This is a genomic window from Psychromonas sp. KJ10-5 (genome assembly GCF_055808325.1).
Map to the genome: position 1 here is coordinate 3,633,304 of NZ_CM147864.1, position 230,686 is coordinate 3,863,989.

The 230,686-nt window shown below is 37.8% G+C and carries 210 protein-coding genes, 1 tRNA gene and 1 pseudogene (2 of these 212 running past the window's edge); 160 read left to right on the forward strand and 52 right to left on the reverse strand.

Annotation, left to right across the window (positions count from 1 at the left end; genetic code table 11):
- From AC0L3W_RS15990 to dnaQ, 3 genes are all read right to left on the reverse strand, one after another.
- Positions 1–6 (reverse strand) — tRNA-Asp (locus AC0L3W_RS15990) (it extends 71 nt beyond the left edge of the window).
- Positions 7–150: 144 nt separating this feature from the next.
- Positions 151–1,449: a hypothetical protein gene (locus AC0L3W_RS15995; RefSeq protein WP_409440064.1), complete on the reverse strand. Its 1,299-nt coding sequence runs from the start codon at positions 1,447–1,449 to the stop codon at positions 151–153.
- Positions 1,440–2,156, reverse strand: coding sequence for a DNA polymerase III subunit epsilon (gene dnaQ / locus AC0L3W_RS16000; RefSeq protein ID WP_290038883.1), 717 nt, complete (start codon positions 2,154–2,156; stop codon positions 1,440–1,442). The genes AC0L3W_RS15995 and dnaQ overlap by 10 nt, the downstream gene beginning before the upstream one ends.
- Positions 2,157–2,248: 92 nt before the next feature.
- On the opposite strand from dnaQ, the gene rnhA reads away from it, so the two are divergent.
- Positions 2,249–2,710 (forward strand): ribonuclease HI, encoded by a 462-nt coding sequence (rnhA, locus tag AC0L3W_RS16005; protein WP_290038884.1) that lies wholly within the window; start codon positions 2,249–2,251, stop codon positions 2,708–2,710.
- Here the strand turns inward: rnhA and AC0L3W_RS16010 are convergent.
- The gene (locus tag AC0L3W_RS16010; protein ID WP_290038885.1) at positions 2,707–3,441 is read right to left on the reverse strand and encodes a class I SAM-dependent methyltransferase; all 735 of its coding nucleotides are present in this window, start codon (positions 3,439–3,441) and stop codon (positions 2,707–2,709) included. The two genes, rnhA and AC0L3W_RS16010, sit on opposite strands and share 4 nt — an antisense overlap.
- A 37-nt stretch (positions 3,442–3,478) precedes the next feature.
- Here AC0L3W_RS16010 and gloB point away from each other — a divergent pair, with 37 nt between their 5' ends.
- Both gloB and AC0L3W_RS16020 read left to right on the forward strand, forming a co-directional pair.
- The gene (gene gloB, locus AC0L3W_RS16015; RefSeq protein WP_409440063.1) at positions 3,479–4,246 is read left to right on the forward strand and encodes a hydroxyacylglutathione hydrolase; all 768 of its coding nucleotides are present in this window, start codon (positions 3,479–3,481) and stop codon (positions 4,244–4,246) included.
- A gap of 57 nt (positions 4,247–4,303) precedes the next feature.
- A complete protein-coding gene (locus tag AC0L3W_RS16020) occupies positions 4,304–5,905 on the forward strand; it encodes a LysM peptidoglycan-binding domain-containing protein (protein WP_409440062.1) in 1,602 nt (533 codons plus the stop codon).
- A gap of 172 nt (positions 5,906–6,077) precedes the next feature.
- Here AC0L3W_RS16020 and AC0L3W_RS16025 read toward each other — a convergent pair.
- A pseudogene (locus tag AC0L3W_RS16025) lies at positions 6,078–6,398 on the reverse strand (methyl-accepting chemotaxis protein); the annotation flags it as partial.
- A 698-nt stretch (positions 6,399–7,096) separates the two neighbouring features.
- Here AC0L3W_RS16025 and prsK point away from each other — a divergent pair.
- From prsK to AC0L3W_RS16060, 7 genes are all read left to right on the forward strand, one after another.
- Positions 7,097–9,136, forward strand: coding sequence for an XrtA/PEP-CTERM system histidine kinase PrsK (prsK, locus tag AC0L3W_RS16030; protein ID WP_290038889.1), 2,040 nt, complete (start codon positions 7,097–7,099; stop codon positions 9,134–9,136).
- A gap of 120 nt (positions 9,137–9,256) precedes the next feature.
- On the forward strand, positions 9,257–9,865 hold the full coding sequence (locus AC0L3W_RS16035) for an XrtA/PEP-CTERM system exopolysaccharide export protein (RefSeq protein WP_290038890.1): 609 nt from the start codon (positions 9,257–9,259) through the stop codon (positions 9,863–9,865).
- Between the two features lie 2 nt (positions 9,866–9,867).
- On the forward strand, positions 9,868–11,412 hold the full coding sequence (locus AC0L3W_RS16040; RefSeq protein ID WP_290038891.1) for an XrtA system polysaccharide chain length determinant: 1,545 nt from the start codon (positions 9,868–9,870) through the stop codon (positions 11,410–11,412).
- Position 11,413: 1 nt separating this feature from the next.
- Positions 11,414–12,172, forward strand: coding sequence for an AAA family ATPase (locus AC0L3W_RS16045; protein WP_290038892.1), 759 nt, complete (start codon positions 11,414–11,416; stop codon positions 12,170–12,172).
- Between the two features lie 166 nt (positions 12,173–12,338).
- On the forward strand, positions 12,339–13,622 hold the full coding sequence (locus AC0L3W_RS16050) for a hypothetical protein (RefSeq protein ID WP_409440061.1): 1,284 nt from the start codon (positions 12,339–12,341) through the stop codon (positions 13,620–13,622).
- A gap of 10 nt (positions 13,623–13,632) precedes the next feature.
- A complete protein-coding gene (gene prsR, locus AC0L3W_RS16055; RefSeq protein WP_290038894.1) occupies positions 13,633–14,979 on the forward strand; it encodes a PEP-CTERM-box response regulator transcription factor in 1,347 nt (448 codons plus the stop codon).
- Positions 14,980–15,018: 39 nt separating this feature from the next.
- Positions 15,019–17,637: a tetratricopeptide repeat protein gene (locus AC0L3W_RS16060; protein ID WP_290038895.1), complete on the forward strand. Its 2,619-nt coding sequence runs from the start codon at positions 15,019–15,021 to the stop codon at positions 17,635–17,637.
- Positions 17,638–17,714: 77 nt separating this feature from the next.
- Here AC0L3W_RS16060 and AC0L3W_RS16065 read toward each other — a convergent pair whose 3' ends face one another.
- Positions 17,715–18,737, reverse strand: a complete 1,023-nt coding sequence (locus AC0L3W_RS16065) for a polysaccharide deacetylase family protein (RefSeq protein WP_290038896.1) — start codon at positions 18,735–18,737, stop codon at positions 17,715–17,717.
- Positions 18,738–18,895: 158 nt separating this feature from the next.
- On the opposite strand from AC0L3W_RS16065, the gene AC0L3W_RS16070 reads away from it, so the two are divergent.
- From AC0L3W_RS16070 to AC0L3W_RS16095, 6 genes are read left to right on the forward strand one after another with little or no spacing between them, the layout of a single operon-like run.
- On the forward strand, positions 18,896–19,693 hold the full coding sequence (locus AC0L3W_RS16070; RefSeq protein WP_409440060.1) for a WecB/TagA/CpsF family glycosyltransferase: 798 nt from the start codon (positions 18,896–18,898) through the stop codon (positions 19,691–19,693).
- A gap of 9 nt (positions 19,694–19,702) precedes the next feature.
- Positions 19,703–20,686, forward strand: coding sequence for a sulfotransferase (locus tag AC0L3W_RS16075; protein WP_409440059.1), 984 nt, complete (start codon positions 19,703–19,705; stop codon positions 20,684–20,686).
- 6 nt (positions 20,687–20,692) lie between these two features.
- On the forward strand, positions 20,693–22,246 hold the full coding sequence (locus AC0L3W_RS16080; protein ID WP_409440058.1) for a lipopolysaccharide biosynthesis protein: 1,554 nt from the start codon (positions 20,693–20,695) through the stop codon (positions 22,244–22,246).
- The gene (locus tag AC0L3W_RS16085; RefSeq protein WP_409440057.1) at positions 22,243–23,469 is read left to right on the forward strand and encodes a hypothetical protein; all 1,227 of its coding nucleotides are present in this window, start codon (positions 22,243–22,245) and stop codon (positions 23,467–23,469) included. The genes AC0L3W_RS16080 and AC0L3W_RS16085 overlap by 4 nt, the downstream gene beginning before the upstream one ends.
- A gap of 2 nt (positions 23,470–23,471) precedes the next feature.
- Positions 23,472–24,704: a glycosyltransferase gene (locus AC0L3W_RS16090; RefSeq protein ID WP_290038901.1), complete on the forward strand. Its 1,233-nt coding sequence runs from the start codon at positions 23,472–23,474 to the stop codon at positions 24,702–24,704.
- On the forward strand, positions 24,671–26,143 hold the full coding sequence (locus tag AC0L3W_RS16095; RefSeq protein ID WP_290038902.1) for an O-antigen ligase family protein: 1,473 nt from the start codon (positions 24,671–24,673) through the stop codon (positions 26,141–26,143). The genes AC0L3W_RS16090 and AC0L3W_RS16095 overlap by 34 nt, the downstream gene beginning before the upstream one ends.
- 115 nt (positions 26,144–26,258) lie before the next feature.
- Here the strand turns inward: AC0L3W_RS16095 and AC0L3W_RS16100 are convergent, their stop codons facing one another.
- Positions 26,259–27,926, reverse strand: a complete 1,668-nt coding sequence (locus AC0L3W_RS16100) for a hypothetical protein (RefSeq protein ID WP_409440056.1) — start codon at positions 27,924–27,926, stop codon at positions 26,259–26,261.
- A 411-nt stretch (positions 27,927–28,337) separates the two neighbouring features.
- Between AC0L3W_RS16100 and AC0L3W_RS16105 the strand changes: the two genes are divergently transcribed.
- The 6 genes from AC0L3W_RS16105 to AC0L3W_RS16130 all read left to right on the forward strand — a co-directional run bounded on the left by AC0L3W_RS16105 (position 28,338) and on the right by AC0L3W_RS16130 (position 36,402).
- Positions 28,338–29,495: a glycosyltransferase family 4 protein gene (locus tag AC0L3W_RS16105; RefSeq protein ID WP_409440055.1), complete on the forward strand. Its 1,158-nt coding sequence runs from the start codon at positions 28,338–28,340 to the stop codon at positions 29,493–29,495.
- Positions 29,496–29,654: 159 nt separating this feature from the next.
- Positions 29,655–30,563, forward strand: coding sequence for a polysaccharide deacetylase family protein (locus AC0L3W_RS16110; protein WP_409440054.1), 909 nt, complete (start codon positions 29,655–29,657; stop codon positions 30,561–30,563).
- Between the two features lie 46 nt (positions 30,564–30,609).
- A complete protein-coding gene (locus tag AC0L3W_RS16115) occupies positions 30,610–31,731 on the forward strand; it encodes a glycosyltransferase family 4 protein (protein WP_409440053.1) in 1,122 nt (373 codons plus the stop codon).
- A gap of 9 nt (positions 31,732–31,740) precedes the next feature.
- Positions 31,741–32,871, forward strand: a complete 1,131-nt coding sequence (locus AC0L3W_RS16120) for a glycosyltransferase family 4 protein (RefSeq protein WP_409440052.1) — start codon at positions 31,741–31,743, stop codon at positions 32,869–32,871.
- Positions 32,872–32,898: 27 nt separating this feature from the next.
- Positions 32,899–34,386 (forward strand): exosortase C-terminal domain/associated protein EpsI, encoded by a 1,488-nt coding sequence (locus tag AC0L3W_RS16125; RefSeq protein ID WP_409440051.1) that lies wholly within the window; start codon positions 32,899–32,901, stop codon positions 34,384–34,386.
- Between the two features lie 18 nt (positions 34,387–34,404).
- Positions 34,405–36,402 (forward strand): alginate lyase family protein, encoded by a 1,998-nt coding sequence (locus AC0L3W_RS16130; protein WP_409440050.1) that lies wholly within the window; start codon positions 34,405–34,407, stop codon positions 36,400–36,402.
- A gap of 4 nt (positions 36,403–36,406) precedes the next feature.
- Here AC0L3W_RS16130 and AC0L3W_RS16135 read toward each other — a convergent pair whose 3' ends face one another.
- Positions 36,407–37,522 (reverse strand): GNAT family N-acetyltransferase, encoded by a 1,116-nt coding sequence (locus tag AC0L3W_RS16135; RefSeq protein WP_409440049.1) that lies wholly within the window; start codon positions 37,520–37,522, stop codon positions 36,407–36,409.
- Positions 37,523–37,796: 274 nt separating this feature from the next.
- Here AC0L3W_RS16135 and AC0L3W_RS16140 point away from each other — a divergent pair, with 274 nt between their 5' ends.
- On the forward strand, positions 37,797–38,864 hold the full coding sequence (locus AC0L3W_RS16140; RefSeq protein WP_290038911.1) for a 3-deoxy-7-phosphoheptulonate synthase: 1,068 nt from the start codon (positions 37,797–37,799) through the stop codon (positions 38,862–38,864).
- Between the two features lie 10 nt (positions 38,865–38,874).
- The gene (tyrA, locus tag AC0L3W_RS16145; RefSeq protein ID WP_290038912.1) at positions 38,875–40,002 is read left to right on the forward strand and encodes a bifunctional chorismate mutase/prephenate dehydrogenase; all 1,128 of its coding nucleotides are present in this window, start codon (positions 38,875–38,877) and stop codon (positions 40,000–40,002) included.
- 461 nt (positions 40,003–40,463) lie between these two features.
- Here tyrA and hpf read toward each other — a convergent pair whose 3' ends face one another.
- A complete protein-coding gene (hpf, locus tag AC0L3W_RS16150) occupies positions 40,464–40,874 on the reverse strand; it encodes a ribosome hibernation-promoting factor, HPF/YfiA family (protein WP_113817583.1) in 411 nt (136 codons plus the stop codon).
- A 372-nt stretch (positions 40,875–41,246) separates the two neighbouring features.
- Here hpf and AC0L3W_RS16155 point away from each other — a divergent pair, with 372 nt between their 5' ends.
- The 5 genes from AC0L3W_RS16155 to AC0L3W_RS16175 are packed head-to-tail and all read left to right on the forward strand — an operon-like array spanning position 41,247 to position 48,693.
- Positions 41,247–43,010, forward strand: a complete 1,764-nt coding sequence (locus AC0L3W_RS16155) for an extracellular solute-binding protein (RefSeq protein ID WP_409440048.1) — start codon at positions 41,247–41,249, stop codon at positions 43,008–43,010.
- Positions 43,011–44,093, forward strand: coding sequence for a microcin C ABC transporter permease YejB (locus tag AC0L3W_RS16160; protein ID WP_290038914.1), 1,083 nt, complete (start codon positions 43,011–43,013; stop codon positions 44,091–44,093).
- Positions 44,093–45,142: an ABC transporter permease gene (locus AC0L3W_RS16165; protein ID WP_290038915.1), complete on the forward strand. Its 1,050-nt coding sequence runs from the start codon at positions 44,093–44,095 to the stop codon at positions 45,140–45,142. The genes AC0L3W_RS16160 and AC0L3W_RS16165 overlap by 1 nt, the downstream gene beginning before the upstream one ends.
- The gene (locus AC0L3W_RS16170) at positions 45,139–46,731 is read left to right on the forward strand and encodes an ABC transporter ATP-binding protein (RefSeq protein ID WP_409440047.1); all 1,593 of its coding nucleotides are present in this window, start codon (positions 45,139–45,141) and stop codon (positions 46,729–46,731) included. The genes AC0L3W_RS16165 and AC0L3W_RS16170 overlap by 4 nt, the downstream gene beginning before the upstream one ends.
- A gap of 39 nt (positions 46,732–46,770) precedes the next feature.
- Positions 46,771–48,693, forward strand: coding sequence for a transglycosylase SLT domain-containing protein (locus AC0L3W_RS16175; protein WP_409440046.1), 1,923 nt, complete (start codon positions 46,771–46,773; stop codon positions 48,691–48,693).
- A 73-nt stretch (positions 48,694–48,766) separates the two neighbouring features.
- Here the strand turns inward: AC0L3W_RS16175 and AC0L3W_RS16180 are convergent, their stop codons facing one another.
- Positions 48,767–49,168: a type IV pilin protein gene (locus AC0L3W_RS16180; protein WP_290038918.1), complete on the reverse strand. Its 402-nt coding sequence runs from the start codon at positions 49,166–49,168 to the stop codon at positions 48,767–48,769.
- Positions 49,169–49,392: 224 nt separating this feature from the next.
- Positions 49,393–49,857, reverse strand: a complete 465-nt coding sequence (gene argR / locus AC0L3W_RS16185; protein WP_409440045.1) for a transcriptional regulator ArgR — start codon at positions 49,855–49,857, stop codon at positions 49,393–49,395.
- Between the two features lie 182 nt (positions 49,858–50,039).
- Here argR and AC0L3W_RS16190 point away from each other — a divergent pair, with 182 nt between their 5' ends.
- The 4 genes from AC0L3W_RS16190 to cysG all read left to right on the forward strand — a co-directional run bounded on the left by AC0L3W_RS16190 (position 50,040) and on the right by cysG (position 54,055).
- The gene (locus AC0L3W_RS16190) at positions 50,040–50,804 is read left to right on the forward strand and encodes a transporter substrate-binding domain-containing protein (protein WP_290038920.1); all 765 of its coding nucleotides are present in this window, start codon (positions 50,040–50,042) and stop codon (positions 50,802–50,804) included.
- A gap of 164 nt (positions 50,805–50,968) precedes the next feature.
- The gene (gene mdh / locus AC0L3W_RS16195; RefSeq protein WP_290038921.1) at positions 50,969–51,907 is read left to right on the forward strand and encodes a malate dehydrogenase; all 939 of its coding nucleotides are present in this window, start codon (positions 50,969–50,971) and stop codon (positions 51,905–51,907) included.
- 105 nt (positions 51,908–52,012) lie between these two features.
- A complete protein-coding gene (locus AC0L3W_RS16200) occupies positions 52,013–52,417 on the forward strand; it encodes a CBS domain-containing protein (protein WP_290038922.1) in 405 nt (134 codons plus the stop codon).
- Positions 52,418–52,636: 219 nt separating this feature from the next.
- Positions 52,637–54,055: a siroheme synthase CysG gene (cysG, locus tag AC0L3W_RS16205; protein WP_290038923.1), complete on the forward strand. Its 1,419-nt coding sequence runs from the start codon at positions 52,637–52,639 to the stop codon at positions 54,053–54,055.
- A gap of 66 nt (positions 54,056–54,121) precedes the next feature.
- Here cysG and glgA read toward each other — a convergent pair whose 3' ends face one another.
- The 4 genes from glgA to rsmC all read right to left on the reverse strand — a co-directional run bounded on the left by glgA (position 54,122) and on the right by rsmC (position 59,481).
- Positions 54,122–55,597, reverse strand: coding sequence for a glycogen synthase GlgA (glgA, locus tag AC0L3W_RS16210; protein ID WP_409440044.1), 1,476 nt, complete (start codon positions 55,595–55,597; stop codon positions 54,122–54,124).
- 41 nt (positions 55,598–55,638) lie between these two features.
- Positions 55,639–56,868: a glucose-1-phosphate adenylyltransferase gene (glgC, locus tag AC0L3W_RS16215; RefSeq protein ID WP_290038925.1), complete on the reverse strand. Its 1,230-nt coding sequence runs from the start codon at positions 56,866–56,868 to the stop codon at positions 55,639–55,641.
- 55 nt (positions 56,869–56,923) lie between these two features.
- Positions 56,924–58,150 (reverse strand): glucose-1-phosphate adenylyltransferase, encoded by a 1,227-nt coding sequence (glgC, locus tag AC0L3W_RS16220; RefSeq protein WP_409440043.1) that lies wholly within the window; start codon positions 58,148–58,150, stop codon positions 56,924–56,926.
- 281 nt (positions 58,151–58,431) lie between these two features.
- Positions 58,432–59,481, reverse strand: a complete 1,050-nt coding sequence (gene rsmC / locus AC0L3W_RS16225; protein WP_409440042.1) for a 16S rRNA (guanine(1207)-N(2))-methyltransferase RsmC — start codon at positions 59,479–59,481, stop codon at positions 58,432–58,434.
- Positions 59,482–59,631: 150 nt separating this feature from the next.
- On the opposite strand from rsmC, the gene AC0L3W_RS16230 reads away from it, so the two are divergent.
- Positions 59,632–61,557, forward strand: coding sequence for an EAL domain-containing protein (locus AC0L3W_RS16230; protein ID WP_409440041.1), 1,926 nt, complete (start codon positions 59,632–59,634; stop codon positions 61,555–61,557).
- Positions 61,558–61,596: 39 nt separating this feature from the next.
- Here AC0L3W_RS16230 and AC0L3W_RS16235 read toward each other — a convergent pair whose 3' ends face one another.
- Positions 61,597–62,538: a 1-aminocyclopropane-1-carboxylate deaminase/D-cysteine desulfhydrase gene (locus AC0L3W_RS16235; RefSeq protein WP_409440040.1), complete on the reverse strand. Its 942-nt coding sequence runs from the start codon at positions 62,536–62,538 to the stop codon at positions 61,597–61,599.
- A gap of 376 nt (positions 62,539–62,914) precedes the next feature.
- On the opposite strand from AC0L3W_RS16235, the gene AC0L3W_RS16240 reads away from it, so the two are divergent.
- The 4 genes from AC0L3W_RS16240 to AC0L3W_RS16255 all read left to right on the forward strand — a co-directional run bounded on the left by AC0L3W_RS16240 (position 62,915) and on the right by AC0L3W_RS16255 (position 67,894).
- Positions 62,915–63,985 (forward strand): TRAP transporter substrate-binding protein, encoded by a 1,071-nt coding sequence (locus AC0L3W_RS16240; RefSeq protein ID WP_409440039.1) that lies wholly within the window; start codon positions 62,915–62,917, stop codon positions 63,983–63,985.
- 86 nt (positions 63,986–64,071) lie between these two features.
- Positions 64,072–64,575, forward strand: a complete 504-nt coding sequence (locus tag AC0L3W_RS16245) for a TRAP transporter small permease subunit (RefSeq protein WP_290038931.1) — start codon at positions 64,072–64,074, stop codon at positions 64,573–64,575.
- A gap of 11 nt (positions 64,576–64,586) precedes the next feature.
- Entirely contained in the window at positions 64,587–65,879 is a 1,293-nt protein-coding gene (locus AC0L3W_RS16250; protein ID WP_409440038.1) for a TRAP transporter large permease, read from the forward strand.
- Between the two features lie 182 nt (positions 65,880–66,061).
- The gene (locus AC0L3W_RS16255) at positions 66,062–67,894 is read left to right on the forward strand and encodes a monovalent cation:proton antiporter-2 (CPA2) family protein (RefSeq protein WP_290038933.1); all 1,833 of its coding nucleotides are present in this window, start codon (positions 66,062–66,064) and stop codon (positions 67,892–67,894) included.
- A gap of 64 nt (positions 67,895–67,958) precedes the next feature.
- Here AC0L3W_RS16255 and lipA read toward each other — a convergent pair whose 3' ends face one another.
- From lipA to AC0L3W_RS16275, 4 genes are all read right to left on the reverse strand, one after another.
- Complete coding sequence (gene lipA / locus AC0L3W_RS16260) at positions 67,959–68,927, reverse strand: lipoyl synthase (protein WP_290038934.1); 969 nt, start codon at positions 68,925–68,927, stop codon at positions 67,959–67,961.
- Positions 68,917–69,570 carry a lipoyl(octanoyl) transferase LipB gene (lipB, locus tag AC0L3W_RS16265; protein WP_290038935.1) on the reverse strand — a complete coding sequence of 218 codons (654 nt, stop codon included), beginning with the start codon at positions 69,568–69,570 and terminating at the stop codon, positions 68,917–68,919. The genes lipA and lipB overlap by 11 nt, the downstream gene beginning before the upstream one ends.
- 9 nt (positions 69,571–69,579) lie before the next feature.
- Positions 69,580–69,849: a DUF493 family protein YbeD gene (gene ybeD / locus AC0L3W_RS16270; protein WP_290038936.1), complete on the reverse strand. Its 270-nt coding sequence runs from the start codon at positions 69,847–69,849 to the stop codon at positions 69,580–69,582.
- Positions 69,850–69,956: 107 nt separating this feature from the next.
- Positions 69,957–71,114 (reverse strand): D-alanyl-D-alanine carboxypeptidase family protein, encoded by a 1,158-nt coding sequence (locus tag AC0L3W_RS16275; protein WP_290038937.1) that lies wholly within the window; start codon positions 71,112–71,114, stop codon positions 69,957–69,959.
- A 437-nt stretch (positions 71,115–71,551) separates the two neighbouring features.
- Here AC0L3W_RS16275 and AC0L3W_RS16280 point away from each other — a divergent pair, with 437 nt between their 5' ends.
- From AC0L3W_RS16280 to fliD, 52 genes are all read left to right on the forward strand, one after another.
- Positions 71,552–71,890: a P-II family nitrogen regulator gene (locus AC0L3W_RS16280; protein WP_290039113.1), complete on the forward strand. Its 339-nt coding sequence runs from the start codon at positions 71,552–71,554 to the stop codon at positions 71,888–71,890.
- 33 nt (positions 71,891–71,923) lie between these two features.
- Complete coding sequence (locus tag AC0L3W_RS16285; RefSeq protein ID WP_290038938.1) at positions 71,924–73,141, forward strand: ammonium transporter; 1,218 nt, start codon at positions 71,924–71,926, stop codon at positions 73,139–73,141.
- A 193-nt stretch (positions 73,142–73,334) separates the two neighbouring features.
- Positions 73,335–73,913, forward strand: coding sequence for a hypothetical protein (locus AC0L3W_RS16290; protein WP_290038939.1), 579 nt, complete (start codon positions 73,335–73,337; stop codon positions 73,911–73,913).
- A gap of 199 nt (positions 73,914–74,112) precedes the next feature.
- Positions 74,113–74,439 (forward strand): flagellar hook-basal body complex protein FliE, encoded by a 327-nt coding sequence (gene fliE, locus AC0L3W_RS16295; protein ID WP_290038940.1) that lies wholly within the window; start codon positions 74,113–74,115, stop codon positions 74,437–74,439.
- A gap of 41 nt (positions 74,440–74,480) precedes the next feature.
- Entirely contained in the window at positions 74,481–76,190 is a 1,710-nt protein-coding gene (fliF, locus tag AC0L3W_RS16300) for a flagellar basal-body MS-ring/collar protein FliF (protein WP_290038941.1), read from the forward strand.
- A complete protein-coding gene (gene fliG / locus AC0L3W_RS16305; protein ID WP_290038942.1) occupies positions 76,183–77,232 on the forward strand; it encodes a flagellar motor switch protein FliG in 1,050 nt (349 codons plus the stop codon). Before fliF ends, fliG begins: the two co-directional genes overlap by 8 nt.
- A 44-nt stretch (positions 77,233–77,276) precedes the next feature.
- Positions 77,277–78,266, forward strand: coding sequence for a flagellar assembly protein FliH (gene fliH / locus AC0L3W_RS16310; RefSeq protein WP_290038943.1), 990 nt, complete (start codon positions 77,277–77,279; stop codon positions 78,264–78,266).
- On the forward strand, positions 78,259–79,590 hold the full coding sequence (fliI, locus tag AC0L3W_RS16315) for a flagellar protein export ATPase FliI (protein ID WP_409440037.1): 1,332 nt from the start codon (positions 78,259–78,261) through the stop codon (positions 79,588–79,590). The genes fliH and fliI overlap by 8 nt, the downstream gene beginning before the upstream one ends.
- Positions 79,591–79,601: 11 nt before the next feature.
- Positions 79,602–80,060, forward strand: a complete 459-nt coding sequence (fliJ, locus tag AC0L3W_RS16320; RefSeq protein ID WP_290038945.1) for a flagellar export protein FliJ — start codon at positions 79,602–79,604, stop codon at positions 80,058–80,060.
- Between the two features lie 72 nt (positions 80,061–80,132).
- Positions 80,133–81,998, forward strand: a complete 1,866-nt coding sequence (locus AC0L3W_RS16325; RefSeq protein WP_409440036.1) for a flagellar hook-length control protein FliK — start codon at positions 80,133–80,135, stop codon at positions 81,996–81,998.
- 107 nt (positions 81,999–82,105) lie between these two features.
- Entirely contained in the window at positions 82,106–82,609 is a 504-nt protein-coding gene (locus AC0L3W_RS16330; RefSeq protein WP_290038947.1) for a flagellar basal body-associated FliL family protein, read from the forward strand.
- Between the two features lie 16 nt (positions 82,610–82,625).
- The gene (gene fliM / locus AC0L3W_RS16335) at positions 82,626–83,642 is read left to right on the forward strand and encodes a flagellar motor switch protein FliM (protein ID WP_409440035.1); all 1,017 of its coding nucleotides are present in this window, start codon (positions 82,626–82,628) and stop codon (positions 83,640–83,642) included.
- A gap of 36 nt (positions 83,643–83,678) precedes the next feature.
- On the forward strand, positions 83,679–84,071 hold the full coding sequence (gene fliN, locus AC0L3W_RS16340; protein WP_290038949.1) for a flagellar motor switch protein FliN: 393 nt from the start codon (positions 83,679–83,681) through the stop codon (positions 84,069–84,071).
- 29 nt (positions 84,072–84,100) lie between these two features.
- Positions 84,101–84,493, forward strand: a complete 393-nt coding sequence (gene fliO, locus AC0L3W_RS16345; RefSeq protein ID WP_409440034.1) for a flagellar biosynthetic protein FliO — start codon at positions 84,101–84,103, stop codon at positions 84,491–84,493.
- Positions 84,486–85,229 carry a flagellar type III secretion system pore protein FliP gene (fliP, locus tag AC0L3W_RS16350; RefSeq protein ID WP_409440033.1) on the forward strand — a complete coding sequence of 248 codons (744 nt, stop codon included), beginning with the start codon at positions 84,486–84,488 and terminating at the stop codon, positions 85,227–85,229. Before fliO ends, fliP begins: the two co-directional genes overlap by 8 nt.
- 8 nt (positions 85,230–85,237) lie before the next feature.
- On the forward strand, positions 85,238–85,507 hold the full coding sequence (fliQ, locus tag AC0L3W_RS16355; RefSeq protein WP_409440032.1) for a flagellar biosynthesis protein FliQ: 270 nt from the start codon (positions 85,238–85,240) through the stop codon (positions 85,505–85,507).
- Positions 85,507–86,298, forward strand: coding sequence for a flagellar biosynthetic protein FliR (gene fliR / locus AC0L3W_RS16360; RefSeq protein ID WP_290038953.1), 792 nt, complete (start codon positions 85,507–85,509; stop codon positions 86,296–86,298). Before fliQ ends, fliR begins: the two co-directional genes overlap by 1 nt.
- A 32-nt stretch (positions 86,299–86,330) precedes the next feature.
- Positions 86,331–87,470: a flagellar biosynthesis protein FlhB gene (gene flhB, locus AC0L3W_RS16365; protein ID WP_409440031.1), complete on the forward strand. Its 1,140-nt coding sequence runs from the start codon at positions 86,331–86,333 to the stop codon at positions 87,468–87,470.
- A gap of 254 nt (positions 87,471–87,724) precedes the next feature.
- Positions 87,725–89,821, forward strand: a complete 2,097-nt coding sequence (flhA, locus tag AC0L3W_RS16370) for a flagellar biosynthesis protein FlhA (protein WP_290039114.1) — start codon at positions 87,725–87,727, stop codon at positions 89,819–89,821.
- Positions 89,822–89,833: 12 nt separating this feature from the next.
- Complete coding sequence (gene flhF, locus AC0L3W_RS16375; protein ID WP_409440030.1) at positions 89,834–91,285, forward strand: flagellar biosynthesis protein FlhF; 1,452 nt, start codon at positions 89,834–89,836, stop codon at positions 91,283–91,285.
- Between the two features lie 59 nt (positions 91,286–91,344).
- Complete coding sequence (locus AC0L3W_RS16380) at positions 91,345–92,217, forward strand: MinD/ParA family protein (RefSeq protein ID WP_290038956.1); 873 nt, start codon at positions 91,345–91,347, stop codon at positions 92,215–92,217.
- Positions 92,218–92,258: 41 nt separating this feature from the next.
- Positions 92,259–92,969 (forward strand): RNA polymerase sigma factor FliA, encoded by a 711-nt coding sequence (locus tag AC0L3W_RS16385; RefSeq protein WP_290038957.1) that lies wholly within the window; start codon positions 92,259–92,261, stop codon positions 92,967–92,969.
- A 144-nt stretch (positions 92,970–93,113) separates the two neighbouring features.
- Complete coding sequence (cheY, locus tag AC0L3W_RS16390; protein ID WP_290038958.1) at positions 93,114–93,497, forward strand: chemotaxis response regulator CheY; 384 nt, start codon at positions 93,114–93,116, stop codon at positions 93,495–93,497.
- Between the two features lie 15 nt (positions 93,498–93,512).
- Positions 93,513–94,277 (forward strand): protein phosphatase CheZ, encoded by a 765-nt coding sequence (locus AC0L3W_RS16395; protein WP_290038959.1) that lies wholly within the window; start codon positions 93,513–93,515, stop codon positions 94,275–94,277.
- Between the two features lie 12 nt (positions 94,278–94,289).
- On the forward strand, positions 94,290–96,557 hold the full coding sequence (locus tag AC0L3W_RS16400; RefSeq protein ID WP_409440029.1) for a chemotaxis protein CheW: 2,268 nt from the start codon (positions 94,290–94,292) through the stop codon (positions 96,555–96,557).
- Between the two features lie 11 nt (positions 96,558–96,568).
- Complete coding sequence (locus AC0L3W_RS16405) at positions 96,569–97,708, forward strand: protein-glutamate methylesterase/protein-glutamine glutaminase (RefSeq protein ID WP_290038961.1); 1,140 nt, start codon at positions 96,569–96,571, stop codon at positions 97,706–97,708.
- Positions 97,701–98,453, forward strand: coding sequence for a flagellar motor protein (locus tag AC0L3W_RS16410; RefSeq protein ID WP_409440028.1), 753 nt, complete (start codon positions 97,701–97,703; stop codon positions 98,451–98,453). The genes AC0L3W_RS16405 and AC0L3W_RS16410 overlap by 8 nt, the downstream gene beginning before the upstream one ends.
- Positions 98,453–99,409 (forward strand): flagellar motor protein MotB, encoded by a 957-nt coding sequence (locus tag AC0L3W_RS16415; protein ID WP_290038963.1) that lies wholly within the window; start codon positions 98,453–98,455, stop codon positions 99,407–99,409. The genes AC0L3W_RS16410 and AC0L3W_RS16415 overlap by 1 nt, the downstream gene beginning before the upstream one ends.
- A gap of 2 nt (positions 99,410–99,411) precedes the next feature.
- A complete protein-coding gene (locus AC0L3W_RS16420; RefSeq protein ID WP_290038964.1) occupies positions 99,412–100,185 on the forward strand; it encodes a ParA family protein in 774 nt (257 codons plus the stop codon).
- Positions 100,186–100,851, forward strand: coding sequence for a chemotaxis protein CheW (locus AC0L3W_RS16425; protein ID WP_409440027.1), 666 nt, complete (start codon positions 100,186–100,188; stop codon positions 100,849–100,851). It begins immediately after the preceding gene.
- Positions 100,852–100,898: 47 nt separating this feature from the next.
- Entirely contained in the window at positions 100,899–101,387 is a 489-nt protein-coding gene (locus AC0L3W_RS16430) for a chemotaxis protein CheW (protein WP_290038966.1), read from the forward strand.
- Between the two features lie 26 nt (positions 101,388–101,413).
- Entirely contained in the window at positions 101,414–101,806 is a 393-nt protein-coding gene (locus tag AC0L3W_RS16435) for a DUF2802 domain-containing protein (protein WP_290038967.1), read from the forward strand.
- Between the two features lie 319 nt (positions 101,807–102,125).
- A complete protein-coding gene (gene ccmA / locus AC0L3W_RS16440; protein ID WP_290038968.1) occupies positions 102,126–102,764 on the forward strand; it encodes a cytochrome c biogenesis heme-transporting ATPase CcmA in 639 nt (212 codons plus the stop codon).
- Entirely contained in the window at positions 102,757–103,425 is a 669-nt protein-coding gene (ccmB, locus tag AC0L3W_RS16445) for a heme exporter protein CcmB (RefSeq protein WP_290038969.1), read from the forward strand. The genes ccmA and ccmB overlap by 8 nt, the downstream gene beginning before the upstream one ends.
- Before the next feature lie 25 nt (positions 103,426–103,450).
- Entirely contained in the window at positions 103,451–104,197 is a 747-nt protein-coding gene (gene ccmC, locus AC0L3W_RS16450) for a heme ABC transporter permease CcmC (RefSeq protein ID WP_409440026.1), read from the forward strand.
- A 1-nt stretch (position 104,198) separates the two neighbouring features.
- Positions 104,199–104,405: a heme exporter protein CcmD gene (ccmD, locus tag AC0L3W_RS16455; RefSeq protein WP_290038971.1), complete on the forward strand. Its 207-nt coding sequence runs from the start codon at positions 104,199–104,201 to the stop codon at positions 104,403–104,405.
- Positions 104,402–104,866 (forward strand): cytochrome c maturation protein CcmE, encoded by a 465-nt coding sequence (gene ccmE / locus AC0L3W_RS16460; protein ID WP_290038972.1) that lies wholly within the window; start codon positions 104,402–104,404, stop codon positions 104,864–104,866. The genes ccmD and ccmE overlap by 4 nt, the downstream gene beginning before the upstream one ends.
- Positions 104,867–104,879: 13 nt before the next feature.
- Positions 104,880–106,859 carry a heme lyase CcmF/NrfE family subunit gene (locus AC0L3W_RS16465; RefSeq protein WP_409440025.1) on the forward strand — a complete coding sequence of 660 codons (1,980 nt, stop codon included), beginning with the start codon at positions 104,880–104,882 and terminating at the stop codon, positions 106,857–106,859.
- Positions 106,852–107,394: a DsbE family thiol:disulfide interchange protein gene (locus tag AC0L3W_RS16470; RefSeq protein WP_290038974.1), complete on the forward strand. Its 543-nt coding sequence runs from the start codon at positions 106,852–106,854 to the stop codon at positions 107,392–107,394. The genes AC0L3W_RS16465 and AC0L3W_RS16470 overlap by 8 nt, the downstream gene beginning before the upstream one ends.
- Positions 107,391–107,882: a cytochrome c-type biogenesis protein gene (locus tag AC0L3W_RS16475; RefSeq protein ID WP_290038975.1), complete on the forward strand. Its 492-nt coding sequence runs from the start codon at positions 107,391–107,393 to the stop codon at positions 107,880–107,882. Before AC0L3W_RS16470 ends, AC0L3W_RS16475 begins: the two co-directional genes overlap by 4 nt.
- Positions 107,879–109,123 carry a c-type cytochrome biogenesis protein CcmI gene (gene ccmI / locus AC0L3W_RS16480; protein WP_409440024.1) on the forward strand — a complete coding sequence of 415 codons (1,245 nt, stop codon included), beginning with the start codon at positions 107,879–107,881 and terminating at the stop codon, positions 109,121–109,123. Before AC0L3W_RS16475 ends, ccmI begins: the two co-directional genes overlap by 4 nt.
- A gap of 19 nt (positions 109,124–109,142) precedes the next feature.
- Positions 109,143–109,919: an MlaA family lipoprotein gene (locus AC0L3W_RS16485; protein WP_290038977.1), complete on the forward strand. Its 777-nt coding sequence runs from the start codon at positions 109,143–109,145 to the stop codon at positions 109,917–109,919.
- 59 nt (positions 109,920–109,978) lie between these two features.
- Positions 109,979–110,665, forward strand: coding sequence for a (d)CMP kinase (cmk, locus tag AC0L3W_RS16490; protein WP_290038978.1), 687 nt, complete (start codon positions 109,979–109,981; stop codon positions 110,663–110,665).
- Positions 110,666–110,768: 103 nt separating this feature from the next.
- Complete coding sequence (gene rpsA / locus AC0L3W_RS16495; RefSeq protein WP_113817975.1) at positions 110,769–112,439, forward strand: 30S ribosomal protein S1; 1,671 nt, start codon at positions 110,769–110,771, stop codon at positions 112,437–112,439.
- Positions 112,440–112,522: 83 nt separating this feature from the next.
- Positions 112,523–112,810 carry an integration host factor subunit beta gene (gene ihfB, locus AC0L3W_RS16500; protein WP_113817974.1) on the forward strand — a complete coding sequence of 96 codons (288 nt, stop codon included), beginning with the start codon at positions 112,523–112,525 and terminating at the stop codon, positions 112,808–112,810.
- A 192-nt stretch (positions 112,811–113,002) separates the two neighbouring features.
- A complete protein-coding gene (locus tag AC0L3W_RS16505; RefSeq protein WP_290038979.1) occupies positions 113,003–113,290 on the forward strand; it encodes a LapA family protein in 288 nt (95 codons plus the stop codon).
- Positions 113,291–113,296: 6 nt separating this feature from the next.
- A complete protein-coding gene (lapB, locus tag AC0L3W_RS16510; protein WP_290038980.1) occupies positions 113,297–114,469 on the forward strand; it encodes a lipopolysaccharide assembly protein LapB in 1,173 nt (390 codons plus the stop codon).
- A 48-nt stretch (positions 114,470–114,517) separates the two neighbouring features.
- Positions 114,518–115,222: an orotidine-5'-phosphate decarboxylase gene (gene pyrF, locus AC0L3W_RS16515; protein WP_409440023.1), complete on the forward strand. Its 705-nt coding sequence runs from the start codon at positions 114,518–114,520 to the stop codon at positions 115,220–115,222.
- A 29-nt stretch (positions 115,223–115,251) separates the two neighbouring features.
- Complete coding sequence (locus tag AC0L3W_RS16520) at positions 115,252–115,938, forward strand: MaoC family dehydratase (protein WP_290038982.1); 687 nt, start codon at positions 115,252–115,254, stop codon at positions 115,936–115,938.
- A 298-nt stretch (positions 115,939–116,236) separates the two neighbouring features.
- Positions 116,237–117,904 (forward strand): flagellin N-terminal helical domain-containing protein, encoded by a 1,668-nt coding sequence (locus AC0L3W_RS16525; protein ID WP_290038983.1) that lies wholly within the window; start codon positions 116,237–116,239, stop codon positions 117,902–117,904.
- A 92-nt stretch (positions 117,905–117,996) separates the two neighbouring features.
- On the forward strand, positions 117,997–118,380 hold the full coding sequence (locus tag AC0L3W_RS16530) for a flagellar protein FlaG (protein WP_409440022.1): 384 nt from the start codon (positions 117,997–117,999) through the stop codon (positions 118,378–118,380).
- A gap of 124 nt (positions 118,381–118,504) precedes the next feature.
- Positions 118,505–120,565 (forward strand): flagellar filament capping protein FliD, encoded by a 2,061-nt coding sequence (gene fliD / locus AC0L3W_RS16535; protein ID WP_290038985.1) that lies wholly within the window; start codon positions 118,505–118,507, stop codon positions 120,563–120,565.
- Positions 120,566–120,764: 199 nt separating this feature from the next.
- Here fliD and AC0L3W_RS16540 read toward each other — a convergent pair whose 3' ends face one another.
- Positions 120,765–121,064: a hypothetical protein gene (locus AC0L3W_RS16540; protein WP_290038986.1), complete on the reverse strand. Its 300-nt coding sequence runs from the start codon at positions 121,062–121,064 to the stop codon at positions 120,765–120,767.
- Between the two features lie 17 nt (positions 121,065–121,081).
- Positions 121,082–121,477: a flagellar export chaperone FliS gene (fliS, locus tag AC0L3W_RS16545; RefSeq protein ID WP_290038987.1), complete on the reverse strand. Its 396-nt coding sequence runs from the start codon at positions 121,475–121,477 to the stop codon at positions 121,082–121,084.
- Positions 121,478–121,850: 373 nt separating this feature from the next.
- Here fliS and AC0L3W_RS16550 point away from each other — a divergent pair, with 373 nt between their 5' ends.
- The 6 genes from AC0L3W_RS16550 (at position 121,851) to AC0L3W_RS16575 (ending at position 129,820) form a co-directional block, all read left to right on the forward strand.
- Positions 121,851–123,302 carry a sigma-54 dependent transcriptional regulator gene (locus AC0L3W_RS16550; RefSeq protein ID WP_290038988.1) on the forward strand — a complete coding sequence of 484 codons (1,452 nt, stop codon included), beginning with the start codon at positions 121,851–121,853 and terminating at the stop codon, positions 123,300–123,302.
- Between the two features lie 180 nt (positions 123,303–123,482).
- Complete coding sequence (locus AC0L3W_RS16555) at positions 123,483–124,565, forward strand: sensor histidine kinase (protein WP_290038989.1); 1,083 nt, start codon at positions 123,483–123,485, stop codon at positions 124,563–124,565.
- Complete coding sequence (locus AC0L3W_RS16560; protein ID WP_409440021.1) at positions 124,565–125,989, forward strand: sigma-54-dependent transcriptional regulator; 1,425 nt, start codon at positions 124,565–124,567, stop codon at positions 125,987–125,989. The genes AC0L3W_RS16555 and AC0L3W_RS16560 overlap by 1 nt, the downstream gene beginning before the upstream one ends.
- Before the next feature lie 135 nt (positions 125,990–126,124).
- The gene (locus AC0L3W_RS16565) at positions 126,125–127,144 is read left to right on the forward strand and encodes a Fe(3+) ABC transporter substrate-binding protein (RefSeq protein WP_290038991.1); all 1,020 of its coding nucleotides are present in this window, start codon (positions 126,125–126,127) and stop codon (positions 127,142–127,144) included.
- Positions 127,134–128,768: an ABC transporter permease gene (locus AC0L3W_RS16570; protein ID WP_409440020.1), complete on the forward strand. Its 1,635-nt coding sequence runs from the start codon at positions 127,134–127,136 to the stop codon at positions 128,766–128,768. The genes AC0L3W_RS16565 and AC0L3W_RS16570 overlap by 11 nt, the downstream gene beginning before the upstream one ends.
- Entirely contained in the window at positions 128,768–129,820 is a 1,053-nt protein-coding gene (locus AC0L3W_RS16575) for an ABC transporter ATP-binding protein (RefSeq protein ID WP_290038993.1), read from the forward strand. The genes AC0L3W_RS16570 and AC0L3W_RS16575 overlap by 1 nt, the downstream gene beginning before the upstream one ends.
- A gap of 99 nt (positions 129,821–129,919) precedes the next feature.
- Here AC0L3W_RS16575 and glnD read toward each other — a convergent pair whose 3' ends face one another.
- Positions 129,920–132,529 (reverse strand): [protein-PII] uridylyltransferase, encoded by a 2,610-nt coding sequence (gene glnD / locus AC0L3W_RS16580; protein WP_290038994.1) that lies wholly within the window; start codon positions 132,527–132,529, stop codon positions 129,920–129,922.
- Between the two features lie 58 nt (positions 132,530–132,587).
- Positions 132,588–133,376, reverse strand: coding sequence for a type I methionyl aminopeptidase (gene map / locus AC0L3W_RS16585; protein WP_290038995.1), 789 nt, complete (start codon positions 133,374–133,376; stop codon positions 132,588–132,590).
- A 400-nt stretch (positions 133,377–133,776) separates the two neighbouring features.
- Here map and rpsB point away from each other — a divergent pair, with 400 nt between their 5' ends.
- From rpsB to tilS, 17 genes are all read left to right on the forward strand, one after another.
- Positions 133,777–134,508 carry a 30S ribosomal protein S2 gene (rpsB, locus tag AC0L3W_RS16590; protein ID WP_113817957.1) on the forward strand — a complete coding sequence of 244 codons (732 nt, stop codon included), beginning with the start codon at positions 133,777–133,779 and terminating at the stop codon, positions 134,506–134,508.
- Between the two features lie 100 nt (positions 134,509–134,608).
- A complete protein-coding gene (tsf, locus tag AC0L3W_RS16595) occupies positions 134,609–135,478 on the forward strand; it encodes a translation elongation factor Ts (RefSeq protein WP_290038996.1) in 870 nt (289 codons plus the stop codon).
- A 194-nt stretch (positions 135,479–135,672) separates the two neighbouring features.
- Positions 135,673–136,413: a UMP kinase gene (gene pyrH / locus AC0L3W_RS16600; RefSeq protein ID WP_113817955.1), complete on the forward strand. Its 741-nt coding sequence runs from the start codon at positions 135,673–135,675 to the stop codon at positions 136,411–136,413.
- A 49-nt stretch (positions 136,414–136,462) separates the two neighbouring features.
- A complete protein-coding gene (frr, locus tag AC0L3W_RS16605; RefSeq protein ID WP_290038997.1) occupies positions 136,463–137,020 on the forward strand; it encodes a ribosome recycling factor in 558 nt (185 codons plus the stop codon).
- A gap of 66 nt (positions 137,021–137,086) precedes the next feature.
- Positions 137,087–137,830 carry a polyprenyl diphosphate synthase gene (gene uppS / locus AC0L3W_RS16610; RefSeq protein WP_290039115.1) on the forward strand — a complete coding sequence of 248 codons (744 nt, stop codon included), beginning with the start codon at positions 137,087–137,089 and terminating at the stop codon, positions 137,828–137,830.
- 51 nt (positions 137,831–137,881) lie between these two features.
- Positions 137,882–138,733 (forward strand): phosphatidate cytidylyltransferase, encoded by an 852-nt coding sequence (locus AC0L3W_RS16615; RefSeq protein WP_290038998.1) that lies wholly within the window; start codon positions 137,882–137,884, stop codon positions 138,731–138,733.
- 2 nt (positions 138,734–138,735) lie between these two features.
- Positions 138,736–139,932, forward strand: a complete 1,197-nt coding sequence (ispC, locus tag AC0L3W_RS16620; protein ID WP_290038999.1) for a 1-deoxy-D-xylulose-5-phosphate reductoisomerase — start codon at positions 138,736–138,738, stop codon at positions 139,930–139,932.
- Positions 139,926–141,299: a sigma E protease regulator RseP gene (gene rseP / locus AC0L3W_RS16625; protein ID WP_409440019.1), complete on the forward strand. Its 1,374-nt coding sequence runs from the start codon at positions 139,926–139,928 to the stop codon at positions 141,297–141,299. Before ispC ends, rseP begins: the two co-directional genes overlap by 7 nt.
- Positions 141,300–141,416: 117 nt before the next feature.
- The gene (gene bamA / locus AC0L3W_RS16630) at positions 141,417–143,840 is read left to right on the forward strand and encodes an outer membrane protein assembly factor BamA (RefSeq protein WP_290039001.1); all 2,424 of its coding nucleotides are present in this window, start codon (positions 141,417–141,419) and stop codon (positions 143,838–143,840) included.
- Positions 143,841–143,931: 91 nt separating this feature from the next.
- A complete protein-coding gene (locus AC0L3W_RS16635) occupies positions 143,932–144,441 on the forward strand; it encodes an OmpH/Skp family outer membrane protein (RefSeq protein WP_409440018.1) in 510 nt (169 codons plus the stop codon).
- Between the two features lie 8 nt (positions 144,442–144,449).
- On the forward strand, positions 144,450–145,472 hold the full coding sequence (gene lpxD / locus AC0L3W_RS16640; protein ID WP_290039003.1) for a UDP-3-O-(3-hydroxymyristoyl)glucosamine N-acyltransferase: 1,023 nt from the start codon (positions 144,450–144,452) through the stop codon (positions 145,470–145,472).
- A gap of 10 nt (positions 145,473–145,482) precedes the next feature.
- Complete coding sequence (gene fabZ, locus AC0L3W_RS16645) at positions 145,483–145,935, forward strand: 3-hydroxyacyl-ACP dehydratase FabZ (RefSeq protein WP_113817947.1); 453 nt, start codon at positions 145,483–145,485, stop codon at positions 145,933–145,935.
- The gene (gene lpxA, locus AC0L3W_RS16650) at positions 145,935–146,723 is read left to right on the forward strand and encodes an acyl-ACP--UDP-N-acetylglucosamine O-acyltransferase (RefSeq protein WP_290039004.1); all 789 of its coding nucleotides are present in this window, start codon (positions 145,935–145,937) and stop codon (positions 146,721–146,723) included. The genes fabZ and lpxA overlap by 1 nt, the downstream gene beginning before the upstream one ends.
- A 149-nt stretch (positions 146,724–146,872) precedes the next feature.
- On the forward strand, positions 146,873–148,012 hold the full coding sequence (lpxB, locus tag AC0L3W_RS16655; protein ID WP_290039005.1) for a lipid-A-disaccharide synthase: 1,140 nt from the start codon (positions 146,873–146,875) through the stop codon (positions 148,010–148,012).
- A 30-nt stretch (positions 148,013–148,042) separates the two neighbouring features.
- Positions 148,043–148,654, forward strand: coding sequence for a ribonuclease HII (rnhB, locus tag AC0L3W_RS16660; protein WP_290039006.1), 612 nt, complete (start codon positions 148,043–148,045; stop codon positions 148,652–148,654).
- 7 nt (positions 148,655–148,661) lie between these two features.
- A complete protein-coding gene (gene dnaE, locus AC0L3W_RS16665) occupies positions 148,662–152,198 on the forward strand; it encodes a DNA polymerase III subunit alpha (protein WP_290039007.1) in 3,537 nt (1,178 codons plus the stop codon).
- 3 nt (positions 152,199–152,201) lie between these two features.
- Positions 152,202–153,563, forward strand: coding sequence for a tRNA lysidine(34) synthetase TilS (gene tilS / locus AC0L3W_RS16670; RefSeq protein ID WP_409440017.1), 1,362 nt, complete (start codon positions 152,202–152,204; stop codon positions 153,561–153,563).
- Here tilS and AC0L3W_RS16675 read toward each other — a convergent pair.
- A complete protein-coding gene (locus AC0L3W_RS16675; protein WP_409440016.1) occupies positions 153,543–154,436 on the reverse strand; it encodes a GGDEF domain-containing protein in 894 nt (297 codons plus the stop codon). The genes tilS and AC0L3W_RS16675 overlap by 21 nt on opposite strands.
- A 297-nt stretch (positions 154,437–154,733) precedes the next feature.
- Between AC0L3W_RS16675 and frsA the strand changes: the two genes are divergently transcribed.
- The 4 genes from frsA to AC0L3W_RS16695 all read left to right on the forward strand — a co-directional run bounded on the left by frsA (position 154,734) and on the right by AC0L3W_RS16695 (position 159,217).
- Positions 154,734–155,993 carry an esterase FrsA gene (frsA, locus tag AC0L3W_RS16680; RefSeq protein WP_409440015.1) on the forward strand — a complete coding sequence of 420 codons (1,260 nt, stop codon included), beginning with the start codon at positions 154,734–154,736 and terminating at the stop codon, positions 155,991–155,993.
- A gap of 55 nt (positions 155,994–156,048) precedes the next feature.
- Positions 156,049–156,420: a sigma factor-binding protein Crl gene (gene crl, locus AC0L3W_RS16685; protein WP_290039011.1), complete on the forward strand. Its 372-nt coding sequence runs from the start codon at positions 156,049–156,051 to the stop codon at positions 156,418–156,420.
- A gap of 401 nt (positions 156,421–156,821) precedes the next feature.
- Positions 156,822–157,931 (forward strand): glutamate 5-kinase, encoded by a 1,110-nt coding sequence (proB, locus tag AC0L3W_RS16690; RefSeq protein ID WP_290039012.1) that lies wholly within the window; start codon positions 156,822–156,824, stop codon positions 157,929–157,931.
- Between the two features lie 38 nt (positions 157,932–157,969).
- Complete coding sequence (locus AC0L3W_RS16695) at positions 157,970–159,217, forward strand: glutamate-5-semialdehyde dehydrogenase (protein WP_290039013.1); 1,248 nt, start codon at positions 157,970–157,972, stop codon at positions 159,215–159,217.
- Between the two features lie 85 nt (positions 159,218–159,302).
- Here the strand turns inward: AC0L3W_RS16695 and xseA are convergent, their stop codons facing one another.
- Entirely contained in the window at positions 159,303–160,631 is a 1,329-nt protein-coding gene (gene xseA, locus AC0L3W_RS16700) for an exodeoxyribonuclease VII large subunit (RefSeq protein WP_409440014.1), read from the reverse strand.
- A gap of 178 nt (positions 160,632–160,809) precedes the next feature.
- Between xseA and guaB the strand changes: the two genes are divergently transcribed.
- The 3 genes from guaB (at position 160,810) to ampD (ending at position 164,673) form a co-directional block, all read left to right on the forward strand.
- Positions 160,810–162,276 carry an IMP dehydrogenase gene (gene guaB / locus AC0L3W_RS16705; RefSeq protein ID WP_290039015.1) on the forward strand — a complete coding sequence of 489 codons (1,467 nt, stop codon included), beginning with the start codon at positions 160,810–160,812 and terminating at the stop codon, positions 162,274–162,276.
- A 167-nt stretch (positions 162,277–162,443) separates the two neighbouring features.
- On the forward strand, positions 162,444–164,024 hold the full coding sequence (gene guaA / locus AC0L3W_RS16710; RefSeq protein ID WP_290039016.1) for a glutamine-hydrolyzing GMP synthase: 1,581 nt from the start codon (positions 162,444–162,446) through the stop codon (positions 164,022–164,024).
- A gap of 115 nt (positions 164,025–164,139) precedes the next feature.
- Positions 164,140–164,673 (forward strand): 1,6-anhydro-N-acetylmuramyl-L-alanine amidase AmpD, encoded by a 534-nt coding sequence (gene ampD, locus AC0L3W_RS16715; protein ID WP_290039116.1) that lies wholly within the window; start codon positions 164,140–164,142, stop codon positions 164,671–164,673.
- A gap of 50 nt (positions 164,674–164,723) precedes the next feature.
- Here the strand turns inward: ampD and AC0L3W_RS16720 are convergent, their stop codons facing one another.
- Positions 164,724–165,644, reverse strand: a complete 921-nt coding sequence (locus AC0L3W_RS16720; RefSeq protein WP_290039017.1) for an aminoimidazole riboside kinase — start codon at positions 165,642–165,644, stop codon at positions 164,724–164,726.
- 52 nt (positions 165,645–165,696) lie between these two features.
- Positions 165,697–167,130: a sucrose-specific PTS transporter subunit IIBC gene (locus AC0L3W_RS16725; protein WP_290039018.1), complete on the reverse strand. Its 1,434-nt coding sequence runs from the start codon at positions 167,128–167,130 to the stop codon at positions 165,697–165,699.
- A 204-nt stretch (positions 167,131–167,334) separates the two neighbouring features.
- Between AC0L3W_RS16725 and AC0L3W_RS16730 the strand changes: the two genes are divergently transcribed.
- From AC0L3W_RS16730 to AC0L3W_RS16765, 8 genes are all read left to right on the forward strand, one after another.
- Positions 167,335–168,324, forward strand: a complete 990-nt coding sequence (locus tag AC0L3W_RS16730) for a LacI family DNA-binding transcriptional regulator (RefSeq protein WP_409440013.1) — start codon at positions 167,335–167,337, stop codon at positions 168,322–168,324.
- Positions 168,325–168,455: 131 nt separating this feature from the next.
- Complete coding sequence (locus AC0L3W_RS16735) at positions 168,456–170,105, forward strand: glycoside hydrolase family 32 protein (RefSeq protein ID WP_409440012.1); 1,650 nt, start codon at positions 168,456–168,458, stop codon at positions 170,103–170,105.
- 408 nt (positions 170,106–170,513) lie between these two features.
- Complete coding sequence (pdhR, locus tag AC0L3W_RS16740; protein WP_113818860.1) at positions 170,514–171,263, forward strand: pyruvate dehydrogenase complex transcriptional repressor PdhR; 750 nt, start codon at positions 170,514–170,516, stop codon at positions 171,261–171,263.
- A 193-nt stretch (positions 171,264–171,456) separates the two neighbouring features.
- The gene (gene aceE / locus AC0L3W_RS16745) at positions 171,457–174,117 is read left to right on the forward strand and encodes a pyruvate dehydrogenase (acetyl-transferring), homodimeric type (RefSeq protein ID WP_290039021.1); all 2,661 of its coding nucleotides are present in this window, start codon (positions 171,457–171,459) and stop codon (positions 174,115–174,117) included.
- 57 nt (positions 174,118–174,174) lie between these two features.
- The gene (aceF, locus tag AC0L3W_RS16750; protein ID WP_409440011.1) at positions 174,175–175,755 is read left to right on the forward strand and encodes a dihydrolipoyllysine-residue acetyltransferase; all 1,581 of its coding nucleotides are present in this window, start codon (positions 174,175–174,177) and stop codon (positions 175,753–175,755) included.
- Between the two features lie 106 nt (positions 175,756–175,861).
- Positions 175,862–177,292: a dihydrolipoyl dehydrogenase gene (lpdA, locus tag AC0L3W_RS16755; protein WP_113818857.1), complete on the forward strand. Its 1,431-nt coding sequence runs from the start codon at positions 175,862–175,864 to the stop codon at positions 177,290–177,292.
- A gap of 587 nt (positions 177,293–177,879) precedes the next feature.
- Positions 177,880–178,710 (forward strand): winged helix-turn-helix domain-containing protein, encoded by an 831-nt coding sequence (locus tag AC0L3W_RS16760; RefSeq protein ID WP_290039023.1) that lies wholly within the window; start codon positions 177,880–177,882, stop codon positions 178,708–178,710.
- A 154-nt stretch (positions 178,711–178,864) separates the two neighbouring features.
- A complete protein-coding gene (locus AC0L3W_RS16765; RefSeq protein ID WP_409440010.1) occupies positions 178,865–179,227 on the forward strand; it encodes a YacL family protein in 363 nt (120 codons plus the stop codon).
- Between the two features lie 84 nt (positions 179,228–179,311).
- On the opposite strand, the gene mgtE is transcribed toward AC0L3W_RS16765, so the two are convergent.
- The 9 genes from mgtE to kdsC all read right to left on the reverse strand — a co-directional run bounded on the left by mgtE (position 179,312) and on the right by kdsC (position 186,213).
- A complete protein-coding gene (mgtE, locus tag AC0L3W_RS16770) occupies positions 179,312–180,673 on the reverse strand; it encodes a magnesium transporter (RefSeq protein ID WP_409440009.1) in 1,362 nt (453 codons plus the stop codon).
- A gap of 14 nt (positions 180,674–180,687) precedes the next feature.
- On the reverse strand, positions 180,688–180,963 hold the full coding sequence (locus AC0L3W_RS16775; RefSeq protein WP_290039026.1) for an HPr family phosphocarrier protein: 276 nt from the start codon (positions 180,961–180,963) through the stop codon (positions 180,688–180,690).
- A 6-nt stretch (positions 180,964–180,969) separates the two neighbouring features.
- Positions 180,970–181,812, reverse strand: a complete 843-nt coding sequence (gene rapZ, locus AC0L3W_RS16780) for an RNase adapter RapZ (RefSeq protein ID WP_409440008.1) — start codon at positions 181,810–181,812, stop codon at positions 180,970–180,972.
- Positions 181,813–181,828: 16 nt separating this feature from the next.
- Positions 181,829–182,272 (reverse strand): PTS sugar transporter subunit IIA, encoded by a 444-nt coding sequence (locus AC0L3W_RS16785; RefSeq protein WP_290039028.1) that lies wholly within the window; start codon positions 182,270–182,272, stop codon positions 181,829–181,831.
- A 95-nt stretch (positions 182,273–182,367) separates the two neighbouring features.
- Positions 182,368–183,813: an RNA polymerase factor sigma-54 gene (locus AC0L3W_RS16790; protein ID WP_290039029.1), complete on the reverse strand. Its 1,446-nt coding sequence runs from the start codon at positions 183,811–183,813 to the stop codon at positions 182,368–182,370.
- Positions 183,814–183,846: 33 nt separating this feature from the next.
- Positions 183,847–184,572, reverse strand: a complete 726-nt coding sequence (gene lptB / locus AC0L3W_RS16795) for an LPS export ABC transporter ATP-binding protein (protein ID WP_409440007.1) — start codon at positions 184,570–184,572, stop codon at positions 183,847–183,849.
- Between the two features lie 2 nt (positions 184,573–184,574).
- Positions 184,575–185,114 carry a lipopolysaccharide transport periplasmic protein LptA gene (lptA, locus tag AC0L3W_RS16800; RefSeq protein ID WP_290039030.1) on the reverse strand — a complete coding sequence of 180 codons (540 nt, stop codon included), beginning with the start codon at positions 185,112–185,114 and terminating at the stop codon, positions 184,575–184,577.
- A complete protein-coding gene (lptC, locus tag AC0L3W_RS16805; RefSeq protein WP_290039031.1) occupies positions 185,101–185,664 on the reverse strand; it encodes an LPS export ABC transporter periplasmic protein LptC in 564 nt (187 codons plus the stop codon). The genes lptA and lptC overlap by 14 nt, the downstream gene beginning before the upstream one ends.
- Positions 185,665–186,213, reverse strand: coding sequence for a 3-deoxy-manno-octulosonate-8-phosphatase KdsC (gene kdsC, locus AC0L3W_RS16810; RefSeq protein ID WP_290039032.1), 549 nt, complete (start codon positions 186,211–186,213; stop codon positions 185,665–185,667).
- A gap of 370 nt (positions 186,214–186,583) precedes the next feature.
- Here kdsC and AC0L3W_RS16815 point away from each other — a divergent pair, with 370 nt between their 5' ends.
- Genes AC0L3W_RS16815 through murA form a run of 7 tightly spaced genes read left to right on the forward strand, consistent with a single transcriptional unit; the run spans position 186,584 to position 191,051 of the window.
- Entirely contained in the window at positions 186,584–187,390 is an 807-nt protein-coding gene (locus AC0L3W_RS16815; RefSeq protein ID WP_409440006.1) for an ATP-binding cassette domain-containing protein, read from the forward strand.
- On the forward strand, positions 187,390–188,166 hold the full coding sequence (gene mlaE / locus AC0L3W_RS16820; protein ID WP_290039034.1) for a lipid asymmetry maintenance ABC transporter permease subunit MlaE: 777 nt from the start codon (positions 187,390–187,392) through the stop codon (positions 188,164–188,166). The genes AC0L3W_RS16815 and mlaE overlap by 1 nt, the downstream gene beginning before the upstream one ends.
- Position 188,167: 1 nt before the next feature.
- Complete coding sequence (gene mlaD, locus AC0L3W_RS16825; RefSeq protein WP_290039035.1) at positions 188,168–188,638, forward strand: outer membrane lipid asymmetry maintenance protein MlaD; 471 nt, start codon at positions 188,168–188,170, stop codon at positions 188,636–188,638.
- A 1-nt stretch (position 188,639) separates the two neighbouring features.
- Complete coding sequence (locus AC0L3W_RS16830; RefSeq protein ID WP_409440005.1) at positions 188,640–189,266, forward strand: MlaC/ttg2D family ABC transporter substrate-binding protein; 627 nt, start codon at positions 188,640–188,642, stop codon at positions 189,264–189,266.
- Positions 189,263–189,514 carry an STAS domain-containing protein gene (locus tag AC0L3W_RS16835; RefSeq protein WP_290039037.1) on the forward strand — a complete coding sequence of 84 codons (252 nt, stop codon included), beginning with the start codon at positions 189,263–189,265 and terminating at the stop codon, positions 189,512–189,514. The genes AC0L3W_RS16830 and AC0L3W_RS16835 overlap by 4 nt, the downstream gene beginning before the upstream one ends.
- Positions 189,515–189,523: 9 nt before the next feature.
- On the forward strand, positions 189,524–189,772 hold the full coding sequence (locus AC0L3W_RS16840; protein WP_290039038.1) for a BolA family protein: 249 nt from the start codon (positions 189,524–189,526) through the stop codon (positions 189,770–189,772).
- A 19-nt stretch (positions 189,773–189,791) separates the two neighbouring features.
- Positions 189,792–191,051, forward strand: coding sequence for a UDP-N-acetylglucosamine 1-carboxyvinyltransferase (gene murA / locus AC0L3W_RS16845; protein WP_409440004.1), 1,260 nt, complete (start codon positions 189,792–189,794; stop codon positions 191,049–191,051).
- A gap of 78 nt (positions 191,052–191,129) precedes the next feature.
- Here the strand turns inward: murA and degS are convergent, their stop codons facing one another.
- From degS to AC0L3W_RS16860, 3 genes are all read right to left on the reverse strand, one after another.
- Positions 191,130–192,194, reverse strand: coding sequence for an outer membrane-stress sensor serine endopeptidase DegS (gene degS / locus AC0L3W_RS16850; protein ID WP_409440003.1), 1,065 nt, complete (start codon positions 192,192–192,194; stop codon positions 191,130–191,132).
- 190 nt (positions 192,195–192,384) lie between these two features.
- Complete coding sequence (gene pykF, locus AC0L3W_RS16855) at positions 192,385–193,794, reverse strand: pyruvate kinase PykF (protein ID WP_290039041.1); 1,410 nt, start codon at positions 193,792–193,794, stop codon at positions 192,385–192,387.
- A 181-nt stretch (positions 193,795–193,975) separates the two neighbouring features.
- Positions 193,976–195,313, reverse strand: a complete 1,338-nt coding sequence (locus AC0L3W_RS16860; RefSeq protein ID WP_409440002.1) for a DegQ family serine endoprotease — start codon at positions 195,311–195,313, stop codon at positions 193,976–193,978.
- Positions 195,314–195,551: 238 nt separating this feature from the next.
- On the opposite strand from AC0L3W_RS16860, the gene zapE reads away from it, so the two are divergent.
- The 6 genes from zapE to AC0L3W_RS16890 all read left to right on the forward strand — a co-directional run bounded on the left by zapE (position 195,552) and on the right by AC0L3W_RS16890 (position 199,851).
- Entirely contained in the window at positions 195,552–196,661 is a 1,110-nt protein-coding gene (gene zapE, locus AC0L3W_RS16865; RefSeq protein ID WP_409440001.1) for a cell division protein ZapE, read from the forward strand.
- Between the two features lie 286 nt (positions 196,662–196,947).
- Complete coding sequence (gene rplM / locus AC0L3W_RS16870; protein ID WP_290039044.1) at positions 196,948–197,376, forward strand: 50S ribosomal protein L13; 429 nt, start codon at positions 196,948–196,950, stop codon at positions 197,374–197,376.
- Between the two features lie 15 nt (positions 197,377–197,391).
- Positions 197,392–197,781: a 30S ribosomal protein S9 gene (rpsI, locus tag AC0L3W_RS16875; protein ID WP_113820310.1), complete on the forward strand. Its 390-nt coding sequence runs from the start codon at positions 197,392–197,394 to the stop codon at positions 197,779–197,781.
- Positions 197,782–197,892: 111 nt separating this feature from the next.
- Positions 197,893–198,417, forward strand: a complete 525-nt coding sequence (ftnA, locus tag AC0L3W_RS16880) for a non-heme ferritin (protein WP_290039045.1) — start codon at positions 197,893–197,895, stop codon at positions 198,415–198,417.
- Positions 198,418–198,770: 353 nt separating this feature from the next.
- Complete coding sequence (gene sspA, locus AC0L3W_RS16885; protein WP_290039046.1) at positions 198,771–199,406, forward strand: stringent starvation protein SspA; 636 nt, start codon at positions 198,771–198,773, stop codon at positions 199,404–199,406.
- A 34-nt stretch (positions 199,407–199,440) separates the two neighbouring features.
- Positions 199,441–199,851, forward strand: coding sequence for a ClpXP protease specificity-enhancing factor (locus AC0L3W_RS16890; protein WP_290039118.1), 411 nt, complete (start codon positions 199,441–199,443; stop codon positions 199,849–199,851).
- 220 nt (positions 199,852–200,071) lie between these two features.
- Here AC0L3W_RS16890 and AC0L3W_RS16895 read toward each other — a convergent pair whose 3' ends face one another.
- From AC0L3W_RS16895 to miaB, 8 genes are all read right to left on the reverse strand, one after another.
- Positions 200,072–201,040, reverse strand: coding sequence for an alpha-L-glutamate ligase-like protein (locus AC0L3W_RS16895; protein WP_290039047.1), 969 nt, complete (start codon positions 201,038–201,040; stop codon positions 200,072–200,074).
- Between the two features lie 3 nt (positions 201,041–201,043).
- A complete protein-coding gene (locus AC0L3W_RS16900; RefSeq protein ID WP_290039048.1) occupies positions 201,044–202,582 on the reverse strand; it encodes an inactive transglutaminase family protein in 1,539 nt (512 codons plus the stop codon).
- A gap of 11 nt (positions 202,583–202,593) precedes the next feature.
- Positions 202,594–203,367 (reverse strand): putative ATP-dependent zinc protease, encoded by a 774-nt coding sequence (locus AC0L3W_RS16905; protein WP_290039049.1) that lies wholly within the window; start codon positions 203,365–203,367, stop codon positions 202,594–202,596.
- A 484-nt stretch (positions 203,368–203,851) separates the two neighbouring features.
- Complete coding sequence (gene lnt, locus AC0L3W_RS16910; protein ID WP_473574032.1) at positions 203,852–205,426, reverse strand: apolipoprotein N-acyltransferase; 1,575 nt, start codon at positions 205,424–205,426, stop codon at positions 203,852–203,854.
- 8 nt (positions 205,427–205,434) lie between these two features.
- Positions 205,435–206,307 carry an HlyC/CorC family transporter gene (locus tag AC0L3W_RS16915; RefSeq protein WP_290039051.1) on the reverse strand — a complete coding sequence of 291 codons (873 nt, stop codon included), beginning with the start codon at positions 206,305–206,307 and terminating at the stop codon, positions 205,435–205,437.
- A gap of 9 nt (positions 206,308–206,316) precedes the next feature.
- A complete protein-coding gene (gene ybeY, locus AC0L3W_RS16920) occupies positions 206,317–206,793 on the reverse strand; it encodes an rRNA maturation RNase YbeY (protein WP_290039052.1) in 477 nt (158 codons plus the stop codon).
- Positions 206,793–207,827: a PhoH family protein gene (locus tag AC0L3W_RS16925; RefSeq protein WP_290039053.1), complete on the reverse strand. Its 1,035-nt coding sequence runs from the start codon at positions 207,825–207,827 to the stop codon at positions 206,793–206,795. The genes ybeY and AC0L3W_RS16925 overlap by 1 nt, the downstream gene beginning before the upstream one ends.
- A 15-nt stretch (positions 207,828–207,842) precedes the next feature.
- Positions 207,843–209,264, reverse strand: a complete 1,422-nt coding sequence (miaB, locus tag AC0L3W_RS16930) for a tRNA (N6-isopentenyl adenosine(37)-C2)-methylthiotransferase MiaB (RefSeq protein WP_290039054.1) — start codon at positions 209,262–209,264, stop codon at positions 207,843–207,845.
- Positions 209,265–209,489: 225 nt separating this feature from the next.
- Here miaB and AC0L3W_RS16935 point away from each other — a divergent pair, with 225 nt between their 5' ends.
- Positions 209,490–210,650, forward strand: a complete 1,161-nt coding sequence (locus tag AC0L3W_RS16935; RefSeq protein ID WP_473574038.1) for an FAD-dependent monooxygenase — start codon at positions 209,490–209,492, stop codon at positions 210,648–210,650.
- Positions 210,651–210,726: 76 nt separating this feature from the next.
- Here AC0L3W_RS16935 and AC0L3W_RS16940 read toward each other — a convergent pair whose 3' ends face one another.
- Together AC0L3W_RS16940 and AC0L3W_RS16945 are read right to left on the reverse strand one after the other, a co-directional pair.
- A complete protein-coding gene (locus AC0L3W_RS16940; RefSeq protein WP_290039119.1) occupies positions 210,727–212,412 on the reverse strand; it encodes an NAD-dependent malic enzyme in 1,686 nt (561 codons plus the stop codon).
- 117 nt (positions 212,413–212,529) lie between these two features.
- Positions 212,530–213,438 carry a LysR family transcriptional regulator gene (locus AC0L3W_RS16945; RefSeq protein WP_290039056.1) on the reverse strand — a complete coding sequence of 303 codons (909 nt, stop codon included), beginning with the start codon at positions 213,436–213,438 and terminating at the stop codon, positions 212,530–212,532.
- Between the two features lie 184 nt (positions 213,439–213,622).
- Between AC0L3W_RS16945 and AC0L3W_RS16950 the strand changes: the two genes are divergently transcribed.
- Positions 213,623–214,309: a type 1 glutamine amidotransferase domain-containing protein gene (locus tag AC0L3W_RS16950; RefSeq protein ID WP_409439999.1), complete on the forward strand. Its 687-nt coding sequence runs from the start codon at positions 213,623–213,625 to the stop codon at positions 214,307–214,309.
- Positions 214,310–214,368: 59 nt separating this feature from the next.
- On the opposite strand, the gene AC0L3W_RS16955 is transcribed toward AC0L3W_RS16950, so the two are convergent.
- Positions 214,369–214,557 carry a CPXCG motif-containing cysteine-rich protein gene (locus tag AC0L3W_RS16955; protein ID WP_409439998.1) on the reverse strand — a complete coding sequence of 63 codons (189 nt, stop codon included), beginning with the start codon at positions 214,555–214,557 and terminating at the stop codon, positions 214,369–214,371.
- 239 nt (positions 214,558–214,796) lie between these two features.
- Between AC0L3W_RS16955 and AC0L3W_RS16960 the strand changes: the two genes are divergently transcribed.
- The 14 genes from AC0L3W_RS16960 to thiQ all read left to right on the forward strand — a co-directional run bounded on the left by AC0L3W_RS16960 (position 214,797) and on the right by thiQ (position 225,873).
- Positions 214,797–215,384 carry a DJ-1/PfpI family protein gene (locus AC0L3W_RS16960; protein ID WP_290039059.1) on the forward strand — a complete coding sequence of 196 codons (588 nt, stop codon included), beginning with the start codon at positions 214,797–214,799 and terminating at the stop codon, positions 215,382–215,384.
- 28 nt (positions 215,385–215,412) lie between these two features.
- The gene (locus tag AC0L3W_RS16965) at positions 215,413–216,048 is read left to right on the forward strand and encodes a LysE family translocator (protein WP_290039060.1); all 636 of its coding nucleotides are present in this window, start codon (positions 215,413–215,415) and stop codon (positions 216,046–216,048) included.
- A gap of 612 nt (positions 216,049–216,660) precedes the next feature.
- Positions 216,661–217,140: a MarR family transcriptional regulator gene (locus AC0L3W_RS16970; RefSeq protein WP_290039061.1), complete on the forward strand. Its 480-nt coding sequence runs from the start codon at positions 216,661–216,663 to the stop codon at positions 217,138–217,140.
- A gap of 3 nt (positions 217,141–217,143) precedes the next feature.
- A complete protein-coding gene (locus AC0L3W_RS16975) occupies positions 217,144–218,208 on the forward strand; it encodes an HlyD family secretion protein (RefSeq protein ID WP_290039062.1) in 1,065 nt (354 codons plus the stop codon).
- A 10-nt stretch (positions 218,209–218,218) separates the two neighbouring features.
- Entirely contained in the window at positions 218,219–219,271 is a 1,053-nt protein-coding gene (locus AC0L3W_RS16980) for a DUF2955 domain-containing protein (RefSeq protein WP_409439997.1), read from the forward strand.
- A gap of 74 nt (positions 219,272–219,345) precedes the next feature.
- Positions 219,346–219,807, forward strand: a complete 462-nt coding sequence (locus AC0L3W_RS16985) for a DUF3465 domain-containing protein (protein WP_290039064.1) — start codon at positions 219,346–219,348, stop codon at positions 219,805–219,807.
- Positions 219,808–219,873: 66 nt separating this feature from the next.
- Positions 219,874–220,278 carry a GFA family protein gene (locus AC0L3W_RS16990; RefSeq protein ID WP_409439996.1) on the forward strand — a complete coding sequence of 135 codons (405 nt, stop codon included), beginning with the start codon at positions 219,874–219,876 and terminating at the stop codon, positions 220,276–220,278.
- 389 nt (positions 220,279–220,667) lie between these two features.
- On the forward strand, positions 220,668–221,111 hold the full coding sequence (locus tag AC0L3W_RS16995) for a hypothetical protein (RefSeq protein ID WP_290039066.1): 444 nt from the start codon (positions 220,668–220,670) through the stop codon (positions 221,109–221,111).
- Between the two features lie 49 nt (positions 221,112–221,160).
- Complete coding sequence (locus AC0L3W_RS17000; protein ID WP_290039067.1) at positions 221,161–221,373, forward strand: hypothetical protein; 213 nt, start codon at positions 221,161–221,163, stop codon at positions 221,371–221,373.
- Positions 221,370–221,873, forward strand: coding sequence for a superoxide dismutase, Ni (gene sodN / locus AC0L3W_RS17005; protein ID WP_409439995.1), 504 nt, complete (start codon positions 221,370–221,372; stop codon positions 221,871–221,873). Before AC0L3W_RS17000 ends, sodN begins: the two co-directional genes overlap by 4 nt.
- Before the next feature lie 31 nt (positions 221,874–221,904).
- The gene (locus tag AC0L3W_RS17010; protein WP_290039069.1) at positions 221,905–222,198 is read left to right on the forward strand and encodes a S24/S26 family peptidase; all 294 of its coding nucleotides are present in this window, start codon (positions 221,905–221,907) and stop codon (positions 222,196–222,198) included.
- Between the two features lie 326 nt (positions 222,199–222,524).
- Complete coding sequence (thiB, locus tag AC0L3W_RS17015; RefSeq protein WP_409439993.1) at positions 222,525–223,526, forward strand: thiamine ABC transporter substrate binding subunit; 1,002 nt, start codon at positions 222,525–222,527, stop codon at positions 223,524–223,526.
- A gap of 21 nt (positions 223,527–223,547) precedes the next feature.
- Entirely contained in the window at positions 223,548–225,170 is a 1,623-nt protein-coding gene (gene thiP, locus AC0L3W_RS17020; RefSeq protein WP_409439992.1) for a thiamine/thiamine pyrophosphate ABC transporter permease, read from the forward strand.
- A complete protein-coding gene (gene thiQ, locus AC0L3W_RS17025; RefSeq protein ID WP_409439991.1) occupies positions 225,163–225,873 on the forward strand; it encodes a thiamine ABC transporter ATP-binding protein in 711 nt (236 codons plus the stop codon). Before thiP ends, thiQ begins: the two co-directional genes overlap by 8 nt.
- A gap of 13 nt (positions 225,874–225,886) precedes the next feature.
- Here thiQ and cra read toward each other — a convergent pair whose 3' ends face one another.
- Positions 225,887–226,867: a catabolite repressor/activator gene (gene cra / locus AC0L3W_RS17030; RefSeq protein ID WP_290039073.1), complete on the reverse strand. Its 981-nt coding sequence runs from the start codon at positions 226,865–226,867 to the stop codon at positions 225,887–225,889.
- 264 nt (positions 226,868–227,131) lie between these two features.
- Between cra and fruB the strand changes: the two genes are divergently transcribed.
- The 3 genes in view from fruB to fruA are tightly spaced (at most 30 nt apart) and all read left to right on the forward strand, a layout consistent with a single transcriptional unit that may run on beyond the window.
- Positions 227,132–228,265: a fused PTS fructose transporter subunit IIA/HPr protein gene (gene fruB / locus AC0L3W_RS17035; protein WP_290039074.1), complete on the forward strand. Its 1,134-nt coding sequence runs from the start codon at positions 227,132–227,134 to the stop codon at positions 228,263–228,265.
- Between the two features lie 2 nt (positions 228,266–228,267).
- Complete coding sequence (gene pfkB / locus AC0L3W_RS17040; protein WP_409439990.1) at positions 228,268–229,227, forward strand: 1-phosphofructokinase; 960 nt, start codon at positions 228,268–228,270, stop codon at positions 229,225–229,227.
- A gap of 30 nt (positions 229,228–229,257) precedes the next feature.
- A protein-coding gene (gene fruA, locus AC0L3W_RS17045; protein WP_290039076.1) for a PTS fructose transporter subunit IIBC crosses the window boundary here: on the forward strand, positions 229,258–230,686 show its 5' portion. Its footprint extends 317 nt past the window's final position; the window shows 1,429 of its 1,746 coding nt (coding positions 1–1,429); it begins with the start codon at positions 229,258–229,260; its stop codon lies beyond the right edge, outside the window.

Consider the following 230,686-nt stretch of genomic DNA (forward strand, 5'->3'; position numbering starts at 1 on the left):
CACTCCAGCAAAATCAACGTTACATAATATGCAACTCCGTTGAGGCGCAGATAATACGGAGTTGCATGTACTGAGTCAATAACGAAAAACAAAAAAAACACAATATTTACAAGGTAAAAGGTCTAACTGCTCGTTTTATCGCCACAGCGTTTATTTTTTAACTTCACTTTCATCTATTTCTAATGGTTTTAGCTGATCTAAAGAAAGCGTGTTGAGTGATAAGTCACCCTCTGAGAGTAATTTCTTCTGTTTTCTTTTTAGTACAAAAAGGACGACTGCAATACTAATCGCGATTAACAGGATCAAGGCTAATACTATTATCCATAAATATTGAAAACTGCTACTTGTTTTTTCCTCTTGAATGTTTTGCTCTAGGGTGTCATCCGATATTGTCTCTGCTGTTGAGCTTGAGGTAACAACAGGTGTTGTTACTTCTTCTATAACAGGCTCTGGTTTAGCGAGCTCAAAATTATATTCAGGTAAGGAAAAGTTAACTTCTCGGCCATCAATCGTGTTGGCAAAAACCCTTCCTGAAAAGGTATATGAGGTATGCGGGAGCGGGATTTTTAACGAAAGTGTGTCATGAGCGATTGTTTCATCTGAAAAATGCACTAAAAGCTGCTCGCGTGTATTTAAGGTCGTGTTATTGATAATTCCTTCGACAATCACAGATTTAGGGGCAATCTCTGATGAATCGACTTTAAAAATAAAATTCGCATCATCACTTTTTTGATCAAGTTGCTCAACATGATAGGTCACTGGTTGCGGGAAAACGACTACATCGGCATTATAACCTCGAGTAAATATATTATTTTTAGTTTTAACATTTAGTAAGTAACGGCCCGGTGCTAAATCCATGAAAATATGTGTTGTTAGCTCCCCATCAAATGGCAGTGAGTCATAATACTCTCCATTATCTTGATAAAGGGATATTAAGTCCTGCTGATCATTTACTAGGGAAACTGTAAGTCGAGCGCTGCGCAAAAAGTCTTTGTCTGTCATTACCTTGCCTTCATTCATTAAGGAAGCATAGGTCGTCAGATACTCTTTTTGATAGACTTTTAGCGGTAATTTTTTAACATTTAAGGTTACTGGGCTTAATAATTGGATGCGGTTATCGCCATGTAACGTGGCTATCGCCTGCCAAGGTCCCGGTGTAGGGTTCTGAATGGTGATAATATCTTGGTTACGATTATTAACCCAAGCGACTTGGCTTTCTGGGTGGCGTTGAGAAAACCACTTACTGCCATCAGGTTTCACCAGTACGACCTTTTGAGGGTGTGCAGGATGATTTAATATAATAGTAACTTGTTCTGTTTTAGGATCTATTCTAAAACGGTTGTCTAATAATGATATGTCGTTAGGCGCATAAATAGTATGTGTCATTGCATTGAACGATGACAGCGCTAAGCATATAAAGACTATCCATTTACTATTGATTATCGCCATAAACAATTCCCTGATTTAGCTACTAAGTCTAATCGAGACTCATGCGCTGTTAACTCTTCTTGGTTCGCATGAATAACAGGTAGTGGTGATCGATGTTGGCGCATCCGGCGACCTGTATCATGACTACCTGATTCGTTATTCGCTAAATTAAGATCTTTTTGGCCACCTGACATTAACAGGTAAACATCCGCTAAGATCTCTGCATCTAATAATGCTCCGTGTAATACACGATGCTTGTTATCGATACCATAACGGTCACATAAAACATCTAAGTTGTTTCGCTTTCCAGGAAACATTTTCTTAGCCATCTCTAATGTATCGGTAATCGTTGATATTTCTGCAGTGGGTTGTGTCTTTTTATTTAAAAAACGAAACTCTTGATCCATAAAGCCAACATCGAAGGGAGCATTATGAATAACTAAGTCTGCCCCTTTGATAAAATCGATAAACTCATCTGCTATGTCTGCAAATCGTGGCTTATCATATAAAAATTCATCAGTGATGCCGTGTACTGCCATTGCCTCAGGATCAATTAACATATCAGGTTGTATATAAACATGATAATGCCGACCTGTTAAACGACGATTAATTACTTCAACACAGCCGATTTCAATAATGCGATGACCAACGTATATTTGGCCATCTTTGTTCATACCAGTGGTTTCAGTATCTAATACAACTTGTCGGGTGAGTTTACTTGTGTTCATAGCCATCTCTATTTATAGTTGTTGCGCAGTTTGCTCTGCATAACTCGCTAAGTATTATTGTACTAGTCTAACAAATTTATGTGATGGTAATAATGAAAAAAATCCAACTTTATACAGATGGTTCATGTCTTGGCAATCCTGGCCCAGGTGGTTACGGCGCTATTTTGATTTTTAATGAGCATCGCAAAGAGTTGTCTGAAGGTTATGCGAGAACTACCAATAACCGAATGGAGATGCTTGCTTGTGTAAAAGGACTAGAAAGTTTAACTGAAAAGTGCGAAGTTGATGTTACTACTGATAGCCAATACGTGCGTCAAGGGATCACACAATGGATCCACAATTGGAAAAAACGAGGCTGGAAAACAGCAGCTAAAGCGCCAGTTAAAAATGTTGACCTGTGGAAAGCATTAGATGCAGCTCAAGAAAAACACACGGTACATTGGCATTGGGTAAAAGGTCACTCTGGACATCCTGAAAATGAACGTTGTGATGATTTAGCTCGAGAAGCGGCGGAAGCAAACCCTATTCAAGTGGATCAAGGGTTTGACGGTTAAGACGATGTTTTCGAATGTGACTGTTTAGTGGCGACAGGACGGTTATTGATAATTGCTTTGTTAAATTTAAACCCTGTTTTTATGCGCGTCATAGGCGTGCACTGCTTTTTTGCTACAATAAAATAGATGCTACAAAAGGTTGATAGGTATTGTCGGCCTATTTTTTCTATCAATGATAAAATCGCATTTTTAGGTTGTGGAGAAATATAATCAAAGTGTTTTTTTTGTTTTATTTCAAAGCCTAGTAAATGCAACCAATCTATCACTCGGTTAGGTGCAAACAGGCGGGCAGTATGTTCGCTTTTTGAAGAAAGTAATGATCGGCAACCAAATAAGCTGTATGGATTAAAGCCACTAATAATTAATATGCCATCTAGCGTTAAGACTCTATCTATCTCTCTTAACAACTGGTGTGGGTCGCTAGAAAAGTCGAGCTCATGGACTAAAATACACAGGTCTATAGTCGCATCTTGAAAAGGTAAGTGGTGCAAGTCACTTCTTAAGCCGATATCCTGACCATCTTGCGCACAATTAATTTGATGGAGAATAGGGCATTTATTGGTCTTCAATTGTGTGCTTAAATGACCTAGCTTTAATAGATGATAGCCAAAGCTATGTGAAATAGCCTCATCTATCAAATGTTGTGTTTGTGCGTGTAAGTAACGCCCATTATTTAATTGTAACCAATCTGTTATGGGTGCTAAATTACGTGACGTTTTTGCTATTTTCATCTATTTTCACCCCCTAAACTGAAAGTTGAGACAAATTATGTTTACTGTATTAACTATACCTGCTTTTGATGACAACTATATTTGGCTTATTAAAGATAGTCAAAGCCAACGCTGTGTTGTTGTTGATCCCGGTGAAGCAGAGCCCGTATTAGCAATATTAGCGGCGCAGGATCTTTTTATTGAAGCAATTCTGATCACTCATCACCATCATGATCACACTGGTGGTGTCGCAGCATTAATAGCAGATAACCCTGGTATCAAAGTATTTAGCAAAGCGCCACTTTTTGAGGGAGCTACATTAGTTGACGACAATGACCAAGTTTCATTATTAGACGGCCGCTTAACCTTAAAAGTATGCCAAGTAGCAGGCCATACATTAGATCATATTGCCTACTTCAATGAACAAGTTCTATTTTGTGGAGATACTCTATTTTCAGGTGGTTGTGGGCGTGTTTTTGAAGGGACACATCAACAGATGTATCAAGCCTTATCGAGATTAAGCTCATTAAATGATAATACTAAAGTTTATTGTGCCCATGAATATACACAAAACAACCTGATTTTTGCGTTAGCTGTTGATCCAAATAACCAAGATTTATTAGCTTATATTAAGCAAGTTAGTAAATTACGCCAACAAGGGGTACCTACCATTCCAACGACGATTGCAAAGGAAAAACTTATAAATCCTTTTTTACGTTGTGAAGATCCTGCATTGTTAGCGAATGTGCAGAATATATTAGCCCAGCCAATAACTGCTGGAGAGGGATTATTCAAGGCTTTGCGTACTCACAAAGATCATTTTTGATTCAATAGAGAAAAGCACATAGAATACACGGCCTACTTTTTTGAAAATGGCTCAACAATGAAATTGTTTTTCTCTATATTTTTTACTTTTCTCCTGAGTGCTTGTCAAAGCACTTCATTACAAACAACTGCCCCTGTTGAGTTATCTAGCGAAGAAGTTTTAGATAACACTCAGATAGTAAGCAATAGCGGAGTGGTGAAACACGCTAATGTCACTAAAAATGTCGAAGTAGAGGTTCTTTTTGCTGAAAGACACTATGATAACCTTTGGCTTAAATTAGCAGAAGGTTTTGAATTTGAAGTGCCTGATAACCCTCGCATTACTGCACAGCGTGATTACTACTTAAAACATCCTGCATACCTACAGCGTGTATCAAAACGTGCTGAGCCTTTTCTGTGGTTGATCGTCGAGCAAATTGAAAATAACAACCTACCACTTGAAATTGCTTTATTACCTATTGTGGAAAGTGCCTTTGACCCTTTTGCTTATTCACCTGCTGGCGCATCAGGGTTATGGCAGTTTATGCCAACTTCAGGACAACGTTTTGGTTTACAACAAGATTGGTGGTACGACGGGCGAAGAGACGTTTATGCATCAACTCGTAGTGCTTTAAACTATATGCAAGTGCTACACAATTATTTAGGGAAGGATTGGTTATATGCCTTTGCTGCTTATAATTCTGGTGAAGGGCGAGTAGAAAGAGCCATTAGAAAAAATAAAAAAGCCGGTAAACCAACTGACTATTGGAGTCTGTCTTTACCTAAAGAAACGCAAAAATATGTACCTAAGTTCCTAGCGTTAGTGGATATTTTACGTAATCATGAAGCTTATGGTATAGAGCTACCACATATCCCTAATACTCAAGCCCTGACTTATGTCGATATCGAATCTCAGATGGATTTAGCTTACGCGGCTGAATTATCCGAACTGACGGTCTCTGAAATTCAATTATTGAACCCTGCATTTAATCATTGGGCAACTTCCCCTGAAGGACCACATCGTTTGTTACTCCCGACAGCGATCGCGGAGCAATTCTCAAACAAGCTAGCTAAAATAGATAAAAGCCAACGCATTCGTTGGGATCGTTACCTAGTGAGATCGGGGGATAGCTTGAGTGTCATTGCTCAAAGAAAACAAACAACAACACGTGTTTTAAAACAGATTAATGATTTAGATAGTTCATTTATTAAAGTTGGCCAAGCGTTATTAATACCGATTGCAACTAAAGAGCAGCAGCAGAATTTATCTTTACAAGCAGAACAGTATGAAAAAATAGCTGCAACAAGTGCGACAACCAATAAAAAGGTAATACATAAAGTAGTAGAGGGCGATACGCTTTGGGATATTAGTAAAGAGTATAAAGTAACCTCTATGCAAATTGCTAAGTGGAATGGTTTTAACGTTAAAAAAACATTACGTTTAGGAGAGAAGTTAACGATTTGGAAAGCTGTGCCGACTTTAGCTATTACGCAAGATAAGAATATTACCAGAAAAGTCACTTATCATGTGCGCTCGGGAGATTCTTTAGGTGGTATAGCACAGAAATTTAAAGTGAAAACAGCAGACTTAATTCGTTGGAATAAAATTAAAAATAGTAAGTACATTAAGATAGGTCAGCAGCTTCAAGTATATGTTGATGTTACTAAGTCTAATACTTAAAACCGGCTTTATATTATTATGAATAGTCAGTTCAAGCTAAGAGTTGTGCTTTACTCTGCATGGCACTTAGCGTGAATAACTCTAGTTTTATTAATGCTAAATATATTATTTCTAGATATATGAATAACCAGAAATAATAGCGGTACAGAAAAATTTAAGTCATGTTCGTCTATTAGGTTTTGTTTAGGCTATCTACGCTTTCAGAGACATTATGAGCAGCCAATTGAATGCCACTCATTGCCTGTTCAATATGGTGAACTTGCTGTCTCCCTTTCTCTGCAAGTTCAGATACTGCATTGATAGCTTGTTGCACATTTTGTGTTACTTCTTGGTTATTTGTGACTACATCTGATATCTCTTTGGTCGACTCTGTTGTACATGAAGCTAACTGCCTTACTTCATCTGCTACCACGGCAAAACCTCGACCTTGTTCACCTGCTCTAGCAGCTTCTATAGCTGCATTTAATGCTAATAAGTTGGTTTGGTCTGCGAGCATCGATGCATTTTTAACTAAAGCTTCATGTTCGGCATTATGTGTAATGTTACTAGCGAATTTAATTACTTTATTACTTTGATCTACGCTTAGGTTATAGGTGGCTTGAAGCCACAAATCATTGCTATTTTCACCTTTTCTGAGGAACTGCCCAGTTTTAAATTAATGTCGCTGTAAGCCTTCCCAAAATGTAGGGTTCTCTTGATAAAAAGTACCATCACAAAATATTTTATGATGCTGGCTTTGGATGCTAGGAAGTGGGTATTGTACGGCACTTAAACTTTTTCATTGGCTAAGTGTTAAAACAATGGGCTATTAATGGAAATGTATACTAGTGCATTACAAGCGTATTGAGGTGCATTTCATATTATTCATGTGCTTTTAAATGTGCATAGTTTAGCTTTAATGTATTTATTTGATTGAATAGTATAGTTTTTGATTAGCTATTTGTTCGTTAAATAAACTATTTTATTCGTATATTTGTATCACTTTAAAATAATCACTAACCAGTTTGGTAAGCGTCTTTGACTACTCCATATTAGATAATTCAAACTTTATAGCGGTAGTGTGTACTATCAAACGTTGCATTTTTTTTATCTTGGAAGCTATAATTGATTTTGTTTAATAACCTCATACTTTTTTTTGATGTAATTGTTTGAATTTATTGTGAGTATGGATGCATAGAAGAGAAGTCATAAATGGAATTTAGTCTCAGTTTACTAGAAGGGAACTGGTTAAAAAGCTGTGTGGAAATAGCATTAGCGATCATTATTCTTTTTAAAGTACCTATTCTACGTATTAGAATTAGTCTATTTGCTTGCGCTGTTATTTCTGTTATTTGGCATAGTTCAGTACCTGAGTCTATCTCTGCAGCGTCCTTTTCATGGAGTTTTCTATTATTAGAATCACTCCGATATTTGTCTTGGATCATCGTTTTACTTTATCTATTAATGCTCAGCAGGCAATCAAAGTTGCCTAATAGTTGGGCGTATAGTTTGTACACAGCTTTGACGATTATATTAGTCCTGTTTTTATATAATATAGATAACGAAGCGCTATTCCCTTCTCCTGTATTAGCGCTGTACCTTAAAATCCTATTAGGGTTATTTGGAGTGGTTATTTGTGAACAGTTGATTCGAGATGATCATTCTAGTCGCATGACCAAGTTAGTTGCTCTTGTTGCTTTTATTCTTTTTTCTTATGACATTATTGTTTTTTCGTTATTGTTGTTAAGCAGTGATTTACATGCTTCTTTATGGGAAACCAGAACGGTTATTAGCTCGGTTACTTCATTAATCTTAGCGTTAAGTATTATATTTTATGCGAATCAATTAAAAGAGCGCAGCCGTTTCAAGCTTTCTAATAGCGTGATTATTTTCAATACAAGCTTAACTGTGGTCGGTGGCTTTTTAATTGCGATTGCTTTACTTGCCTCTGCCTTTGATTATTTTGAAATTAGTTGGTTAAGTGCATCAAAAGTAATTTTATATGTACTCGCAGTGTTCTTGCTGATTGCCTTATCCTTGTCTGAAAAAATAAGAGATAGCTTTGTTGTGTGGACAAGTAAACATTTCTTTGCACATAAATATGATTATAAAAAACAGTGGATTCAACTTGATTCATTACTATCCAAACAGCACAAAAATCAAAACTGTTATGATATTTCGCTTAATGCATTAAAAACCATATTTCATTGTAATGCTGGTGGTATTTGGGTGAAAGGGCAGCAATTTTATACCTCTGTCGCCACACAAAACCTGAACTTCTCAGGAAGTTTTCCTATTGAGTCACACCATAGTGATTTGATACAAAAGCTAGAAGAAGAGGAGTGGATTTTTCAAGCAAGCGAATACGCCAATAAATACGATGCTCAATATAACTCTTATTTACCTGAGTGGGTGCCTAATATTGAAGGGATATGGATAATACTACCTCTTAATAGTGCATCCGGTTTAATCGGTTTTGCTGTATTGTGTAAAAGTAATTTGAATGAAAAAGAAAAATTAACGTGGGAAGATCTTGATTTGCTTAAGTTAACCGGCCGCCAAATTGCCAGTTATATTAGTCAAGAGCAAGCATCTGAGAAGCTAATCCAAAATCAGCAATTTGACATGTTTAATAAAATATCTGCTTTTGCTATTCATGATATTAAAAATTTAATTGCTCAACAGGGGTTAGTTGTAAAAAATGCGGAAAAATATAAACATCATCCAGAGTTTATTGATGATGTTATTGCAACTATTGCAAATTCGGTGAATAAAATGGATCAGCTCCTTAAAAAAATAAAGGGAGAAGTTGAGTCAAAAACTATTAATTTACATGAATTGCTTAAACAAGCTGTAAAGATGAATATGAACGGATTGCCAAGTCCTGTTTTTACTTCTGATTGCGATAGTGCTTTTATTAATGGGGATAATGATAAGTTATTAATGGCTATTAATCATTTAATCAAAAATGCTCAAGATGCCACGGCTGATGATGGAACGCTGACTTTACATCTACGTAGTCATGATGATCAAATTTGGATAGATATTACTGATACTGGTATTGGAATGGACCAAGCGTTTATTAAAAATGAGCTGTTTCAGCCATTTAACAGCACCAAAGAAAATGAAGGGATGGGCATTGGCGCCTTTCAAATTCGTGAAATTATCCATGGCTTAAATGGTGAATTAATTGTTGAAAGCACGCCTCAGATAGGGAGTAAATTTTCAATATATTTACCCATGCTAAGTTAATTAACAATTTTCAAAACAGTTATCATAGATGGAATGTTAAAGTGCGAGGGAGTAGCCATTAGATTAATGTTTTACTCTTAATATAATGTTTATTAGTTAAATTTTAAAAGAGAGATGGATATGAAAAATTACCTTATAGCACTGTGTTGTGCCGTGATTATTTCTGGATGTGCAAAGACAGAAGTGTTGAGTGAAGCACCTTATGCTGATCGAGTGAAGTTTTCTGAATATAAAATAGGGAACAATGATCAGTTACTAGTAAGTGTATGGAAAAATACAGAGTTATCAATCAGTGTACCAGTACGTCCTGATGGTAAAATTTCAATGCCGTTAGTCGGTGATGCACAAGCACAGGGGTTAACACCTGAAGCATTGGCGACAGAACTCGCTGATAAGCTAAGTAAATATATCCGAGCGCCTAATGTTACTGTGGTTGTACAAGCTGCAAACAGTGCGTCTTACTCAAGTCGAGTGCGCATTACTGGTGCTGTGAATGCGCCATTATCTATTCCTTATTACACCGATCTTAACGTATTAGATCTAGTGTTAGAGGCGGGTGGATTAACTGAATTTGCTAATGCAGATGAATCGATTTTATACAGAAAAACTCCCGAGGGTATTAAGCCTTACCATGTCAATGTTGAGGATATCTTATATCGTGGAATATTAGAGACCAATTACACGTTACGTCCATCTGATATTTTAATTATACCTGAGAGTGTGTTTTAACAATGGATATTACTGAGATCTTTAAGTACGCCGCAGTTGTTTGGCGTGAAATGTGTCAGCGGAAATTTAAGGTGGCTTTTGTGGTCACCTTGATTAGTTTTACGATTATGTTTGTCGGCATACTGCGACCACCAAGCTACTCTAGCTCTATTACTATTTTTGCCGATAACCAAAATATTATTAAGCCCTTATTGGGGTCTAAAGCATCGGTCACTGAGCTTAAGCAGAATCGAAGTAATCAAGTACGAGATATTATTTACTCTCCTCGTATTTTGTCTCAGGTAGTTGATAGTGTGTATGGTGAAGATGCTTTTCCAACACCGTTATCGAAAGATATTAAAATTAGCCAAGTACGTAAAAATCTGACTATCGAAGGACGTTCAGGTAACTATATTCAAGTGTCTTATAAAGACGATAGTGCAGATAAGACTTTTGAAATATTAAATAAAGTCGTTTCTGTGTTTATTGAAGATAGCGCAGATACAAAGCGTGAAGAGAGTCGAAGTGCATTCAACTTTATTGATCAACAAGCTGCTTCTTATAAATCATTGCTATTAAATGCCGAAGAAAAGCTTAAAAGTTTTCAATCGAATAATTTTGATGGCACTGAAGATGAAGTAAATAGCCGTATTGCTAGTTTACGTGCCTCTATTGAAGAGATGAATATTCAAATTCAAGAGAGTAATACACGTGTAGGTAGCCTAAGACGACAGCTCTCAAGAGAAAGTAAATATGCCGATAATAATTATGAAAGTGCTGTTTACAATAGTCAGTTAAGAGAATTAAAAAAGCAAAAAGCGGCCTTACAGGTTAACTATGAAGATAGTTATCCTGCGATTATTGATATCAATTATCAAATTAATGATTTGGAAAAAGTAATTTCTGAAATTGGCACTAAAGAGAGTGCAGAGAGTACTGTGAGTGGAGATTTTAATCCCTTATATGAAGAGTTAAGAAGCTTACTATCTGCTGCTCAAGTTGAGAATCGTACGCTAGTAAATCGATTAAAAGCCTTTAATCGGCTATTAGATGAATCTTACGAACGTCGTAAACGTATCGCTAATAATAAAGCTGAATTGTCAGAGTTAACACGTGATTACAGTGTTTTCCAGGAACAATATGAAGAGATGTTAACTAAAAAAGAAAAAGCACGAATTTCAATGGTGCTTGATATCCAAGGTCAGGGAGTGAACTACAAACTACAAGAAGCTGCAGCGTACCCAAATAAACCTATTGGTGCTCGTTTTATTCACTTTTTCATTGCCGGACCACTGGTTGCATTGTTAGTTATTATTGGTGTTTTTGTCGCTAAAATTCTAGTTGATTCAAAAATCAGGTTCTCATCAGAAATTAAAAATATCGAAGGCACTATGTTATTGGCGAGCATTCCGCATGCGACTTGCCGTTCTGAAAGTAAAACACGCCGTTTACATAATACCTTTTTATTACTTTATTATATTGTCTGTATGTCTGGTTATGTTGCCATTGCGCTTGCCTTTAAATATGGCGCCTCGTTAGACAACATTATTAGATTAGGAGCGTTTTAATATGTCTGTATCTGAAACTTCTTCGACGAATACAACTGCATTGCAAAATAATGATGCTTTGATGCCTGATTCGGTTAATACCAACCAGATAGCAGAGATGGCAGAAGCACCTTTATTATCTGCAAAAGAACTTGATCAATTAAAAATTATTTACCCTGGTTTAGACGATTACAAAACTTTGAATGCATACCGAGAGTTACGTACCAATCTATTTAATAAAATGCAGCATAATAATTTTATTTGTATGGTGACGGGCATATCTCAACAATCAGGGACAAGTCATGTCAGCATGAACTTAGCAACCAGTATTGCCTTAGACCAAGGTAAAACCGCATTAGTGATCGATTGTAATATCTATAAACCACGTATTGCTTCTTACCTCAAGGAGAAGCCGACTTTAGGTTTAACTAACTTTTTAGCAAGGGATACTGATGCGATTACGGACATTATTTATCCGTCAGGCATTCCTAGAGTTCGCGTTATCCCTGTAGGTAATAATACGATTCATGCGGCAGAGCTTTTTTCATCTAATAAAATGCAAAACTTTATTAACTCAGTTAAAAACCGTTATCCAGATCGGTTCATTATTATTGATACGCCGCCTATTGGTTTATATGCAGAAACACAGATATTAGCGTCTATTTGTGATACCGCATTATTGGTTGTTGGATATGGACAATCTAATTCATCGCAAGTCGAGGCGGGCATTGATGCACTAGGAAAAGATAAATTAGCAGGGGTCGTTCTTAATAATCAGTAATACTTATTTGAAATGTTTATGAAAAGCTTAAAGATAATAGTGTAAAGCATGACATGGGTAGCAGTAATACGTAATCCTGAATATTAAATTATTAAGCGCTACGTGTTTATTAATCTGCATAACGAAAATGAGTCATTACAAGGTTTAATATAGGCAGTGTGTGAATATGAAACTAAAAAAATGCTATCTGAGGTTGTTCGAAATGGGATGTTTGGGTTTATTACCAAGCATCGCGTTAGCAAATGATTTACCTAGCTCTGTTAGTGAGAGTTATGTGTCATTTGGGTTATCACACACACAAAGTGATAATATCACTCAATCCAACAGTAATAAGCAATCTGGCTATGAACAACAAGCAGATCTAGGGGTAGGTTATTTTAACCAAACAGCAACTAATCGCACTGCATTAGATTATTCTGCTTATTACACAACCTATAGTGAAGATAGCTTAGACAATGAAGGTGATGTCTCAGGTAGCTTAAGTATCAGCCAGCAGCTTTTTAGTAAAAACCTAACACTCAATTTAACGCACTTTAGGCGCTCTTATTTATTGGATGAAGCCGGACTTGATGTTCCTGAAAACACAGGAGACAGAGACGTCTTCACCATTAATCCTGTTTGGGTTATTCCTTACTCATCAAGAGCGGGTATAGAGCTTGATTATGATTTTACTGCAACTCGCTACACTGACGATGATGATCAAGACACTAATCGCCATGGTGTTGGAGTAACTTGGTATAATGAGTTATCAGCAAAAGCTCGTTTAGAAGTTGCAACGGATGTTAATAAAGTAGAGTATCTTTCTTCGAATTTTGATTACACACAAACTAATGTTAATGCTTCTATTGACGGTAAACTGCGTGAAGGCTTATATCTGGTGCAATTAGGTTATAGCCACCTAACTTCTGATCAAGGGGACGAAGGAGGGGCTATTTTCAAGTTATCTTATAGTTACCAATTTAGTCGACAAAGCCTTTCGTTAACTGCACAAAGAGAATTAAGCGATTCATCATTGGGCTCCGGTAATGATGTATTAGATAACAGTGATGAAAGTGCTAGTGATGATGCAGAAATTCAATGGGTAGATAGAGTTGACTTACAACATCAGTTCTTTATTACAAACCGCCTAAGTAATAGTAATACTTTGTACTATCAGCAAGAAACTGAAATTGTCAGCGATGATGTCGAACCGCGTTGGGGAGCTTCTACTTATTTTAGCTTACAAACGACTAAAAAAATGAATACGTTTTTATCAGTTGGTTATAGTGAATCAACAGTGAATACTAATTTCGATAAACAAGCGGCTAACGCGACTCTTGGCAGTAGCTATGCCTTCCGCCCTCATTTAAGTTTTTCTTTACAAGCTAATTATTATAAACAGTCTGTAGAGAACGAATCCAATAGCTATGATGAGATGCAATATACCGCGAGTGTCGAGTTTAAATATTAAGGATTGAAGATTGAAAAATAATAAAGCAGATGCATTATTAATTGTTGAAGATGATTTGGGGTTGCAAACTCAACTGAAGTGGCACTTTGCGGACTACAATGTCATTACCGCAGCTAACCAGAAAGAAGCAATTTCTGCGATACGATTGCATGAGCCAAAAGTAATGATTCAAGATCTAGGGTTACCGCCAGATGAAGATGGGGTAACGGAAGGCTTTGAGCTACTGCAACAAGCATTACATTTAAGTCCACACATGAAAATTATTGTCATGACAGGGAATGAAGGTAACGAACATGCAATGCAAGCGGTTAAATTAGGATCATATGACTTTTATGCTAAGCCTGTCGACCCTGATACCTTGGACTTAATCGTTCAACGTGCATTTCATATCTATCATCTTGAAGAGAAAAATAGGCAATTAAACAATCAACAGGAGTCGATGTTGAATGGTTTGATTGCTAGTGATACTAAGATGTTAAAAATCTGCAATATGGTGGAAAAAATAGCACCAACAGATGCCTCTTGCTTATTAATCGGTGAAAGTGGTACTGGTAAAGAGGTGATTGCGAATTCATTGCATCAATTAAGTTTACGCAAAGATAATAAAATGGTCGCGATTAACTGTGCAGCCATTCCTGAAAACCTTATCGAAAGTGAATTATTTGGTTATGAAAAAGGGGCATTTACTGGCGCAGTAAAAAGTACTGTCGGTAAAATAGAATTAGCGCATAAAGGTACACTATTTTTAGATGAAATCGGTGATATGCCACTTCATTTACAAGCTAAGTTATTGCGTTTTTTACAAGAGCGAGTGATTGAGCGTGTTGGTGGAAGGAAACAGATAGATATCGATACGCGTATTATTTGTGCAACACATAAAGACCTCGATAAATTAGTGGAGACCGGTGAGTTTAGAGAAGATCTTTATTACCGTATTGCTGAAATACAAATCGATATCCCCCCTTTAAGAGAGCGTGGCTCAGATAAGTTATTATTAGCGAAGTACCTATTAAATAAATATGTAAAAAAACAAAAACTACAAATTATCGGGTTTTCAGAGGATGCCGTTAATGGTATTGAAAATCACACTTGGCCGGGCAATGTACGCGAAATGGAAAATAAAATTAAGCGTGCAGCAATCATGTGCGATCTTAAATATATCAGTGCGTTAGATTTAGGGTTAGCGAATGAAGAAGTTGCGCCGCTAAACCTCAAAGAGATTCGACGAAATGCAGAAGTGAATGCATTAAAACAAGCATTAATTGCCTCTGATCATAATATCAGCGCAGCCGCTAAATCATTAGGCATCACAAGACCAACCTTGTATGACCTAATGAAAAAATACGATATGCAATAATTATAAAGCTAGTTCAGCTACCTTTTATAAGGGAAGAAAATGAAAAAATCATCTACCGTCATGTTTAGTTCGTTAGTATTAGCCAGTAGTTTATTTATTACTGCATGTAATGACGACTCTAACGCTGAAAATGTTGCTGAATTGGCTCAATATAGTCAACAAGGCAAAACCTATCTAGAACAAAGTCAATTCAAAGCAGCAATTAATTCCGCAAGTAATGCTGTTCTCCTTTACCCTGATCATCAAGATGGCTATGTTATCTTAGCAAAAGTTTATAATAAGCTTGGACAGTCTAATCAAGCGCTTGAGGTTCTAAACCGTTACCAGGGGCAAAAAGATGCTGATTTCTATTTATTATTATTAGAGTCTTACCAACGCACTAAGAAAGTTATTTCAGCAAATAAGCTGATTGAGCAACAATCTGAGCTATTGTCTTCAAAGGGAAATAGCTTCAAATTATTACAGGCGAAGTTGTTATTATTAGAAAATAAACCTGAGCAAGCATTATTAAGCTTTACTGAGCTACAACAGCAAGCAGGTTTTGAAAGTGATGGTTTCATCGGTGAGGCAAGGATTGCCGCGGGTAATAATGACAAAGAAGCCGCTTTAACACTGTTAGAAAAAGCGATAATGAATGAGCCTAAAAATACTGAAGCCTTAATGTTAAAAGGCTTTTTATTACTTGAGAAAGGTCAAATAGAGCAAGCTGAAAGCACACTGTCTTTTGCATTAAGTGAATTACCTTCATCGGATATATTTACGCCAGAGCGAATTAATATTCTTAAGGCGTTAACATCGATTTTAACTTCACAAGGTCGCAGCTCAGAAGCGCTATTATACTCTCGTATTTTAAGTGATGAATTCCCTACAGCCACAACGATCAATGAGTATTATGTTTCAGCGCAAGAATATTACAAAAGAAAGCAGTTAGGTGAAGCAAAAGAAGCTTTACAAAAAATATTAGAAATAGACCCTAAAAATAAAAAAGCATCTACTATGCTTGGTGTTATTTTATATACGGAAGGGGATATTAATGGCGCAGAAAAATACTTATCTGGCATGATTGATCCTGAAGTTAACACGCCTCAATTAACCCAAATCTATGCAATGACTCAACTTAAGCTTAATCAAAGCCATGACGTTTTAGATATTTTGGATGGCGTTATTGAGTATGAGGAGCGTTTAGATACATTGACCTTATATGCGATTGCCGCGATTGCTGAAAAGCAATTTGATAAAGCAGATATAGCGATTGCGCGTATCAAAAAACTATTTCCAGATTCACCTAAACTGACTTTAATAGAAAGCAGTTATTTGAATGAGAAATCTCCAGACAAAGAGCAAGAAGTACTAGACTTATTGGCCGCTGGTTTAGCTAAAAATAGCTCAGACCTTTCGTTGCAAACGGTTTATTTAAAAAAACTAATCGCAATGCAACGTTTGGAAGAAGCGGATCGTTTTATTGCTAATGAAGTCAATAAACCTGGAGAAGCAGTAGGGACTCGTTTATTAATTGCCAATTATTATTTATACAGAAATCAATATGCTTTAGCTGAGCAATCATTTAATCAGACCCTCAAAATTTCTGATAATGTTCAAGCATATTATGGGTTAGCGCAAAGTAAACAGCTACAGCAAGACTGGTCATCAGCATTTACCTATTATAATCAAATTATAGATTTGTATCCTGAGCAAATTAAAGCTTATTACGGGGCTGTTATTAGCACTCAACAGCAAAACAAAGATCCACTTAATATGGAAGAAAGCTTATCAAATAAGCATAATCCAAGTGTATTGGCACTTGTGTTAGCTGATTATCAGTTTCAGAAAAAGCAATTTTCTCAGGCTGATAAAATGATTAAGAAAGCAGTTAATCTCCCCGTAGAGCTGGTGGATAAAGGTGATACATTACAACAGCAAATCAGTAACCAAAGAATTATTGCGGCAATCCGATCTAAGGATTATACCAGTGCAAGAGAATTAACTCTGGCACAGTTGCAATTGACTCCTACAAAACCAATCTTTTTAATGAGATTAGCTGCGATTGAGACCTTATCAGGTCAATATGCAGAAGCAGATAAAGTATTGAAACAAGTAGAGGTTATTTTACCTCATAATCCCCAAGTTGTGGTATTGAAAGCTCAGTTGGCTATGACCCAAAAAGATGACACAACAGCAATACAGTTATTAACAGACGAATGGAACAAAAATAATAATGACGAAATTGCCGTTGAGCTCTATAAAATTTATCAGCAGTCCGATAAAAGTAAAGCTGAAGCATTTTTAAGTAAATGGTTAGTTGCTGCGCCTTCTAGCTTATATGCAAATTTAAACAACGGCATGTTATTACAAGCCAAGGGTGAAAACGAAGCTGCTATTCAGGCTTATGAAAAGGTCTTGAGTGTGTCGCCTAATGAACTAAGGAGCTTAAATAATGCTGCATGGTTATACTCATTAGAGAAAAATCCTAAAGCAGAAGTATTAGCTGCTAAAGCCTATGAAGTTGCACCGAATAACCCTGCTGTTTTAGATACCTATGGTTGGATTCTGTATCAGTCTGGAAAAACTGCTGAAGCTAGGCCGTTAATTAAGAAAGCGTTAACGTTACTACCCGATAATGTTGAAATTCAAAAACATTGGCAGGAAGTGTCAGAGTAAGCGTTATCTAAATAGATTAGTTGTAGCATTTAGACCAGTGTTTATTAGTTAAACACTGGTTTTTTAATTCTACCTTTTTAACCCTGTATTCTATTTGGCATTAAGTGCCTAAAGTTTTGAAAGGTTTTGCACTGAAGATGTGGGTTATTATTCAAAAACTGATCTAGTTTAGTTAATGAATAAGGGGCAAGGCTCTTAGGATGGCCCATAATATTGAAGATAGCACCAGCGTTTTGTTTATGATGTGACTTTAGTGCGGCTTCTAGCTGTCCTGCTTTAGCGCCATCAATCATTACCGGACCATAGGTCGTTTTAGTTAGCCTCTCTATATAATATTGTTTATTGGCTACCATCGCCTGGCCATTGCCAAAGCTTTTAAATTTTTTACTTGAAACCTTCTTATGGAAGGCAAGTTTCCAAAAAAATAAAGGCGATGTTTTGAAAGCACTTATAGGTATTTCTAGAAACTGCCCTTGAGTATCGGGCTTTAAAGGATCTGTCGAGAAAGTCCAATAAGGTTGTTGCGGCATATTAGTGAAATCAAAATAGCGTGTAGGATCCGATGAGTAACCTTGATTAAACAAGGTGCTGTCCAGCCAAATACCATTGTCTGATAAGGCTTTAGATAGTGTATCAAAGGGTTGTAAACACCACCCTCCTGCACGATATGCAAATATCGGTTGTAAAGTACAGGTGGTGAGCTCTGCTTTATAGCTACGTACAATCTCGTTTATTTCTGAGTCAGAGAAGTCATGTAATCGATACCTGCTGGTATCAATATGCCAGCCATCTTGGTCGTAGGTAGTATCTACCCAATGGGGGTGGATATGAAGCTGTATATCATGACCCGCTTTGGAGAGTGTTAATAATTGTTGCTTAATATCACGGTATTGTTTTGCTAATTCAGGGAAACTGTCTGCATATTCTTTTAATTTAACTAAAAAGCCAGCATCTACAAAAAGGCAAACACGACTATTATATTTATTTAATAGGGTAATCAGTTTATTGGTAGGCGTAATCATACAGTCTTCTATAGAGCCTGTATTTTTTCCAAAAAAAAGCTCATAATCTAGGCTTATTAAGTAATCTGTTTTTTTCATTTTTTCCTTTCCTGTTCAATTAGTTAATACCTAATAAGGCTAGTTTTTTATCTTTTTATTGTAAAAAAATGTTATTAAATTCCGTTAAGATTTACAACACAAAAAACTACTGTTATGTTTGATAAAATAAGCCATCATAAAAGCTAAGGAGAGGCTAGGTGAAAGAAGAGTATTCCTCGTCAAGTGAACCTTTCAACCGATACCATTTAAAAGAACCTACCATTACAATGTTTGGTATTGATATACACCCATTAAAAATGTCTCAAACATTAGATGTTGTACATGAATGTATCACTTCTAGGCAATCATTACATATAGGCATGCTTAATGCGGCTAAGATTGTCAATATGCAAAAAAATCCAGCCTTAAGAGAGAGCGTTACTTCTTCTAATTTGATTTTGGCGGATGGAAGTGCAGTCGTGACAGCAAGTAAAGTTCTTAATAAAAGGTTGCCTGAACGTGTTGCAGGGATCGATTTAATGTATGGCATTATGGAACGAGGTAATAAATCAGATTATCGAGTTTTTTGCTTAGGGGCAACAGAGGCTGTCTCAGAAGAAATTGAGCGACAAATCACTAAGCATTACCCTGGTCTTGTTATTGCAGGACGTCAAAATGGTTATTTCTCAGACGAACAACAACAGCAAGTAGCAGAAAATATTGCGCAAGCTAAGGCTGATGTTCTCTTTGTCGCAATCACTTCTCCTAAGAAAGAACAGTTTATGGCCAAGTGGGGGGAAGTAATGCGAGTACCTGTCGTGCATGGCGTTGGTGGTTCATTCGATGTGTTTGCTGGAAAAGTAAAGCGTGCGCCTTTAATTTGGCAGAAAATGGGAATGGAGTGGTTTTATCGTGTATTACAAGAACCTAAGCGTTTATGGAAACGTTATTTAATCACTAATACTTTGTTTATTTGGATGTTAATAAAAGAGCTTTTAAAGCCCGTTAAATCATAAAGAAAATAGATGACAATTAAAAAACAAAAACTAGTTTATCTTGCTGCTGCTAGCCATTCAGGCTCAACTATGACGGCTATGCTATTAGGAGCCCACCCTGACTTATGCAGTGTTGGTGAATTAAAGGCGGTAAATTTAGGCGATAAAAATAGTTATTTATGCTCTTGTAAAACGCTGGTGGGGGAGTGCGGGTTTTGGCAAGGCGTGACTCAGAAAATGGCGGATAAAGGCCATGATTTTTGTATTTCTGAGGCTGGAACAGATATTCGCACTGGCGCGACTCCTTACGTATTACGCTTATTAAAACCTTTAGTGCGTTCGCCTTTGATGGAGTTAGTTCGTGATACCTTGCTTTGTTGCTCTCCAGTTTGGCGTAAAAGTCTACCTTTGCTGCAAAAACGCAATGCTGATTATGCACGTTCAATCTCTGAGCAAGCAGGTGTGGATATTGTCGTTGACTCTTCAAAAATTGGTATTCGGTTGAAGTATTTATTAAAGAACCCTGATTTAGACGTTAAAGTAATTTGGGTTGTCCGCGATGGCCGAGGTGTTTCTTTAGCCTATAAAAAACCTTCAGAATTTGCCGATGCTAAAAATCCAAAGTTACGTGGCGGTGGTGCAGGAAAAACACAAGAGCAAGGAAGAGGAATTGAAGTTGGTGCTCATGAATGGGTGCGTTGTAATCAAGAGGCGGAAGCCGTATTAGCGACCATGCCTAAACAGAATTGGATACAAGTGCACTACGAAGATATTTGTAATAACACTGAGCAAACCCTAGATACTTTGTTTGAGTTTATCGGTGTAGACCCTGCTAAAAAACGCTTAGATTTTAAAACTGTTGAGCATCATGTCGTCGGTAACGGTATGCGCTTGGATGATTCAGAAGTCATCCAGCTAGATGATCGTTGGAAAACTTTATTGAGTGAAGGTGAGTTACAAACATATTATCAAGTCACCGGTGATTATCATCGCCATCTTGGTTATGTGGAATAAAGTAAAATGACAGATAAAGTTGAACAACAAAAAATTGATTTAACCGGGCAAGACCGTTTTGCATGGAATTTGATGGTGAGTTGGATCAGCCAACTAGTGCTGATTTTCTCTGGCTTTATTGTGCCGCGTTTGGTGGATGATAAAGTGGGACAAGCGGCTTTAGGTATATGGGATTTTGGTTGGTCATTTGTCAGCTATTTAAGCTTGGTTGGTCTCGGCATGGGGGCTTGCTTCAATCGCTATGTTGCCAAGCATAGAGGTGCAGGTGAACTGACCTTACTTAATTATGTTGCTAATTCAGCCTTATTTGTTCAGTTAATATTTGCTGCTGTGGCAATGTCGGTTACCGTTTTATTTTACCTATTACTACCACCTTATTTTGGCGAAAACCTTGCTGAGAATACTCATACGGCTCAGTTAGTTATTCTTTTTTTAGGTGCAGGAGTTGCTTTTCAAATGGCTTCTGGTTCGGCAAGTGGATTATTAACCGGTTACCATCGGTGGGATATACATAATGCACTGCATGCAGGCGATAGTATATTATCTATTGTCTTAATGGTATTTGCTCTTTATTTCACTGATTTGAATGTTGCTGGAATGGCAATTGGCTACTTGATTTCAACTATTATTTTCCAATCACTTAGATTTGTATTTGTTAATAAAATCTGCAAGGAATTTAAGTTTAATTTAAAGATGGCGAACTGGAAAACAACTAAAATGTTATTAAAGTTTGGCATTAAAAGTATGCTATCTAATGTTCCTCCTATCATTTTGTTACAGACGATCAGTGTGATGTTGGTGAGTTCTATTGGCCCTGCTGCGCTTGCAATTTTTGCTCGCCCTATGGCGTTAACTAAGCAAATCAAAACATTCATGACTAAGTTTACTTTGATGCTGACTCCTACAACAGGTTCCATGCAGGGGGCTGGAGATGCGCAAGCAATTCAGGCGTTGTTCATTAATACCACCAAATTAAGCTTTGCTTTTGCTTTGCCTACTTTAGGTTTGTTGTTCATCTATGGTGATATTGTTCTGCATTATTGGATGGGGCCTGAATATGCACTTTGGCCATTAGTAATGATTTTAGCCATTGGCCAGCTACTTCCAATGGGGCAAGATACTTCGATTCGTATATTAATGGGCATGAATCAACATGGCCGTATTTCACTTTTTGCTTTTGTTGCGATTTTTGTATTATTTGGGATAGGGCTTTTATTCACGGGTGTTAAGCAGTGGGAATTAACTACAGCCGCACTATTGTTTGTTATTCCAATGAATATTGTCTATGGCATTATTGTACCTATTTATGCATGTAACGAGCTTAAGCTTTCTTTAAAAACCTATATTTTCAATAGTTTACTTAAGCCATTTCTTTATATTATTCCTTTTTTTACCCTGCTTTCTTTATCTCGCAATGAATATAATCAAGGTGAGTGGTTAAATGCTTGGTTGTTTTTTGGTTGTGCAGGTGTTGTTACCTTAACTATTTACTTCTATTACTTAGTACCAATGAAGCTACGAAAAAAGTGTTTATCTCGATTTAAGTTGCAATCACTATGAAGAAGAAAAATACGGTTAGCCTAAGAAAATATCCATACCCTTACCAAGCAATGCTTGCTATTTGTAGTGATCTTGATGAAACACCTAACAAAGAAATTTATTTTGAAACGGCAAAGTACTTAAATACAACTGAACAAACGTCTTTAGGAAAAGGGGTTGGCTTAGAGGTTGGTAATACGATCTATTTTGATATGCCAAGCCATAATTTTTCTTATACAAATACTGATGATGATGGAAGGGGCAAAATTCATCAATTAATTGAGTCTGGCCATATTGACTGCCTACACTCATTTGGTGACTTTGTTGATGACAGAGTATCAATTGAAAAGTATTGGAATACTATTCAATCAGGAAAACGAAAAATTGAGGTATGGGTAGACCATGCACAAGCCCCAACTAATTTGGATAATGACATTATGCAAGGTCGCGGTGCTGAGCAAGGTACCACAGCTTATCATAGTGACCTTACAGTACAGTCTGGTGGTCTGCCTTTTATTTGGAAAGGTCGGGTGACGAGTTGTGTTGCGCAAAATGCAAAACGCAGTTATCAAAGTTTATTTAACAAGCTGAAAATTAAAGCATCTATTAAAACCATTGCATTAGAGTTTATTAAAGGTTGGCTGGCTCGATTTGGAAACCAAAAATATGCAATGCATAAAGCTAACAAAGTACTACGTAAAGCAACATTAATAGACGGTACTGAAGTTATTGAATTTATGCGTTGTAACCCAGCATGGGGGGGGGTCTCTTGTTTCGATCAAGCACGTGGTATTCATCATGTATTAACTAAAGAGATGTTAGATACCTTGGTGCAGAATGAAGGTTGTAGTGTTCTATATAGCCATTTAGGTAAAGTGCACTCTACCGAAGAACCGTTCACTGAAGAAACGAGGCAAGCCTTTGAGTTACTAGCTGAGTATCAAGGTAACCAAAAAATATTAACTACCACTACTCGCCGTTTATTAGGCTATAACCGTACAGTTGAAGAATTGGATTTCTCTGTTAAACATATAGGTGAAGAAACCCATATCTATCTTACTACAGATTACAGCGGCGAGGATATTCAAGGTCTGACTTGGTATGTGGAAAATCCTGATTTAACCCTACTATATATTAATGGCGTAAAGTGTCATCGTATAATCATTAATGACAAGGATGATTCGGGACTAGTTAGTATTTCAATCGGATGGGAGCGATTAGTCTTTCCTAAAATGGATAATTAAAAATGCTTGATAAGAAAGTTAATCTTCTTCGGAACTGTTATCGTTGGTTATTAAGGATAATGCTTATTTTGCATTATTTAATATTAAAGTTATTTAAGTTAATACCTCATAAGACTAAAAAAACTAAGCAATTAACTATATTAGCGACAGGCACTTTTTATTCTGACCATTGGTTAATGACTCATTTACACCCTATGGCTAATGCTGATAAGTGTAAGCATTTATTGATGGTGGCATCTACTTCTGTACCAAATATAGATAAAGTTTCTGGACAGTATGCTCCGCGCTGGTTAAGTAAAATATTCGGACAGGTAGGTGCTCGTTTGCTCTTTTTTACATGGGTAGCGATCACTAAAAGGCCTGATGTTTTAGTAGGGTTTCACCTTTTACTTAATGGTTTGTTTGTTGTGGTGTTAGCGAAACTGATTGGTGCTAAATCTGTCTACATTTGTGGTGGTGGGCCAAGAGAAGTTGTTGGAGGTGGGGTTAACACTGAAAATAGAATTTTTAACAAAATTGGACAGCCTGATGACTTTATAGAAAAAATGTTAGTTAAGTCAGTAAATGAAATGGATCTTGTCGTGTCTATGGGAACATCTGCTATTCGTTATTTTAAAGATAAAGGTGTCTCGACAAACTTTGAAATTGTGCCTGGCGGGTTCGATGATTCTGTATTTTGCCCTAGGCCTGAAATAAAAAAACAATATGATTTAATTTTAATAGGTCGTTTGTCTGAAGTAAAAAGAATCGATCGGTTTTTGGAGTCGATACAAATTGCGAAAAAACAACTTCCTCATTTAAATGCGGTAATTGTCGGTGATGGTCCAGATAAAGAAAAATTACAAAAGCTGGCTATCGAGTTAGGTATTGCTGATGATGTATATTTTGCAGGGTGGCAAAATAATGTCGAATATTGGCTTCAGCAATCTCGCTGTTTTGTGTTGACCTCAGATTCCGAAGGTTTATCGCAGGCACTTATTCAGGCAATGATGTGTGGGATCCCTGCCATTAACTCTGATGTTGGCGATTTAAGTGATTTAATTAAAGAAGATAAAAATGGTTATCTTATAACTCCGTTAACCAATGAAAGCTTTGCAAATAGTTATGTGACTATACTTTCTTCTGAAAATAAACTAAAAAAATTGTCGGAAAATGCGTATCACTCTACAACAAAATTTTCTGTTCCTGCAGTCTCACAACATTGGCAGAAAATATATGCAACATTTACCAGTTAGATAAATTAAGCCCATTACTTATGATTCGAATTACATTATTGACCTTACTCATTGCTTATTTAAGTGTTTATGCTTGGAAGGATTGGTTTCGTGGTGCTTGCTGGTTAGTGCTTTTAATCGCTATCTTTCAGCATCCTGATATGCCTAAGGCTGTTGGGGGAATACCTGGTTTAAATCATTGGAACTTTTTATTTCTAAATGTAGTTTTATCTTGGCTTTCTAATAGAAGAAAGCAGAAGTTACTGTGGGAAATGCCACGTAAAATTAATTTTTTGTTATTTATATATGGCTTTTTTATTGTACTGAGTGTCATCAGATACATGTCAGATCGAAGTGGTGTATTAGAATGGTATGAAGTGATTAATGCTTCTCCACCAGGAGCTATTTCTGATATCAACGAATACTTGATTAATTGTTTTAAGTGGGTCTTTCCAAGCATGATTATTTTTGATGGTTGCCGTAATAGAAAGCAGTATAATTTTGCATTGGGCTCCTTAGCTCTGATGTTCATTTTATTAGCCTTTCAAGTTGTTAAGGCAATGAAGTTAGGTTCATTGACTTTAGGTGGTGATGCGCTACAGCATAAAGCGCTAAAAATTATCTCTGATAGTGTTGGCTTCCACCGAGTTAATATCTCAATGATGATGAGTGGCGCTTTTTGGCTCGTTTTTTGTTTAAAAGAGTTAGTTAGTAAAAAACATTACTGGTTTGTTATATTGCCCAGTTGCCTTATGATATTTCTTGCTATGGCTTTAACGGGAGGCCGAACAGGCTACGGAACTTGGGCTGTACTAGGTTTGCTTTATTGTTTGTTTAAGTGGAAAAAATATATTTTATTAGTCCCATTAATATACATAGCCGTGATTATGTTTGCACCATCTTCGGTTGAGCGACTTAGCTTTGGTTTTAAATCAGATGAAAATTTATACACTCAAGAGGCTAATTTCGAAGAAGATGGAGTTGACTTGTATGAAGTCACTTCTGGCCGGAATTTAGCTTGGCCACTAGTGTGGGAGTCCATTTTAGAGGCCCCATTTTTTGGTTATGGTAGAGATGCTATGGTAAATATAGGGCTTACACTCCAGATGAAGGATTTATATGGCGTATCAGATAGTTTTCCTCATCCGCATAACTCTTATTTACAATGGATTCAAGATAACGGCTTTATAGGTGCCTTACCTGTATTTTTATTATATTTACTGCTCTTGAAATATTCTTGGAGCCTGTTTCGTGATAATTCTAACCGTTTATATGTAGTTACTGGAGGGGTTTCCTTTGCATTAATAGGAGCCTTTCTAATTGCTTCTATAGGAAGCCAGTCTTTCTATCCTAGAGAAGGCTCTGTTGGTATGTGGGCGGCAATTGGCTTGTTATTACGAGTTTATGTCGAACGTAACAAAAAAAGAAATAATAAAAATAGTTTACTTTTAGATGAATAATACTCGAGCGAATTGCTATAAAATTAACTAATTTTTACATGGGTAAGCTGAAGGTAGGTGCAGATTAAAGAAGTTAAGGTATATTTCTCTAATCTGCCTTGTATTTTTTAACCGATTAATTTGTTATGTCGATACTCAAAATTTCAGGTGCATCAGGTAGATTATATAAAGAAGGTTCTGTTTGACCTCCTGCAGAGTTCTCATAAGCACCAATATCCCAAATAGTTGTATCAGTCCTAATATAGCCTAGTATATCTGATGTGATTGATTCTCCATAAAGGGTTTCATATAGCGCATAAAAACTGGCTTTAGTGCCTTTATCTATAGCTGCAGAGCTTGAAGATAAACTGTAATTTCCATCATCTAAAAAGCTTGGGTCTGCATTAAGACAACTTCCTCCGTTATCATCACATTTGCCCGATGAAACTAACGAAGTTAAATCAGTATATGTTTTTCCATCAATATAAAGTCTTAAAGGATTATAGAAAAGATTGTTTTCAATATCAGAGTTATCGACAGTGGTATCATCGCCTTTTAACATTATCGCATATTGGCTATTTCCGGTATAAGCTCCGTCATGTAGGTTTGCTATAATATTACTTGTTATATCAGCTTCATACCCTGAGACTGCCTCATAGGCAATGCCTCTAATTGCATCTGTAATAGTATTATTACTAATATAAACATTACCGGTATTATAAGCAGTAATCCCCACACCAGTTTGATAGCTAGATATATCACCATGTGTTTCGTTAGCGCTCTCTTTCATACCGTGGATATTATTACCCGTAATGTAGACATCAAAAGCACCTGTGGATTTTATACCAGTTATACATTCAGATATATCATTGTTAATGAACCAAATCCTACTAGGATCATAATGCACTACCATACATTCACCAGGGGAAGATGAAGATGTTTCAATATCATAACAAGTATTACCACTAATGATTACATCGTCTGCCTGTTTTATGTCTACACAATTCTCTCTTTCACTATAGCTTGTGTTTCCTCCATAATAAAAGTGATGTGCATCTACACCTCCGTGAGAGTATTGAACTCCATCGCCACCATTATGATGAGTGGTATTATATAAATGCCAAACATTATTAATATAGCTTCCTGTTTGTAAAGCATGTCGATCATTTTCTGTTTCAGACTCTGAATCACCCATATATGAGATGGTATTGTTATAGGCAATGAAACCTTCAAGTTGTAGTCCATTACTACCTCCTGCTGCAATGCCAGTTGCACCACTTTCTAATGAACCTGTGCCTGTAATAACGGTATTACGCACCATTATGTGATCAGTTTGCAGATCACGATAAGGGCGAACAGAAATCCCTTTATCCCCACTGATATTTAAATTGTCTACATATAGGTAGGTTCCATATAATACAAGTGACATTTTTATTGAGTTACCTTCTGCACCAACGATCCAAACAGGTTCGGATTCAGTACCTTCGGACTTAAGATAGATGGTACTAGTGTATTCGTAAGGTCCACCATGGACTTCAACATAAGAACCAGCTGCCATTGAAGAAGGGAGTCTGCATAGAGGTTCACTCTCAGAGCCATACGTTAATTTCAAAGAGCAATTTTCATTTGAAGCATCAATATAATACATATTAGTTACTTCGGAACTCCAATCTGAGGGGGGGGTAGGCGCTGCAACATCAGGGACTATCCAAGCTGCAGGTATACCCGTTGGGTACTCAAAAGCAAAACTGGTCGTAGAAAGTGTCAATATACAATACGTTCCATATTTTAATAAACGGCTCATTTTTGCTCCATGCTTGCTTTGATACAAATTGATAGTGACAACTAATAAACAATAAGTAATTTTAAAATTAAATAGTCTGTATCATAAGATTATAGAAGTTATTTCTATAAATCCTAGTTTTTGTAGATAACTTAATGATAATTTATCATTCATGTTTCTCAAAGCGGGGAGTTTAACCTTATTTTACTTACATGCTGGGGTATGAATATTTAGTTAGGAATTATTTAAATGAAATAACCTCTTTATATGTGGTGCTTGACAGTTTATTTTAAAAAACAAAAAGTTATTTTAATTTATTTACTTATAGGTATTTGTTGTTTCATTAAAATAATTAAAATTACTTTCTAAAATATTTATGTGGTTTAAGTTTTTATTTCAGTTTTTTGTGTTGTTAATTATAGGTAGAGTTCTTTGAGTAATGTTATAAATGTTGTCCATTATTGGGGAGGCTTTCCTATTATTGCAACTTCTAAATGGCTAAGTGCTTTAAAGCTTGTTGAAAAATGTGCTGCTAATAATTGGAAAAATTGGCTGGTACTATCCAAGCAACCTGATGATATATCTTTAATTACTCCTTTTATAGAAGCTGGATGTGAAGTTATTTATCACCCAAGATCGCAGGGTAATTTTGACTATAAAAGTATTTATAGAAATTTAAAATTTCTTTTAAAAATAAACTGCACAATATTTCATTGTTATAATGATCATACGAGCCCTATTATAGCTGCAAGACTAGCGAATGTACCTATAAGGCTTTGGTCTAAGTTAGCAATGTCTTCTTATTATGAAGAAGGAGTTTCTCCTAAAGGCTTAAGAAAATTAATGCCAAGTACTCGTATTACTTGTTGGGCAGCAAGCCAGGTCTTAGCTATTAGTAATGCTGCAAAGCAAGAAATATCTGCGCAAGTTGGCTTTCAAGATAGAGTTGCTGTTGTAGAAGTGCCTGTTGATCTAGATGTTTTCAATTACCTTGAAGGTGCATTAAAAATAAGAAAAGAATTTAATATTTCCTCAAGTGATATTGTTATTACTGCCGTTGGCCACTTTGCAGAGGTTAAAGGTTGGGATATAGCGGTTGAAGCTTTTAGTAAGGTATATAAAAAGTTCCCAAATACGAAATTATTGCTCGTAGGTAAAAAAACTTCCACCGTATTTTATAACAAGATAATGACGCTAATTCAGCAGTTAGGGGTAGAAGGGAAAGTTATTTTTTTAGGTAATAGAAATGATATCCCTTACATATTAAAAGAAAGTGACCTTTTTATTTTTCCTTCTCGTTCTGAAGGTGCTGGTGCAGCGCTTGTAGAGGCAATGGCATCTGGAATACCTTGTGTCGCATCAAATACAGGAGGAATACCGGAGATCATAGAAAATGGTAATAACGGCCTTCTTTTTGAAAGAGACAACGTGCAAGATTTAGCTGAGAAGATAACTAATGTATTATCTGACAGTGATTTGAGTAGTAATTTAGTTGAGTCTGCTAAGAAAGGTTTACAAAGGTTTAGTATTGAAAGGTATGTAGATAATGTATCTAATCATTATAAAAATTTACTTGAGTACCAGAAATAATTTTCCCGTTAATTTTGTTGATTCGAGAGATATATAACTATGACAACTAAAGCTTTTATTAAGAGAATATTTTTAAAGGCTTTATTTAGAACTGGGTTGTTAAGGATCCTACATCACAAAAACCGTCATAAAATTTGTGTGCTAATGGTGCATGGTGTCATGGATATTGATACCAAAACTATTTGGTCTCCACTTCGTAAGCAACTTCCTGTTAAAGAGTTCGACCGAACTCTAGGCATGCTTTCTCAGTACTATCATTTTATTACCGTACAACAGTCTATCGACATCTTAAGCGGTAAAATTCCACCTATTGATAATGCTTTATTGATTACATTTGATGATGGCTACCGTAATAATATTGATTATGCGCTTCCTATTTGTGAGAAATATAATATCAAGCCAGTTTTATTTGTTGCTACTAATCATGTTAATTCAGGGCTTCCTTTTTGGTTTGACCGTATTGATTATGCTTTGCAACAAAATGCGGGAGAGGTTATTTCTTTATCCTATAATAATGAAGTTTATACCTTTGATGCAACAAGCCGTAATGCTTTAACTATTAGCTACAAAAAATTTCGTGATATTTGTAAGGATAAATTTAGCGACGATATTGAGCTCAATAATCTATTTGATTATTTGTGTGAAACCTTAGAAAAGCGTTCAGCATCTGCTTTAAAAGATATTTGTCATGAAGATGATTGGTCTGCAATTGTTACATGGGACGTTCTAAAAAGACTAACGTCAGACAATCGTATTGATGTTGCAAGCCATACTCAGGATCATTTACGCTTAGATTGCTTAATAAAAAGCAAAATATTATCACAGATAAAGCAATCAAAAATCTGTATTGAAAAGGAATTAGCAGTCAAATGTGATTATTTTTGTTATCCTAATGGCAATTATAATAAGCTTTCTAAACAGTTGGTAAAAGAAGTTGGTTATCAAGCTGCATTTTCAACGGATGTTGGGTTGTGTCAATCAAAGGATGATTTAATGACATTAAAACGTTTTAACTTTCCTGCGCATAAAACAATTCCTGAACTGTTATTCCTGTTTAATACGAAATAATAACTATCTCGTTTTATCTATTTCATTGCTAGGGTTGTAAATTATCATGTTAAATATTTGTCTTGTTGCTCATTTTGCCTATGGTGCAGTTACTGGTGGAAGTCATGGCTCAATTGGTGGTGTGGAACGACAAACGAGTTTGATGGCTAAATGGTTGGTGGCAAGAGGGCATAAAGTTTCTTTGTTAACTTGGTCTGAAGGATCCGATGAAGACGAAGTGATAGATGGCATCAATGTGATTAAAATATGTCGTCAAGATTCAGGTTTAAAAGGACTTCGTTTCTTTCATCCTCGTTGGACTGGTTTAAATAGTGCAATGAAGCGTGCCGATGCTGATGTTTATTATCAAAACTGTGGTGAATACATAACAGGGCAAGTTGCGCTATGGTGTAAGCTGCATAACAAAAATTTTTTATACTCTTTAGCAAATGATTCTGATGCTGATTATAAATTGCCAGTAATGAACACCTATCGAGAAAGGATTTTATATCGTTATGGTTTAGCCAATGCGGATTATATTTTATCGCAAACTAAAAAACAGATGAACTCTCTAAAGTCTGGCTTTAAACTCAATTCTGAAATAATGCCTATGCCATGCCCTGGTCCTAATCGTGATGAGTATGAAAAAATCGTTTTAAATCAAAAATCACCTTCTATTTTATGGGCAGCGAGAATCCATGAAAGTAAACGATTAGAGTTGTTTTTAGAAGTCGCAAAAAGTCTTCCTGAGTATCAGTTTATTATTGGTGGCAGCCCTAAACAAGAAGATGCCTATTTTAAAAGCGTATTAAATACGATGAATAAGCTCCATAACGTGACCTATTTAGGTATGGTTGCTCGTGCTGATATGCCCAATTTATATCGTAGTGCAAGTGTGTTTTGTTGTTCATCGGTTTATGAAGGGTTTCCTAATACCTTTTTAGAAGCATGGAGCCAAGGGGTGCCTATTGTTTCTACCTTTGACCCAGACCACCTTATCAGAGATCGTCAGTTAGGCTTTGATGCTGTTACAAAAGATGATTTGGTATCAGGTATTAGAAAGTTATGTTCTGACCCTGAGTTATGGCAACAGTATTCTAATAATGCGCGTGAATATTATGTAAAGAATCACTCTGTTAACCAAGTGATGGAACGTTTCGAAGCTATTTTCGCTGAATTATCACAATAAGGGGGATAAATGCCAATTAGATTAGCGTTTGTAACCCAGTTTCCTATTGAACTAGGTAGACCACATGGTGGGGTTGAAGCTGTTAGTGCTAATTTAGTACCTGCGTTAGCCGCCTATTCTGAATTTGAACTACATGTAATAACCTTGTGTCCAGACACCAAGCTTGAATCCATTGAAAAGCTTGAAAATATAACTATTCACCGCATTCCCAAACCTTCTGGAAGTGAGTTAATAAATGCATTAACAACTGGCAAACGGTTGATCGAACATAAAATCAGAGAAATATCTCCCGATTTAATTCATGCTCATGATACTTACGGCATTATGGTTAAGGATTTAAGTATCCCTAAAGTATTTACTATCCATGGCTTTATTTATGGGGATACATTATTAGCAAATGGAAAATTTAAAGCGATACGTTCTAGAATATGGGAATTTATCGAGAAGTCGAGTTGGCGAAAACAACCTAATATTATTTCCATTAGTCCTTATGTTAGAGAACGTTTAACTGGTGTAACAAAAGCACATATTTTTGATATCGATAATCCTATCTCAGGCATTTTTTTTGATTTAACAAAACAGCTCAATAAGAAGATTATATTTACATCTGCAGTGATCACCCCTCGTAAAAATGTATTGCAGCTAGTTAAAGCGTTGAAAATACTTGCTGATAAAGGCATTGAGGTTGAGCTAAGAATTGCTGGTGGTATTACGGATCAAGCTTATGCAGATCAACTAACGCAATTTATTGAGACAAATAACTTACAAAAAAATGTCACTCTTTTAGGGCGTATACCCACTGCTCAAGTCCAAGCTGAACTATGTAATGCAACTTTATATGCATTAGTTTCTCTGGAAGAAAATTCTCCTATGGGAATCGAAGAAGCAATGGCCGTAGGAGTCCCTGTGGTAACTTCTAACCGTTGTGGTATGCCTTATATGGTAAAAAATGGCGAAACAGGTTATTTGATCAATCCTTTTGATGAACACAATATTGCTAATAAATGTGAGTTAATTTTAAATGATCCTGAGCTTGCCAATAAAATGCAGTGTAAAGCAAAGCAGTTAGCACGAGAGCTATACCATGTAGAAAAAGTAGCAGAGAGAACCATTGCTGTTTATCATGAAGTGCTCATGTAATGAGGTTATTTATATTAGGAGCTTATTTTGTTTAAAAGAATTTCAGTACATAGCTTATTTGTAGCCTCTCTATTTGTATTGCTTGTGGTCAGTGCGCCTGTTTTACTCACTATTTTCGACGAATGGAATAGTGACGGGCCCTATAGCCATGGGTTTTTAGGGATTATTGTTGTGGCCTACGTTTTTTATCTACAACGACATCACTTACAGATCACTCTTTTATCTAAAAGGCATTACGCGCTTGCTTTAGTGTGTTTGGTGTCGAGTCTGTCTATTTCTTTGGTTGCGTTGTTATCTAGTATCCAACAATTACAGCAATTAGCCTTTTTTAGTATCCTAGTTTCTCTGCTTTTCTGCTTTTATGGATGGCAGGTTATTTGCTCTTTTTTCATTCCTTTACTGATGCTGCTACTTATTTTACCGGTTTGGAATATGTTGCAGTTGCCTTTACGTGAGCTGTCAACGCAAGCTGGAGTATGGGGGCCTGAGTTACTAGGCATTGCCGTAGACCGAGAACATTATCGATTATCGACTGCTGGTGGTATGTTTGATGTTGACCCTGCTTGTTCTGGGTTAGGTTTTTTTATGGTGGCCGCTTTGCTTACATTTTGTGTGAGTTATTTTAATAAACTTTCCACTAAAAGAACCTTAATGTTTTTATTTATCAGCTTGGCGGTAGCTATTATTGCCAATTGGTTAAGGGTGATGATTATCATCATAGTGGGGACTTACACTGAGATGAATCATTTTATAGTGCATGACCACCTCACCTTTGGCTGGATCGTGTTTGCTGTATGTTTAATTCCACTTATATATATTGCCCGTACTTATTTTGAAGAAAGACCTGAAGATGAGAGTGAAGAGATTATTCAGCCTGAAACTAGTGATGAGTCTTCTTTAAATAAAAAACAGGCGTCTATTACTTTATTTATTTTAATTACTTTTGTGGCAGCCTCTTACTGGATCCCATCTCGATATGATGAAAATTATGCTTTTGTTGAACCAAGCTTAGATAATTATCAATTAGTCAGTCGTGATAAACCCTATAGCCCAAGCTGGAAACCTTATTCACAAGGCGCCACTCAAGAGCGATTCTCCTATTACATTGATAAGTCATTAGGTTTTCAGGTTTATCTAGCTGATTACTATAAACAAGAACAAGCCAAAGAGATGATTTTTGTAGAAAATTACTTATTTGATGAAGATTTTTGGATGGAAGTGGCAGATAAAAAGCTGCTGCTTTCGGAAAATCCAATATTACACCAAGCTAATTTAGTCGTATTAAAAAAATCTCCACATAGATACCGCTTGGTTGCTTCTTGGTATGTCATTAATGAGACTGTTACTAGCGATAAAAAAATCGCTAAATTAGCGGAAGTTAAAGCGGCGTTAATAGGGCAACCTGGTGCTACTTTAGTCGCAGTTAGTTTTGATTTTGATGGTGATGATCAAGCGGGCGCTGAACAACAATTAAGTAAGTTTATTACAGCTTATCTTAATCCAAATCAATCTTAATTTGAGGTAGTAAATCCGATGCAAACTGTTACTTGGTATATTAAACGCATTCAGATGATGAGTTTGAGTGAAATCACCTGGCGGGTTATTTCATTATCAGCAGCTTGGGTTGAACGTATAAGAGTGCAGTTTAATTGGGTGCCTAAAGCGGAGTTTGTTAAAGGTTATCAATCTAGCACGGATTTTAAACCTGGCTTTAGTGTGTTTACAGGTCAACTATCTGCCTATAATACTGAATGGAAAGCGCCTTTATTAGCCAAAGCTGAGATGGTGATAGCAAACAAATTAAGTTATTTTGATTTACATAATAAGCACCTAGAAACCCCTATTAATTGGCATAAAGATCATAGTGCGAATATCTATTCAAATACTGGACATATATTGGATGTCAATTATCGTGACTTCAAGCTAAATGGGGACTGTAAGCTAGTCTGGGAGCCCAATCGTCATCATCAAATGTTGGTATTAGCAAGAGCCTACCAAGTGACTGGCGACATTAAATATGCACAAGCTGCGGTTACACAAATCACTCATTGGTTAGATCAAAACCCTTACGGTAAAGGCATGAATTGGCGAAGTCCATTAGAGCTGGCAATTCGCCTAATCAATTGGGTTTGGACGATTGATCTTATTAAAGATAGTGGATTATTTGTAGGGGACTTTAAAGCGCGCCTATTAGAAAGTGTTTTTCTACATTGTCGTGATGTAAGCAGTAAATTCTCGCAAGGTACTTCAGCTAACAACCATTTAGTGGGAGAGGCGGCTGGTGCTTATATTGCAGCTAGTTATTTCTCAATGTTAAGAGATGCAACGACATGGCGAGATACTAGCAAACAAGTCTTAGAAAGAGAGATTGTTGCACAAACCTTTAATGATGGTTGCACTAAAGAGCATGCTTTTAGTTATCAGTTTTTTGTACTGCAGTTTTATCTTTTTACAGGATTAGCTGGTAAGTGGGCCGGTGACGATTTTTCTGAGAATTATTGGAAAACGTTAAAGCGCTTATCGGAATTTGTTGTTCGTATTGCTGAAGGTGGCGAGTATTACCCTATGTTAGGCGACCAAGATGATGGTTATGTACTAGATCTTGGAGATCATGTACATGACATTAATGCACTTACTGATGTAGTTGGCTATTTTTATGATGATTCGATTTTCGCAACTACTCAAGCTTGTGAGTCTAGTTTTTGGTTATTTAATAATAGACAAGAAAAAATTAATCAAGGCGTATTAGCAGGCTCTGGTTTAAGTTCTACAGCCTTTGAGGATTCAGGTTACTATTTACTACAAGGTGGTAAGGTCAGCGACAATAATCAAGCTAGTATTTTAATGGATGTTGCAGAATTAGGTTATACCGCGATAGCTGCTCATGGTCATGCCGATGCTTTAAGTTGCGTTGTACGTATTAATCAGCATGATTTATTTGTTGATACAGGTACTTATGATTACTTTAGCTTTCCTGAGTGGCGTAATCATTTTCGTAAAACACAAGCGCATAATACATTGGAAATTGATGGACTAGATCAATCCATTATGACTGGGCCTTTTATGTGGGAATCGCATGCGCAGGCAACTTGTATAGAATGGTCTCCAACGAAAAGTGGTGGCAAAATAGCTGCAGCACATGATGGTTATCAACGTTTAACATCACCTGTCACACATCAACGCGATGTTGAATTAGATATAACACAGCAACAAATTATTATAACTGACCATGTTAAAGCACAAGCGCAGCATCAAGTTGCTATTTATTTCCATTTATCGGAATTTTGTCAGGATATACGTATTGAAGAAGGGACTTGTTATTTAATACTAGGTGATAATGAGGTAGCTATTACATTACCCGAACAAGTTAAAGCAACACTAGTTCGAGGTGCTCCTAATGATGATGTTCAAACACCTTCATTAGGTTGGTTGAGCCGTGGCTACCATCAAAAAATTCCAATTGCCACCTTAGTACTTACAGCTGATATCAATCAAGATAGTGAATTTGTCACCAGTATTGTCTGGAAATAAATTGTTAATGAGTTGGTTTTAAATATTTCCCCGTTGGCCAAATAGTTAAAAAGTTAAAAAGTGTATTTTTTATCTTATTTGGCCAAATAAGTAAGTGTTGACCATTACGTTGCTTCGCTAACCAGCGTCTCTTATGGTTTGTGTATTGCCCTAGGAAATCATAATCTGTTAACCCTTCTTCAATACATTGTTGCATCATGTGGTAACGTAAAACTTGCCCTGTGCCTTTTTGGAATTCAGGGTTAAAACCTTCTTGTAAAGCAAAAAACTGATCACGATATACATAACCAATTTGTACTGCTTGGGTTTCGCCATCACACGTTAATTCAGCTAATCTTAACCAACCTTTTTGTAAAGCTTTATGAGCAAAGTCTTGATAGAAACTCGCCATTTCTGGGCGTCGCTGAAATGAACCTTTAAGGCCTGCTTTCTGCCAACGTAAGTTATGTAGTTCAAATAATTTGTTTAATGCAGTACTCAGGAGATTAGGATCTTCACAACAGGTTACTTGCCATTTCCCATGTTTGGTTAAATAACCTTTTGTTTGCTTAATATTCGTGCGTAAGCTTTTTGAAAGAGCTGGTAGGAGCTGATCCGAAAGCAGAGTCAAATCGGTGTTCGCAAAATCAACATCGCGTGCAGCTGTATTTAGTTCAGGAACTTGTGCCAATGATTTTAATAGGCTTTGCCCACCAACTGTCCACGTAGATACATTAGTGTACCAAATAAGGTCCCAATGGAAGCTGGCTTGCTTTAATAGTAGTGTCTGCCAAAGTTGTGTTTTTAGTTTTACACTGTCGTGTTTTCTCACAATAAAATTAGAATATTCTGAACCAATCCCTTGATCACCAGCAAAACGCAATACTTGGTAGGTTAATGTGTTAAGGAGACGGTAAGGTTGAATATAAAAGGGAGCTATAGCGATCGGTTTGTTATTTTCTTTTAATACAATAAAAAATAACTGAGTTTCATAAGGGCAAGTTTTTTGCCAGCTCTCCATCCATTCCCAAGTGAGAAATATATTATCAGCATCAGATTGTTCTAATAAGGTATTCCAGTTAGCTTGTAATGTTTTTATTTCAGACCACGAGGTCATAACATAAGAGGTAATAACTGACATATTGTAATAAATACCTTATCTGCAAATTAGCTATAAAAATCACATTGATAGAATGTGTTCTTTTATTAAGTAGAAACTAAGCAATTTTGTTTAATATTATCGTGATTTAAACCAATATATTAAGAAAGATTATATTTTATTGTAAAAGAAAACAGGTAAATAGAGGCATTAGTTTAATTTAATCCGCATTTATTTGACCTCTGCAGTTTAATCGCATGATCTATTATTTTGCTATGCTATTATGTTTTCACTATTAATTGTCAATGAGAGTAAAATGACTACGCAACAAAATGAAAATATCCACATTCAATCAGAAACTATTTTAATCACACCAGCAGAGCTTAAAGCGTCTTTGCCCGCTTCTGATAGTGTGTATCAATTCATTAATGAATCTCGTCAAACTATATCTAATATCGTACACAAAAAAGACCCGCGTTTTCTTGTTATTTGTGGCCCGTGTTCTATTCACGATATTGAAGCAGCTAAAGATTATGCATCACGTTTGAAAGAGTTACATGAACAATATAAAGATACCCTATATATTGTAATGCGAGTTTATTTTGAAAAACCACGTACTACTGTTGGTTGGAAAGGTTTAATCAATGACCCTCATATGGACGATTCTTTTGATATCGAAACAGGTCTTAAAAAAGCACGTGAATTACTGCTTTGGATCTCTGAATTAGGTCTACCAATTGCAACTGAAGCGTTAGACCCAATTAGCCCACAATACATTGGTGATCTATTTAGTTGGGCTGCAATTGGTGCGCGTACCACTGAATCACAAACTCACCGTGAAATGGCAAGTGGTTTATCAACACCGGTTGGCTTTAAAAACGGTACTGACGGTAGCCTATCAACAGCTGTAAATGCAATGCAATCAGCTTCATCTCCACATCGTTTCATGGGGATTAACCAAGCTGGCCAAAGTGCATTATTACAAACAGCGGGTAACAAAGATGGACACGTGATTTTACGTGGTGGTGGCGGTAAGCCAAACTATGATTCGATCAATGTTGCATTAGCCGAACAGGCGTTAGCAAAAGCGAATATGGAAGAGATCCTAATCGTTGATTGTAGCCATGAAAACTCTAGCAAAAACCATGAATTACAACCGCTAGTTGCAAAAAATGTTTTCCATCAAGTCGTTGAAGGTAATAAATCAATTATTGGTATTATGCTAGAAAGCCACATTAATGCTGGTAATCAGCCTGCTTCGTTATCTGCTGAAAAGTTACAATACGGTGTATCTGTTACTGATGCATGTATTGACTGGCAGACAACATGTGAACTACTTGAGCAAGCGACTGTGTTATTAAAAGACGCTATCAAAACTAGATAAGAAGTAAATTATGCCTTTAAGTAAATTACGAGATCAAATTGATGCTGTTGACCAGCAAATTATTGATCTATTAGCTGAGCGTTTACGCTTAGTAGGTGAAGTTGGTGAAGTAAAAACTAAACATGGTTTACCTATATATGCCCCAGATCGTGAAGCTGCAATGCTGGCTAAACGTCGAGAAGAAGCTGAAGCAAAAGGGGTCCCTGCAAATTTAATTGAAGATATCTTACGTCGTACTATGCGTGAGTCTTACGCTAGTGAAAACGAAACTGGTTTTAAAACAGTTAACCCTGATATGAAACGTATTGTGATTATTGGTGGTAATGGTTTATTAGGACAACGTTTTGTTGAGATGTTTAAGTTATCGGGTTACGAAGTTGACGTATTAGGTCGCACTAACTGGGATCAAGCAGAAGTTATTTGTAGCAAAGCGGGCTTAGTGATTGTTGGTTCACCGATTGATGTAACAACAGATGTAATTAAGCAGCTTAACTTCTTACCTAAAGACTGTATTTTAGCAGATATCACCAGTGTTAAAGATGAACCCTTGACTGAAATGTTAGCGGTTCATGAAGGCCCTGTAGTCGGCTTGCACCCAATGTTTGGTCCTGATATTTCTAGCTTTGCAAAACAAGTGATTGTTTACTGTGATGGACGTGGCGCAGATAAATACCAATGGTTAATTGAGCAGATGAAAATATGGGGTGCACATCTTTATCCTGTTGCGGCACCTACTCATGATGAGTCGATGACGTTAATACAAGCCTTACGACATTTTACTAGTTTTGTATACGGTGTACACCTGCAAGAAGTGGATGCAGACTTAGAGCAGTTATTAGATCTAAGCTCTCCTATTTATCGTTTAGAGTTAGCAATGGTAGGACGTTTATTTGCACAAGAGCCAGCACTATATGCTGATATTATCCTATCGCAAAAAAATAACTTAACGATGATCAAGCGATACCATAAGCACTTCTCTGATGCTATTGAGCTATTGGAAAATAATAATCGTGAAGAGTTTATTGAGCGTTTTAAGTCTGTGACTAACTGGATGGGCGATTACTCCTCGTTATTCTTAGATGAAAGCCGCGTGATGCTGCAACAGGCACATGATAATCGCCACTACGAGAATAAATAATAATCAGTAACCAGTATATAAGGAGGCATTGGCCTCCTTTTTTATTGCCTAAAGTTTAAAAATATTAGTAAATTCATTAAATAACTACTCTATTTAGGCGTAGCGAAAATGAATGAAAGCAAGAGTTTGATTGCAGTAACTAGTTATTCTAAGACAAAGTGAATAACGCAGCTAGCATATATTTTAACAAGCATAAATAGGTCAATATTATCGGAGTTGGTAAAATAGCTATTATATAAATAAGTGATGTTAACTTTACACAGTTAGTTTGAGGCTCAAATTGAGATATCAAGTCATAGTTCCTTGACCAAGACGAGTGCCAAGAAAATAAACTATTTTATTAAGAAAACAGGGGAAATGACTGCGATTAGTATCAAGCAAGTTGAATCGCAAGATCAAAAAAGGAGGCAATGTGCCTCCTTGTTGTTTTTATAATGGCTTATCTTTTGAAGCCAAAGTCTTTATGCAGCAAATTCTTTATTCATTTTGATTTCAGCATCTGATTCAATTTCAACCTCTGGCTCTTCTATCGGCTCACCTGAAATTTCACCGTTACGACATAACTCTTTACCGTTATTTTTCGCTCGGTTTGCTTCGTCTTTATGAATGTGTTTGTTTAACTGACGCTCGATTTTTTGGAATAGTTGCGTAATAGCAACGTATAAGTCGTCATGCTCTGCATGAGCAAATATTTTACCGTTTGGAACACCGATGGTGCCTTCAATTTTGACGCCTTTAGGTTCCTTGGTAATGATGAAGTGTGGTTTGATTAGTGAAACTTGTAGTTTCTGTAACTTTTCGAAGCGTTCCTCTACTTTTGCGCGCATTGTGTCTGTGATAGTCATTTGTTTGCTAGTAATTTCAATTCTCATATAGGACACCTTTTAGTTATACACTTATTGTGTTCAGTAATAGATTAGGCTTTTCAATCTAATTTAAATGTGATTTTGGTCACATAAAATAAGCCTTCTCGATAAACCAATTTAATCTTTGATCTAAGCATATTTTTTAAAAAAAATTGCAATTTTTACTTGCTGAATTGCGATACTTAGTTTGTACAAATCATAAATGAGTTTTATTTGTTTATTTCAGTTTTAATCTCCTGTTTTTGTGTTTAAAAATCTTTCTTTAACTTAATCATTTGATATCTTAAATACTCTTGTGCGATTACTTTATTAGAGCTACTTTGTTTTATGAATCAGATTAAGCATATACACAGTTACATATTTTGCACCCTTTTTACAATGAGTTTTTTTGCTCATAGTGCATCTTGGCATGATGCTATTAGTATGTATGGGGACGTAAAATATGATTTCAAGTTCCAACACTTTGATTATGTGAACCCTGATGCGCCTAAGGGAGGTATTTTTAAACAAGCATCAATTGGTAGTTTTGATTCACTTAATCCATATATTGTAAAAGGAAATGCCGCGGCAGGTGTTTCTTACATCTACGATACGTTATTACAACAGTCTAGTGATGAACCTTTTAGTTTATATCCGTTAGTTGCTGAAAAAGTGAAGGTCGCAGATGACTTCGGTTCTGTGAGTTTTTTAATTAACCCTAACGCAACATTTCAGGATGGTCGGCCAATTACCGCAGAAGATGTTAAATTTAGTTTTGATATTTTAACCACAGAAGGTGCGCCGCATTACCGCTCCTATTATGCTGGTGTGGATAAAGTTGTTGTGGATGATAGATTGAGGGTTACTTTTCAATTCAAAGAGTTAGGAAACCGTGAGCTGCCTTTAATTATTGGACAAATCCCTATTTTACCTGCGCACTTTTGGAAAGATAAAGACTTCGCTAAAAGTGGTTTCATCATACCTATCGGTTCAGGGCCTTATCGTGTTGGGCATTTTGATGCGGGAAAGCAAGTTGTGTATCAACGTAATGAGGGGTATTGGGCAAAAGATTTACCGGTTAATAAAGGGCGCTACAATTTTGACCAACTAATTTTTGACTATTATCGTGATGATGCAGTGGCTTTTGAGGCATTTAAATCTGGGGCTTTTGATTATCGCTTAGAAAGCTCTTCTAAGCGTTGGGCAACGGGGTATGTAGGGGAACAGTTCGATACAGGCCAAATTAAATTAGAGCAAATTGCTGATAAGAATCCGCAGGGAATGCAAGGTTTTTGGTTCAACTTACGTCGAGATAAGTTTAAAGATCCTCAAGTGCGTAAAGCGATCTCATTATTATTTGATTTTGAATGGGCAAATAAAACTCTATTTTACAATGCTTATACACGTATAGAGAGTTTTTACTCGGGATCTGAGTTAGCAACACAAGCAATGATTAGCGATACTGAGAAAGCTATTTTAATGCCTTATAAAGATCAACTCCCTCGCGCTGTGTTTGCTCCTCTAGTCAAAAATCAAACAAACGCTGATGGCAACGTTAGGCCACAAATGCGTGAAGCAGTGGCGTTATTAGCAGAAGCGGGTTACACCTTAAAAGACAGCAAAATGCAAAATCAACAGGGTGAACAATTAAGCTTTGAATTTTTGTTATATAGCAATGACTTCGAGCGGATTATTCATCCATTCCGTCGTAATCTTCAGCGAATAGGCATTAAAACGAATATTCGTTTAGTGGATATTTCGCAATTTATTAATCGTTTAAATAATTTTCAGTTTGATCTTGTGTCATTACGTAAAGGGCAATCTATCTCTCCTGGTAATGAGCAAGCGAGTTTTTGGGGGTGTGAAAGTGCTAACCAAGTGGGAACATCCAATTGGGGAGGGATATGTTCACCTGTCATTGATGCATTAACAAATCAACTCATTACCGCGACTACCCGGCAAGAGTTAGTGGACACCACCAAGGCATTAGACCGAGTATTATTATCGCAGGATATGGTTATTCCACAGTGGTATTTACCAGCTTCGCGCATTGCTTATTGGGATAAATTTGAGCACCCGAAGGTTGCACCCGATTATGAACTTGGTATAGATACTTGGTGGTCAAAGGAAGCGATCTCATCCAATAATGATAAGGAGCAATAGATGCAGCAATATATTTTAAAAAGGTTGCTGTTAATAATTCCTACGTTGTTAGGCATCATGACCTTAAACTTTTTCATTGTACAAGTTGCCCCAGGTGGACCAGTAGAGCAGGCTATTGCTAAGTATCAAGGTATTGATGCAAATGCCAGTTCTCGTATAACTTCAAGTACTGAAAGTGAGATAAAGCAAGGAGCAAACAAGCAAAGTCAATATCGAGGTGCGCAGGGGGTAGATCCTGAATATATTGCAGCCTTGGAAAAGTTGTATGGTTTTGATAAACCTTTACATGAGCGTTATTTTTCCATGTTATGGCGCTATATAAACTTTGATTTTGGGGATAGTTTTTATCGCGATAAAAGCGTCATTGATTTAATTTATGAAAAAATGCCGGTATCCATTTCACTTGGATTATGGACCACTTTATTAGCTTACTTTATCTCGATTCCTTTAGGGATCAAAAAAGCAACTAGCCACGGTAGTCGTTTTGATGTGTGGACCAGTACTGCTGTTACTGTTGGCTATGCTATTCCTGCCTTTATCTTTGCGATTATTTTAGTCGTACTTTTTGCTGGTGGTTCTTATTTTAGTTGGTTCCCATTGCGCGGTTTAACGTCTGATAACTTTGAGCAACTCTCCTGGCTTGGTCAAATTAAAGATTATTTTTGGCATCTAGCCTTACCTATTTTAGCTAGCGTCTTAGCCAGTTTTGCCACTTTAACCATGCTTACCAAAAATTCTTTCTTAGACGAAGTCAATAAACAATATGTGATTACAGCTAGGGCGAAGGGGTGTTCGAAAAATAGAGTTTTGTATGGGCATATTTTTAGAAATGCGATGTTATTGGTATTAGCTGGATTGCCTGCCGCGTTGATTGGTATCTTCTTTACTGGAGCGATGCTGATTGAAGTGATCTTCTCATTAGATGGTTTAGGGTTATTGAGTTTTGAATCAGTTATTTCTCGAGATTATCCGGTTATTTTTGGCTCGTTGTATATTTTTACTTTAGTGGGCTTAGTCTTGAAGTTAATTAGCGACATTACTTATACCTTAATTGATCCACGCATTACATTTGAGGGGCAATAATGTCGTTATTATTAACTTGGCAACGCATGCGAAAAAATCCAAGTAATCATCAACGTTGGGCACAGTTTAAAGCTAACAAACGTGGTTATTATTCGTTGTGGATTTTTAGCTTATTGTTCTTTTTAAGTTTGATTGCCGAGGTGTGGGTAAACGATAAACCGATTATGGTTTCTTACCAGTCGAATTGGTATTTTCCTGTGGTTGAAGATATCCCTGAGCAAGTTTTTGGGGGTGATTTTGATATCACCACAGATTATCGAGACCCTTACATGGCGAATAAAATTAATCAAGAGGGCTGGATGATTTGGCCGGTGATCCCTTTTTATTATGACTCTATCAACTATGAGCTTACTTCAGCTGCTCCTTCTGCACCTGATGCTATGAATTGGTTAGGTACTGATGATCAAGGGCGCGATGTGGTAGCACGTTTAATCTATGGCTTTCGGATATCAGTGGTATTTGCATTAGCGTTAACCATCGCCAGTTCAGTGATAGGTGTGATTGTTGGGGCAATACAAGGTTATTATGGCGGTAAAATAGATTTGATTGGGCAGCGCTTGTTGGAAATTTGGGAAGGGTTACCTATGCTGTTCATGCTGATTATTTTAGCTAGTTTCGTGGAGCCTACGTTTACTTGGTTATTAGGATTAATGATTGTGTTTAGTTGGCCAAGTTTAGTGAGTGTGGTGCGAGCAGAGTTTTTACGCGGACGCCATTTAGATTATGTAAAAGCTGCAAAAGCATTAGGTGTTAAAGATAGTAAAATAATGTTCAAACATATTTTACCTAATGCAATGATTGCGACGCTTACCTTTATGCCTTACTTATTCACAGGTGCATTAACCACTTTGACGTCCTTAGACTTTCTTGGCTTTGGTTTGCCCTTAGGATCAGCCTCTCTCGGTGAAATGATCTCACAAGGTAAAGATAATATGCATGCACCTTGGTTAGCGATTACAGCATTCATTTCACTTTCTAGTATCTTAGTATTATTGGTCTTTATCGGTGAAGCAGCTCGGGATGCCTTTGATCCAAGGAAAACATTATGAGTATGCAAATACCGTTGTTAGCTGTTGAAAACCTTGCTGTTAGTTTTGCTGAGCAGTCCATTTTATCAGATGTTAGTTTTACTTTAGAACAGGGAAAAACATTAGCGATAGTGGGTGAAAGTGGCTCCGGGAAGTCGTTAACAGCATTATCTATCTTACAATTATTACCGTATCCACACGCACATCATCCTGCTGGTCATATTTACTTTCAGGGGCAATCATTAATGGGTGAGCCTGAACAAGCGTTAGAAGCGATTCGTGGGAATAAAATCAGCATGATATTTCAAGAGCCAATGACTTCTTTGAATCCGTTACATAGCATTGAAAAACAAATTGGTGAAACACTATTATTACATAAAGGGTTAACAGGGAAGCAGGCACAGCTACGAACGATTGAACTATTGGAACTAGTGGGCATTGAACGGCCTGAAGAGCGATTGAATGCCTATCCCCACGAGCTCTCAGGAGGACAACGCCAAAGGGTAATGATTGCAATGGCGTTGGCAAATGAACCTAATCTATTAATTGCTGACGAACCTACAACGGCGTTAGATGCAACGATTCAAAAGCAGATATTAGCTTTACTAAAGTCTTTGCAAAAGAAGCTCAATATGGGCATTTTATTAATTACTCATGATTTGAATATGGTTAGGCAGTTTGCTGATGACGTACTAGTGATGTCTAAGGGGCAACAGGTTGAGTATCAAAAAACACAAGATGTATTTACAGCCCCGCAGCATGAATACACTAAAACCTTATTAAATGCAGTACCTACTGGTGAAATGCCTGCATTAGTTGATCCTAAAGTTATCTTAACTGCGTACAAGATGAACGTTAGCTTCCCTATTAAAAATAATTTTTGGGGAAAAGTGATTAAGTCATCACATGTGGTAAAAGATGTCTCTTTAAGCATTCATAAAGGTGAGACGTTAGCTATTGTTGGTGAAAGTGGGTCTGGTAAAAGTACGTTAGCGCAGTCACTATTACAATTAAATAAATATAGTGGCGAAGTGGTTTATTTAGGAGAAATAGTCAGTAAGTTAGACAAAAATAAATTACAGCGAGTACGTCAACAACTACAAATTGTGTTTCAAGATCCTTACTCAAGTTTGAGCCCGAGAATGTCGGTGCGAGATATTGTGGCGGAAGGGTTGCATGTGTTTAATGAACATAACCATCTCAGTGAACAAGCGATAGATGATGAAGTGAAGCAAGTTTTATTAAAAGTTGGTTTGGATAGTGATGCTGGAAATCGCTACCCCCATCAGTTCTCTGGTGGACAACGACAGCGTATTGCTATTGCAAGGGCATTAATTTTAAAGCCTAAATTAATTGTCTTGGATGAGCCAACGTCGGCGTTAGATAGAAGTATTCAGAAACAAATTATTGAATTGTTAAAGTCTTTGCAGCAGGAACTGGGGTTAAGTTACTTGTTTATTAGTCATGATTTATCTGTCGTAAAAGCAATTAGTCATCGAGTATTAGTACTTAAATCGGGAGAAGTTGTAGAGCAAGGCTCGACTTCTGAGATATTTGAAAATGCTAAGCATAGTTATACTCAAGAGTTGCTATCGTCAGTTGTTTTGTGAAATGATGTTTTAATTAGTTATTATTTATGTTGAGGTGTTATGAAAAGATTAATCTTAGGGTGTTTGTTATTTTCAACATCAAGCTTCGCAAGTGCATTAAGTTTAGATGCGCAGCGAGACGTTTTTGCTGAAACCTTAGCATTACAAGAAAAAGAAGAGTGGCAAAAAGCCAATCAAAATATTCAAAAAATAGCTGATTACCCAATAGCTTATCTTGCTGACTATTATTATTTGAAAGCAAATATGGATACGGTGAGTGATCAAGCTGTTCTGGACTTTATTGCAAAAAACAAAGGCAAGATTGCAGCCGATGATCTGCAACGCAGCTACCTATTTCACTTGTCAAAAGAAAAGGACTGGGCTCAATTTATGACCACCTATCCGAGAATGCCTAATAATCGACAGTTGAAGTGTCATTATTTAGAGGCTGCTATTGCGACAGGGAATAGTGAAAAAGCTTGGCCTGATGCTCAGAAATATTGGTTATCGAGTACTTCTTTACCTAACGCATGTGACGATGTGTATGTGTTTTATCAAGACGCTAACCAACTAACTCAAGATGATGTGTGGAAACGTTTTGAGTTAGGCTTTGTGAATAATAAGCGTGGTTTAATGCGCTTTTTAATGGCAAGAATGGATAAAGATAAATTAGCGTTGGCTAAAAACTTGTACGACTTACATGAAAAGCCTGAAACACTATTAAACAGTGACTTATTCCCATCTCGTTCAGCACCAAGTTTTAGCTTTTTAATACCTACGATCAAGCGTCTAGCAAATCAAGATTTAGGTAAAGCCATGGAATACTATAACTTCTATGCGAAAAAAATTGCTTTTACAACTAGTGAAGAGAAACAAGTTAAAACACAGTTTGCACGAATTATTGTACAGCGAGATAAAAGCCAGTATTTTAATTGGTTAGATAATGAGCTAGGTAAATTAGGTAATGTGTCGCTGATTGAGCAACGTATCCGCTATGCTATTAAACTTGATGATTGGAAAAATATTGAATTTTGGATTTCTCAATTACCTGATGATAAACGCAACTCATCGGCTTGGTTATATTGGCAAGCTCGTGTATTAGCCAATAAAGGTAAATCTGAACAAGCAAATGCACTTTTTGAGAAAGTAGCTAAAAACCGAAATTTCCATGGGTTTATGGCAGCTCAAAAGCTTGGCGTCGACTTTTCACTTAACGCACAGGCGATTGTTGAGAAAAAGGGCAGTTTAACTGGTTTAGAGAGTGAGTTATCAGTGATTGAGGAACTGCTTTACCATGAACTTAATGTACCAGCAAAACGACAATGGCAGCGATTACTGAGTAACCAGAGTAAAACAAAACAACAGCAGTTGGGGTTATATGCTTACAATAAAAATTGGCCATATTTATCTGTACTCGCCAGCATTAATTCAAAAAGTTGGAATGCATTAAACATACGTTTTCCTAATGCTAAATCTGAGTTGTTTGTTGAAGCGGCTAAACAATATGATGTTGAGCCAACCTATATTTATGCAATTACTCGTCGTGAAAGTAGTTTTGATCAACATGCAAAATCTCCTGTAGGTGCAAGTGGTTATATGCAATTAATGCCTAAGACAGCAGAGGAAACGGCGAAAAAAATTGGTTTAACGGAATATTCTAACGTAGAGCAATTAAATGAAGGTGAATTAAATGTTCAGTTAGGTACCGCTTATTTTAATGGCTTATTAACACGTTATGACGGTAACCGAGTTTTAGCCACTGCAGCTTACAATGCGGGGCCTCACCGTGTTGAAAGATGGACTAGTGAAGAGAAGAAAAAAGGCAATAAAGGCATTGATATCGATAGCTGGGTAGATACTATCCCATTTTATGAGACTCGCGCTTACGTACAAAATGTACTCGCTTATAATGTGATTTATCAACATGTTTTCGGTAAGCCATTGAAGTTCTTAAAAAGTGAAGAGCTATCAAGCGGGTATTAACCCGTAACAACTTTACTCATTACAATATTAAGTTGTGGCTGTTGCACTAAACACCGCTTTGGGGTAATTAATTTTACCAGCAAGCGGTGTTTTCTTTTTCCCCATCGCTTGTTTTTACATTGCTTTGATTAATATACAGGGTTTGGCAAATCAGCTGGTCATTCGCTTGTGTACTACCATCTTTTATTTGCGCCTTTAAAAGGTATGTGTGGGCTGATGCTGAAACAATACTAAAAGTATAAAAGTCATGTGTCGTTGGTAAGCCTATCTGATTGTTGTCCGTGCTGTAATTTGGTTCAGTGATGCGGTAACTACTCTGTTCTACTTGCGCTTTAATGAGCTCTGTTTGAGCTTCTACTCGTCGAGTTTTTAGCAGAAAATTTTGATATGAAGGATAAGCAATACTGACAATGATGCCAAGAATAACTATCGCAATGAGTAATTCAATTAAGGTAAAACCACGATCCCATTTCATTTCCCTCTCCTTTTGTACTGATTACTGCATTGCCGTAAGCGGTATGAACCTATTTGAGTATAGAAAAATTTTTAAAATTAGCTTGCAGCGGAGTTTAGCTAAGTATTCTATGATGAATGGTTAGTCATATTGCGGGGGAGTAAGTGAAAATGGCACATGTATTGGGCACTATTTAAGTTAATACTCACTGAAGCATTAACTTATTCGTTGGGTTACGTTATTAGTTAATCAAATAATTTATGTACAACCACTAGCGTTTCTTCAATTTTCGCTGTGTTGCTAGGGGCAATATAAATGGTATCGTCTCCGGCGATAGTGCCTAAAATCCCTTCTGCTTTACCCATTGAATCAAGTAAGCGAGCAATTAATTGAGCAGCACCAGGACTGGTTCTAATGACGATTAAGCTATCATTATGGTCGATATCTACAACTAAGTTTTTTAGCGGGCTGGTCGTCGTTGGAATGCCAAGCTCAACAGGTAAACAATACACCATGTCACCGGTTGCATTACGCGTTCGTACAGCGCCGGTTTTACTCAGCATTCGAGATACTTTGGATTGATTAATGTGGGTGAAACCAGCTTCGATTAAAGCGTCCACAATCTCACTTTGTGAGCTTAAATGCTCTTTTTTAAGCAAACATTTAAAAAAGTCCATCAATTCAGAAGCTTTGCGCATTGCTGTTCCCATCTATTTATAATAAAGGGTTTATTTTAATCTAAATTAGTACCTAGTTAATAGATTAAATATCACTTTTTTTGCATATTTATTCGTTTTTTATAAAATAAATGCATTTATTGCAGGATAGCTACTTTCTTAACTGGAGTTCTGCTAACATTTGCTTCAATTAAATCTTATCAGGACGATATATTATGACTTTTTTAACGCGTAAATTTGTGTTTATTAGTATCTTATTGTCAACCTCTCTTTGTGCCCAAGCGTTAGAAAAAATACAAGTTAGATTTGCTACAGATGCCAACTACTACCCCTTTGAATTTTTAACTCCAGATAAAAAAATAGCCGGTTTTGATATCGATATTGCCTATGCTATTTGTGCTGAAATGAATATGAGTTGTAGTTTTGAACATCACCGTTTTGATGGCTTATTGTTAACCCTTCCCTTTGGGCGATATGATGCGGTGATTGCTGCATTAGATATTACTAGTGAGCGATTGGATAAAGTCGATTTCAGTGACAGTTATTATAAAGTACCGCCGGTTTTTGTTAGTAAAGAGCAATTACAAACTGCTTTTTCTCTGAGTGGTAAATTGATTGGCGTGCAAGCAAACACCTCGAACCAAAATTATCTGATTAAGTTCGCCCCCGAAAATAGTTACATTGTCCCTTATTTCTCATCTAAAGCGGCTTTGCAGGATTTACAGCGTCACAAAATCGATGTTGTCTTTGCAGATTTTGAAGTTGTGAATGACTTCTTGAGTAAACAAGTTGAGCAAGAGCAACCTTTGGTGATCAGTAGAACAGAATCTGTGTTTGTTGAGCAGTTTTCGAAAGGTTATGGCATTGCAGTAAAAAAAGGCAATGATGATTTACGTTTACGTTTAAATGAAGGTTTGAAGTTAATTGTTGAAAATGGTACTTATAAACAAATTTATGATCAATATTTTCCTCAAAACTAGTGTTGAACAAAGGAATTTAGTAGTACCCATTCATTTACAAATAAGCTAATCTTTAACATTAGTCACAATTATTTAACATATTTCACACATGCGTATTTATTCACTTTAGAATAGATATGATTACTCTTAAATACTTAAACATTTTTATTTCATTGGAGAAAAATATGAAAGTTGCTGTTCTTGGTGCTGCAGGTGGTATCGGTCAAGCCCTCGCTTTATTACTTAAATTAGATTTACCAGCAGGCTCTACGTTATCACTATACGACGTTGCTCCAGTTACTCCGGGTGTTGCAAAAGATTTAAGTCACATCCCTTCAAGCGTTACTGTTGACGGTGTTGGTGGCGATGATCCAACGGCTGTTTTAGAAGGTGCTGACGTAGTGTTAATTTCTGCGGGTGTTGCACGTAAGCCAGGTATGGACCGTTCAGACTTATTTAATATCAATGCTGGCATCATTAAAACATTAATCGGCAAAGTTGCTGATGTTGCGCCTACTGCATGTATCGGTGTTATTACAAACCCTGTAAATACGACTGTGGCTATCGCTGCTGAAGTGTTAAAAGCAAAAGGTGTTTACAATAAAAACAAACTTTTTGGTATTTCTACGCTAGATGTTATTCGTGCAGAAGAGTTTGTTGGTGAGCTTAAAGGCATCCCATCTGAAGACGTATTTGTGAACGTTATCGGTGGCCACAGCGGTACTACTATTCTTCCTTTATTATCTCAAGTTCAAAATGTTGAATTTACAGACCAAGAAGTTATTGATTTAACTGACCGTATCCAAAATGCTGGTACTGAAGTCGTTAATGCAAAAGCGGGCGGTGGTTCTGCTACATTATCTATGGCGCGTGCAGCTGCCGTATTTGGTGTCAATCTTGTTAAAGCGTTATCAGGTAAGCAAGGTATTATTCAGAATGCTTATGTAGATGGTGGAAACCCAGATTCTCCATTCTTTGCTCAACCTTTATTATTAGGTAAAAACGGTATTGATCGTGTTCTACCTTGTGGTGAGTTAAGTGCATTCGAAGAAGCGAAGAAACAAGAGATGCTATCAGTATTACATGCTGATATTAAACTAGGTGTTGACTTCGTTAATAACTAATCTATTTTTTTGCTATTAAGCGTTTATAATAAGGCCAGTTGTACTGGCCTTTTTTTATATCTAAATGAAAGGCTCTGCGGAAAGTTAAGTACGGTTTAAAAGGGAGTGGGTATGAAAGTTGTAGAAGCAATGACATCAAGAGTTGTCACCGTTACCATGGATGACCGTATTCCTGTTCTTCAAAACATTCTTTCACAGGCTGGCTTTCATCATTTATTAGTAGTGGAAGAGGGGAAGTTACAAGGTGTAATAAGTGATAGGGATGTATTAAGAGTCTTAAGTCCTTTTTTAGATACAGAGGCAGAGCTAATGCGTGACCTTAATACAGCTCAGCGCCCTGCACATCAAGTGATGACTCGCTCTCCAGTCACAGTCGCACCAGATACATCAGTTAAAGATGCATTAACCTTAATGTTAACGCACGATATTAGTTGTTTACCTGTTCTTGACCAAGATGAAATTTTGGGCATATTTACTATTCATGATGGGGTAAGGGCCTTGATCCGTTAATTACTCTTTTGTGTAACGATTGATCTACTTCCTCATATTAGGAGTAATGTAGTTTAATATTCATTGGGTGTATATTTACTGCTTATAAAGCAATTAGTTAAATAAACTAGGATGGTTTATTTATATATGTAATCTTCATAAATAATATATTTTAAGTATTTTATATTACACCCGTTATTCTTTATAGTGTCGACCTCGACTTGTTAACCTGAGATATATATGGATTATCTTCCGATTTTTACCAAATTACAGAACCGTCATTGCCTAGTGGTAGGTGGTGGAGATATTGCTGCGCGTAAAGTGCACCTTTTATTAAAAGCGAATGCCACCATTACTGTCTGTGCCCCTGATATTTGTGATTCGTTATTAGAGAAAGCCAGAAATAAGCAACTATCAGTGATTCAAGCACCTTTCTCAGATGATCTTATGGATGGTAAATGGTTAGTGGTTGCGGCTACCAATCAGCTTCATATTAATGAGCATGTTGCACAACTTGCAGAGCAAAAACAAATCTTAGTTAACGTTGTTGATGAGCCTAAATTATGTAGCTTCATTATGCCTTCAATTGTTGATCGTTCTCCTATTGTTGTTGCTATTTCTAGTGGTGGTAAAGCTCCTGTGTTAGCTCGTTTGATACGTGAGCGTTTAGAAAGCTTATTGCCGATGCACTTAGGACGATTAGCACAGATCTCCGGTGAATTTAGACACCGTGTTAAACAAGTTATTACTAAAGAGTCTTTACGTCGTCGTTATTGGGAAAAATTATTCGGTAATGGCGATTTAGCAAGCTTGCTACAAAAAGGACAAATTGACAAAGCACAGCAATTTATGGAAGACAATTTGACTGATGAAGTGGCTCAGGGGGATGTTGCATTGGTTGGTGCTGGTCCGGGTGACCCATCTTTACTGACGCTTAAAGCATTACAACTAATGCAACAGGCAGATATCGTTTTATATGATCGATTAGTATCAAAAGAGATCTTAGATTTAGTTCGTCGTGATGCTGACCTGATCTCTGTAGGTAAGGCCGCTGGTAAACATGAAGTTGAGCAATCTCGTACTAATCAAATGTTAGTTGAGTTTGCACAGCAAGGTAAGAAGGTGGTGCGCCTTAAAGGTGGTGATTCTTTCATTTTCGGGCGCGGTGGAGAAGAGCTAGAAGAATTAGTTGAAGCTGGCGTTGCTTTTCAAGTTGTCCCAGGGATCACATCCGCTTCAGGGTGTAGCACCTATGCCGGTATTCCATTAACTCATCGAGATTATGCACAATCGGTCACTTTCGTGACAGGGCATAGAAAGCAAGATGGTAAAGCATTGGACTGGAAGTCTTTAGCGACACCACATCAAACCTTGGTTGTGTATATGGGCTTATTACGAGCACAAGAGATTCAAACAAATTTGTTAATTAATGGCCGTGATGCTAATACGCCTGTGGCTTTAATCAATAAAGGGACGACCAATGAACAACAAGTCATTACTGGTGCATTATCTGAATTATCTACTTTAGGTGGTGGTTTAGAAGGTCCAACGATTATGATTATAGGTGAAGTCGTTAATCTATCAACTAAGCTTAATTGGTTCCAAGCTGATAATAATAAGAAGTTATCTCGAGACCCATTCTTAGTTAATTTATCTTAAGTTAAACCGATATAAAAAAACCTGATTAAATCAGGTTTTTTTATATCTATTATTTAGTCTTATTGATTATGACCACTGCGGTCTAATATGCAGAGCACTATGATATAAACGTTCATAATGCTTAGCCGAGTCAGACCAATAAAAGTGCGAACGCATTGCTTGTGTTTTTACACGTAGCATCTCTTCTGGGTGTTCAATATAAAGTAATAAAGCGCGTCTTAAAATATTGAGTAGTTCATTAGCGCTCGGTTCATAAAACATAAAACCATTAGCGTTATCAGGATCTTGATCATAATCGATAACCGTATCTTTTAAACCACCTACAGCACGTACTATAGGTAACGTGCCGTAAGCTAAGCTGTATAGCTGATTTAAACCACAAGGTTCAAAGATCGATGGCATTAAGAAGAAGTCAGAGCCAGCCTCAATAAGGTGTGATAACTCATTACTATAACCGTTAATAAACTTAAAGTTATCCGAGTAATGTGCAGCTAATGCGGTTAAATGTCCTGTTATAGCTGGGTCTCCAGAGCCAACAATTACTAGTTGTACATTATGTCTTAGGAAGCTTTCTAAAATAGGAATGATTAAACCAAACCCCTTTTGATCGGTTAAACGACATACCATGCCAAAAATAGGTGTATCATTGACCGATAATCCGACTTCTTTCTGTAATGCTTCCTTACATTTTTCTTTGCCCGATAAATCGTTGCTATCAAAATGGTAAGGGATTAGTTTATCTGTCTCAGGGCTCCAATCGTTGTAATCACAGCCATTCAAAATACCTTCAAAATCGTGAATACGTTCGATAAAGTGATCTGACATGCCATGTGAACCTAGTGTTGTTAATAGCTCACTGGCGTAGTTAGGGCTAACGGTATTGATTTTGTCTGCATAAATAACACCGACCTTTAAAAAGTTTATATAGCTATAACCTTCTAAAACACGTTCGTCCATGCAAGAACTTACTTCAGGAATTAAATTCAATTGAGACTTTTCGAAAATACCCTGGTAAGCAGAGTTATGGCTCGTAAGTACGGTCTTAGTGTCAATAAAGTGGTTATTATTATGGAATCGTGCTTTTAATAAATAAGGCACCAGTCCGGTGTGCCAATCATTACAATGGACGATGTCTGGAGAAAAATCTTCTGCGATTGCTGTTAATAAGGCTGCGAGACCAAAAAAAGCAAAACGTTCTCCATTATCAGCATAGGCATTATTTTCTTCACCGTATAAACCAGCTCGGTCAAAGTAATGCGCATTATCAATGGCTAATACTTTTATACCATCTAAAGAGAGCGCCTGTACCGAAAAGGGAATATCGGGCCTTGCGTTATCTGTTTTTAAATGGAGTTGATGTACCTGGTGTGCAGTTTCGCGATGCTCGAGAGTACGATAAAATGGGGTAATAATAACAACTTCATGGCCCATATTACGAAGCTCTAATGGTAATGCTTTAGCTACATCTGCAAGGCCACCAGTTTTTGAGAATCCTTCCACTTCAGATGAAATGAATAGGATTTTTAGTTTTTTAGAATCCATTTTAAACGCCTTTATTTTCGCATCAATATGCTGCTTATGGGTTAACTATTAAAGCCAATTCTAGCGCCTTTAGGGATCACAACTATTCCTTCATCGGAGACAGTAAAGCGCTTTCTATCATTGTCTAGGTCTACACCAATCTTAACACCATCTGCGATTTCTACATCTTTATCAATAATCGTTTTGATTATTTGACAGTTTTTACCGATTTTTGTATCACCTAGTAATACGGATTGATAAACATTTGTCCCCTCGTCAAGAAAGCAGTTAAATCCTAATACTGATTTTTCAACGGTTGCACCGATGATCAACGCTCCATCAGAAATTAAAGATTTGCGTATAGAGCAAGTATTACCATCATGATTTTGAAAGTTAGCTGCGGGTAATGCTGGATAATAGGTATGCATTGGCCACGCTCTATTATAAAAAGAGATGAGTGGTGTCGCTTTAATAAGATCCATATTGGCTTCCCAGTACGATTCAATCGTCCCTACATCGCGCCAATAAGACTCTCCATTTTCATTGGGTATTTTATTGGTGGTGAAGTCATAAACAAAAACATCCTCTGTTTTTAAGAGATGCGGAATAATATCTTTACCAAAGTCATGGCTGGAGTGTTCATTTTCTGCATCACGAATTAACTCTTTTTGTAATGCAACTGAGTTAAAAATGTAATTACCCATTGAAGCGAGTACATGATCAGGATCACCTGGGATTGTTTTAGCATCTTCTACTGCTGGTTTTTCTGCAAATCCAACCATTCTCCCGTTAACATCCACCTCTATAACGCCAAAATGATAGGCTTGTTCTTTGGGCAAGCGGATTGCAGACACGGTAAGGGTTGCTTTTTTCTGTTTATGGAACTCTATTTTTTGGCGGATATCCATTTTATAAATATGATCACTACCGAAAATACAGACAATTTCTGCTTCATCCGCCTCAATAAATTGAATATTTTGATAGATAGCATCTGCAGTACCTGTGTACCAATGTTTGCCTTTATTCATTTGTGCTGGGATCGCATCAATAAAAGTGTCAGTGAAGCTATTTAACTCCCATGCTTTACGTAAATGGTCATTGAGTGATTGTGATTTAAATTGAGTGAGTACGTAAATACGTAATAGATCGGAATTAACAAAATTATTTAATACACAATCAATAAGTCGATAACTACCGCCAAAAGGCACTGAAGGTTTAGTGCGTGATTGAGTAAGTGGGTAAAGACGAGAACCTTCTCCGCCAGCTAAAATCATAGAGAGAACTTTTGCCATGAGTAAACCTCATATAAGTAATAAAAATAGCAATATATATTATGCTGATTAACGCTTACGCAAAGCCTATGCGACTGCCTTTGCCGATTACTACAATACCTTTTTCAGAAACAGTGAACTGTTTACGATCTTCATCTAAATTTTCACCAATTACCGTATAGGGGGCGACTTCGACATTTTTATCTAAGATAACGTTGGTTAGGCGAGCGCCTTTACCTATTTTGGCATTGCCTAAAAATACACACCCTTTGATTTTTACGTCTCTGCATAAATGACTTCTAAAACCAAGAATAGAGTTTTCTATTTCAGCCCCATTAATATAAGAGCCAGCCCCAATATGAGATTTAAATACACTGCTTTCCGATTCATCTTGGTCTCGGAAAGTGGCTGGAGGTAATGGTGGGTGATAGGTATGTAATGGCCAGTTTTTATTATATAAAGAGATTGGCTGATCATCATTTAATAGATCCATATGCGCTTCCCAGTATGAATCAATTGTACCTACATCTCGCCAATAAGCGTTTTCTGGCTCGCCTGGAATTTGATTATCGTTAAAGTTATAAACAAAGACTTTACCCTGTGGGAATAATTTAGGGATAATATCTTTACCAAAGTCATGGCTAGAGTTTTCATCGAAGGCGTCTTTTTCTAATTCACTGAGCAGCACATCCGTTTTAAAAATATAATTACCCATAGAAGCTAAAACATGGTCGGGATCTCCAGGAATAGTTTTGGCTTTTTCATTAGATGGCTTTTCTTCAAAACCTATCATATGCCCAGCATCATCTATCTCAATAATACCAAAATGATGGGCTTGACTCTTTTGTACTCGTATCGCTGCTACTGTTAACTCTCCACCCGTTTTTTGGTGGTAATCAACCATCTGCTGTACATCCATTTTATAAATATGATCACTACCGAAGATACATACGTGATGAGCCTTACTCTTTTCAATAAAACGATAGTTTTGATAAATGGCATCCGCGGTACCTGAATACCAGTTTTTATTGACTCGTTGTTGCGCAGGGATTGCTTCGATAAAACGATCTGATATACCTGATAATCGCCATGCGCGGCGGAGGTGAATATTAAGAGACTGAGATTTAAATTGGGTCAGTACATAGATTTTCATTAAGTCAGCATTAACGAAGTTATTTAATGCAAAATCAACTAATCTATAATTTCCGCCAAAAGGAACGGCGGGTTTACTTCGATTCTGAGTTAATGGAAAAAGCCGAGAGCCTTCACCCCCAGCAAGTATCATAGCCAAAATATCAGCCATAGAACCTCCACATATCTAAATTTTAAAAAACTATGTCTCTATCAAGCCTACTAATAATGCGCTCTATTTAATGATGGATCAGCTGGTCGTTTTTGAACTTAGAGTTATTAAGGAAAATTCTGTCTACATCAACTGATACTGCAGTTAAATCATTTGTCTTCTAATCATTAAGAGCACACCTTTAATACAATCGATATTGGAATTACATAGCGCCTGTTTATTAATCTATTTAACTTTTGATACTAACAACAAAACACTAAGGTAACAGAGTTACATGATAATTATTTGAGGCAACTCAATACTTTAAATTTATTATTTTGAGCATCTTCACTAAATGTATTGTAAGCCTGTATTAAAAGTGGCTCATAGCGTAGGAATTTATTCGCGACTATCGTTAGCCTGCCTTTTTTCTTTAAAAACTTAGCGGATTCATTGATAAAACTTTCTGCCGCGTCATAGTTAGTCTTTTGACCTGAATGAAAAGGAGGATTGGAAAGCAGTAAATCGTATTCTGTTGTCACTTTTGAAAAGACATCTGATGCAAATACATTAGCTTGTAAGTTATTCTCGGCTAATGTCAATTTAGCGCTAGCTAAAGCATAAACGTTTACATCAATTAAATCTAATGCTAATTGAGGATGTTTTTTGAGTAGGTAACAAGATAGCACGCCAGCTCCACAGCCAAAGTCTAATCCTTTTCCGTGTAATTCATCTGGTAAATTATTTAATAATAATTCACTCCCTTTATCTAGTTCTCCAAAACTAAATACGCCTGGTAAAGAACGAATTGTTAGGCTTACATCATTAACCTTAAGTTGATAGTCTTTGATCCATTGCTGCTGATTAAATACGGCAACAGGCTTGCTTAGTTCTGCATAAATAATGCTACAATGTCGTGCAGAATCAATAGGGTTACTATATTCTGAGTAGGGTTTTAGTAGGCTGGCAACGCTTTTAATACCACATTTTTTTTCACCAACCAGCACAATACCTGCATTCTCTTTTAAATGAGGTGTTAAGTTTGCCAGTAAGTATTCAATTTCTGTTTTGGCTTTGGGAATGTAGATTAATAGTAAGTCAAATTTCTGTTGCTCTTCATTACCTTGGTAATCGGCAGTAAAGTGGACATCTGAATTGGTTAATTGATCTTTTAATTGCTCATAATAACGGTAATCATTAAAACAAAAAGTGCTTGATGATGCTATTGTTTGTAAGTGGATAGGGTAGTGGTCATCAATATTGCCTGCAACTAATATTGATTTATCAGTGAATAAAGATTCGTTACGCTGTAAAACTTGGCTTGGATTTGAAAAGGTCGAGTGAAGTGCCATGAAAATTTCCTATTACAGCTTATTATTAGAAGCCTAAATGATGATGAAAATGCCATTATACCAATGGAAGTGGATACTTGGCTCGGTATTATATTGTTATTTTAACTATTACTCACCTTTACCTTTAAAATAGTTTGTCACAGGGATGTTATGAAATTCACTAATAAATTTACGTTTATTACTAGTGCGATTGTATTGACGTGTATTAGCTTGGTCTTAGTCGGAGGCTTGGTTAGTTTACGCTCACTTTCATTAAAATATCATCAGCAAAGAATCGATAGTATTATCGAGGTGATTGAAAAGCAGTTAGATAAGCAAACCACTGAGACTCAGTTTGATCACTGGTTGCCGGATCTGCTTGATGCATCTGGAATTGTACGTTTAGAGGTTAAACGTGATGATGTCACTGTCTATCAAAATTACTTTGAAAGCCGTGAATATTACCCAATGCGGTTATTACTTAGTTACTCTTATACGTTAGAGAGGTATCCCAACGTACATTTAATTTTACACACTCGTCAGCCTTTTTCAGAGCTACAGTTTACCTTTTGGCCGTTGATTGGTGTTGGGACTGCGATATTGTTGTCTTTGAGTTTATTATATTTTGCATTACGTTGGATTAAGCGTTCTTTCTATGGGGCTGAGTTATTAGAGCGACGAGCACGTTACTTGTTGCAAAATAATCCAACGGCTCGCTTCGCTCAAAAAGGTGAATGGCCTAAAGCAGCCAGCAAAGCTTTAGATGTGTTATCAGAAAGATTAGAAAATAGCCGTAAAGAGCGCAGCGTATTTGATATTCATATTCGTGGAAAAGCTTTTTTAGATGAAGCAACGGGGATAGGTAATCGCCTAGCATTTGATAATCGACTCGATACCGTTGTAATGGATGAAAGCTTTGCGTCAAGCAGTTTGATTTTAGTTAGTTTAACTGAATTAAGTACCCTGAAATATCGTTTTGGTAGTGCAGAAAGTGAAAAAATAATCTCGCAAATGGTCGATTTATTAAATCATTTTTGTCGCCGTTTTGATGACAGTTTTTATGGTAGAGCAAATAAGTCTGAGTTTGTTATCTTGTTGCCGCAGATGGACTACGATGAGACCAAAGTCGTGGCCAAACAACTCACCCGTTCTTTATTTCAATTACAATTACCTGATCCAGAGATGATTGAAAACTTCTTCCATGTTGGAGTGGTTAACTTTCCTTATGGTAGTAAAACGGATCTCATTATTGATGATGTTAATCGTGCAGTGTTAGTTGCAGAACATCAGAAGGTGAGTGGTTGGCATATATCGGAAGAGAACCTCAAGCATACTGTTATTGCTAAAGGAACGGTGCGTTGGCGTACTTTATTAACAGACGTGCTGGAGAAAAAATCACTATTGTTATATCAGCAGCACGTTATGGAGCGTGATGCTGTCGGGATCGTTTATACTGAATTATGGCCGCGTATCCTGGGTGATGAGCAAGAAGTTATTTCTGCTGGCACATTTATGCCGATGGCTGAAAAGTGTGGGCTACAAGCGCAGATAGATAGACAAATGTTAGAGAAGGTCTTAGCGTTATTGGTACAAAGAGGGGAATCCTCTAAAGCGATTTCAGTCAATGTTTGCTCGCATTTATTAATGAATAAAGAAAACTATAAGTGGTTTTTATTCGAGCTTATGCAAAAATCTAAAAAGTTGCGTAATAATTTAGTGATTGAAATTTCAGAGCATTTGGTTGATAAATATTATTATCCTTTACGAACTGCAGTTGTTCCCTTGCAAAAAATAGGTTGTCAGATAGCAATTGATAATGTGGGTAAATACGTTATTAATACCCAGTATATTTTGGATTTTAATATCGATTATTTAAAACTTCATAGTAGTTTAGTGAGAGATATTCATCTCAGAAGCACCAATCAAGTGGCGGTTCAAAGTCTGCTGGCCAGTTGTTTAAATAGTGATGCAAAAGTGATTGCAGTCGGTATTGAAAGCCAGCAAGAATGGAAGTGCTTACTTCGCTTAGGTGTCTATGCAGGCCAAGGCGGGTTATTTACTTCTCCTAAGCGGATGCGTGCCATAGACATTAGTTAAATGTTGTCGTGCTAATAAACTAAATCCATTGTTATAAATTTAAAATTTTTTAAGCAACTTTAACCCTGCTAAGCCTTGCAACCCTCCTGTGTGTAAGGCGACTATATTTGTTTCTCTTGCAAAATAGTCTTGTTCAATTAATTGCCACAACGCGTAAAACATTTTTCCTGTGTATATAGGCTCTATGGGTATTTGAGTCTCATTACTAAATTGGTGGCAAAAATCAGCTAACGGTTTGGAGATTTTACCGTATCCTCCCTCATGATTTTCAGTATGTAAGTGCCAACTAACTTCATGTTCTGATTTAGCCCATTGTTTTACATTATGTTGTAGATACAGTGCGTTTTTTAATACGGCAATACCATGTACTTGTGTTGTAGGGCTATATTTGGCTGCTCCACTGATTAATCCTGCCAACGTCCCTCCGCTGCCTGTTGCCGTAAATATATGGTCAATAGCAGTAGGATGTTGGTCGGCCAATTCAATTATGATCTCTTCGACACCTGGAACAGCAAAAGCATTACTGCCTCCTTCTGGAATCAGGTAAGCCTCTGGGTATTGCAGTTGTAATTTTAATAAGTATTCAGTCTGTTCTTTTAAACGATAAGTTTGTCGATTAACAAATTGTAATGTCATTCCCCATTGTTGAGCCTGAGATAAGGTAGGATTCGCTGCATAGTGAGCTTCACCTCTGATAATACCTGTTGCTTGAAACTTGAAGTGGTGGCAGGCAGCAGCTAATGCATGGATATGGTTAGAAAACGCACCACCAAAACTGAGTAGGTGTGTTTTTTGTTGTGCTTCAGCTTGTAGCAAATTGTATTTTAACTTTCGCCATTTATTTCCCGCTATCTCTGGATGTAATAAGTCATCTCGTTTAATTGACAAGTGGATTGCTTTTTCTGTTAACAAAGGATGGGTAATGGCTTGTAAAGGGCTTGAGTTAATCTGCTGATATAAAATGCTGTCGGTAATACTCATTGATTTCTATGCCCTTTAAAATTGTAATGCAACGAATGTTAAATGTTTTATTACTCACTGTTAAGTGATTGCTAAACCTACATTTTTTACTATGTAAGAGACAGAGTTTAAATAAGCGCACTTGGATCGGAGAATGTACTTTTTTAAATTGCTCTTTTATTGCGCGAGCACTGCTTTTTCTTAAAAAAAACAAGCCCCCTGTGATATATGCATCAAATTGACGATTAAACAGATTCATATCTGTTGTGATAGTGGCAGTCTGTTAACAAGCTCATAACACTTTACGTGATATGAGCAAGTGAAAAAGAGTCTTTTCTTAGTTTCACTTTATTGTTTTAAAACAAGACGTTTAACCTAATTTTACATGGAGTTTAACATGCTGAAGTCTTTATATAAAAAAACCTTAGTAGCCGCAGTTGTGATGGTCACAAGTGTGAATTTGTTTGCAGCAGATAAAGTTTATCGTTTGAAGCTCGCTGAATCATGGGGGCCTAATTTTCCCGTTTTTGGTGACTCAGTTAAAAATATGGTGAAGATGGCAGAAGAGATGTCAAATGGCCGTTTAAAAATCCGTGTCGATTCAGCAAATAAGCATAAGTCTGCCTTTGGTGTCTTTGATATGGTAAAAAGTGGCCAATATGATATGGGGCATTCAGCAAGTTATTATTATAAAGGCAAAGTACCTAATACCCTGTATTTTACAACTATGCCTTTTGGGATGACGGCTATGGAGCAATACGCCTGGTTCCAATATGGAGGTGGTCAGGAACTGATGGATGAAGTTTATGCCGATCATAATTTAGTTGCCTTCCCTGGTGGTAATACAGGCGTGCAAATGGGTGGTTGGTTCCGTAAAGAGATCAATAATCTCGATGATTTGAAAAACCTGAAAATGCGTATTCCTGGTTTTGCTGGTGAAGTCTTAGCAAAATTAGGTGCAACACCGGTAAATATACCGCCAGGTGAGTTATACACAGCGTTAGAGCGTAACACGATTGATGCATTAGAATGGGTGGGTCCTTCGTTAGATCTGCGTATGGGCTTCCATAAAATAGCTCCTTTTTACTACATGGGATGGCATGAGCCAGCTACAGAATTAATGTTTATCATTAATAAAAAGAAATTAGACTCATTACCAGCTGATCTACAAGCTATCTTAAAAGTGGCTATGCACAAAGCCTCTTACGATATGTATGTTCAATCCTACGCATCAAGTGCTGAAAACTGGGCAGAAATGACTTCAGAGTTCCCTGATATTAAAGTGAAAACTTTCCCACCTGAAGTATTAGCTGCAATGAAAAAAGCCAACGATGAAATTCTTGCTGAAAAAGCGGCAAGTGATGAAATGGCCGCTAAAATCATTAAATCTCAACAAGATTACTTGAAATTAGTACGAGTATGGACTGATATTTCAGAGTTTGGTTACATTCAAAGTACTAAAGAATAACTGCTTGATTATTAAAAGCGACACTATGGATTGTGTCGCTTTTAATTGTTGCTTATCCACTCTTTATCTATAAGGAATATTATTAGATGGAAAGTCTGCAAAATGTATTTGATCGCTTTTCTGACATCGTTGGAAAAATTGCAGCCACATTAATGATTTTATTATTGGTTAATGTTTTTTACGATGTGGTGGCACGTTACTTTTTTAAATCCAGTTCAATTGGTTTACAAGAATTAGAATGGCACTTATTTGCTTCAATGTTTTTATTAGGCATTGCTTATACCTTAAAAGAAGAGGGGCATGTACGTGTTGATATTATTTATGAAAGATTAAGTGTGAAAGGAAAGGCATGGATTAACTGTTTAGGTTGTTTATTCTTCTTACTTCCTTTTTGTGTTCTGATCATATGGTACGGCTACAGTTTCGCTTTAGAGTCCTACAATCTACAAGAAACCAGTGGTGATCCGGGTGGTTTATCTCATCGTTGGATCATTAAATCAATGATTCCTTTTTCTGCATTCGCGTTAGCATTAAGTGCCTTTGGCGTACTTATAAAAAGTTTACGCAACATAACTAACCACAACATTTAAAGGGAATTTTTATGATTGGCATTATTATGTTTGGAGTCGCTTTATTGCTGCTATTAACGGGTTTTCCTGTGGCTTTTGTGTTTGCAGGTGTTGCCCTGATCTTTGGCATTTTTGCGGAAGGAGTAGAGTTATTCGCTTTCATGCCTTATCGCATTATGAGTATCATGGAAAACTCAATCATGATGGCTGTCCCTATGTTTATCTTCATGGGGAATATTTTACAAAAAACTAAATTAGCAGAGCAGTTGTTAGAAGCAATGGGGCAATTGTTTGGGCGTGTGCGAGGTGGTGTTGCTGTTTCAACCATCTTGGTGGGCTGCTTGTTAGCGGCATCAACGGGTGTTGTTGGGGCCTCTGTTGTGGCAATGGGAGTTATTTCTTTACCTGTTATGTTGAAGTATAACTATGACAAAAAACTAGCCACTGGTGTTATTTGTGCTTCTGGGACATTAGGTCAAATTATTCCTCCTTCAATTATTCTTATTATACTTGGGGATGTAATGGGGGTACCTGTAGGAGATCTATTTAGAGCTGCAATATTCCCTGGAGCAATCTTAGTTGCTGCATTTATTTTATACGTTTTAATTTACGCTTATTTTAAACCTGAATCTGCACCTGCTTTACCTGAGTCAGCGTTGTCTGGAACAGGTGGATTAACGCCTTATTGGATAGCTTTTAAGGCAATTGCACCACCATTAACGCTTATTTTTGCTGTGTTAGGATCTATTTTCTATGGAGTTGCAACACCGACCGAGTCTTCTGCTATTGGTGGGGTGGGAGCAATTCTATTAGCTATGCTATATAGGCAATGCTCTTGGAAAGTTATTTGGGAGTCTTCAATTGAAACTCTTAAAGTAACTTCTATGGTATTTGCTATCTTTATTGGAGCGACTGCGTTCTCGATGGTGTTTTCCTACACTGGTGGCGAAGAGATCATTGAAGAGATCATGTTCAGTTTACCAGGTGAGAAATGGGGCTTTTTAATCATTTCAATGCTGGTTATTTTGGTATTAGGATTCTTTATCGACTTTGTTGAGATATCATTTATTGTGGTTCCTATGTTGTATCCAATTGCAGAAATGATGGGGATTGATTTAACTTGGTTTGCAATATTAATTGCGATGAATTTACAAACCTCCTTTTTAACACCTCCCTTTGGTTTCAGTCTATTTTACCTAAAAGGTGTTGCCCCGCCACAGGTGAAAACCATGGATATCTATAAAGGGGTTGTTCCCTTTATCGGTTTACAGTTATTAGTCTTAGCTTCAATCGTTATATTTCCAGGGTTTTATGGTTTTGAATAATTAATCATTATTAGTTTATGCATATTACTTTAAAGCCTCTTAGATAGAGGCTTTTGTGTATTTAGCAGAAAATTTAAGATTGCAGCTAAATTGAAAATAAGGGATATTTGTTAGGGCTTATCCATTAAACTAATAACCATTATGCTTCATTCTATTTATTTTATTATCACTTAAGGACCCTAATGCTAGAAATTGTTGTCATTTACCTTGCTGCAGCACTTGCTGCTGTTCCTATTGCTAAGCGCCTTGGGTTAGGCTCTGTTTTAGGCTATTTGTTAGCCGGCATTTTAATCGGACCATTTGCACTTGGCTTAGTGGGAGACCAATCTGAGGTGCTGCATTTTGCAGAGTTTGGCGTGGTTATGATGTTATTTTTAATTGGCTTAGAGTTACAACCTAGTCGTTTATGGAAATTGCGTCATTCAATAGTGCTACAAGGTGGTTTACAAGTTGGGTTAAGCACCTTATTAATTTGGGGGGCTTGTTACTTATTATTTGATATGCATTGGCAAACTACATTAGCCTTAGGTTTAATGTTAGCTCTATCATCAACGGCAATCGTATTACAAACGCTAACGGAAAAAGGTTGGATCAAGCAACCAGCAGGGCAAAATACCTTCTCTATTTTACTCTTTCAAGACATTGCAGTGATCCCTATTTTAGCATTGTTGCCATTATTGGCTTTTAGTGATTCAGGCTCTGATATTGAAAGTCATGGTAGTTTGATCGAAGACTTTCCTGCATGGGGGCAGGTAGGTATTTCATTGTTAGTGATCAGTGGTATCTACTTTATTGGTAAATACGTTTCAACGCCTTTGTTCCGTTATATTGCTGATACACGCCTAAGGGAGATCTTTACTGTCTTTACGCTGTTTTTGGTTGTTTCTATTGCATTGATCATGCAAAAGATAGGTCTATCACCGGCATTAGGCACTTTCTTAGCTGGTGTTGTCTTAGCGGAAAGTGAATTCAGGCATGAGTTAGAAACCGATATCGAACCTTTCAAAGGTTTGTTACTGGGCTTATTCTTTATTGCAGTTGGTGCATCCATTGATTTTCAACTGTTATCCGAGCAGTTCCTATTAATCATGGGATTAGTTATTGGCTTAATTGTTCTCAAGGGCCTGGTCTTATATGGGATTGCGCTACTCTTTAAACTTAAGTCTAAGCAGAAAATACTATTTTCATTAGCCTTAGCGCAGGGTGGAGAATTTGCCTTTGTATTGATTTCATTAACCGGTACCTTGAATATACTGACTGCTGAAGAGTCTAAAATTACTACCTTAGTAGTGGCCATTTCTATGTTATTTGCGCCAGTATTATTAATGATATATGAACACCTGTTATTAAAAGATAAGTACACAGCTGCCTATGATGACCCTGAACATTTAGAGTCTACTGACCATGTGATTATCGTGGGTTATGGACGTTTTGGACAAGTGGTAGGGCGTTTATTAACCGCACAGGGCTATCACCTTTCTATTTTAGATCACAGCCCTGCACAGATTGATTTAGTACGTCGTTTTGGTATTAAAGTGTTTTACGGTGATGCTGCTCGCGGTGACTTATTAAAGTCTGCGGGTGCTGATGAAGCGAAGTTATTAGTGATTGCAGTGGATGAAGCTGAAAAGTCTTTACAGATAATCGACATAGCGCAAAAGTACTTTCCTAACTTAAAAATAGTGGTGCGTGCTATTGATAGGACACATGCTTATCGTATTCTTCAAAAAGGCGTACATACCTTCAGACGAGAAAGTTTCGATTCTGCAGTGAATTTAGGTGTAGATGCACTGAAGTTATTGGGTGAATCACCTTCATTTGCAGAAAAAGCGGGTGATCTATTTAAAAAGTACGATGAAAGTGCCTTAGAGGAGTTAGCTGATGTTTGGGGCGACGATAAACATTACGGCGCGGCAGTACGTCAACACTTAGCTGATTTAAAACAAGTCTTAGATAACGATAAGTTACAAAACCAACAACAAGCTGAACAGCAAGAGAAAAGCGACCAAGAATAAATATAAAATATCCACAAAAAAGCCAGCTTGAAAGCTGGCTTTTTTGGCGAGTCATAAAGTAAGTTTATTTAACTTCTTTACCTGAAGCTTGTAAATCAGCATGGTATGAAGAACGCACTAATGGACCACAAGCTGCATGTTCAAAACCAACCGACTTAGCCATTTCACCTAGAGCATCAAACTCTGCTGGTGGAACGTAACGCTCTACCGCAAGATGTTGTAAGCTAGGTTGTAAATATTGGCCAAGTGTCAGCATTGTTACGCCATGATCTGCAAGATCTCGAATGACTGTTTCTATTTGTTCGTTACTTTCACCTAACCCCATCATAACACCAGATTTAGTCGGTACCGTAGGGTGTTGTTCTTTAAATTTTTTCAGCAGTTGTAATGACCATTTATAGTCAGCGCCTGGACGAACCTGCTTGTATAAATGCGGTGCTGTTTCTAAGTTATGGTTAAATACATCTGGTACATCTTTTTCAAAACACGCTAATGCTTTATCCATACGACCTTTAAAGTCAGGTACTAAGATTTCAATCTTAATACTTGGATTTAATAAGCGAATTTCTCGGATACAATCTGCAAAATGTTGTGCGCCACCATCACGCAAATCATCACGGTCAACCGAAGTAATTACCACATATTTTAACTTCATGTCTTTGATGGTTTCTGCTAATTTCTTTGGTTCATCTTTATCGACAGCTAAAGGCTTACCATGGCCAACATCACAGAATGGACAACGACGAGTACAGATATCACCTAGAATCATAAAGGTTGCCGTACCGTGGTTAAAACATTCGTTTAAGTTAGGGCATGAAGCTTCTTCACAAACAGAATGTAATTTATTTTTACGTAAGGCCGCTTTAATTTCACTAACACGTGTATTATCCGCTGCTAATTTTATCTTCATCCACGATGGCTTTTTAAGTACCGTGTGTTTATCTGAAGGAATAACTTTAATAGGGATGTGAGACATTTTATCTGCATCGCGCAGTTTGTTGCCCGCAGTTAATTGACTTGGCTTAGTGTTCATTAATAAAACTCTCTATCTGTGTGTAGTGTAAATTTTGATTCAACTTCTCAATCAATAACGGCGATAACTCCGCAACAGAGGCATTAATACCTAAGTCACAACATTGAGTCATCTCTAATCCTGCATAACCACATGGGTTAATTTGTAAAAAAGGCTTGAGATCCATATCTACATTTAAGGCTAAACCGTGAAATGAGCAACCTTTGCGGATCTTTAATCCTAATGAAGCAATTTTTTTACCATCAACATAAACGCCTGGTGCATCTGGCTTTGCAATAGCAGTAACATTATAGTCTGCTAGCAAATCGATAATAGCCTGTTCTATTATACTTACTAAGCTCCGTACGTTGAAGTCTTTACGACGAATGTTAATCAGTAAATAGGCTATTAATTGTCCGGGTGCATGATGGGTTATTTGTCCACCACGGTCACTTTTAACAACAGGAATATCAGAGGTTCTTAATAAGTGCTCTGCTTTACCGGCAAGTCCTTGGGTAAATACCGGAGTATGCTCTACTAACCAAATTTCATCGATCGTATCTTGATCGCGTTGCTCAGTGAAATCACTCATTGCTTGCCAAGTTTCTTGGTAAGGTGTAACCCCTAAGTAGCGAATGATCAATTTGTCTTGAATTGCAGTCATGTTATCGGCTTATAAAATGTAACGTACAAGATCGAGTTTATTCAAAGCAGTATAAATATCTTCAATTTGCTCTTTACTATTCACAATAACAGGAATAGCTAATGAATGATAAGTACCTTTAGAGCTGGGTTTGACTGTCGGTGCGTAATCACCAGGTGCGATTTTTTGAATAACAGATAACACATCTGGGATAAGTTTTGGGTCAGCAAGGCCCATTACTTTGAATGAGAAGTTACATGGAAAGTCGAGTAATTCATCAAATTTAGTATTCAATGCCATGATTGGTTCCTGAGCAAGTTAGATATTGGAAAGTGAGGACTTGCCTCACTTTTAATTATTTGGGTAATTGTTATACCTAAATGTGAACGGTATATATGGGGACTATTTTAACCAAACCAACCAATAAATAATAATTTAATGTAATCGATGATACGGCTGAAAATACCACCTTCTTCAACGGTTTCTAAGGCAATCAAGTCGTAACTTGCTACCGCTTCATCAGCTAATGTGTAGTTAACTTGACCTACTTTGTCACCTTTTTGAATTGGTGCACGTAGCTCGTTATCGATAACGAAATCCGCTTTTAAGTTTTGAGATTGGTTACGTGGTAGCGTTAATGGTGTATCAACTGGAACACCTAAACGAATGTTTGCTTGTGTACCCATCCAAATACGTTCATTAGCTAATTGGTCATTAGCCTTATAAGGAGTGATGGTTTCAAAGAAACGGAAGCCCCAGTTCAATAACTTTTTGCTTTCAACTTTACGTGCTTCATCTGAGCGAGTTCCCATTACAACACTGATTAAACGCATACCATCTTTTGTTGCAGAAGATACTAAGCTATAACCCGCAGCGCTAGTATGACCGGTTTTCATACCATCTACATTTAAGCTTTTATCCCATAATAAACCGTTACGATTATATTGTACGATACCATTGTATTTGAATGATTTTTCGCTATAGATTTTGTATTCATTAGGTACGTCAGTGATGATAGCTTTAGCTAATATCGCCATATCTTTAGCCGTTGTATGATGTCCATCTGCATGTAAACCATGACTGTTTACAAAATGTGTATCATTCATACCTAATTGCGCAGCCCATGAATTCATTAAATCTGCAAAAGCTGATTCACTACCTGCAATATGTTCTGCCATTGCTACACAAGCATCATTTCCAGATTGAATGATGATACCTCTGTTTAAGTCTTCAACTGTTACTTCTTTACCGACTTCGATAAACATCTTTGAAGAATCAGGGAAGTTTTTAGACCAAGCGTTGTTCGAGATAGTTACTTTATCAGTCAACTTTAAGTTACCAGATTTTAACTCTTGTCCGATGATATAGCTGGTCATCATCTTAGTTAAAGAAGCTGGCTCTAATGTTTCTTCACTATTATTTTCAGAAAGGACTTTCCCAGAATCAAAGTCTATTAATAGGTAGCCTTTGGCTGCTATTGATGGAGCTTTAGGAACAATCATTGGAGCGGCTAGCGCGTTAATACTAAGTAAGAAAGTGATAAGCAGTAGGCTTATTTTTTTCATGTTACATACCTTCAAGGTTGTTAAGTCGAAAAATTGTTACGCACTATAGCAGATGAAGCTTTATTTGCTAAGGGCTAAGCAGGTTAGTTGGTTAATTAATTTTTATTTCATGGTCATTTATACCGGAGAGATAAAGGATTAAATGCTCATAAAAGTCACTTTTTTGATGCTCGAAAGTTAGCTTTTATCAACATAAAGGATCATGACAATCAATCATTTACAAAGTTCATTAATTATTTTTGTGACAAATATTTCATCTGATACATATCGGTGCGTTAGCTGGTTTATTGTTGCACTGTTATGGTGCAGAACAAATAAGTAATTAGTGGTGGTTATTTGTTAAGTTGTTGTTATTGTTGGTTTATTTTTTTCTGGCACGTTAGTTGTTAATAGATGACTATGAACAAAACGTTTAATACACCTTAAAGGAATATATGATGAAAATGTTAACCGCAATTATTAAGCCATTTAAATTAGATGAAGTACGCGAAGCTGTAATGGGTATTGGTATCGCTGGTGTCACTGTTTCTGAAGTTAAAGGTTTCGGTCGTCAAAAAGGCCACACAGAATTATATCGTGGTGCTGAATACCAAGTTGATTTCTTACCTAAAGTGAAATTAGAAATTGCGGTTAAAGACGAAGATATTGAACGTTTAGTTGAAGCTATTATTAGCGCAGCTAATACAGGGAAAGTGGGTGATGGTAAGATTTTCATTCAGCCATTAGAGCAAGTTGTTCGTATTCGTACTGGCGAATTCGACGAAGAAGCACTTTAAACCACAAGTTTATATAAGTTAAGGATTACTATTATGGAAACAACAGTTACAGAACTAAGATTTGCGTTGGATACCTTTTATTTTTTAATATCAGGTGTGCTAGTTATGTGGATGGCAGCAGGTTTTGCCATGTTAGAAGCAGGTTTAGTTCGCTCTAAAAATACAACTGAAATTTTAACTAAAAATATCGTGTTATATGCAATCGCATGTACTATGTTCTTATTAGTTGGTTACAACATTATGTATGTTGATAACAGCGCTGGTGGTTGGTTACCTTCTTTTGGCTCTCTTATTGGTTCACCTTCTGAAGGTGCAGATCATTCTTTAGAGTCTGATTTCTTCTTCCAAGTGGTATTTGTTGCAACAGCAATGTCTATCGTATCGGGTGCAGTGGCTGAACGTATGAAGCTATGGGCATTCTTAATCTTCTCAGTATTCCTAACTGGTTTTATCTACCCAATGGAAGGTTACTGGACATGGGGCGGCGGTTTCCTAAGTGAAGCTGGTTTCAGTGATTTCGCTGGTTCAGGTATCGTTCACATGGCTGGTGCTGCAGCAGCGTTAGCAGCGGTAATTTTGCTAGGTGCTCGTCGTGGTAAATACGGTAAAGATGGAAGTGTTCACCCAATTCCAGGTTCAAACATGCCACTTGCTACATTAGGTACATTTATCTTATGGATGGGTTGGTTCGGCTTTAACGGTGGTTCTCAATTACTTCTTTCTGATGCAGAAAACGCAACAGCAGTGGGTCAAATCTTCCTAAATACTAATGCCGCAGCAGCAACTGGTGCTATTGCAGCACTATTAGTAAGTAAATTTAAATGGGGTAAAGCAGATTTAACTATGATTCTAAACGGCGCATTAGCTGGTTTAGTTGCAATCACTGCTGATCCACTATCTCCATCACCATTAGCCTCTGCATTTATCGGTCTAGTTGCTGGTGTAATTGTTGTTTACAGCATTGTAGGTCTAGATAAATTGAAAATTGATGATCCAGTAGGTGCTATCTCTGTACACGGTGTGTGTGGTCTATTTGGTTTATTAATTGTACCAATGTCTAACGACGGTGCATCAGTAATGACTCAGCTTTACGGCGCAGCAGTTATCTTCGGATTTGTATTCATCGCATCATGGGTAGTTTGGTCTATCATCAAAGTAACTATGGGTATCCGTGTTACTGCTGAGCAAGAAGATGCAGGTATGGATATGCACGATTGTGGTGTTGAAGCTTACCCTGAATTTAAAAACTAATAATTAATAAGTTACGCATCATTGATGGTGCAAGTTAACTATTAAAATAATTTAAATCCCCATTTTAATGATTAAAATGGGGATTTTTTTATGTAAATAATTTATAAATAACTTAGACTGTTATGAGAGGATGATTGTTATACCAATGACATTAAGCAGTGGTTGGTATTATTATGTTAATTAAGGAATGATAATGTTGAAAATAAAGTCTCTGTTAAGCCTATCTACCATAGTGTTATTGACTGCCTGCTCTTCAAGTGAACCTGTACAAGAAACTGCTGTAGGCGATATTCCTGGATGGATTTTAAACCCACAGATTGACGATGGGATTGCTGTTTCTGAATGTGTTTTGTGGTCTGGCAATATGTCAATCGATAAGCAGCAAGCTGTTGCAAATGCGCGTACTTCTTTAGCACAACGAATTGAAACGCGTGTTAGTGCAATGGATAAAACATACCGTGATAAAATTGAGGCATCTTCCGGTGTTGAATCTGGTACAACTTTCTCAAGTGTTTCTAAACAAGTGACTCAGCAAACCTTAGTGGGTACTAATCCAATTCAAACGGATATTGTGAATATTGCTGATAAAACTAATTTATGTGTATTAGTCGGTATTGGTCAACAATCAACGCAAGCTATTTTCGAACAATTGATCAGCGCATCTGAGCGAACTGTTAATGCACAACAAAAAGATATTTTGTACCAAGAGTTTAAAGCAGAGCGTGCAGATCTTGCTTTAGATAAAGAGATTGAAAAACTAAACGCTCAATAATTAACTTAATGAACTCATGGCATTAATTTAACTTAATGCCATTGTTCACTATCCATTACCCTCTCTCTGCATTTTTTACTATTTTCCTACATTAGAGGTTATCTTCACCTCACCCTTAATATAAATTAATACCTATTTTTAGTTAATGGCATAGTAATTGCTTTTTACAAGTATCAGTGTCAAAAATAGGCTAATCAATATGAATATTAATGCAGCATCAATGTTTAAAGAGTTACAAACACAAAGTGTCGAAGCAAAAGGTTTGAGTCGTGAATTAAACACCTCTTCAGTTAACCCTGCTCCTGCTGACTTCTCTGCCATGCTGAAACAAGCTATTGATAATGTGAATGGTTTACAGCAAAACACCACTGAATTACGCAATGGTTTCGAAATGGGTGATGAAAATGTCAGTTTATCTGATGTGATGATTGCAGCAAACAAATCAAGTTTAGCCTTTGATGCAACCGTACAGGTGCGCAATAAAATGGTTGAAGCTTATAAAGAAGTTATGAGCATGCCTGTTTAATCAGCTTTTGTTTAAAGTCAATTCGTTAAAAAGGAAGTCCTGTGTCTGATTCAGCAAGCAACGCAAATTTATTGCTAGAAGGGAGTGATAGTGAAGTGGTAACCCCGCAAAAAAGCGCGGTTTCATCATTCTTCTCTAATGTAGATGTATTACGACAAATTAGCATGATTATTGGTTTATTAATTGTGTTAGCGATTGTTGTAATCATTTGGTCGTGGGGCAAGGAAGCTGAATATCGCCCATTAGGTACCTATCAAACAGATGAGTTGATCTCTACATTGGATTTTTTAGATCAACAAAAAATTCCTTATAAACTTGAAGGTAATAACGTCTCTGTTATGTCCGATCAATATCAAAAAGTTAAACTGCTGATGACACGTGCAGGTTTAGCAAATGACGATGCAGACAACGGCGATGATATTTTATTACAAGATATGGGCTTCGGTGTAAGTCAACGTGTTGAAAAAGAAAGGTTAAAGCTAAGTCGTGAGCGTCAATTAGCACTCGCGATTAAAGAAATGAAAAACATTACTAATGCACAGGTCTTATTAGCAATTCCTAAAGAAAGTGTGTTTGCTCGTAAAGAAAGACAAGCAAGTGCTACGGTTGTTGTAACTAGTGCACGTTCTTATGCGTTATCAGCACAGGAAGTGGACTCAATTGTTGATCTCGTTGCATCAGCGGTACAAGGACTTTCACCAAACAACGTTACAGTGACAGATCAAAGAGGCCGTTTATTGCATTCAGGTAGCAGTACAGGCAGTTCTGCTCAAACTAGCAAAGAATTTGCAATGCAACGCGAAAGAGAAGACGAATATAAGTCAAAAATTGATGCTATTCTTATACCTGTATTAGGTATTGCAAATTATACTTCTGAAGTTGATTTGGTGATGGACTTCACCGTCGTAGAGGAAACTAAAAAAACGTTTAACCCTTCTAATCAAGCGATTCGCAGTGAAATGTTGATTGAAGATAAATCATCGTTAGGTGCGGTCATTGGCTCTGTCCCTGGGGCGTTGTCTAATCAACCTCCTGCCAATGGTGCAATTCCTGAAGAGTTAGAAGAAGCTGCAGAAAATGCAAAAGCAGAAAATAATGGTGCGTCTCGGACCGAATCGACACGAAACTATGAAGTTGATACCACCATTACGCATACTAAACATAAAGTGGGTAAGGTAGACAGACTAGCGGTTTCAGTAGCATTAGATTATATCAAGTCAACTAATGAAGCTGGTGAAGTCGTTTATACACCACGAAGTGCGGCAGAAGTAGAAAATATCAAGCAACTATTATTAGGTGGCTTAGGGATCAACGTAGCGCGTGGCGACATTTTGGCGCTGGCATCAGTGAGTTTTAATCGTCCTGAATTACCAGTGGAGCCAGAAAAAGCACTATGGGAAACGGAAAGCTTTCAAGGTTACGTAAGATTTGGTGGAAGCTTATTTGTCATTATTTTGACTTTGTTATTAATTGTTCGTCCAATCATGAAAAAACTATTATACCCAGAGTCACTTGAAAGTGCTGAAGAATACGAGTTAGGCGGAGCAATTGGCTCTGTAGAGAATGATAATCTACAAATGTTATCAGATGATGATAATGAGAGTCTTGAATTTGGGATGAGCAATGGTCAGTTTAAATTACCTGACCTACATAAGGATGAAGATCTGTTAACAGCAGTAAGATCTTTAGTGGCCAACGAGCCTGGTTTATCGGCACAAGTAATTAAAGAGTGGTTAATACAAGATGAGTGAGAATGAAAACAACAAAGAATCAACTAAAGTCGCTACTTATGATGTTACTCAGTTAAGCGGTGTAGAAAAATCAGCATTGTTAATGTTGAGTTTAACACCTGCTGATGCGGCACAAATATTCAGAAATTTAGAGCCAAAACAAGTACAAAAACTAGGTATGAAGATGGCTGCATTAGAAGATTCTTCTCAGGCGAAAGTGAGTAGCGTGCATCGTGCATTCATCGAAGATATTCAAAAATACAGTAACATCGGCTTAGACAGTGAAAACTTTGTTCGTTCATCTTTAATCGAAGCGTTGGGGGAAGACAAGGCTGGAAATTTAGTGGATCAAATTATTTTAGGCAGTGGTTCTAAAGGTCTAGACTCTCTGAAATGGATGGATGCACGTCAGGTTGCAAGTATTATTCAAAATGAGCATCCTCAGATTCAAACCATTGTTTTATCATATTTGGATCCTGAACAATCAGCTGAAATCTTAACGCAATTCCCGGAAAAGGTACGTCTCGACTTAATGATGCGTATTGCAGATTTAGAAGAAGTTCAACCAGCAGCATTGCAAGAATTGAACGAGATCATGGAGAAACAGTTTGCTGGTCAAGCTGGTGCACAAGCTGCGAAAATGGGTGGTGCTAAAGCAGCCGCGAACATTATGAACTACTTAGATACGGCTATCGAAGGTCCATTAATGGATTCTTTACGTGAGTCTGATGAAGATATGAGTCAACAAATTCAAGATCTTATGTTTGTATTTGATAACCTTATCGATGTTGATGACCGTGGTATTCAAACGCTATTACGTGAAGTGCCACCAGAGCAATTACAATTAGCCTTGAAAGGTGCTGATGAATTGCTTAAGAATAAAGTGCTGGCTAATATGTCAAAACGTGCTGCTGAAATGCTTGCTGATGATATCGAAGCGATGGGCCCGATTAGGATCAGCGAAGTTGAAGCTGCGCAAAAAGAGATCCTTAATATTGCTCGTCGATTATCAGATGCAGGTGAATTAATGCTAGGCGGCGGCGGTGGAGATGAGTTCTTATAATCATAAAATAGTAACTCGCACTCGTCGGTTAAAAAGGTAAATGGATGACTTCTAATAACGATAATGATAATGCATTCGAAAAATGGGCAATCCCTGACTTCGAAGAGGATATTTCACTTGGTGAAAATGATACCGATCTATTTGGTCGTCCTGCAAGCTGGTATCAAGATACGCCTGTTGAAGAGAGTGAAACGAAAGAAGAAGGCCCCAAACCATTAACCCTAGAAGATATTGAAGCAATTCGAGCATCCGCTTACGAAGATGGTTTTAATGAGGGAAAGGAAGCGGGTTATAACAAAGGTTTGGAAGAAGGTAAATTGCAAGGCTTAGGCGAAGGTCATAAAGAAGGGCTTGCACAAGGATTACAAGAAGGTCTTACAGAAGGGCAAGTCAAAGTAGATGTACAAACTTTACATTGGCAACAATTAGTTTCACGTCTACATAGGCCATTGGAAAAGTTAGATGAGCATGTTGAATTCCAACTAATCACATTAGCAACAAACCTTGCAGAGCAAATGGTGCGTTGTGAAGTGACGGTGAATCCTCAAGTTGTGTTACAAGCGTTGAAGCAAGGTATTGAAGCGCTTCCTGTCAATGAACAACATATTATTATCAGTTTAAATCCCGAAGACTTAGTTTTTGTACAAGACGCATTTTCTGAAAAAGAATGTGAAAAGCGTGGCTGGGATCTTAGATCTGAACCAACATTATTGCGTGGAGACTGCCAAATTCAAACTCAAACATCGAGTATTGATTACGCTTTTTCAACACGTATTACCCAAGTCTTAAAACATTTTTTAAAAGAAAATTATCAGAATACGCCGGAAGTAAGTAATGATGGTGACTTGAGTAATGAACAGCCTGTAGATTATGAAATGCAAACTGAAGATATGCTAAATAAAGCTGCTGAAGCCGAAGAGGAAGAAAACGAAGCACATATAGACAATGTAGAGCCGTCGATAGAAGACGTTGCTGAAAACCTTATTGAAGAGCCGCAAAAAAATAATAAAACGGCAACTGAAGATAATGAATAGTCTAGCGCAGCGTCTTAACCAGTACCAAGTGGGCGAGTCTATTACTCACCCCGTAGTTGCAGGTAAATTAGTAAGGGTCGTTGGATTAACTTTAGAAGCCGTGGGGTGCAGCGCTGCCGTTGGTAGTATGTGTAAAGTTGAAACCAATGATGGTTATATTGATGCAGAAGTGGTTGGTTTTTCCAGTGACCGCTTATTTTTGATGCCAAGTGAAAGGTTAACAGGAGTGTTACCTGGAGCAAAAGTGATCCCTCAAACAAAAGAGGTGGGTATTCCGGTTGGTATGGAACTGCTTGGCCGAGTACTTGATGGTATGGGCAATCCGATTGATGGAAAGGGCGACGTTAAAACCAATAGAATGAGTGGTTACCAAAATACACGTATCAATCCTCTTTCCCGCAAAGCGATTAAGTCGCCATTAGATACAGGTATTAAAGCGATTAATGCTTTATTAACCGTTGGCCAAGGTCAACGAATGGGCTTGTTTGCAGGCTCTGGCGTTGGTAAAAGTGTGTTATTAGGCATGATGACTCGTGGCACAAATGCTGATGTGGTGGTCGTTGGCTTGATTGGTGAACGTGGTCGTGAAGTTAAAGAGTTTATTGAAGAAATATTAGGCGAAGAAGGTCGATCTAGGGCGGTGGTTATTGCCGCTCCTGCTGATGCATCACCTTTAATGCGTCTAAAAGGCTGTGAAACGGCATTAACTATTGCCGAATACTTTCGTGATCAAGGCTTGAATGTATTATTACTAATGGATTCTTTAACACGTTTTGCACAAGCACAACGTGAGATTGCATTAGCTATTGGTGAACCTCCTGCCACTAAAGGTTATCCACCTTCTGTTTTTGCCAAGCTACCTGCATTAGTTGAGCGAGCTGGTAATGGTAATGACAATCAAGGATCAATTAGTGCTTTTTTCACCGTATTAACTGAGGGTGATGATCTACAAGACCCAATTGCTGATGCGTCTCGCGCCATTTTAGATGGGCATATCGTATTATCTAGAAACCTAGCTGACGCTGGTCATTTTCCTGCCATTGATGTGGCTAAATCAATTAGTCGAGTGATGCCGATGGTCACTTCTGATGAACATCAAACCCTTGCGCGAGTACTAAAACAAGCATATGCACTTTATGAAGAGAACAAAGAGCTGATCACTATAGGGGCTTATTCCCGTGGCAGTGACCCACGTATTGATAAAGCAATTTTAATTAAGCCTAGATTGGATCATTTCTTGCAACAAGGTATGAAAGACAGTATCAGTTACAACGATTGTTTGACACAACTTGCCGTTTTAACGCAGGAGTTTGTGAATAGCTAAAGGATTACATCATGGCCGTGAATGCATTACAGCTTGTATATGAGCAAAGAGAGAAACAAGTTGATCAAGCGTTAAAAGTTTATCAACAGGCTAAAAACGATCTCTTTGAGCAACGTAATCAGTTGCAAAACCTGCATCAATATCGTCGTCAATATATTGCTCAGTTAAGTGAGAAGGGATCTCAGGGGTTGACGATTTCTACTTTGGGTAAATACCAGCAATTCATTGTTCAAATAGACCAAGGTTTAAGTAATCAACAATCTTCTCTGGTTAAGTTTGAATATGCGGTACGTGAAGCAAAGCGGAAATGGACCGATAGTCAAATAGCACATAAAGCGATGGGGTTATTGTTAGAGAAAAAGGCGCTTGAAAAGACGAAGTTAGAAGATAAAAAAGAGCAACAGTTATTAGATGAATTTGCCACTTTTCAGTTTTTTAGAAATAAACAATCACAACAAGAATATAACTAATCATTAGCTAGAATAGTGATTATAGCGAACTACTTAACAGTAGAAACCGTTTTAATATAGAGAGAGTTTTTTATGGTGCAGCCTTTAATGTTTGCTAGTACTACAACTAGTGATTTAAAAGCACATAAAGAGAATGAAATCTTAGGTAAATCCATTTTATCTGAAGAGCAGAGTGAGCCTGCGCAAAAGCAACAGGGATTTTCTCAATTATTAAATGATAAGATTGAAGAAAATAAAGCACCTACAGTAACAACGGCTTTAGCTGACGCTAAGAAAATGGTTAACGCCACTGAACGACAAACTATTGAGAGTCAGAGTGATGAAAGTGAGCTCAATGTTCAGGATACTGAGTTTTTATCAGTCTCATCAACGCAAGTCACCGGCCAAGATAATGATGTAGCTATCTCTACGGATAGTCCTGTTCAAACGCTACTTAGCTCAGATGTTATTGAACAGGATGAGCTAGCAGACAAAAATACTCTCCAATCTACTAATAAAGCTTCTGATGAAAAACTCCCAGAAAAAAGCATAGGTGGGGTAACTGCTGAGCAAACGGCAATGAAACCTTCAACAGTAAACAGTGATTTATCAACGAGTAGTCAATTAAATTCAAAAGACTTTCAAAAAACCAATGATACCGATGAAAGTGACGATATAGAAGCCGCGTTAGAACAAGGGGGAACTTTTACATTTGATAATGTAGTTACTCAACAAAGTGCATCGCAGGAAAGAGATAGCGAAAGCCTAGATATGGACAAGAGTGAGACTTTCACCTTTGATAATGTGGTTACTCAACAAAGTGCATCGCAGGAAGGTGATAGCGAAAGCTTAGGTATGGATAAGAATGAGACTTTCACTTTTGATAATGTGGTTACCCAACAAAGTATATTGCAGGAAGGTGATGTTGAAAGTTTAGATATAGATAATAAAGCCACTGTTAGATTTGATAATTTGAATGGTCAAGCAACCATCGAAAGATCGAGTATCAGTGATGATTCATTTGAAGATGCAAATACAACATTAGTAACTGATAATGGACCAGCGACACAGTCTCAGCAGGCGCAACTACTATCTAGTATTCGAGATGCACAGCAAATGAATACTAATGTTAATAATAGCAATGAAAACAGTCTTGATAGTATCGATCAAATAAACGTATTAAGTAAAAAAGCTAACCTTCAAGCTTCCCAGCATACTCTATTACAAGAGCAAAAAATTGGGGTAGAGAGTGATGGCCAAGAAGGTTTATCAACATTAAACAATAAAATATTATCTCTTGCTAAAGACGAGCCACAAATCGCGTTACCAGAGCTTGTAACAGAAGAGGATGGACAATTAGACAATCCAGCTAGTATCTCGACTACATTAAAAGTGGAAGGGCAAGCGGCTGCACAAACTATGGTTGATGTTAATGGCGCTAAACCTATTCAAACTAGTATCATTCAGTCAGATAAACTTGTGTCAATGAATCAACATATGCAAGCCACTAATAATTTACTGCAAGAACCTTTAGATATTCAATCTAAACAGGCCGCCCACTTGATGGGGGAACGCGTGATGATGATGTTATCCGAAGGCAAGCAAGAAGTGCAAATTCGATTAGATCCTGCGGAGTTAGGGTCTATGTTTATTAAGGTGCAGGTTCAGCAGGATCAAGTTCAATTAAATATTCAAACCCAGGCCGGTTTAAGTAAAGATATTATTGAGCAAAATATGCCACGCTTAAGAGAGCAATTAGCACAACAAGGAATTCAATTAAGTGATGCTAATGTTGAACAGCAATCTCAACAGCAACAACAGTCTGGACAGCATCAATCGATGCAGGCTATGAATAGTCGTGGTGCTAATGATGCAGATTTAGTTGAAGATAATAGTACTGCCATTTGGATGCCTTCAAAAATTGCTTCTAATGATCAAGGAATTGATTATTATGCATAATAATTTTTTAAACATCTTGGATTAACGGCGAAATGACAATTAAAATCAGTGTATTATTCCCCTAGATTAAGACGCTATAAACACTGGTTATTTTAAGGAGAGTATAAATGGCTGAAGAAAATGAAGCGTCAGGTGAAGCACCTGCTGGCAAAAAGAAATTAATTATTATCATCGCAGCAGCGGTATTAGTGTTAATCATTGCTGGTGCAGCTGTTTTTTTTCTGTTCTTTAGTAGCGAGCCAGAAAGTGAAGAGGTAGTAAAAGATGCTGCAATGGAAGAGGTACAAAAACTAGAAGCTAATTATGTGCCGATGCCCAGACCCCTTGTATTTAATGTCACTGAAGGGAATCGAAATAGAACGGCACAAATTAAAGTACAGTTAATTGTTGATAACAAAGCTGATACTGTATTAGTACGTAAACATATTCCTTTATTAGAGAGTACGTTGGTGACTGTATTTGGAGAAGCTTCCGTAGAACAATTACGTAGTCCTCAAGGGAAGAATGAGTTACGAATGACCGCGCTTGAAGAGCTTAATAAAGCGACTAATTTGGTTGAGCAACGTGCATTAATCCATACGGTATTATTTACCGGTTTTGTTTTACAGTAATAGATAAGGGTTAAGCATGGATTTATTATCCCAAGATGAAATCGACGCGCTATTGCATGGTGTTGATGATGTCGATGAGGAAAGTGGTGATAATGGAGAAATGGACTCGGGTGATACCCATGCCCATTTTGACTTTTCATCACAAGATAGGATTGTACGTGGGCGTATGCCAACCTTGGAGTTGGTTAACGAACGATTTGCCCGTCATTTACGTATCAGTTTATTTAATATGTTACGTCATACCGCTGAAGTGTCTATCAATGGCGTGCAAATGCTTAAATTTGGTGAGTATGTTCACACCCTATTTGTCCCTACTAGCCTGAATATGGTGCGTTTTCGTCCGTTGAAAGGAACTGGTTTGATAACTATGGAAGCTCGCTTAGTTTTCATTCTAGTGGAAAATTTTTTTGGTGGAGATGGTCGTTATCACGCCAAAATTGAAGGTAGGGAGTTTACTCCTACTGAGCGTCGTATCATTCAAATGCTATTAAAAATAGTATTTGAAGATTACCATAATGCTTGGGCTCCAGTGATGGATGCAGAGTTTGAATACCTTGATTCTGAAGTGAATCCTGCGATGGCTAATATTGTCAGTCCAACGGAAGTGATTGTAGTTAATTCCTTCCATATTGAGCTAGACGGTGGTGGTGGTGATTTCCATATCGCTATGCCTTATTCGATGCTCGAACCAATTCGTGAATTATTGGATGCAGGTGTTCAAAGTGATAAAGAGGATACCGATCAACGTTGGTCTCAAGCACTTGAAGATGAAATTATGGATGTGGAAGTGGGGATTGATGCATGTGTTGTGGAAAAAGAGCTATCCTTGCGAGAGATAATGCATTTAAAAAGCGGTGACATTATTCCCATTGATCTTCCTGAAAGTTTGTTAGTATCAGTAGAAGGTCTACCTAGTTTCCGTGCAACTTTGGGGAAAGCCAATGACAATTATGCTTTAAAAGTCACCGAAAAAATTAATCGTCCTGAAGTGCAAAAAACACAAATTCAGTTAGAAGATTTAAGAGAAAAATAGCAAGACCATTGTAGATGCAATAATAGGAAGCAAATAATGAGTACAGAACAAGATATGGCTGATGATTGGGCAGCAGCATTAGAAGAGTCAGAAAATGCTGGTTCCGAAGCAAAAAGCATTGATTTAGATGAGCTCAAAGATACTAAAAAGCCAATGAGTGATGATGAGTTGGAACGTTTAGACAGTATTCTCGATATTCCTGTGACTATTTCCATGGAAGTAGGGCGCAGTAAAATTAATATCCGTAATCTGTTACAGCTTAATCAAGGTTCAGTTGTAGAGCTGGAGCGTATTGCGGGTGAACCACTAGATGTATTAGTTAATGGTACCTTGATCGCCCATGGTGAAGTGGTTGTTGTTAATGATAAATTTGGTATTCGTTTAACCGATGTGATTAGCCAAACCGAACGTATTAAAAAACTAAAATGAAGCCGCTCACATGGATTATAAGTGTTGTAATGGCGACATTAAGTTTGCCTGTAATGGCGCTAGAGGAAACAAGTAAACGCCCAGAATTAGCGATTGGTACTATGCTGGGCTCTTTGATTTTGGTGCTTGCTTGTATCTTCCTATTTGCATTCTTGATGAAAAAGAGCAACTTGATTCGTCATGGTGGTCAGCACAGTCCAATTAAAGTGATTTCCACGCAAGCGCTGACTAATAAAAGTCGGGTGCAAATAATAGAGGTGCGTGGTAAACAATATCTGCTAGGTGTCAGTGAGCATTCTGTTAACTTGCTCGATCAATTAGATCCAGCTCAAGAAGAAGATATTGATATTCCTGAAAATCCTTCATTCAAAACTGCGTTTGCTAGCGTACTATCCAAAGTAGGAAAGAAAAATAATGAATAAACTACTCTGGTTATTAGCCTCTGTCCTAATAATGTTTGTACCTCAAGTATTGGCCGATCCTACTGCCTTATCTGCGGTAACAGTGACAACCAGCCCTACAGGCGATCAAGAATACAGTGTTACGCTGCAAGTCTTAGCTTTTATGACGGCATTGAGCTTCCTGCCGGCAATGCTTATTTTAATGACCTCTTTTACTCGTATTGTGGTGGTCATGTCGATTCTGCGTCAAGCTCTAGGCTTACAAAGCTCTCCATCTAATCAGGTGATTAACGGTATAGCACTGTTTTTGACCTTCTTTATCATGGCGCCAGTGTTTGATCGTATTAATGAAACGGCTTTACAACCTTATCTCAATGAAGAAATGACCATTGTGCAAGCATTGGAAGAAGGTAAAAAGCCGATGATGCAATTTATGTTGTCACAAACGCGCCTAAAAGACCTTGAGATGTTCATGGAAATTGCTGATGTTCAAGTAGATACACCTGAAGAAGTGCCAATTACAGTATTGATACCTGCTTTTGTAACTAGTGAATTAAAAACTGCTTTCCAAATAGGCTTTATGTTGTTTATTCCTTTTTTGATTATAGATTTAGTGGTAGCAAGTATCTTAATGGCAATGGGGATGATGATGTTATCACCAATGATTATTTCACTACCCTTTAAATTAATGTTGTTTGTATTAGTAGATGGCTGGAACTTAGTCATGGGCAGTTTAGCTAATAGTTTCGGGTTGTAAGGAGACTTATGGAACCGGAAGTTTTTGTTAATATTTTTAGACAAGCATTATGGTTGGTATTGATTCTAGTCTCTGCGGTGATCATACCCAGCTTGATAGTAGGTTTAGTGGTCGCTATCTTTCAAGCTGCAACTTCAATTAATGAGCAGACACTAAGCTTTTTACCTCGTCTTATTATGACCTTAGTAGCGTTAGCATTTGGCGCACATTGGGGGTTTGGTAAGTTAATGGAGTTCTTTGTATCTATGATTGATCAGATTCCACAAGTGGTTGGCTAATGGTTTTCTCTGCGGATCTTATTTTAGATCTGATTGCCAGCTACCTATGGGCATTTAGTCGTATTGCCGCCATGATGATGGTGATGGTTGCTATTGGCTCTAATACCTTACCTACTCGTATTCGCTTATTTTATGCGCTAACTATTACATTAATCGCCTTGCCTGCTATCCCTGCTGGACCTGATGATATTGAGTTGTTTTCACTTAATAGTTTTATTGTGGTGATGCAGCAAATCCTGATCGGTATTGCGATAGGTACTATTTCTGTTTTTGTTGTGCAAACCTTCGTGATTGCAGGTCAAATTATAGCGATGCAAACCAGTTTAGGGTTTGCATCTATGGCCGACCCTTTAAGTGGCGAAAGTTCACCAGTGGTCGGGCAATTTTATGTGTTGTTAGTGACTCTATTATTTTTGGGAGTAGATGGCCATCTCTTAATGATTGAAATGATCATTAAAAGTTTTAGCACTTTACCCGTTTCTGAAAGCGGGTTATTAGCATTAGATTATTATCATGTAGCTGATTGGCTTTCTACTATGTTTCATGCTGCCTTGGCTTTTTCTATCGCTTCTATGGTGGCGATGTTATTGGTTAATTTATCCTTTGGTATTATGACTAAAGCAGCACCACAGTTAAATATCTTTAGCTTAGGGTTTTCGATTAGTATGGTATTTGGGCTGTTTGTATTATGGATAACTCTGCTAAATGTGCCAATGCATTTTCAAAACCAATGGACAGAAGGGGTAACGAGTATGTGTGAAATGCTTAATAACCCTTGTGCCAAACCTTAGCGGGTTACTTATGTATATTAAGGGGTTAAGTCATGGCTGAAAATGAAAACGGTACCGATAAGTCCGAACAGGCCACGCCCGAAAAAGTACGCAAATCCAAAGAAAAGGGACAAGTTGCTCGATCTAAAGAGTTAGCGACCGCGTCGGTGTTAATTGCTGCTGCGCTATCAATGTTTGTTTTTGGTGATAAGCTCGCTTATGAATTGTCAGTCATGATGAAACGCGCTTTCACTTTTGAACGTGCTGATATCTATTCACCAGAACATATGTGGCATGTGTTAGTTGATGGTTTCAGTGGTTTAGGTATGCCAGTTTTTCTTATTCTACTGATGTTATTTATTATCTCTATTCTAGGCAGTTCTTTGTTAGGTGGTATGTTGTTTAGTACTAAAGCAATGATGCCTAAATTTAGTCGAATGAGTCCTAAAGCCGGTTTTAAACGTATGTTTGGTATGCAAGCTTGGGTTGAGCTGATTAAATCTATTTTAAAAGTAACCGTGGTCATGTGCGTTGCCTGGGCGATTTTAGCAGCCACTTTTGAGCACATATTACATCTGTCTATAAGCCAATTACCGGGCAGCGCTTTTGAAGCATTGGATATGCTCAGCTGGATGTTTTTATTGTTGTGTCTTTCGTTATTAGTGATTGTTGCTGTTGATGTTCCTTACCAAATATATAAGCACAATGATGAATTGAAGATGACCAAGCAAGAGGTCAAAGATGAGTTTCGTAACTCTGAAGGGAAACCCGAAGTAAAACAGCGTATTCGTCAATTACAATATGAGATGTCACAACGAACTATGATGGGAGATGTCCCTGATGCTGATGTGATTGTCACCAATCCAACTCATTACTCTGTAGCACTTAAATACGATAAAGACGGCGATCGTCCACCTTATGTGGTTGCCAAAGGTGTTGACTTTATGGCTTTGAAAATCCGTGAAGTGGGACGAGAGCATGAAGTCCCTGTGATGCAGTCACCACAATTATGTCGTGCGGTGTATCATACGACTGACATTGGTGAAGATGTTCCTGAGGAGTTATTTATCGCTATTGCTAAGATCTTAGCTTACATCTATCAGTTAGAGCAGTTTAGGAAAGGTAAGTCTGGCCGACCTAAAGCGTTACCAACTGAGATTCCTGTACCGGATGATTTCCTCTATCCGAATTAGTTCCTTTCCTATCCGATCATTCATTGAAAGTTGTTTTTCGCTTATATAATTAATTGGTATTGTATTTGCTTAATACTAAGGTGCAGAAGATAATTTGACACTATTAACATGTATTTAGTCATTATTTCTTCATTTTGAATCGTGCTTATCTCGTATACAAAGCATCCACCACTTTTAATATTTAAATTAGTTGGTTAGAGTAGCCACTATTAGATATTTAATATTAGTTAACATATTTATTTTTAGGTGACACTATTAACGCAATCTTCGCATCATTTTGGTCTAAACGGGCAATTATTTTCGGTGGGTTAGGCACGCCTATTCTGGTCCTTGCAATTTTAGGTATGGTTATTCTACCTATGCCTGTATTGCTATTAGATATCTTATTTACCTTTAATATTGCCTTGGCGTTAATTGTACTTTTAGTTTCTATCTATACTAAACGTCCTCTGGATTTTGCCGCTTTTCCGACTGTGTTATTAATTGCGACTTTATTACGTTTGGCGTTAAATGTTGCTTCAACACGTGTGGTGTTATTAGAAGGGCATGAAGGCGGTAGTGCAGCTGGTAACGTTATTGAAGCTTTCGGTTCAGTGGTGATTGGCGGTAACCTTGCCGTAGGATTAATCGTATTTATTATATTGATGATCATTAACTTCGTGGTTGTTACCAAGGGGGCCGGTCGAATCTCTGAAGTGAGCGCTCGATTTACATTGGATGCGATGCCGGGTAAACAGATGGCCATTGATGCGGATCTAAATGCCGGATTGATTAATCAAGATCAAGCGCGTTTACGACGTGAAGAAGTGACCATGGAAGCAGATTTTTACGGTTCAATGGATGGTGCGAGTAAATTTGTTAAAGGTGATGCCATTGCAGGGATCATGATCTTATTTATCAATATTATTGGCGGTTTTATTATTGGGATGGTGCAGTATGATCTGCCCCTTTCTGAGGCGGCAGAGATATACACACTATTAACCATTGGTGATGGTTTAGTGGCACAAATTCCTTCTTTATTGTTATCGATAGCTGCTGCGATCACAGTAACGCGTGAAAATACTGAAGCGGATATGGGCAACCGTATGCTTGGGCAAATGTTTGATGACCCCAAAGCATTAATGATCACCGCAGGCATTCTGTTAGTGATGGGGGTTGTCCCTGGTATGCCGCACCTAGCTTTCTTAACATTAGGTGCTGTGGCGGCTGGTGGTGCATATTGGCAATTGAAACGTTTGAAAACCAAACAGGAAACTGCATTAGCTTTACAGCAAAGTGGTGCCGCTGCAGATGCAGGTGCTGCTGAAGTCAAAGAGCTAGGTTGGGATGATGTACGCAGTGTTGATACGATCGGTTTAGAGGTTGGTTATCGCTTGATCCCATTGGTGGATAAATCTCAAGGCGGGCAATTATTAGATCGCATTAAAGGCGTGCGTAAAAAGTTATCTCAACAGATGGGCTTTTTAATTCCACCTGTGCATATTCGCGATAACCTCGATTTATCACCTAATCATTACAGTATTTCTTTGATGGGGGTTGGTTGTGGACATGCAGATATTTACCATGATAAAGATATGGCAATTAATCCGGGGCAAGTGTTTGGCCCTATTGATGGTATTGCCGGTATAGATCCTGCCTTTGGATTAGAAGCAGTTTGGATAGATGATTCACAAAGAGAGCAAGCACAAGCATTAGGCTATACTGTAGTAGATACTGCGACGGTAGTAGCAACACATTTAAGTCAAATACTCAGTAATCATGCTGCACAGCTGTTAGGTCATGAAGAAGCGCAAAATCTACTGGATATGTTAGCTAAAAAACATCCTAAACTAGTCGAAGGGTTAGTGCCTGAAGTGCTGTCATTAAGTACGGTAGTAAAAGTGTTACAAGGGTTACTAAATGAAAATGTAGCGATTCGAGATATTCGCTCTATCGTACAGACTTTAGTGGATTATGGACCGAGAAGCCAAGATGCCGAAGTTTTGACAGCAGCCTGTCGAATTTCATTAAAACGCATGATAGTACAGGAAATTATTGGCAGCGAGCCGGAAATCCCTGTTATTACGCTATCTTCAGAGTTGGAACAAATACTGCATAAGTCTATACAAGCTGGCGGAGCTGATGGTGCTGGTATTGAGCCTGGGTTAGCAGAACGCATTCAAAACTCGTTGATCGAAGTGGCTCAGCAACAAGAATTAGTAGGGCAACCGGCGGTGTTATTAACATCCGGTGTATTACGTGGCACATTAGCTCGATTTGTTAAAAATACAATTCCGAGCCTACATATATTGTCTTATCAGGAAATCCCAGATGATAAGCAAATTAAAATAATTAGCTCAGTTGGGCAATAATGGTTGTAATCAATGAAAATTAAACGATTTTTTGCAAAAGACATGCGTACCGCAATGGTTGAAGTTAAGGAAGTATTAGGTCCTGATGCGGTGATTATGTCTAATAAAAAAGTAGTCGGTGGTATTGAAATAGTCGCTGCGGTTGATTACCAATCTCAGGCTGCAGAGCCAAAATCAGAAAAAACAGATAGCTTTTCGCAGCTTAAGGAAGATAGCGTGCAGTTATCTTCAAAAGGAGCTGAAAAGAGTGCTCCTAAAATTAAATTACCCAACAGTATTCGTAGTAATCGTAAAGAAAGTGGTGAGGATTTTGCTAAATCACTTAACTCGTTTTTTGGTAAGGTCAATGCTCAGCAGAATAAAAAGCCTGCACCTAAAAAGCGTAGTGAATTACCGAGTTTCTCTTTTAATGAAGAAATGGAGAAACAAACTAAAAAAGCTGAACCTTCACAACCTCCAACATTAGCTGAACAGCAGAATTGGCATCGTCAAGAATCGCGTCACGCATCGGTAAAACAAACCGCTTCTGCAAATCGCGTTCAAGATAATAAAGGCATGGCAAAAATAAGTGAAGAAGTCGCGTCATTACGTAAGTTATTAGAGCATCAAGTATCTGGTTTAATGTGGCAAGAGATGGAGCGAAAAGAGCCCGTTCGAGCAATGATCATTAAATGGTTAAATAGTGCTGGATTTTCTGACGAAATTGCCGATAACTTAGCAAGTTACGTACCTGAAGATGCTTCTTCTAGTGAAGTGCAACAATATATACAGGCATTATTACAAGATAAAATTTTTATCGGACAAAATGAAATACTGTTAAAAGGTGGTGCGATTGCTCTATTAGGTCCTACTGGGGTGGGTAAAACAACGACAATCGCCAAGTTGGCTGCACAATTTGCCATTAAATATGGGCCAGAACAAGTGGCTTTAATTACTACTGACACATATCGTATTGGCGCACATGAACAGTTAGCGACCTACGGTAAAATCATGGGGTGCGCAGTCAGAGTTGCCAAAGATGCCGATGAATTATCACAAATTTTATATCAGTTTAGAGAAAAGCGTTTAGTGTTGATTGATACTGCTGGCATGGGCCAACGAGATGTTCGTCTTTCAGAACAGCTAGAAACGTTAATGAGTAGCAGTGGCGTGAATATTAAGAGCTACTTAGTGGTTCCATCAACTGCGCAGCGTCGTGTAGTTGAAGAAGCATTACAGCACTTTAAACGCATTCCGTTATCTGGATGTATCTTAACTAAAATTGATGAAAGTCTAGGTTTAGGTGAAGTATTAAGTGTCACAATGAAGCATGCTTTACCGATTAGTTATATCACAACTGGGCAGCGAGTGCCTGAAGATATTGAAATAGCAAAAGTGGAAAGTTTAATCAGTGATACGTTAACAATGATGGAAAACCAGCAACAAGAAGAGTCACATCAATGGTATAGCAATACAGACGATTAATTTCGGTGTTATAGTACATAATATGTTGGTTTAATTAATTTAAATAATGAGTAAGTAAGATGATGGCAGATCAAGCAAGCGGGTTAAGACGAATGGCAAATCACCAAGTGAAAGTTATTGCAGTAACTGGCGGTAAAGGCGGCGTAGGTAAAACTAATGTAACGCTTAATATGGCTGTATCGCTTGCAAAAATGGGTAAGCGAGTAATGATACTTGATGCCGATTTAGGACTAGCAAATGTCGATGTTTTATTGGGTATCCGAGTAATTAAAAATCTTTCTCATGTGTTATCTGGTGAATGTACGTTAGACGAAGTGATTGTTCATGGTCCAGAAGGGGTGATGATCATCCCAGCAACTTCTGGTACGCAATCTATGGTTGAATTAACAGATGTTGAACATGCGGGATTGATTCAAGCATTCAGTTCATTACAAACGCCTATTGATATCTTATTAATTGATACCGCTGCTGGTATTTCAAATATGGTGGTTAGTTTTGCTCAAGCTGCGCAAGATGTGTTGATGGTAGTGTGTGATGAGCCTACTTCTATCACCGATGCCTATGCATTGATTAAGATACTAAGTAAGCAAAATGGTGTGTATCGTTTCAAGATCGTCGCGAATATGGTACGCAGTCTCCGTGAAGGACAAGACCTTTTTACTAAGCTTACCCGAGTAACAGATCGTTTTTTGGATGCTTCTTTAGAGCTGGTTGCTTGTATTCCTTTTGATGGCAATGTGCGTCAAGCTGTTAGAAAGCAAAAAACTGTGGTTGATGCCTTCCCTAAAACCCCTGCATCTTTGGCATTTAAAGCATTAGCAAACCGTGCCACTGATTGGCCGATCCCACATCAACCGGGTGGACATTTAGAGTTTTTCATTGAAAAATTATTATTAAACGATAACGATGAAAGTATTAAAGAACTTTTATAGATAGCTGTTATAGATAATAACTAAAGCGGGAATGTTTATAAGTGATTAAAGCGCAGGGATATCAATCTGATACATCTGATTTGATTGGTCGTCATTCAGAGTTAGTACAAAAAATTGCATACCATTTAATGGCTCGATTGCCTGCTAATGTATTAGTCGATGATCTTGTGCAGTCTGGCATGATCGGTTTATTAGAAGCCGCGCGTAATTTTGATGCAACTAAAGGCGCAAGCTTTGAGACATTTGCCGGTATTCGTATTCGCGGTGCGATGCTTGATGAGATGCGTAAAGGAGATTGGGTTCCTCGTTCCGTTCACAAGAACAGTCGTACCATTGCAGCAGCAATTGATGCGGTAGAAAAGCAAACGGGTGAAAGTGCAACTGAAGTAGAAGTGGCCAATTATTTGCAAGTAACACTGGGTGAATACCAAAAAATGTTACAAGACGTAAATTGTGCCAAATTAGTAGCTTATGAGGATTTGCCCAATCCTAATGATATGTTCGCACAAACTAGTGCAACAGCAGATAGCACTTTTGATAATGTTGCTGAAAACCAATTTACAAAGCAATTAGCTGAGATGATAGAGACTCTTCCACAAAGAGAGGCATTAGTATTATCTCTGTATTACGACGAAGAATTAAATTTAAAAGAAATAGGGTTAATTTTAGAGGTGAGTGAGTCTCGCGTCAGTCAAATTCTTAGCCAAGCTTTGCATAAACTGAAATCTAAAGTTAACTCTGCTAAAATGTAACTATTAAGGGGTAATTATCTGTAGTGGCTCACATTATCGTGTTGAGCTAAAGATAATTTAAAAAATTAATGTATTTTTTTGCAATTTTTATCTATATATAACATATATATAGATATAGGTAGATTTTTGTTCTAGGGGAATATTTTGAATAAAGAAATGAAGGTTTTAATTGTTGATGATTTTTCGACAATGAGAAGGATAATTAAAAACTTATTAAGGGACTTAGGTTTTACCAATACATTTGAAGCAGATGATGGTCACACGGCGTTGCCGATGTTAAAAAACGGTGACTTCGAGTTTGTTGTAACTGATTGGAATATGCCAATTATGGAAGGGATCCAACTGTTAAAAGAGATCCGTAAAGACCCTAATTTAAAACATCTTCCAGTATTAATGGTAACTGCAGAAGCAAAGCGAGAGCAAATCATTGAAGCTGCACAAGCTGGTGTTAACGGTTACATAATTAAGCCGTTTACTGCAGGTACATTGAAAGAAAAATTAGACAAAATCTTTGAGCGTTTAGCTTAATTTAAGGAGTTAAGTATGGCAAATAATGTAATGCCACACCTATCACTTTCAGAAGCTAAAGCCTTAGTTGCACATTTAGAAGCAGACCAAATAGAAGATGCTAATAAAATTGTAGAAAGTGTTAAACATTTTAATACCACTGAAAGCGTCTTGTTTGGGCAAGTGGGCGAGTTAACCCGTGAGTTACATGAAGCATTACTAAGTTTTCATAATGATACGCGTTTATTAGATTTAGCTGGTCATGATTTACCTGATGCAAAAAATCGTTTGAATTACGTTATTGAAATGACTGACAAAGCAGCCAATACCACTATGGATGCAATTGATCATTGTTTACCTGTGACTGATAAGTTGATTAATGACTTGGATGAGGTTATGCCAAGTTGGAGCAATCTAATGACTCGTGATTTAGCTTTAGGTGAGTTTAAATTAATGTGTCATTCAGTGGATGATTTTTTAAATTATTCGAAACAGAGTGCAAATCAGTTACGCGATAAATTAACTGAAATTTTAATGGCACAAGAGTTCCAAGATTTAACTGGTCAAATTATTAACCGCGTGATCGAACTAGTACAAGAAATTGAATCGAAATTAGTGGTTATTCTAAAAGTATGCAGTAAACAAAGTGAGTTAGATTCTTCTGTTGAAAAACAAAGTTCAGTTAAAGAAACGAAGAATACTATTAAAACGGAAGGGCCAATTATTGATGCCGAATCCCGTACTGACGTTGTCAACGGACAAGACGACGTAGATGACCTGCTTTCAAGCTTAGGATTTTAAAGGAACTAGGAAATGACATTTGAAGTAGATGATGAGATCCTGCAGGATTTTTTAGTTGAAGCAGGAGAGATTCTAGAGTTACTCTCAGAACAACTTGTTGAATTAGAAAATAATCCAAATGATGTTGAATTATTAAATGCAATCTTCCGCGGCTTTCATACCGTTAAAGGAGGAGCAGGCTTTCTATCATTAACTGAGCTGGTTGAAACATGCCATGGTGCTGAAAATGTATTTGATGGATTACGTCAAGGAGCCCGTTCAGTTGATTCTGAGTTAATGGATACCATTTTAGCTGCATTAGACATTATCAATGAACAGTTCTCTGCGGTACAAAATGGTGAAGCTGCAGAAAAAGCCTCTTCAGATATTTTAGAGTCATTACACCGATTAAGTAAGCCTGAAGCAGAAACTGCTGAGCCTATTGTCGATGAAGTTCCTGAACCTGTTGCAGAAACGGTGCAAGCTACTGGAAGTAGTATTGACGACATTAACGAAGCTGAATTCGAAAGTCTATTAGATGAATTACACACTAAACCTGACGCTGATTCCCCTGCACAGGCAGTAAGTGATGAAATTACAGAAGATGAGTTCGAAAGCTTATTAGATGATTTACATGGAGCAGGCAAACATTCCCCTACTCCTGTGGTTTCAACACCAGAAAATCAAGCCACTAGTGATGAGATTACAGAAGATGAATTTGAATCACTGCTAGATGAGCTTCATGGTAGCGGTAAGCATGGAGATAAACCTGCAAAGGCTGATAAAGCTCCAGAAAACGTTGCCAGTGATGAAATTAGTGAGGATGAGTTTGAGAATTTACTAGACGAACTTCATGGTAAAGGAACTCATAGTGGTGCTCCTAAGGTTGAAAAACCAGCACCTGTTTCTGATGAAATTACAGAAGATGAATTTGAGTCTCTCTTAGATGAATTACATGGTGTAGGTAAAATGAATACGGCTGCTCCTGTTATACAGGAAACAGTCAAACAAACACCTAAAACTACTCCTTCAGTTACTCAGTCTGAACCTGTTAAAGCGGCACCCACTCCAGCAGCAGTTAAACCTCAACCTGCAGCTGAGAAAAAGCCAGCTGCAAAAGTACCTGTTAAACCTCAAGCAGAACAAACCGTCCGTGTTGATACAAGTACCCTTGATGAAATCATGAATATGGTTGGAGAACTGGTACTGGTTCGTAATAGATTAGTGAGTCTAGAATCTACCTCCGAAAATGAAGAAATATCTCGGGCAGTAGCTAACTTGGCGATCGTTACCAGTGATCTACAAGGCTCTGTGATGAAAACCCGAATGCAACCTATTAAAAAGGTATTTGGTAAGTTTCCTCGTGTGGTCAGGGATTTAGCTCGTCAACTTGGAAAAAATATTCGCTTAGATTTAGTGGGTGAAGAGACCGATTTAGATAAAAATCTAGTGGAAGCATTAGCCGATCCATTGGTGCATTTAGTGCGAAACTCTGTGGACCACGGTATTGAAATGCCTGAAATTAGAATGCAATCAGGTAAAGAAACACAAGGTAGAGTCTTACTATCAGCTGCACAGGAAGGTGATCATATCTTGCTAGTTATCCAAGATGATGGCGCTGGTATGGATGCAGAGAAGTTAAAACAAATTGCTATCGGTAAAGGCATCTTAGATCAAGATGCGGCCGAGCGTATGACTGATAAAGATGCTTATTCACTTATCTTTGCGCCAGGTTTCTCTACTAAAGTAGAAATATCGGATATTTCTGGCCGCGGTGTTGGCATGGATGTGGTTAAAACCAGTATTACTAAGTTAAACGGTACCATCTCTATCGACTCCGAAATTGGTAAAGGCACACGTTTAGAGATTAAAGTCCCGCTAACCTTAGCGATTTTGCCGACCTTAATGGTGTTAGTCGCGAATCAAACATTTGCATTACCTTTAACTAACGTAAATGAAATTTTCCATTTTGATTTAGCAAAAACTAATGTGGTCAATGGACAATTAACCGTAGTAATTCGTGATCATGCCGTACCATTATTTTATCTACGAGATTGGCTCGCGCCACAAGCACCTCGTAATGAGAAAGCGGATGGCTTAGGACATGTTGTTATCGTTCAACTTGGTATCCAACAAGTAGCATTTGTAGTGGATGGATTATTAGGACAAGAAGAAGTCGTTATTAAAGCCTTAGATAAATTGCTATCAGGTACACCTGGGATGGCTGGTGCAACCATTACTAGTGATGGTGGTATTGCTTTGATTTTAGATCTACCTAGCTTATTAAAGCATTACGCATAAAGGAACTGTAAATGGCAATCAAAGTGTTAGTAGTCGATGATTCTAATTTTTTTCGTCGTCGAGTAAGTGAGATTATCAATGCATCTCCTCATTTAGAAGTTATCGCGACGGCTAATAACGGTAAAGAATCTATTGAGATGGTACTCAAACACAAACCTGATGTGATTACCATGGATGTTGAAATGCCGATAATGGATGGCATTACAGCGGTACAAAAAATAATGGATGTCGCTCCGACACCTATTTTAATGTTTTCATCATTAACTCACCAAGGTGCGAGTGCTACGTTAGATGCTTTAGAAGCAGGTGCTTGTGACTTTTTACCTAAAAAGTTTGAAGATATTGCTCGCGATAAAGAAGAAGCGACAACGTTACTACAGCAGCGTATTCAACAAATTGCTAAACGTCGTGTTATGCGAGTTGCTGATAAAAAATCAGGGATTACAGCGAAGGCATCTCCAACGCTAACTAGTAACACAAGTACGGTTGTAAAACCTACTTTGAACCGTTTATCAACGATCAACGATCGCAGTGAACTAACTGCTAAGCCATCACCTATTAAACGCCATAAAGCATCTGGTAAGAATTATAATGTGTTAGCGATTGGTACTTCAACGGGAGGCCCCGTTGCATTACAAAAAATACTAACAGCTTTACCGGCACACTTTAAATTACCTATTGTCTTAGTTCAACATATGCCGGGTACGTTTACCAAAGCCTTTGCTGATAGACTCAATAGTAATTGTAAAATATCAGTTAAAGAAGCGGCTACGGGGGATATTTTAAAGCCTGGCTGTGCTTATTTAGCACCAGGTGGCAAACAGATGTTAATTGGTCCGAATGGCCAAATTAAAATACACCCAGGTAATGAAGCATTAAACTATAAACCAAGTGTTGATATTACCTTTGCTTCATTATCTAAATCTTACGGCAGCAAAGTATTAGCTGTTATCTTGACTGGTATGGGAGCGGATGGTCGAGATGGCGCTCGTTTATTGAAAGATAAAGGTGCTGAAATCTGGGCGCAAGATGAAGCAAGTTGTGTTGTTTATGGTATGCCTCAAGCGGTTGCTAAGGCAGGCATTGCAACAGAGTCAATACCATTAGATCAAGTTGCTCAACGGATATTAGTGGAATTAAAGCATGAGTAAAATAGGGCTACTTGGTTTTATTGTTATTGCTGTAAGCATTGTTTTTGCACAGCTTTATCATGATGCCCCTTTGAGTAGCCTCTTTGATTTTGCTGCATTTTTGATTGTTTTTGGCGGCACACTAGGTGCCATTTTAATTCAATCTTCATTCAAGCAATTAAGTCATGCCTTTAAACAATTGTTAAGTTTATTTGCAAAACCATCGGTACTGTTGGATACGCAGATAATATTAATAAAACGTTGGTCAGTCATCTCGCGACAAGAAGGGTTGTTAAGTTTAGAAAAGCAAAACAATGAAGGCTTAGATCATTTTTCAGAAATGGCCCTAGCAATGCTCATTGATGGCTGTGATCCGGTTGATTTACAACAGATCTTAGAGCAAGAAATTGAATTAGAAATGGACCAACATGAGCGCAGTGCTCAAGTCTTCGATGCAATGGGAGGCTACAGCCCGACCATAGGAATTATCGGAGCCGTATTAGGCCTTATCCAAGCAATGGCGTTTCTTGACCAACCTGAGCTGTTAGGTCAAGGCATTGCTGTTGCATTTGTCGCAACTATATATGGTGTGGCTTTTGCAAACTTTTTGTTCTTACCGATTGCCAACAAAATACGTTTGAATTACCAGCATAAGGCGTTATTTAACGAAATGACCATGGTAGGTGTGATTGCCATTGCACATGGTGAAAATAGCTTGTTACTAGAGCGTCGATTACATGGGTATTTAGCTAGAGCGGTTTACTAATGCCTATTTATCATAGACGTAACGCACATAAAGCGCATAGTAATCATGTCCATCGTTGGACGGTTTCCTATGCAGATTATATGACTTTGATGTTTGCGCTATTTGTTGTTTTGTATGCAGTCTCTTCGAATAATGAAGAAAAGTATCAAGAGGTAATTGAAATTATTCAGCAAGCGAGCAAATTTGTCGAGGCACCACATAGTGGGTCGAATGCGAATGGTATTTTAACTAAACGCAGTAATGATATAAAAGAGAATACTGGGCCAGCTTTACTCAGTGACGGAGAAGATTTTGCATTAGGGCATGTAAGTGAGCTTGAAAGTGAACAACTATCTAGCCCTGCACAAACTTATACCGGGAAGTCATTACAAGCGTTACAGTTATCCTTAGAATCAGCATTAAAAACAGAATTAGAAAGTGGGGCATTTAGTGTCGACTTAAATGGTGATTGGTTAACCATTGAAATGAGTGGCCCCTTGTTATTTGCTAATGCTAGCCATACTTTATTAAATGGTGCAAAACGTAATATTAAACAGATAGCTAACGTTTTATCACCGGTTAACAATATGCTTAGGCTTCGTGGATATACAGACCCAGATAATATTTCTAATGAAATATATGCATCGAACTGGGAATTGTCAGCCATGCGAGCAATCAGTGTATTAAAAGCATTGAGTGAGCAAGGTGTGGGTCAACACCGCATGGTGATTGAAGCCTATGGGAAATTTCAGCCTGTTATCAATGAGAATGGTGTTGAGGATAAACTTAAAAGTCGACGAGTTGTGATTGCCATTTCTAAATATGCTGTATTTGAAAAGGAAGTGGTTGAAAATAAAAGTAAAAATAATGAAGTAGTAGAGCCAGAGGTTCCACGTGTAGTAACACCAGATAGCGATGAAATTCGTGAAATATACCGTCCAGATGGGCGACTCATCATTACAACAAGGCAGGAGTGAAGGTGAAAATTTGGACGATTTCAAACCAAAAAGGTGGGGTAGGTAAAACCACGACTGTGATTTCACTGGCAGGATTATTGGTAGACCGAGGTTACCGTGTATTGTTAATTGATACGGACCCACATGCATCATTAACCAGTTATTTACAATATGACTCAGACCAGTTACCGGTTAGTTTATATGATTTGTTTCAAGACCCAGCAACAACTCGGTCTGGATTATTACAACTTATTTTACCAACGGAAATTGATAACCTCTCTTTGATTCCTGCTTCTATGTCATTAGCTACCTTGGATAGAGTATTAGGAAACCAAGAAGGGATGGGGTTGTTCTTAAAGAAACAACTAAAATTAGTAGAAGATGATTACGACTTTGTATTGATAGATTGTCCTCCTGTATTAGGGGTAATGATGGTGAATGCATTAGCTGCTTGCGAACGTATTTTGATCCCAGTACAAACTGAGTTTTTAGCCTCAAAGGGCTTACAAAGAATGGTACAAACCTTGGGAATAATGCAATATTCTAAGGGCAATGACTTTAATTATTGCATTATTCCTACTATGTTTGATAAACGAACCAGAGCGTCAATTAATACGTTAAATGATTTACAAAAAACTTATCAGGGCAAAGTATGGAAAGGTGTCATTCCAATCGATACTAAATTCAGAGATGCGAGTTTAGCGCATCTACCAATCTCGCAGTATACAAAGAACTGTCGAGGGGCATTTGCCTATGAAACTTTGTTAAATTATTTGTTACAAACCGAGCATAATTAGATGAAGAATAACAACAACGAAGCAATGAAAAACTATTTTGATTCAATGCTTCGAGATGACCAAGCTACAGAGCAACCAGAGAACAAGCAAACAGAGTTTGCAGATCCTATTCCTGTGGATGTATCAACATTACCAAAGAACTTGGTTTTTTCTGAGTCTATTGTAGGCGTTGAAAAAGCCAGTGATGAAGAGGAACCAGCACCTGCTGAGCAGTGGCAAAATCTTCAGGTTGAAGATAATTTTCAAGTTTTGTTCTTCGAATTAAATCAGGTGACTTTTGCTATTCCGTTAACTGATTTAGGCGGGATTTATCAGTTAAGTGATTCACTTAACTTTTTAATGGGTAAGCCAGCTTGGTTTCGTGGCGTGATGAGCCATAATGAAAGGCTATACAACATCGTTGATACGGCATCTTGGTTACAATTAGACAAAAATGCTGAGGATCTTCAATATAGCCATTTTATTTTATTAGGTAGTACCGCTTGGGGTTTATCTTGTGAAAAGTTAATTGGCACTGAAACGCTAAATAAAGACCAAATTAGATGGCGTGAGGAAAAAGGCTCACGACCATGGCTCGCTGGGATGGTTAAGCAAAAAATGTGTGCTTTAATCCATGCTGAAGAGCTAGTGAAATTATTAGATCAGGGAATGGACATTCGCAGCTAAATTTTTAAGCTGAATTTAATTAACCAATAATTTTAAGTAGAGATAAAATGAATAGAGAATCTAGTTTGTCAGATAAAACGTCTAACGATGAAATTTTACAACGTGTAACGTTTCTTTTAGATAACGAAACCTACGGTATTAACGTAATGCAAGTGCAAGAAATCTTACGTTATACTGAAATTGCTGCCGTACCTGGCGCACCACAGTATGTATTAGGTATCATTAATCTTCGTGGTAATGTGGTAACTGTTATCGATACACGTACTCGTTTTGGATTAATGCCTGCTGATATTACTGATAGTACTCGTATTGTAATTATTGAAGCAGAAAAGCAAGTTATCGGTATTTTAGTAGATAGTGTTGCTGAAGTGGTGTACTTGAAGAAATCAGAGATCGAAGCTGCGCCGCATGTGGGGACTGAAGAAAGCTCACAATTCATCCAAGGTGTATGTAATCGTGATAGTGGTTTATTAATTTTAGTTGATCTTAATAAATTACTTACTGATGACGAATGGGATGAGCTACATTTACTGTAAGTGATTATTACCTAAATTAGGTGCATATGTTTATACAATATATTCCTTGGCTAGCTATTTTGTTAGTCATTGTGAGTTTTGCTACGACGCTTTTTTTATTGAAAAGAGTAAATAAGAAAAACCGTAGTCTTGAAATACTGGTTAAGTCTCTATTAGCGCAGCAAGAAAGTAATAAAAAGCAATTTTCAGAGGTGCACTCTGGAGCAATAGGCTTAGGTAAAAAGTTAAAGCAACTTGATCATACGGTAAATAAGATACAAGAGCATCAAGTAGACTTAGTGGCTTCTGCGCCTGAAAATAGACTCTATACCCGTGCCACTAAAATGGTTGAGTTAGGAGCGAGTATTGAAGAGTTAATGCAGGAATGTGAATTACCACGTGCAGAGGCTGAGTTATTATTAAATTTACATCGTAAATAATGGCTATACACCTCTGAAGCAGCACTTAATAGCTTTTTAGGCAGTTTATTATTTAGATAGTGAATTGTGTGATTAATCACAAACAAGTTGGCTAATCACATTCACTTCGACCTTATTGGCTGCAGAGTGGCCCATTAATTACGCTATTTTTTGAGTGTTTAACTCAATATTACCTCACTTAGGTTTTCTTTTATCATTGCTCTTATAATACTCATACTTTTTCTTACTGTTACTAGCCCTTGCTGATAGTTACTCATGTGTGTTTTCTATGTTAGGATCCTCTGCTATTTTGATTGTCTTTTAATAAGGGTAAGCATTAATGCTTGAGTGCAGAAACTTAACTTGTGTTAGAGAACAACGTGTTTTGTTTAAACAGTTAAACTTCATGCTTTCTGCTGGTGAAATATTACATCTAGAAGGGCCTAATGGCGCGGGTAAAACCAGTTTATTACGCTTATTGACGGGCTTGTCCTCAGCTTATTCTGGTGATATTTATTGGCAACAAGAAAACATCATCAAACAACGAGAAAGTTATTATAAAGCACTCCTTTATCTAGGACATAAATCTGGGATAAAACCTGAATTAACCGTTCTAGAAAATCTGCAATCTTTTCAACGTTTATATTCTACACAAGCTGATGCAGACCTATTTGAAGCATTGCTTATGGTCGGGTTAGTTGGTTACGAGTATGTCCCAGCTGCACAGCTTTCTGCGGGACAACAACGACGTATTGCGTTAGCTAGAATGTATATCACTGATTGTAAATTATGGATACTTGATGAACCTTTTACTTCCCTTGATAAACATGCCGTTCAGGTGCTTGAAAAACGTCTCATTAAGCACGCAGAGCAAGGTGGAGCCATTGTTTTAACCACACATCATGAGCTATCTATACCTGAATCAGCTTATAAAAAACTAAGATTAAGTGCGCCAGCTGAAGAGGAACAATATGTTTGATGCTTTTGTGCAGGTGGTTCGTCAAGATTTATTGGCTGCATTTCGCCATCAAAGTGCCATTTTAAATCCAATTTGGTTTTTTGTTATTGTGGTGACCTTATTCCCCTTAGGTTTAGGCTCTGATCCCACTTTATTATCTCGTATTGCGCCCGGTATTATTTGGGTAGCGGCATTATTAGCTGCATTACTTTCTTTTGAGCGCCTTTTTAAAGATGATTTCATCGATGGGTCACTAGAGCAAATGATGCTTTCACCTTATCCATTGGCTTGGTTAGTCAGCGCTAAAATATTTGGCCACTGGGTATTAACAGGTTTGCCTATTTTACTAGTTTCTCCTTTATTAGCGGTTTTTTTATCATTAAAGATGGATGCTTTTTGTGCACTTTTTCTAACGCTACTCATTGGAACACCAATATTAAGTCTATTAGGCGCTATTGGGGTTGCATTAACTGTGGGTTTGCGTAAAGGTGGAATATTGTTGAGTTTAATCATGTTGCCCTTTAGTATTCCTATTTTAATTTTTTCTACCATGGCTATTGAGGCTGCCTCTTTTGGGCAATCATACTTAGGATTTATCGCTCTGTTATTAGCTATGTTAGTAGGTGCAATTACCTTAGCGCCTTTTGCTATCGCCGCCGCATTACGGGTCAGTGTCAGTTAACTATGTTTAAATTAGAGATTTAATTATGTGGAAGTGGTTACATCCTTACGCCAAAGCTGAGCACAGTTATGCACTAGCGGGTAAGTTGATGCCGTGGTTTCTGGTATTAACAATACCGAGTTTCATCATTGGCATTGTTTGGGGGCTTGCATTTGCTCCGGCTGATTACCAGCAGGGTGATAGTTTTCGTATTATCTATATTCATGTTCCCGCTGCCATGATGGCGATGGCCGCTTATTCAACTATGGCTATTGCCGCTTTTATTGGCCTTGTTTGGCAGCTACGTTTAGCTGAAATGGCTGTTGCAGCTGCCGCACCTGTTGGAGCTATCTATACTTTTATTGCATTATTTACAGGCGCTGCATGGGGGAAACCAATGTGGGGCGCGTGGTGGGTTTGGGATGCGAGACTAACCTCTGAGTTAATTTTGTTATTTGTTTATATGGGGATTATCGCTTTATATAATGCATTTTCCGATAAAGTATTAGCAGGTAGAGCGGCTTCTATTTTAACTTTAGTGGGGGTCATTAATTTACCGATTATTCATTTTTCAGTGGTGTGGTGGAATACCTTGCATCAAGGTGCCACAATCACGAAGTTTGAACAGCCCTCTATTGCTACTGAAATGCTAATTCCTCTGCTAATTATGATTTTTAGTTTTGCCACTTTTCTGGGGTTTATGATCTTATATCGTTTTCGTAGTGAGTTATTACAAAGAGAACAACACCGAGCTTGGGTGATTAAGTTAGTGCAAATTAAAGGGCGAGGTTAATATGGCGTTTACATCATTTTCAGATTTTATTGCAATGGGAGGATATAGCTTTTATGTTTGGCTAGCCTATGGGGTTTCTATCGTCAGTGTGATCGCCTTAATTACCCATAGCGTATTGACCCGTAAAAAAATATTGAAGCAAGTAGAGCAACGCCTTCAACGTGAAAAACGCATAAAAGCAGCTAATAATAGAGAGCATAGTTTATGAATCCTAGGCGTAAAAAACGTTTATTGATTACCTGCTCTTTGATCTTTGGTTTATCCTTGGCAATGGGCTTAACTCTGTTTGCTTTACAACAGAATATCGACCTGTTTTATACTCCTAATGAGATTTTAGAGGGGAAAAATGAAACCGGTGTTAAACCTGAGATAGGACAACGTTTACGTGTTGGCGGTATGGTTTTGACTGGTTCGGTGAAGCGTGACCCTGATAGTCTGAAGGTGAGTTTTGATTTAGTAGACAACAAAGCGGGACAAGTGACTGTGTATTTCGATGGGATCTTGCCAGATCTGTTTCGAGAGGGGCAAGGTATCGTTGCTCAAGGCACTTTAAAAAGTAAAAATAGTGTTGATGCTTTTGAAGTGTTGGCAAAACATGATGAAGATTACATGCCGCCCGAAGTAGCTGATGCTGTTAAAGGTATGTCTAATTTAAAAACCGAACAATAAAAGGGCAATATTAATGCTTCCTGAGATAGGCCAATTTTCTTTAATACTGGCATGTATATTATCCTTATTACAGACGGTTTACCCATTGTATGGTGTACGCACTGGTCATCAAGGAGCTATTCGTAGCGCTAAAATGTTTACTGTTTTACAGTTTATTGCAGTGGCTATTTCTTTTGTTATTTTAGCTTACCTTTTCTTTATTAATGATTTTAGTGTGAGCTACATTGCCACTAACTCTAATTCAGCTTTACCCTGGTATTATCGATTATCTGCAGTGTGGGGGGCGCATGAAGGCTCACTATTACTTTGGGTTTTCTTATTAGCAACCTGGAGTATTGCCGTTGCATTAATGAGCAAAAACTTACCTGTTGAATCTATGGCGCGTGTATTAGCGGTATTAGGCTTACTGGCTTTTGGTTTTTATCTTTTCGTTATTCTCACCTCTAACCCTTTTGAACGAACGCTACCGTATTTCCCAATTGATGGTCGTGATTTAAATCCGTTATTACAAGACTTTGGGTTAGTGATTCATCCTCCTATGTTATATATGGGCTATGTGGGGTTTTCTGTAGCCTTTGCTTTCGCTATTGCCGCATTATTAGAAGGACGTTTAGATAGTGCATGGGCTAAATGGTCTCGACCATGGACCATGGCTGCTTGGATGTTTTTAACCGTAGGTATTGCATTAGGCAGTTGGTGGGCTTATTACGAACTAGGTTGGGGGGGTTGGTGGTTTTGGGATCCCGTTGAAAATGCATCCTTTATGCCTTGGTTAGCGGGTACTGCATTAATTCATTCTTTAGCGGTGAGTGAAAAGCGAGGCGTATTTAAGTCGTGGACGGTATTATTAGCATTAAGTGCATTTTCATTAAGTTTATTAGGTACCTTCTTAGTACGTTCTGGTGTTCTCGTATCTGTACATGCCTTTGCTAGTGATCCTACTCGTGGTTTATTTATTCTTAGCTTTCTGATTTTAGTTATCGGCGGAGCGTTACTTCTGTATGCAGTACAAGCATCTAAAGTGAAAAGCCGTGGACGTTATGAATTAGCATCACGAGAAAGTTTACTTTTGTTGAATAATATTTTGCTAATCGCTGCATTGATCGTGGTGTTATTAGGGACGTTATTGCCTTTAGTACACAAAGAAATCGGGTTAGGTAGCATCTCTATTGGCGAACCTTTTTTCAATCGTATGTTTACTATTTTAATTGTACCTTTTGCGTTATTTCTTGGTATTGGTTCGCTATTTCGTTGGAAACGTCAAAAGCTAAGTGAATTAGTTAAGCCTATATTAATTATTCTTTTACTTAGCCTTTGCTCGAGCCTTGTTTTTTTGTTTGTTTTTGCCCCTGCATTAACCTGGTTAGCGATGTTAGGCGTATTTTTAGGCTTTTGGATCATAGTCAGTGTGGGGTATGAAATCTATTTACGTTCAACTCATCGTTATTCATTTATTATCGGTATTACTAAATTAGGCAATAGTCACTGGGCAATGAGTTTAGGGCATTTGGGATTAGCAGTAATGATCATAGGCATTACCATGACGCAAAACTATTCCATTGAAAAAGATGTCAAATTAGCGGTTGGAGAGCACATTAGATTTGAACATTATGATTTTCATTTTGACCAAATTAGTGCGCTTAATGGTCAAAATTATGTGGGAACAGTCGGTACCTTTTCTGTATTACATAACCAACAAAAAATAGCGGTAATGAACGCAGAAAAGCGCATTTACACAGTACAGCGTATGCCGATGACTGAGGCAGCCATTGATGCCGGCTTTATTAGGGACCTTTATATTGCCATGGGTGAGCAATTACCTGATGGTGCATGGGCTGTGCGCATTTATTATAAACCGTTTATTCGTTGGATTTGGTTAGGGCCGTTAATCATGGCGTTGGCTGGCTTTATCATGATCTGTGATAAACGTTATCGAACCAAAAAACAGCCATTAACAGATTCTAAAAATGAAACTGGAGAACAAAATGCTTAACAAACGTCGAATATTAATGTTGTTAGTGCCTTTTGTTATCTTCATTATTGGTGCTGTTTTTTTAGCTACCCCATTATTAAAAGGCAGTGATCCTAGTAAATTAGAGTCAGCGTTAATTGGTCAGCCGATACCTCAGTTTACACTACAAGATATCTTCGACCAGGATAAACAATACAATGCTGATATTTTTAAAGGTCAGAAAATGCTGCTTAACGTATGGGCTACATGGTGCCCAACTTGTTATGCAGAGCATACTTATTTAAATAAATTAGCTAATCAAGGTTTATATATCGTTGGTATGAACTACAAAGATAACCGTAAAAAAGCGATCCGTTGGTTGAACGAATTACATAATCCTTATCAAATCAGTCTATTTGATGAAAGCGGTTTATTAGGATTAGATCTAGGTGTGTATGGCGCGCCTGAAACCTTCTTAATTGATAGCCACGGCATTATTCGTTACCGACATGTTGGTGACCTTAATGAACAGGTGTGGAATGATAAGTTATCTTCTATTTACGAGGAGATGCAATGATTACTATCCGTCATATGTTCTTTTATATTGGGTTGTTAATCTCGCTAATTACTTTAGCAACCCACTCTGCTCAAGCAGCTATTGATACCTTTGAGTTTGATAATGTACAGCAAGAGCAAACTTTCCATGAATTAACTAAATTATTGCGTTGTCCGAAATGTCAAAACCAAAATATTGCCGACTCCAATGCTGAATTGGCAAAAGATCTGCGTAATAAGGCTTATCAATTAGTTAAACAAGGGCAAAGCAAAGAGCAAATAGTAGATTATATGGTGGCTCGTTTTGGGAATTTTGTTCGCTATGATCCTCCGTTAACACCTGCGACTATTTTTTTGTGGTTAGGTCCTTTATTGTTTGTCATTGGTGGGTTGTTAATTTTATTCAAGCAAGTGAAAAAGAACAAAACCAAACAGGCTGCGTTAGCACCACAGGAGCAACAAAAGCTTGCCTCTCTATTAAAGCAGCATACTAAGGGAATAGAAAAATGATCACCTCCCTTGTAATTATTATCATGATATTATTATTGGTTTTTTCAGGGTTAATCTTGGTGCCTTTTATCCGCCATAGAAAAATGACTGAGGTTAATCAACAACGTCGTAATCAATTAAATCATGATCTCTACGACCTCCGCTTACAGGAAGTTGAAGACGACCTAGCACAAGGAGTAGTGTTAGATAAACAAAGTATAGTCGCCGAGTTACAATACAACTTACTCGATGATATTGATGATAACCACCAACTTAAAACTAACACTAATCAATTAATTTGGTTACCTGGTGTCGCATTTTTAATCATTGCTAGTATTGCCTTATATTGGTCTGTTGGGTCGTTCAAACAGGTGAGTGAATGGCAAAATACCTTACAACGCTATCCCGATGTTTATCAAAAGTTATTTGGAGATAATGCAACTGAACCAGAACAGAAAGATCTGCAAGATCTAATGATTGGATTGCGAACTCATCTAGTCGATCAACCCGGTGATGTAAAGGGGTGGGTTTTATACAGCCGTTTAGGCAGTATCTTTAATGATCAACAACTTGCTATAGAAGCAATTGATAAAGCTGTTGCTGCTCAACCTCTGAATACTGAAATTGTACTTGAATCGATTGAATTAAAAATGAAAATTGGTGACGAATATGAAAAGGCTAGAGCTGAATTGCAACTTAAAAACTTTTTAAAGCAGCATCCTGAAAACTATCAAGCTTGGTCTATGTATGGTCTTTTGGCGTTACAGCAAGAGAATTTTGAAATTGCGATTAAACGTTGGCAAACCGTTTTGCCTTTGTTGAGCGATAGTAGCGGCGAGCAATCACGCGTTTTAAATAACAGTATCGCCTATGCTCGACAACAATTGGCCTTACAAAAAGAAAAAAATAATACAGTGGCTGACTTAGAACAATATGAGATCAGTATTACGCTAGCAAAACAGGTATCATATACGCCCGGCAGCAGTATTTTTATTTATGCACAAGCCGTTGATGGCTCCCCTATGCCTATTGCGGCCGTTAAGTTAGCTATTGATACTTTTCCAATACAGGTTTTTTTGTCTGATGCGAATGCAATGATTGAAGGTAATAAACTCAGTAATTATGAGCAATTTATCATAAAAGCACGTATTACAGCTGACGGTACTGCGAATACACAAAGTGGCCAGTGGTTTGGACAAAGTCATATTGTAAAATCAGGTGATACAACGCCTATTAGTATTATTATTAATCAACAATCTTAATTTATATGGATGTATCTATATGTTTATACGAATCTTATTGCCAACGCTCCTGTTAATGGTGAGCAGCTCTGCTTTCGCTCAATCTGTTCAGGGCAATAAAGAAACTTACATGAGTGACCCAATTGAACCGGTTAACCGTTTAGTTTGGGACTTTAACTATTACGTATTAGATGATTACATCTATAGACCAGTTACAGAAAGCTATGTTGATTGGGTTCCAAAAGCTGGTCGTGAAGCAATTAATAATGCAGTACAAAACCTAGAAGAGCCTTCAACGATAGTCAACAACTTGCTACAGCTTGAGTTTCAACACGCAACTGATGCTTTTTTCCGTTTTGCATTTAACTCTACATTCGGTGTATTTGGTTTGTTTGATGTTGCTAAGTACGGCGGGGTAGAGCGCCGTAGAGAAAGTTTTAGTAATGTATTAGGTAATTGGTATGTGCCTCAAGGGCCTTATCTAATGGTACCCGTTACAGGGCCAAGCAGCGCACGTATTGTAGTCGGCAGTATTGTCGATAACCTCTATTTCCCAACGACTTACTTTACTTGGTGGCAAACGGCGACTATCTGGATTTTTGATGGTTTGGATGCCCGCTCAAGTGCATTAGGACAAGAAGTATTAGTAGAGCAATCACTTGATTCATATACTTTTGTAAAAGAAGCTTATATTCAGTCGCGCATAAATGCGCTGCATAAAGATAGCAATGAGTTCTTTGAACTTAAGCAGCAATCTGCTGATAAACAAGTGCAAGAGCAAGCGGATCTAAGCGACTTCTTAGATGAAATAGATTAAAGAATTACAGAATAAAATAGTCAATAAACACGTCAGTTAATTACAAGGTTGGACGCAAAATGTCAGTTTCAAATTTAATCACTATTGATGGTCCAAGTGGGTCAGGAAAAGGCACCGTGTGCCATATTTTAGCGAAAAAGCTAAAATGGCATTTGTTAGATAGTGGTGCGTTGTATCGTATATTGGCATTTGCAGCATTAAAAAAACAACTCCCATTAAATGATTCAGATGCGTTAGCTGCATTAGCTTTAACACTTGATGTATCTTTTGTGTCTAATGGCAGTGGTGTAGATACTTTATTAAGTGGCGAAAATATTGGCGATAAATTACGTACTGAAGTGGTAGGACAAGCTGCCTCTGAAGTCGCTTCAATTGAACAAGTACGTGCGGCACTACTTGCTCGTCAACAAGCTTTTTTACAAGCCCCTGGTTTGATCGCTGATGGTAGAGACATGGGAACCGTGGTGTTTCCAGACGCACCAGTGAAAATATTCCTAGATGCGAGCGCTGAAGAACGCGCTAAGCGCCGTTTTAATCAGTTGCAAGATAAAGGGTTTAATGTTAGCATCGCGCAAATTTTAAGCGAAATTAAAGAGCGCGATTATCGCGACCGTAACCGAGCTGTTGCTCCATTACGACCTGCTGATGACGCATTTGTGATTGATTCTACCTCATTAACTATCGATGAAGTGGTTGAGCAAATACTCAACTTGACGGCGCTGAAATTAAAAATTGCAACTGAATAATCAGTTGTGTACTAAAACTACTTCATGGATGAAGTGGTAATCTTTCTTGCCTCCCATACGAATGGACTGTATGTGGTTGTATAAAATAAGTGTGAATAAATAGATGATGGAATCTTTTGCTGAACTATTTGAAGAATCTCTTCAACAAGTAGAAACTCGCCCAGGTACAATTGTTAAAGGTACAATCGTACGTATTAGCAACAACTTAGTATTCGTTGATGCAGGTCTTAAATCTGAAGCTGCTATCCCAGTTGAAGAGTTCAAGAACGCTGCTGGCGAAGTTGAAGTTGAAGTTGGCGATGTTTGTGATGTAGCGTTAGACGCTGTAGAAGACGGTTTCGGTGAAACTAAACTTTCTCGCGAAAAAGCTAAACGTCACGAAGCTTGGATCCAATTAGAGAAAGCGTACGAAGACCAAGAAACAGTTATCGGTGTTATTAACGGTAAAGTTAAAGGTGGTTTCACTGTTGAATTAAACGGTATCCGTGCTTTCCTACCTGGTTCATTAGTTGACGTACGTCCAGTACGTGACACTGCTCACCTTGAAAACAAAGATATTGAATTCAAAGTGATCAAGCTAGACCAAAAACGCAACAACGTTGTTGTATCTCGTCGTGCTGTTATCGAAACTGAAAACAGTGTTGAACGTGATGAACTTCTTGAGAACCTACAAGAAGGTCAAGAAGTTAAAGGTATCGTTAAGAACCTAACTGACTACGGTGCTTTCGTAGACTTAGGTGGTGTAGACGGCCTATTACATATCACAGATATGGCTTGGAAACGCGTTAAGCACCCAAGTGAAATCGTAACTGTTGGTGAAGAAATCAACGTTAAAATCCTTAAGTTTGACCGTGAGCGCACTCGTGTTTCTCTAGGTCTTAAGCAATTAGGTGAAGATCCATGGGTTGCAATCGCTAAGCGTTACCCAGAATCAACTCGTCTAACTGGTAAAGTTACAAACTTAACTGATTACGGTTGTTTCGTTGAAATTGAAGAAGGCGTAGAAGGTCTTGTTCACGTTTCTGAAATGGATTGGACTAACAAAAACATCCACCCATCTAAAGTTGTTAACTTAGGTGATATGGCTGAAGTTATGGTTCTAGACATCGACGAAGAACGTCGTCGTATTTCTCTAGGTCTTAAGCAATGTAAAGCTAACCCGTGGGAAGAGTTCTCTTCAACACACGATAAAGGACAAAAAGTTTCTGGTAAGATTAAATCTATCACTGACTTCGGTATCTTCATCGGTCTTGACGGTAACATCGACGGCCTAGTTCACCTTTCTGACATCAGTTGGGAAGTTGAAGGCGAAAAAGCTGTACTTGACTACAAAAAAGGCGACGAAATCGAAGCTGTTGTATTACAAGTTGACCCAGAGCGCGAACGTATTTCTCTAGGTATCAAGCAAATCGCTGCTGACCCATTCAATAACTACCTAGCAGAATTCAAGAAAGGTGCTATCGTTACTGGTACTATCTCTGAAGTTGATGCTAAGGGTGCTACAGTTACTCTTACTGAAGGCGTTGAAGGTTACATCCGTGTTGCAGATATCTCACGTGACCGTATCGAAGATGCATCTACAGTACTAAAAGCTGGTGAGTCTGTTGAAGCTAAATACGTAGGTGTTGATCGTAAGAATCGCGTAATCAGTCTATCTATCAAAGCGAAAGATGAAGCTGATGAGAAAGATGCTATCGATAGCTTGAAGCAACAAGACGAAGCAAGCATGGGTAATGCAATGCTAGACGCGTTTAACGCTGCTAAAGGTAAATAATTAAATGTGGCTGTTAACAGCCACGTTTAAAGCATTAACCTGGAGTCTTTTTTAATTTGTATTCACATAATACGAGGTAAGTTATGACTAAGTCTGATCTAATCGAAAGGCTAACCAGCAAACACTTTCAATTGTCGGTTAAAGAAGTTGAAGATAGTGTAAGAGAAACATTAACTCTGATGACGAACTCTCTCGCTTCTGGCGAAAGAATTGAAGTAAGAGGTTTTGGTAGTTTTTCTTTACATTACCGTGCCCCACGTATCGGCCGTAATCCTAAAACAGGTGATAAGGTTGAATTGGGGGGTAAATATGTTCCGCACTTTAAACCGGGTAAAGCGTTGAGAGAACGTGTTAATGCGTTAAATACCTAAATATCCAAATGGTGCCGAAAGGCACCATTTTTTTACTTGTCTATTTTTACCTGCTTTTATCATCCCTTTTCTTATAACTGTATTAATTTGATCACTATCTGAGTCGATAATCATAAACGAAGCATATCAATGATTTATTCCCTGATTGATTTATAATACACTCAGTACTTCTGTTCTTGTGTGGGTATCAGTATGAAAAGATTTCTAACTATATTAATCACAGTGATATTTTTTATTATCGTGATTGTATTAGGTTTACAAAACCAACAGTCGGTTACATTTAATTATCTTATTGCGCAAAATGATTTACGCTTATCAACCTTATTAGCGGTTATATTTTCCTTTGGTTTTATAATTGCGTTGTGTCTTGGTAGCTATTTCCACCTCGCTTTAAAAATGAAATGTCGCCAATTGAATAAATTGAATATAAAGCAGCGCCGAGAGTTGAATGATTTACGTGACCGTATCGAAAAAGATTAATTCTTAGTGCAAGAAATATTCTTCCTCCTACTCCCCGTAGCTGCCTTTTATGGCTGGTACATGGGCGTGCGTAGCGTTTATCAAAAGAAACAAAAGAAAGGTAATCAGCTAAGCAGGGAATATGTGCAGGGGTTAAATTTCCTGTTAAATGAACAGCCGGATAAAGCGGTTGATCATTTTATTGCTTTGCTTGATGTTGATGATGAAACCATTGAAACACATCTTGCTCTGGGTAATCTATTTCGCCAAAACGGTGAAGTTGACCGCGCTATTCGCATCCATCAAAATTTGATTGCTAGGCCTTCTTTGACACTAGAACAACGTGACTTAGCTATGCTGCAATTGGGTAAAGACTTTTACCAATCAGGTTTGTTCGATCGCAGTGAAGAAACCTTTATTCAACTCAAAGAGTCTCCTGAATACAGACAAGTTGCACTTGAGAATCTGTTACTTATTTATCAACAATTAAAAGATTGGCAAGAAGCGATTAATTGCACTGAGCAAATGGATAAGATAGGCAAAGCACAGGCTAAGCCAAGAACCTTATCCTATTTATATTGTAGTTTGGCTGATCAAATGAAAAAGCCTGAACAACAAAAGCAAGCGGTAAAGCTATACCAAAAAGCATTAGTGACCTTTCCAAAATGTATTCGTGCTTGTTTAGCAATGGCTGATTATTATGAGCAAAACCAGCAATTAGATAAAGCCTTACAGATATTAGAGCAAGTTCCTGAACTAGATATAGACTTTACAGAAGTCATCTTAGAAAAGTTGCACACACTACATAAGCAAGCCAATACTGAGCAAGAGCTAATGTTGTATTTGAAGCGAATTATCCAATTAGGTGCTGGCGCAAGTGCGGTTATTTTGCTGGCTAAATTGATTGCAGAATTTCAAAGCATTGAAAAAGCCCAAACCTTTATGTTACAAGAGCTGCGCCGCAACCCAACAATGAAAGGCTTTAATCATTTGATGACTTATCATCTGAGTTTAGCACAATCAGATAATGAAAAAGAGAGCCTGTTATTTTTACATAAATTAGTAAGCGAACAGATTACCTTTAGACCTCAATATCGCTGTCAAAAATGTGGCTATTCCACTAAGAAATTATTTTGGCAATGTCCATCCTGTAAAAGTTGGGGACGAATTAAACCAATTAGAGGTTTAGATGGCGAATAAATATGTTAGTAATAAAAAATTAGTTAACCCTCTAAGATAGGAAAAGAGATGAGTCAATCAGTCGACCCAAAAGTTGTTATTGCTTTAGATTATGATAACAAAGCACAAGCACTTGCGTTTATCGAGCAGCTAGATCCAACCACTTGCCGTTTAAAAATTGGTAAAGAGATGTTTACCCATTTTGGACCTGAATTTGTACAATTATTAGTCTCTAAAGGTTTTGATATTTTCCTTGACCTAAAATTCCATGATATTCCAAATACAGTCGCTAAAGCAGTAAAAGCAGCTGCGGATCTAGGAGTCTGGATGGTAAATGTACATGCTAGTGGTGGCCGTAGAATGATGGAAGCTGCTAAAGCTGTTTTAGAACCTTACGGTGATAAAGCGCCATTATTAATTGCAGTAACAGTATTAACAAGCATGGACCAAAGTGACTTGACTGAGTTAGGTATTAACTTGACACCTGCTGAGCAGGTTAAACGTCTTGCTTTACTCACTAAATCGTCTGGCTTAGATGGGGTGGTTTGCTCTTCACATGAAGCTGAAGAATTAAAAGCCTTACTAGGTGACGAATTTAAGTTAGTAACGCCTGGTATACGCCCAGAGGGAAGTGATGCCGGTGACCAGCGTCGTATTAAAACACCTAAGCAAGCAATCGATAGCGGCTCTGATTACTTAGTGATTGGTCGACCTATTACACAGGCTGAAGATCCTGTTACTGTGCTAAATAATATTAACGATTCATTAAGATAAATTTAGATCGTTATGGAAGCTCAAGCTCTATGAAAAAAATCGATATTAATAAATATAAAACAGAATTCATGCAAAAGATTGCGTTTGATTTTAAGCAATGGATGTCACCAGCAGTGCGCGATTATTATGCGCTGTTTTTAAAAACAACACATTATAAAAGAGCTCACCTTTTAGCTTGGATTAAAGAATATTCGGTTTTAGAAAATGGGCGTTCTGTAAAAGTTGCACAACAACCTATACAAGTTTCATCAGAAGCTCGAGAATTGTTTTTATGCTTACAAACTAAAATTGGTGAAGAAGTTCACGTGGGGGAATGGTTAACAATTACCCAGGATAGAGTTGATCAATTTGCCAATGTAACAGGTGATCATCAGTGGCTTCATAATGATGTTGAACGAGCGCAGAAAGAGTCTCCTTTTAAAACGACTATTGCCCATGGTTTCCTAACATTGTCATTATTACCTTATTTGACAGATAGTGTTGATCCAGAGCGTCCAGCATATGCGAATGCCAAAATGACGGTTAACTATGGGTTAAATAAAGTACGCTTTCCTTACCCTGTTAAAACTGGTTCAGTCATTCGAGCGCATAGTCGTTTAATTAAAGTTTCTCCTATTAAACGAGGCCTTGAGATCGAAAAAGAGATCTCTGTTGAGATCCAAGGGACACGTCGACCAGGATGTGTTGCGGTCTCAGTTGTACGTGTTTACTTTTAATTCAAATAGTTAGATTTAAAAATTGATAGATAAGGCGTTGGATCTGAAGATTCAGCGCCTTTTTTTATGGTTAAAAAATATTAATTAATTTAATAAAAGGGCTAAAGATCTTTTTCCGATGGTCGATATAGTAATTAAGTCTGAACATTGACTGCTTTAACAAGGAACCGTTAACAGAAAGTAATTAATCAAAAACATTAAAGTTATTTTTTAAGCGGTCGATAAAACACTATGACAAACAATTACAACTAACTTCATTATTATGAATTTTAGAAAGATATAAACCAAGGAGCTCATCATGGCATCAGTAGTAAACACAAATGTAATGTCGCTTAATGCACAACGTCAATTAGGCAAAACGCAAGCAGCATCAAACCAAGCAATGGAACGTTTATCTTCTGGCTTGCGTATTAACAGCGCAAAAGATGACGCTGCTGGCTTAGCAATTTCAACGGGAATGAATTCTCAAATTAAAGGTTTAACGCAAGCTGTTCGTAACTCGAATGATGGTATCTCAATGGCACAAACTGCTGAGGGTGCGATGGATGAAATGACTAACATCCTACAACGTATGCGTGAGCTATCTGTACAGTCTGCCAATGATACAAACTCTTCATCTAACCGTCAGGCAATCCAAGAAGAAGTTGATCAACTACATGATGAACTTGACCGTATTGCTAATACCACTGAATTTAATGGTAAGAAATTATTAGATGGTTCTGCGGGGACTGCAACATTACAAATTGGTGCAAACGAAGGACAAACATTAAGTTTTTCTATCGATTCTGTATCAACTAATGATCTTGGCTTAAACGGTGGTTTAAACAAAGGTGAACTTAATGGTGGTCGTGTTGCAGCTGCAACAACAGGCACTGCTGGTGAAATGTTAGTAAATGGTGTTGATATCCCTGCATCTGAAAGTGGATCAGCAACTGATATTGCAAAAGCAATTAACCTTAAAACAGCTGAAACGGGTGTAACTGCAAGCGCATACAATGTTATTCAAGGTAGTGATGAAAGCACAACAGTAACAGGTGTTACTAACGGTATGACTATTCAAGTGGGTACTAATTCAGCAATAGAATTAGGTGCAACATCTTCAATGGATAGCTTAGTTGAAACAATTAACCGTGATGTATCTGGTGTTACCGCTTCTTTAGGCGATAATGGTGAGTTAATCATGACTAACGACACGGGTGAAGATATCACCGTTGGTGGTGGTCAAGGTGCTTCAACAGGCGTGACTGATGGTACTTACACTGGTTACATTGCACTAGACAGTGCTGATGATAAAGCTATCTCTGTGACGGGGACTGCGACAGCTAATGCTGGTTTCACTGTAGCGAATGGTGCAGATGCTATCACTGGTGGAGTTGCAACAACGGCCAACATTACTGAAGCAGATAAATTACAAATCAATGGTGTTGATATTGGTCCAGCAACACTTGCTACAGATGCTGACGTAATTGCACATATTAACTCTTACTCAGATCAAACAGGTGTAACTATTTCAGGTACAGCTGCAGCAGGTTACCAATTCTCTGCTGAAGATGGTGTTGGTATTGAAGTAACGTCAAGTGCTTCTACGCAAGCAGGTCGTACTGCTGCACTAACAACCTTGGGTATGCAGAGCGAAATGGGTGGTAAAGTAATTGATAGCCTAGGTACAAATGTATCAACGATGAACAGTGCTTCAAATACGATTACTAAAGTGGATGATGCGTTATCTAAAATCAGTTCTTCACGAGCTGGCTTAGGTGCGATTCAAAACCGTTTAGATTCTACTATCTCTAACTTAGAAAATGTTTCTCAAAACTTATCTGCATCTAACTCTCGTATCCAAGATGCTGACTTTGCTTCAGAAACATCTAATATGAGTAAAGCACAGATATTACAACAAGCAGGTACATCTATGCTTTCACAAGCTAATTCATCTGCTCAAAGTGTATTATCACTACTTGGTTAATCCATTAGGATGGCTACTAAGTAATTGATTTAATAGCCTCCTATCGATTAGGGGGCTTTCTTGCTTATTAGATACGATAAAAGAGGTTGATTATGTCAGAGCTCAATAGCGTGATTCCAATGACGGGATATCAAACAGCGAAAATAGATAAACCAATGACGTCTGTTAGTCAGGTGATGGATAGTTTAACTCAAAATATTAGAGGTGAAAAAAAATTTACCGATGAGTATACGGAAACAGCAACGCCACTTAGTGCAGAAGAAATAGCCAAAACAGTACAAGAAATGAATGATTTTTTGCATGATATGAAACGTAATTTATCATTTTCAATAGATGATGAGTTAGGTAAAAGTGTCATTATTGTTAAAGATTCAGATAGTGATGAGGTGATTCGACAGATCCCTTCAGAGGAGTTAGTGGTCTTGCGTAAAAAGATGGATGACGTAGCCGGTATTTTATTTGATACTAAAGTATAAATAACTGCTGAATCTAACTAAAATTATGTTCAGTTGTAGTATTTCAAATACTATTATGGCTTAGTTTTTGCTTACTTTTATATATAAGTGTACAGCAAAAAAAACAGAGTAATGAGGAACAACAATGACATCGATTACATCAACAGGCCTAGGTTCTGGTCTTGATATTAATAACATCGTTACTGCCATTGTTGCAGCGGAAAAAGATCCCGCTGCTGCTTCCATATTAGCTGATACCACAGAAGCCACTGAAAAGATCTCCGCTTTTGGTACCATCAACAGTGCGCTCTCAGATTTCCAAGATTCCTTTGCTGATTTATCTCGTGCTTCCACCTTTTCTGCGACGAGTGCCACTAGTAGTGATGAATCGATCTTAACCACAACCTTGGGGCTAGGTGCTGAAACAGGTAGTTGGAGTTTTGAAGTTAAACAACAAGCTAAAGCACAAACCATCGCCTCTTCTCCCGATAAATCTTATTCTGAAGCGACTTCTCAAGTGGGCACAGGCATCATTAGTTTGAGTTATGGCACTTACAATGACGATGGCTCATTTTCTATTAACCCCAATAAACCTGTTGAAACCTTAACCATTGATGCTGAGAATAACTCTTTAGATAAGATGCGCGATACCATCAATGAAGGCGACTATAGCGTTTCCGCGTCATTAATTAATGACGGCAATAATTACCGCTTAGTGTTAATTAATAAGGAGACGGGTGAAGAAAATGCCATGCAACTAACCGTTGAAGATGATGATGGTATTAATAACGACGGTACAGGGTTATCAGCCTTTACTTTTACCAGCGACACTAAAAATATGCAGCAAACCTCTGTTGCTCAAAATGCAATAATGGTTATGGATGGGATTGAAATTAGCCGTCCAAGTAATAACATCACTAATGTGATTGAAGGTGTAACGCTGAATATTGCCGGTGAGACGGAACCAAACTCCAAAGTGTCACTTACTATTGTGCCTGATATGAGTACAGTAGAAGAGCAGATTTATGCTTTTGTTGAAAATTATAATGGCACTATTAAGCAAATGAATGCTTTAAGCAACTATGGAGCAGATGTAAGAAGTAATGGTATTTTAAGTGGCGACTCAACGGTACGAAACATTAAAGGGCAAATGCGTGATATTTTAAACACTAACATCTCACATCTTGATGGTAGTGTGCGCAGTTTCGCCGATTTAGGTATGTTAACGAATCGTGATGGTACTTTAGCGTTAGACGCTGAAAAGTTAAATAAGATCATGAATACCGATATGCAAAGTGTTGCTGACTTCTTCACCGCTTCAGGTGGCGCGACAGATAGTTATATTGATTATGAGAGTAAAGGGCGCTCAACGGTACCTGGTTCTTATGATATTGCCGTAACAAAATTAGCAAGCAGAGGTGAATTAACTGCTTCATCTGCTATTTCTGTTCCCTTCAGTATTGATCAAGATAATGATAGTTTTAAAATGCGTTTAGATGGCTACTTATCTGGTGATATTGAGCTGGCTTCAAAAACCTATGACACTATTGAAGAGTTTACTACAGAGTTACAATCCAAAATAAATTCAGATCCTAACTTCGTCGAAAACAATTTAAATGTCAGTATTCTAGAAAATGCAGGCATGATTTCTATTGTTTCTAATGCTTATGGTTCTATGTCTACAGTCGCAATAACCGAGATAGAAGATCCTAGTTTCTTTTCTTCACAGTTAGGTTTAACGGTTGCGGGCGGAGTCGCTGGTGAAAATGTTGAAGGGTTAATTGATGGAAAAGCCGCGTCAGGTCGAGGCCAATTTTTAGAGTCAACAGAGGGCAAGTCAAAAGGGTTAAAAGCCGAAGTCACAGGCGGGGAGCTAGGAGATAGAGGTAAGATATCCTATTCTCAAGGCATTAGTTCAATGCTCAATAGTATGCTCGATGGCATTATTGACTCTAATGTAAGCTCGTCGGACGGTGATATCGATGTCAGTGGCTCTACTATTGATACTAAATTTGATTCTCTATACAAACAAATTGGTTCGTTGCAGGAAGAAAAAGAGAGTTTAACCTTCCGAATGGAGAATCTAGAAGAGCGCCTATATTCACAATTTAATGCCATGGATACCGCTGTTTCTAATCTCAATTCCATGAAAGACTATTTGAAATCTGCCTTAGATGCGCTGCCAGGGTATACGAAAGAGAAATAAGCTCAACTAGCCGTTAGGCAGGAGAGTGCCGCACATAACTATTGTGCGACTAAAATCAGTCTAATCCATTAAATATGTTCTCTATATCTTGTGTATAAAAAGTGTAAGTGACATAAATAATGGTTGTCTTTATGAAACTTACCACACAGAAATATGTAGTTATAAGCTGTTAAATAACGCTGCGAGGAGTAAGTAAATATTATTTATAAGCTTTTATCTTTTTCTTATTTCGCTGTAGGATAAGCGATTTTTCCTTAAGATCTAGACTGATACCTTCAGCTCTCTGTTGCAATGTATTAAGACTTTCTTGCAGCCGTTTAAGTGGGGCAATCACATCTAGTAATTGCTCCTCTGTATAGCTATCCACACAAGTTTTTAGTTGATTTCCAAAGATCTCTTGCTGTTGCAAAAACTGCTCATATTGTTGTTCATCTAATAATTTATGAAGGTGCTTTTCCGATTCTAGTAACCTATCGATACTTGCTTGTACATTGGTCATGAGGGCCTACTGAATGATTAACGATTATATTGTTGACGTATATCTAATGGAATCCCATCCCAACCAGATTTAATTTCAGTAATTAATTTAAGTACTTCTGTTAATGGCTCAGCATCATTTTGACGATTTGCTTGATTAACTCGGCGGATCATATAAGCGTATAAGTCATAAAGGTTAGTGGATATTTCCCCGCCTTTTTCCATGTCTAAACTATTTTGTAATTCGCCAATAAGCCCAATCACTCGTGTCAGCATAGTATTTCTATTTTCAATTTCTTTACGCTCTATAGCCCCTTTGGCACCGGCTAAGTTTCCCTGTATATGCTGCATGATCAAAGAGACTAAAGTATGAGGATCTGCTTGCTCAATGTTATTCATATTCGAGTTTTTATATTGTTGAAGCGAACGACGCATATTACTTTCCTTGCTAAAAAACAGTTAATCTATGATATTTTTATGTATGTCTAATATTAAAAAAACAACAATTGATAGTTGCAGCTATTTTATTTAGCAGCAATTTTGCCTATTTTAGTGCTAGACATGCTTTGTAACATATTTCAAAAGCCAGTTTTATGACTTATTAAGATTTATAGCAATACTTAAGCAAAAATCAGGCCTATTCTATAGTTTATATGGTTAAAATATTTTTCTATGTATACTATTCAACCATATAATAATTATTTTAAGTGTCATTTTACGGTCATTGTCATCTTTTTGACGATTTTACATGCAATAATAAAAAATTACTCTACACTAAGAGGTAGTTTAATTTTTATGGATATTAATTATGCAGCAACGAGCTTCAATTTATTTAGTCGATACCACAACGGAACAAACAGCAATATTAGAAACCGTTTTACAATTTGTTGGGGAAACTTATCAAATTATAAGTATTGAAGATCTCGAAAAGCAGTTAGCTGAAAGTCCTGCCCTAGCAATTATATATGGTGACCAAGCGAGTCATCTTGATGCTGCACTATTACGCTTCCCCAAAGTCCCTTTTATTAGCTTTTCTGGAGATGTAACAGATCTCGATAGCAACCATATTGGTGTGCTAAGTGTGCCTATTGTTTATTCTGAATTAACGCAATTGTTACATTACTGCCAAAACTTCTTGAATCCTAATCATCAGTTAAGCAAAGCCAATAAATATTTGATTACGTCTTTAGTTGGTAAAGGGCGTCGTATTCAAGAGATTCGTTATCTAGTTGAGCAGGTGGCGGAAAGTAACGCTAATGTATTGGTGTTAGGGGAGTCGGGTACAGGAAAAGAAGTTGTCGCTCGAGCAATACATGAAGTATCAAACCGTAAAAAAGGTCCATTTGTTCCTGTTAACTGCGGTGCTATCCCTGCTGAGTTGTTAGAAAGTGAATTATTTGGCCATGAAAAAGGAGCCTTTACCGGTGCATTTTCTTCGCGTAAAGGACGTTTCGAATTGGCAGAAGGCGGTACATTATTTTTAGATGAAATTGGTGATATGCCAATGCCAATGCAAGTCAAGTTGTTACGCGTATTACAAGAGCGCACTTTTGAGCGTGTTGGTGGAACCAAGTCGATTCAGGCTGATGTAAGAGTAGTAGCTGCTACACATCGCAATTTAGAAGAAATGATTATCGAAGGAACTTTCCGAGAAGATCTTTTTTATCGTTTAAATGTCTTCCCGATCGAAAAACCTGCTTTACGTGATCGGCAAGAAGATATTCCTCTATTACTACAGGAGCTTTTATCTCGTTTAGAGGGTGAGCATAAGGCTACATTACGCTTTACTCAGCGTGCATTAGACTCATTAATGCAACATAGCTGGCCGGGGAACGTCCGTGAATTATCTAATTTATTAGAGCGTCTATTGATTTTACACAGTAATAAAATCATTGATATTACCGAGTTACCAGTCAAATACCGTTATTCGGATAATCAAGGTGAAGTGCTAGATCAAGTACAATATAGTGTGGAACAAGAAGAATTAATGGAGCGTGATGCTTTATCTGGTATGTTTGGTGGTACACCTATTTTATCTGATGAAAGTGAGGCAGAGGAAGAGTCATTGGGGTTTTTAGGGCATTTACCAGCTGAAGGGATGAATTTAAAAGATAAGCTGGTGGAGTTTGAAATTGAGATGATTCGACAAGCGATCGATTCGCAAGATGGTGTGGTGTCACATGCCGCAGAGTTATTGTCAATGCGTCGTACGACTCTGGTTGAAAAAATGAAAAAATATGGCCTGAATAAAGAAATGTAATCTCGTTAATTAACCTTATTTGAGTTTCCTAGAACCGTACTCTTTAGTACGGTTTTTTTATTTTTAATACTGTCATTTTTATGGCGATTTATTTTTATCTACTTGTAAATTAATAGGATTTTTTGGTTGGCATAATAACTGCTTAGTACTGGTATCTGTACTTGTTTATTAGGTGTCGCCATGACCATATCGCAATCAACTCAAGAATCATCGTTACAAACAGAAAGCTATGTAGGGGAACTAGAGCAACTTCGTGCTCAGGCTAACTACATGGATCAGTTGTACAATGAATTACCTTCTGGTTTGATTGTCATTGATGGCAATGGAATCGTTGAACAAGCTAATCGTGTTGCGATACAACTATTAGGGGAGCCATTAGAGAATATGCCTTGGAGGGATATTATCAAACGCTCATTCAGCCCTAAAAATGACGATGGTCATGAAATATCCTTAAAAAATGGTCGCCGTATTCAGCTTTCTATCTCTTCATTAGAGGGGCAACCAGGGCAACTTATCCTACTGACTGATTTAACGCATACTCGCCAATTACAAGAGCACGTCGCGACCTTAAAGCGCTTGTCTTCATTAGGAAAAATGGTGGCGTCATTAGCACATCAAATCCGAACTCCTTTATCAGCAGCCATGTTATATGGTGCTAATTTAGCGAATAAAACACTTAATGAAACTGCTCGTGCACGCTTTCAAGGTAAGTTGATGAATCGTTTACAAGACTTAGAAACGCAAGTGAATGATATGTTGTTATTTGCACGTAGTGGTGAGCAAAAAATTGTAGAAGAGGTATCCGTTGCTGCCCTGTTAGAAGAAGTTAAGAATGCCAGTGATGCGATGATGTTGAGTGTCTCTGGTAATCTGCAATGCAAATTACCAGATCCAGATCTGTTTATATTAGCGAATAAAAATGCGCTCACTAGTGCGATGACCAATTTGATTTCAAATGCCGTAGAAGCAACCGGACAAGGTGCTCATTTGTATATTGGTGCGATACAGCGAGGTGAAGATAAAATTGAAATTTCAGTGATGGATAACGGACCTGGTATCGAAAAACAACGCTTAGCTAAAGTGATGGAAGCTTTTTATACCACTAAATCACAAGGTACTGGATTAGGCTTAGCGGTGGTGCAAGGTGTGGTTCAATCCCATAAAGGGACTGTTGAAGTTAAATCTGAAGTCGGGAAGGGCAGTTGTTTCACTCTGGTGCTACCACTTCATCGTGTGCAATTAAGTAAAGTGGTAGGAGCGTAATGATGAATCATAATAAATCACAAGGTAAATTATTAGTTGTAGAAGATGATGCTGGATTACGCGAAGCCTTAATTGACACATTATTATTGGCTGGTTACGACTGTCAAGAAGTCGACAGTGCTGAATCAGCATTGATAGAGCTCGGTAAATCAACCTTCGATCTGGTCGTCAGTGACATTCAAATGGGAGGAATGAGTGGTTTAACCCTGCTGCAAAACATTAAAAGCAAATACCCAGAAACACCTGTGTTATTGATGACGGCCTACGCCACCATTGACGATGCGGTAAAAGCAATTCGTGATGGTGCAATAGACTATTTGGCAAAACCTTTTTCTCCGGAAGTCTTATTAAACCAAGTAAGTCGTTATGCGCCTGTGCATAAAGTGCCTTCTTGTACACCAGTATTTGGCGATCCTTCTACAGCTGCCTTATTAAGTGTGGCAGAAAAAGTCGCAGCAACAGATGCGTCAGTAATGATCACTGGGCCAAGTGGATCAGGTAAAGAAGTGTTATCACGATATTTACATGATAAGTCTGCACGTAAAGATAATCCTTTTATTGCGATTAACTGCGGCGCTATTCCTGAAAACATGCTGGAAGCGACTTTGTTTGGTTATGAAAAAGGCGCATTCACTGGTGCGATTCAAGCTTGTCCAGGTAAATTTGAACAAGCACAAAATGGTACGATTCTATTAGATGAAATAACTGAAATGCCGCTTGAATTACAGGTTAAGTTATTACGCGTATTACAGGAGCGAGAAGTAGAACGTTTAGGATCCCGTAAAACGATTAAATTGAATATTCGTGTATTAGCAACAAGTAACCGAGATCTTAAAAAAGCCGTAGAAGCAGGTGTTTTTCGAGAAGATTTATATTATCGCCTTAATGTATTCCCATTACAGTGGTTACCTTTACATCAACGTAAAGGTGATATTTTACCTTTAGCAAAGCATTTACTTGCTGGTCATGCCACTGACCAAGGGCTACCGATTCCTCAGCTATCTGAACAAGCACAACAGTTGTTAATTAACTATATCTGGCCGGGTAATGTCCGCGAATTGGACAATGTCATGCAACGAGCACTTATTTTGTCCGTGGGGGATATTATTGAGTGTGAAACGTTAATATTGGAAGATCAGCAATTTGAACATATATTGCAACCGACATTAATAGATGCACCGGTTTTTTCTGTTACGGATAATGCTGCACCTATGCACAAAAAACAGGCTCAATCGGAACTTATAGCCAGTGATGATGGTTTAGGGCAAGGGTTGAAGCAACAGGAACAAAAGATGATCTTGGATGCGTTACAAACTTGTCGCGGTAAACGTAAAGATGTTGCTGAATTATTAGGGATAAGTCCACGAACATTACGTTACAAAATTGCACGTATGAAAGAACAAGGAGTTGCCTTACCCGCTTAGTACTTTGAAGATAAGCTATGTTAATTATAAATAATTACTGAAACGAGAGATTACGACAGTTTATGTCTTGAAAATAAGAACTATTATCAATAGAATGGTGTGAAATTAATTCACTACTTATTTAAAGGAAGAAATATGTCTATTAAAAAAGGCCTAACTATTTTACTTGCTGGTGCCTCTGTATTAACTAGCTCGCTCTCTTTTGCAGCGGAAGAGGTCAATGTATATTCTTATCGCCAGCCCTTTTTAATTGATCCCATGATGAAAGAGTTCACTGCTGAAACAGGTATCAAAGTGAATATTTTATTCGCTAAAAAAGGTTTGATTGAGCGTATTAAACGCGAAGGTCAATTATCGACAGCTGATATAATGTTAACTTCAGATTTCAGCCGCTTAGCACTATTCACTGAAGATGGTTTAGCTCAACCAGTGGAAAGTAAAATTTTAGATAAAAATATCCCTGCTAAATTCCAAGGCGAAAATAAGCAATGGTTTGCACTTACTAGTCGAACTCGTAATATTTATTCTTCTGTTGAACGTGTTGGCCCTGCTCCTGATATTACTTATCAAGACCTTGCTACGCCGGCTTTTAAAGGCAAAGTGTGTATGCGTTCAGGTAAACATCCGTACAATGTTTCTTTATTAGCTTCTATTATTGCTCATGAAGGTGAAGCTAAAGCTAAAACATGGTTAGAAGGTTTAAAAGCTAATTTAGCTCGTAAACCACAAGGTAATGACCGTGCACAAGTGAAAGCAGTTAAAGAAGGGTTATGTGATTATGCATTAACTAACAGCTATTACCTTGGTAAAATGCTAAATGATCCAAAACAAGTATCTTGGGCTGAATCAGTGCATATTAACTTCCCTAATCAAGCAACAACTGGTACTCATATGAATGTCAGTGGCGTTGCGTTAGTTAAGCATGCTCCTCACAAAGAGAATGCTATTAAATTGATGGAATTCTTATCAGGTGATGTTGCGCAAAAAATGTATGCTGAAATTAATTACGAATACCCTGTTAAAACTGGTGTAAAAGCATCAGAATTAGTTGCATCTTGGGGAGAATTTAAAGAAGATGAGATTAAATTATCAGAGGTAGCTGCACAACATAAAGCAGCTATTAAGTTACTGGATGAAGTGAAATTTGATCTCTAAATCGTTCAACCCATACAAGTTACTGCCTTGGGCAGTAACTTGTATTTTGTTATCCCCTGTTCTTGCTATTTTTTTAAACGCTTTCAGCTTCGATGAAAGTGGTAGTTTTGAACACCTTCTAAATACCGTATTACCTACCTATATTAGTAATTCTGTCCTAGTTATCGTTTCTGTTGTATTGATTAGTATTGTTTTTGCCCTGCCTTGTGCGTGGTTTGTTGCTTGCTGTGAATTCCCTACTAGGCAAAAGTTGCAATGGATTTTAATGCTACCTTTAGCCATGCCACCTTATATTGTAGCCATTGTATATACAGACTTATTAGATTTTGCCGGTCCTGTTCAGCTTGCTTTACGAGGCTGGTTTGGTTGGCAGTCAATTGATGATTATTACTTTCCTGATATCCGTACCTTGTTTGGTGCTTCATTTATTTTAGCGTTATCACTTTTTCCTTATTTGTATTTGTTGTTACGCGGGGCTTTTTTAACTCAGTCTGCCGGCTTATTTCAAGCCGCGAGAACATTAGGTTTATCGCCTTATCGTGCCTTTTGGAGGGTTAGTATTCCTCTTTCACGATCTGCGATGGCAGTGGGTATTTCATTAATCGCAATGGAAACATTAGGTGATTTTGCTACTGTTAATTATTTTGCAGTGCATACACTAACCACTGCTATTTATGATACCTGGCTCGAGTTAGGTAGTTTAACAACTGCAGCGAAGATATCGTCACTGATGTTATTAGTTTTAGTTATCTTGATCTCATTAGAAAATTATAGCCGTCGTAAACAGCAAGTTTATCAACGTAATAGTAGCGGCAGTACGGATTTGCGTTTTTATTTAACGGGATGGAAAAAGTGGGGCGTTTTGCTCTTCACTTGGTCTTTATTGGGCTTATCTTTATTTATCCCGATCGGTACTTTAATCTATTATGCTTTTCATTATTTTAGTGAATCATTAAATGACCAATTATTTAGCTATACCCTAAATAGTTTATGGTTAGCCTTTTTAGTTGCCATTTTGGCACTGCTGGTGGCCCTTATTGTTAATTTCTATCAGCGTTTAAGCCCAGGAGTCTTTGCCAAGTCTAGTATTCGTTTATCTTCGTTAGGGTATGCTGTTCCAGGCACCGTGGTTGCTATTGGCGTATTAATACCACTGACGAGTCTTGATCTATTATTAAATGATCTGTTAATTAAATGGGATGTATCACCGGTAGGGTTAATCTTTTCTGGGTCATTAGTCATTTTAGTGTTGGGTTATTTAGTGCGTTTCAGTGCTATCGCTGTCGGTAGCGTTGACAGTAGCTTAGTACAAGTGTCGCCTTCATTGGATTTAGCGTCTAGAACCCTAGGTAATGGACCTGCAAAAACGCTGTGGCGTGTTAATATCCCGCTGATAAAAAAAGGTTTATTAACCGCTTTTATTTTAGTGTTTATAGAATCAATGAAGGAATTACCTGCGGCGTTATTATTGCGCCCCTTTAATTTTGAAACATTGGCTACTTATGTATACCAATATGTCTCTGATGAGATGATAGAATACGCCGCTTTACCAGCGTTAATGATTATTGCATTAGGCTTAATTCCATTTATTGTAGTGAACCGTTTGTTGGAGCAAAAGCATTAATGAGTGCGTTAAATATTCAAAATTTAAGTTGTGCGTATCAAAAAACGCCTGTATTGGCGGAATTAGATCTCACTTTAGAAAATAACGAGATTGTTTGTCTTTTAGGTGAGAGTGGCTGTGGGAAGACAACTTTATTACGAGCGGTTGCAGGATTACAAGCTGAGCTTACCGGAAATATTAGTATCCAACAAAAAGTACTGAACGACCCACAAATCAATATGCCACCAGAGCTTAGAAAAATAGGGCTTATTTTCCAAGATTATGCGTTGTTTCCGCATTTAAATGTATTTGATAATGTGGCCTTTTCCTTGGCAACTAATATGCCTAAAAGTGAAAAGCAACAACGTGTTGAAGAAGTGTTACATTTGGTACAACTCAGTGAAATGGGCAAACGTTTTCCACATCAATTGTCAGGTGGGCAGCAGCAGCGCATTGCTATCGCACGTGCATTAGCTTATCAACCTGATTTGATGCTATTGGATGAGCCTTTCTCTAATCTGGATCAGCACGTTCGTTTTCAGCTCATTCATGAAATTCGTCATCTGTTTAAGCAACGTCAAATGAGTGCTTTATTTGTTACTCACTCTAAAGAGGAAGGTTTTGCCTTTGCTGATCGTATTGCATTGATGAAGTCGGGGAGAATAGTGCAAATCGATACCCCACAAAAGTTATATCGAGCACCTAATTCAGCTTATGTTGCCGACTTTATGGGACAGGCGAATTATATTGGCTTGAGCATACTAGATGATTACAGCTATCAAAGTTGTTTTGGTGTGCTATACACGCAAGGTAAAATAACACAACCTAAAGAAGCAGAATTACGCCTTTTATTAAGACCTGAACATATCGATATCACACCTGATGAAAGTGGTGAGGCTGTTGTTAAGCAAGTCGCCTTCCAAGGATCTTCTCAGCAGATCACTGCGCAATTTTCAGGGCAGGACTTTTTGATTAAGTACAGCAATCATACTTGCGATAGTGTTTTCTTCCAAGAAGGGGATAAAGTAACTTTAAGCTTACTGAACCATGACTTTGTTGTGTTTGCTGATTAAATCTGTGATTAACTTTTTAATCTTTAGTTTATCACTTAGTAAAAAGCCAGTGTTTAGAGCACTGGCTTTTTACTATGGTTCTTGATCACATGCTGAGTCTTATGTACTTGGACTTAATTCATACATTAGGCTAGTTTTTAAGGCGTCTTCCTGTTCCTTAGTTAACGCATCACCTTCAACAGTGGAAACGATGAACAAATCTTCTGCTCTCTCACCAATCGTAGTAATTTTTGCTGTATCCAACATTAAACCATGCTCTACAAATACTGTGCCTATATTCGCTAGGATACCTGGTGCATCAAAGGCAACCACTTCAATTTGTGTGCGTTTGCGGCGTGTAGGTAAAAAGGTAATTTGAGGTTCAAATTTAAAAGGCCTTTTTACTCGCTCTAAACGAATAATATTAGAGTTAACTATGTGGGGCTTTAATAATGTATCAATGATCGCTTCTTTTACGCGTTGGATCTTATCAACATCAATATGCTCACCATCTTCTTCTAATACAGTAAATGTGCTGAGTGAATAATTATCACGGCTCGATAGAATTTTTGCATCCTGTACACTGAGTTTTTTATTATCTATTTCAGTAACCACTGATGAAAACAGCGTTCGAATATCTTTACTATAAACAAATATTTCACTACCACGTGTGTTTTCGGTGCTAATTAATACCAAAGGACGCTCGTGATCTTGATGTGCTAACAAATGCTTAGTATGCCAACAGATTTGTGCCGAGGTATAACGGAAAAAATAGTTAAGTCTAAAGCGTTTCCATAAAGGGCGAACTTGCGCTTCACTAATACCTTGCTCGGCTAAAATGGCTAGGGCTTTAAATTGGCGATCTCGAATTCTGTCTCGAACATCAGGCGGGTTTTCTAAACCACGGCGTAACATGGTTAAAGTCTTATAGTATAAGTCACGTAATAGGGACGCTTTCCAGCTATTCCACGTATCTTCATTAGTCGCACAGATATCAGCAACAGTAAGGCAATAAAGTAAATTAAGGTGTTTCTCATCTCTTACTGTTTTAGCAAATTCAATGATCACATTAGGATCACTAATATCACGGCGTTGTGCCGTTACTGACATGGTTAAATGATGTTCAACTAACCAAGCCACTACTTTGCTTTCATAGCGGGTTAAACCATGCAAACCACAAAATGCTAAAGCATCAACAGCACCTAATGTAGAGTGATCTCCCTGTTGACCTTTGGCGATATCGTGGAAAATTGTCGCTAAAAACAGTAGTTCTGGCTTTTCTAAGTTCTTGAATATTTCGTGAGCTAAAGGATGCTCAACTTTACTATTAGGGTAATTATTAATTAACTTAGCAAGTTTGTGTGTATGTGCATCTACTGTATAAGCATGGAATAGGTCAAACTGCATTTGCCCCACAATACGGCTCCATTGTGGTATATAAGCAGCCAATACACCATGTTCATACATTAAAGTAAAAGGTAAGCCCATGCCTCGAGGATGCTTGATAATCTCCATAAATACCGAACGGCACTCCGGGATATTTTGTAGCCAATGGGTCAAACATCTACGTGCTTCACGTAACTCTCTTAAGGTTGCTGAGTAGATGCCTTTGATACGTGTATCATCTGCGATATGAACAAATAATTGAATAATAGCTTCTGGGTTTTCTTGAAAATAGCCCGAGGTGGTCAATTCAATTTTATTTCCGCGAATTCTAAAGTGTTCGTCAATTTCATGAAACTCTGTTGCAACATTACCTAAGATCGCTTCATCAAAGTATTGTAATAGCATTTCATTAAGCTCTTTAACGCGACGAATGGTTTGATAGAACATTTTCATCATCTGTTCTACGGCTTCATTACGTTGTCCGGTATAACCTAATAACTTGGCTACATCACTTTGAAAATCAAATAATAAGCGGTTATCTGGACGGTTAGTCACGGTATGCAGAGCAAAACGAATTGTCCATAATTGCGATTGGCAGTCACTGATTTCATGGTATTCAGCTTGGGTAATATAACCGTATGAGGTTAGTTCTAATAAGCTTTGTGCATCAAAATGGCGTTTAGAAACCCAAGCGATGGTTTGAATATCTCGTAAACCACCACAACCATTTTTAATATCAGGTTCTAGTGTATAACCGTCACCTCGGCAATTTTTATGGCGACCAAACTGCTCTTCTTTTTTGATGGTGAAAAACTTATCCGATGGCCAAAAGTCATCTTCAGCAATCACTTCTTGTAGCTTATCAAAGGTTTGTTGGTTACCTTTTAATAATCGAGACTCGATCATGCTGGTGGCAATAGTAATATCTGCTTTGCCTTGCTCGATGCAATCTTGAATGGTGCGTACGCTATTACCTACATCGAGCTTTAAATCCCAGAGCAAGGTGATTAACTGGCCTATTTTTTCTTCAGAAGCTTGGCTAAAACCATGGTCTGAGAGTATTAATACGTCAATGTCAGACTTTGGATGTAACTCACCTCGGCCATACCCTCCAACTGCTAATAAACTTAGATCGTAACTTTCATCTAGTCCCACTAGATCCCATAGTCGACCCAGTAGTTCATCCACATACAGTGCACGCATAGCTACAATATCGTTAATATGTTGTTTAGCCTTAAACTGTTCAAGTTGCCAGTCAGAAAATGCTTGGAGATGATTTTTGAGAAAAGGAATCGTTAGATCTTGTGGTTGAATATTTATCGGAGAATATTGTTCAAAGTCCATTTAAAGCCTCGATATTATAGCCCGCACACAAGAGAGTGCATGCAGGCTGTTTTTACGTTTATGCTGGGTTAATAATACGCTCTATTGTCTCTTCAGGACGTAATGTTAAAATTTCAACCCCCGTCTCTGTTACTAATAAAGTATGTTCCCATTGTGCAGATAGTTTTTTATCTTTAGTAACAACTGTCCATTCATCACGAAGTACTTTACAGTCGCGTTTACCGGCATTCAACATAGGTTCAATAGTAAAACATTGTCCTGCTTTTAATACTTCGCCAGTGCCTTTTTTACCGTAATGTAATACTTGTGGTTCTTCGTGGAAACCTGCACCAATACCATGGCCACAATATTCACGTACGATTGAGTAGTTGTGATTTTCAGCATGTTTTTGAATCGCGGCACCGATATCGCCTAAACGTACACCAGGTTTAACCATATTAATACCAATGTATAAGCATTCCTGTGCAACACGAGATAGACGTTCAGCAAGAATAGTTCCTTTACCAACCATGAACATTTTTGATGTGTCACCGTGGTAACCGTCTTTGATTACAGTGATATCAATGTTCAGGGCATCGCCGTCTTTTAATGGTTTGTCATTTGGAATTCCATGACATACAACGTAGTTTAATGAAGTACAGATTGATTTAGGAAAACCGTGGTAATTTAAAGGTGCTGGAATACCACCTTGTACATTGACTATATAGTCGTGACAAAGTTGATTCAACTCATTGGTTGTTACACCTTTCTTAATATGCGGTTCAATCATAGTTAATACATCAGCTGCTTGTTGACCTGCAACACGCATTTTCTCTATTTCTTCTGGGGTTTTGATTAGTCCTGCCATGAGAGTTCTCTACACTTTTTTGAATAAAAATTTATAGCGTAACTATAAAGAATTTTGAGCGTTGGTGCTAGACAAAATAATAGCAACCCTGTTTAAACCAAAGGACTCATTACTATTAAATTACCGACTCAAAAAAAATATTATTCGATACGCTATTTATTGAGCTAATTGGGTAACTATGGTATAAAGCGCACCGAGATTGATAGATTAATTTTTTGGTCGCTTTCTCAAATAATCCAGATAATCTGTTCAGCATCTATAAAATATTGAATATTAAAGATTATTATTTAAATAACACACACGCATCGACACGTCACTCGGGGTGCCTTTTTCTGTTTAAGAAATAAATGGTCGAGTGTATGGGATGTGTGGAGGCCTAACCCCTTAAGAGGAAATTCAAATGGCAACAGTATCAATGCGCGATATGCTACAAGCAGGCGTTCACTTCGGTCACCAAACTCGTTACTGGAACCCAAAAATGAAACCATTCATTTTTGGTGCTCGTAATAAAGTTCATATCATTAACCTTGAAAAAACAGTTCCAATGTTTAACCAAGCGCTTAACTTCTTAGAAGCTAAAGCAGCTAAAAAAGGTAAAATCCTTTTTGTTGGTACTAAACGCGCAGCTTCAGAAGCTGTTAAAGAAGCTGCTATTTCATGTGATCAATTCTACGTTGATCACCGCTGGTTAGGTGGTATGTTGACTAACTGGAAAACAGTTCGTCAATCGATCAAACGTTTGAAAGATCTTGAAACTCAAAGCCAAGACGGTACTTTTGACAAGTTAACTAAGAAAGAAGCGCTAATGCGTACTCGTGAATTAGAAAAACTTGAAAAAACACTTGGTGGTATCAAAAACATGGGTGGTATCCCAGATGCAATCTTCGTAATCGATGCAGATCACGAGCACATTGCAATTAAAGAAGCGAATAACCTAGGTATTCCAGTTATCGCTGTTGTAGATACTAACTCTTGCCCAGATAACATCGATTACATCGTTCCTGGTAATGATGATGCTATCCGTGCAGTTAAGCTTTACTTAAGTGCAGCTGCTGAAGCTGTTAAAGAAGGCCGTACTGCTGAAGTAGTAGTTGCAGAAGGTTTTGTTGAAGAAGAATCAGCTGAGAAATAAGTTCTTCTAATAATAGAAGCTCTTATTAACCAATCATTGGTTGGTTATCAGGGGTCTTTATGACCCCTTTTTTATAGAACTAATAACAGGAATTTATACAATGGCTATTACAGCTCAGCAAGTTAAAGAACTTCGTGACCGCACAGCTGCGGGTATGATGGATTGTAAAAAAGCATTAGTTGAAGCTGATGGTGACATCGAGCTTGCAATTGAAAACATGCGTAAATCAGGTGCAATTAAAGCAGCTAAAAAAGCAGGCCGTATTGCTGCTGAAGGTGCTATCTTTGCTAAAACTGACGGTACTACTGCATTAATCATCGAAGTAAACTGTGAAACAGACTTCGTTGCAATGGATAAAAGCTTCTTAGCATTTGCTGAAAAAACTGCTGATATCGCACTTGCAAACAAAGTTGATTCAGTTGAAACACTAAATGCACTTGCATATGACGACGTTACTGTTGATCAAGCTCGTGAAAACTTAGTTGCTAAAATCGGTGAAAATATCTCTGTACGTCGTTTACAAATCGTTGAAGGTGAAAACCTAGGCGCTTACGTACATAGCCGTAAAATCGGTGTTATCTCTGTGCTAACTGGCGGTGACGCTGAATTAGCTAAAGATATTGCAATGCACGTTGCAGCTGCTGCTCCTCAGTTTGTTAAACCTGAAGATGTACCAGCAGACGTAGTTGCTAAAGAAAAAGAAATTCAATTACAAATCGCGATCGAAAGTGGTAAGCCTGCTGAAATCGCAGAGAAGATGGTTAATGGTCGTATGGCTAAATTTACTGGTGAAGTAAGTTTAACTGGTCAATCTTTCATTAAAGACCCATCAATCTCTGTTGCTAAACTTCTTAAAGGTGCAAATGCAGACGTTGTCTCTTTTGTTCGTCTAGAAGTTGGTGAAGGTATTGAGAAAAAAGAAGAAGATTTTGCTGCTGAAGTTGCTGCAACAATGGCTGCTGCTAAGTAATCTACTTCAAAAACAATAGGTAATGTTTAACACATAGACCGTTGTAAAAAAGAACCGCGGCATGACTGCGGTTCTTTTATATTAAAAAGTAATAGAAATTTTCCGGATAATCACCTACTTTAGACCTATTTTTTAAAACTCTTTTTATAATTTTTTTAAAAAATCGGTATTATTTCAACTTAAGGAATGGAATTATGAGCACTAACCCAAAATCTGCTTATCGTCGTATTTTATTAAAATTGAGTGGTGAAGCTCTCGTTGGAGAAGAAGGGTTTGGTATAGACCCAAAAGTGCTAGATCGTATGGCATTAGAGATTAAGTCTTTAATCGAATCTGGTGTACAAGTGGGTTTAGTGATTGGTGGCGGTAATATTTTCCGTGGTGCAGGTTTAGCGCAAGCAGGTATGAACCGTGTTGTAGGTGACCACATGGGCATGTTAGCAACGGTTATGAATGGTTTAGCAATGCGTGATGCATTACATCGTTCACATGTTAACTCTCGTTTAATGTCGGCTATTCCATTAAACGGCGTATGTGATGATTATAACTGGGCTGAAGCGATTAAATATCTAAAGCTAGGCACAGTGGTTATCTTCTCTGCAGGCACTGGTAACCCATTCTTTACAACGGATTCTGCTGCTTGTTTACGTGGTATCGAAATTGAAGCGGATGCTGTGTTAAAAGGGACTAAAGTAGATGGTGTTTATGATGCTGACCCTGTTAAAAACCCGGATGCTAAGTTGTACAGTGTATTAGATTACCAAACTGTATTGGAAAAAGAATTACAAGTAATGGATTTAGCAGCCTTTACCTTAGCTCGTGACCATAGCTTACCTATTCGTGTTTTCAACATGAACAAACCAGGTGCATTAAGCCGTGTGGTTTTAGGTGGTGATGAAGGTACAACTATTACTCACGCAGAAGAAAATATTTAACTATCAATGAAATAGCATTGATATAGACTCAATAAGTTAGGAAGAAGATATGATTAATGAAATCAAAGATGATGCTCAGACACGCATGAATAAAAGCATCGAATCATTTAAAAGCCAATTAGCAAAAGTGCGTACAGGTCGTGCACACCCAAGTTTGTTAGACGGTATCATGGTGCCTTATTACGGTTCAAATACACCATTACGTCAAGTAGGTAACGTATCAACTGAAGATGCACGTACATTAACGATTACTGTATTTGATGCAACATTAATTGCAGCTGTAGAAAAAGCGATTATGGGCTCTAACTTAGGTTTAAACCCTATGTCAGCAGGAACGGTTATCCGTATTCCTTTACCACCATTAACTGAAGAGCGTCGTAAGGACCTAATTAAAGTTGTTCGTGGAGAAGCTGAAAATACACGTATTGCTATCCGTAATATCCGTCGTGATGCTAACGGTGACTTTAAAGATCTTGAGAAAGAGAAAGAGATCAGTGAAGATCAACAAAGACAAGGTGAAGAATTAGTTCAAAAAGCGACTAATGAAAGCATCAAAAAAGTAGATGAAGTATTAGCTATTAAAGAAGCTGAATTGTTAGAAGTTTAATTCTGGCTATTATTTAATATATGCACCTTCTACTTTGTATCAGGTGCATTTTACTTTTTGTAAAGGATTACTGTGACTTCAGAAACGCTTAATAAAAAACTACCAAGACACGTTGCAATTATTATGGACGGAAATGGTCGTTGGTCTGAAAAACAAGGCAAACATCGCGTTTTTGGCCATAAACATGGCGTGACGGCATTACGTAAAACGATCACCTTTGCAAGAGATAGCAAACTTGAAGCATTAACTATTTTTGCTTTTAGTAGCGAGAATTGGAAACGTCCAGAACAAGAAGTGAGCATGTTGATGGAGCTCTTCTTTATGGTATTAGGGCGTGAAATTAAAAAATTACATAAAAGTAATATTAAACTAACCATCATAGGTGACATCTCAGGCTTTAGTGAGCGACTACAAAAGAAAGTGAAAGAAGGTCAGGAGTTAACAAAAGACAATACTGGTTTGGCGCTTAACGTAGCAGCTAACTATGGTGGACGCTGGGATATAGCCAATGCAACTAAAAATATTGCAACCCAAGTAAAAAATGGTGAGTTATCTGTTGATGATATTGATGAAAGCTTATTATGCAAAACCCTATGTTTAAGTGACTTGCCTAGTGTAGATCTGATGATTCGAACAGGTGGTGATTACCGCATTAGCAACTTTTTATTATGGCAATTAGCTTATGCTGAACTTTATTTTACCGATACATTATGGCCCGATTTTGATGCGGATGCCTTCCAGTTAGCACTCGATGTATTTTCAGGTAAAGAGCGACGTTTTGGACAAACTAGCGCGCAAGTTAACTGCTAACTCATACCAAGCTAGGTATTTTTGGTCTACAGACAATAACGGGACTTTTCTGTGAAACAACGAATTATAACTGCGCTGGTATTAGCGCCATTAGCGATTGCCGCTATTTTCTTCTTACCACTTAAGTTTTTTATATTATTCGCTACGATTGTATTTTTATTAGCTAGTAAAGAATGGGCTGGATTTGTTAGTAAAGAGCCTTCCTCTAAAATCTTATATCTTTTTGCAATTGTTTTAGGCCTCAGCCTATTTTTGATGCCCTCTGAACATATTTGGATAGAGCAAACATTAAACCCTTACATATCATCTAGTCTAATTGTTGCTGCTGTGTGGTGGTGCGTTGCCTTATTAATGGTTATACGTTACCCAGTTTCTGCTACGCTGTGGAAATCTAGCCGAGCTATCAAGGCTTTATTCGGTTTATTAACGTTAGTACCATTTTTCTGGGGATTAGTGGTCTTACGTTCGGTAAATATGAATGTTGATTTCTATTTTGGCTCTCAATTAGTGATGTATGTTTTTCTACTTGTTTGGGCTGCTGATTCCGGTGCTTATTTTGCAGGACGCCAGTTTGGTAAACGTAAATTAGCCCCGAATGTAAGCCCAGGTAAAACGGTTGAGGGTTTATTAGGTGGATTAGTCTGCGCGGTTATTGTTACTTACCTTGCTAGCCAGTATTTTTCGATAGCAGATAATAAACTCACGACCTTTTTCATCGCTTCTATTATTACGACATTAGTCTCTGCGTTAGGTGATTTAACTGAAAGTATCTTTAAACGAGAAGCAGGGCTAAAGGATAGTAGTAATTTATTGCCGGGCCATGGTGGGATTTTAGATCGTATCGATAGTCTTACTGCGGCAGTGCCTGTTTTTGCGCTTATCTATATTTATTGGTTAGCTTAATCATGAAAAATTTAGCGGTATTAGGAGCGACTGGCTCTATTGGTGATAGCACGCTCAGTGTTTGTCGTCAGAATCCAACACTATATAAAGTGAAGTTTCTTTATGCCGCTAGCAATGTGCAAAAAATGCTGGCGTTATGTATCGAATTCACACCTCAGTATGTTGCACTTGCTAGTGTAGAAGCTGCCACCCAATTAAAGCAACAATTACAAGACCATAACTTGTCTTGCCAAGTGCTTAATGAGCAAGATGTACTTGCTTTATTGGGGAGTGACGAGATTGATTCGGTAATGGCCGCGATCGTTGGTGCTGCTGGATTAAAAACAACATTAGCAGCTGTACATGCTGGTAAAGAAATCTTCCTCGCGAATAAAGAATCACTGGTAATGTCTGGAGCACTGTTTATTGAAGCAGTAAAAGCCTCTGGAGCGAAGTTGTGGCCTGTTGATAGCGAACATAATGCTATTTTTCAATCTATGTCGACAAGCTTACAAGACACTATTGGGCACTGCGATTTACAAGAGGCTGGTGTCTCTAAAATATTATTAACGGGATCGGGTGGTCCATTCCTTAATAAAGACTTATCTGAATTCTCGACCATTACACCCGCTACCGCTGTTAAACATCCAAATTGGTCGATGGGGCCTAAAATATCTATTGATTCAGCAACTATGATGAACAAGGGCTTAGAGTATATTGAGGCTAAATGGTTGTTTAATGCTAATAAAGAACAGTTACAAGTCATTATTCATCCTCAATCAGTGATCCATTCTATGGTGCAATATCAAGACGGTAGTGTGATCTCGCAGATGGGGAACCCTGATATGAGAGTGCCTATTGCGCATGTAATGGGTGGTGAAAAGCGTATCAAAAGTGGTGTTTCTGATTTTGATTTCTTCAGCACAAACGATTTTAGCTTTGTAGCTCCTGACTTTAATCGCTATCCATGTTTAAAATTAGCCATTGATGCATGTTATCAAGGCCAACATGCGACGACGACACTCAATGCTGCTAATGAAATTGCAGTACAAGCTTTTTTAGATGAACGTATCTCTTTCCCTGCGATTGCTGTAGTCGTTGAAAGTGTCTTAAATCAGTTAACACCACAAACAATATCAACAATTGACGAGTTACTGTTGATCGATAAAATAGCCAGACAATCAGCTGCTGACATTATTAATCGAGGTATCACTTGTTAGATTTTCTTTGGAATACTGCTTCATTCATTATTGCATTAAGTATTTTAGTAGCGATTCACGAATATGGGCACTTTTGGGTAGCTCGTCGCTGCGGTGTAAAAGTACATCGTTTCTCTCTAGGATTCGGTAAAGTTTTATTTAAAAAAATAGATAAGCATGGCACTGAATTTGCGGTCGCCGCAATTCCCTTAGGTGGCTATGTGAAAATGCTAGACAGCCGAGTCGAAGAAGTGCCTGAAGAACTTGCTGAATTTACCTTTAATAATAAAACTGTTTGGCAACGTATTGCCATTGTCGCAGCTGGGCCAATAGCTAATTTTTTACTGGCTATTGTTGCTTTCTTCTTTATGTACAGCATTGGTGTAAATAGCGCTAAACCAATTATGAATGGTGTGAAAGAAGGCTCTCCAGCGAGTGTCATCAAACAGCAGTGGTTTGAAGTTGAAGCGGTAAATGGTCAACCAGTACATGACTGGGAAGCATTAAACTTGGAATTAGTCGCTCAAATTGGTGAACCTAGTGTTGAGCTGACTATTGCACCTATTTTGCGTTCTAACTCACAAATAGTTAATGAACCAAGCCAGACTTACACAGTCTCATTACAAAAGTGGTTGTTTGACCCTAAAAAGCAATCAATAGTGAGTAGCCTTGGTTTTATCCCATATTCTCCAAAGGTACATCTCATTGCTGCGAACATAAGCGAAGATAGTGCCGCGCAGCGCAGTGGTATTTTAAAAGGTGATAAACTGCTTACGATTAACGGTCAAGCATTAGATGACTGGACTCAATTTGTTGAATTAATTCAAAATAATCCGAATAACTCATTACAGTTACAGATTGAAAGACAAGCTGAAAGTAAAACCTTAACATTAACACCTGACTCCAGAGAACTAGCCGATGGGATGGTTCAAGGGTTTATTGGATTGGCACCACAGGTTGATGATTACCCTGAACAATTCCGTGTTAATTTACAATATGGTGTTGTCGATGCAGTGTTAAAAGGTATCGATAAAACTTGGCAATTATCTGAATTGACCTTTAGCACCTTAGTCAAGTTAGTCACGGGCGATTTATCGGTTAAAAACTTGAGTGGACCGATTGGTATTGCTAAAGGCGCCGGAATGAGTGCTGACTATGGGTTTGTATACTTTTTAGGGTTTATAGCGCTCATCAGTGTTAACTTGGGTATTATGAACTTGATCCCATTACCAGTATTAGATGGCGGCCACTTAGTGTATTACTTTATCGAGGCTGTGACAGGCAAAGAAGTATCCGAACGAGTTCAAGAAATTGGTTTTAAAATCGGTGCTGCGGTACTGGTTACTTTTATGTCAATCGCCGTACTTAATGACCTTAATTTATTATAAAGTACAAATAAATAGGCAGTGAGAGTAATTATCATTAAATGATAATGATACACTGCGCTATTAATCTATATGTTTAAACTGTTTTGCACTTCAGTGCAGTAAAGGATTTCGTAGATAATGTTTAAGAAATATTTGTTGGCCATGGCATTAACTGTCACAGGGTGCTTTTCTAACTTTGTTACTGCTGAAGAGTTCACCATTTCCGATTTACAATTTAAAGGCTTACAACGTGTCACTTTAGGCGCTGCATTACTAAGTTTGCCAATTAGAGAAGGAGATGTAGTAGATGATTATGACTTGTCTCAAGCAATAAAAAAGTTATATAGCACCAGCTACTTTGAATCTATTCAACTGTTCAGAGATGACTCTGTACTTGTTTTTAAAGTTAAAGAGCGCCCAACTATCAGTGCTATAGAATTAACTGGTAATGATAAGTTAAGTGAAGAACAAATCTTAGATTCATTAAAGTCATCATCAATACAGGTCGGTGATACGTTAGATAGGACTGTGTTAACCAGTATTGAAAAAAGCTTAGAAGATTTTTATCACAGTGTAGGTAAATATTCTGCACAAGTAGAAACCATTGTGACTCCTCTACCAAGAAATCGTGTTTCTTTACAGTTTGTTTTTCGTGAAGGGTTAACTGCAAAAATAGAACAAATTAATATTGTTGGTAATAGTGTTTATTCAGACGAACAATTATTAAAACGTTTAACACTTAGCGAATCTAATGGTTGGTGGGATCTATTTGCTGATGATAATTATCAAAAGCAAAAACTATCCGGTGATTTAGAAGTTATCAAAAGCTATTACTTAGATCGTGGTTACATTCGTTTTAAAATCGATGAAACTCAAGTTGCTCTTAGACCAAATAAAAAAGGCGTTTACGTGACAGTTAACGTAAAAGAGGGCGATATCTATAATGTTTCTGATGTGACATTTATTGGTGACTTATTAGGTCATGATGAAGATATCAAAAGCCTAGTCTCTTTTAAAAAGGGTGATGTTTATGCGGCATCAGAAGTCGCTGCTGTTGAACAGAGTATTCGAAAATACTTTGGGCGTTTAGGTTATGCTTTCCCTGAAATTAATACTTACCCTGAGATTGATGACGAAACTAATACTGTTGTAGTGAATTTCTCTGTTGACCCAGGGCAACGTGGTTACGTGAGATATATTAATATTTCTGGTAATACTACAACAAAAGATGTGGTACTACGTCGTGAAATGCGTCAAATGGAAGGTGGTTGGCTATCTAGCGAAAACATCGAACTTTCTCGTGCGCGTTTAAACCGTTTAGGCTTTTTCTCAAAAGTGGATATCGATACAGAGCGTGTGAGTGATGATCTTGTCGATGTGAACGTAAACGTAGAGGAGCAATCTTCAGGTAGTTTTAATGCCGGTATTGGTTTTGGTACTGATTCGGGTGTTAGCTTGAGTGGTGGTATCCAAGAAAGTAACTTCCTTGGTAGTGGTGATAAAATATCATTACAAACCAAAGTTAATGATTACAGTTTAAGTGCAGACCTTAGTTATACTACTCCTTACCTAACTAAAGACGGTGTGAGCGGTGGAGCTCAAATTTATTACAATAAATTTGAAGCGGGTGATGCAAACATTGTCGATTATACTAATACAACTTACGGTTTGAAGTTAAGTGCAGGGTTCCCTGTCAATGAGATTAACCGTTTAGGGTTCAGTATTGGCTGGGAAAATAATGGTATTTCACAGTTAAATGGTTATGAGCAATTAAGCGATTTCTGGGATATCTATGGCTCATTCCAAAAGTCTGATGGTAGTGCTAACTTTAAGAACTTTGATGCAAGTGCAACATGGACCCGTAACAATCTCGATAGAGGGCAGTTAGCGACACAAGGTATGTCACACACGTTAAAAGGTGAAATGACTATACCCGGGTCAGATTTACAATACTTCAAAATCAATTTTGATATTCGTAATTATCAACGCTTAACACTTGATGGTTCATGGACGACATTATTGCGCGGTAGTTTAGGTTACGGTAATGGTTATGGTACTTTTGAAGGAAGTGATCAAATTCTGCCGTTCTTTGAGAACTATTATGTAGGTGGTTATCGAACTATACGTGGTTTTTCGAGTAACTCAGTAGGCCCTCGTGCTTTCTATACGGGTGTTAATAATAGTGGTAATACAACGAATACTTACACTGATAGTGCGGTAGGTGGTAATGCAAAATATACATTAAGTGCGGAACTTATTTTCCCTACGCCGTTCTTAGATGAAGCTTATTCAAGACAATTACGTAGCAGTGTGTTTATTGATGCCGGTGAAGTTTGGGATACTGAGTTTGATTACGATACTTATTCTTCTTACAGTTGTTCTAGTAATTGTGATTACGCAGGGGACTATTCTAAACCTGGGCGAACGCGTGTTTCAATGGGTACTCAATTAACTTGGGTGTCGCCTTTAGGGCCATTAGTCTTTACATTAGCTGTACCATTAAAAGACTATGCTGGAGATACAACTGAAATATTCTCATTCAATATTGGTGATGTTTTCTAGTTAGTGTGTTGCTTGATTGAGCCAATGAAAGTGCGTATACACGCACTTATTTTTTCTTTTTATAACTATTTTATTAAGACGGAGTTACAACATGAAGACCTTTTTTAAAGTTATTACATTAGCAACTGCAATGGGGGCTATTTCAGCTGCAAATGCGGCAGAAGCACAAAAAATTGGTGTAGTATTTCCATCAAAAGTAATGCAAGAATCTCCACAACGCGAACGTATTATTAAAAAACTAGAAGCGGAATTCAAAGGGCGTTATGAAAAGCTACAATCTCTAGAAAAAGAGATTAAAACGTTACAAACTAAAATCCAAAAAGATGGTGAATTGCTAGGTAAGAGCGAAGTAACTAAGTTACAACGTGAACTAGAAGTTAAAGTATCTGAATATAAATTAAGCCGTAAAGCATTTGAAGAAGATCAACGTCGTCGTCAAGGTGAAGAACAGCAAAAATCATTAGCTGTAGTACGTGATGTGATCAGTACGATTGCTAAAGAAGGCCAATACGATATTATTTTAAATGGCGAGCAAATTGTATTCTCTAAACCTGCGTTAGATATATCAGATAAAGTTATTCAAGAAATTAGTACTAAGTAGGTTTTATTATGGCTCACTCATTAGCAAGTTTAGCAACACAGCTATCGGCTCAATTAGGCGGAAATGGTGATTTAATCATTGAGCGCTTGGCAACATTTGATGGTGCAAAACAAGGGGATATTACCTTTGTTTCAGATAAGAAATTACTGACACGATTATCTGAATGCACAGCTAGCGCTATCGTATTGCCTAACGAATTAAAGGACTCTTATACTGGCAATGCGTTATTCATGGATAACCCATACGTGGGATATGCATTATTAGCTCGATTATTTGATACAACGCCAAACTTGAGTGCAAACATTGCAGATTCTGCTGTTATTCATGAAACTGCTAGCATTGGTAAGAACGTTGCTATTGCAGAGAATGTTGTGATTGGTAAAAATGCTAAGGTTGGCGATAATAGCCAGATATTTGCTAATGCAGTGATCGGTGAAGGTGCTGAATTAGGGCAAGGTTGTAAAATCTACCCTAATGTTACTGTTTATCATACCTGCGAGATTGGTAATAACGTAATTATCCATGCCAATACTATTATCGGCTCTGATGGGTTTGGTAATGCACCTTATCAAGGGACTTGGGTCAAAATTCCGCAGATTGGTAAAGTCATTATTGGTGACGATGTGGAAATTGGCGCAAGTACTAGTATCGATAGGGGAGCGCTTTCTGATACTGTGATTGGCAAAGGTGTCAAAATTGATAACCAATGTCAAATCGCACATAACATTCAAATTGGTGAGCATACCGCAATTGCGGGTGGTACCAATATTGCTGGCAGTACAGTGATAGGTAAACATTGTATTGTTGGTGGTAGTGTGGCAATGAATGGCCATATTACAATTACAGATAACGTTGTTATTACTGGTGATACTATGGTTATGCGTAGTATTAAAAAACCAGGCGTCTATTCTTCTGGTGTGCCTGCACAAGAGAGTAAACTGTGGCGTAAAACAACGGCTTATACATTAAAAATTGAAGAATTATTCAAGCGTGTAAAACAGCTTGAAAAGCAATTAGAAGAAAAAAACTAAGGAAGTTATCGTGTCAAACGAATTAAATAGTCTTGATATCAAGGAGATCATGGATCTTCTACCGCATCGTTACCCATTTTTATTACTTGATCGTGTTGTCGATCACGTACCAGGTGAAACGTTACAGGGTTACAAAAATGTATCGTTTAATGAACCTCAATTCACTGGGCATTTCCCAGGTACGCCAGTATTTCCAGGGGTATTAATTTTAGAAGCATTAGCACAAGCAACGGGTGTGCTAGCGTTTACTAAGCACGGGAAGCCTGCTGAAAATGAACTATACTTCTTTGCTTCAATTGATAAAGTAAAATTCCGTAAACCAGTTGTTCCTGGTGATAGACTGGATTTAGACGTGACATGTATCGGCGAAAAACGTGGCATGGGTAAATTTGAGTGTAAAGCTAAAGTTGATGGACAAGTGGTTTGTCAAGCAGAAATTATGTGTGCAAGAAGAGAGATCTAATGATTGATTCAACAGCAAATATTCATCCAACAGCGATAATTCATGAAAATGCAATCATCGGAAAAAATGTAGAGGTCGGTCCTTATAGCATTATCGGCGATAATGTTGAAATTGGTGATGATTGCTGGATTGGTCCACACGTTGTTATTAAAGGCACCACTAAAATGGGCAAGGGTAATAAAATTTACCAATTTGCCTCTATTGGTGAAGACTGCCAAGATTTAAAATATAATGGTGAAACAACCTATTTAGAGATTGGCGACAACAATGTATTCCGTGAAAGCTGTACTATTCATCGCGGTACTGCCCAGGATCAAAGCCTGACTAAAATTGGCAGTAACTGTTTATTAATGGCTTATGTGCATGTTGCTCATGATTGCATGTTAGGAAATAACATTATTTTATCTAATAATGCGACGTTGGCGGGCCACAGTAAGCTAGCTAATAACGTGATTATTGGTGGATTAACTGCCTTACATCAATTCACTCGTGTTGGTGAATATGCAATGATTGGTGGTTGTTCAGCAGTGAATAAAGATATTCCACCTTTCTTTATGGCATCTGGTAATTATGTTCAAGCACAAGGTATTAACTCAGTTGGCTTGAAACGTCATGGTTTCAGTAGTGCAACAATTATGCATATTAAACGTGCTTACAAATCACTATGTCGTCAAGGCAATACACTTGCCGAGGCGAAAGCTGAAATTGCAGCTAATGTTGAAGAATGTCCAGAGTTAAAAACCTTGTTAGATTTTATTTCTGACGAGAATCGCGGTATTGTTCGCTAAGCCGATTTGTTTAAAATATTTTAAAAAATAGGCTCTTTTTGAGCCTTTTTTTTTACCTGTAGTATTAGTTATATTAAATAAGTCTTCTATTAAAAGAGTGTATTTATTTAATGTCATCGGTATAACCTGAAAACTAAAAGAAGAGAGTCATGACTAAACCATTACGTATTGGATTAATCGCTGGAGAAACATCGGGTGATATTTTAGGAGAAGGCTTAATCAAAGCACTGAAGTTGCAATATCCTGATGCTATTTTTGAAGGTATTGCCGGTCCTCGCATGATTGCTCAAGGTTGTACTGCTTTACACCCTTTAGAGGCTTTATCGGTAATGGGGTTTGTAGAGGTACTAGGTAAATTACGTAGTATTTTACGTATTCGTAAATCTATTACTCAGCATTTTATCAATAATCCACCGGATATTTTTATTGGTATCGATGCACCTGACTTTAATTTAACTGTTGAACTTAAGTTAAAACAACAAGGTATTAAAACCATCCATTATGTTAGCCCGTCTGTTTGGGCTTGGAAGCAATGGCGTATTCATAAAATAGCTAAAGCTACGGATTTAGTGCTTGCTTTTTTACCTTTTGAAAAAGCGTTTTACGATAAGTTTGATGTCCCTTGTCAATTCATTGGACACACACTAGCAGACCAATTACCTCTTAAACGTGATCAATTAGGAGCTCGAGCGCAATTACAAATAGGGCCCGATGAAAAAGTTTTAGCTTTATTGCCTGGCAGCCGTAAAGCAGAAGTGGAAATGCTAGGTCCTATCTTTTTACAAGCCGCTCAAGTTATCCACCAAAAATATCCGGATTATCGTTTTGTTGTTCCAGTGGTTAATGAGCGTCGTAAGCAACAATTTGAAGCTCAAATAGAAGATCTTGCGTCGCCATTACCAATTACCTTATTTGATGGCCAATCTAGTGCTATTTTACAATCTGCTGATTTAGTTTTATTAGCCTCTGGTACAGCAGCATTAGAAGCTATGTTAGCTAAAGCACCGATGGTCGTGGCCTATAAAGTTTCACCACTGACCTATATGATTGCTAAAGCGTTGGTCAAAGTGAAGTATACTTCCTTACCTAATTTGATTGCCGATAAAGAGGTGGTTAAAGAGTTAAGCCAAGATAATTGCACTGTGGATAAAATTGTTGCTGAATTAACGCGTTTAATTGAGCATGATGGCCAAAAAATGATAGAGACTTTTACTGAACTACATCAACAAATCCGTTGTGATGCAGATACACAAGCAGCCAATGCTGTGATTAACTTATTAAATCGTTAATTTAGATATTATCAATAGAGAAGAGTAAACATGAAAACAGAGTTTCCTGAAGTTGCCTATCCTGATTTACCAAATATTGCAGGGGTAGATGAAGTTGGGCGTGGGCCTCTGGTTGGTGATGTGGTCACAGCTGCAGTTATTTTAGACCCAAATAAACCTATTACTGGTTTAACCGACTCGAAGAAGTTGAGTGAAAAGAAGTTAGCGCTGTTATTTGATCAAATTAATGAAAATGCATTAGCAGTGAGCATCGGAAGAGCTTCACCAACAGAAATAGATAAACTCAATATATTGCATGCAACTATGCTGGCAATGCAACGAGCGGTCCAAGGATTATCTATTCAGCCGAGTTATGTCTTTATTGATGGTAACCGCTGCCCTAACTTGCCAATGCCCAGTGAAGCTGTGGTAAAAGGCGATTTACGTGTAGCAGAGATAAGTGCAGCTTCTATTGTTGCTAAGGTAACACGCGATCGCGAAATGGTAGAGTTGGATAAACGCTACCCAGCTTATGGCTTTGCTAAACATAAAGGTTATCCTACTAAAGCACATTTCGAAGCATTACAAACACATGGTGTGATTGCTGAATACCGTCAAAGCTTTAAACCTGTTAAAGCTATTTTAACTGCCACATCTAAGTAGAATTCTTATGTCTGAAACAAGTGACCAACAACTAACCGTAGCGAATCAAGATCCTAAATTTGTGCATCTTCGTGTACATAGTGACTTCTCAATGGTCGATGGGTTAACCAAAGTTAAACCATTAGTGGCGAAAACAGCGGCATTAAATATGCCGGCTTTAGCGATCACTGACCAAACTAACTTTTGTGGATTAGTTAAATTTTATGGTGCGGCACATGGCGCAGGCATTAAGCCAATCATCGGGGCAGACTTTTGGGTAAAAAGTGAATTATTAGGAGATCAACAATTCCGTTTAACTGCATTAGCAATGGATGCTGCTGGTTATAAAAATGTCACTGAGCTAATCTCAAAAGCCTATTTACGTGGTCATGTGAAAGGTCGTGCAGTAATCGAGCAATCATGGTTAGTTGAGCATCAGGAAGGAGTTATTATACTCTCTGGCGCCAAAGAAGGGGACATGGGGAAAATGCTACTCAAAGGCAATAAAGCTGCTGTAGCTGAAATTAGTGCTTTTTACAAAACCCATTTCCCCCATCGTTACTATTTAGAGTTAATTCGTACTAACAGAGTTGACGAAGAGAATTACCTGCATTTAGCGCTCGACCTTGCTGCTGATCAGCAATTGCCTGTAGTGGCTACTAACGAAGTCGTTTTTGCTGATAAAGAATTATTCGATGCCCATGATATTCGAGTATGCATCAACCAAGGTTATGCACTAGGTGATGAAAAGCGTCCGAAAGATTATAGTCCTGAGCAATATTTACGTAGTGAAGAGGAGATGTGCGAGCTCTTTTCTGATATCCCAGAAGCGTTACAAAATAGCGTAGAAATAGCTAAACGTTGTAATGTGACATTACGTTTAGGTGAATACTTTTTACCTGATTTCCCTACTGACGGCATGCCTATCGAAGACTTCTTTTGTAAAGTATCAAGAGAAGGTTTAGAAGATCGTTTAGATTTTTTATTCGATAAAAACAGTGAAAATTTTGCTGAGATTAGAAAACCCTACGATGAGCGACTTGAAGTCGAGTTAGGGGTTATCAATAAAATGGGATTCCCTGGTTACTTCTTGATCGTAATGGAATTTATTCAATGGAGTAAAGATAACAATATTCCTGTTGGTCCTGGACGTGGTTCTGGTGCGGGCTCTTTGGTGGCTTATGCATTAAAAATTACCGACTTAGACCCACTAGAATTAGAGTTACTTTTCGAACGATTCTTGAATCCTGAACGTGTTTCTATGCCCGATTTTGATATCGACTTCTGTATGGATCGTCGAGACGAGGTAATTGATCATGTTGCTCAATTGTATGGCCGTGATGCGGTATCACAGATCATTACTTTTGGTACGATGGCTGCTAAAGCAGTTATTCGTGATGTAGGGCGCGTCTTAGGTCATGCTTATGGCTTTGTTGATAGCATTTCTAAATTGGTGCCACCGACACCGGGCATGACTTTAACTAAAGCATTTGAAGAAGAGCCGAGACTGCAAGAGCGTTATGATGGTAGTGAGGATGTACGTGCCTTAATTGATATGTGCCGTACTCTGGAAGGTACGATTCGTAATGCGGGTAAGCATGCTGGTGGTGTCGTTATCTCACCGACTACTATTACCGATTTTGCACCATTATATTGTGACGATGAAGGGCATAACCCGGTTACTCAGTTTGATAAAAATGATGTAGAGACTGCTGGATTAGTAAAATTCGACTTCTTAGGGTTAAGAACCTTGACCATTGTGCAATGGGCGTTAGATATGGCCAATGCACATAAACATGAGCGCGGTGAAGAGCCCATTTACATTGAAAAAATAGACCTAACTGAGCCCGCTTGTTTCGAGTTATTAAAACGTTATGAAACCACCGCGGTGTTCCAATTAGAGTCACGTGGTATGAAAGATTTGATTCGCCGCCTTCAACCCGACTGTTTTGAAGATATGATTGCACTGGTAGCTTTATTCCGACCAGGTCCATTACAGTCAGGTATGGTAGATAATTTTATTGAACGTAAGCATGGGCGAGAGGTCGTTTCTTATCCTGATGAAAAGTGGCAACACGAATCGCTGAAAGATATTCTATCGCCAACCTACGGTATTATTTTATATCAAGAACAGGTTATGCAGATTGCACAGGTATTATCTGGTTATACACTAGGTGGCGCCGACATGTTACGTCGTGCCATGGGTAAGAAAAAGCCTGAAGAGATGGCTAAGCAGCGTGCGACCTTTGAGTCTGGTGCGATAAAAAATGGTATTGATGGCGAATTGGCCATAAAGATATTTGACTTGGTAGAGAAGTTTGCTGGTTACGGTTTTAACAAATCTCACTCTGCTGCTTATGCCTTAGTGTCTTATCAAACACTATGGATGAAAACTTTCTACCCATCGTACTTTATGGCTGCGGTTATGTCGGCAGATATGGATAACACCGACAAAGTCGTTATTCTGGTAGATGAGTGTCAAAATATGGGCTTAACGCTTTGCCCACCAGACGTAAATGAAGGTTTATTTAAATTTAATGTCGATAAAGACTTACGTATTATTTATGGTATTGGTGCGATTAAAGGTGTGGGTGAAGGTCCTATTGACGCCATTATTGAAGCTCGTACTGAAGGGGGCAAGTTTAAAGATCTGTTTGATTTTTGTAATCGAGTTGATTTAAAACGCTGTGGTAAACGTATTATTGAAAAATTAATCCTAGCTGGTGCATTGGATAATTTAGGCCCACACCGTGCTGCGTTAATGGAAAACTTGGCTGATGCATTAAGTGCTGCGGCTCAGCATAAAAAAGCAGAGTCATTTGGGCAAAGTGACCTCTTTGGCGTGTTAACTACTGATCATGATGAAATTGAAAATAAATTCTCGGTAGTAGAAAAATGGCCCGAAAAACAATGGTTAAAAGGTGAAAAAGATACCCTAGGTTTATATTTGACAGGTCACCCTATAAATCAATACGAGCCGGATTTACGTGCGATTAATTGCTTAAAACTAGGTTCATTAACAGTTAATGGTCGCGGTCAAAACAGTCGAGTTTGTGGATTAGTGTTGGCGATGCGTGTCATGGTTACCAAAGCTGGTAAACGCATGGGTATTTTAACCTTAGATGATAAAAGTGCGCGTATGGACGTTACTATTTTTGCAGATCTGTTAGAGCAACACGAAGCATTATTAGTACCTGATAATATTGTGGTACTGCAAGGGCAAGTAAGTGAAGACTACTTCAATGGCGGACTAAAAATGAATGCCCGAGAAGTAATGAGTATCGATCAAGCGCGAGAGCGTTTTGCGAGTAAGTTGCGTTTATCAATCTCCTCTAACGTATTACAAAAGCAATCATTAGCTGAGTTTCAGGTTCGCTTGAAGGAAGTACTATCACCTGCTGCTGGTGGGTTATGCCCAGTATTTATTAATTACCAAAATCACCAAGCGCAAGTTGAAGTTGAATTAGGCATTGAATGGTCAATTACGCCTAATGATGATTTGTTGTTTGCGTTAGGGCGATTGTTAGGTGAAGACAATGTCACCTTACATTTTGACCAAGGGTAATTGATGCAAGCGCAATTTAACCAAGAGTTATTAAATATAGTTAGGCAACTGCCTACTATCACGACTACTACTCCAAGGTTTGTTGTTGCCTTGAGTGGCGGGGTAGACTCTGTAGTACTATTAAAGCTACTAGTCCTGTTTAATCAACAATATCCTGATTATCAGGTGATTGCACATAATGTAAATCATGGGTTAAGCCCACATGCAGATCAATGGGCTGAGTTTTGTAATAAGCTCTGTGATTCGTTAGGTGTTAAATTATTGAGCTCAAGAGTGACCATTCAAAAGAAGAGCCGTAATAGTTTAGAAGCTTTGGCTAGAGAGTCACGGTATCAATGTTTTTTGAAGCAGATGACTGATAACGACATCATATTGACGGGCCATCATCAAGATGATCAATTGGAAACGTTATTACTTGCTTTAAAAAGAGGCTCAGGCAGTACTGGTTTACAAGGTATTCGTAGTTATCAAATATTCTCTTCTGGATACTTAGTACGGCCTTTATTGCATTTTTCTCGCCAACAGATTATCGATTATGCTGAAGCTGAGGGATTAACCTGGGTTGAGGATGAAAGTAATCAAGATATCCATTTTGACCGTAACTTTATTCGTCATCGAATAGCACCTCTGCTTTCTGAGCGTTGGCCTGCTATGGCTAAATCCGTATCGCGCACAGCTCAATTATGTCAAGAGCAGCAAAATCTGAACGATGAAGTGGCTTCCGAAGATCTTAAGCAATGCTTAGAAATAAGATTAGGCACTGAAACATTATCAATTACTTCATTAATGAACTTATCAGATCCACGCCGTAATAACTTATTACGGCATTGGTTAAAGTCTAATGGGTTAGATTATCCAAGTAGTAAGCAGTTAACTGTATTGTGGAAAGAGGTGGCGTTAGCTGAGCAGGATAAACAACCTTGCTTACAATTAACTGAGTATGTCATTCAACGTTATCTAGGTAACCTCTATATCGTGCCAAATCAACGTATTACACTACTTAGAGCTCCCATAGTTTGGCATGGTGAGCCTCTGCTATGGCTTAGCGAAGAAAATAGCATTGATGAAGGAAAATTAGCTGTAGATTTTTCATTAGTGGATACTGCCTTAGCTAAACAACATACAATAACCTGCTGTTTAAGAAAGCATCTTGATAGCAAACTAATGTGCCAGCCGATTGGCCGATACAAATCGCGATCGATTAAGAAGTTATTACATGAATTTCAGGTGCCGCCGTGGCAAAGAGAACAGGTTGTGTTTATATTTATCGATGGGCAATTAGTAGAAGCTTTAGGAGTATGGCAATGTCAACTTACTCCTAAACTACAGATACCTAGATTACAGTTATCTTTGTACTCTAGTTAGTGCTTTATTCTGGTATAAATGCTGATCAGCTTGATCAAATAGTTGAGCAGCACTGGTTCCTATTTCCCAATGGCTAAAGCCAAAGCTAGCGGAGAAATTAAGCTCTTTTAGGAGACTATTCTTTTCTATCTCTTGTTTAATGCGTTGCTGTACTTTAGCAATTGAACAAGGTGTCGAAGGTTGTAAGATAATAACAAATTCATCTCCCCCTAAACGGAATACAAAATCCGATGTACGAATGCTTTTTGTTAATACCTGTGCAAAAGCATTTAATACCTGATCACCCTTACTATGGCCATAAGTATCGTTAATAGGTTTAAATTCATTAATGTCCAATACCATCAAAGACAAACCTAAGTTAGTACGATTACTTTGTTCAATGGCATGGAAAATGGTTTCGTCGTAATAAGCACGGTTACCAATATTAGTGAGGTAATCTTTGTATACCATTGAACTTAATTCAGAAAAACGCAATGCATGCTTTAACGTTGGTTGTAGTAACTGATGTAGTTCGGTCAGCAGTTTGTCTTCATTAGAAGTAAAAGGTGTTTCACTTTGATAGGTCATGGTGCCTAGTCTTGGTGATAATCCTGATGAGTCTAAATTAAAGTTTCGAGTAAAGTTACTTTGCTGCGACTTTGACAAGCTGAAAAAACCAAAAGCGGATTGAAAGCGAATATTAAAAGGGCGGATAAAACTTGCCACTAAAGAGGCAAAATTTTCCATCATCTCTTTTAAGTCTAGGCTTTTTTGTAAAGTTTCTAAGGTGTATAACTTCTCTTTTGTGCTTAATAACGGCTCATTGGAAAATACAGTGAATAGCGGTGATTTACTACTTGCGTAGCTGTATTCTTTATTAGGGATGGTTTCCATATAATTTCCTTTTCTGCCCATTAGCGGCATTAATTTGACGTTTATTAAATCTAATGTGATTATTTTAATAAAAGCGAAATTCGTGCCATTTATTTAAACAATAAGTGGGTAATGAACTGATTTTAAAGTAACTATATGATTTTAAATTATATTTTACTTTAATTATTATTGAATTGATGACTTTGTTTAGTGCTAGATGGTTTGAGTTAACCATTGTTGCTTAACTAGAACATGGTATTCTTTACTGGAACACCATGATTTTATCTGACAATTCACCCCGTTTTTAATGAGAAGCTTATGTCTAAAAATTTATCTGAAGTGCTCTTTTCTCAAAAAAGCAACGCAAAAGAGACATCTACATTAATAGCAAATAGCGGTTCTAAAAAGCATCAACGACTCCACCAGTCAATGTTAGATGGTCAACAAAATGTTGGTTGGTATCGCCTTCTTAAGCTATTGCAGTGGTCATGGCAGGGAATCGATATTATTGATTGTTATGAAGTCTTAGCAAAGATCAGTGCCTCTTCTAACAAACGCAGTGATCCTAACTTGTTAGATACGGTTATTGGCTTTCGTTCGGGTAATTGGAGTTACGAATGGTCTAAGAAAGCGATGAGCTATCAAAAGAAAGCCAATCACTTTATGCAAGCGGGGAAGCAACAACAAGCAAAGCATCATTATTACCTCGCATCACAATTGTATAGTGTTGCAAGCTATCCTCATTTGAAAGGTGATGAACATAGCATTCAAGCACAAACTTTGGCTGTTAGTAACTATCGTCAATCTTTTACACACGATAAGAGTGCTTTGTTAAAGGAGATTCAAATACCCTTTGAAGGTAAGCATATTACTACTTTTTTACATTTACCCAACGACGATGTTATTCATCCTGTAGTGATTGTAAGTGCGGGTATTGATTCGTTACAGTGTGATTTATTACCTTTATTCGAAAATTATTTAAAACCAGCTGGTATTGCGATGTTGACAGTGGACATGCCCGGCGTTGGTTTTTCTAACCATCTAAAATTAACCCAAGACACTTCACAACTGCATCAAGCCGTTTTGCATTATATAAATGAAATACCATGGGTCGATCAATCTCGGGTTGCTTTGATGGGAATGCGTATGGGGGGGAATGCACTCAATCGTTTAGGTTATGTTGATCCCCAACGGATTAAGGCTGTTGTCAGTGTCGGTGCAGCAGTGGCAAGTATTTTTGATGATGTACAACGGTTCGAAAAATTATCTGTGATGACTTTGGACTGTTTAGCAAGTCGTATGCAGCTACAACAATCTGATGCAAGTTATCTTTATCAGTATTGTGTTCCTTTCTCTTTAGTGAAGCAGGGGTTACTAGGCCGTAAAAAAGTAAAAACACCTTATTTGAGTATTGGTCATAGTGACGATCTCATGTGTAGTGAACAAGATCTGAAGTTAATGGCAAGAATTAGTTACGAAAGTGAAGCTAAAATCATTGACAAGTCTCCCATATTTGATTCTTATTTGAGAACTTTAGAATATTCTGCACAATGGTTAGCAAAACATTTACAAGAGTAAGTGGTATATTAAATACAGATAAATTAACTGTATGTTACTCAAGGAGCGTAAAAATATGTCTCAGACCCTAGAAAAAGGGCCATCACGTGGTCGTTTATTTAAATTGTTTACTGAAATCGGCCCGTATTTTCGTCATTTGCAATCTGATGATAAAACATTTTTTTTTGACTGTTTAGAGATATGTGTTGATATTAAAAAAGATCCTGAAAATCGAACCTTTTTAGGCTGGTGGGTAGTGGTTAATAGACAAGAAAAGCAATTTACCTATCAACGCTTTAATGGCCTTTATAACCTGCAAGGTGAATGGGAAGAAGCTAAAATAACTAAAAAGCAGATGCAACAGTTAGATCAAGCATTTCAAGTGTTCATCGGTAAACTAAGTGAATTAATCGATGTTGAAACGGGCTTTGAACTGACGCTTGAATAATTAGTATTTAACGCATTATTTATTTTGCCCATAACATTTCTTTAAAAATGTTATACTTAAAAACAGCAACTCGTTTAGTTGCTGTTTTTTTTTAAGCTCAAAAATACCAATCACATTAATTAACTGATCTATTTTGCTTGTTAAATTAACTTATTGCTTCGTTGTGATTTTTGCAAAGGAAACAACCATTTTGCTTAAATTACACCTTAAACTAAGTCATTTTTCCTCCGCAAAATTTAGAGCACTTATTTAATATAATTGGTATAACGATTAAACTGAGTATGATTTTCATCGCACTAATTAAGCAATCTATATTTTAGAAAAAATGTAGTGAACTTCTTTAATGTTATCGGGATCAGATACCTTGAGCCTTTTTATTTTTTTACATGAAGCATAAATAGATGAATGCGAATAAAAAAACAATTGTAGTTAAATTGGGAACCAGTGTTTTAACCAGTGGTACAAGTAAATTAGACCGTGCACAAATGCTTGAAATTGTACGTCAATGTGCAATTTTACATCAACAAGGTCATCCCATAATAGTGGTGACATCAGGTGCAATCGCAGCTGGTAAAGAGCACCTCAATATGCCAGATATAGCACCTACTATTGCTAATAAACAGATGTTGGCAGCGGTAGGGCAAGGGCAGTTAGTGAGAGAGTGGGAAAACCTATTTAAAATATACGGTTTACATGTTGGTCAAATGTTATTAACCCGAGCTGATTTAGGCGATAAAGGACGTTTTCTTAATGCAAGAGATACCTTACATACGTTATTGAAGCATCGTATCATCCCATTGATTAATGAGAATGATGCTGTTGCAACCCGAGAGATTAAAGTCGGTGATAACGATAACCTATCAGCATTAGTGGCGTTATTAGCAGATGCGGATCAACTTATATTATTAACCGATCAGCGTGGTCTATTTACTGCTGATCCGCGTAATAATCCCGATGCCCAATTAATTACAGAGGTGAATGAAATAACAGAGGCTATTCATGATCTAGCCGGCGGTAGTGTCGGTGGTTTAGGAACCGGTGGCATGGCCACTAAGATTGAATCAGCAACCGTTGCTAATCGTGCTGGTATTGAAGTAGTGATTGCTTCAGGGCAACGTAAAAATGTTATTTTAGATGCGGCTAACAATATTTCCGTTGGTACGCGCTTTATATCTGAAAATAATCGTTTAGAAGCTAGAAAAAATTGGATATTTGCAGGGTCGCGATCTGCAGGTACGCTAGTGGTAGACCAAGGCGCTGAACACGCCATCTTAAATGGCGGAAGTAGTTTACTGGCTAAAGGTATACAGTCCGTTGAGTCTCATTTTTTGCGTGGGTATGTAGTATCCCTATGTAATCAAAAAGGTAAAGAGATAGCACGTGGTATCGTACGTTATAAAAGCGTCGATATTGATAAGATTAAAGGTCAGCACTCAGATGAAATTGAAAAAATATTAGGTTATGAACATGGTTCCGTGGTTATTCATCGCGACGACCTAGTTATTTTATAATGAGACCCTCTCGCTGTGGGTCTACAAAAGGAGTAGAAATGAATTTACAACAAATAGGTCAACAAGCAAAAGATGCAAGTTACGAGTTGGCAATCACTGATACGACGACAAAAAACGCAGCACTAGAAGCGATTGCAATTGAATTAGAAGCGAATGTTGCAGAAATCGTAGCTGCAAATAAAAAAGATATCGAAGCAGGCAAGGCTGCTGGTCTGACTGATGCATTATTAGATCGCTTATTATTAGATGAAACTCGCTTAGCCGGTGTAATTAGCGATTTACGTAGCGTTATTGGGTTAGCTGATCCGGTGGGTGAAGAATTTGACGGAAAAATTCTAGAGAATGGCTTAACACTTTCTAAACGTCGTGTGCCAGTCGGTGTACTAGGCGTTATTTACGAAGCACGTCCTAATGTAACTATTGATATTGCAGCACTAAGTTTGAAAACGGGTAATGCAAGTATTCTACGTGGTGGTAAAGAAACGATTAACTCTAACCTAGTGTTAGTTAAGTTTATTCAAGCGGCGCTTGAGAAGGTCGGCTTACCAAAGACAGCTGTGCAATACATTGAGAATACAGACCGTGCATTGGTTGGTGAGTTATTAAAACTCGATAAATACGTGGATATGATCATTCCTCGTGGTAACTCTGGTCTACAAAACTTCTGTAAAGAAAACAGCACTATTCCAGTGATTATCGGCGGTATTGGTATTTGTCATTTATTTGCAGAAAAAACAGCAAATGTAGAGAAAGCATTAGCCATTATTGAAAATGCGAAAGTACAACGTCCAAGTGTGTGTAATGCATTAGACACATTATTAGTTGAAGCTGATATTGCAGAAACCTTCTTACCGAAAGTTGCTGCACATTTATTACCATTAGGCGTGACCTTAGTAGCGGAAGAAAAAGCAAAAGCTATCTTAGGTGATGACGCAGTTGCAGCACAAGAAGGTGACTTCTCTAAAGAGTGGTTATCTCTGAATTTAGGCGTTAAAGTTGTAGCGAATTTAAGTGAAGCATTAGCGCACATTCGTGAGCATAGTTCTGCACACTCTGAAGGTATTTTGACTAACGATTTTACTATTGCTAATAAATTTATCAGTGCTGTCGATGCTGCTGCTGTGTATGTCAATACAAGTACACGTTTCACTGATGGTAGCCAATTTGGTTTAGGTGCAGAAGTAGCTGTATCAACACAAAAGCTTCATGCGCGTGGTCCAATGGGCTTACCTGAATTAACCACCTATAAATGGGTTGGTATTAGTGATCATTTAATTCGTTCGTAAAATTAAATATTCTCTACTAAAAAAGGGCTTGTTACTGCTGGTAACAAGCCCTTTTTATTTATCTTTCTGAATGTATTCCTATAAATTAAATGACTTCAGCGTTAAATTGCCCTTTATCTAAGGTCACTTGTACCTTATCCCCAACTTTTAAGTTTGCAGGATCGGTGCATACCTTATCTGAGTCGTCTTTTACAATGGCATAGCCGCGCGCTAAGGTCGCCAAAGGACTATAAGCATTTAATTGTTGTATCTGGTGATGCAAGTGTTGCTCTGATTGATTAAGTTGAGCAGCCATCGCTTGAGTTAATTGACGTTTTAATTGTTGTTGTTTTTGCGCAGCAATATTAATGTAGTGCACTGGACTTGCTTGTTGAAGCCTATTTTTTAACTGCGTGCTCACGGTGGTTTGGTGTTGCATTGTTTGGTGCATTGCGTGCTGTAGGCGTAAACTTAATTCATCAAGGTGTTGTGTTTGTTGCTGCAGCTTATGTTTAGGATCGTGCTGTAGTAGGGTCTGTTTTAGTAAAAGCTGCTTATGTGTTTTATGTTGCATGGTGTTCAACATCGCTTGTTTTAAACGATTAACTAATGTGGTTAATTGAGAAGAAACAAAGGTCTTATGTTGGCTAACTAACTCAGCAGCCGCAGAAGGCGTTGCTGCACGTAGATCGGCAACAAAATCGCTAATGGTAATATCAATTTCATGACCTACTGCACTGATCACCGGTAATTGACTATGATGGATAGCGTATGCAACATCGGGCTCATTAAAGCACCATAGATCCTCTAAAGAACCACCACCACGGCCCACAATTAATACATCACACTCATTACGTGCATTGGCTAATGCAATTTGGGAAGCGACTGAAAAAGCACTTCCCTGGCCCTGTACTTGACTTGGATAGATAATAACTTGAAGGCGAGGGTCACGGCGTTTTAAAACACTGAGTATGTCATGTAAAGCTGCCCCCGTTGATGAGGTGACAATACCAACCCGTCTAATTATCTCAGGTAAAGGCTTTTTAAGTGATTCAGAAAACAGCTCCTGCGCGGCTAGCTGGCATTTTAATTCTTCAAACTGTTGCTTTAATAGCCCATCACCTTCAGGGGCCATCGTTTCCACAATTAATTGGTAATCACCACGTGCTTCATAAAGGCTTAATTTAGCTCGGACTAATACTTGTTGGCCGTGCTTAGGGGTAAAGCCAGCTCGGCTGTTATTACCACGAAACATCGCACATTTTATTTGCGCACTATGATCTTTCAGGGTGAAATACCAATGCCCTGATACTGCGATGGTCAGGTTAGATATTTCACCAGATAACCAAATTACGCCCAAACCGGTCTCGAGTAGGGCTTTAGCTGCACGATTTAATGAGCTTACACTGTAAATATTTTTGTTTTGAGTCGCCATAGCAAGAGTTTTTACCAAAGAAATCAGGGACTAAATATTAACACAGTAAAAACTCAGTATAAAAACATAAATAGTGTTGTACTTATTCCTGATTACGATTAAAATCCCACCGCAATATCCTACCCAAGCTAGACTTGGGTAACCCTAAAATACTCCCAACTATAAGTGAGATATTGCAATGCTAAGAATAGCAAAAGATGCGTTAACATTTGACGATGTATTATTAGTACCAGCTCATTCGACTGTACTACCAAACACTGCTGACCTAACAACACAATTAACAGAAAACATCTCGTTAAATATTCCTGTCGTTTCTGCTGCAATGGATACTGTAACAGAGGCTCGCTTTGCGATAGCTCTAGCCCAAGAAGGCGGCATGGGTTTCATCCATAAAAACATGTCTATCGAGCTTCAAGCTGAGCAAGTACGTTTAGTTAAAATCCATGAAAGTGGCGTTGTTGCTACCCCAATCACAGTTTCTCCTGCTACTACATTAGGTGAAATCAAAGAATTAACTGCAAAACATGGTTTTGCTGGTTACCCTGTTGTTGAAGCATCAGGTGAGTTAGTGGGAATTATTACTGGACGAGACGTACTCTTCGAAACGGATATGAATCGCCCTGCTTCTGAAGTAATGACACCAAAGCCTGAGCTAGTAACAGCTAAATCTGACACACCACGTGATGAAATTGAAGCATTGATGCACAAGCACCGTATCGAGAAAGTGCTATTAACTGATGATAACTTTAAATTAAAAGGCATGATTACGGTTAAAGACTTCCGTAAAGCAGAACAAAAGCCAAATGCATGTAAAGACGAATTCGGTCGTTTACGCGTAGGTGCTGCTGTTGGCGCTGGCGCTGGCAATGAAGAACGTGTTGATGCACTAGTAGAAGCTGGCGTTGATGTATTATTAATTGATTCATCTCACGGTCATTCTCAAGGTGTATTAGATCGTATTAAAGCAACACGTGCTGCTCACCCTAATTTAGAAATTATCGGTGGCAACGTAGCAACAGGCGAAGGTGCAAAAGCATTGGTTGCTGCTGGTTGTAGTGCGGTTAAAGTAGGTATCGGCCCAGGTTCAATCTGTACAACACGTATTGTAACAGGTGTTGGTGTTCCACAAATTACTGCTATTTCTGATGCAGTTGATGCGTTACAAGGCACTGGTATTCCAGTTATTGCTGATGGCGGTATTCGTTTCTCTGGTGACATCGCTAAAGCATTAGCTGCAGGAGCATCATGTGTAATGATGGGGAGTATGTTCGCAGGAACTGAAGAATCTCCAGGCGAAATCATCTTGTATCAAGGGCGTTCTTACAAGTCATACCGTGGTATGGGGTCATTAGGTGCTATGTCTCAAGGTTCATCGGATCGTTACTTCCAATCTGATAATGCCGCTGACAAATTAGTACCTGAAGGTATCGAAGGTCGTGTTGCTTACAAAGGTAAAGTAAAAGAGATTATTCATCAGCAAATGGGTGGCGTGCGTTCATCAATGGGGTTAACTGGTTGTGCTACGATTAAAGAGATGAATACAAAAGCAATGTTCGTTAAAATTACTAGTGCAGGTATGGGTGAGAGCCACGTGCATGACGTTGCTATCTCTAAAGAAGCACCTAACTACCGAACTGGTGGTTAATCTGGCTATTTAGTGAGGTAGCTAAGTTTAGCCTTTTAATGACTTAACTGTTTAATTAATAAAGGCTTAATAAATACTTAGTTAAGCTTCATCACATAATTACTTAAAAGACGATTTATATCGTCTTTTATTCATTTTTAGAAACAAAAAAATTAGGACAGCATAAAATGAGTAAGAACATTCATGACCAACGTATTCTAATACTAGATTTTGGCTCTCAATACACACAGCTAATTGCACGCCGTATTCGTGAAATTGGTGTTTACTGTGAATTATGGAGCTGGGATGTTGATGAACAAGACATCAAAGAGTTCAATCCAAACGGTATTATCCTTGCTGGTGGCCCTGAAAGTGTTATCGCAGAAGGATCTCCTCGTGCCCCTGAATATGTATTTACTGCTGGCGTACCAGTATTAGGTATTTGTTACGGTATGCAGACTATGTCTCACCAATTAGGTGGCGCTGTTATTAAAGGCGAAGGTGAAGGCGAATTTGGTTACGCACAAGTTGAAGTTCAAGCTGAATCTGCTTTCTTCAAATCAATTCAGGACGCTGTTTCAGAGCAAGGCAAAACGTTATTAGACGTATGGATGAGTCACGGTGATAAAGTATCAGCTATTCCTGCTGATTTTACTACCGTCGCTAACACAGCAACTTGTAAGTTCGCTGCTATTGCCAACGAAGAAAAACGTTTTTACGGTGTTCAGTTCCATCCTGAAGTAACACACACGACTCAAGGTGAAGCAATGTTACGCAACTTTGTTGTGGACATTTGTGGTTGTGAAACATTATGGACTCCAGCATCAATCATTGATGATGCTGTTGCACGTATGAAAGAGCAAATAGGTGATGATGAAGTTATCTTAGGCTTATCTGGTGGTGTTGATTCATCTGTAGTGGCGATGCTTTTACAACGTGCCATTGGCGACAAACTAACTTGTGTATTTGTTGATAACGGCTTATTACGTTTAAACGAAGGCGCGCAAGTAATGGAGATGTTTGGCGAGAAATTTGGCCTAAACATAATTCATGTGAATGCTGAGCATCGCTTCTTAGAGCAAATGGCTGGTGAAAGTGATCCAGAAGCGAAGCGTAAAATCATTGGCCGTGTTTTTGTTGAGATCTTTGATGAAGAGTCTAAAAAGCTATCTAACGCGAAATGGCTTGCTCAAGGAACTATCTACCCAGATGTTATTGAATCTGCGGCATCTAAAAATGGTAAAGCACACGTTATTAAATCTCACCATAACGTAGGTGGATTACCTGATGATATGGCAATGGGACTAGTAGAGCCATTACGTGAATTATTTAAAGATGAAGTACGTAAAATTGGTTTAGAACTAGGTTTACCATACAACATGCTTTACCGTCATCCATTCCCAGGGCCTGGATTAGGTGTTCGTGTATTAGGTGAAGTGAAGAAAGAATACTGTGATTTATTACGTCGTGCAGATGCTATCTTCATTGAAGAGTTACATAAAGCTGACCTATACCATAAAGTAAGCCAAGCCTTTGTAGTATTCCTACCGGTTCGCTCAGTAGGTGTTATGGGCGACTGTCGTAAATATGATTGGGTTGTTTCGTTACGTTGTGTTGAAACTATCGATTTCATGACAGCGCGTTGGTCACATTTACCTTACGAGTTAATCGGTCATGTTTCTAACCGCATCATCAATGAAATTGATGGCATCTCACGAGTTGTGTACGATGTGTCAGGTAAACCACCTGCAACGATTGAATGGGAATAATTATTCCTGATTAAATACATAAACTGATATGTAATTAATTGATGAGAAGGTGGCTTATTAGCCACCTTTTTTGTAAGTTTATTTTGTCAAAGCTAAAGGAAACTCCGTGATTGATATGACTGGCTTATTACAAGATGCTGAATTTATTAAAAGCCCTTTCTTTAACGAACGTCCCGTGAATACCGATATTAGTTTATTAGTTATTCATTGTATTAGTCTGCCTGAAGGGCAGTTTGGTACCGAACATGTTAAAAATCTTTTTACTGGTGAGCTAAATTGTAAAGCACATCCTAGTTTTGCTTGTTTAGAAGGGTTAGAAGTCTCTGCTCATTGTGTGATTCGCCGCGATGGTAAAGTAGAGCAATACGTGCCATTTGATAAACGTGCTTGGCATGCTGGTATCTCTCGCTTTGATGGTGTAGAGGGCTGTAATGACTTTTCCATTGGTATTGAGTTAGAAGGGACAGATTGCACCGCTTATAGCGAAGCACAATATCGATCATTAGTGCAAGTAACCCAACAGATACAGCAAAAATATCCGCTCATTACCCAACAGCGAATTGCTGCACACAGTGATATTGCACCGGGTAGAAAAACCGATCCAGGTAGTGAATTTGATTGGCAATATTATTTCAAATTATTAAAGTAAGTTTCAACTCATAGGTAAAGAACTCGCTTATGAGTTGATTTAGAAGCTTATTATTTCAGGTAATGGGTTAATTGTTGCATATTAGGTAATGCAGTCATTGCGCCTTTTTTAGTGACCGCCAAAGCTCCACATGCATTGGCCCATTTTACCGCTGTTAGTATTTCGTTTTGAGCAAACCAATTGTTACTGGCAGATAAGTAACGAAGTAGACCACCTACAAATGCATCGCCAGCTCCCGTTGTATCAACAGGCACCGCTGCTTTTCCCTTAATGAGTTGTTGTTCATTTCCGTTAATTACTAGCGCTCCTTTAGCCCCTTGAGTAACTAATACTAGTGTATTTTTATAGGCTTTAATCTTTAATAAAGCCTCATTTAAATCGTGACTATCAGTTAAAAATAATAGTTCATCATCGGAAAATTTAACGACATCAGCAAGCTTTACTGCATCTAACACCACTTCTTTTATCTCTTCTGGCTTTGACCATACTTCATCTCTTAAATTAGGATCAAAACTAATATATCCCCCTTCTTCTTTCATCTTTTTTATTGCTAAAAATGTACTACTTCGACTCGGCTCATTAGCAAGTGCAATAGAGCAAATATGTAACCATTGATTCTTTTCAAACTCAGGAATATCTGAAGGTTGCATAAATTGGTCTGCACTAGGCTTAACCATAAAAGTGAAGGTGCGTTCACCTAATTCATCTAAGTCAACAACCACTGTGGATGTTCGTTGTTTGGTATCGATTGTGATGCTGGTAGTATCAACCGATTCTTCGGATAAAGTTTCAAGCATGAATCTCCCCATTGGGTCATGACCAATCCGACCAAAAAAAGCGCTTTCTCCTCCGAGACGTGAAATAGCAACTGCTACATTAGCTGGTGCGCCTCCAGGACATTTTAAGTATGTATCTACACCTTCAGGAATTAAATCCACAACAGCATCACCGCTAACCCAAACTTTATTCATAAATACCTCTTATATTTAACAAAAGCCAATCTATCAATTGGCTTTGTATTTGTTATGCTGACTTTAACTGTTTAGATTTAGCTCTAGAGCCAAGCAACAGGGTAAGCACAAAAGTAGTAATAAAAGCGATAAGCATGCCAATGATATATGGAGTTACATCACCTGTTCTGATAGAAATAATACCAGGTAATCCAGCTGCACCTAGCGCACTTGCTTTAACATTAAACAGTGTAATAAATGCACTTGCTGTAGCTGCACCACAAATAGCGGCAATGAATGGGTAACGTAATTTTAAATTAACACCGAACATTGCTGGCTCTGTTATCCCTAGTAATGCAGTAATGCCTGATGGAATTGCAATACCTTTTAGTTTGATATCCTTAGTTGTAAAGCCTACTGCTAAAGCTGCACCGCCTTGAGCAATATTAGCCATTGCAGCGATTGGGAAAATGAAAGAGCCGCCTGTCACCGCAATATCAGCGAGTAGTTGGATCTCTATGGCAATAAAGCTGTGATGCATGCCTGTGATAACAAAAGGAGCATAAATAAAACCAAATAATGCACCACCAATAAAGCCAGCAGAGTCATATAACCAATTTAATCCATCGCCTAATAAAAAGCCGATATCACGAGTGAATGGACCAACGACAGTGAAAGTTAGTATGCCAGTGATAAAAATTGCTAAGAGGGGCGTTAATAAATTATCTAATACTGATGGAATAAATTTTCTTAATCCTATTTCTACTTTAGCAAGGATATAAGTAGCCACTAGAACAGGTAATACTGAACCTTGATAGCCTACTTTTTCAATTTCATAGCCAAGAATATCCCACACAGGTATATTCCCTGAAATGGCTGCACCACTAAATCCCCAACCATTTAATAGATCTGGATGTACCATTAACATGCCTAATGCAGCAGCTAAGAATGGATTCCCTCCAAATTTTTTACTGGCTGAAAAAGCAATCAAAATAGGTAAAAAAACAAAAGGAGCATTTGCAAAGGTATTGATTAAGTTTGCTAGATCTGTGATGCCTGGGTAAGCATCAACGAGAGATTTCCCTTCGATAAATAAACCAGGAGCTACTAGTATATTGAATATACCCATCAATAAACCACCTGCTACAATAGCAGGGATAATAGGAACAAATATGTCTGATAAGCCTTTAACTGCTTGCTGTACTATGTTTTGTTTTGTAGCACCAGATGCAGCTACATCTTTGGTACTCATATCACTCATGCCAGTTATCTTAGCCATTTCCGAGTACACTTGATTAACTATCCCAGAACCAAAAATGACTTGGTATTGACCCGCTACTTTAAATTGACCTTTAACACCTTCAAGTGAGTCGATCGCATTTTCATCAATTTTTGATTCATCTTCAACAGCTAGGCGTAAACGAGTTGCACAGTGAGCTAATGCTTTTATGTTCTCTTTTCCCCCCAACATCTTGACTAATTTGATAGCAACTTGCGGATAATTCATAATTTACTCCTGAAATAGGTTTTATTGGGAACGTTTGCAACAATTGGATTTTTCTGCAATTTAACTCTATTTACAAGTTTGTTTATGAAGAAGTGTGACTTCGACCATTGTTGAGAGTATAAGCATATGATTATGCTTATATTGGTTGATTTTAGGATGTTTGGTATGATTCGTTTGTAAATTATAAATATTTTAAGGGAAAATATGTCTGGGTTGCATGCAGTTGCTAAATTAGCTGGCGTATCAAAATCCACTGTATCTCGGGTTATTAATAATGAGTACGGTGTAAAAAAAAGCACAAAAGCTAAAGTGTTAAAAGCAATTGATGAATGTGGTTATATGGCCAATCAAGTTGCTCGAGATTTAAAGTCACAAAAAACACACCTGATAGGCGTCATTGCTCCAAGAATTTCATCAAACGCTGTTTCCTTAGGGTTAGAAGGTATGGCAAGTGTTTTTGAAAAGGCCGGAAAACATTTATTATTAGCGAATAGCGAACAGAATAATGATAAGGAAATTGAATACATAACGCGGTTTAACCAAAGACGTGTAGAAGGTATTTTACATTTTGCCACTCATTTAGACTCATCATTAGTAGAAGCGATTCAGGCATCTGTAGTACCCGTTGTTTTAATCGGTCAAGATGGTTCTCTTTATAATATACCTAGTGTCATCCATGATGACTTACGAGTCGGCTTTAATGCGGGTATTCGGTTATTAAATGCGGGGGCTAAAGAGATTGGGTTTATTGGAGTGAATAGCCAAGATATAGCGGTTGATAATGATCGTTTCCAAGGGTTACAACAGGCGCTAATAAGATCAAACGAAAAGTTACCTCTATTTCATAGTCGTGGTGAGTTTACAATCGAGTCTGGATATCAACAGACAAAAGATTTACTCATAAAGTGGCCTCAACTTGATGGTTTATTTTGTGCGACAGATAGGATTGCCATTGGTGCTATGAAGGCAATAAGCGAAGCGAGTCTAAAACCTGGTGTTAACATTAAAGTGTTAGGTGTTGGTAATGATGAGCTTGGTAAAGTCTGTACCCCTAGTTTATCTACTTTCAATTACGGCTTTCAATTATCGGGTCAAAAATCGGCTCAAATGCTACTTGAGTTAATAGAAAATAAAAGTTCTGAAGTAAGTAAATTGGTCTTGAGTTTCGAAGAGGTTTCTCGAAGTAGTTGTTAAGCAAATCAGCTTAAACGTTGAGAATATATTATTTTCTGTAACAATCCTTAGACGCTTTTATGTGAGAACACTTGCAAAGTATCTTATTTCTCGTTACATTTTGCAAACGTTCCCAGTTAAGTGAGGTTGTTATGTTGTTAGCGATGCTTGAGCAATGCGGAGGTGTTGAAAATATATCTCGTATTTTGAATCCTGATTCGCGTATTATTTTAGAGATTAAAGATCAGGATTTATTAAAAGAAGACGCTGCAATAGAAAGCTACAACCCTTGTCTGAAGCAGGTCACGTTTTTAATACCTTCTTCAGCAGCGGCTGCGGACGATTCAGACTCTATTAAGCAGCAGTTGCTAGAGATAGGCAGATTAATTTCTCAACAACAATTAAAAATGGCAAGTAATTACCTTACACCTGTTGATTGCCCTCATCGTCCAAAATGGCATATTTCTCCTCCTCAGGGGCTACTAAACGATCCTAACGGTTTTATTTATCATCAAGGCGAATACCATCTTTTTTATCAACTTTACCCTTATGGGTGCGAGCATAAAGATAAGCACTGGGTTCATTTAAGTAGTTTAGATTTAGTCAATTGGCATTGGAAATCATTAGTTTTGATGCCCTCAGATTATTTTGATAGCCATGGAGTCTTTTCTGGGCACGCATTAAGTTATGAGCAAGAGCTACTACTTTTTTATACTGGAAATGTACGTATTGGTGAAGATAGAGTTAGGCAAACAATGCAATGTATAGCTTCTTCTTCGAACACTACTGATTTTATAAAACATGGACCGGTTATTACAGAGCTTCCACCCAATGTCACTCCTCATTGTAGAGACCCTAAAGTTATTTTTTATAATAACAAATGGTTGATGTTATTAGGTGCGCAAAGGGAAGACGAGGTTGGTCGTTTAGCAATTTATGAATCATTAGATTTAAAAAATTGGTCTTTTGTTAGTCTGTGTGGTGATGAATTAGGTGATTTTGGTTACATGTGGGAGTGCCCTGATTTTTTCAAGCTAAATAATCAGGAGTTCATAGTGATCTGCCCGCAAGGTATCAAATCTCCTTATGCAAGCAATACTGTCAAGCATCATAATTGCATCTTAAAAGCATTTTTTGATAATGATAATAGAGTGATTATGAGTGATCCTCAAACTTTAGATCATGGTTTTGATTTCTATGCTCCACAAACTCTAGAGTCTAAAGATGGCAGAAGGATTATGTGTGGTTGGATGGGGTTACCAGATGAAGTTAATCATGAAAGTTGTGATAATGGATGGGTACATCAATTAACTGCTTTACGTGAATTGTCATACCACAATGACCGATTAATACAATTACCGCTAGCAGAGCTAAGTTCTTTACGTGAAACTAAAGTGAGCATTGAGCCGCATCAAAAAAGCATTGATCTAAAAAGTAAATCCTTTGAATTAATTGCTACATTAGAGTGGGGAAGTTGCTTATCTTTGTATTGTTCAGAGTCTAGTTGCTGTGAGATACGTTTAAATGCTGAAAAGCAAGTTTTAGAGTTAGATAGATCAAATACATTAATTCGTGAAGGAGACACATTAAGAGAGTTAGCTTTACCGGGTTTAGAGCAAGTAAAGATACAAATTCTCTCAGATAACTCATCATTAGAAATATTCATTGATGATGGCCGAGCTGTTATGTCTGCACGTGTTTTTACGCCAGAACATGCAACGGTTATTAAAACTCAAGGTAATGTCGATATTGAAAATTGTTGGTTATTAGTTGCTGCATCGCAGCCATTCTTAAACTTCTGAAGATCATTTCTTAGTGGAAACAGGTGAATAAATATTTTATCTACCCTGTTTCCTTTCCCCCTCATTTCAGGTTTACTTAAAGTATTTAGCTACTCTATTCTCTAGTCGAATCGTTCATAATTTGATGAATAAGCATTTCATTAAATGGTCATTAAATCATACATATATAAAATGTTTTTAGAGTTGATTTCTCTCCTTTTTAATTGTTCTCTATTAAACGCATAGCTGAAGGCTTTAATTCAATAACCGCCTTAATTGAAGGGACATTAAAAAAGATAAAAATCTAGACATAAATTGTTAATTTTGTTAATTTCTATAGTTAACTATTAAATTGGTAATACCATTTTACATTCAACTGTTATTTGCTCGTAACATTAGCTTGTTACGTTTATATCATTTAAGGCTGTTATGACCTACGCAAAAATTAAACAACCTAAACTTGCTGACGTGATTGAATCACAGTTAGAAAGCATGATTTTGGAAGGGCGTTTAGAATTGGGTGAGAAGTTATTACCTGAGCGTGAATTAGCAAAACAGTTCGATGTTTCAAGACCATCATTACGTGAAGCAATTCAACGCTTAGAATCAAAAGGTCTATTAACACGTCGTCAAGGCGGTGGTACTTACGTAAAAGAAGAATTACGCAACCAATTAACAGATCCGCTATTCGAGTTACTCAATTCGCATCCGGAATCTCAATATGATTTGCTGGAATTTCGTCATGCCATTGAAGGGTTTTCTGCTTATTATGCCGCGTTAAGAGGTACTTCTGACGATTTGCATAAAATAAAAACAACTTTCAATGCTATTGATATGGCAAATTCAGCTGGTAACATCGAACTAGAAATAGAATCGGTTGCTGAATTTTACCAGGCAGTTATCGAAGCATCACATAATGTAGTGTTTTTACATCTTGCGCGTGGCATCAAGCCACTGTTGCAAAAAAACATTTCAGATAACGTGAAACAGCTTTACTTATATCCAGAAGTTGCAAAAAAAATTCATCAACATCGCTTCCAGTTAATGGAAGCTATTTTGTCTAAGCAGCCGATGAAAGCAAAAGAAGCATCGGATCAGCATCTACATTATATTGAAGAAACACGCTTGGTTATGTTGCGTGAAGAAAGTGCATTTAAACGTGAGTTAGGTGCTTTTTAAAACGACCTCCGCTTTATAGTATGGCGGGTCAGCTGCGGCTGTTATTCATACTTATACTGATAATTATTTAGATTACTTATTGCCGAAATGGCATGCAGCGTGCTGTGAAGCAGGTAGTGTTTAATGTAAATAATTATACAAAAACGCTTGGCTTTCGAGCTGAGATTATCTAGTGATATAGAAGGAAAGTGTCATGACTGACATCTTAAAAGATATTGATGCACAAGAAACTTCTGAATGGCTTGAAGCATTAACAACCATTCTTGAAGATGAGGGCTCAGAACGTGCTCAATTTATCCTTGAGCAAGTGATGGAAAAAGCACGCGTTGAAGGTGTTAATTTGCCAACAGGCATCAACACTAATTACGTAAATACCATTGCGGCATCTGATCAGCCAGCTTACCCTGGTGACCTTAAAGTAGAACAACGTATTCGTTCAATCATTCGTTGGAATGCGATTATGATTGTTATGCGTGCTTCTAAAAAAGACTTAGACCTTGGTGGCCACATGGCTTCTTACCAGTCTGCGGCTGCGTTTTATGAAGTATGTTTCAACCATTTCTTCCGTGCACCAAACGAAACTGATGGCGGTGATTTAGTTTATTACCAAGGTCATATCTCTCCTGGTATCTACGCACGTGCTTTCCTTGAAGGCCGTTTAACAGAAGAGCAACTAGATAACTTCCGTCAAGAAGTTGATGGTAAAGGTCTACCTTCTTACCCTCACCCTAAATTACTACCAGAATTCTGGCAGTTCCCTACGGTATCTATGGGTCTAGGTCCAATTGCTGCTATCTACCAAGCACGTTTCCTTAAATACCTTGATGGTCGTGGTTTAAAACCAACTTCTGCACAACGTGTTTATGCTTTCCTAGGTGATGGTGAGATGGATGAGCCTGAATCTCGTGGTTCATTATCATTCGCTTCACGTGAAAAACTAGATAACCTATGTTTCTTAATTAACTGTAACTTACAGCGTCTAGATGGCCCAGTAATGGGTAACGGTAGCATCATTCAAGAACTAGAAGGCCTATTTACAGGTGCTGGTTGGAATGTTGTTAAAGTAATCTGGGGCAGTAACTGGGATGCATTAATTGCAAAAGATACGTCTGGTAAATTATTACAATTAATGGAAGAGACCGTTGATGGTGATTACCAAACATTCAAATCTAAAGACGGTGCTTATGTTCGTGAACATTTCTTTGGTAAATACCCAGAAACAGCTGCATTAGTCGCTGATATGACTGATGAAGAGATCTTTGCGCTTAAACGTGGTGGTCATGATTCATCTAAACTGTACGCTGCATTTAAAAATGCGGAAGATACAGCGGGTAAACCAACAGTAATTCTAGCTAAAACTGTTAAAGGTTACGGCATGGGTGCTGCAGCTGAGGGTAAAAACATTGCCCACGGCGTTAAGAAAATGAATGAAGATCATATTCAAAGCTTACGTGATCGTTTAGGTCTACAAGATTTAATCTCTGATGAAAAAGCGGCGACACTTCCTTACCTAACGCTTGAAGAAGGTTCTGAAGAGTACAAATACCTACACGGTAAGCGTGAAGCATTGATGGGTTACACGCCTAAGCGTCTGCCTAAGTTTACTGAAAAACTAGCGGTACCAGAGTTAGATAAATTCTCTGCGCTTTTAGGCGAACAGAAACGTGAAATCTCAACGACTATGGCTTACGTACGTATCCTAAACGTCTTGTTGAAAGATAAAGGTATTGGTAAAAATATCGTACCAATCATCGCCGATGAAGCACGTACATTTGGTATGGAAGGTCTATTCCGTCAAGTGGGTATCTACAACCCACATGGCCAAGAGTACACGCCTGAAGACCGTGGTGTAGTGTCTTACTACAAAGAAGCGACTTCTGGTCAGGTATTACAAGAAGGTATCAACGAACTTGGTTCTATGTCTTCTTGGGTTGCTGCTGCAACGTCATACAGCACTAATGACTTACCAATGATTCCATTCTACATCTACTACTCTATGTTTGGTTTCCAACGTATTGGTGATATGGCTTGGATGGCAGGTGACCAACAAGCACGTGGTTTTCTATTAGGTGCTACTGCTGGTCGTACTACGCTAAATGGTGAAGGTCTACAGCACGAAGATGGTCACAGCCATATTCAAGCTAACACTATCCCTAACTGTGTTTCATACGACCCAACGTTTGCTTACGAGCTAGCGGTTATCGTTCAAGACGGTATTGAGCGTATGTACGGTGAGAAACAAGAAAACGTATTCTATTACCTAACAGTAATGAACGAAAACTACGCAATGCCGGCTATGCCAGAAGGCGCTGAAGAAGGTATCCGTAAAGGTATCTACAAGTTTGATTCATTACCAGGTAAGAGCAAAGTACAACTACTAAGTTCAGGTACTATCATGAACGAAGTACGTGCTGCTGCAGCTATCCTAAGCGAAGAGTACGACGTTGCTTCTGATATCTTCTCTGTGACTTCATTCAATGAGTTAACACGTGATGGTCAAGACGTTGAACGTTACAACATGTTAAACCCTGAAGCAGAGCAAAAAACAGCTTACATTACTGATGTTCTAGGTACTGAGCCAACAATTGCTGCAACGGATTACATGAAAAACTATGCTGAGCAAGTACGTGCATTTGTACCTGCTGAGTCATACAAAGTACTTGGTACTGATGGTTACGGTCGAAGTGATAGCCGTGAAAACTTACGTCGTCACTTCGAAGTTAATGCTGGTTACGTTGTTGTTGCTGCACTAACTGAACTAGCTAAACGTGGCGATGTTGAACGTAAAGTTGTAACAGAAGCGATTGCTAAATTTGATATTGATGTAAACAAAATCAACCCATTATTTGCATAAATCAGTCTCGGTGTTAACACAAGTTAACACCGACTTTTATTGATTAGGAAAATTATTATGTCTGAATTAAAAGAATTTTTACTACCTGATATTGGTGCTGATGCGGCTGATATTACCGATATCTTAGTTGCAGTTGGCGATACTATTGCTGAAGACCAAGATGTATTAACGATTGAAGGTGATAAAGCGTCAATGGACGTACCTTCATCAGTTGCTGGTGTGGTTAAAGAGATCAAAGTAAACGTTGGTGACAGCGTTTCTGAAGGTAACCTAGTATTAATCGTTGAAGTAGCTGGTTCTGCCGCTGCTGAAGCACCTGCGGCTGAAGAAGCTCCGGCAGCAGCACCAGCAGAAGCGGCGGCTCCAGCAGCTGCAGCGGCAACTGCTGTAAAAGAACTTTGTGTGCCAGATATTGGTGGTGATGAAGTTGAAGTAACTGATATCTTAGTTGCTGTTGGTGATACGATTACTGAAGACCAAGATGTGATCACTGTTGAAGGTGATAAAGCATCAATGGACGTTCCTGCACCATTCGGTGGTGTTGTTAAAGAGATTAAAATCGCAACTGGCGATAAAGTATCTGAAGGTTCTTTAATCTTATTAGTTGAAGCTGAAGGCGAAGCACCAGCTGCTGCACCATCAGCGCCTGCTGAAGCTCCTAAAGCGGCTGCACCAGCTCCTGCTGCGGCGCCTAAAGCTGCACCAGCAAAAGCTGAAGTTGCTGTAAACAAAGAAATTAAAGCGTCTCCATCAGTTCGTCGTATCGCACGTGAATTTGATTTAGACCTAAACGTAATTGCTGCTTCTGGTCCTAAAGGACGTACAACTAAAGAAGACGTGCAAAAATACGTTAAAGGCCAATTACAAGCGGCTAAATCTGGTGGCGCTGGCGGCTTAGCTGTAGCAGCTGCACCTAAAGTTGATTTTGCAAAATTTGGTGAAGTGGAAGTGAAAGAACTTTCTCGCATCCAAAAAATATCTGGTCCTGCTTTACACCGTAACTGGGTAACTATCCCACACGTTACACAGTTCGATGAAGCTGATATCACAGAGCTAGAAGAGTTCCGTAAAGAGCAAAATGCAATCGCACTTAAACAAGATCTAGGTGTTAAAATTAGCCCGTTAGTATTCATGATGAAAGCGGTAGCAAAAGCATTACAACAATACCCTAACTTCAATTCTTCATTATCTGAAGATGGTCAAAGCCTGATCCTGAAGAAATACTTCAACATCGGTATCGCAGTTGATACACCAAATGGTTTAGTTGTACCAGTGGTTAAAGATGTATTAAACAAAGGTATTTTTGAAATCTGTCGTGATATCGCAGAGATCTCTAAGAAAGCCCGTGCTGGTAAATTAACTGCTAAAGATATGCAAGGTGGTAGCATGACTATCTCTAGCCTTGGTGGTATCGGTGGTACGCAATTTACACCAATCGTTAATGCACCTGAAGTTGCAATCTTAGGTGTCTCTAAATCAGCGATTAAACCACAATGGAATGGTAAAGAATTTGAACCTCGTATGATGGTTCCTCTTGCTCTTTCTTACGACCACCGTGTAATCGATGGTGCGGATGGTGCACGCTTTATTACTGCTGTTAACAAGCACTTATCTGATTTACGTACATTAATTTTATAAACTTTGTTAACTAGGTCGGCAGTTATGCCGACCATTCATTTACATTCTATTAACATTTGAATAGACTAGAATTCTAATTCGAGTGTTCTTTTTTATAGAGGTCGTCATGAGTAAAGAAATTAAAGCGCAGGTTGTTGTATTAGGTTCAGGCCCAGCTGGATATTCTGCAGCATTCCGTGCAGCAGATTTAGGTCTAGAAACTGTATTAATCGAAAAGTATGACACACTTGGTGGTGTTTGTTTAAATGTTGGTTGTATCCCTTCTAAAGCTCTTTTACATGTTTCTAAAGTAATTGAAGAAGCAAAAGCATTATCTGAGCACGGTGTATTATTTGGTGAACCATCTACAGATATCGATAAAATCCGTATCTGGAAAGAAAAAGTAGTATCACAACTAACTGGTGGCCTGAAAGGCATGGCTAAAATGCGTAAAGTAACAACAGTAAATGGCTTTGGCCGTTTTACTGGTGCTAACACCATTGAAGCAACTAGTAGCGAAGGTGAAGTAACAACAGTTACTTTTGATAACGCAATTATCGCTGCGGGTTCTCGTCCTGTTAAATTACCATTCATTCCACATGATGACCCTCGTGTTTGGGATTCAACAGATGCACTAGAGCTTAAATCAGTGCCTAAACGTTTACTTATTTTAGGCGGTGGTATCATCGGTCTAGAAATGGGTACAGTATACAAATCATTAGGTTCAGATGTTGATGTTGTAGAGTTCGCTGATCAATTAGTGCCTGCAGCTGATAAAGATATCGTGCAAGTTTACACTAAGAAAGTGAAAAACAAATTTAACATCATGCTAGAAACTAAAGTAACAGCTGTTGATGCTAAAGAAGACGCGTTATACGTTTCTTTTGAAGGTAAAAATGCACCAGCTGAAGCAAAAGCTTACGATGCAGTGTTAGTTGCTGTTGGTCGTGTACCAAATGGTCTATCACTGGATGCTGAAAAAGCTGGTATCACAGTTACTGAACGTGGTTTCATTGAAGTTGATAAGCAAATGCATACTAACGTACCACATATCCACGCTATCGGTGATATTGTTGGTCAACCTATGTTAGCGCATAAAGGTGTGCATGAAGCGCATGTTGCAGCTGAAGTTATTGCAGGGAAGAAGCATTACTTTGACCCTAAAACAATTCCTTCAATTGCTTACACAGAGCCAGAGATGGCTTGGGTTGGTGTAACTGAGAAAGAAGCGAAAGAGCAAGGCCTTAACTTCGAAAAATCAGTATTCCCATGGGCTGCGTCAGGTCGTGCAATTGCATCAGATTGTTCAGATGGTATGACTAAACTGATTTTTGATAAAGATACACACCGCATCATCGGTGGTTCTGTAGTAGGTACTAATGCAGGTGAATTACTAGGTGAAATTGGCTTAGCAATTGAAATGGGTTGTGATGCAGAAGATATCGCATTAACTATTCATGCTCACCCAACGCTACATGAATCTGTTGGTCTAGCGGCTGAGATCTATGAAGGTTCAATTACTGATTTACCAAATGCAAAAGCGGTAAAACGTAAGTAATTAGATACTTAATTTGTTATTCAAAAGGCAACGTTAAGCGTTGCCTTTTTTGTTTCTGCTCAAATACCTCTCTTTAAAAAATGACATTCAATAATGTCATCTCTATTGTTTTTAGTGCTTACCTCTATAGTGTAATGACAAATAATTGCTGTATAAAGAAATTGTAGTGATTGCTGGTATATTGTTATAGCTATTAACATTATTTATTGGGTTTTTATTAAGCTTTATTTGTTAGTATTCAATATTTGCTGAGTTCAAAAGTAGTTCATCAAGTATTAATTAATTAAATAACGTTGAGCGATGAAATTTATTCCTACTTAACCCTTTCTCTTAACAAGAAATCAATTTAGTAAAAATACAAGATATTTTGTTTGCAGGTTTCTAAAACTATCCTATAGTTAATTTTACTGATGATATTTTTATCAAATAATGACATGAGATGAATGCATTTGTGTTTTTACCTTAATTTGATAATATGATTGGGATTATATATAAGAGACTACCCAAGTAGTCCGCAAATAAAACAAAAATCGCCTGTCCATTGGAACTGGCACATATATTATAAATTTAAAATGGGTACTATTATTATGTTAGAAAAAAGCTTAGTTGTGGGTGAATTCCACATTGATACGAGTCAAAATAGTTTGATTCATGGCAATCGTAAAGTTTACTTAGGTCCTTTACGTACATCTCTTTTACATTTCTTATGCAAAAATGTTAACTCAGTTGTTACACGTGAAGACTTAGCGCAACATGTGTGGGGTCGTTTAGTAACTGACCACACAATTAACCAACATATTTCTCAATTACGTAAAAGTGTAGGTACATTAAGTCTACACGGTCTTAATATTTCTACTATTCCAAAACGTGGCTACATTGCACGTATGGAAGGTTTAACAGTTTCTGATAATACTGTGTCACCAATGACGCAAGGTGAAACTACTGCAAATGCAATAACAAGTATGAAAGTACTGATTGTTGAAGGGGCTGCTGAAGGTCGTATTCAATTAATCGAACAATTAGAAGCATTAAATGTTTCTTATGTTGAAGGCGTTGCTACTACATTAGAAGCAGAGCGTTCTATTGCACTACAAGACTTTGATCTTATTATCGTTGATGCATTACTACCTGAATACTCAGGTCTAGAGTTAATTAAATCAATTCGTACAGGTCAAACTTCAGCTTCTGCCGATATCAGTATCTTAAACTCTCATCATGACGTTCAACGTGAGCTATTAGGTCTAAACAGCTTATTAGATGTTCAAGGTTTATTGTTAAAACCTTTTGAGTCAAACCGTTTGAAACAGATGTTAATGGTCGCTAGCAAGTCAAACGTGGTATTAAAACCACAAGCAGCTTATGAACTAGTACCAACTAATGTTGTATCTGCTGAATTTAAAGTAGCTGTTAATAGTTAATCTAACGCTTAACCTTAACGCAACGACACTGACCCTTACTAACTAGTAAGGGTTTTTTTATGCCTTTTTTTGCTGATAATCAGTAAAATAGTTCTCTCAGTTATTTTGGTTAGTATTATACTTCAGTCATTAATTGAGTGCAGAGAGTGACAGTATGGAATTTGATTTTAAAAAAGACTATTTTAGCGGTAAAGCAACCGTTAAATTGTCAATGGGACATGAAGCCTTCGGTACTTGGCTAGAGCAGGAGGGCCAGGAAAAGCAGTGGGTGGAAGCATTATTAGTCGTCATCTCTGATTTACAACAACAAAAAATCGCTGAATATAAGCTGACTGGTGATGAGTTCGCTCTTTACCTAACGACAGAAGAGGCAAGTATTAGTAATCATAGTTTACATATGCATGGATCTGATTTAGATGAAGCGAATGATTTAAACTTTTATGATCAAGAGATTGAAGCTGAGTGTGGATTGGAAGACTTTTTAAATTTATTGGAATCTTGGTTGGAATTTATTTAATTGGTAAATAACCTTGTTGTTAATCCTATAACGACAATTTGTATAAGTCGTTATAGGTTTTAGATTTAAATAAGAGGACTTGAACTAGTGGCGTAATACTAAGGTCGCCATACCTAGGAATGAAAACAAGCCAATCACATCGGTCACGGTTGTTAGTGCCATACCGCCAGCCAAGGCGGGGTCAATTTTATATTTGTGCATTAACAATGGAATACAAACCCCTGCAATACCTGCAATGGACAAATTAATAAACATTGCCCCGGCAATAATATAGCCTACTTGCATATCGCCTTTCCAAAGCACCACGGCAGTCGCCACTAAAATAGCCCAGATCATGCCATTTAATAGCCCAATCGCGGCTTCTTTGCCGATTAACCAACGTGTATTACTACTACTAATATGGCCAACAGCAATACCTCGTATAACCAGCGCTAAAGTTTGGTTACCTGCGATACCACCCATGCTCGGTACTATGGTCATTAATACGGCTAAGGTAGCAACTTGTTCTAATGTCGCTTCAAACATATTAGAAACAGAGGCAGCAATAAATGCGGCCATTAAGTTAACGGATAACCAGACAGTTCGACGTTTTGCACTGGGTAAAATAGGGGCAAAGGTATCTTCATCGTCATCCATACCTGCCATACCCATCATCGAATGCTCAGCATTTTCACGAATAATATCAACAATATCATCAATGGTGATACGACCGAGCAGTTGCCTGTCGCTATCAATTACTGGAGCTGAAATCCAATCATGTCGTTCAAACAGCTTAGCTATTTCATTTTCTTCCATTAATGCCTGAAGTGGCTCAGTATCATGATTCATGACATCAGCAATTAGTGAGTTCGGCTCTTCGGTAAGTAGTGTTGATAGTGAAACATCACCCAGTAACTTATTATCGGTGTCTACAACATATAGCGCATCGGTTGTATCAGGCAGTGAGCCTTTTAGACGTAAATAACGAAGCACTACCTCAATGGTCACATCTGGGCGCACTGTGGTGGTGTCGGTATTCATGATTGAGCCGGCAGTATCTTCTGGATAGGCTAATGCTAATTCAACACGTTGTCTATCTTGTGTGTCCATTTGCTCCAAAACAGCGCGGTAAACGCTATCTGGTATACCACGCAATACATAGGCCAGGCCATCAGTTTCCATCCCCTCTGTTGCTGCTACGAGGTTGTCTGTGCCCATGAGGTTGATAATACCATCTTTAGCATCTTCATTTAGTTCTTCTAGGATTTCACCGTGTTGGTCATGGTCGGTTAGATTCCATAGTACTTTACGGTAACCAGGCGGAGATGATTCTAAAAGAAAGGCAACATCGCAGGCTGGCATTTTATCTAAAATACTGCGTGCTAAAACAAACATACCACTTTCAAGGGCTTTTTTTACTTCTTGAAGTCGTAGCTGGGTATTATCGACTTTAGTGTTTTCCAGCATACCAACTCCTATAATTATTCTTCTTCTAAAAATTTATTTTCGATTAATTCGGTTACCGCTTGCATTGCTTCTTGAGCTTGCGTGCCACTTGCTTCGATTTCAATCTCTTGTCCAAAGCAGGTCTCTAGTACAAGTAATCCTAACACACTACCGGCATCGGCTTTTTTGCCATTGTGTGTAATGGTGATTTGAGCGTCAAATGCATTGACAAGTTCAACTAATTTGATGGTTGCGCGTGTATGTAACCCTAATTTGTTTTTTATTGTAATTGTTTGCTTAATGATATCCAATCGGAACTACTCCTTTAAACATTTGTGTTCTATCTGTACCTGATATTTATGCTTGAAACGCGCCGCTATTTGTTCAGTGACGTATACTGAACGGTGTTTTCCGCCAGTACAGCCAATTGCGACTGTGACATAATTACGGTTGTTCTGCTCTAAGTGTGGCAACCAATTTAAAAACAGGTTTTCTATATTGGTAATCGTCTCTTTGACAATCGGAAAGGTGCTTAAATAATCTTGAATGATCTTATCTTTACCTGAAAAAGCTTTTAACTCTTTTTCCCAATATGGATTAGGTAAAAAGCGCACGTCAAACATGTAGTCAGCGTCTTCTGGGTGAGCATATTTAAAGCCAAAAGATTGGAAAATAATAAGCAAGTTACTTTTTGTTGAGCCCTGTAAATAGATTTTGAGGTGTTCATTTAAGTTATGCACTGATAATGAAGTGGTATCAATAGAAAAAGCAGCCATCGATTTTAATGGCAGTAACATCTCATTTTCTAGTTCTAATGCTTGGGATAAAGAGAATTTCTTTTTTGAAAGAGGGTGCAAGCGTCGAGTTTCGCTATAACGCCTAATTAATTCACTGGTTAATGCATCAATATAGATGATTTCCAATTCCACTTTCTTTTGAAGAGAGGCGATCAGTTGTTGTATTTGCTCAACTTTGGTTGGCATGTTACGGACATCTAAGCTCACAGCAACTTTATTGTCTTTAGGGTCTAAAGTATCAATAAGTTGCTCGAGTAGTTGATAAGGTACACCGTCAATGCAGTTATAACCTAAGTCTTCGAGAACATGAAGTGCAATTGTTTTTCCTGAGCCTGAGCGACCACTAATAACAATTAACTTCATACTTTCTCCTGTCTTTCTATAGTGTTAGTAATTCAAATAATTCTTGGGAATTTCCCGCACTGCGTAACTGACGTAAGAATTGTTTGTCTAATAACTTTTGGCTAATTTCTGATAGCGCCGAAAGGTATTCTTTACAAAGGTCTTCAGGTACAAAGATAGCGAATAATATATCCACTTTATTACCGTCATATGAATCGTAATCGATACCTGTTTCACATTGCAAAAAAACAGCCGTAGCAGGTAGCTCACTAGAAATTTTGACATGTGGAATAGCAATCCCAGACCCAACACCTGTTGACCCAATTTTTTCTCGTGCAATTAAGCTTTCAAACAATTCTTGGGCATCTAAATCGAGCTCCTTTGCTGCGATAAGGCTGATTTTTTCTAGAGCGCCTTTTTTGCTTGTGCAAGTAGTGTTACAGAATACCGATTGTTGATTTAATAGAGTAGATATTTTCATAATAATAGTTAACTGTATTTAATGGACGCGCGAGTTTATCAGGTTAGCATTAAATGACTATAGTTAATCCTTATTTATTTGCATTACTTCTTAGTTCAAAGTAATTGTTTACGTTGATTAGAAGGCGGAATTCCTAAGGATTCACGGTATTTAGCAATAGTACGTCTTGCTACCTTAATACCTTTTTCTTCCAACAACTGGGTGATTTTATTGTCGCTTAATGGTTTAGTTGTGGTTTCAGCTGAAACCAACTTTTTAATTAAAGCGCGAATAGCGGTTGATGAACATTCACCGCCTCCATTAGTAGCAACATGGCTAGAAAAGAAAAATTTCAGTTCATATATACCACGTGGAGTATGCATAAACTTTTGTGTTGTAACACGTGAAATAGTGGATTCATGCATTTCTACTTCAAATGCGACATCGTTTAATACCATTGGCTTCATGGACTCATCGCCATATTCAAAAAAGGCTTGTTGCTGTTGTACAATACAATTAGCCACTTTTAATAAGGTATCGTTACGATTTTCTAAGCTTTTAATAAACCACTTAGCTTCTTGTAAGTGGCCTTTGATAAACTGAGAGTCAGTTTTACTAATGTTACCTGAGCACATACTCGCGTATTGCTGGTTAATTGATAAATTAGGATCACAATCTTGATTTAGGGATACACGCCATTGCCCATTGATCTTTTTAACGTACACATCGGGAACAATATACTGCGTTTCGCTGGTTTCTACTCGGTTACCAGGGCGAGGCTCTAAGCTTTGAATTAAACGCATTATTTCAGCAAGTTGAGCTTCTTTTAGCTTACTTTTTCTGGCTAAAGTTCGGTAATCTCTATTACCTAATAGATCCATGTATTGCTCAAGGATTTGAATTGCTTCATTACGCCAAGGAGTCGTTTCTGGTAGTTGGCGTAATTGTATTTGTAAACATTCTTGGGTGGTACGTGCCGCAACCCCTAGTGGATCAAAGTGTTGAATGCGTTTAAGTACCACCTCTACTTCATCTAGTTCTAATTCTTCTAAATCTGTTTGTAAACTCTCTAAGATACTCTCACAGTCGGTGGTCAAGTAGCCTGATTCATCGATAGAGTCAATAATCGCCATCGCGATTATTTGGTCGGTATCTGTAAAAGGTGTTAATTGCATTTGCCACAACAGATGGTCTTGTAGAGAGGTTGATGACTCGCCTTGATAAAGTGTATTTTCTCCCTCATAGGCAACGGCATTAGAAGTCGTTCCTGTGATTGGGGTGGAGTTATAAGATTCCTCCCACTCTTTTTCTGCAGGGAGATCATCAGAGAACTCTTGTTGAGTAATCGCTTCAGTTGTATCTAATACGCTGCTATCGGCTTCTTTAACCGTATCTTCTGACCCAGTTTGATCATCTTGTTCGAGAAGAGGGTTAGAGTCCAAAGCATTCTGAATCTCTTGTTGTAGATCTAATGTTGAAAGCTGCAATAGTTTTATTGCTTGTTGTAATTGAGGGGTCATCGCTAATTGCTGACCCATTTTCAATTGTAAACCCTGTTTCATCAAAACATATCTTCCTGAACGTGTGGCAATAACTTAAAGTTTAAACTCTTCACCTAGATAAACGCGTTTTACATGATCGTTTGCAAGAATTTCATCTTGTGTACCTACAGCAATAATTTCCCCATGGCTTACTATATAGGAATGCTCACAAACATCTAACGTTTCTCTTACATTATGGTCAGTGATTAATACACCTAAACCACGATCTCGTAATTGCTGAATAATATTTTTTATATCAATTACTGAAATCGGGTCAACCCCTGCAAAAGGTTCATCCAGTAGAATAAATTTGGGCTCGGTTGCTAGTGCGCGTGCTATTTCTACACGGCGTCGCTCTCCACCCGATAAACTCATTCCTTTGTTATCACGAATATGAGTAATATGAAACTCTTCCAATAGTGTATTGAGCTTCTCATCGCGTTGCTTTTGCGTTAATTCTTTACGGGTTTGTAGAATACCCATAATGTTTTCTGTCACGGTTAAACGTCGAAAAATAGATGCTTCTTGTGGCAGGTAGCCAATGCCTTTTTGTGCACGAATATGCATTGGGTTACTAGAAATATCTTCGTCATCAATGACGATGCTACCTTGGTCTTGTTTCACTAAACCAACGACCATATAAAAAGAGGTGGTTTTACCTGCACCATTAGGGCCTAGTAAACCTACTATTTCACCGGTTTTTACTGTTAAACCAACACCATTTACTACAGTTCGGCCTTTATAACTTTTAACTAACCCCGTTGCGCGTAACTCTGCCATAGTTATTTGTTGCCTGTGTTTGAAGTTGAGTTAGTGTCTTTAGATTTTTCAAATTGAGCAGGTAAAAAGATGGTTTTTACACGCTCTTTTTTATTTTGGTCTGTACTAACATTAAGCTCTTGTGTTGCTAAGAAATACTCAATCTCAGCACCATTAACTTGGCTATCCAATTGCTTCACTTGTGCATTTTTAGTTAAGGTTATTTTACCTTTAGCCACATCATAGGTAATTTTTTTAGCTTCAGCATCCAATGGTTTTCCATCATCTTGAATTTGATGGAAAACAGAGGTATTACCTTCAGCAATCATTAATTCATGATTAGGTTTTTCACCTCGGATCACGGTTAATTTATCTGCTGTGATTTTAATCGAACCTTGAGTTAGTAATACTTCATCAGTAAAAATAATAGTATTGGTTTTCAAACTCGCATGTTGCTTAACTGAAGAAACATGGATAGGTTGGTTATAATCAGACTCTAATGCAATCACATTGGCATTAAACAATGAAATGCTCAGTAAGCATGCTAATTTATTTAGGTTCATTAAAGTACACCGCTTTTATATTCGAATTAAGTTTCATCTCTTCAGCTTCTATAGACGTCCACATTCCTACACCTTCATGTTTAAGTTGTGGCCCTGTCCAAGTTACTTTTAAATCACTGGTGATCACTTTAGTATCCAGCATTATCGTTGCTTGTGCAGTAGACATAGTCTGCACCATTTGATCTTCTGTTATATTTTTAATAAATACATTGCCAGATAACAATAGGTTATTCTTCTCTTTCAACGTGCCCTTTATACTGGTTAGTTGCCAGATACTGACCACACTGGTTTCTTGATCTTTATGGTAGATAACAACTTTAGGATGTTCAAATAAGGTCGTATCATCCTCTGGATAGTTAGTTGCTTTATCAGCAAATACACGATAATCATTAAAACCAGTTTGGTCGTAATGATTACTTTGCAAGTTATCGGCAATATAGCTTGGGTGATGATCTGGTAATGCAGGATACTCTGTATCCGTTGAGAAATAGACCCATACCGCACAAGCGATAAACAGGACAATAAAAGGGATGCTTTGACGTTTGTTCATTTATTCGCTTTTACCTTGTGTCATAGAAAGTTGTCCATGACATTGTAAAAATAGATCACAAATTTCGCGAACAGCCCCAAACCCACCTTTTATAGTAGTGATTAAATCTGCTTTTTGTAATACCAGTGGGTGTGCGTCATTTACTGCAATACCTAACCCTGCCAGTTGTATGACAGGAAGATCTACCACATCGTCACCGATATAAGCTGTTTGCTCAGCTGTTAAATTCAATTGAGTCAACAAGTCTTTATAAACGCTTAACTTGTCATCTTTACCTTGATAAATATGCTTAACGCCTAAGGCATTCATTCTGGTGCTAACAATGTTAGATTGGCGACCTGTAATAATAGCGACTTCAATACCTTGTTGCATAATCGCTTTAAGCCCAAAGCCATCTTTTGTATGAAATGCTTTTAGCTCTTCGCCGTCATTTCCCAGGTAAATGCGGCCATCAGAAAAAACACCATCAACATCGCATACAAAAAGTTTTATTTTTTGTGCGCGTTGAAAATTATCTTGGCTGATTTTTCCATAGGGGGTATCTATCATGTATCGACTCTTTTTTTAAATACAGCAAATCTATTATCAAAATATCAAAGTCCGCAAAGGATCGCGAGCATTGTTTATTGTTATCAATTTATGAAATCAAAATATGTGCCAATCATAACAAGACTGTTTCATATTACATAGATTAAACCGTATTAATGTTACTATTAATGTCATCCTCTAGAAACTTACAGCGATATACTTTGTCTGTAATAATGAAATAAGGTGATTGGACCTCCTAAGTTTCGCTTATTTCTGAATTTATAGGTAAAATCCAACTCAAACCGTTACTTATCTCGATTCTGACTGATTAAGTCCTTTAAGTGATTTATTAATCAGACTAAACTTTCTTTTTCTTAGAGAAAAGGTATTTATGTCAACACAACATATTGTAATTAATCAACTTAGTTTTAAGCGACAACAAAAAATCATATTTGATAATATAGATATGCAGTTTGAACAAGGCAAAATCACAGCCGTATTAGGGCCAAGTGGTATTGGTAAAACGACGCTGTTAAAATTGATTGGTGGTCAAATTCCTGCTAACAGCGGAGAAGTACTGTTCAATGGCATATCAATTCATGACTGTTCTGAAAAAGCGTTATATCAAGCTCGTAAAAAAATGGGCATGCTATTTCAAAGTGGCGCATTGTTTAATGACTTAACTGTCTTCGAAAATGTTGCTTTTCCTCTGAGGGAACATACTCAATTAGATGAAAAGTTGTTAACTACTTTAGTATTAATGAAACTTCATGCGGTAGGTCTGCGCGGTGCAAAGGATCTTTATCCATCACAATTATCTGGTGGTATGGCAAGACGAGTTGCATTGGCTCGCGCTATTGCACTTGATCCCGAAGTGGTAATGTATGATGAGCCTTTTACGGGCCAAGATCCTATATCAATGAATGTATTATTAAAGTTAGTAAAGCAACTCAATGACACGTTAGGCTTAACCTCTATTATTGTTTCTCATGATGTAAACGAGGTCTTGTCAATCGCGGATAATGTTTATGTTTTTGCGGATCAACAAATCATTGCGCAAGGCTCTGTAGAAGAGGTGTTAGCACAAAAGGACAATGCATTGTTGCAACAATTTCTCGAGGGGGCTGTTCAAGGTCCTGTGCCTTTTCATCTGCCTGCAAGTGATTACTTAGTAGATTTACAAGAGGCCAATCGATAATGAGTTCATTTTTACAAGCGATTGGGGCTTACACATTACAGTTAATTCAACGTGCAGGTAAGTCTGCATTAATGTTTTACCGTACTTTATTTACCAAGCCTCACCCTAAATTATTTCAACTTACTGTTGCTCAGATATTTCATCTAGGCATTCTATCTTTACCGATCATTGTTACCGCGGGTCTGTTTATTGGTATGGTGCTGAGTTTACAAGGCTATTATGTATTAGTTGATTATGCGGCTGAAGAAAGTTTAGGCAGTATGGTCGCTTTATCACTTTTACGTGAACTTGGGCCGGTAGTTGCTGCCTTATTGTTTGCCGGAAGAGCAGGATCTGCTTTGACTGCTGAAATTGGCCTAATGCAAAGTACAGAGCAAATAGCGAGCATGGAAATGATGGCGGTTTCGCCATTGAAACGTGTTATTGCACCACGCCTGATTGCTGGCATCATTGCCTTACCTTTATTAACACTGCTATTTAATGTCGTAGCAATATGGGGTGGCTATTTAATAGGCGTAAGTTGGATGGGCATAGATGGCGGCGCCTTTTGGTCTGTGATGGAAGGTAGTGTTAATTTCATTCCTGATGTTGGCAATGGTATGATCAAAAGTCTTATCTTTGCGTTAATTGTTACTTGGGTTGCTTTATATAATGGTTTCCACACTGTGCCAAATGCACAGGGAATTAGTAGAGCAACAACAAAAACTGTAGTACTAGCTTCGTTACTTGTTTTAGGAATGGACTTTTTACTGACTGTTATTATGTTTGGGGGCTAGAATGTCACAGAAAAAATTAGAAATTTGGGTTGGTTTATTTGTTGTTGCTGCTATTGCCGCATTTGCTATTTTGTCTTTCAGTGTTGCTGGGTTGTCTTTCAAAGGGGAAGGCAATAGTTATACGCTTGAAGCTAACTTTAGTAATGTGGGGGGGTTAAAACCACGTGCGCCAGTTAAATTAGGTGGTGTAGTCGTAGGGCGAGTCGAATCTATCTCTTTGGATAAAGATACTTATACGCCTTTAGTTAAGTTATCCATGTATGAAAATCAAGGTTACTTCCCTGAAACATCATCACTCGCAATCCTTACTTCGGGTCTACTGGGTGAACAATATATTGGTATTAAACCTGGGTTTGTGGACGATGGCATTGAGATGCTAGGCGATGGTGATGCGATTGAAGATACAAAATCAGCATTAGTATTAGAAGACCTGATTGGTCAGTTTATCTACTCTATTAATAAGGACGACTAACATGCGTTTATTTATTTCTATTATTGCCCTGTTATATACACTTTCGTTTTCTGCATTTGCTGCAGACACTGATGCCGGGTTAACTGATCCAAACCAAACATTAAAAACATTATCTAAGCAAACCTTTGCACGCTTAGAGAGTGAGAGAAGTAAATTAGCTGAGCAGCCTGAATACATTAAGGTGATCATTAATGAAGAGTTATTGCCTTATTTTGATTACAAATATGCAGCTTATAGTGTCGTTGGTGCAAATTTAAAAAATACAACAGCAGAGCAACGTGAAAACTTTGTTAATGCGTTCCGTACTTACTTAATTAATGCCTACGGCCATATATTAATTAAATATGATCAACAGACCTTAACAATACTCGATAATAATAACTTTAAGGGTAAGAAAATAGTCAGTATTCCTGTTAGAATGCGCGACAACAATGGACAAGTAACACAATTAAGCTTCAAGTTGCGTAAAAACAAAAAAACGGGCGAGTGGAAAGTGTTTGATGTGATTGCTGAAGGTATCAGTATGTTAGATACCAAAAGAACAGAATTTGGTTCTTTAATTCAGAAACAAGGTATCGATGAAGTGATTAAATTACTTCTAGAAAAAAATGATGAGTTTGAATCATGAGTAGTCACTTTTTATTTGACCGAGAATTATTACTTGCTGGTTTAAGCAAGCAAGTTTATCCCGAGATAAATACGTACCAGAGCGTAACGCATCTTGATTTATCACAGTTAGATAATATTGACTCGGCAGGTGTTGCTTATTTAGTGCAAATTAAAACCCAATACCCAGCAATTTTAATGATTAATGCATCAGCTAAATTATTTGTGTTAGCTGAGCTTTACGGTGTTGAAAACCTTTTTGAAAAATAGTGGTTGTATATGAATACAGAAATAATTAAAGAAAAATTAGAAAAAGCCCTTACATTAGATGTTTGTATTGTTAAAGGTGAAAGTGGCACTTTTCAAGTGATTGCTGTAAGCGAGATGTTTATCGATATGAGTCGCGTTAAAAAGCAACAAACAATTTATGCTCATTTATCTGAAGAGATTGCGAGTAATGCAATCCACGCGTTAACGATTAAAGCGTTAACGCCAGATGAGTGGCAAAAACAAAAACATTTTATTTAGTTCGTTAATAGGGATTTTCATGGGTCAATTTATTATTCAAGGTGGCTGCCAACTGAATGGCGAGGTTACTATTTCTGGGGCAAAAAATGCCGCACTACCAATCTTATTTGCTACTTTATTATCTGAAGGGGACATTAATTTAAGCAATGTTCCACTATTAAAAGATATTTCGACCACGCTTGAGTTATTACAAGAGCTGGGCGCGACAGCAAGTCAAGATAAGCACCTAGTACACATTAACGCAAAAGATGTTAAAAATTATACTGCTTCTTACGAGTTAGTAAGAAGTATGCGTGCTTCTATTTTAGCGCTAGGCCCGCTAGTTGCTCGTTTTGGAGAAGCTGATATATCATTGCCTGGTGGTTGTGCTATTGGTGCTCGTCCAGTGAATTTACATATTCATGGTTTAGAGCAAATGGGCGCGACGATCAAAGTTGAAGATGGTTTTATCAAAGCACGTGTAGATGGTCGCCTAAAAGGTTGCCATTTATATATGGACCTAGTGAGTGTAACTGGTACAGGTAACTTAATGATGGCAGCATCATTAGCAGAAGGCGTTACTACCATTGAGAATGCTGCAAAAGAGCCTGAAATAGTGGATCTTGCGAATTTTATTAACGGTATGGGTGGTAAAATCACTGGTGCTGGCACTGATACTATTATTATTGAAGGCGTTGAAAAGTTGGGAGATTGTGCTTATCAAGTACAACCTGACCGTATCGAAACAGGTACTTTCTTAGTGGCTGGTGTTGTGAGTGGCGGTAAAGTACGTTGTGTGAAAACAGACCCATTATTATTAACTGCAGTATTATCTAAATTAGAAGAAGCTGGCGCATTAGTGACTACCGGTGAAGATTGGATTGAAGTTGATATGACTGGTCGTACTTTAAAATCAGTAAACATAACAACAGCACCACACCCAGCTTTCCCAACTGATATGCAAGCTCAATTTACCTTATTGAATACAGTGGCGCCAGGTACTGGTCGTATTAAAGAGAATATCTTTGAAAACCGCTTTATGCATGTCCCTGAATTGATTCGTATGGGCGCTAACATTGAGTTAGACGGCAACTTAGCGATTTGTGGGGATAATGACAAATTAAGTGGCGCAACTGTGATGGCGACAGATTTACGAGCTTCTGCAAGCCTGGTTATTGCTGGTTTGATTGCTCAGGGCGAAACGACAGTTGATGAGATTTATCACATTGACCGTGGTTATGAAGCGATTGAAGATAAGTTAATTCCACTGGGTGCAAAAATGCGTCGTGTAGAAAGCTAATACTAAATAGCCTTATTATCTAAAAAGAAAGCTTCGGCTTTCTTTTTTGTTTTGAAATAGATTATTAAATAAACCTAACTATTGTTGTAACTCACCGATACGGACATTTAATACGTGTTCTTCACCTTGCCTGATAATAGTGATTTCCGTTTCTGTTCCTGGTTTTATTTTAGCTATCTTATCCATGGTTAGAATCAAGTTGACGGCATCTTTATTGTCGATTTTTAAGATAATATCATTTTTCAACATCCCCGCTTTTTGTGCCGGACCTCCTTCTGTAATTTTCTTTACTATAATGCTGTTTTTAGCTTCTAAACCCCATAAACGTGCGACTAGGGGATCTAGGTTTTCAGCCTCAATTCCTAAAGAGCCTCGAATCACTCGGCCGTCTTTAATAATGCCTTGCATTACATGGCTGGCTAAACGGTAAGGGATGGCAAAGCTAATACCATAAGTTACATTACTATTGCCGGTATAAAATTCCGAAGTATTAATACCTACAAGTTCTCCTCGGCTGTTAATTAAAGCACCACCAGAGTTACCTTCATTAATTGCTGCATCGGTCTGAATAAAGTCTTGTCGTCCAGTACTACTCATTCCACCACGACCAGTCGCACTGATCACGCCTTGAGTGATAGTTTGTCCTAAATTGTAAGGATTACCTATGGCTAATACCACATCGCCTATTTCAGGGGAGTACTCTGCATTTTGTGGCATAACAGGTAAGTTCTCTCCGTCTATTTGTAAAACCGCTAAGTCAGTGATCACATCACTACCAATAATATTAGCAGTAAATAAACGGCCGTCTTGCAAGGCGATGAGAATCTGGTCAGCTTGTGCAATAACGTGGTGGTTAGTTAAAATATAGCCTTTTGCATCGAGTATGATACCCGAACCTAACCCTGTTGGTTGTAGTTGTTGTTTAGTTCCTAAACTAGAATCGATATATTGTTGTGAATAGATATTTACAACAGAAGGAGCGGATTTTTTGACAGCGTCAGAATAGCTGATGATATTAGGCAACTGATCATCTTGATTAGTAAAATGCTTTAATATGGTTGGACTATAAATAATTACAGCCGCAAGAAACAATCCCCATAAAATAGGTTTCAAGAGATAGTTTGAATAATGCTTTAGTTTCATAACTTTTATTTATTCATAGCCAATACAAAAAATGGAGGTTTAGTATATAGAAAACTTTAGGCAGGCGAAAAATACTTTTTGATTTAATGCGGTAGCACAATAAAAAACATCGCCTAGAGGCGATGTTTTGAAAGGTAAATTAAAGACTAGTAATTGATAAGCATTAAAACTAGTCTCTAAGGTTAGTCTATTAAGCGATAACGTGTACTGATGAAGTATTTGTTACACCTGAATCAACTAGTGCACCAGCAACCATTACTACTTTGTCACCAGCGACAACCAAACCTTGCTCTTTCGCTAACTCCATACCTAATTTGTAGAAGCTTTCCATTGAGTCTTGTTGCTCAATCACTTTAGCAGAAACACCTTTAGTTAATGCTAATTGTTGACGAGTTTTAGCATTGCTTGTTAGCGCTAAAATAGGCGTAGATGGGAAGTATTTACGTAATGAACGAGCAGACTTACCAGCACTTGTAGCAACAATGATTAACTTCGCACCTAATTGCTCAGCATTTTTAACTGCACCGCTACAGATAGCTTCAGTGATACGTAGATCAGTTTCTTTCTCGTCTAGTTTTGGAGGAAGAATGCTGTCAGTACGTGAACAGATAGTCGCCATGATATCTACTGCTTCTGCTGGGTATTTACCTTTAGCAGACTCACCAGAAAGCATTACTGCATCTGTACCATCAATGATTGCATTTGCTACGTCGCCCGCTTCTGCACGAGTTGGACGTGGATTTTTGATCATAGAATCAAGCATTTGTGTTGCAGTGATAACTGGTTTACGCGCTTTATTTGCTTTTTCGATCATCATTTTTTGTGCAAAGATTACTTCTTCAACTGCGATTTCAACGCCTAAGTCACCACGTGCAACCATGATTGCATCTGAAACAGCTAGGATTTCATCGAAGTTATCAACACCTTCTTGGTTTTCTATTTTAGAGATAATTTGGATGTTTTCTCCACCGTTAGCTTTCAGCAGTTCACGGATCTCTAAAACGTCTTCTTTCTTACGGATAAATGAAGCTGCGATGAAATCAACATCTTGCTCACAACCAAAGATTAAATCGCCTTTATCTTTTGTAGATAAAGCAGGCAGTTGAACTTTAACACCTGGTAAGTTAACACCTTTGTTCTCGCCTAGCTCACCTGTATTGATAACAGTACAAACAACGTTAGTATCAGTGATGCTTTTAACCGTCATTTCGATTAAGCCATCATCTAGTAGTACTGTGTTACCTACAACAAGGTCTTTAGTTAGATCTTCGTATGTAACAGCAACGATTGTGTTATTACCAACAATTGTTTGGTCTGTAGAAAGAGTGAACTCCTGACCAGCCGTTAGTAGAACATCGTTACCATTTTCTAATTTTACTGTACGTATTTCAGGACCTTTAGTATCTAAAAGAACAGCTACATTTTTGCCTGTTTCTTCGCATACTTCACGGATACGTGTAATACGAGTACCGTGTTCTACAAAATCGCCATGAGAGAAGTTAAGACGCATAACGTTCATACCGTTCTCAACTAGTTTTGCTAACATTTCTTTAGATTCTGATTTTGGGCCTATCGTACATACAATTTTTGTTTTTCTCACCGTCTTTTCTCCAAGAGTGATTGTGCTTTTTTACTTACTTTTATTTACTGTTTCTATTCAAAATTATTGTTTTAATTATGTCGCATATTTTACAAGAATTTATTGAAGAAAAAATTATTTATAATCAATAAAGGTCTATTAAGTGCATGTTTATGTAAATTTATTACATTTTTTTGTGATCTTAGTTAATAATTATATATATTGGACGATTATTTCGCATAATATTCAGGGCTGTTACCATTTTTGAATCTGCCAATGCTTCGATAAGTTGTTGTTGGTTTTTCACTTGAGTACGATTTACTGCAATAATCACATCGTCTTTGAGTAAACCTAAGCGTTCAGCTTCAGATGCTTTTTCAACATTAACCACATTCACACCGGCAGTGACTTGTCCTTCATCTGCATCTTTTAATGTTGCACCTTCGAAAATAATAGCAGGTGCTTTAGCTTGTAGATTATCGCCTTCGCCGCCTAAGATAACAGTAAGTGTTTTAACTTCATCCTTTTGTATCACTTTTAATGATATTTCCTTGCCGGCACTGAGAGAGCCAATTTTAGCGCGTAATGCGGCAAAGGATTTGATATTCGTCCCGTTAATCGCGGTGATCACATCACCTGCTTTTAGGCCTGCTTTATCCGCAGCAGAGTCTGGTGTTACTTGGTAAATAAATGCACCATAATTTACATCCAGTCCAATGCTTTGAGCAAGGTCTGGTGTGACTTCTCCACCTTTAATTCCAAGTATTCCTCGGCGTATTTCACCAAACTCTAGTAATTGCTGCATCAGGTTTTTAACCATGTTTGCTGGAATGGCAAACGCGATCCCTATATTACCGCCATTAGGGCCTAAAATAGCTGTATTAATTCCGATTAACTCTCCTTTTAAATTAATCAAGGCTCCGCCAGAGTTACCGCTGTTAATGGCAGCATCTGTTTGTATATAGTTTTCTAAGTTTTGTAAGTTCAAACCACTGCGGCCTAACGCGCTAACAATGCCTGAAGTAACTGTTTGTCCTAAACCAAAAGGGTTACCGATGGCAATGGTAAAATCACCGACTTGCAATTTATCGGAGTTAGCAAATGTCATGGCAACTAAAGGTTGTTTACTGTCTATCTGTAAGAGTGCAATATCACTTTGAATATCTTGTCCTACTACTTTAGCTTGGTACTGATGCCCTGAAATCAATTTAATGAGGATGCTATTAGCATTTTTTATCACATGGTAATTAGTGATGATATAACCTTGTTCAGCATCCACAATAACCCCTGAGCCTAATCCTGAAAAAGGTTGGGTAGGAGCATTTGGTCCTAAAAACTTCAACAGATCTTGTGCATCTTTAGTTAGGATCTTACTTGCTCCCGATACTGAAATATCTACAACAGCAGGGCTCACTTTTTTAATCAAAGGGGCAAGACTAGGGACGTTGTTACCGTCGACAGTGAGTGGTAATGCTGCGTAATTAAAGGTACTTGTACAAAGCATGATAATAAGTAGAATAAATCGAAGAGGCATATTCATTGTAGTTCCTTACTCTTTAACCATGAACAATAATGGGCTTAAAAAGTTAACTATAAAAGAATATTGGTAACAGAGCAAAGCAACGACCTTTCGTGTATGGCTAAAAAATAGAGTTTAATTAAAGCTAATTTCGCGAGATATCCCGCAAAACTTATGAAACATAGTAAATGGGGCTATATAAAAGCCCTTTAAATATGCTATACAAAGGTTAATTTTACTGAATCATTAAGACATTATTGTGACACCAATTGCTCGATACCAAGAAGATTTATTAAAACCAACGTTTTTTGCTGATTCGGCACAACTACAAGCGATCACCATGTTGCAACGTTTGTATGATGAGATATTGAACAAAGAAGTCACTCCTGCAGTGAAAACTTCTTTACTACAGCGTTTATTTAAATCCACGAATGATACAGCTAAACATATTAAAGGTTTGTATTTTTACGGGGGAGTAGGGCGAGGCAAAACCTACCTAGTTGATCTATTTTACGACAGCATCGAAAGCCCTCGTAAAAAACGCCTGCATTTCCATCACTTCATGTTGCAAGTTCATAAAAAACTCACACAACTGCAAGGTCAAGTTAATCCATTAAAAGAGATTGCAAAACAGTTTGCTAGTGAAACGGATATTATCTGTTTTGACGAGTTTTTTGTTGAAGATATTACCGATGCTATGATTTTAGCAGGTATGTTTGAAGCTTTGTTTTCAGAGGGGGTTATTTTAGTAGCGACCTCTAATATCCATCCTGAACACCTATATCGTAATGGTTTACAACGAGCACGTTTTCTTCCTGCAATAGAGCTTATCAAAACTAATTGTGAAATCTTTAATCTAGATGGCGGTGTGGATTACCGATTAGGGCGTTTAATTGAAGCGGAAGTATATCATTACCCTCTAACCAGAGAGGCGGATAAACAAATTAAAAGTAGTTTTGAAACCTTTGCGAGTGGCAAGAAACACTATAACGCTGTTATTAAAATTAATGATCGTCCTTTAACGACCATTGCAAAAAGTCATGATACCTTGAGTATTGAATTTACAGAGTTATGTGATGGCCCACGTAGTGTCCACGATTATATTGAATTAGCTATTTTATATCGTACTGTCTTAGTTTCAAATATCCCACAGATGAACGACCAACATAATGATATCACTCGACGTTTTATTGCCATGGTGGATGAGTTTTACGATCGTAATGTGGTATTAATCATGTCGGCAGAAGTGAAGGTCATTGAGCTTTATAAAGGCACTCGCTTAGCTTTTGAGTTCCAACGTTGTGTTTCACGTTTATTAGAGATGCAAAGTAAAGCGTATTTGAGTAAAGCTCATCATCTAGATATTTAATCGCAAAATTAATCACTTACATTACCTGTTTGGTTATTGAACAATTTGTTAAGAATGACCAATTTATCACTTGTGAAAAACTTGTTCATAAATATGCAATAAACAGGTGATCTCCAGTGTACTTTTCTATACAATATGGCCGCCCACGTTATCCACCTCCCCTATTTTATGGTGGATCTGTTTACGCTAGACGTATTCGAAGGGATACGAAAAGGCGAAAAAATACATTTTAGATTACAAATTTGTAGTCTTACTTTTTTTAAATCATTAATTTGGGTATAACTTAATGAAAACTTTTGTTGCAAAACCAGCTGAAGTAAAACGCGACTGGTTCGTAGTTGACGCTGAAGGTAAAACACTAGGTCGTTTAGCTACTGAAATCGCTTTACGTTTACGCGGTAAACATAAAGCTGAATACACTCCGCACGTTGACACTGGCGATTACATTATCGTTATCAACGCAGAGAAAGTTGCTGTAACAGGCAATAAAGCTAAAGGTAAAATTTACTACCACCACACAGGTTTCATCGGTGGCATTAAAGCAATTAGCTTTGAAGACTTAATCGTACGTGCTCCTGAGCGTGTTATTGAAAAAGCTGTAAATGGTATGCTTCCACGTGGTCCACTAGGCCGCGCAATGTACCGTAAATTGAAAGTTTATGCTGGTTCTGAGCATCAACATTCTGCACAGCAACCACAAGTTTTAGACATCTAATAGGAATATAAAACAATGGCAAATCAATACTACGGCACAGGTCGTCGCAAAAGCTCTACAGCTCGTGTGTTTTTAAAAGCAGGTAGTGGTCAAATCACTATCAACAAACGTAACCTAGATGAATACTTCGGTCGTGAAACTGCATGTATGGTTGTTCGTCAACCATTAGTGTTAGTAGACGCTGCTGAAAAATTCGACCTAAACATCACTGTTAAAGGTGGTGGTACTACTGGTCAATCTGGTGCAATCCGTTTAGGCATCACTCGTGCATTAATGCAGTTTGATGAAACACTACGTTCTGAATTACGTGGTGCTGGCTTCGTTACACGTGATGCTCGTAAAGTTGAACGTAAGAAAGTCGGTTTACATAAAGCACGTAAACGTCCACAGTTCTCTAAACGTTAATATCGTTTCACGAACTGCAAAAAAGCCCAGTTTATACTGGGCTTTTTTTTTACTTGTTTTTTAACAAGCTGCACTTTAAGGTTAGTATACAAATCCCATTAGGAGAAGATCATGTTGAACGAAACCATGGTTCAAAAATTAAACGAACAAATTAATTTAGAGTTTTACTCTTCAAACTTGTATTTACAAATGAGCGCATGGTGTGAAGATCAAGGCTATGAAGGGGCTGCTACTATGTTACGCACTCATGCAACAGAAGAGATGGAGCACATGAACCGCTTATTCACTTATGTGAGTGAAACAGGTGCATTGCCAATTTTAGGCTCTATCGATGCTCCTCCTTTTGAATTTAAGTCTTTAAAAGAAGTATTTGAAGAAACTTATAAACATGAATGTCTTATTACTAAAGAGATTAATGAGTTAACGCACGTTGCTTTCTCTACGCATGATTATTCAACATTTAACTTCTTACAATGGTATGTTGCAGAGCAGCACGAAGAAGAGAAATTATTTAAAGGTATTTTAGATAAGATTTCTTTAGTGGGTGAAGATGGAAAAGCATTATATTGGATTGATAAAGATTTAGCTGAAATCGCAAAAACAGGCGCGACATCTATCATGGATAATAACGCGTAAGTTATTCAGACCACCTAATCTACATTTAAAAATCGATATTGATAAAGCATGGTATATAAGCCATGCTTTTTATCTATCTCATCGGATGAGTATGACCAACCACCATCTAATCTGGTATACTTCTTAGTCTACTCAGAGAATCAAATAAAATCTAAATGCTAAAACTAAGAACTACAAGTTATTGTTTCTAAAATAATCTTACTTGCACTGAGTTACTTATTTAAGAATGTATATTGGCGCGATATTTATTGATCGTCAAGGGCTTCTTTTTTGTTTCTCGGCAATGGTGTCACTGTGATGTCATTGCCGTTTGTGTTTTTTAAACACTCAATTTTAACTACTAGGGGTATTCCATGGCTGTAGCTGTAAATAAACGTTCTGTAATGACGTTGTTCTCAGGACCATCTGATTTATATAGTCACCAAACACGTATCGTGTTGGCTGAAAAAGGCGTTAACGTTGACATTACTTATGTTGACCACGAAAACCCATCTGAAGAGTTAGCTGAAATAACACCAAATAACGACTTACCAACATTGGTAGACCGTGAATTAGTGTTATATAACTCACGTATCATCATGGAATATCTAGATGAGCGTTTCCCTCATCCACCACTAATGCCTGTTTACCCAGTTGAACGAGCAAAAAGCCGTTCTTTAATGCAGCGTATTGAGAATGAATGGTACCCATTAGTACCAGTTATCTTATCTGGCGATACTGCAAAAGCTGAAGCAGCACGTGCGACATTACGTTCAAAAATTCTTGAAGTAGCACCAGTATTTGATCACTTTGCCTACTTCATGTCGGAAGAGTTCACGATTGTTGATTGCTACATGGCACCATTATTATGGCGTTTACCGGAATTAAAAATTGATCTAGGCTATGATAATGTTACAGGTCTTAAAAGTTACATGGTTAAGATCTTTGAACGAGAGTCGTTTCAAGCATCAATGACTGAAACTGAACGTGAAATCCGTGTTGGTGGTTAATCTTTAGATTTTGTAGGTATTTAAAATGTCGGATATGTTAATACAACGCCCTTATTTAATGCGTGCTTTCTATGACTGGATAGTTGATAGTGAATGTACGCCTCATGTAATTGTTGATGCAACAAAACCCCATGTTGATGTACCGCAGCAGTTTGTTGAAAATGGGAAAATAGTACTGAATATAGCACCACGTTCAGTATTAGATTTTTCATTAGATGATAGTGCCTTATCGTTTAATGCACGTTTTTCAGGCCAACCAACACAGGTTTATGTACCTTTATATGCAATTGAAGGTATCTATGCGCGTGAAAATGGTGCGGGTACTATTTTTCCTGAAGAACCTGCTTATAATGATTTAGAGTTTGGCATTGAAGCTGTTGATAGTGAAGTAGAAGAAAAGCCTAAAAGTTCAGGTAAAAAACCTACGTTAACTGTTGTTAAGTAAATCTATAAGATGCTAACGTTAAATAAAAACCGAGCATTGCTCGGTTTTTTTATGCGTGATGAAAAAGCATAGAAAAATGACTTAGTCTTCTGCCAGAAAATTAACGAAAAGTTGTTAACTCTTTAATAGTTGTTCTCTTTATGCAACTTATAACGAAGAAATAAGTTATTTTAATAAGTAAAACAGATCTGTTAATGACTATAATTGATATTAATTCAGATTATGCTATTTCAACTAGTGGTGTTTCAGCAAAGTGTTTTTTAGCAAAAGCCACACGCTCTTCGACACTCATTTTCTCAGCGTCCTTGAGACTTTCAACTAATTTTAAACGCGGCAAAATACCTGTGCCATTAGCAATTTGAATTGCTAAACCAGGGCGAGCATTTAACTCTAACAGCATCGGCCCCAAATCCCTGTCTAATACCATATCAGTACCTAAATAACCCATACCTGACATTTCATAGCAACTAGCGGCTAAGTAAATTAAACGTTCCCATTTAGGAACATTAAGCAGTTTTAGCTCTTTATTTGTATCAGGGTGACGCTCAACGGGCATATCAAATTGTACGGCGTTAATCGCTTTACCAGTTCCAATATCAATACCGACGCCAACGGCTCCTTGATGAAGGTTCGCCTTACCATCGGAAGCTGCTGTTGATAAACGCATCATGGCCATCACAGGAAAGCCTTTAAAGACGATAACACGGACATCAGGCACACCTTCAAAGCTAAAACCATCAAAGGCACTATCAAATTGAATTAAGCCCTCTACAACGGCTACGTCAGCGCTACCACCAAGGCTAAATAGTCCAGCTAAGATATCTGTAACATGACGTTTAATATCAGCTAAGGTTTCTTCACTGCCATTGGGCTTGTAATAACGACCATTTTCGATCTTAGTAATCACTAAGATACCTTTACCGCCACTGCCTTTGGCAGGCTTGATAACAAAGCCTGGTGTATTTTCAATGAAGCTAGCTACTTTCTCAACTTCTGCTTGCATTGATATAACACCCAATAGCGCTGGGGTGGTGACGTTAGCTTCTCGGGCAATAATCTTAGTTTTTAATTTGTTATCAACCAAAGGGTATAGACGGCGTGGGTTATAACGACCAACGTAACCACTGTTACGCTGGTTCATACCCATAATACCTTTTTTTCTAAGTTTAAAAGGACTAGAGAAAAACATTGTTTACTCCTTATCCGCCAATGGTTTAAATCGGCGTAATTCTAATAAACGGTATCCAGTATAACTACCTAAAATCAATACAAAAGACATCACAACAAACTGTAAGCCGATAAAATTAAACATCAGGTGACGCGCTACTTCATTACTCATAATAAAGTAAGCAAGTACAGCAACAACTAAGCTACCACCACCTTGAGTAAACACCTCTTTAGGACCTTCTTCTTCCCATAGCACTGACATTCGTTCGATAGTCCAGGATAAAATGATCATTGGGAAGAAGGTGACCTTTAAGCCCTCCGTTAAACCAAGTTTGTAAGACAGCACACCAAATAAGGCAATCAAGAGAATTACCATGATAATCACGGTAGATATCCTCGAGACTAGTAATAAATTTAGGTGGGATAGGTAGGAACGAATAAATAGACCCACTGCAACTAATAAGATAAAGCCAATTAACCCAGTTACTAAGCTGGTTTGAATAAAGGCCATTGCAATCAACACTGGCATAAAGGTGCCAGATGTTTTTAGGCCAATTAATACGCGCATAATTACTACAATCAATACACCCAATGGGATCATTAGAATCCCTTTAAATAAAGATTGATCTTCAACTGGTAAGCTATGTATTGAGAAGTTAAATAGGTGCTCATTATCGGTTTTTTGCAGGATAGCAGCTAGGGCAGGTTGATCCTGTTGGATCATAGAAAAGCTGACTTTAGAATTAACTCCGCCGGTCAATTCTAATAAGGCTTTACCACTTTGATCCCATAATAATAGATTAGTGCGATCTACCGCTTTAACAGTTGAAGCATCAAATAATCGAGACTCAATTTTGCCATCTTTCTCTTGGAAAACTTGTACCAAAGGTTGTAAATGTTGACGGCGTCGACCATCTTCAAGGACTAATGCACCTATGCGTTTATTAGGTATTTTAGCTTCATTTAACAGCGCCATTAGTACATCAGTTTTAGTTGCTTTACCGGCGAGTACTAAGCTCACGTTTTGGTTTGGATCATCTGCATTTAATTGTTTTAACAATTCACGTGTAAAGCTAAATGCATCAGCGCTTGTTTTTAAAGAGTCTTGAATGATATCTGAACTGGCTGCTAAATCTGCAGCAACGCCTGCACCACCATATTCAATGTCTACAAGCTCCGGCATTTTACTAATTGCTTGATCTTGGCTTTCATCATCAACTAGCAACTGAATATTGTAATACAGGGTTTGCGGGCCTTCAGCTTGGCGGATAGTCCATTGCGCTTGTGGGTGGTTATCTTCATATAAAAACGATAAACCATAACCAGGAGACGCCGCATTTTGGCTAATTTGAGTAAAGCCTGCTTGTGTAAAAGGTGTCGTTAACGAAGCTAATATAGCCTTATCAGTCGCGTCAAATTCAACCTTAGCATCAATATTCCAGACCGTTCTTGTCTCGCCTGGCATCCAAGGGATATCAAAGGCCATATGGCGTTGAATAGTTTGTGTAATACCTAATACAAACAAGCCAGCCACTAAGGTGTAAAAGAAAATACGTGCGTTCATGGTGTTCCTTACTATTTATCCTGAGGTTGGTATTTTGGGTGGATATAATCTTGGCTTACATCAACTAAAATAACATCTTGTATAAAGCTACGCCCGATCAGAACTGGGAAGTCCATATGTTGGCGATCAGTTAACGTAAACTCTGATTTATGTGCCACACCACCAATACGTACATGTAATTCAACCACTGGACGGCGATCATATTCACCAGGCTCGCTTGATTGTAATATTTTTACATAACGTACCACTGGCGCTTCAATGATTTTCTTATCACCATCTTTGTTATGAGTAATATTAAATTTTACCCAATCCTTTCCATCACGTTCGAATTCTTGTATTTCAACTGCATTAATCGAAGAGGTAGTTGCACCTGTATCGATACGTGCTTTAAAGTTCTCTTTTGCTTTAGTGACATAAATCCATTCAGCTTGACCTAATACCGTTTTATCTAAGTAATCAGGTTTTTTCGTTTCCTTTACTATTTGCTTGCTACTCTTTGCTCTTGATCTTTCCATTAAGATCTTCTGTTGAAGTTCTTCATCAAGCTTCTGCTTTTCTTGTTTAAGCTGTTCTAAATTACTTTTTGCTTCGGCTAGTTCAAGTTGTTTTTGTTCGGCATCCACTTTTGATTCTGTTAAAGCCGTTTCTAATTCAGTAATTTTAGTTTCTTGGGCTTGTAGTGTTGTCTCAATTTTTTGTGTTTCCTCATCGGTCGAAATAGAGATACATCCAACGGTCAAAAATAGGGTTGAAAGTGTAATGATGGCCGTTCTCTTTAAAAGCATGAAGATTCCTCTAGTACTGGTGAAAAATAAAAATATGGTATCAGTTTGACACATAAATATCAGTTATAAATTGTCATCAAATTACCAGTATTTCCGTTTATTAACCTTTATTTAGGCTTTTTAACGCTCGTTCATCTCACAGCGCTAAATACCGCTTCAATCATCTCAATATAATATGAATTTATAGCTTATAGATTTATAAAAAGGCCCCAAGTTGTCTACTGCAAAGACAATTAATGGCTTTTTTTATAGTGCCTTATTAATAAATTGAGCGGGCATGTCTAATACGTTACTTATAGTGATAAAGTTTAAATTGATTGCTATAGGTAAAATGTTATTAATGCATGCCTTGTTGTAATAGGCATTGGAGTCAGCTTGTATAAAAAAGTTCCTTTCGGATATGATGACTTAAATTTGTGTTATTGGTTCAGAACAAATTAAGTCGCCATTAACCAGGTCAGCTAGAGTAAGGTGGATTACATTTTTATGGACGTTTAATTAAATATAGCGCACTGAGTAATGCCAATAAGCAGAGCATAAATAGAGGTGTTTGCCCAACACGCTGATAAGGTGTAAAGCCATAAGCAGGTTGTACTTCTTGGCGTAATACCGCATCAACATTTGATGGGAGACGCTCTATTTCTTGTCCTTTACTATCAAAAATAGCGGTTATGCCATTGTTTGTGCTACGTAATAGAGGTTTACCTAATTCAATTGCACGCATTCGTGCAATTTCTAAATGTTGTGCAGGGCCAATAGAATGACCAAACCAAGCATCATTACTTAGGGTAAGTATTAGTCCGGTTTTCTCATGTATATTTTCACGTAATAATTCTGGAAAAGCAATTTCATAACAAAGCGCCGCAGCCAAAGTAGTATCTGCAAATTTCAGGTTAGCTTGGTGTGCACCACCGCGTTGAAAACTTGACATAGGCAGATTGAAATAGGGCGCTAGGGGGCGTAATAAACTTTCAAATGGCACAAATTCACCAATTGGTAATAGCTGGTGCTTAGAATAACGGTTAGGGCTGGTTTGAGAGTAGCCTTGGTTACTTGGAAGCTGCCCTAACATGATGATGCTATTAAAATACTCATCTTTATTAATATCGTAATTAATAATGCCGGTTAATAGTGTTTTGTTCTCTTCTTCTAGCTTGCGTGATAAAGACTGTAAGAAACGTTGCATATCAATTTCTAAGGCCGCAATAGCGGATTCAGGCCAAATAATCAGTTCAGCTTGTTGTTTTGAATCTTCATTTTGTTCAGCGGTTTCTGTTGAAGCAACATCATTTTTAATACCTGATAAACCTAAGTATTTTAAAATAGAAGGGTAAAGCTGGTCCGGCTCCCACTTTTGATTTTGGTCTATATTACCTTGTACTAAGGCAACCTTAATAGGTGCTTGCAATTCAGTAAAAGACAGTTGTTTTAAGCTATAACCACTCATCACTATTGATAAAATCAGCAGCGAAGCAAACTTTTGAGATTGCTTTAATAGTATTAAGGTTAAGCATGCACAAATCAGCATAATGGCTAAGGTAATACCTTGCACACCTAAAATAGGGGCGAATCCGACTAATGGTGTATCAGCATGGCTATAACCTAAATAAGCCCAAGGAAATCCTGTTAAGAACCAACCTCTAACCCAATCCATAATTAGCCAGAAACTGGGGAGGATTAATAATAATCGAATCATATCTGATTGAGTTGGAATTCGATAACTGAGCCATAAAGCGAGACTAGGGAAGATAGCTAAATATGCACAAAGTAAAACAATCAGTAAGGCGCTAGCAATAAATGGCATCCCGCCAAACAGATCCATGCTGACATAGATCCAGTGCAAGGTAGCGACAAACATAGAAAGGTTAAAAACAAAGCTAACGAGGAATAATTTTTTATGGTGAAGTTTGGCTTGTTTTAATAATAAGAACAGCCCAACAAAGGAGGGATATAATACCCACCATTGTTGAAATGGAGCAAATGCAAATACTTGAATTGCCCCTAACAATGCAGCCACAATTAATTGACCATACAGAGAAGAGGTAATGTTAGTTAGCATAGGTTTACTCAATCTTTTTTAAGTTCTTTTTTTAATTCTCGAGGTACACGGACTTGAAGTTGTATTAAGCGACGATTGTCAGCATGGGTTACTTTAAACTTATGTTCACCAACAGTGATTTTTTCTCCACGACTTGGTAAATGGCCAAGCTCATGCAAAATATATCCGCCTATAGTGTCTTGAATTTCCGGGTTATATTCGGTTTCAAAGAATTCGTTAAAGTCAGCTAACGTGGTTAATGCACTAACTGCGTAACTGCGTTTACCAATCTTTCGGATCTCGTCTTGTTCTTCATAATCGAATTCATCTTCGATTTCACCAACAATCACTTCTAAAATATCTTCGATAGTGACTAAGCCTGATACACCACCATATTCATCAACAACAATGGCCATGTGATAACGTTGGCTTCGGAATTCTTTTAATAATGTATCTAAACGTTTGCTTTCAGGGACAACAACAGCTTCACGCAGAATATCGTCTATTTTAAAGTCGTCAGGGTTAGAGCTAAAACCGTATTGAAGTAGATCTTTTGCTAATAATAAACCTACAATATGGTCTTTATCTTCAGTGATCACTGGGAAACGAGAATGAGCTGAATTGATAATTTCAGGTAACAGCTCTTCAACAGGTTGAGACAACCCAAGTGTTACCATTTGTGAGCGTGGGATCATAATGTCTCTAACACGCAGTTTAGAGACATCAATAACGCCTTTTATCATTTCTTTAGTTTTTTGATCGATCACTTGGCGGTCTTTCGCGCTATCGATCACGTCTAATAATTCATCTTGGCTTTTAGGTTCGCCTTGAAATAGGTTACCTATTTTATCGAGCAAACCTTCTTTAGGCTGCTCGTTACTAGAATGATAATCTTCCGACATTAATTTTATTTACTCTTTTTCGCTTATATAAGGGTCACTATAACCTAACTCAATCATAAGTTCGGTTTCAATGCCTTCCATCACTTCTGCTTCTTCATCTTCTATATGGTCGTAACCTAAAAGATGTAGCGTGCCGTGAATCAGCATATGTGCCCAATGTGAAATTAACGGTTTTTGTTGTTCCGTCGCTTCCTGTTCTACTACTGCTTTACAGACTACCAGATCACCCAATAAAGGTAATGTGATCCCTGGTGGATTCTGAAAAGGAAAAGATAAGACATTTGTTGGTTTATCTTTTCCTCGATAATCAGCGTTTAATTGCTGACTTTCTTCGCAGTCTACAATACGAACCGTCAATTCAGCAAGGTCTCGTTTATGATCGCTTACTTTGATGATAGCCGCACTTACCCATTTTTCCAGTTGTGCTAGGTCGGGTAAGGCTTGCTGGTCTTCACTAGCAAGCTGTAAATCAACATATAATTCCATTAAGCGTTTCTCGCTTCGCTTTCTGCTATTTCCGCTTTTCTGTCAAAGGCATCATATGCTTTAACAATACGAGCAACAACTGGATGACGTACAACATCATCAGCTAGGAAGAAATTAAAGCTAATACCTTCATCAACTTCACCCAATACTTCAATAGCATGGCGTAAACCAGACTTCTGATGACGAGGTAAATCGATTTGAGTGATATCACCCGTAATAACAGCTGTTGAGTTAAAGCCAATACGTGTTAAGAACATTTTCATTTGCTCTGTTGTGGTATTTTGGCTTTCATCAAGAATTACAAAAGCATCATTTAATGTACGACCGCGCATGTAAGCAAGTGGCGCAATTTCAATAATGTTTTTTTCAATTAATTTTTCTACTTTCTCAAACCCAAGCATCTCAAATAACGCATCATAAAGTGGGCGGAGGTAAGGGTCTACTTTTTGCGATAAATCACCAGGTAGGAAGCCTAGTTTCTCACCCGCTTCAACGGCTGGTCGAGTCAATAAAATACGACGCACTTCTTGGCGCTCAAGTGCTTCAACGGCACAAGCAACTGCTAAGTAAGTTTTACCTGTACCTGCAGGGCCAACGCCAAAGCTGATATCACTACGTAAAATATTACTAACATATTTAGTTTGATTTTCACCACGAGGTTTAATTACACCACGTTTAGTCTTGATAGTAAGGCTTTTAAAACCAACTTCTTGAGATTCCACTTTCACTTCTAATAAGCGATGTTCGCTAATCAAGTTTTGTAACGCAAGGTGTACATCTTCGTCGGTTAGACGACCAATTTTTCCTTTTACTGGTTGCGTTTCAATGTACAGGTCATTAATTAACTCACTGCCAGCTTGTGCATAACGGTGCTCACCAACAATTTGAAAGTGTGCATCTTTGTAGATCACTTCAACACCTAAACGGCGTTCAATTTGTTTAATATTGTCGTCAAAAGAGCCGCATAAGACCGCTAAGCGATCTTTATCGGCAGGAACTAAATCAAGATGAATTGTGGTTAATTTTGTGCTCAAGTATAAAGACCTTATTTATGCTGGGATAAAAGTTTCAACGCCAAGTTTGTTTGTATTTTTATTTACAATGTCACTTGGACGAATCGATTCACGTAAGTTCATTTCAGACTCACCGCGTATAAACTTACCACGGATAGAGTTAGTATGGACTTCTGTGATTTCAACATCAACAAAACCACCGATAGAACGATGATCACCTTCAAAGTTTACGATGCGGTTATTTTCAGTACGGCCACATAACTCCATAATATTCTTACGAGATGGACCTTCGACTAAAATACGTTGTACAGAACCAACCATACGACGTCCAATTAATTGTGAATGTTGGTGAATACGATCTTGTAAAATCGCTAAACGTTTCTTTTTCGTCTCTAAATCTACATCATCGGGCATATCTGCAGCGGGCGTACCAGGACGTTGGCTGTAGATGAAACTGTAGCTTGTATCAAATCCAATATGGTTAATTAAATCCATCGTTTCTTGGAAATCTTGGTCAGTTTCATTTGGGAAACCAACGATGAAGTCAGAGCTAATCGTTAAGTTTGGACGTACCGCTTTTAATGCAGCAATTTTTTCTTTGTACTGCGCTACAGTATGACCACGTTTCATTAGGTTCAAGATGCGGTCTGCGCCGGCTTGTACAGGCAGATGTAAAAAATCAACTAACTCAGGTGTGTCACGATAAACATCGATAATCTCATCGGTAAAGTCGATTGGGTTACTTGTTGTGTAACGTAAGCGATCGATACCATCGATAGAGGCAACATAGCGTAATAACTCAGGGAAACTACATTCGTCTCCATCATGCATCTCACCGATGTAAGAGTTTACGTTTTGACCTAATAGATTAATTTCACGTACGCCTTGTTCAGCCAATTGTGCAACTTCTAATAAAATATCATCTAATGGGCGGCTAACTTCTTCACCTCGAGTGTAAGGTACAACACAGAACGTGCAGTACTTAGAGCAGCCTTCCATAATAGAAACAAAGGCCGTTGCACCTTCCGCTTTTGGCTCAGGCATAGAGTCAAATTTTTCAATTTCAGGGAAGCTAACATCCACGACTGTGCCTTTGTTATCTTGCACTTCTTTGATCATTTTTGGTAAACGATGCAGTGTTTGTGGGCCAAATACAATATCCACATAAGGGGCACGGCGACGAATCGCTTTACCTTCTTGTGATGCAACACAACCACCGACACCAATCACGATGTTAGGATTTTTATCTTTTAGTTTTTTCCAACGGCCAAGCTGATGAAATACTTTTTCTTGTGCTTTTTCACGGATAGAACAAGTATTTAATAAAATTACGTCAGCATTTTCTGCTTCATCAACGGAAGTGTAACCGTTACTTGCATTTAAAAGGTCCGCCATTTTTGATGAATCGTACTCATTCATCTGACAACCCCATGTTTTAACGTGTAATTTCATGCTCATATCTATTGCCTATTATGCTGACTAAATTAGTGTGTTTCTTAAAACGAGGTCGCATTTTACGCACTTCAAAGCAATCATGCTACTGTTTGTTTGCTAGCATGGCGTTTATCGTAAATGTTGGGAAAAACTAATTTTTAAGCTATTAAAAAAACTAGGTTTTTTTACCCTAAATGACATCTTTTTACGTACAATCATAAATTCAAGAAAGTGACAGTTGAGGCATTGATGGTAAATACGAAAATAATAATTGTAGGTGGGGGGATGGTTGGTGCGCTATCAGCTCTATTACTCGCAAAACAGGGTAGTACTGTGCATCTAATTGAAAAATATACCTTTGTTATGCCTAACAACAATGATCCTGTGGATCTTCGCGTATCTGCCTTCAGCGCGCAAAGCAAACATTTACTTGAATTAGCCGGTGTTTGGAAAGATATTCCTAAAGAGCGCCTTTGTCCGTATAAAGGGTTGCAAACGTGGGAAAAAGGCAGCCAGAAACTGATTTTTTCTAGTGATGATATCGGTGCTGAACAATTGGGGTACATTGCTGAAAATAGGTGGATTCAAGCTGTATTATGGCAGGCATTACAAGGCATGCCTAACGTGCATATATATCAAGAAACGCAAGTTGCTAATGTTCAACAAGATCCCAAACAGGTTGTCGTTACCCTTCAAAACCACCAAGTTATTCAGGCTGAACTGTTATTAGCTTGTGACGGTGCCAATTCAGCAGTACGTAATCATTTACAGATGCCGATGACCAGTTGGGATTATCGCCATCACTGTCTATTAATTAATATCACCACTAACTGTGCTCAGCAGGATATAACATGGCAAGAGTTTAGAGAGACTGGTCCTTGTGCTTTTTTACCTTTAGCCGGTCACCATGCGAGTTTAGTTTGGTATCACAGCCCGCAAAAGATTAAGCATTTGCAAAGTCTTAACAATCTGCAGTTAAAGCAGGTCATTAAAGATGAATTTCCTATCTTAGACTTTGAGTTTGAAGTGGATGCAAAGGGGAGCTTTCCATTAACTCGTCGCCACGCTCAACATTATTATCAAGGCCGAGTTGCTTTGCTGGGAGACGCGGCACATACCATTAATCCGTTAGCGGGGCAGGGAGTTAACCTAGGTTTTAAAGATGTGCAATGTCTAGTGGCATTATTAACTGAATGCAGTGATTTAGGCATACCCGAAATATTAAAGCGTTATCAATGTAAACGAAAACCTGCGAACTTATTAATGCAAACTGGCATGGATATTTTTTATAAAGTGAGTAAATCCGAATCGAATTTGATGCGTGTACTACGTAAAAGTTTTCTAGGTGCCGCTCAGCAATCTGGACAGTTGAAAACACGGGTTATGCGCTATGCAATGGGGATTAATTAGACTCAAATAGAAACTTAAAAATCTTCTAGGCTAATGAGGTTAACCTAGAAGATTGAGAGGAGTTTATTGTTTTAATTTAGAAAGAAGTACGGCGATAATCACGGTATTGTGGTAGCCAGAAATTAGCCTGTAAACGGCGGTGCATATTCTCGTTAGTCACCGGTAATGCTAGGTTATCTTCTATTGCTTGTAGCGCAACGGCACAGGCAATTTTCTCACTGATTTTTTGAATTGCTTTTAATGGTGGTAATAAAGCGCCAGGTGCTTTTTCATATTCCATTGAAGCGTCAGCTAATGCTTGGCTTGCTACCATTAACATATTGTCACTAATACCTGTAGCACGTGCAGCTAATACACCTAAGCCAATCCCTGGGAAAATGTAACTGTTGTTACATTGTGACACTTCAAAAGACTGTTCGTTGTACACAGTGTTCGGGAAAGGGCTACCTGTTGCAATAATTGCTTTGCCTTTACTCCAGTTAGTGATCTCTTGTGGTGTCGCTTCAACGCGAGACGTTGGGTTAGAGAGCGGTAATACAATTGGGTTTTCAGTATTTTCACACAGGGCTTCTACCACACTCTGCGTAAATAGGCCTTTCTGACCACTTACACCAAATAATACAGTGATTTTAGCTTGTTTCACGACCTGCTCTAGACCTAGTTTCTGACTCTTATCCCAGTTTTCAATATCAGTTTCTTTTTGGACAAGTGGCACTTGGAAAGGTTGTAGCTCAGTCATGTTATCTGTTAATAAACCATAACGGTCAACCATAAATACTTGTTTACGTGCTTGCTCTTCAGTTAAACCTTCACGCTGCATTTGACGGATAATATGCTCTGCGATACCACAACCAGCCGAACCAGCACCTAAAAAGGCGATATTTTGTTCGCTTAGCTTTTGCCCTTTATTCAAACAAGCAGCGATTAATGTGCCTACTGATACAGCTGCCGTTCCTTGAATATCATCATTGAAACAACATAGTTGATCGCGATATTTGTTTAATAGTGGTGTTGCATTGGTTTGTGCAAAATCTTCAAATTGTAATAATACTTCTGGCCAACGACGTTTCACGGCTTGAATAAATAGGTCAACAAATTCGTTGTACTCTTCACCATTGATACGTGGGTTACGCCACCCCATGTACATTGGATCTTCAAGTAATTGTGTATTATTAGTACCTACATCTAATAAAATAGGTAAACAGTGAGCAGGGCTGATACCACCGCAAGCTGTGTATAATGCTAATTTACCAATAGGGATGCCCATACCACCGATCCCTTGGTCGCCTAATCCTAAAATGCGCTCACCATCAGTTACTACAATGACTTTTACATTTTGCTTAGTTGCATTTTGTAGCATGTCATCAATTTTATGACGCTCAGGGTAAGAGATAAATAAACCACGTTTGCGGCGGTAGATTTTAGAAAACTTTTCACAAGCTTGACCTACTGTTGGGGTGTAAATCAATGGCATCACTTCTTCGATATGTTGCTCGATTAGGTGATGAAATAACGTTTCATTAGTATCTTGAATATTACGTAAGTAAATATGTTTATCTAAATCACTAGAGAAAGATGATAACTGTTGATAAGCACGTAAAGATTGCTCTTCAATGGTTTCAATGGTGTGTGGTAATAACCCGGTTAAATTAAAGTTATCACGTTCTTCAGATGAGAAAGCGCTTCCTTTATTCAGTAGCGGTGCTTCTAGCAGAGCTGGACCAGCAAAGGGGATATATAAAGGACGTTTATTTGGCATAATAAATTCTTCTCAGTAGACAAAAGCGTAAGGCGAAATGCTATTTAAGTGCATTATGTGAAAGTTGTGTGGATCTTATAAAAATATTGTTACTTGATCATTAAATAACTTCATTTTTTGTTAGATTAATGCAAGTTTATCTTTTTTGAAGTGATCTTTTAAATAATCTATCAATAATCTTAACTTTTTCGAGTCTGCTCCGCCTGGTGGGAACACCGCATAGACATCAATATCATTTAATTGATAATCAGCGAGTACTTGCACTAAGCTCCCTTGTTTTAATTTTGGCTGGGCGTCATAGAGAGGGATACGACCAATACCATGCCCGCCTTCTACAAAGGCAGTTCGTGCCGCAGCATTATTAGTACTTATTTTCCCGGTTAACTTTACTGTATAGGATCTTTTACCTTTTTTTAGGGTAACAGAGTGTCCTGCTAATTGATAAATAACCCATTGATGGGACGCTAATTGTGCTGGTGTGCTAGGCTGACCGTATTTGGTCAAATAATCAGGAGAAGCATATAAATGCGTAGTTAGGCTAGATAGCTTGGTTGCCTGCAACCCTGAATCTGTTAATGCAGCACCTCGAATAGCAATATCAAAGCCTTCTCTAATAATATTAACCACTTCATCACTTAGGTTGACTTCTAATTGTATGCTTGGGTAGTGCTGAGCAAAAGCATTTAAGGCAGGCACAATCGCATGTAAACCGACACTCATAGGACAACTAATTTTGATGAGTCCTGTTGGGTTTTCTTTTAAGTTTTCGATCTGTTGATTGGCTGCTAATGCGGCGTCAACAATCACTTTACAACGTTGATAATATTGTTCACCAGCCTCTGTTAAGGCGATACTTCGCGTTGAACGATTAAGTAATTTTATGCCTAATTGTGTTTCTAGTTTTTTAAGGTGATAACTCACCACAGCACGTGATAGCTTTAAATGCTTAGCCGCTGCGCTAAAGTTGCCTTGCTCAATCACTTGGGCAAACACAACCATACTTTTTAACTGTTCAAATGAGAGTTCCATAAACCTACGACGCGAATAATGACATGTAATAAGCTCTATTGTATCAATTTTTAATACAATGATGTTGATAAAGTATGCATTGTTCAGTTTTGGTGTGAGTCTATAATGAATTCAATCGCTACCGATATCGATCACTTAATCAGTATTACTAGCAATTAAATACATTTAAAATGAGGTTATTATCATGAGCAAGAAAATTTTAATGGTTATCACATCGCATGATCAACTAGGCGACACAGGCAAAAAAACTGGTTTCTGGATTGAAGAATTTGCAGCACCTTATTACGTATTTAAAGATGCTGGTTTAGACATTACATTAGCATCGCCTTTAGGTGGTCAACCACCGATTGACCCATCAAGCGAATTAGATGATTTTGTTACAGATGCCACTAAACGTTTCGATAAAGATCAAGAAACAAAACAACACTTAGCTAATACAGTGGCGCTGTCTTCAGTTAATCAAGCTGATTTTGATGCAGTATTCTATCCTGGTGGTCACGGACCTTTATGGGATTTAGCTACAGATGCTAATTCAATTGCCTTAATTGAGTCGTTCTTAGGTGCAAATAAACCTGTCGGTGCAGTATGCCATGCAAGTGCTGTATTATTAGATGTAAAAGACAGTGCAGGTGAGTTTGCAGTTAAAGGCAAAGCGATTGCAGGTTTCACAAACACTGAAGAAGAAGCTGTTCAACTAACTGATATTGTGCCTTTCTTAGTAGAAGATGAACTCATTAAACGTGGTGCAGATTACCAAAAAGCCGATGATTGGAGTGCTTTTGCCGTGCAAGATGGTTTAATTATCTCTGGTCAAAACCCTGCTAGTTCAGAGCTGGTGGCTGAAAAATTATTAGCACAACTAGACGCTTAATCTATCGCTACACTTGTTGACCGCAATGAATGTTATTCATTGCGGTTTTTAAGGATAAATCAATTATCGCTACTGACAGTTACACTTAACTCACCACTACCATCATCACAGACAAAGAAGTTAATAGGCTGACAACAGACTTGGCAATCTTCTATATATTCTTGGTCAGTATCAGAAGGGTCTAATAAGATCACTATACTCTCACCGCAATAAGGACAGTAGATATTTTCTTCTTGAAGGAATGCCATCTTGTGTTTCTCCTCTGAATACTTATTTCATTTAATAATAATGTAACTTATCTTTTTGTTTTAATATCAAGTTGCTTTTATAGTAATACCAATCTAATTGATTAATGGATCTGTTTTATTTATTACATTAAGTCGTTTTTGTAACGAAAATTTAGGGGACTTATTTAATCTAATGGAATGAGTATAGTGACTGACGAATCATGAATACTTCAATGAACCTTAATAAGGAAAAGTAGGCGATGAATATTGCGATATACATATATGACAATGCAGAGGTGCTTGATTTCTCTGGACCATTTGAAGTGTTGAGCACTGCGAAACGATTGGCTAATAAAGATTGGGATATTTTTTTAGTTTCTGAAATGTCGAATCTGGTGCAAGCGCGGGGTGGTTTCCCTGTGAAAGCGCATTATTCATTTGTAGATCACCCAAGTATTGATCTACTTATTGTAGTTGGCGGTGTACATACTGAAGAAATGCAAAAGACGAAGGTCATCAACTGGATTACCGATGTGGCAGCTCAATCATCAAAGGTATTATCTGTTTGTACTGGCGCATTTTTGTTAGCAGAAGCGGGTTTATTAGATGGTTTGAAAGTAACAACGCATTGGGAAGATATTGAAGACTTAAGAAAGACTTATCCTTTATTACAGGTGATCAGTGGTCAACGTTGGGTCGCGCAAGATAAATATATCACTTCGGGAGGGATATCCGCTGGTATTGATATGAGTTTACAGTTAGTGTCTGAATTGGATTCTTTGTCTTTAGCTGAAAAGACTGCTAAGCAAATGGAATACCACTGGCAAAAAACACCACTTAATACTTAGTAGTATTTGATATTAAAAAGGCCTACAGATGGATATTGTAAATTATCTACCCGAACTATTGTCTGTCACTGTGATTGCTATTTTTATGGCAATCAGTCCTGGTGCTGACTTTGTGATGATCACTCGTAATAGTCTATTTCATGGCAGGCAAAGTGGCCTTTATTCTGCACTGGGCATAGGGTTAGCGATCTGGATACATGTTGCTTACTCTATTGCAGGCTTGGCCATAATCATCTCTAAATCTATTCTGTTATTTTCATTAATAAAATATCTTGGTGCGGCTTATCTCATCTATATTGGTTATAAAACCTTGACTGCTAAAAGTAAACTCAATGACATGCAACAAACGGATAGCGAGCCATTATCTAACTTTGCTGCGTTAAAGTTAGGTTTTATTACTAATGCTTTAAATCCGAAAACTACTTTGTTCTTCTTAAGCTTATTTACACAGGTGGTCAACCCCTCTACGCCTGTATCGATACAAATACTATATGGGCTGATTATTTGTTTGGCACATATTGCTTGGTTTTCAATGGTCTCTATGTTTTTTAGCCACCCTGCATTAGTGAGTAAATTTAATATTCACAAACAAAAAATAGAAAAGGTTGTAGGTAGTGTATTAATTGGTTTTGGTATAAAGGTTGCTGTAACAACTAACAACTAACAACTAACAACTAACAACTAACAACTAACAACTAACAACTAACAACTAACAACTAACAACTAACAACAAGCAAAGTCGAAAAACATTGATAAGCGGATAGTAGTCTACCCAAGCATGTTTAAGGGCTATTACTGGGATACCCATAGATATTGTTTTTCTATTATGCATTTATGCATTCTTTTCATATCTAATTTTTAACAAAAACAGGAAATTTACCTTTGTTTTCTTGATCAATTTGACAAACAATATAAACCAAAATAAATAATGTTTGCTTCCAATAATAGCATTGTATTGTTACCAACTCTTACTATTCTGTTTCATTCTTGTTGTTAGTCAAATACCTTAATCTTTGCTTCTTTATTAACATAATGATCATATAACAAGCTTAACCTTTTAGGTTTTCTCGAATATGTAATCATCTAAGAGCCTTTCTTAATATTCTGATTTTAAATGAAAAAACAGTTATTTTTCTTAATATCTCTACTAAGTTACCTTGCTTTTATATGGTTATTTTAAAGTGAATTTTTTGTTAAAGTATATTTACTTAGCCTGCTAACTAATGTTAAGGTGCGCGTTTTTGGTTAGCCTGCTAACTATTATTTGGAGGCCTTAATGGATAAACAAGTACCTTTTCATGAAACGCTCAACTTAACCTTGATCGGTAATATGGGGCGGGTAAACCGTTTATGCCGTGAAGCTGTGACTCATGCGGTTGAACCCTTAGGCCTGACACAATCGCGTTGGACGACTTTGATGCATATAAAAATGTTATCGGAAGGTGTGACGCAGTTAGAGATTGCGCATAGTTTATCTATCGAAATGCCATCTTTGACTCGAACATTAAAACAGTTGGAAGAACAGTCATTAATTATTCGACGTATCGATGAGCAAGATAAACGCAGCAAAAAGATTTATTTTACTGAACAAGGACGGGAAATATTAAGCACTCTGCAAGCGGAAATCGATGAAATAACACAAAAAATTTATAGTGGGTTAAATCTGCAACAGCTTGATGCAATGGCCCATACTTTAATTAAACTAGAGCAAAATGCACAAACATGTATTAAACAGCAAATGCAAAAGAAAGGCTAAGAAATGACACCAGAAGAAAAATTTACACATTACGTTAGATATTCAGTGATTGGGTTTATCTGCGTGTTTATCTATTACTTGATTGCTGATGTGTTTTTACCTGTAACGCCACAGGCGCGTGTATATCATTCAGTGGTACAAATCTCTCCACAGATTAGTGGCAGAATTGTCAATGTAGCTGTTAATGATAACCAAACAGTCAAAGCAGGGGATCTGCTGTTTGAGATTGATCCTGGGCCTTATCAGTTAGCATTACAACAAGCACAATTAACATTGGCAGATGCACGCCTTCAGAACAAACGTTTTGATAGCAATATAAAAGCAATACAGGCTCAAATTGCTGCATCTAAGGCTACGCTTCATGAGAAAAAGTTATTAAAAGAGAGAGGCGAAAAGCTATTTAAACAGAAAACAGTTTCTCAGCAAGATTTAGAAAGTCTGCTTGCTAATTATGAAGTTAGTAAGGCCAATCAAGCTGCCTTAGAGGCACAGTTATCAGAAGCAATATTAGCTCGTGGTGATAAAGGGGAAGATAACCTAGCGATTCGTCATGCTGTTAACCAAGTGTCACAGGCAGAACTTAATTTATCTTACACCAAAGTAAGGGCGTTAAGTGATGGGGTAGTAACTAACTTACAATTATTAGATGGCTCCTATGCCACAGCAGGGAAACCATTATTAGCAGTGGTCTCTAAAAAAGCAGATTTAGTGGCAGATTTCAGAGAAAAATCGTTGATGAATATGCATAAAGATAGCTTAGCAAGAGTGGTGTTTGATAGTCGCCCTGGTGAAGTTTATCAAGCTAAAATAAGCAGTTTTGAAGCAGGTGTGAGCAGTGGTCAATTAAGTGCAAATGGTTTATTGAGCACAACAGAAACTAGTACGCGTTGGGTGCGAGATGCACAGCGTCAGCGCCTTCATTTTACTGTGCTCGGTGATACTCAATTTCTCTCCTTAATGCCAAGTGGAGCACGTGCAACGGTGCAATTATTACCTGATAACATTATTGGACAATGGTTTGGGGCGTTGCAAATTCGCTTGATTAGTTGGTTGCATTACATCTATTAAGGGAGGCGTTATGACACAAATAACTAAAGCAAAGCCACCAGAATTGGATGAAAATGGGTTACGTCAAGCATTAAGGGTTGCTGGTGGTTGTACTCTTGGCTTTACTATTTGTAAGTTACTGGAATGGCCCTACGGTATCTTTTTTACGGTTTACCCAATGTTGATACTAGGTTTGGTCCCGACCATAAGTAAAAGTGTAATCGGGCAGTTTTTTGGCTCAGCTTTATACTGTGCTTTTGTTGTATTAGTATTGCAGGGCTACTTTTCTCATTTACCTGTAGTCATGACCGGACTCACTTTTTTAAGTTTTTGTGTATTGTTTTTTGTAATGAGCAATGGCCGCGCTTTTTTATTTGGTGCCTTAGGCGTAGTTAGCCTGTCGATTCAATTACATTATTCTAGCTATATTGATCAAACAAGCAGCATATATCCATTAATTGTCAGCAATATAACTGCAATTACATTAACAGTAATGATTGGATTGTTAATGCATTTCATTTTTCCTGATGTAAGTCCTCGTACCGCGAGGAGTTTACCGAGTAAAAGCAAAGAGAGTATTCGTCACGAAGTATTGTTATGTGCAAGTGTGGCAACATTATCATTTGTTGCTTTCCAAGTGATTGATTTAAATGATTCTATTTCTGCGCAAGCGTCAACGGTTTTAATTCTGTTTTCTCTGTGTTGGAAAGCGGTTGGCACCGCAAGTTGGCGTAGAGCACTAGGGACTTTTATTGGTTGTAATATCGCCTTAGTATCACAATTACTTTTATATAATCACGCTGATGTTTTATTATTTTCTGTTTTTATATTATGGTTGTTGTCTTTTATCTTTGCTCGTTTTCATATTTTAGGAGGCGGGGCACCAGGCATAGGCTTTGGTGTGTTAACGACTTTTGGTATTTTATTTGGTCAGTATCTAGGGCCAGACAAGACATTTTTTTATAGCACTCTATATCGTTTCAGCTCTGTTTCAGTGGCTATCGTTGTGAGTTTAAGTGCTGTTTATATTATGCATCTTATCTTGAATCGTTTTAGCGTTACACGCCACCACACCTATCTATAATTTCAGGGACAGATCATGAGTATTAATTTATTTTTTATCATGGCGACAGTGTTGAACTATATTGAGTACAAACCATGAAAAACATTATCATTATTCTCATCTTTCTTGCTTTTGGCTTATACCAATGGATAAGCAATAAGAGTAAAAATAATACCAATGTAGTGCAGAAAAAAGAGACACCTGCACTGTCCATCAAGCGTGATGTAAGTGAAGATATTCAAGCTGCTTACCAAGCTAAAAAGCGCGAAATACAAGTAACAGGAAGCGGTGTTGTTGTTAAGTTATTAAAAGATGACAACCAAGGATCTCGTCATCAAAAGTTCATTCTACGACTAACCTCTGGCCAAACTATTTTATTTGCTCATAATATCGATTTAGCACCGCGTATTAATAATATTGCTCGTGGTGACCGTATTGAGTTTTATGGACAATATGAATGGAATGCGCAAGGAGGCGTTGTGCATTGGACACATAAAGATCCGAAAGGTAAACATCTAGCAGGTTGGTTAAAGCATAAAGGTGAAATATATCAGTAAAGATCGCGGTGTTTACCTTATTAGTTCTCAGGTAAAATAGTCTTTAATGTTATTTTAGGAGGCAAAATGTCGAGTATTTCTGGTAGCTGTTTATGCGGGAAAGTTTATTTTGAAAGTGAAAATGACTTTAATGATTTTCATTTATGTCATTGTGTTCAATGTCAAAAAGTAACTGGTTCAGCACATGCTGCAAATATTTTTACTCAACCTAACAATATTAAATGGCTTAGTGGCGAAAGCTTAGTTAAGCGCTTTGATGTGCCTGGTCGAGCAATCTCAACAGCTTTTTGTGGGGAATGTGGCGCCCCAGTACCTTACCTTTCCCGTAATCAAAAGGATTTAATCATTCCCGTTGGTTGTCTTAATGGTGTCCCTAACATTTCTCCACAGGACAATATTTTTTGCTCAGAAAAGGCCGCCTGGTATGATCAAGGTATTATTGCTAAGTCTTTCGATAAATTTCCTGACTAAATATCCTCAGTTCTGGATAAGCAAAATGATACGACACCATTCTTTTTACGGGTTTTTGCGTTAAATGATTTCTCAATAATCCGTCATTACTTCAATGATTTACCTTGAACTAGGCAAAACTAACGGCGCCGTATCGTCATAAAATATAATATTGTGATTTTAAATATAATTCCGCTTCCATTAACCAGAATCTAGGTTAAATAAGCTGCATTTTAGCGGCTTTTATACCCGCTGTTTTCCTACAATAAATACTAATACTGTAGTCAATTTTCCTTAGCTGGAAATTTCAATTAAATAGAAATGATAACTATTATTAAATGGTTGAGTTTTTCTTTTTTATTGTTGATAATGATTCTTATTACTTTTATTGTTGATTAAGTGAGGGCGCCATGCAAAGCTGGGAAAATTTAACCAAAAGAGCTAATAAAGCTTATTCAAGCAATGAATTCTCTGATGCAGTTATTTTGAATCAACAAGCGCTAAACACCTTAGAAACCATTTTTCATGACAATTTTCCGCTTGATGCGGAATCTTATATTTCAGCTGCTGCCGTCAGTTTTTTGAATCTTGCTGATGCCTATAGCGCATTGGAAAACCTATTATTAGCAAACAGCCAATATGAGAACGGTATTAACTTTCTACAGGCGGTGTTGACACGCGCCGATGTTGATGGCCGACATTATTGTTTAGTCATGCATGCCATCACCCGAATTCGTTGTGAATGGGAGATGTTTAATGAAAAACAAGCTAAGCAATCACCTGACGATGAACCACAATCATTCAGTACATTTATTGGTTATGGGACTTATTCTAAAAAAGTCATCCACCATTAACTCTCTGCCTCTATAGAGGTCTTTTATGTTTACCAGAAAGGAAGTAAAGATGAAAAAAATATTAAAAAGCTCAACGGTGTTAAGTGCACTAATGGCGGTTAGCCAAGTTGCACAAGCTCACCCGGGACATGACCATTCTCATTGGGCGAGTAATTCCATTCATTTATTAACAGTATTTGCTGTTGCTGCAGTGGCTGTTGTTGGCATTGTGTATAAAAAAAATCGTGATAAAAACAGCGCAAAAAAAGGAGAGCAAGTATGATTCATCGTCTTATTAAATCGATCGATACAGCAGTTAACTTTAAAACAGTAAAAGCACACTGTGATATTCCATGTAAGATTTATGACCCATCTACAGCGCAGCTTGCTGCATTAAGCTGTGTACGTTTGATGGATTTAATCAAAGAAGTAGAGGATAAAGGTACGTTAGGTGTTACAGATTACGCACAAGTCGCACGTCTAGTTACTGAGAAAGAGTCTGCAAGTACTGAAGTGAAAGAAGCAGTACGTATCATTTGGGGGGATTACTTTAAAGCACCACAGTTTGAGCAACTACCTAATGCCCACCAATTGACTCATAGTATTATGCTACAAGCTTCGAAATGTAAGCAAAGTATTGCGCGACAAGAAGGTGAGAAACTTGTTGAATTAGTTAATGAATTTGCTGCTGCATTTTGGCTGACAAAAGGTGTGAAAACTTACACAGCTGCTTGTCCTTACCCACCAGCACTGGATGTTGTTTACCCTGATCTTAAGGCCTAAACGTGTTTATTTTAATTAAGTTAGGTTGATAATGCTAAGCGTGGTTAAGATACAAGGTATGAGCATGGCTCCTCGACTTAAGGATGGAGACTATGTGGTAATTAATCGTTTCTATCCTCGGATAAAAGTCGGTCACCTTGTGGTTGTTAACCACGCCACTTATCACCATATGATTAAACGAGTGCAAAAAATCAATAGCAATGGGTCGCTGTGGTTAACTGGTGAGAATGAAACCAGTGTTCAACCTGAAGTAATGGGGTGGATTCCGGAGGCTCGTATTTTGGGTAAAGTTATTTTTTGTATTCGTGCTAAATCGGCATCGTGAGTTATTGTTTTTTATTCTTTTAATATAGTGCTTTATTTAAATCATAAAAGCCTATTCCATTTTCAATAAACTCTTTTTCATACATCTATTTAGTAGTACTATTATGTTCATCAAAATTAAGTCAATAAAAATATTTTTTTAGTGTTGAGTGTGGATCATATTCACGAATCATTTGCGATCTAAGTGTAATAAATTTCATCTTTAGATTGCTCATAGAAATGTAATCAATCACAATGCACGCCTGTTGGCTCTAAGGTAATAATGGGTCATAGTATGCTTCGACTCAAACGTCGACTTTCTCTACTTAACTATAAATGGATGACATAGTGAAAAAGAAATTAACAACGTTATTAATATCAGGGACTTTGATGGCAACACCTACGTTGGCTGCTTCTGCTCAAGAAAAACTAACGGTTTATACTTACAGCTCTTTTGCTTCTGAATGGGGGCCTGGGCCTAAAATTGAAGCCTCTTTTGAAAAGTTTTGTAACTGTGACCTGGAGTTTATTGCCTTAGATGATGGTGTCACAATCCTCAATCGTTTGCGCTTAGAAGGTAAAAGTAGCGAAGCAGATATTTTATTAGGGTTAGACGATAGTTTAATGGCTACCGCTAAAAAAAGTAATTTACTGGCTAAGCATAATATTGACTTGGGACGAGTGAATGTAGAAGACGGCTGGAAAGATGATACGTTTGTGCCTTTCGATTATGGCTATTTTGCCTTTATTTACAACAGTGAAAAATTAAAAAATCCTCCTAAAAGCATGAAAGAGTTAGTGGAAGAACGCGATGATCTTAAAATTATTTATCAAGATCCACGTACTTCAACGCCTGGATTGGGTTTTATGCTGTGGCTGAAGACTATTTATGGTGAAAAAGCACCAGAGGCTTGGAAAAAGCTAGCTGCTAAAACGGTAACCGTGACAAAAGGCTGGTCTGAGTCATACAGCATGTTTTTAAAAGGTGAAGCTGATATGGTGCTGTCTTATACCACATCACCTGCGTACCATATTATTGCTGAAGGTAAGCAACAATATGTAGCTGCTAGTTTTAGTGAAGGTCATTATCGTCAAGTGGAAGTCGCTGCCATTGTGAAAAATACAAAACACAAAAAATTGGCGACAACTTTTATGAGTTTTATGTTGAGTGATGCCTTCCAATCTGAAATTGCAACAGGAAACTGGATGTACCCTGTCACTAACGTACTTTTACCTACTGAGTTCGAGCAGTTAACATTGCCAGTTAAAATGTTAACTTGCGATAGTGAGCAAGTAGATAAATATCGTAAAGCATGGACAAGAGAGTGGTTAACGTCTTTAACCGAATAAGCGGTTAGCTAAGGTCATCGAGTGATACTGAAACAGATTAAAAAGGTTCAAATACCTGGGTTGTTACTCTCTTTTGGCATTTTTTTGTTTGTGTCGATGGCCGTCGGTACTTTATTAACACATTCATCTGACCTAGATCTCGCTATGATCTGGTCAGATAGCTATTACAGGCACATCACTAAATTTAGCTTTTATCAGGCATTTCTATCTACTCTGTTAAGCGTAGTGTTAGCGATACCCATAAGTCATACTCTCTCAAGACGAACATTTTTGGGGAAAAACTTTTTACTGAAGCTACTAGCGACAACTTTAGTGTTACCTGTGCTTGTTGCTGTATTTGGTATTCTTGCCATTTACGGCAACAGCGGTTTATTAGCCAACGTGTTTGCGTATTTTGAAATAAACCTACCTTTTTCTATCTTTGGTTTGAATGGTATTTTATTAGCACATGTTTTCTTTAATTTACCCTTTGCCTGTCGTCTCTTCTTACAAGGCTTAAACTCTATCCCCGAGAAACAACATCAACTGGCTAGTCATTTAGGCTTAAAACATTGGAATAAATTTCGCTTAGTCGAGTGGCCTTACATTGCAGGGCAAATTCCCCATGCCGCCGGTTTAATCTTTATGCTTTGTTTTACCAGCTTTGCGACGGTTATGACACTCGGTGGCGGGCCTAAATCAACCACTATCGAGTTGGCTATCTATCAAGCGATAAAATTTGATTTTGATTTACAAGCAGGAGCTTTATTGGCGCTATGGCAAATCTGTTTATGTGCGATATTAGCGATATTTATTCAAAAGATTTCTCGCTCTGCATTATTGAGTACCAACTTTCAAGGCACAACCAATACGTTTCCTCATGATACTTTTTTATCTAAGTGCTGGGATATGTTTTGGATTGTATTTATTGCACTATTAGTTGTCCCCCCTTTAGCCATGGTACTTATCTCAGGTATTAACCCCAAAATTTGGGGCGTCATTGCAGATCTAGGGTTTTGGCTTGCCTTAAAGAATTCAATTATGATTGCTATTTTTGCTGGTTTGATTGCAGTTGTTTTTGCTTTTTTTATTCTTTTAGCAAGTCGTCAATGGCGTTTAGTTGGGCTGAATAACCGAGCAGATAAAATAGAGATGTTAGCCACTATTATCTTGGTGACTCCGGGGCTAGTGATTAGTACTGGTTTGTTTTTACTGTTACGCGAATTCTCTAGCTTTTCTTCCCTGTCTTTGTATATTGTTATTGCTGTGAACGCATTGATGGCTTTGCCTTTCACGCTTAAAAGTTTAGCGGTCCCTATGTTACAAAATGCTCAGAAGTACGAACTTTTATGCCGTAGCTTAGGTATTTTTTCGTTGTACCGTATTTACTGGGTGGAATGGAAATCACTAAAACGTCCCATCTTGCAGGCTATGTCTTTGAGCTTTGTATTATCTATCGGCGATTTAAGTGCGATTGCGTTATTTGGTAGTCATTCTTTCAGTACATTGCCCTTGTATTTATTTCAGCTTCTGGGGAGTTATCAGTTAGACTCTGCTGCTGTCGTTTCATTGGTTTTATTAATATTAAGTGTGGGGACCTTTATAGTGATTGAAAGTCTATTTAAAGAGGCAACACCCCAGACAAAAAGAGCAAAGCATGATTGAGTTTTCACAAGTCTATTATCACTATCAGCAACAAAACTTTACGTTTGATCTGAATATTAAAGAGGCCAGCATCGTCGCTATTTTAGGGCCCAGTGGTGCAGGTAAAAGTACTTTACTCAATTTATTAACTGGCTTCATTGATCCTGTTAAAGGGGATATAGCGATTAATGGAAAATCAATATTACAGCGTGCTCCGCATCAGCGACCATTGTCTATTCTATTCCAAAATAATAACCTGTTTAGTCACTTATCAGCCTACGATAATATTGGTTTAGGGCTACACCCAGGGTTAAAACTCAATGAACAACATCAGAAACGTTTGCAAACTGCTGCGCTACAGGTCGGAGTTGAGGATTTATTAGAACGTTTTCCTGCGCAGTTATCCGGTGGAGAGCAGCAGCGTGTAGCGCTTGCTCGCTGTTTTGCTCAACATAAACCTATTTTATTATTGGATGAACCTTTTTCGGCATTAGATCCCATTTTACGTGTGTCAATGTTAGAGCATGTAAAATCGTTAGCCGAATCTGAAGGTGTCACTATATTAATGGTGACACATCATATTGATGATGCACGAGCTATTGCATCGGACTTTATTTTTGTAGATCAAGGCAAAGCATTAAACGTTGAAAAGATAGCAAACTTAAATACCAGCCATCAAAACATCAGTCTTGCTAGCTTTTTGAGTGCAGAGGTCAATCAATAAATCATGTTCGGCTTTATCGACGGAGTATTATCTTTCTTGCTATTAATTCTACGCCAGCTTGGTAACGTTTAGCTGATGCATTCAGTGCTAATGCTAATGCACTGTCTGCAATTAACTCAAATTGTTGAGGTAATGAGTTAATTTTAATAGGTAAGAAGTCGAGTAATCGGTTATCACCAAAAGTCCCTAGTTTCAGCTTATCCATTAGTGTTGGTTGTTCAATTAACACATCCAAAATACCTTCCAATAAAGTATAAGAAGTCACAATAATTGCATCTGGCAATTTATTTTCTGCCATCCATGTACTTAAAATAGCTTTGCCTGACTCACTATTAAAGTTATCACCATAACCACTAACAGCTATTAAACCTCGCTCTTTTACTTGTGCTTCAAAACCGGCATGACGTTGTCGAGAAATATTAAGGTTAGGTAATGCCCCAATTAAACCAATTGTTTTTACATCTTTTGAAATTAAAGAAGCGGTTAACTCATAAGCGCCATCAAAGTCTTCGCTGATCACACATCCAAAATGCTCATCATCTAAAGCTCGGTCAATGGCGATGATTGGAGTGCCTTGTTGTTGAATAGGAAGATAGTAATCACTGCTATTGGCTAATGAACTAGCCACAAATAACGCATCGATACGACGGCTTAGTAATGCCTTTACCAAGTTCTTTTCAGTCTCTGGATCGTCGTCGGAACAGCCAATGAGAATTTGGTATCCAGCTTTACGGGAGTTATATTCTAATAGTTTTGCGAGCTTGGTATAACTGCTGTTTTCAAGATCTGGAATAATTAAACCAAAGGAGCGACTGCTGCCTGCGCGTAAAGAAGAGGCTGCATGATCTGGGCTATAGTTATGTTCATTAACTACAGTCATGACTTTTAATTGGGTCTTTTCACTGATTCGATACTGCTTTGCTTTACCGTTAATGACATAACTGGCAGTGGTTTTTGAAACACCTGCTAGTTTTGCAATTTTATCTAATGTCATTGTGAAGATCCTTAATTTTGTCGGTAAGATCATATTTATGACGATCTTTTTTATTAACTGGTTGCATTATACGCTGAATCGATTCAGTATAAAAGCTGAAACGATTCAGTTGTGTTTTTAACTTTTTAAAAGAGCGATTTTATAACGTGTTTTTAGCTGGTTAATTAACTTAACTGAATTTTTTTACACTATTTGCTGAATCGATTCAGTTAGGCGAAAGTGTAATGGTTAATTTTATAAATAAAAAGTGAGAGGTTCAGGTTGATGCTGAAACTAACCAATAACGACATTACCATGGCGCAGGTTGCTAAGGATAAAATAGCTGCTATTAAAGCGATTGCAAAGCAGATGAATAACCGAGATTTAGTTACTGCGGACTATGTGGACGGTATGCTAAATCGAGAGTTACAAAACTCAACATTCTTAGGTAACGGTATTGCCATCCCACATGGCACAACCGATACCCGATCTTTAGTTAATCAAACTGGCGTAGTAATTCATCACTTCCCCAATGGAGTTAATTGGGGAGATAACAACTTAGTTTATGTAGCGATTGGTATCGCTGCTAAATCCGATGAACATTTAGATATCTTGAAGCAGTTAACCAAGGTGTTATCCGTTGATGGGGTAGAAGAGAAACTAAAAGCTGCAACCAATAAAGAAGACATTATTTCGTTATTAAATGGTGACGTGCAATTTGAGGCTGATTTCAATCAACAGCTTATTCAATTAAATTTTCCAGCGACAGACATAATCGAAATAACTGCGGTTGCTGGTGGTTTATTAAAAAAACAAGGTGCTGTGGATAACCAGTTTGTTGCAGAGTTAGTCGTTAAAGAACCAACTCATTTGGGCAACGGCTTATGGCTTGTTAGCGAGAATAAAGCCGTTAAACGTTCTGCGATGGCTTTTGTGACAACGAATGAACTGTGTAATGTAAATGGTAAAGAAGTGAAAGGTTTGATTGCTATTGCGGCATGCAACCAAGCACATCATGCTTTTTTAAAGGCGCTAAGCACTTGTATTTTTGAACAACAACAAGCGCAGTTGTTAGCTAGTTCTCCAGATAAATTAATCGAATATTTTACTGTAAATGAGCACGTTGAAACCACAACTGATGGAGCATTGAGCGACACATTTAAGATCAATAATACTCATGGGTTACATGCTCGTCCAAGTGCAATGTTAGTGGCTACAGCTAAATTATTTAACGCCAATATTATGGTTAAAAACCTAGATGGTGAGCCAAAATCAGTTAACGCTAAAAGCTTGATGAAGGTCATTGGACTAGGCGTTAAATATGGAGATAGGTTGCAATTTACCGTTGACGGTGATGATGCATCGGCAGCATTAAAAGCGATCGGTGAAGCCATTACATCTGGATTAAGCGAGGGATAAAAATGAGTGGCTCAAATAATAAAGTAGTAACCATCACTTTGAACCCAGCATTAGATCTAACGGGTAGTGTAAGTGAATTGAATCTAGGGACAGTAAATCTAGCACATCAAGGTTCACTCCATGCAGCTGGTAAAGGTGTCAATGTTGCTAGAGTACTTTCAGACTTAGGTGCTGACGTTACGGTAACTGGTTTTTTAGGGCGCGATAATGATGCTTTATTTTGTACTTTATTTGAAGAAATGAATGCACAAGATCAGTTTATTCGCGTAGATGGCGCTACACGTATTAACGTGAAATTAGTAGAAGAAAGTGGTCAGGTCAGCGATATCAACTTTCCCGGTGTGAAGGTAACTGCACAAGCTATCTCTGAATTTGAAACAAATTTATGGGCGCTAGCAGAAACACATCACTTTTTTGTGTTAGCCGGAAGCCTACCGACCGGTATTACACCAGAATTGTGTGCAAGCTGGATTAAAAAGCTCCATGACATGGGTAAAAAAGTCATTTTTGATAGTAGCCGTGCTGCATTAGTTGCTGGGTTAACAGCACAACCTTGGTTAATTAAACCTAATGATGAAGAATTATCTGAATTAGTAGGGACAAAGCTTGCTTCTGCGCAGGCTTGCCAACAAGCTGCCGAGAATTTAGCGGCTAAAGGGATTGATAATGTAGTGGTTTCATTGGGAGAAAAAGGAGTGATGTGGCTAGCTAAGGACAAACAGGAACTTCAGTGGCGTTTTGCCCAACCGCCTAAAATGAGTGTCGTTAGCACGGTTGGAGCCGGCGATACCCTAGTGGCTGGTTTGTGCTGGGGACATTTACAGGCATGGCAGCCAGAACAGACTTTATCCTTTGCTACTGCTCTTTCAGCTTTGGCTGTTTCGCAAGTTGGCGTAGGGATAGAAAGTATTGAAACCGTTACTGAACTACAAAAAAAAGTAACGTTAAATAACCTTTTTTAATAGTTTTAGAAACTGAGTTAAGGATTGATTATGAAAAATATAGTGATGGTAACTGCTTGCCCAAGTGGTGTTGCAAATAGCATTATTGCTGCGGCTTTATTAAAAAAAGCGGCTCAAACATTAAATATAGAAGCAGTGATTGAATGCCAGTCAACTGTGTTGCCTGTTGAGGTGTTAACTGAGCAACAAATTGCTGATGCTGACGCTGTGTTGATTGTTAGTAATGGCGAAATCGATAACAGCCGTTTTCTAGGTAAAAAAGTGTATCAAGGAGATATTTCAGAATGCACTAGTGACGCAACATTATGGTTAGAGACAGCATTAACTAAATTAACGGTATTGGATGCAACACAAGTAACTGAAATTTCTGCACCTTCATCTTCACTTTCTGAAACTGATAGTGTGAAACATATTGTTGCTATTACCGCTTGTCCTACGGGTGTTGCACATACCTTTATGGCTGCGGAAGCATTAGAAGCAGAAGCGAAGCGTCAAGGTTTTAGTATTAAAGTCGAAACACGTGGCTCGGTAGGAGCAAAAAATCAATTAACTGATCAGGACATCAGTTCTGCTGATTTAGTTATTATTGCTGCAGATATTGAAGTGTCTTTAGATCGTTTTAATGGCAAACGTTTATATAAAACCAGTACAAGCCTTGCCCTAAAGAAGACTCAACAAGAGATCGATAAAGCGTTTGCTGAAGCGAGTATTTATAAAGGAACGGGTAACTCAAGCAATACTGCTACAGAAGAGAAAAAAGGTGCTTATAAACATCTAATGACAGGTGTTTCGCATATGCTGCCTGTGGTTATTGCAGGTGGTTTATTAATTGCCTTGTCCTTTGTCTTTGGTATTGAAGCCTTTAAAGAAGAGGGGACTTTAGCTGCAACACTAATGGATATAGGTGGCGGTGCAGCCTTTGCGTTAATGATTCCAGTTTTAGCAGGGTTTATTGCCTTTTCAATTGCTGACAGACCTGGATTGGCACCTGGATTAATTGGAGGTATGTTAGCGAGTCAATTAGGTGCTGGTTTCCTTGGCGGGATTGCTGCTGGTTTTATTGCAGGTTATGCGGCTAAGTTTATTGCTGACAAGGTATCACTACCGCAATCTATGGAAGCATTGAAACCTATTTTAATTATTCCGTTTTTAGCGAGTTTAGTTACAGGTCTAGTGATGATTTATATCGTTGGTGGTCCGGTGGCTGCAATTATGGCCGCATTAACTGACTTTTTGACTAATATGGGCTCAACAAATGCGGTGCTATTAGGCATAGTACTAGGTTGTATGATGTGTTTTGACCTAGGTGGTCCAGTTAATAAAGCAGCTTACACCTTTGGTGTTGGTTTGTTAGCATCTCAGTCATATGGGCCAATGGCTGCTATTATGGCGGCGGGTATGGTACCTGCTTTAGGGATGGGCTTAGCGACTTTCTTAGCGAAACAAAAGTTTATTGCCA

Coding starts and splice junctions, on each gene's coding strand:
- AC0L3W_RS15995 (WP_409440064.1), bottom strand. CDS start 1,449: ATGGCGATAATCAATAGTAAATGGATAGTCTTTATATGCTTAGCGCTG.
- dnaQ (WP_290038883.1), bottom strand. CDS start 2,156: ATGAACACAAGTAAACTCACCCGACAAGTTGTATTAGATACTGAAACC.
- rnhA (WP_290038884.1), top strand. CDS start 2,249: ATGAAAAAAATCCAACTTTATACAGATGGTTCATGTCTTGGCAATCCT.
- AC0L3W_RS16010 (WP_290038885.1), bottom strand. CDS start 3,441: ATGAAAATAGCAAAAACGTCACGTAATTTAGCACCCATAACAGATTGG.
- gloB (WP_409440063.1), top strand. CDS start 3,479: ATGTTTACTGTATTAACTATACCTGCTTTTGATGACAACTATATTTGG.
- AC0L3W_RS16020 (WP_409440062.1), top strand. CDS start 4,304: ATGAAATTGTTTTTCTCTATATTTTTTACTTTTCTCCTGAGTGCTTGT.
- prsK (WP_290038889.1), top strand. CDS start 7,097: ATGGAATTTAGTCTCAGTTTACTAGAAGGGAACTGGTTAAAAAGCTGT.
- AC0L3W_RS16035 (WP_290038890.1), top strand. CDS start 9,257: ATGAAAAATTACCTTATAGCACTGTGTTGTGCCGTGATTATTTCTGGA.
- AC0L3W_RS16040 (WP_290038891.1), top strand. CDS start 9,868: ATGGATATTACTGAGATCTTTAAGTACGCCGCAGTTGTTTGGCGTGAA.
- AC0L3W_RS16045 (WP_290038892.1), top strand. CDS start 11,414: ATGTCTGTATCTGAAACTTCTTCGACGAATACAACTGCATTGCAAAAT.
- AC0L3W_RS16050 (WP_409440061.1), top strand. CDS start 12,339: ATGAAACTAAAAAAATGCTATCTGAGGTTGTTCGAAATGGGATGTTTG.
- AC0L3W_RS16060 (WP_290038895.1), top strand. CDS start 15,019: ATGAAAAAATCATCTACCGTCATGTTTAGTTCGTTAGTATTAGCCAGT.
- AC0L3W_RS16065 (WP_290038896.1), bottom strand. CDS start 18,737: ATGAAAAAAACAGATTACTTAATAAGCCTAGATTATGAGCTTTTTTTT.
- AC0L3W_RS16075 (WP_409440059.1), top strand. CDS start 19,703: ATGACAATTAAAAAACAAAAACTAGTTTATCTTGCTGCTGCTAGCCAT.
- AC0L3W_RS16080 (WP_409440058.1), top strand. CDS start 20,693: ATGACAGATAAAGTTGAACAACAAAAAATTGATTTAACCGGGCAAGAC.
- AC0L3W_RS16085 (WP_409440057.1), top strand. CDS start 22,243: ATGAAGAAGAAAAATACGGTTAGCCTAAGAAAATATCCATACCCTTAC.
- AC0L3W_RS16090 (WP_290038901.1), top strand. CDS start 23,472: ATGCTTGATAAGAAAGTTAATCTTCTTCGGAACTGTTATCGTTGGTTA.
- AC0L3W_RS16100 (WP_409440056.1), bottom strand. CDS start 27,926: ATGAGCCGTTTATTAAAATATGGAACGTATTGTATATTGACACTTTCT.
- AC0L3W_RS16110 (WP_409440054.1), top strand. CDS start 29,655: ATGGATATTGATACCAAAACTATTTGGTCTCCACTTCGTAAGCAACTT.
- AC0L3W_RS16115 (WP_409440053.1), top strand. CDS start 30,610: ATGTTAAATATTTGTCTTGTTGCTCATTTTGCCTATGGTGCAGTTACT.
- AC0L3W_RS16120 (WP_409440052.1), top strand. CDS start 31,741: ATGCCAATTAGATTAGCGTTTGTAACCCAGTTTCCTATTGAACTAGGT.
- AC0L3W_RS16130 (WP_409440050.1), top strand. CDS start 34,405: ATGCAAACTGTTACTTGGTATATTAAACGCATTCAGATGATGAGTTTG.
- AC0L3W_RS16135 (WP_409440049.1), bottom strand. CDS start 37,522: ATGTCAGTTATTACCTCTTATGTTATGACCTCGTGGTCTGAAATAAAA.
- AC0L3W_RS16140 (WP_290038911.1), top strand. CDS start 37,797: ATGACTACGCAACAAAATGAAAATATCCACATTCAATCAGAAACTATT.
- tyrA (WP_290038912.1), top strand. CDS start 38,875: ATGCCTTTAAGTAAATTACGAGATCAAATTGATGCTGTTGACCAGCAA.
- hpf (WP_113817583.1), bottom strand. CDS start 40,874: ATGAGAATTGAAATTACTAGCAAACAAATGACTATCACAGACACAATG.
- AC0L3W_RS16155 (WP_409440048.1), top strand. CDS start 41,247: ATGAGTTTTTTTGCTCATAGTGCATCTTGGCATGATGCTATTAGTATG.
- AC0L3W_RS16160 (WP_290038914.1), top strand. CDS start 43,011: ATGCAGCAATATATTTTAAAAAGGTTGCTGTTAATAATTCCTACGTTG.
- AC0L3W_RS16165 (WP_290038915.1), top strand. CDS start 44,093: ATGTCGTTATTATTAACTTGGCAACGCATGCGAAAAAATCCAAGTAAT.
- AC0L3W_RS16170 (WP_409440047.1), top strand. CDS start 45,139: ATGAGTATGCAAATACCGTTGTTAGCTGTTGAAAACCTTGCTGTTAGT.
- AC0L3W_RS16175 (WP_409440046.1), top strand. CDS start 46,771: ATGAAAAGATTAATCTTAGGGTGTTTGTTATTTTCAACATCAAGCTTC.
- AC0L3W_RS16180 (WP_290038918.1), bottom strand. CDS start 49,168: ATGAAATGGGATCGTGGTTTTACCTTAATTGAATTACTCATTGCGATA.
- argR (WP_409440045.1), bottom strand. CDS start 49,857: ATGGGAACAGCAATGCGCAAAGCTTCTGAATTGATGGACTTTTTTAAA.
- AC0L3W_RS16190 (WP_290038920.1), top strand. CDS start 50,040: ATGACTTTTTTAACGCGTAAATTTGTGTTTATTAGTATCTTATTGTCA.
- mdh (WP_290038921.1), top strand. CDS start 50,969: ATGAAAGTTGCTGTTCTTGGTGCTGCAGGTGGTATCGGTCAAGCCCTC.
- cysG (WP_290038923.1), top strand. CDS start 52,637: ATGGATTATCTTCCGATTTTTACCAAATTACAGAACCGTCATTGCCTA.
- glgA (WP_409440044.1), bottom strand. CDS start 55,597: ATGGATTCTAAAAAACTAAAAATCCTATTCATTTCATCTGAAGTGGAA.
- glgC (WP_290038925.1), bottom strand. CDS start 56,868: ATGGCAAAAGTTCTCTCTATGATTTTAGCTGGCGGAGAAGGTTCTCGT.
- glgC (WP_409440043.1), bottom strand. CDS start 58,150: ATGGCTGATATTTTGGCTATGATACTTGCTGGGGGTGAAGGCTCTCGG.
- rsmC (WP_409440042.1), bottom strand. CDS start 59,481: ATGGCACTTCACTCGACCTTTTCAAATCCAAGCCAAGTTTTACAGCGT.
- AC0L3W_RS16230 (WP_409440041.1), top strand. CDS start 59,632: ATGAAATTCACTAATAAATTTACGTTTATTACTAGTGCGATTGTATTG.
- AC0L3W_RS16235 (WP_409440040.1), bottom strand. CDS start 62,538: ATGAGTATTACCGACAGCATTTTATATCAGCAGATTAACTCAAGCCCT.
- AC0L3W_RS16240 (WP_409440039.1), top strand. CDS start 62,915: ATGCTGAAGTCTTTATATAAAAAAACCTTAGTAGCCGCAGTTGTGATG.
- AC0L3W_RS16245 (WP_290038931.1), top strand. CDS start 64,072: ATGGAAAGTCTGCAAAATGTATTTGATCGCTTTTCTGACATCGTTGGA.
- AC0L3W_RS16250 (WP_409440038.1), top strand. CDS start 64,587: ATGATTGGCATTATTATGTTTGGAGTCGCTTTATTGCTGCTATTAACG.
- AC0L3W_RS16255 (WP_290038933.1), top strand. CDS start 66,062: ATGCTAGAAATTGTTGTCATTTACCTTGCTGCAGCACTTGCTGCTGTT.
- lipA (WP_290038934.1), bottom strand. CDS start 68,927: ATGAACACTAAGCCAAGTCAATTAACTGCGGGCAACAAACTGCGCGAT.
- lipB (WP_290038935.1), bottom strand. CDS start 69,570: ATGACTGCAATTCAAGACAAATTGATCATTCGCTACTTAGGGGTTACA.
- ybeD (WP_290038936.1), bottom strand. CDS start 69,849: ATGGCATTGAATACTAAATTTGATGAATTACTCGACTTTCCATGTAAC.
- AC0L3W_RS16275 (WP_290038937.1), bottom strand. CDS start 71,114: ATGAAAAAAATAAGCCTACTGCTTATCACTTTCTTACTTAGTATTAAC.
- AC0L3W_RS16280 (WP_290039113.1), top strand. CDS start 71,552: ATGAAAATGTTAACCGCAATTATTAAGCCATTTAAATTAGATGAAGTA.
- AC0L3W_RS16285 (WP_290038938.1), top strand. CDS start 71,924: ATGGAAACAACAGTTACAGAACTAAGATTTGCGTTGGATACCTTTTAT.
- AC0L3W_RS16290 (WP_290038939.1), top strand. CDS start 73,335: ATGTTGAAAATAAAGTCTCTGTTAAGCCTATCTACCATAGTGTTATTG.
- fliE (WP_290038940.1), top strand. CDS start 74,113: ATGAATATTAATGCAGCATCAATGTTTAAAGAGTTACAAACACAAAGT.
- fliG (WP_290038942.1), top strand. CDS start 76,183: ATGAGTGAGAATGAAAACAACAAAGAATCAACTAAAGTCGCTACTTAT.
- fliH (WP_290038943.1), top strand. CDS start 77,277: ATGACTTCTAATAACGATAATGATAATGCATTCGAAAAATGGGCAATC.
- fliI (WP_409440037.1), top strand. CDS start 78,259: ATGAATAGTCTAGCGCAGCGTCTTAACCAGTACCAAGTGGGCGAGTCT.
- fliJ (WP_290038945.1), top strand. CDS start 79,602: ATGGCCGTGAATGCATTACAGCTTGTATATGAGCAAAGAGAGAAACAA.
- AC0L3W_RS16325 (WP_409440036.1), top strand. CDS start 80,133: ATGGTGCAGCCTTTAATGTTTGCTAGTACTACAACTAGTGATTTAAAA.
- AC0L3W_RS16330 (WP_290038947.1), top strand. CDS start 82,106: ATGGCTGAAGAAAATGAAGCGTCAGGTGAAGCACCTGCTGGCAAAAAG.
- fliM (WP_409440035.1), top strand. CDS start 82,626: ATGGATTTATTATCCCAAGATGAAATCGACGCGCTATTGCATGGTGTT.
- fliN (WP_290038949.1), top strand. CDS start 83,679: ATGAGTACAGAACAAGATATGGCTGATGATTGGGCAGCAGCATTAGAA.
- fliO (WP_409440034.1), top strand. CDS start 84,101: ATGGCGACATTAAGTTTGCCTGTAATGGCGCTAGAGGAAACAAGTAAA.
- fliP (WP_409440033.1), top strand. CDS start 84,486: ATGAATAAACTACTCTGGTTATTAGCCTCTGTCCTAATAATGTTTGTA.
- fliQ (WP_409440032.1), top strand. CDS start 85,238: ATGGAACCGGAAGTTTTTGTTAATATTTTTAGACAAGCATTATGGTTG.
- fliR (WP_290038953.1), top strand. CDS start 85,507: ATGGTTTTCTCTGCGGATCTTATTTTAGATCTGATTGCCAGCTACCTA.
- flhB (WP_409440031.1), top strand. CDS start 86,331: ATGGCTGAAAATGAAAACGGTACCGATAAGTCCGAACAGGCCACGCCC.
- flhF (WP_409440030.1), top strand. CDS start 89,834: ATGAAAATTAAACGATTTTTTGCAAAAGACATGCGTACCGCAATGGTT.
- AC0L3W_RS16380 (WP_290038956.1), top strand. CDS start 91,345: ATGATGGCAGATCAAGCAAGCGGGTTAAGACGAATGGCAAATCACCAA.
- AC0L3W_RS16395 (WP_290038959.1), top strand. CDS start 93,513: ATGGCAAATAATGTAATGCCACACCTATCACTTTCAGAAGCTAAAGCC.
- AC0L3W_RS16400 (WP_409440029.1), top strand. CDS start 94,290: ATGACATTTGAAGTAGATGATGAGATCCTGCAGGATTTTTTAGTTGAA.
- AC0L3W_RS16405 (WP_290038961.1), top strand. CDS start 96,569: ATGGCAATCAAAGTGTTAGTAGTCGATGATTCTAATTTTTTTCGTCGT.
- AC0L3W_RS16410 (WP_409440028.1), top strand. CDS start 97,701: ATGAGTAAAATAGGGCTACTTGGTTTTATTGTTATTGCTGTAAGCATT.
- AC0L3W_RS16415 (WP_290038963.1), top strand. CDS start 98,453: ATGCCTATTTATCATAGACGTAACGCACATAAAGCGCATAGTAATCAT.
- AC0L3W_RS16425 (WP_409440027.1), top strand. CDS start 100,186: ATGAAGAATAACAACAACGAAGCAATGAAAAACTATTTTGATTCAATG.
- AC0L3W_RS16430 (WP_290038966.1), top strand. CDS start 100,899: ATGAATAGAGAATCTAGTTTGTCAGATAAAACGTCTAACGATGAAATT.
- AC0L3W_RS16435 (WP_290038967.1), top strand. CDS start 101,414: ATGTTTATACAATATATTCCTTGGCTAGCTATTTTGTTAGTCATTGTG.
- ccmA (WP_290038968.1), top strand. CDS start 102,126: ATGCTTGAGTGCAGAAACTTAACTTGTGTTAGAGAACAACGTGTTTTG.
- ccmB (WP_290038969.1), top strand. CDS start 102,757: ATGTTTGATGCTTTTGTGCAGGTGGTTCGTCAAGATTTATTGGCTGCA.
- ccmC (WP_409440026.1), top strand. CDS start 103,451: ATGTGGAAGTGGTTACATCCTTACGCCAAAGCTGAGCACAGTTATGCA.
- ccmD (WP_290038971.1), top strand. CDS start 104,199: ATGGCGTTTACATCATTTTCAGATTTTATTGCAATGGGAGGATATAGC.
- ccmE (WP_290038972.1), top strand. CDS start 104,402: ATGAATCCTAGGCGTAAAAAACGTTTATTGATTACCTGCTCTTTGATC.
- AC0L3W_RS16465 (WP_409440025.1), top strand. CDS start 104,880: ATGCTTCCTGAGATAGGCCAATTTTCTTTAATACTGGCATGTATATTA.
- AC0L3W_RS16470 (WP_290038974.1), top strand. CDS start 106,852: ATGCTTAACAAACGTCGAATATTAATGTTGTTAGTGCCTTTTGTTATC.
- AC0L3W_RS16475 (WP_290038975.1), top strand. CDS start 107,391: ATGATTACTATCCGTCATATGTTCTTTTATATTGGGTTGTTAATCTCG.
- ccmI (WP_409440024.1), top strand. CDS start 107,879: ATGATCACCTCCCTTGTAATTATTATCATGATATTATTATTGGTTTTT.
- AC0L3W_RS16485 (WP_290038977.1), top strand. CDS start 109,143: ATGTTTATACGAATCTTATTGCCAACGCTCCTGTTAATGGTGAGCAGC.
- cmk (WP_290038978.1), top strand. CDS start 109,979: ATGTCAGTTTCAAATTTAATCACTATTGATGGTCCAAGTGGGTCAGGA.
- rpsA (WP_113817975.1), top strand. CDS start 110,769: ATGATGGAATCTTTTGCTGAACTATTTGAAGAATCTCTTCAACAAGTA.
- ihfB (WP_113817974.1), top strand. CDS start 112,523: ATGACTAAGTCTGATCTAATCGAAAGGCTAACCAGCAAACACTTTCAA.
- AC0L3W_RS16505 (WP_290038979.1), top strand. CDS start 113,003: ATGAAAAGATTTCTAACTATATTAATCACAGTGATATTTTTTATTATC.
- pyrF (WP_409440023.1), top strand. CDS start 114,518: ATGAGTCAATCAGTCGACCCAAAAGTTGTTATTGCTTTAGATTATGAT.
- AC0L3W_RS16520 (WP_290038982.1), top strand. CDS start 115,252: ATGAAAAAAATCGATATTAATAAATATAAAACAGAATTCATGCAAAAG.
- AC0L3W_RS16525 (WP_290038983.1), top strand. CDS start 116,237: ATGGCATCAGTAGTAAACACAAATGTAATGTCGCTTAATGCACAACGT.
- AC0L3W_RS16530 (WP_409440022.1), top strand. CDS start 117,997: ATGTCAGAGCTCAATAGCGTGATTCCAATGACGGGATATCAAACAGCG.
- fliD (WP_290038985.1), top strand. CDS start 118,505: ATGACATCGATTACATCAACAGGCCTAGGTTCTGGTCTTGATATTAAT.
- AC0L3W_RS16540 (WP_290038986.1), bottom strand. CDS start 121,064: ATGACCAATGTACAAGCAAGTATCGATAGGTTACTAGAATCGGAAAAG.
- fliS (WP_290038987.1), bottom strand. CDS start 121,477: ATGCGTCGTTCGCTTCAACAATATAAAAACTCGAATATGAATAACATT.
- AC0L3W_RS16550 (WP_290038988.1), top strand. CDS start 121,851: ATGCAGCAACGAGCTTCAATTTATTTAGTCGATACCACAACGGAACAA.
- AC0L3W_RS16555 (WP_290038989.1), top strand. CDS start 123,483: ATGACCATATCGCAATCAACTCAAGAATCATCGTTACAAACAGAAAGC.
- AC0L3W_RS16560 (WP_409440021.1), top strand. CDS start 124,565: ATGATGAATCATAATAAATCACAAGGTAAATTATTAGTTGTAGAAGAT.
- AC0L3W_RS16565 (WP_290038991.1), top strand. CDS start 126,125: ATGTCTATTAAAAAAGGCCTAACTATTTTACTTGCTGGTGCCTCTGTA.
- AC0L3W_RS16575 (WP_290038993.1), top strand. CDS start 128,768: ATGAGTGCGTTAAATATTCAAAATTTAAGTTGTGCGTATCAAAAAACG.
- glnD (WP_290038994.1), bottom strand. CDS start 132,529: ATGGACTTTGAACAATATTCTCCGATAAATATTCAACCACAAGATCTA.
- map (WP_290038995.1), bottom strand. CDS start 133,376: ATGGCAGGACTAATCAAAACCCCAGAAGAAATAGAGAAAATGCGTGTT.
- rpsB (WP_113817957.1), top strand. CDS start 133,777: ATGGCAACAGTATCAATGCGCGATATGCTACAAGCAGGCGTTCACTTC.
- tsf (WP_290038996.1), top strand. CDS start 134,609: ATGGCTATTACAGCTCAGCAAGTTAAAGAACTTCGTGACCGCACAGCT.
- pyrH (WP_113817955.1), top strand. CDS start 135,673: ATGAGCACTAACCCAAAATCTGCTTATCGTCGTATTTTATTAAAATTG.
- frr (WP_290038997.1), top strand. CDS start 136,463: ATGATTAATGAAATCAAAGATGATGCTCAGACACGCATGAATAAAAGC.
- ispC (WP_290038999.1), top strand. CDS start 138,736: ATGAAAAATTTAGCGGTATTAGGAGCGACTGGCTCTATTGGTGATAGC.
- bamA (WP_290039001.1), top strand. CDS start 141,417: ATGTTTAAGAAATATTTGTTGGCCATGGCATTAACTGTCACAGGGTGC.
- AC0L3W_RS16635 (WP_409440018.1), top strand. CDS start 143,932: ATGAAGACCTTTTTTAAAGTTATTACATTAGCAACTGCAATGGGGGCT.
- lpxD (WP_290039003.1), top strand. CDS start 144,450: ATGGCTCACTCATTAGCAAGTTTAGCAACACAGCTATCGGCTCAATTA.
- lpxA (WP_290039004.1), top strand. CDS start 145,935: ATGATTGATTCAACAGCAAATATTCATCCAACAGCGATAATTCATGAA.
- lpxB (WP_290039005.1), top strand. CDS start 146,873: ATGACTAAACCATTACGTATTGGATTAATCGCTGGAGAAACATCGGGT.
- rnhB (WP_290039006.1), top strand. CDS start 148,043: ATGAAAACAGAGTTTCCTGAAGTTGCCTATCCTGATTTACCAAATATT.
- dnaE (WP_290039007.1), top strand. CDS start 148,662: ATGTCTGAAACAAGTGACCAACAACTAACCGTAGCGAATCAAGATCCT.
- tilS (WP_409440017.1), top strand. CDS start 152,202: ATGCAAGCGCAATTTAACCAAGAGTTATTAAATATAGTTAGGCAACTG.
- AC0L3W_RS16675 (WP_409440016.1), bottom strand. CDS start 154,436: ATGGAAACCATCCCTAATAAAGAATACAGCTACGCAAGTAGTAAATCA.
- frsA (WP_409440015.1), top strand. CDS start 154,734: ATGTCTAAAAATTTATCTGAAGTGCTCTTTTCTCAAAAAAGCAACGCA.
- crl (WP_290039011.1), top strand. CDS start 156,049: ATGTCTCAGACCCTAGAAAAAGGGCCATCACGTGGTCGTTTATTTAAA.
- proB (WP_290039012.1), top strand. CDS start 156,822: ATGAATGCGAATAAAAAAACAATTGTAGTTAAATTGGGAACCAGTGTT.
- AC0L3W_RS16695 (WP_290039013.1), top strand. CDS start 157,970: ATGAATTTACAACAAATAGGTCAACAAGCAAAAGATGCAAGTTACGAG.
- xseA (WP_409440014.1), bottom strand. CDS start 160,631: ATGGCGACTCAAAACAAAAATATTTACAGTGTAAGCTCATTAAATCGT.
- guaB (WP_290039015.1), top strand. CDS start 160,810: ATGCTAAGAATAGCAAAAGATGCGTTAACATTTGACGATGTATTATTA.
- guaA (WP_290039016.1), top strand. CDS start 162,444: ATGAGTAAGAACATTCATGACCAACGTATTCTAATACTAGATTTTGGC.
- ampD (WP_290039116.1), top strand. CDS start 164,140: ATGACTGGCTTATTACAAGATGCTGAATTTATTAAAAGCCCTTTCTTT.
- AC0L3W_RS16720 (WP_290039017.1), bottom strand. CDS start 165,644: ATGAATAAAGTTTGGGTTAGCGGTGATGCTGTTGTGGATTTAATTCCT.
- AC0L3W_RS16725 (WP_290039018.1), bottom strand. CDS start 167,130: ATGAATTATCCGCAAGTTGCTATCAAATTAGTCAAGATGTTGGGGGGA.
- AC0L3W_RS16730 (WP_409440013.1), top strand. CDS start 167,335: ATGTCTGGGTTGCATGCAGTTGCTAAATTAGCTGGCGTATCAAAATCC.
- AC0L3W_RS16735 (WP_409440012.1), top strand. CDS start 168,456: ATGTTGTTAGCGATGCTTGAGCAATGCGGAGGTGTTGAAAATATATCT.
- pdhR (WP_113818860.1), top strand. CDS start 170,514: ATGACCTACGCAAAAATTAAACAACCTAAACTTGCTGACGTGATTGAA.
- aceE (WP_290039021.1), top strand. CDS start 171,457: ATGACTGACATCTTAAAAGATATTGATGCACAAGAAACTTCTGAATGG.
- aceF (WP_409440011.1), top strand. CDS start 174,175: ATGTCTGAATTAAAAGAATTTTTACTACCTGATATTGGTGCTGATGCG.
- lpdA (WP_113818857.1), top strand. CDS start 175,862: ATGAGTAAAGAAATTAAAGCGCAGGTTGTTGTATTAGGTTCAGGCCCA.
- AC0L3W_RS16760 (WP_290039023.1), top strand. CDS start 177,880: ATGTTAGAAAAAAGCTTAGTTGTGGGTGAATTCCACATTGATACGAGT.
- AC0L3W_RS16765 (WP_409440010.1), top strand. CDS start 178,865: ATGGAATTTGATTTTAAAAAAGACTATTTTAGCGGTAAAGCAACCGTT.
- mgtE (WP_409440009.1), bottom strand. CDS start 180,673: ATGCTGGAAAACACTAAAGTCGATAATACCCAGCTACGACTTCAAGAA.
- rapZ (WP_409440008.1), bottom strand. CDS start 181,812: ATGAAGTTAATTGTTATTAGTGGTCGCTCAGGCTCAGGAAAAACAATT.
- AC0L3W_RS16785 (WP_290039028.1), bottom strand. CDS start 182,272: ATGAAAATATCTACTCTATTAAATCAACAATCGGTATTCTGTAACACT.
- AC0L3W_RS16790 (WP_290039029.1), bottom strand. CDS start 183,813: ATGAAACAGGGTTTACAATTGAAAATGGGTCAGCAATTAGCGATGACC.
- lptB (WP_409440007.1), bottom strand. CDS start 184,572: ATGGCAGAGTTACGCGCAACGGGGTTAGTTAAAAGTTATAAAGGCCGA.
- lptA (WP_290039030.1), bottom strand. CDS start 185,114: ATGAACCTAAATAAATTAGCATGCTTACTGAGCATTTCATTGTTTAAT.
- lptC (WP_290039031.1), bottom strand. CDS start 185,664: ATGAACAAACGTCAAAGCATCCCTTTTATTGTCCTGTTTATCGCTTGT.
- kdsC (WP_290039032.1), bottom strand. CDS start 186,213: ATGATAGATACCCCCTATGGAAAAATCAGCCAAGATAATTTTCAACGC.
- AC0L3W_RS16815 (WP_409440006.1), top strand. CDS start 186,584: ATGTCAACACAACATATTGTAATTAATCAACTTAGTTTTAAGCGACAA.
- mlaE (WP_290039034.1), top strand. CDS start 187,390: ATGAGTTCATTTTTACAAGCGATTGGGGCTTACACATTACAGTTAATT.
- mlaD (WP_290039035.1), top strand. CDS start 188,168: ATGTCACAGAAAAAATTAGAAATTTGGGTTGGTTTATTTGTTGTTGCT.
- AC0L3W_RS16830 (WP_409440005.1), top strand. CDS start 188,640: ATGCGTTTATTTATTTCTATTATTGCCCTGTTATATACACTTTCGTTT.
- AC0L3W_RS16835 (WP_290039037.1), top strand. CDS start 189,263: ATGAGTAGTCACTTTTTATTTGACCGAGAATTATTACTTGCTGGTTTA.
- AC0L3W_RS16840 (WP_290039038.1), top strand. CDS start 189,524: ATGAATACAGAAATAATTAAAGAAAAATTAGAAAAAGCCCTTACATTA.
- murA (WP_409440004.1), top strand. CDS start 189,792: ATGGGTCAATTTATTATTCAAGGTGGCTGCCAACTGAATGGCGAGGTT.
- degS (WP_409440003.1), bottom strand. CDS start 192,194: ATGAAACTAAAGCATTATTCAAACTATCTCTTGAAACCTATTTTATGG.
- AC0L3W_RS16860 (WP_409440002.1), bottom strand. CDS start 195,313: ATGAATATGCCTCTTCGATTTATTCTACTTATTATCATGCTTTGTACA.
- rplM (WP_290039044.1), top strand. CDS start 196,948: ATGAAAACTTTTGTTGCAAAACCAGCTGAAGTAAAACGCGACTGGTTC.
- rpsI (WP_113820310.1), top strand. CDS start 197,392: ATGGCAAATCAATACTACGGCACAGGTCGTCGCAAAAGCTCTACAGCT.
- ftnA (WP_290039045.1), top strand. CDS start 197,893: ATGTTGAACGAAACCATGGTTCAAAAATTAAACGAACAAATTAATTTA.
- sspA (WP_290039046.1), top strand. CDS start 198,771: ATGGCTGTAGCTGTAAATAAACGTTCTGTAATGACGTTGTTCTCAGGA.
- AC0L3W_RS16890 (WP_290039118.1), top strand. CDS start 199,441: ATGTTAATACAACGCCCTTATTTAATGCGTGCTTTCTATGACTGGATA.
- AC0L3W_RS16895 (WP_290039047.1), bottom strand. CDS start 201,040: ATGTTTTTCTCTAGTCCTTTTAAACTTAGAAAAAAAGGTATTATGGGT.
- AC0L3W_RS16900 (WP_290039048.1), bottom strand. CDS start 202,582: ATGAACGCACGTATTTTCTTTTACACCTTAGTGGCTGGCTTGTTTGTA.
- AC0L3W_RS16905 (WP_290039049.1), bottom strand. CDS start 203,367: ATGCTTTTAAAGAGAACGGCCATCATTACACTTTCAACCCTATTTTTG.
- lnt (WP_473574032.1), bottom strand. CDS start 205,426: ATGCTAACTAACATTACCTCTTCTCTGTATGGTCAATTAATTGTGGCT.
- AC0L3W_RS16915 (WP_290039051.1), bottom strand. CDS start 206,307: ATGTCGGAAGATTATCATTCTAGTAACGAGCAGCCTAAAGAAGGTTTG.
- ybeY (WP_290039052.1), bottom strand. CDS start 206,793: ATGGAATTATATGTTGATTTACAGCTTGCTAGTGAAGACCAGCAAGCC.
- miaB (WP_290039054.1), bottom strand. CDS start 209,264: ATGAGCATGAAATTACACGTTAAAACATGGGGTTGTCAGATGAATGAG.
- AC0L3W_RS16935 (WP_473574038.1), top strand. CDS start 209,490: ATGGTAAATACGAAAATAATAATTGTAGGTGGGGGGATGGTTGGTGCG.
- AC0L3W_RS16945 (WP_290039056.1), bottom strand. CDS start 213,438: ATGGAACTCTCATTTGAACAGTTAAAAAGTATGGTTGTGTTTGCCCAA.
- AC0L3W_RS16950 (WP_409439999.1), top strand. CDS start 213,623: ATGAGCAAGAAAATTTTAATGGTTATCACATCGCATGATCAACTAGGC.
- AC0L3W_RS16955 (WP_409439998.1), bottom strand. CDS start 214,557: ATGGCATTCCTTCAAGAAGAAAATATCTACTGTCCTTATTGCGGTGAG.
- AC0L3W_RS16960 (WP_290039059.1), top strand. CDS start 214,797: ATGAATATTGCGATATACATATATGACAATGCAGAGGTGCTTGATTTC.
- AC0L3W_RS16965 (WP_290039060.1), top strand. CDS start 215,413: ATGGATATTGTAAATTATCTACCCGAACTATTGTCTGTCACTGTGATT.
- AC0L3W_RS16970 (WP_290039061.1), top strand. CDS start 216,661: ATGGATAAACAAGTACCTTTTCATGAAACGCTCAACTTAACCTTGATC.
- AC0L3W_RS16975 (WP_290039062.1), top strand. CDS start 217,144: ATGACACCAGAAGAAAAATTTACACATTACGTTAGATATTCAGTGATT.
- AC0L3W_RS16980 (WP_409439997.1), top strand. CDS start 218,219: ATGACACAAATAACTAAAGCAAAGCCACCAGAATTGGATGAAAATGGG.
- AC0L3W_RS16985 (WP_290039064.1), top strand. CDS start 219,346: ATGAAAAACATTATCATTATTCTCATCTTTCTTGCTTTTGGCTTATAC.
- AC0L3W_RS16990 (WP_409439996.1), top strand. CDS start 219,874: ATGTCGAGTATTTCTGGTAGCTGTTTATGCGGGAAAGTTTATTTTGAA.
- AC0L3W_RS16995 (WP_290039066.1), top strand. CDS start 220,668: ATGCAAAGCTGGGAAAATTTAACCAAAAGAGCTAATAAAGCTTATTCA.
- AC0L3W_RS17000 (WP_290039067.1), top strand. CDS start 221,161: ATGAAAAAAATATTAAAAAGCTCAACGGTGTTAAGTGCACTAATGGCG.
- sodN (WP_409439995.1), top strand. CDS start 221,370: ATGATTCATCGTCTTATTAAATCGATCGATACAGCAGTTAACTTTAAA.
- AC0L3W_RS17010 (WP_290039069.1), top strand. CDS start 221,905: ATGCTAAGCGTGGTTAAGATACAAGGTATGAGCATGGCTCCTCGACTT.
- thiQ (WP_409439991.1), top strand. CDS start 225,163: ATGATTGAGTTTTCACAAGTCTATTATCACTATCAGCAACAAAACTTT.
- cra (WP_290039073.1), bottom strand. CDS start 226,867: ATGACATTAGATAAAATTGCAAAACTAGCAGGTGTTTCAAAAACCACT.
- fruB (WP_290039074.1), top strand. CDS start 227,132: ATGCTGAAACTAACCAATAACGACATTACCATGGCGCAGGTTGCTAAG.
- pfkB (WP_409439990.1), top strand. CDS start 228,268: ATGAGTGGCTCAAATAATAAAGTAGTAACCATCACTTTGAACCCAGCA.